Below are 205448 nucleotides of genomic sequence, written 5' to 3'. Positions count from 1 at the left end.
CCTCAAACGCCGGCGGGGCTGAGTGTTCAGCCCGTGGGGGTCCCCTCGGACGGAGTCTGGGGGGACGACACGGCGGAAGGCCGTATCGTCACGCGTCGACGGCGGCCTGACCTCGACAGAGTCCGGATCACTCCGCTGCGGGCAGGGCGCCGAGCACGTGCCGGGCCTCGGACATCACCCGGGCGACGAGCTCCGCACAGCTGGGGAGGTCCTCGATCAGCCCGGCGACCTGCCCCGAAGCCATCACACCCAGGTCGGTGCGGCCCTCGACCATGGACGCTTTGAGAAGCACCGGGGTGTTGGCGGCCAGCAGGACCTGGCTCCAGCTCAGTTCCTTGCCGTGCTTCATGGCCAGACCGTCGCGGATCATCTGCGACCACGACAGGCCCGAGATCTTCTTGAAGCCGGCGGCCCGGCGCACCGCCTGTACCAGTGCTCTCGCACGGCCCGCCCGCTCCAGGGCGTCCACGAGATCCGTACGGAGCATCCGGTGCGGCAGCCCGTCCACGGCGGTGGTGAGAGTGATGTCCTTGACGCCCGCCGCCAGATACCGCGCCTTGACCGCGTCCGGCACGGTCGAGTCAGACGTGAGCAGAAAGCGGGTGCCCATCGCGATGCCCGCCGCGCCGAAGGCGAGCGCCGCGACCAGCCCCCGACCGTCGTGGAAACCTCCGGCCGCGATCACCGGGATGTCGACCGCGTCCACAACCTGCGGAAGCAGCACGGTCGTTGCGACATCACCGGTATGGCCGCCGCCCTCGCCGCCTTGGACGATCACCGCGTCCGCGCCCCAGGCAGCCACCTTCTCGGCGTGCCTGCGGGCCCCGATCGAGGGGATGACGATCACGCCCGCGTCCTTCAGTTCGGCGATCAGCTCGCGGGAGGGCGCCAGGGCGAAGGAGGCGACCCGTACGCCTTCGTCGATGATGATCCGGACCCTGTCCCCGGCATCCCCTGCGTCGGCGCGGAGATTGACCCCGAAGGGCGCGTCCGTACGGGACTTGACCTCGCGGACAGCCTGTCGCAGCTGGTCGACGGTCATCGTGGCGGAGGCGAGGATGCCCAGCGCGCCGGCGTTGGCGGAGGCGGAGACCAGCCGGGGTCCGGCCACCCATCCCATGCCGGTCTGCACGACGGGGTGCCTGACACCGGTGAGCTTGGTGAAGGCGGTCTCCATCAGGCCTTGACCTCGCGCTCGCGCAGGCCCTCCGGGTCGATGACCGCGCGGATCAGACGCAGTTCGTCGGCGCTCGGTTCGCGTGTGTACGGCACGTCGTCTCCGATCACCAGGTTGAAGCCGGTCGCCTCCCGGACCTGCTCGGCGGTGACGCCCGGATGCAGGGACGCCAGGCGCATCGAGCGGTCGGGGGTCGCGAAGTCGAGGACGCCGAGGTCGGACACCACCCGGGGGATACGGTGGTAGCGCGCCCCGGCCGCTCGGTCGTAGCCGACACCGCACACCATGTCGACACGCTCGACGAAGACCCGCGCGGAGTGCTTCGGCACCCAGTAACTGACCGGATTGTTGAGGGTGTTGACGGGCGCACCGCGCACTCCCAGCAGCTGCCGCTTCGGCCGCTCCCAGTCGCCGACGCAGGAGATGTTCTGGTTGCCGAAGCGGTCGATCTGGCCGGCGCCCATCATCACGTGCCGCCTGCCGCCGGTGACCATGGTCAGATGGCGGCGGTAGGGGAGCCATCCCTCGACCGTCCCGTCGAGTCCGACCAGCATCGCCTCGCCGTCGGTCAGCAGCAGATCGGGCGAGAAGGTGCGCTTGGCCAGCCGGGCACCGAAGGACGGGATCAGACCCATGGGGCTGGCCAGCACCTCGCCGTTGTCGCGCCACGCCTCGGCGCACGCGATCACGCAGTACTCGGATCGGCTGACGCTCACCGCTGCTCCTTGTGCCAGGCCTGGACGGCCAGCTGGTAGTCGTGCTCGTCCGCGCCGGACAGGAAGCGCTCGGCGAACTCGGGCCAGGGGGTGGTCGCGTACAGCTTCTGGAATGCCTCGTCCCGGTCGTAGTCGGGGGCGCAGGAGGTGAAGTGCGCGCCGTTCGGGGTCTCGACCACGCCGGTGACCGAGTGGCGGCTCACCAGCAGGGTCTGCGGGGCTGCGTCCTTGGTGAGCTCGGCGGTCTCCACCAGCTGCTCGCAGCAGACGTACGCGGCGTCGGCGGCCTCGCAGAACAGATCGTCGAAGTAGGGGTCGGGCCCCAGATACTGGCCGTTGCCGAGCCGGTCCGCGCGGTTGAGGTGCACCAGCGCGGCATCCATCCGCAGGGCCGGTACGGCGACGAACTCCTCGCGGCCCCCCTCCTCCTCGTAAGGCGAAGTCACCGTACGCAGCCCGGGGTTGACCCGCATCACGTCGGAGCCGATGCCTGCCCGCACGGGAAGGAACGGCAGCCGGTTGGCGGCGGCGTGCAGCCCCCACATGAACATCGCCTCGTCGATCTCGGTGAGGGCGAAGTCACCGCGCTCGCGGGCCGCCCGGTAGTGCGGTTCGAGCGGGATCGAGTCGAGGGTGACGAAGGCGGTGACGAGCTCGCGGATCCGGCCGGCGGCGGCGAGGAGGCCGATGTCGGGGCCGCCGTACGAGACAACGGTGAGATCGGTGACCTCGGACCGGAGCAGTGCCCGCACCAGTGCCATGGGCTTACGGCGCGAACCCCAGCCGCCGATGCCGATCGTCATGCCGCTGCGCAGGCGGCCCACGACCTCTTCGGGGGGCATCATCTTGTCGGTCACGACTGCTGGTCCTCCTTGCCGAAGGTGTCCTTGCCGAAGGTGTCGCGGACGCGGTCGGCGACCCCGCTGAGATTGGCCTCGAAGGTGAAGCCCTGCTCGAAGCGGTAGCTGCGGCGTACGTCGACGGGGTCGATGCCATTGATGGCGGCCTTGGCGAGCCGGATGAGGCTGCCGTCCTTCCGGGCGATCTCCTGCGCCAACTCCAGTGCCGCATCGGCCAGTTCGGCGCGCGGGACGACCCTCCACACCGAGCCGTGGGCGTGCAGCTCCTGCGCGGTCGCGGTGCGCGAGGTGTAGTACAGCGCTCGCATCAGATGCTGGGGCACGAGCCGCGCGAGGTGGGTGGCCGCGCCGAGTGCGCCGCGGTCCAGCTCCGGCAGCCCGAAGGTGGCGTCGTCGGAGGCGACGATCACGTCCGCGTTGCCGACGAGTCCGATGCCGCCGCCCAGGCAGAAGCCGTTCACGGCGGCGACGACGGGCACTTCGCACTCGTACACGGCGGCGAAGGCCTCGTAGCAGCCGCGGTTCGCTCCCACCAGGGCGCGGTGGCCGGCATCCCGCTGCAGTTCCTTGATGTCGACGCCCGCGTTGAAGCCGCGGCCCCGCGCGGTGAGCACGACGCAGCGGATCCCGGGGTCGCGGCCGGCTGTCCGTAGTGCGTCGGCGAGGTCGTACCAGCCCTGTACGGGAAGGGCGTTGACGGGTGGGAAGTCGACCGTGACGACGCGGATGCCTTTCTCTGGGCTTGCGGTGGAGACACCCATGGGCGGATCAGCTACCTTTCCACCAAACATTTGTTAGGTTGGGAAGGTAGCAGCCGATGGAGCTGAACGGGAGGGTCGCCGTCGTCACCGGCGGGACGCGGGGCGTCGGCGCCGGCATCGCCCGGGCGTTCCTGCGGGCGGGCGCCCACGTGGTGGTCTGTGCGCGCAGGCCGCCGGAAGTCCCGTTGACCGGCGCCGAGTTCGTACCGCTCGACCTGCGTGATCCGGCCGCGGTGGGGGAGTTCTTCGCCGGTGTCGTGGCGCGGCACGGGAGGCTGGACGCCCTCGTCAACAATGCGGGCGGGACGCCCTACCGGCCGCTCTCCGAGGGCGAATGCGCAGACGCCGCCGCCCGTCATGCCCGCGTGATCGAGCTCAACCTCATCGCGCCGCTGACCGCCTCGCTCGCCGCCCACGAGCATCTCAGGGCGGCCCGCGGATCCATCGTGATGATCGGCAGCGTCAGCGGCGGCCGCCCCTCGCCGGGCACGGCGGCATACGGGGCGGCCAAAGCCGGCATCGAGAGCCTGGCCCGCTCCATGGCCGTGGAGTGGGCGCCGGAAGTCCGCGTGAACACCCTCGTCCTCGGCATGGTCCGCACCGAGCTGTCCCATCTGCACTACGGCGACGAGGAGGGCATCGCGGCGGTCGGCCGCACGGTACCGCTGGGGCGGCTCGCCGAGCCCTCGGAGATCGGCGACGCGGCCGTTTTCCTCGCCTCGCGGCGGGCGGCCTATGTGAGCGGGGCCTCGCTGCTCGTGCACGGGGGCGGGGAGCGACCCGCGTTCCTCGATGCCGCAACGGTCAACACCGTCAACACCGTCAACACCGTCAACACCGTCAACACCGTCAACACCGACAAGGAGAAGTGAGATGGCCGACTGTGCCGTCCCGGGGGGTGACTCCCGCACCCCGGGCAGGAACATGTGCGAGGGGCGTGTCGTCATTGTCACCGGCGCCGGACGCGGTCTGGGGCGGGCGCATGCGCTCGCCTTCGCCGCCGAGGGGGCGAAGGTCGTCGTCAACGACTTGGGTGTCGGCCTGGACGGTGGGCTGGATCGATCCCTGGACGGGAACCGGGACCGAGGTCGGCACCTGAACGGGCCCGGCGGACCGAGCGGACCCGCTCAGCTGGTCGTCGACGAGATCAGAGCGGCGGGCGGCGAAGCCGTGGCGCACGGCGGCGACATCGCGACGACCGATGGCGCTGCGTCGCTTGTCGCCGCCGCGCTGGAGACGTACGGACGGCTCGACACTCTGGTCAACAACGCGGGCTTTCTGCGCGACCGCATGCTCGTCAACCTCGACGAGGACGACTGGGACGCTGTGATGCGGGTGCATGTGAAGGGCCACTTCCTGCCACTCAGGCATGCCGCCGCGCACTGGCGTGCCGAGGCCAAGGCGGGACGGCCGGTGGCGGCCCGGGTCGTCAACACCACCTCGGGCGCAGGCCTGTTGGGCAGCGTCGGCCAGGGCAACTACGCCGCGGCCAAGGCGGGGATCATCAGCCTCACGCTGGTCGCATCGGCCGAGATGGGCCGGTACGGAGTCCAGGTCAACGCCATCGCGCCCGCGGCCCGTACGCGTATGACCGAGGCGGCCTTCGCCGGACTCGCCGCCCTGCCCGAAGACGTCTCGCCGCTCGTCGTCTGGCTCGGCTCGGCCGGCAGCGCCGGAATCACCGGTCGCGTCTTCGAGGCCGAGGGCGGCCGCATCACCGTCATGGAGGGCTGGCGGCCGGGACCCACCGCCGACAAGGGCACACGCTGGACCCCCGCCGAGGCGGGCGTCGCGGCGCTGAAGCTGCTGGCCGAGGCGGAGCCGCCGCAGCCTGTGTACGGCGTGCGATAGCCGCGCGTACGACAGGTGAAGGTCTTGCGACGCTCGCCAGGAACCCGGTTAACTCCCGGGAAATTCAACGCAGTTGACGTTGACCGGTCAAGTTCTACGCGCATCAATGGTGCGTATGCGAATCCCCCCACGAATCGCCACCCTCGGTGGCATCGCCGCCCTTGTCTCGACTCTCCTCATCGGCGGTCAGGCAACGGCCACCCCCACGGCCGCGGCCGCAGTCGGTGACATCTGCTACTCCGACCTCCCCTCCCAGGCGCACGACACGCTCGACCTGATCGAGTCGGACGGGCCGTTCCCGTACCCCCAGGACGGCACGGTCTTCCAGAACCGTGAGGGCGTCCTGCCTTCGCACTCGACCGGCTACTACCACGAGTACACCGTCAAGACCCCGGGCTCCTCCAACCGCGGCGCCCGACGCGTCGTCACGGGCGACTCGGCCCAGGAGGACTACTACACCGCCGATCACTACGCCTCGTTCGACCTCGTCGACCACAGCTGCTGAGCCGGTATCCTCCGCCCCGTGACCAGGACCTATGTGATCGACGGGGCGGAGGTCACCGGCCTGGACAGCTTCTGGCGGGTGATCGGCGAAGCCGTGAACGGGCCGGGCGGATACTTCGGCCGCAACCTCGACTCCTTCGCCGACTGCCTCAGCGGCGGCTTCGGGACGCCGGACGACGGCGACTTCGCCTTCGAGTGGCGCGACCACGAAGCCTCCCGCCGGGCGCTGGGGCAGGACGAGACCGTACGACAGCTTCAGCTGCGGCTCGGACGGGTCCACCCGCAGAACAGGGCCGCGGTCGAAGAGCAGTTGGAACGGGCGAAGGCCGGCCTCGGCACGACCGTGTTCGACTGGCTGGTTCAGACCATGGAGGAGCGGGCGCCCGGCGCGCTCCGGTTTCTCTGAAGGCGCCGGCGCGCGGGCGCTGTTCGCGCCGTGCCGTGGGTCGGGTCGAGGCTGCGGGGCTCTTGGATCGGCGGCAGCGTGCGAGTTCTGTTCGGTCGGGCCTGGGCTCGGTCGAGGCTGCGCCCCCTTGGGCGGCCGACGGCAGCGCGCGGCTCTGTTCGCGCCCTGCCCCGGGTGGCTGACGCTGTGCCTGTCGGGTCAGCGGTGGCGCGGCAAGGTTTGTTCGAGGCGCCGTCTGAGCCTCTCGTCGTGTACGTGGCGTACGGCATCCGCTGCCGTGTGGCGGGCGTACCCACCCGAGTCCCCGTTCGCGAGAATCCGCGCCAACGCCGGTGCGGCCCGCGGATCCTGACGTATCGCCAGGCCCCGGGCCGCCTCCGCCGCGGTTTCCACATCGCGGTCGTCGAGCCGAGCCGCCAGCGCCTCGCGTATCTCGGGCGTATCGGCGTCCACGTCCGCGAGCGCCGTGGTCGCCCAGTCCCGGACATGGGCGTCCGCGTCCCGGCTCAGCGTGATCAGCGCCTCGATGCCCTCCGCGTGGTCGCCCGGCACAAGCCCGAACAGGGCGAGCGCCACCTGGTTGCGCACCTCCGCGTCCGGGTGGCCGGCATGCCGCAGGATCTCCGGAAGCGCGGCCGCGTCCCCGTGGTGCCCGAGCCCGAGCACGACCGCCTGGATCAGCTCGGGCTCCCGCGCCTCGCGGGACAGCTCGCGCAGCAGGGGCAGCGCGCGGGCGGCGAACGGCCGCCGGGGGTCCTGTCCGGCCCCCTCGCCCAGAGCCGTCGCGTCCGCCCCCGAACGCGAACCCGACGCCGATCCCGACGCATAACCAGAACCGGAACCAGAACCAGAACCGGAACCGGACCCCGGGCTCGCGAAGCCCAGTTGCGCCAGCACATCCGCCGCGAACGCCTGCCGCATCGGGTCGTCGCTCGCGCACCACGCGGCCGCCGCCTGGAAGGTCTCCTCGTCGCCGCGGCCCCACAGCGCCAGCACCGACTCGATCCAGTCGTCCTGCTCGGGGTTCCCGCAGCTCAGGGCCCTCTCGGCGAGCTCCGCGTACGGCGTCCGGACCCCCGAATCCGCTTCGAGCAGCGTCACGATCGCCGCGTGGCCGGTCTGCTGCTCATTGCCCGCGAACAGCATGCCGTCCCGCAGCAGCTCGACGACGACGGTCACCCCGCCGTCCTCCTCGATCCGGCGCGTCACCGCCTCGTACCCGTCGTCCTTCGCGAACGTACGGAGCAGCCCCTCGCTCAGTTCCCGCTCCACATCCAGTGCGAGCCACTGCCGGGCCTCCGCCAGTGCCGCATCCTTCGCGGCGGCGCCGTGGCGCAGAAGAGCCCGCACCGTCGACGGGGAGCCGCGGCGGGCGGCCAGCACCAGCGGCTGCTCGCCGCCCGGGCCCGGCAGGTCCGGGTCGGCGCCGTACTCCAGCAGCGCGCAGGCGGTCGCGGCGTGGCCCTGCGTCACCGCCCACCGCAGCGCCGTGAAGCCGTACGCCTCCTGCTGGTCGGGCGGTGCGCCTGCGGCGAGCAGCGCTCGTACCACCTCGGTGTGCCCGCCGACCGAGGCCCCGCACAGCGGCAGATCCCCGCTCTCGGGGCCGCTGGCGCGCCCGGGATCGGCGCCCGCGGCCAGCAGCACCCGGACGATCCCGACTTCGTCGCTCACTGCCGCCAGATAGAGCGGGGTCTGCCCGCTCTCATCGGTCACATCTGCGGGGACCCCGGCCCGGAGCAGCCCGACGACGGCATCGTCCGCGCCGCTGTGCACCGCCTCGAACAGTGCGCGGGCGTCCGCCGCCGGCTCTTTCGTCATGTTTCGAGCGTACGGAAGTTCGGTCAGGTGTCGCATTCGAGAATCGTCCGGCACAGCCCGCAGCGGGCCCGCACCCGCCCGCGTACGGGCACCCGGATCCGCTGGTGGCAGGTGGGGCACGGGAAGGAGACGCGCAGCCCGTCGGGGCCGTGCTCGAAGGCGTACGAGGAGGAGTCGGCGTCCGGGTGGTGGGCGGATGCGGCCCGCCCCGGGTTCTCCAGGGCGTAGCGCCGTTCCTTGGCATAGCGGTGGCGGCCGCTCCAGCCCGCGGTGGTCAGCGGCGGCCGCTGGGTGTCGCGCAGGGCCTGGGCGCGGCCCTTGGAGTACGCGGTGTAGCCCTGCGGGCTGGTGAACCAGGGCGAGGGGTCCTCGTCGAAGGCGATCGCCCGCTTGGCCAGGACGTAGCCGAACTCCTCGGGCGTGAGGTAGCCCAGTTTCTGGCTGGAGAGGCTGTCCTCCCGGAACGCGTCGAGCAGCAGCCAGCCCGCGCCGAGGTAGGTGGTCGCGGTGTCGGTGAGGATCTCGTTGGCGCGGGTGCCGGGGAAGGACAGGTCGAGCCTGTGCAGAAGCACATGCATGATCTCGTGGGCGAGGGCGGCGCCGATGTCCCTGCGGTGGGTGCGGAAGCGGTCGTTCAGTTCGATGAAGTACTCGGGCCCCGCGGTGAGTTCGACGCTGGCGGCGTGGTGCATCTCGCGGAAGCTCACGATCATCCGGGCCTCGGGCAGCCGCAGATGCTGGACCAGGGCGCGGGCGACGCGCTGTGCGCCCAGGTGCAGATCGTCATGGTCGGCGAAGGCCACATCGGCGGGCAGGACGCTGGGCGCGTAGGAGAGCAGGCCTTCGGGCGAGAGTCGTCTGTGCAGCGCGGTGATGGCCGCCCGCACCGTGTCGAGGTGCGGAAAGCCGTGTACGACCTCACTGTCCTTCGCCACCACGTCCCCGTACCCCCATGCACGACGGTCGGCCCGAACCCAACTCTACGGCGGACGGCGGGGCGTCCGGCCGCGAATCCCCGCTGGTGACGGTGGCCGAAAAGTGCTCCTTGTGGCGCGGGTGATCCACTCCCCATAATCCGGATCACGCTTTGTCGGGCCCATGTCAGCGCGGACGATGCTGCGTGGATCCGGCGCGAGCGAAAGTCTCAACCCCCCACGAAAGGCAGTCCGTTGAAGCTTATGCGTATGTTCCAGAGATGCGCGGCGGCCGGCGCCGTCGTCCTCTCCGCGATCAGCCTCCAGCCCACATCGGCCTCGGCCGCCACGCCGCCCGTCGTCGGCGGGACCCGCGCCGCCCAGGGCGAATTCCCGTTCATGGTCCGGCTCTCCATGGGCTGTGGCGGCGCGCTCTACGCCCAGGACATCGTGCTGACGGCCGCCCACTGTGTGAGCGGCTCCGGCAACAACACCAGCATCACAGCGACCGCGGGCGTCGTCGACCTGCAGAGCCCCAGCGCCATCAAGGTGAAGTCGACCAAGGTCCTCCAGGCCCCCGGCTACAACGGCACGGGCAAGGACTGGGCGCTGATCAAGCTCGCCAAGCCGATCAACCTGCCGACACTGAAGATCGCCGACACGAAGGCGTTCGACAACGGGACGTTCGACGTGGCCGGCTGGGGCGCGGCTCGCGAGGGCGGCGGTCAGCAGCGCTACCTCCTCAAGGCGAAGGTGCCCTTCGTCTCCGACGTCAGCTGCAAGCAGGCGTACCCCTCGCTCGTCGCCAAGGAGGAGATCTGCGCCGGTCTCCCGCAGGGCGGCGTCGACACCTGCCAGGGTGACTCGGGCGGCCCGATGTTCCGCAAGGACAACAACAACGCGTGGATCCAGGTCGGCATCGTCAGCTGGGGCGAGGGCTGCGCACGGCCCAACCTCCCCGGTGTGTACACCGAGGTGTCCACCTTCGCCGCCGCCATCAAGTCCGCGGCGGCAGGCCTCTAGAACGTGAGCGGGGGAGGGGCGGGTGCTGGTCCCGCTGGTCCGACACCGGCCCCTCCCTTGTCCGTCGGCCTTCGGCCTTTGTCCGTCGGCCTTTGCCCATCCGCGCGTTCGTCCCCGGCGCGCTCAGGCCCCCGGGGGCCACGGCCCGGCTGGGCTTCGTCGACTTCACCGGCCCGCCACATACACCGGGGCCACATCGAGCCCGACCGGCCCCCGCCGCGTCGGCGCCACCCCCATCCGTTTCCGCGAGCGGCAGGGCTTCGCCGTCCCGGGCGGGTGGAGCACCCAGATCCGGACCCCGAGCACCCGCCGAGGCTCACCACGTGATCGCCGGGCAGCCTCATCGACGTAAGCTCGATGACCATGACCACGAGGGACATCGACGAGAACGTGCGCGCCGAACTGAACCGTCTGCGCGAAAGCATCGACAACATCGACGCGGCAGTCGTCCATATGCTCGCCGAGCGTTTCAAGTGCACCCAGCAGGTCGGTCACCTCAAGGCACAGCACCATCTGCCGCCCGCCGACCCGGACCGTGAGTCCCGCCAGATCGAGCGGCTGCGGCAGCTCGCGGAGAGCGCGAAGCTCGACCCCGCCTTCGCGGAGAAACTGCTGAACTTCATCATCGCCGAGGTCATCCGCCACCACGAGACAATCGCGGCGAGCCCGACGGACAGCCCGCAGACCGACCGGACCACCGCGAACACGGCCACGAACACCGCCCCGGACACGGCCACGGACACCGCCCCGGACACCGCCCCGGACACGGCCACGAACACCGCCGCGAGCACCGACCCGAAGGCATCGCCCGACGCCTGAGGTCCCCCGCCGCCGCTCTGTGCGCCGAGAGCACAATCGATACCCCCGTGTGCAGGACAGGGGCCATCAGGCAGCATGGCTCCCATGCCCGTACTGACGCGCGACGAAGCGCAGACCCGAGCCCAGCTCCTCGATGTCCACCGGTACACGATCGAGCTCGATCTCACCGGCGGGGAGGAGACCTTCGACTCCCGAACCGTCATCCAGTTCATCGCGCGCGCGGCCGGGGACACCTTCGTCGAGCTCAAGCCCGCCGTGCTGCGCTCCGTCACCCTCGACGGACAGCCCATCGACCCGGAGTCACTCGTCGACAACCGGCTCGCGCTCAGCGGCCTGAGCGCCGGGGAACACGAGCTGCGCGTCGAGGCGGACATGCACTACTCCCGCACCGGTGAAGGCATGCACCGCTTCACCGACCCCACCGACGGCGAGACGTACGTCTACACCCAGCTCTTCATGGAGGACGTCCAGCGCGTCTTCGCCGCCTTCGACCAGCCCGACCTCAAGGCCGTCTTCGACCTCTCCGTCACGGCGCCCGAGGGCTGGACCGTCCTCGGCAACGGCGTCGCCACCCCCGACGGCGACGGCCGCTGGACCTGCGCGGAGACCCCACCGCTCGCCACCTACTTCGTGGCCGTCGCCGCCGGCCCCTGGCACTCCGTGACCACCGAGCACGCCGGGCTCCCCTTCGGCATACATTGCCGCCGCTCGCTCGCACCCCACCTCGACGCGGACGCCGACGAGATCCTCGAGATCACGCGCCAGTGCTACGACCGGTACCACGAGAAGTTCGAGGAGCCCTACCCCTTCGACTCGTACGACCAGGCCTTCGTGCCCGAGTTCAACGCCGGGGCGATGGAGAACCCGGGCCTGGTCACCTTCCGCGACGACTTCATCTACCGCTCCGCCGTCACCGACACCGAGCGGCAGACCCGCGCCATGGTCATCGCCCACGAGATGGCCCACATGTGGTTCGGCGACCTCGTCACACTCAAGTGGTGGGACGACATCTGGCTGAACGAGTCCTTCGCCGAGTACATGGGCTACCAGACCCTCACCGAGGCCACCCGCTTCACCGACACCTGGGTGGACTTCGCGATCGGCCGCAAGTCCTGGGGCTACGACGCAGACCAGCGGCCCTCCACCCACCCCGTCGCGCCGGACCCCGACGCCGTGCCCGACACCGCGTCGGCGATGCTCAACTTCGACGGCATCTCGTACGCCAAGGGCGCGTCCGCCCTGCGCCAGCTGGTCACCTGGCTGGGCGAGAAGGACTTCCTCGCCGGGATCAACACCCACATCGCCCGGCACAAGTTCGCCAACGCCACGCTCGCCGACTTCATCGACTCCCTCGCGCAGGCCACCGACCGCGATGTGCACGGCTGGGCGGAGTCCTGGCTGCGCACGACGGGCGTCGACACCCTCACGCCGACGATCACCGAGTCCAACGGCACCTGGGCGCTGCGGGTCGCCCGCGACGGCAGCCGCCCGCACCGCATCGCCGTCGGCGCGTACGACCCCGACCCGGTGGCCGCCGGCCGGCTCGTGCTGCGCGACCGACTCGAACTGGACGTCCCGCAGAACGGGAACGGAAGCACCCACCCGGGCCGCCGCCCCGCCCTCGTCGTCCTCAACGAAAACGACGCCAGCTACGCCAAGGTCCGCCTGGACGCCGCCTCCTGGGACACGGCCGTACGCTCCCTCTCCGGCATCCCGGACCCGCTGACCCGCGCCGTCGTGTGGAACGCGGCCCGCGACATGGTCCGCGACGGCGGCACCGCTCCCCGGGGGGCGACCGCCGGCGCCCCGACCATGACCCCCACCGCCTACCTGGAGGCCGCCCGCACCCACCTCCCGCACGAAACGGACCTCGCCGTCGTCCAGGGCGTCCTCGCCTTCGCCGCCGGCCAGGTCGCCGCCCGCTACCTCTGCGCCGAGGAGCGGCCCGCCGCCCTTCACACGATCAGAGTCATCTGCCGCGACCTGCTGCGCCGCACCGAGGACGGCAACGACCCCGGCCTGCGCCTGACAGCCGTACGCCACTTCATCGACGCCGCCGCCCAGCCGGAGACGCTCCAGGAGTGGCTCGGCGACGGCAGTGTGCCCGGCGGCCCGGAGCTCGACCCGGAACTGCGCTGGCGCATCCTGTACCGCCTCGCGGTCCTCGGCGCGAGCGACGAGGCGGCAATCGCCGCGGAACTCGCCCGCGACCGCAGCGCCACCGGCCAGGAGGGTGCGGCCCGCTGCCGCGCCGCCCTGCCCACGCCGGAGGCGAAGGCGGCGGCCTGGCAGCGGCTGTTCACCAACGACTCGCTGTCCAACTACCTCTTCACGGCAACGGCTCAGGGCTTCTGGCAGCCCGAACAGGCCGATCTGGTAAGGGAGTACGTTTCGCGCTACTACTCCGACTCGGTGGCCCTGGCCGCACGCCGCGGCCCCGCCATCGCGGAGGCAGCGGGCCGCCACGCCTTCCCGCTCCACGCGGTGGACGCGCAGTCGCTGCGGCTGGGCGAGGAGTGCCTGCGTGATGCGGACATGATCCCGGCGCTGCGCCGCAAGCTGGTCGACCAACTCGACGACCTTCGCCGCGCGCTGACGGTACGCGGATAGCCGGCGAGCCGGGGCTCCGCCCCGCCGCGTGGGGGCCCCACCCCTCAATCGCCGGCGGGGCTTGAGTTTCCGCCCGACGGGCGGAACTCAAGCCCGTCCGGCGATTGAGGACACGGCCGAAGGCCGTACGGGGTTCCGGCGCGGCGGAGCCCCACGCGGCGGAGCCCCACGCGGCGGAGCGGCAAGGGGCCGGGTGGGGTGAGTGCGGGCCCCGCGCAGCGGCCCCCGCCGTACCAGCCGCACCCGCCCCAACTCCCCACTTCCGCACCGCAGTACCACTTTCGGGTCGAGATCGTTGAGCTCTGCGGGCAACCCGCCGGGTCGCCCGCACACCCTGGTGTGACACCTCGCGCTCACCGAAGGACCCCGCATGAGTACGCCGCTGCCCAGCCCGCCCCTCGCCGGAGGAACCGCAGGCCCCGACGCCTTGCGGCCGCTGCTCGCCGTCGTGCTCGACGCGCTCCACGAGGGCGCGGTGGCGCGCGGCGGACCGTTCCCCGTCGGCGGGCCCGACGCCGTTGCCGCGCGGGTACGCGAGGCCGCCGAGCCCGTACTCCCCGACACCGGCACCGGCGCCGAGGACGCGCTGCGCACCCTCGTCCGCACCCTCGCGCACGGCGCCGCCGACCCCGCGAACCCCCTGTGCGCAGCTCATCTGCACACCTCGCCACTCGCACTCGCCGTCGCCGCCGATCTCGCCGCCTCCGCGCTCAACCCCTCCATGGACTCCTGGGACCAGGCACCGGCCGCGTCCGAGCTCGAGGCCGTGGTCAGCCGCACCCTGGCCGCCGAGGTCTACCCCGAGCGGGACGACCCCGACGCCCTCGTCACCACCGGCGGCACCGAGTCCAACCAGCTCGGCCTGCTGCTGGCCCGCGAACGCCACGGCGCGGTCCAGGTGGTCTGCGCCGCCGGCGCACACCACTCCGTACACCGCGCCGCCTGGCTCCTCGACCTGCCCGAGCCGGTGACCGTCCCCACCTCCTCCGGCGTCCTCGACCTCGCCGCACTCGACACGGCCCTCAGGGATCTGCCCGGCCCGCTCCTCGTCGTCGCCACCGCCGGCACCACCGACACAGGCCGAATCGATCCGCTCCGCGAGATCGCCGACCTGTGCCGGCGCCATGGCGCCGAGCTCCACATCGACGCCTCCTACGGCGGGCCGCTGCTGTTCAGCGACGAGCACCGCGGCAAGCTGGCCGGCCTGGAACGCGCCCAATCCGTCTCCCTCGACCTGCACAAACTGGGCTGGCAGCCCATCGCGGCGGGCCTGCTCGCCGTCCCCGACCGAGCCCACCTCAGCCCGCTCCGCTTCACCGCCGACTACCTCAACGCCGAAGACGACACCAAGGCCGGCCTGCCCGACCTGCTGGGCCGCTCCCTGCGTACGACGCGACGCCCCGACATCGTCAAAATCGCCGTCACCCTCCGCGCGCTCGGCCGCACCGGCCTCGGCGAGCTGGTCGACCGCACCTGCGCCGCCGCCCAGCAACTCGCCGACCTCGTCGACGAGCACCCCCGCCTCGAGCTGTACGAGCGACCGACACTCGCCACCGTCCTGTTCCGGCCCGCCGGGGCCACCGACGAGCAGACCGCGGACATCCGCCGCACCCTCCTCGCCGACGGCCGCGCCGTCCTCGGCCGGGCCCGCGGCGGCGGCCGTCTCTGGCTCAAGGCCACCCTGCTCAACCCGCACGCCACCCCCGGCGACCTGGCAGCTCTGATCCAAGAAGTCCTGATCGAACTCGTGGAAGGCGGCACCCCCCGATGACCGGCACGCCCGCAACCGAACGCTCCCCCTACGCCCAGGGGGCGTGGGGGGACACGCAGCCCCACGACCTCGTGGGCATCGGCATCGGCCCGTTCAACCTCTCCCTCGCCGCGCTCGCCGACGGCGTCCACGGCGGTCTCGCCACCGCCTTCTACGAACAGCGGCCCGCCTTCCACTGGCACCCCGGCCTGCTGATCGAAGGCGCCACCCTCCAAGTCCCGTTCCTCGCCGACCTGGTGACGCTCGCCGACCCCGCCAGCCCCTGGTCCTTCCTCAACTACCTGCGCTCCCGGGACCGGCTCTTCCCCTTCTACTTCGCCGAGCGGTTCCACATCCAGCGCGCCGAGTACGACGCCTACTGCCGCTGGGTCAGCGACAGCCTCACCGGCCTGCACTTCAACCACCAGATCGACGCCGTGCGCTGGAACCCCGAACGCTCCCTGTTCGAAGTCGACTTCACGCAGCTCGACCCGGACGGCGAAGCGGAGGCCCTGGGCCGCGCGTACACCCGGAACATCGCACTCGGCATCGGCACCGAGCCGTACGTGCCCGAGCCGCTCAAGCCGCTCGCCGACGCCCCGGTCGTCCCGGTCATCCACTCCGCCGACTATCTCGACAACCGCGAACGGCTGCTGGCCGCCGAACACATCACCATCGTCGGCTCCGGACAGTCGGGCGCCGAGGTATTCCTCGATCTGCTACGAGCCCGGCCGGCGGGCGCCGAAAAGATCCACTGGCTGGCCCGTACCGAAGCCTTCGCGCCGATGGAGTACTCCAAGCTCGGCCTGGAACACTTCACCCCCGACTACACCCGCTACTTCCACGCGCTGCCCGAGCAGACCCGCGACGCACTCGTCCCACGCCAGTGGCAGCTCCACAAGGGCATCGACGCCGACACCATCGCCGCCATCCACGACGAGCTCTACCGCCGCACCCTGCACGGCGGCTGGCCCGACGCCCTCCTCACCCCCGGCGTCTCGGTCCGCACCGCCGGCCGGGTCGCCACCACCAAGGTCGAACTCCACATCGAACACACCCAGCAAGGCACCCGCTCCCGCCTCACCACCGACGCGGTGGTCCTCGCCACCGGCTACCGCGAGCGCCCACTCGACCGGCTCCTGTCCGGCCTCGACCCCCACATGCGCCGTGACGCGGCCGGCCGCCCGCGCATCGACGACCAGTTCCGGCTGCTCCTCGACAGCTCGGTGACCGGCTCGGTGTACGTACAGAACGCGGAACGGCACACGCACGGCGTCGGCGCACCCGACCTGGGCCTGGCCGCCTGGCGCAGCGCCGGCATCCTCAACTCCCTCACCGGCAAGGAGCCCTACCCGCTGCCGCGCCGCACCGCCTTCACCAGCTTCGGCCTGGACCGCGGACAGGCCCCCCCGGCGCACACGCGGGAGGGCCTGCGCCCGCTGATGGAACACTCCTGATCAGAAGACGGGCGTGCCCTCCCGCGTCAGCTTCCAGTCCACCGAGGCGAACTGCGCCGGATCGATCGTGCCCTTGGCCTTCGCCCACGTGATGATCGTGTTGCGGATCTCGTCGGAGTCGGCCCACAACTGCTTGGCCTGTGCGACATGCGGGAAGTTCCCGCCGCCGGCGGCCCGGTAGTTGTTGACCGCGAACACGAACTGAGCGGCCGGATCGATCGGCTTGCCCGCGAAGGACAGGTTCACGATCCGCGAACCGGCCGGCTTCGCGATATCGATCTCGTACGTCAGGCCGTACAGAGCGTCGTAGTTGTAGTCCGGAATGCCGTCGGCGTTGGTGAGCTTCGCCGGATCCACCGGAGCACCGGGCGCCGTCTGGACGAAGTACTTCGCGGAGAACTCCAGATAGTCCTTAAGCCCGGCGCCGGTCAGCAGCCGCGCCTCCAGAGTGTTCTCGAAGACATACAGGCCGGCCGCATCGCGGATCGTCACCTGACCGGCCGGGATCGCCGCGGTCCGGGAGAAACAGGAGGCCTGGGAGACAACGGGCAGCGCCGCGTACTCACCGCCGGCCAGGGCCGCCTTCACCGTCTCCGCCTGGACATGGTTGATCAGATCGATGATCGGAACGTCCTTGTACGGGCCCTCGGTCGCGGCCATCGCGGCGGTCGAAGTGCCGATGACCTGGTTGACGTACGCGACGACCTTCTTGTGCTCGTCGGCGAGGAGCCCGGTGATCTTCGGGTCCTCGGCGACCGCATTGGAGTTGAGGACTTGCGCGCCGACCTTCTCGACCGTCCAGCGGCCCTTGCTCCAGACCAGGTCGAAGTCGAAAAGGGTCAGCCGCTGGCCCCACTTGAGCGGCTCGGACAGCACGACCTTCGCGCCGGTCTCCTTGTTGGCCACGAAGTACTCGGCGATCTCGGTGTGCGCGTGACCGACGAGTATCGCGTCGATGCCGGGCACCTGCTCGGCGACCAGACCGGCGGCGTTCTCGATGTACGGGAGCTGATCGCCGTACGAGGAAGTGCCGCTGGAGCCCGAGTGGGCGGAGACGATCACGACGTCAGCGCCCATGGAGCGCAGCCTCGGCACCCACTTCGCGGCCTGCTCCTCCAGGCCCGGGAAGACCATCTTGCCCTGGACATTGGCCTTGTCCCAGATGGCGATGCCGGGGTTGGTCAGGCCGAGGACCGCGACCTTGACGTCACGGCCGTGCGGGGTGCACAGGCGGTGGATGCTGTACGGCGGGAAGGCGGGGCGGAGCGTCCTGGCGTCCAGCGCGTTCGCGCCGAGCAGCGGGAAGTCGCACTGCTCCTGAAACTTCCGCAGCACAGGGATGCCGTAGTTGAACTCGTGGTTGCCGAGCGCCGCCGCGTCATAGCCCATGGCGTTCATGGCCTGCGCCATGGGGTGCACGGGCCCGCGCTCGGCCGTGATCGGGTCGACCTTGGCGTAGTAGTACGACAGCTGGGTGCCCTGGATGGTGTCACCGGCGTCGATGAGGAGGGTGTTGCGCTGCCCCTTCTCCCTGCGCACCTGACCGACAAGCGTCGAGATCTTCGCCAGGCCCACATCGTTGTGTGCCTTGTCGTCGAACTCCTTGTCGGTGAAGTAGTCCCAGTTGAAGACATTGCCGTGCAGATCGGTGGTGCCCATCACGGTGAAGGAATACCGCTTCGGCGGACGTCCGTTGCCGTGGTCCGTTGCCGCGGCGGGCGCGGCGGCGGCGCCGGCGACGGCCACACCCGCTCCGGCGGCGGCGGACCGCTCCAGGAACGTCCTACGGTTCAGCGGCATTTCGTCTCCTCGATGTCCATCGGTCAGCTGCACAACGCGCGTAGATTCTGGCTCAGGAGCATCATGCGGCAACACCCCTCGCGGGTTTCGATCTGGTGTCCGCCAGTTGTCGCCACCGGGTGCGAGAGTGGTCAGGACGACTGTTCAAGGACGTACGAGGGAGCTCCCCGTGACCACCGACACACCCCCCAACGCCGCGCCCTACGGCACCCCCGAGACGCCACGCGTCGCCGTACGAGGCGAGGCGCGCCTCGAGTTCGACCCGGAGATCGCCAGAATCGGCGTCGCAGTCAGCGCACGCGGCACAGACCGGCGCACCGCGCTGGAAGACCTCACCCGCCGCAACTCCGCAGTCCTGGACCTGATCAAGTCGTACGGCGAATCCGTCGAGAAACTGGAAACCGGCGCCTTCTCCATCAGCCCCGAACTGGGCCGCCACGGCAGAGGCGAACGGATCCGCGCCTACCACGGCCGCGTCCACATCACCGCCGAGCTCAGCGATTTCACCGCCCTCGGTGAACTCACCACCCGACTCGCAGACCTCGAGCTGACCCGGGTCGACGGCCCCTGGTGGTCACTGCGCCCCGACTCCCCGGCCCACGGCGAAGCCCGCCGCCAGGCAGTGCGAGAGGCCGTCCAACGCGCCCGTGAATACGCCGAAGCCCTCGGCGCGCAGCTGTCCGCCCTCGTCGAGCTGGCCGACCTGGGCGCGGAAAACGCCGTCCCGTACGGCGCGCCCCCCACCCCCGGCATGCGCATGGCCGCGTACTCCGCCGAGGGCACCGAAATGGCCCCCGCCCTCGATCTGGAACCGCAGCGCCAGACGGTCTACGCACAGGTGAACGCCCGCTTCACCATGACCCCTCCGCAGCTCTAGCGAGCGAGGACGGGGGGAGCAGGAATTGCCTGCGCCAGGCCGGCGCGATCACGCTTAGTACGCTTAGTTACTGACTCACTCCCGGGTGCTGCGCGGATACTAGTCATGAATGCTCATCAGAGCACCGCTCCGCACAATTCAACACTTGTCAATAACCCTTCACGCAAAGGTTGTTGAGTAGTCATTCGCAACCAATTCCCTACCCGCCGGTAAGCCCTAGGCTCGAACCATGCGCCGAGCAAAGATCGTCTGCACCCTGGGGCCCGCCACCGACTCATACGACCAGATCAAGGCACTGGTCGAAGCCGGAATGGACGTCGCCCGCTTCAACCTCAGCCACGGCACCTACGCCGAGCACGAGGAGCGCTATCAGCGCGTACGCAAAGCATCCGACGAATCAGGCCACAGCGTCGGCGTCCTCGCCGACCTTCAAGGTCCGAAGATTCGCCTCGGGCGCTTCCGCGAAGGTCCCGTACTGCTTGAACGCGGCGACGAATTCACCATCACCGTCGAGGAGACCCATGGCGACCGCCGCATGTGCGGCACCACCTACCAAGGCCTCGCGAACGACGTCACCCGCGGTGAGCGCATCCTCGTCGACGACGGCAAGGTCGCCCTCGAAGTGATCGCGGTGGAAGGCCCCCGCGTCCACACCACCGTCGTCGAAGGCGGCATGGTCTCCGACCACAAGGGCCTCAACCTCCCCGGCGTCGCCGTCTCCGTCCCCGCACTCTCCGAGAAGGACATCGAGGACCTCCGCTGGGCGCTGCGCATCGGCGCCGACATCATCGCGCTCTCCTTCGTACGCAGCGGAAGCGACATCGACGACGTCCACCGGATCATGGAGGAGGAGGGTCGCCGCCTCCCCGTCATCGCGAAGGTGGAGAAGCCGCAGGCCGTCGAGAACATCGACGACATCGTGGCCGCCTTCGACGGCATCATGGTCGCGCGCGGCGACCTCGGCGTGGAAATGCCACTGGAACAGGTGCCGATCGTCCAGAAGCGCGCGATCAAGCTCGCCAAGCGCAACGCCAAGCCGGTCATCGTCGCCACCCAGATGCTCGACTCGATGATCGACAACTCCCGCCCCACGCGCGCCGAGGCGTCCGACGTCGCCAACGCCGTCATCGACGGCACCGACGCCGTGATGCTCTCCGGCGAGACCAGCGTCGGCAAGTACCCCGTCGAGACGGTAAAGACGATGAGCCGCATCGTCGAGGCCGCCGAGGAAGACGTCCTCGCCAAGGGCCTGCCCCCGCTGACCGAACGCAACAAGCCCCGCACCCAGGGCGGCGCGGTGGCCCGCGCGGCAGCCGAGATGGGCGACTTCCTGGGCGCGAAGTTCCTGGTCGCCTTCACCCAGTCCGGCGACACCGTCAGGCGGCTCTCCCGCTACCGCTCACCGATCCCGCTCCTGGCCTTCACACCCGACGCGGCCACCCGCTCCCAGCTCAACCTCACCTGGGGCGTGGAGACCTTCCTCGTCCCGCAGGTCGGCTCCACGGACGCCATGGTGGCCCAGGTCGACGAGGAGCTGCTGAAGATCGGCCGTTGCGACAAGGGCGACATCGTCGTGATCACGGCCGGCTCGCCGCCCGGAGTCGCGGGCTCGACGAACCTGGTGCGCGTGCACCACATCGGCGAGGACGACAGCCCGAAGTAGGCGTCGGGTGTGCCCCGCTCGGGCCGGGTGTCAGTACTTCGGCCCGACGTGCAGGTCCATGAGAGCGACGGATGCGCGCTTGGCGACGGAGATGTTGTACGGCTTCCCGGCGCGGGTGCAGTGCTTCCACTCGATGCCGAGCTTGTCGAGAGTGTCCGTGTAGAGCTGCCGGATGTCGTCCGAGACATTGGTGAAGAAGTACCGCGGATACTCGTAGCGTTTTCTGCTCGCCGCTGACGAGGCGGGTGGTCCAGTTCGTGATCCGACAGCCGTCGGAGTGGACCAGACCGCGGATGAACTCCCAAGGGTGCGCGTCGACGATCTCCTGCTGCCAAGGCTCAAGCGCGATCTTCCGGTCGTGCTTCTTGCCCCGCCCGTGCTGGGGGAAGAGACAGGGCCAGTGCCTGCCGTAGCTGGTGACCGTCACGCAGCCCTGCCGCTGCAGGATGTAGACGCGGTCTTCGGGGCGGACGGCCGTGATCGCGGCGCGGCAACGGTCGATCAGCCCAGGCCATGCATCGGCGCACGCGATGCGCAACTGGTATCCGCCGCGCGGCTGCGCGCTGATGCAGCCGTCTCCGAGGTAGAGGCCCAGGAGATAGGAGTACGCGGCGGCATCGTCAGGAACTCCGCGATCGGGCAGGCATCTGGGACACGGTGTGCTTTGCATGCGTGGCAGGGGCTCGATCCGCGTCTGCCACTCGCGGATCGCGGCGCGTGATATGCCTGTGTGTTTGCTGACCGAGTTCAGGCTCCGGCCTTGGGCGGCGAGAGCGAGCGCGCGCTTGCGCGTATCAACGTCGTACATGCGGCCGAGCCTTGTCGAAACCTGGCGGGCCTAGTGCAGAAAAGCGATGCGTTCACACGTTCACGTGAACTCCGCCGCTTCCGAGGCGACCTTGGAAATGAAGGAAAAGTGCCCCAGGTGGGATTCGAACCCACACTGTCCGCTGTTTGAGAGCGGCCTCTCTGACCAGTTGGAGTACTGGGGCCTTAGAAAGGGAGGGTCAAGGCCGACCCTTGGCTCACCACCCTACAGGAGCTAGGTAGGCTCATGTAGCAGCAACTGCCTTGAACGAGGAGCCCCCGTGACCGCCCCCGACTCGCCCCAGCCCGTCGCCGACGACGACAAGTCGCACGTCCCTCCGCTGACGACCCGCGTCGTGATCGCCGAGGACGAGGCGCTCATCCGGCTCGACCTCAAAGAGATGCTGGAGGAAGAGGGCTACGCGGTCGTCGGCGAGGCCGGTGACGGTCAGCGGGCCGTCGAGCTGGCCCGGGAGCACCGCCCCGACCTGGTCATTCTCGATGTGAAGATGCCCGTCCTCGACGGGATCTCCGCGGCGGAGAAGATCGCCGAGGAGTCCATCGCCCCCGTCCTGATGCTGACCGCGTTCTCGCAGCGCGATCTCGTGGAGCGGGCCCGGGACGCCGGGGCCATGGCGTATCTGGTGAAGCCGTTCAGCAAGAGCGACGTCGTGCCTGCCATCGAGATGGCCGTCTCCCGCTTCGCCGAGCTGAAGGCGCTGGAGCAGGAGGTCGCGGATCTTTCCATGCGGCTGGAGACGCGGAAGCTGGTCGACCGTGCGAAGAGTGTTCTGCAGACGCAGTACGGGTTGACGGAGCCGGCGGCGTTCCGCTGGATCCAGAAGACGTCGATGGACCGGCGGTTGTCGATGCAGCAGGTCGCCGAGGCGGTCATCGAGGACGCCGAGGAGAAGAAGGCCGCGAAGGACCAGTAGGGCATACGGAGAGGCCCGCACCCCGAGCTCGGGGTGCGGGCCTCTCCGTATGGGTACGGCTCAGTCCTCGCCGAGGTACGTCTTGCGGACGGACTCGTCGTGGAGCAACTCCTCGCCGGGACCCGACAGCTTGATGGTTCCGACCTCCATGACATGTGCCTGGTCCGCCAGCGAGAGCGCGGCTTGGGCGTTCTGCTCGACGAGCAGGATGGTGGTGCCCTGGGACTTGAGCTCGACGATGGTCTCCATGATCTTCTGCATCATGATCGGCGAGAGACCCATCGACGGCTCGTCCAGCATCAGCAGCTTCGGCCGTGACATGAGTGCACGGCCCATTGCCAGCATCTGCTGCTCGCCGCCCGAGAGGGTGCCGGACGCCTGCTTCCTGCGCTCTCCCAGGATCGGGAACAGGTCGTAGGCCTTCTGGATGTCCTTCTCGATGCCCGCCTTGTCGGTGCGCAGGAACGCACCGAGCTGGAGGTTCTCCGCGATCGTCAGGCGCGGGAAGATGTGCCGGCCCTCGGGGGAGTGGGCAAGACCCAGTGACACGATCTTGTGGGCCGGGACACCGGCGAGCGGCTTGCCGTCGAAGGTGATTCGGCCGCCGGAGGGCTTGAGCAGCCCGGACAGCGTCCGCAGGGTGGTGGTCTTGCCCGCGCCGTTGGTGCCGATGAGAGTGACGACCTGGCCGGCGTCCACGCTGAAGGAGATGCCCTTGACGGCTTCGATCTTGCCGTAGGCGACCCTGAGGTCCTCGACCTCGAGCAGAGCGGTCACTGGGTTTCCCCTTCTGTGCTGGTGGTGCTGGTGGTGCTCTGCGCCTCGGCCGCCTCGACTTCGGCGACCTCCTCGCCGCCTGGGGCGCCTTCGAAGGGCGTACCGAGGTAGGCGGCGACAACGCGCTCGTCGCCCTGGACGGTCTCGGGCGTGCCCTCGACGAGTTTTTCGCCCTGGACCAGGCAGGCGACGCGGTCGCACAGATTGAAGATGAAGCGCATGTCGTGCTCGATGACGAGTACGGCGATGCCTTGGTCCCGGATGGCGAAGATGAGTTCTTCGGTGACCCGGGTCTCCTGCGGGTTCATACCGGCGGTGGGCTCGTCGAGGAGCAGCAGGCCGGGCTCGCTGGCCAGGGCTCGTGCGATTTCGAGCTTGCGCTGTTCGCCGTAGGGGAGGTTGCGGGCGAGGTGGTCGGCCTTGTGCTGCAGGCCGATGAACTCGAGGAGCTCCATGGCGCGCTGGTGTGAGGCGGCTTCGGCCTTCTTGAAGCCGGGGCCGCGCAGGAGGGCGGACCAGAGGCCTTCTTTGGTCCTGGTGTGGCGTCCGACGAGGACGTTCTCCAGGACGGTCATGTTGGAGAAGAGGCGGATGTTCTGGAACGTGCGGGCGATGCCTGCCTGGGTGACGAGGTGGGGCTTGGGCGGCAGGACGGTGCCCTTGTAGGTGACCTTGCCTTCGGTGGGTATGTAGAGCCCGGTGAGGCAGTTGAAGAAGGTGGTCTTGCCGGCGCCGTTGGGGCCGATGAGGCCGACGATTTCCCCGGCGCTGACGGTGAGGTCGACCGAGCGTACGGCGGTGAGGCCGCCGAAGCGCATGGTGACGCCGCTGGCGTCCAGCACCGTGCTGGTCTTGGTGTTCTGGGTGGTGGTCGTCATGTCGTTCACGCCCCCGCCTTCGCGACGCCGACGCCGGAGCTGGGCAGCCCCTCTTCCGGTACGTCGAGTTGATCGGTCTCGTGGAATTCGAGCTGGGCGCGCCGGTTGGCGATGAGGCCTTCGGGGCGGAAGCGCATCAGGAGGATGAGCGCGAGGCCGAAGCCGAGCAGCTGGTAGTCCTGAAGGAACTGCAGCTTCGCGGGAATCATGTAGAGCATCGTGGCGCCGACCAGGGGTCCGCTGATGGTGCCCATGCCGCCGAGGATGACGGCGGCGAGGAGGAAGGCGGAGTTGGGCGGTACGGGGCCGGCGAAGACGTACATCTCCGGAACCACGGTGCTTTGGACGTGTGCCTGGACGGTGCCGGCCAGGCCGGCGAGGGTGGCGCCGAGGGCGAAGGCGATGAGCTTGACTCGGAAGCCGTTGATGCCCATGGCGGTGGCGGCGGTCTCGTCCTCGCGGATGGCGACCCAGGCGCGGCCGATGCGGGAGCTGCCGGCGCGGCTGAAGACGAGGATCACGAGGATCATCGCGAGCAGCATCAGCAGGTAGTAGTTGGCGTAGGAGCCGAGTTCGAAGCCGCCGATGGAGTGGGACTCGCCGAAGTCGTATCCGAAGAAGACGAGGTCGGGGATGTTCGGGATGCCGTTGGGGCCGTTGGTCACTTGTGGTCCGGATACGCCGTCGAGGTTGCCGACGGTGATGCGGAAGATCTCGCCGAAGCCGAGGGTGACGATGGCGAGGTAGTCACCGCGGAGCCGCAGGGTGGGCGCTCCGATGACGACGCCGAAGATCAGGGAGACTGCGGCTCCGGTGAGGACGGCTGCCCAGAAGGGGAATTCGACATCGAACGCGGAGGCGGTTGTTCCGGAGACCAGGGCCGCGGTGTACGCGCCGACGCCGAGGAAGGCGACGTATCCGAGGTCGAGGAGTCCTGCGAGGCCGACGACGATGTTCAGTCCGAGCGCGACGGTCGCGAAGATGAGGATGTTGACCGCGATCAGGGTGAACTGGTCGGTGGTCTGGGTGAACGGGAAGGCTGCGGCGGCGACGAAGGCGGCTGCCACGGAGATGGGGCGGTACTTGGTGGTGAGGGCCGAGAGCCGTGCCATGACTCCGGCTTTGAACAGGGCGGCGGCAGCGAAGCCGGCCGTGATCATGTAGCCGGTGAAGAGTTCGGCGTACTCGGTGTCGATGCCGTAGGTGACTGCGAACAGTCCGACGCCGAAGGCGGCGACGATGATCAGGATCTCGGCCCAGGAGGGGAGTTCCTTGGCGCGCCGGGCCTTGCGGGTGTCGTCGGCGAGCATGAAGGCCGTGGCGACGGGGATGGCGGAGGCCATGGCCGCGACGAAACCGCCGGGTTCGAGGTTGACCACGCCGCCGAGTTCGACGGCGATGGCGATGACCGTGAACCAGGTGGTGCCGAGCGCGCCCAGGGTGAGCAGGCGCAGCGCCTTGGTCGTGCCGGTCGGCGCCAGCCAGCGCAGGCCCTTGATGTCCAGGGAGGCCAGTGCGTACAGGGTGACGAGCAGGCCGGCCACGAGGGTGAGGACCTGGAGGCCGCCGGGGTACCCGTAGACGGTGAGGTCGCCCGGGAATTCGTCCGTGTACGTCCAGGACAGGAACGTGCTGGCAATGGTGGCCAGGCCGCCGAGGGCGGTGAGCCAGCGGAGCACGGTGGTCCGGGAGGTTTCACCCGCCAGGGTGGCTTCGGCGGTCTTGGTGGTGTCGGTTGTCATCGCTCTCACGCCCGATCCGCGACGCGCTCGCCGAGCAAGCCCTGTGGCCTGACGAGAAGCACGACGATGAGAAGTACGAATGCCCAGACGTTGGCCCAGGCGCCGCCGCCGAGCTGCTGCATTCCGGGAATCTCTTCGATGTAGGCGATCGACAGGGCTTCCGCGAGGCCGAGGACGACTCCGCCGACCATGGCTCCGTAGATGTTGCCGATGCCGCCCAGGACGGCGGCGGTGAAGGCCTTGAGTCCGAGAATGAAGCCCATTTCGAAGTTGATCTGGCCCTTGTCGAGTCCGTAGGCGACTGCTCCGACCGCGGCGAAGGCGGCGCCGATGGCGAAGGCCATCACGATGATGCGGTCGGTGTTGATGCCCATGAGCTTCGCGGTGTCCGGGTCCTGCGCGGTGGCCTGCATGGCGCGGCCGCTGCGGCTCTTGGCGACGAAGATGCCCAGGGCGAGCATGCACAGGGGGGCGAGGACGAGGACGAAGAGGTCGGCGCGCTGGAGGTACAGGTTGTCGAACAGCTTGAACGACTCACCCGGGAACTCGGGGAAGCTGCGCGGCTTCTTCGCGTCGGGGTAGAAGCCCCAGACGAGCTGCTGGAGGACGATCGAGAGGCCGATCGCGGTGATCAGCGGCGCCAGCCTTGGGGCGCCGCGCAGCGGCCGGTAGGCGAAACGTTCCGCTGCGGTGGCAACGCCGACCGAGGCGATTGCGCCGCCGACGATCATCAGGGGAATGGCCACCAGGAGTGACGTCCCGCTGGGGAGCGCGATGTAGGCGGTGAGGGCTCCGAAGCCCCCGATCATGAAGATCTCGCCGTGGGCGAAGTTGATGAGCTGGACGATGCCGTAGACCATGGTGTACCCGATGGCTATGAGGCCATAGAGGGCACCGAGGGCAAGGCCGTTGGCCAGCTGTTGCGGCAGTTCGTTCACCGCAGGGCCTCCGATGAGCTTGTCGGATATGACACCGCGCGAGGGCGCTGTTTGCGCCCTCGCGCGGCCTGGATCATTTGGTGTGGGGCAGTGCGGTGAATCAGTCCTCGAACGTGGCGCTCTTGACGTCGGCCCAGGCGCCGCCCTTGACCGCGTAGACGGTGAGCTGCTTGTTCGTGGTGTCGCCGAACTCGTCGAAGGCGACCTTGCCGGTCACGCCGTCGAAGGAGACCTTGGCCAGAGCCTCGACGACCTTGGCGCGGGCGTCGGCCGGCACCTTGCCGTCGTTGTCGGCAACCACGGTCTTGATGGCCTGGACGAGGGCCCAAGCGGCGTCGTACGAGTAGCCGCCGTACGCACCGTACGGGTCCTTGTAGCCGCCGGCCTGGTAGTCCGTGAGGAACTTCTTGGCGGTCGGGAGCTTCTCCACCGGGTAGCCGACGGAGGTGGAGAGGTCACCGTCGTTGGCCACGCCGGAGGCCTTGATGAAGGCGGGGTCGTAGATTCCGTCGCCACCCATGGTGGGGATCTTGGCTCCGGCCTTCTTGACCTGGTCGGAGAGGAGACCGCCCTCGGGGTACTGGCCACCGAAGTAGACCGAGTCCGCGCCGGAGGCCTTGACCTTGTCGGCGGTGCTGGAGAAGTCGGTCTCCTTCACCGTGACGTGGTCGGTGCCGGCGATCGTGCCGCCGAGGCGCTTGAACTCCGCGGAGAAGATCGCGGCGAGGCCGGCGCCGTAGGTCTGCTTGTCGTCGACGACGTAGACCTTCTTCTTCTTCGCGTCGTTGTACAGGTACTGGGCGGCGAACTTGCCCTGGATGACGTCCGTGGTGGCGGTACGGAAGTAGGTCTTGAACGGACGCGCCTTCTCGCCCTTGCCCCACTTGTCGCCCTGGCTCAGCGCCGGGTTGGTGTTGGCCGGGGAGACCTGGGCGAGGTCCGCCTTGCCGAAGACACCCTGCATCGACTGGGAGACGCCCGAGTTCAGCGGACCGACGACGCCGAGAACGTCCTTGTTGCCGACGAGCTTGGTGGCGTTGGCCTGGCCGGAGGCCGGGACGGCCTGGTCGTCGAGGGCCTCGATCTTGAACTCGACCCCCGGGACCTCGTTGTTCTTGTTCGCGGTCTTGGCCGCGAGGTCCACGGAGTTCTTGATCCCCTGGCCCAGCGCGGAGAGCGAGCCGGTCAGCGGTGCGTCGACACCGATGACAACAGTGGTCTTCTTTCCGCTGTCGCTGCCACCCTTGCTGTCGTCGCGCGAGCCGCAGGCAGTGAGGGTGAGTGCTCCCGTGGTGACCACGGTCGTGATGATGAGCAAGGAACGGTGTCGCACGCTAAATCCTTTCACCTGGCACGGCCGCCCCCCACGGGACGTACCGAGTCGAGCGCTGGAACCGAACTGAAGATAATCCGGTGGCGCGGTGACTGGCCGTGACTCTAAGCGGGGTATTGGGGGAGGTGGAGTGTTCTGGCCAAGGATGTGACGCTCTTGTTATGCCACGGCGTAATGCATAGCGGAGATTCGTGGGGGGAACGGGGGAATTCCGACCGGTTCGTCTTGTCCGCATGCTGAGATCCTGCAGGACCGTGGGGCGGTTTGAGTCCTTACCTCCGATCTTTCTGGCGCGCGGTGCCGACTGCTCTGGCCAGGTTTCGGGCGTACCGCTCGCCCAGAAAGTCGCTGTGTTCTTGTATTGCGCGCTCATTACGCAGTGTTACGCCAAGGAAGGGAAGAGTGGCATTCCATGCCACTTTTCTGAATTCCGGCACATGGGCCGTGATGAGTACTTTGCGTTGTTTTTCGGCACTCGCAGTGAACAGCGCCGAGGGGGTGGTGGAGACTCCCAGGCCTGTGGGGGTCTGGGGGATTCGCTCGACCGTGACCGTTGGTCCGGAGGCGGTGGTGGCCATGACGGTGAAATCGAACGAGTCGTGTCCGGCGACCGGCCGGGCGGGTGCCTCGCGCTCGGAGCAGCGTGCAGCGGCCTGACTGTCGATCAATTTGCGTGCGCCATTGGCCACTTGCCGATTCTTCTCGGCGCGGGCGGCGGCCGCCACGTCCGGCAGGATCGCGTTCTGCCCGCCGGACAGGCCCATGGCCTGGTAGTCGAAGCCGCCCGACAGTGCGACGGAAGCGCGCACCGCGAAGTGCCTTGCTCCGCGTGCCGGTCCTGGCCCCATGCCGCGACGCTAGCGGGGGGTGCCACGAGAGGGCAATGGTGCGCTCGGTGCCGCCGGACGCGCGGTCCGGCGGCACCCACCGTGGGAGGCGGCGCGGGTCAGGCCAGCTTGGCGAAGGGGGAGAGGAACGCGCGGGCGCCAGGGGTGTCCAGGCGGTACGAGACGTTCGTGGCGTAGCACGGGCCGTCGCCCGTGATGGTGGTCGCGACCAGGGTGCGCTTGCCGTCCAGGGTGGCGAAGTTGGGGCCGCCGGAGTCGCCGTAGCAGGCCCCGCCGTTGCCCTGGGGCGCGGTCATGGCCAGGCGCACCCAGGCGTTGTTGAGTGCGTCGAAGCCGACCGGGGCCTTCATCCGGACGCCGCCGCCGGGGTGGGTGTGGCCGCCGGGGCCGCGTACGGCCTCCTGGGTTCCGTACCCCGCGACAAAGAACGGGGTGTCGTTCAGTCCCTGCGGGCCCAGTGCGTCGAGCGCTCCGGCCTTGGGGAGCGTGGCCGGGGTGAAGGTCCAGCGGGCCTTGACCTGTGCGGCGGGCAGCTCGACGACCGAGATGTCGTGGTTGTCCGAGGCGGGGCCCGGGTAGTCGGGGTGGCTGTGGGCGGTGCCCTGGACGGCGACGGCTCTCGCCACGGCCGCCGGGTCGCCGGGGTGTTCGGCGGCGGCCTTGTCGAGGCCGCCTTGCACGTCCTGGTCGAGGGAGACGTAGAACTTCACGTTCGCCGGCCAGTCGGTGGTGCAGTGCGCGGCGGTCAGGAAGGTGTCCGCGTCGATCATGGTGCCGGAGCAGACCCAGTCGACCCGGTCAGGGGTGGCGGGGTTGTCGTCGTTGTCCCAGGTGGCGACAAGGGCGCCGACCTCGGTGCGCTCCGGGGCGGGCGTGGCGTTGTACGAGTTGATCGCCGAGGAAGGCATGGCCGCGCTGAGGACGAGGGCGCAGGCTGCCGCGGTGGCGGCGCTCAGGCGTATGGGGACGGCAGTCAAGTGGAGACCCTTCGAAGTCGTGGACCGGGGGTTCTCCTGTGGGGTGGTCGACAGTGAAGCGCGCGTGTGGGCCGTGCGGCAAGAGTGTCGGGATTCTTTGGTTGTTGCTTGACTGATTCCTGTGGCCGAGGGGGAGCCGGCGAGGATTTGCGGTCCGGCGCCGGTGTGGGACGCCGGACCCGCTGTGCCGGTCAGCCCGTCGTGCCGTCCGGGTTCACATCCCGCAGCAGACAGGTGAGCCGCGCCGTGCAGACCCGCTTGTCCTGCTCGTCGGTGATGACGATCTCGTACGTCGCCGTGGTGCGGCCACGGTGCACCGGTGTCGCGACGCCGGTGACCAGTCCGGAGCGGACGCCACGGTGGTGTGTGCAGTTGAGATCCACACCGACGGCCACCTTGGTGACGCCGCCGTGCAGCATCGAGCCGATCGAGCCGAGGGTTTCGGCGAGCACGGCGGACGCGCCGCCGTGCAGCAGTCCGTACGGCTGGGTGTTGCCTTCGACCGGCATTGTGCCGACGACGCGGTCCGCCGCTGCCTCGACGATCTGCACGCCCATGCGGTTGCCCAGATGCCCGGCGGAGAAGAGCGCGGGCAGATCAACCCCGAGCGCGGCGTATTCGTCGATGACCTCTTGCGGGAACTTCACGGTTTTCTGCTCGCCCATGTGGCCCGGCTCCGATCTCAGTACTTTGCGTGCTGTGTGCACCGTAATATCAGATGCCTGAGCGAACGCTTAGCGCGGTGGTCTCATTCCCCGTGCTCGAACCGGACGATCACGGACTTACTCGCCGGGGTGTTGCTGGTGTCGGCGGTGGAGTCCAGCGGAACAAGCACATTGGTCTCCGGGTAGTACGCGGCGGCGCAGCCGCGGGCGGTGGGGTAGTGCACCACGCGGAAACCGGCGGCCCGTCGCTCCACGCCGTCCTTCCACTCGCTGACCAGATCGGTGTACGAGCCGTCCGCCAGGCCCAGTTCACGGGCGTCGTCGGGGTGCACCAGCACCACCCGGCGGCCGCCCTTGATGCCGCGGTAGCGGTCGTCGAGGCCGTAGATCGTGGTGTTGTACTGATCGTGCGAGCGCAGTGTCTGCAAGAGCAGCCGGCCCGCCGGAACCTTCGGGAACTCGACCGGCGCGGCGGTGAAATTGGCCTTGCCGGTGGCGGTGGGGAAGCGGCGTTCGTCGCGGGGGGCATGGGGGAGCGTGAAGCCGCCGGGGCGGCCGATCTTCGCGTTGAAGTCCTCGAAACCGGGCACCACGCGCGCGATGCGGTCGCGGATCGTTGCGTAGTCCTTCTCGAAGTCCTCCCAGGGCGTCAGCGAGCGGGGGCCGAGCACCGCGCGCGCCAGCCGGGCCACGATCGCCGGCTCGGACAGCAGATGCGGGCTCGCCGGGGTCAGATTGCCGCGGGAGGCGTGCACCATGCCCATCGAGTCCTCGACGGTGACCACCTGCCTGCCGCCCGCCTGTACGTCCTTGTCGGTGCGGCCGAGGGTGGGCAGGATCAGCGCCCGGGCGCCGGTCACGGCATGTGACCGGTTCAGCTTGGTCGACACATGGACGGTGAGCCGGGCCCGGCGCATCGCGGCTTCGGTGACCTCGGTGTCGGGGGTGGCGCTCACGAAGTTGCCGCCCATGGCGAAGAAGACTTTCGCCTCGCCGTCGCGCAGCGCCCGGATGGACCGTACGACGTCGAAGCCGTGGTGACGTGGCGGCGCGAAGCCGAACTCCTTCTCCAGCGCGTCCAGGAAGGCAGGGGAGGGCCGCTCGAAGATGCCCATGGTGCGGTCGCCCTGGACGTTGGAGTGCCCGCGCACCGGGCAGACGCCGGCGCCGGGGCGGCCGATGTTGCCGCGCAGCAGCAGGAAGTTGACCACCTCGCGGATGGTCGGTACGGCGTGCTTGTGCTGGGTCAGGCCCATCGCCCAGCAGACGATGGTGCGCTTGGAGGCGAGGATCATGGCGAGCGCCCGCTCGATGGCGGCACGGTCGAGGCCGGTTGCGGCGAGTGTCTCGTCCCAGTCGGCCGCGCGGGCCGCGGCCGTGAACTCTTCGTATCCATGCGTGTGTTCGCGTACGAACTCCTCGTCGACCGCGCCCGGCGTCTCCAGGATCAGCTTGTTCAGCAGCCGGAAGAGCGCCTGGTCGCCGCCGATCCGGATCTGCAGGAACAGGTCGTTCAGGGCGACGCCCTTGAGCATGCCGAGCGGCGTCTGCGGATTCTTGAACCGCTCCAGACCGGCCTCGGGCAGCGGATTCACCGAAATGATCTTCGCGCCCGCGTTCTTGGCCTGCTCGAGAGCGTTGAGCATCCGGGGGTGGTTGGTGCCCGGGTTCTGCCCGGCGACGATGATCAGGTCCGCCTGATGGAGATCCTCCAGGGAGACGCTGCCCTTGCCGATGCCGATCGTCTCGGTGAGCGCCGATCCGGAGGACTCATGGCACATGTTGGAGCAGTCGGGGAGATTGTTGGTGCCGAATTCGCGGGCGAAGAGCTGGAGCAGGAAGGCGGCTTCGTTGCTGGTGCGGCCCGAGGTGTAGAAGAGCGCCTCGTCGGGGGAGGCCAGTGCCGTGAGCTCCTGCGCGATGATCGCGAAGGCGCGCTCCCAGGTCACTGCCTCGTACCGGTCGGCGCCCTCGGGCAGATACATCGGCTGGGTGATGCGGCCCTGCTGCCCCAGCCAGTAGCCACTGCGTGAGGCCAGGTCAGCGAGGGGGTGCGCGGCGAAGAAGTCGGGTGTGACGCGGCGAAGCGTCGCCTCCTCGGCGACGGCCTTCGCGCCGTTCTCGCAGAACTCCGCGGCGTGCCGCTTGTCGCCCTCCGGCCAGGCGCAGCCCGGACAGTCGAAGCCGTCCTTCTGGTTGACCTTGAGGAGGGTCTGCGCGGTGCGGAGCACGCCCATCTGCTGCTGGGCGATCCGCAGTGTGTGTCCGATTGCGTGGATGCCGGCGGCGGCCCGCTGTGGGTCCACGACCAGCGGTGCGTCCTGGACCGGATCACCTGCGGGCGGCTTGCTGGCCATCGCGCTCTCCCTCGAGCCTTTAGCTGCGGTAAGTCTTTGATCCTGTCACGGCTCCTGTCACGGCTCCTGTCACGGTCCCTGTCACGGTCCCTGTCACGGCCCCCGTCCCCGGCTCTTGTCCCGGTCGGGAATGCCCGAGGGTCGGGATTGTCAGTGGTACGTGGCAGGATCGTGGACGTGGCTGAGACGGCATCGAAGAAGACCGAAGACAACCGACCGCGCCTGCTCCTCATGGACGGGCACTCCCTGGCGTACCGGGCGTTCTTCGCGCTGCCCGCGGAGAATTTCACGACCGCGAGCGGCCAGCCGACCAACGCCATCTACGGCTTCGCGTCGATGCTGGCGAACACGCTGCGCGATGAGTCGCCCACGCATTTCGCGGTGGCGTTCGACGTGTCCCGCAAGACGTGGCGCTCGGAGGAGTTCCCGGAGTACAAGGCGAACCGCTCCAAGACCCCTGACGAGTTCAAGGGCCAGGTCGAGCTGATCGGGGAGCTGCTCGACGCGATGAACGCCGACCGCTTCGCGATCGACGGCTTCGAGGCGGACGATGTGATCGCCACCCTGGCCACGCAGGCCGAGGCGGCCGGCTTCGAAGTGCTGATCGTCACAGGCGACCGCGACTCCTTCCAGCTGGTCTCCGACCATGTGACCGTGCTGTACCCGACCAAGGGCGTCTCGGAGCTCACCCGCTTCACTCCGGAGAAGGTCTTCGAGAAGTACGGACTCTCGCCGCAGCAGTACCCCGACTTCGCGGCGCTGCGCGGCGACCCGTCCGACAACCTCCCGGGCATTCCCGGCGTCGGTGAGAAGACGGCCGCGAAGTGGATCAACCAATTCGGTTCGTTCGCCGATCTGGTCGAGCGTGCGGAGGAGGTAAAGGGCAAGGCCGGGCAGAACCTTCGCGACCATCTGGAAGCGGTCAAGCTCAACCGGCACCTCACGCAGCTGGTGCACGACGTGGAGCTGCCCAAGGCTCCGCAGGACCTGGGGCGCGTTGCGTACGACCGGGCCGCCGTCAAGGGCGTGCTGGACGTACTGGAGATCCGCAACCCGAGCCTGCGCGAGCGCCTCCTCGCCGTCGACCCGGGCGCGGAGGCAGAGGAGCCGCTCGCCCCGGCCGCCGGCGTCGAGCTGGACGGCGTGGTCCTGGGCTCCGGCGAGCTCGCGCCGTGGCTGCAGGAGCACGGAACGCAGCCGCTCGGCGTGGCCACCGTCGACACCTGGGCGCTCGGCGCCGGCAATGTCACCGAGGTCGCGCTCGCCACGGCCTCCGGAGCTGCCGCCTGGTTCGACACCACTCAGCTCGACGAGTCCGACGAGCGGGCCTTCGCCGCCTGGATCGCGGACACCGGCCGACCCAAGGTCATGCACAACGCCAAGGGCGCGATGCGGGTCTTCCCCGAGCACGGCTGGAGCGTCGACGGCGTCACCATGGACACCGCCCTCGCCGCCTACCTCGTCAAGCCGGGCCGCCGTTCCTTCGCGCTGGACGCGCTCGCCATCGAGTACCTGGGCCGTGAGCTCGCCCCGGCCCCGGCCGACGGCCAGCTTGCCTTCGGCACGGACGAACAGGCCGAGGCGGAAGCCCTGATGGCGCAGGCCCGCGCGGTCCTCGACCTCGGCGAGGCATTCACCGAGCGGCTGCGCGAGGTCGGCGCGGCCGAGCTGCTGCACGACGTCGAGCTGCCCACCTCCGCCCTGCTGGCCCGCATGGAGCGACACGGCATCGCCGCCGACCGCCCCCATCTGGAGGCCATGGAGCAGCAGTTCGCGGGTGCCGTGCAGCAGGCTGTGAAAGAGGCCCACGCCGCGGTCGGCCACGAGTTCAACCTCGGCTCGCCCAAGCAGCTTCAGGAAGTCTTCTTCGGCGAGCTGAACCTCCCGAAGACCAAGAAGACCAAGACCGGTTACACCACGGACGCGGACGCGCTGGCCTGGCTGGCCGCCCAGACCGAGCACGAGCTGCCCGTGATCATGCTGCGTCACCGCGAGCAGGCCCGTCTGCGGTCCACGGTCGAGGGCCTGATCAAGACGATCGCGGCCGACGGCCGGATCCACACCAGCTTCAGCCAGATTGTGGCGGCGACCGGCCGGCTCTCCTCCACTGACCCGAACCTTCAGAACGTGCCGGTGCGCACCGACGAGGGCCGGGCGATCCGCCGCGGCTTCGTCGTAGGCGAGGGCTTCGAGTCGCTGATGACCGCCGATTACAGCCAGATCGAGCTGCGTGTGATGGCGCATCTCTCCGAGGACGAGGGCCTGATCGAGGCATTCACCTCCGGGGAGGACCTGCACACCACCGTCGCCTCCCAGGTGTTCGGTGTGGCGAAGTCCGCCGTCGACGCGGAGATGCGCCGCAAGATCAAGGCCATGTCGTACGGACTGGCCTACGGCCTCTCGGCGTTCGGCCTCTCCCAGCAGCTGAACATCGAGGCGGCCGAGGCGCGCGGCCTGATGGACACCTACTTCGAGCGGTTCGGCGGCGTCCGGGACTACCTCCGCCGCGCCGTCGACGAGGCCAGGGCCACCGGCTACACCGAGACGATGCTCGGCCGCCGCCGCTATCTGCCCGACCTCAACAGCGACAACCGCCAGCGGCGCGAGACGGCCGAGCGGATGGCGCTCAACGCCCCGATCCAGGGCACCGCCGCGGACATCGTCAAGGTCGCCATGCTCCATGTCGCCCGTGCGCTGGCGGAGGCGAAGCTCAACTCCCGGCTGCTGCTCCAGGTCCACGACGAAATCGTCCTGGAGATCGCTCCGGGCGAGCGCGACCGGGTCGAGTCGCTGGTCCGCAAGGAGATGGCCTCGGCCGTGTCCCTGCGCGCCCCGCTGGACGTCTCGGTGGGCGTGGGCACGGACTGGGAGTCCGCGGCGCACTGATCCGGGCGGCGCTGTTTGTGTGAGTCCCCGCGCTGTTCAACCGGGCGCGGGGACTCGGCTCCTTCATGCGGCACGTTCCAGCCGCTCGCAACAGGCCCCTTAATGCGGCGCGTTGCAGCGGGGCTCGTTCATCGGCCCGTTCAAGCTGCTCGTTCAAGCTGCTCGTTCAGGGCCTCGTGCAACCGAGACTCAGACGCGCTCCACCGCTCGCCCGCGCAGCCGCATCCCCGCCCCATAGACCACAAGGCCCACCGCGAGCCCCGCGCCCGCCCCGAAGCAGGCGGTCGGGATGATGTCGAGGGGCGAGTCGGCCCACCCGTAGTACGCGTACCAGCGCGCACACCGCTGTACGACGCCGAGCAGCACGCACACCGCCAGCAACGATCCGGCGAGCCACCGCGCCCGACCGCCCAGTACAGGCACCGACGCGGGCGCGGCGATCGCTGGCTGCCGCCGCAGCGCCGACACCGTGAACCACACCAGCGCCGCCATGGCCAGCGCCGAAGTGCCGTACTGCGCGTACGAAAACAACGGCAGCCCCGCCGCCGTCTCATTGAGCACCGGCAGCAACTCCGTGCCCCACCGGTCGTGGTGGGTGAAGGCGTCCCACACGATATGCGTGCTCGCGCCGATCACCGCCGAGGCGTAGAACCGGAGCGCGAGCGCCGACGGCCGGTCCGTGCGCGGCCCGCCCCCCTGTACGAAGGCGTGCACACGCCCCTGCCAGGCGGCGGGCAGCAGAGCCAGCAGCGGCTCACGCACCATCAGCCACACCGCTACCAGCGCCGCCGTGATCGCCACGTCGACCGTCAGCACCCCGAGCGGGGCGTGCGTGACTTCGCCGAACTCCATCGCGCCCGGAACGGCGGCAGCCGTGAAGTACGTGATGTCGGGGGCGAACGAGCCCATCACGAGCGCCGAGGCGAGCAGCGGACCGCGCGCCACCCCGTCCCTGCGGATGCCCGGCAGCACCGCCGCGGCGTGGCTCAGTGTGAACGGCATGGTCGTGCCCCCTTGATGACCGTTGTTGATCAATCGCGCCCAGTATGCGTGATGCTTCACTGCGGAATCCCGGGCGACCGAGAGGTGGCGGACTGGTGAAAAGCGGTGAGGGGCCGTGTTCCGAGGCGCGGAGTTGCCGTAGGGTCACCTGAGTTCTCGCGCTGGGGAGCGCGGGCAGCCGTCGACGGGGAGGGAACAGACGTATGGCAGCGCAATTCGGCCGCCGACTGCGCAGGGGAGCGACCACGGCCGCTGTGGCCGCGGCCGCTGTGGCCGCACTCTCCGCCTCACAGGCGCCCGGCATCACGCATGCCACCACGGGCGACAGCCAGGGCGCTTCGGAGGCCACCCCGCCGCCCGGCACCCCGGTCACCGGCAACTCCCCGTACTACACCGACCTTCCGTCGCTGAACACACCGGACAGGCCGGGCACTTCAATCGATCTGCCCGCGACGGGCACGACGGAAGCGGGCATACCCGCCACCGTCCTCGCGGCGTACAAGCAGGCCGAGCGGACCATCGCCGGCTCGGACCCCGGCTGCCATGTGCCGTGGCAACTGCTCGCCGCAATCGGCAAGGTGGAGTCCGGTCAGGCGCGAGGCGGCCGTGTCGACGCCGAAGGCACCACACTCTCACCGATCCGCGGCCCGGTCCTCAACGGCGTCGGCTTCGCGAACATCTCGGACACCGACAACGGCGCTTACGACGGCGACTCGACGCACGACCGCGCGGTCGGCCCGATGCAGTTCATCCCCTCCACCTGGGAGACGTGGGGTCAGGACGCCAACGCCGACGGCCGCCGGGACCCCAACAACATCTACGACGCCGCACTCGCCGCCGGACGCTATCTCTGCGCCGACGGCCGCGACCTGGCGGTCAAGTCCGACCTCGACCGGGCGATCCTCGGCTACAACCACTCGCGGGAGTACTTGCGTACGGTTCTGTCCTGGTTCGACTACTACAAGCGCGGCAGTCACGAGGTCCCGGACGGCACGGGTGTGCTGCCGGTCTCCAACGGCCCCGACAGCTCCGACTCGGCGGCGAGCACGCCGACTCCGCCGTCGGGCCCCGCCGGCAGCCCCAGCCCCAAGCCGGCGCCCAGCGTGCCGAAGCCCGGTGGCGGCACGCCGAAACCGACCCCGCCACCCACCCCGACGCCGCCGCCCCCCACAACCGCGCCGACCCCGGCGCCCGTCTCGCGTATCGAAAAGGCGGGCACCGGCGAGCTGACCACCATGGCGGGCCACGCGTTCACCGAACGGGCCGTTGTGCGGGTGAAGAACACCGCGGGCCGGACCGTGCCGAACCAGGCCGTCCGCTTCGACGTCGTCGGTGACACTGACACCCGCTTCACCGGCGGGAAGGCGAGTGTCACGCTCTACACCGGCGCCGACGGCACGGTCGCGTCACCCGCGCTCCAGGCGGGCGAGAAGACCGGCGCCTTCACGGTCCGGGCCACGGTGGTGGGCCGAGTCCTGCCCGCCGTGGACTTCGCCGCGACCGTCACCGTCCGGGCGGCCGACACGATCGCCAGGACCGAGGAGAAGGCCCTGACAGCCGCCCCCGGCACGGAGTTCGCGGACCTCGTCGAGGTCAAGGCCACCTACAAGGGCGCCATCGCGTCGGGTGTCGCGGTCACCGCTACCATGATCACCTCCGCGGACGACCCGGCCGTGAACGACCCGGCCGTGAACGACCCGGCCGTGAACGACCCGGCCGTGAACGACCCGGCCGTGAACGACCCGGCCGTGAACGACAAGGGCCCCTACTTCAAGGACGCCGACGGCAAGACGGTCCGTACGCTCACGGAACTGAAGACCGACGCCGACGGCGTGCTGAAGCTCCCGAAGATCTACGCGGACGACCAGACGGGCACCTTCCTGCTCCGTCTCACCACCCCGGGCGGCGCGAGCGTCGTCATCGAGCTCAAAGTCGCCGCCGCGCCGGCCTGACCGCCTCGCAGCACTCCGCACCCGCCCCTGTGTCGCCGGCTGACACAGGGGCGGTGCAACGTGTTCTCATCTCGCGGCTCCATTGCTACGGTGCCTCCGCCCTGACGCCGCATCAGATCCGCGTCGGATCCGAGCCACCGGGAGGCCGAGCATGCGCGCCCTCGTCGCCGCCGCCATCGGGCTGGCTGCCGCCCTCGCCCTCGTCCTCACCATCTCGGCGATCGGCGCGCCGCCCGGCGAGACCTCCCCCAAGCCGCTGCTGACCACCGTCCCCGGCCCCAAGAAGTAGGAGGGCCGGACCATGCGCCGCAGAGCGAGCCTCGTACTCGTCGCCCTCGCCGTCTTCTTCGCCGCGCTCTCCCCGCTGCTGCGCTGGTACGCATTCCCGCGGCTCGCGAAGATCCCGCCCGGCCAGTACCAGGAGATGGTGCTGGAGGCGAAGCCCGCCACCCTCCTCGACTACGGATCGCTCACGGCGAAGGAGGTCGAGAAGGTCACCATCGTGCAGACGCTCAAGGGCAATGTGGAGGAGTCCGAGAAGATCGAGCGCAGCGCCGGCCGCGACGTCGTCGTCTGGGACTCCCTCTCGTACGTCCAGGGCCCCGACGGCAAGATGGTCTCCCAGATCCCCGAGCGCTACATTTTCGACGCCCACAGCCAGGCGCCCGTTCACGCCACCGGCGAGACGGTCGACGGTGACGCGGTACGGCGCGAGGGCATCGAGTTCAAGTGGCCGTTCCTCACCGAGAAGCGGGACTACCAGTACTTCGACGCCCAGGCCCGCACGTCCGCGCCCATCCACTACGCGGGGACGCGGAAATTCCGGGGGCTCGACGTCTACTACTTCGAGCAGACCATCCCGTGGACCAAGGTGCCCTACCCGAAGAAGATGCCCATCCCGGGGATCGACGCGACCACGCTGGAGAAGCAGACCGGCACCACCCGCTGGTACACCACCAAGCGGATGTTCTGGGTGGACCCGGTCACCGGCGCCCCCGTCAACGGGGAGGAGATCCACCGGGAGGAGCTGCGCGGCGGCACGCTGCTGGGCGGCCGCGACAAGGTCACCGCGTTCGCCGGGCATGTGAAGATGCGGCCGGACTACATCGACTCGACCGTCGAACTGGTCAAGTCCCAGCGGCAGTTGGTGCTGCTGATGACCTCGTACCTGCCCTGGGGCTTTTTCGTACTCGGCGGGTTGCTGCTGGCGCTCGCGCTCGTACTGGAGGCACGCAGCCGCAGGCCGCGGGCGCCCGCGGCCGAGCGAGAGCCCGAGACCGTCCCCGCCTGAGCCTTCCCCGCCCGAGCCCTGCCCGCCCGAGCCCTCCCTGCCCGACGTGCCGGATCAGCTGCCCGACCTGTCGGATCAGCTGCCGGTCTCCCGGCTGTGGCGCGCCTTGGTGTGCCGGGTCGGCTCAGCCGCCGAAGGGTCCTCGGGCCAGGGGTGCCTGGGATAACGGCCGCGCAATTCCGCCCGTACGGAGCGGTACCCCTCCTTCCAGAAGGACGCCAGGTCGGCGGTGACGGCCGCGGGCCGTCCGGCGGGCGAGAGCAGATGCACCAGCACCGGCACGCCCGCGACCGTGGGCGTCTCGCGCAGCCCGAACAGCTCCTGGAGCTTCACCGCAAGGACGGGCTGCGCCCCGCCGTACTCCACCCGGACCCGCGAGCCGCTCGGCACCTCGATCCGCTCCGGCGCCAGCTCGTCGAGCCGGGCCGCGTGCCCGCTCGCCCAGGGCAGCAGCCGCTGGAGCGCCTGCGCGGCCTGGATGCGCCCGAGATCGGCGCGCCGCCGGGCCCGGGACAGCTCCGGCTCCAGCCACTCGTCGGTACGGTCCAGCAGCGCGGCATCCGACACATCGGGCCAGGGCGCGCCCAGTTCCCGGTGAAGGAAGGCGAGCCGCTCCCGCAGGCCCTTCGACTCGCGTGTCCAGCGCAGCAGCCCGAGCCCCTCGCGCCGCAGCCCGTCCACCAGAGCTTCGCGTACGAGAGCGGGATCCGGGTCCTTGAGGGCGCGCACGGACAGTTCCACGGCCCCCAGGCGCTCCACTTCCCGTGCGACGACATCGCCGTTCTCCCAGTGGACCTCCTGGCCGGTGACGAGCAGATGCGCTGCGGCGCTGCGGGCGCTCTCCTCGTCGACGACGGCGGCCAGCCGCACCCGCGCGGAGGCGGCGTGCGCGGGCCGGTCCGCGACGGCGACGGCCAGCCAGGGGGCGCTGCGCAGCGCCGATCCGGCGACAAGCTCGCCCCCGGTCCCGGACACCATCAGACAGGTCCCCTCGCCTCGGGCCCGCGCCACGCGCTCGGGGAAGGCGAGGGCGGTGACGATCCCGGCGGCGGCGTCGTCGGAGAGGTGAATTTCCCCCACCCCGCCCTTTCCCGTACCGGGGCTGCGCCCCGGACCCCGCGCGTCGAACGCCGGCGAGGCCGGAAGTGCCGGCCCGGGCGGCGCCATCAGGATCTCCGGCCCGTCCGCTCCGGTCGCCAGCCGCCGTGCCTCCTGGCGCCAGCGCGTTGCGTACGCGTCGCCGCCCCGGCGGGCCGTCCGCCAGGCCGCGGCCAGGTCGTCCCCGTACTCCCGCGGCGGCTCCTCGCTGAGCAGGGCCACCACCTCGGCGGCCCGGCGCGCGCCCACCTCGTGCGCGCCGTCCAGGAGCGCCCGCGCCAGCCGGGGATGCAGGCCCAACCGCGCCATGCGTACGCCCCGTTCGGTCGCCCGCCCGGCCGCGTCCACCGCGCCGATTGCCGACAGCACCGAGCGTGCAGCGGCCAGCGCACCGGCCGGGGGCGGGTCGAGCAGTGCGAGAGACGAGGCCGCCGGGTCGCCCCAGCACGCCGCCTGCAGGGCGAACGCCGTCAGGTCGGCGACCTTGATCTCGGGCGACGGGAACCGCACCAGCCTGGCGTCCTCCGCCTCGGACCAGCAGCGGTACACCGCGCCGGGAGCCTCTCGGCCGGCTCGTCCCGCCCGCTGCCGCGCCGCCGCCTGTGAGGCTCGCACCGTGGTCAGCGCGCTCAGACCTCGCGCGTGATCGGTGCGTGGCTCGCGTGCGAGACCCGCGTCCACCACGACCCGTACGCCCGGCACGGTCAGCGACGACTCGGCCACCGACGTAGCGAGCACGACGCGGCGCCCGGAACCGCCGGACAGCACCGCGTCCTGCACCGCAGCGGGCGCGCGCCCGTGGACCTGGAGCACCTGTGCCCCCACATCCCCCAACTGGCCCGCCACCCGGGCGATTTCACCGACCCCCGGCAGAAAACACAGCACATCGCCCGTGCGCTCGGCGAGCGCCCGGCGCACCACAGCGGCCACATGGGTCAGCAGCGCGGGATCGACCCGCATCCCGTGCGGCGGCCGCACCGGGCGCGCGGGAGGGGCCCACACCACCTCCACCGAATGCGCAGCGCCCTGCGCCTCAACCACCGGCGCATCGCCGAGCAGCCGCGCCCAGCCCTGCGCGTCCGTGGTCGCCGAAGCCGCGACCAACCGCAGCTCGGGGCGGAGCGCGGCCCGTACATCCAGCAAAAACGCGGCCACCGTGTCCGCGTCCAGATGCCGCTCATGACACTCGTCGAGGATCACCACATCGACCCCGGGCAACTCCTGGTCGCGCTGCAGCCGCTGCAGCAGCACACCGGTGGTCACCACCTCCACCACGGTCCCGCGCCCCACCACGCGCTCCCCCCGCACGGTGAAGCCGACCTTCCCGCCGACCTTCTCGCCCAGTAGCCACGCCATCCGCCTGGCCGCGGCCCGCGCCGCGATCCGCCGCGGCTCGGCGACCACGACGCGTGCGCCGCGCTCGGCGAGGGCCAGCGGCACGAGGGTGGTCTTGCCAGTCCCGGGCGGCGCGCACAGTACGGCGCACCCGTGCTCCTCGAGCGCCCGCTCGAGGGCGGGCAGGGCGGAGCGTACGGGCAGGCTGCCGGGGGCGTCGTCGCGGATCACCGCCCCAGTCTCGCAAGCCGCCGGTCTCACGAGCCGCCGTGGGCTCAGTCGCGCTCGCAGACGAAGATCGCCGTGCCCGGGATCAGATTCCCGCGCAGCGGGGACCAGCCGCCCCACTCCTGGCTGTTCCAGTCGGGCCACTCGGGCTCGACGAGATCGACCAGCCGAAAGCCCCCGGCCACCACGTCCCGCACGCGGTCGCCGATCGTCCGGTGGTGCTCGACATACACCGCGCGGCCGGCCTCGTCCTGCTCGACATAGGGAGTGCGGTCGAAGTACGAGGCGGACACCGAAAGACCCTCGGGGCCCGGCTCGTCGGGAAACGCCCAGCGGATCGGGTGGGTGACCGAGAAGACCCACCGCCCGCCCGGCCGCAGCGCACGCCGTACCTCGCGGAAGACCCTCACCGGGTCCGCGACGAACGGCACCGCCCCGTACGCCGAGCACGCGATGTCGAAGGAGCCGTCCAGGAAGGGCAGTGCCCCCGCGTCCGCCTCGACCAGGGGGACGTCGTCGCCGATCCGCAGGGCGTGCTGGAGCTGCCGGTGGGAGAGGTCCAGGGCCACGGGGCGCGCGCCCTGCGCGGCCAGCCAGCGCGAGCACTGCGCGGCGCCCGCGCCGATCTCCAGGACGTCCAGCCCCTTCAGCGAACCGGCCGGACCCAGCAGTCCGGCTTCCGCCTCGTCGAGCCCTTCCGGCCCCCACACGAAGCGGTCGTCGCCCAGGAACGCACCGTGTTCGGTCTGGTACTCGTCGGCGTTCCGCTCCCACCAGCCGCGGCTGGCGCGGCTGCTCTCCGCGTCACCGGCGTTACGGCGGGTCGCTTCCGGTTCATAATCTTGGAACATCGTCACCGTCGTTGTAGTTTGCGTTCAGCGCGACCAATGCGGCGGCCATTGTGGCCTGGGCAAACATTAGTTGTGCCGGGTATGGGGCGTTCCGCCCCGGGTGTGCGCCTTCGCGCATTGACCCTGTCCGGCTGCCCCCGTATGCTACAAGTTGCGCTGCGGGCTTGCGCGCCTCAGACCGAGCAGGCCGCGCTCGCAACTGTATGCATGTCCCCTCGGTTCACGAGGCGCCTCCTTATTCTGGACGGCGCTTCCTGGGCTGTCCGGCTTCTGCAGCTGCGATAAGGGCTCTCGGCGTAGCAGTACCTACGACTCACTGTCCGTACCGGAGCCCTTTCCCACATGACGAGCAGCACCGAGACCACCGCCACCACTCCGCAGGTAGCGGTCAACGACATCGGTAACGAGGAAGCCTTCCTCGCCGCGATCGACGAGACGATCAAATACTTCAACGACGGCGACATCGTGGATGGCGTCATCGTTAAGGTCGACCGGGACGAGGTCCTGCTCGACATCGGTTACAAGACCGAAGGTGTCATCCCGAGCCGCGAGCTCTCGATCAAGCACGACGTCGACCCGAACGAGGTCGTCAAGGTCGGCGACGAGATCGAGGCCCTTGTTCTCCAGAAGGAGGACAAGGAAGGCCGCCTGATCCTCTCGAAGAAGCGTGCCCAGTACGAACGCGCCTGGGGCACCATCGAGAAGATCAAGGAAGAGGACGGCATCGTCACCGGCACCGTCATCGAGGTGGTCAAGGGTGGTCTCATCCTCGACATCGGCCTCCGTGGCTTCCTGCCGGCTTCTCTCGTCGAGATGCGCCGTGTCCGCGACCTCCAGCCCTACGTGGGCAAGGAGCTCGAGGCGAAGATCATCGAGCTGGACAAGAACCGCAACAACGTGGTCCTGTCCCGCCGCGCCTGGCTCGAGCAGACCCAGTCCGAGGTTCGCCAGACGTTCCTCACCACCCTGCAGAAGGGTCAGGTCCGCTCCGGCGTCGTCTCCTCGATCGTCAACTTCGGTGCCTTCGTGGACCTGGGTGGCGTCGACGGTCTCGTCCACGTCTCCGAGCTCTCCTGGAAGCACATCGACCACCCCTCCGAGGTTGTCGAGGTCGGCCAGGAAGTCACCGTCGAGGTTCTCGACGTCGACATGGACCGCGAGCGCGTCTCCCTGTCGCTCAAGGCGACGCAGGAAGACCCGTGGCAGCAGTTCGCCCGGACCCACCAGATCGGTCAGGTCGTCCCGGGTAAGGTCACCAAGCTCGTTCCGTTCGGTGCGTTCGTGCGCGTCGACGAGGGCATCGAGGGTCTGGTCCACATCTCCGAGCTGGCCGAGCGCCACGTGGAGATCCCGGAGCAGGTCGTCCAGGTCAACGACGAGATCTTCGTCAAGGTCATCGACATCGACCTCGAGCGCCGCCGCATCAGCCTCTCGCTGAAGCAGGCCAACGAGGCCTTCGGTGGCGACCCGGCCTCGGTCGAGTTCGACCCGACGCTGTACGGCATGGCCGCGTCCTACGACGACCAGGGGAACTACATCTACCCCGAGGGCTTCGACCCGGAGACCAACGACTGGCTCGAGGGCTTCGAGGCCCAGCGTGAGGTGTGGGAGACCCAGTACGCCGAGGCGCAGCAGCGCTTCGAGCAGCACCAGGCCCAGGTCATCAAGTCCCGCGAGGCCGACGAGGCCGCTGCGGCCGAGGGTGCTGCCGCCCCCGCCGCGGGTGCGGGTGCCGGTGCTGGTGTCTCGGGTGGTTCGTACTCCTCGGAGTCGGACGACAACTCCGGCGCCCTGGCGTCGGACGAGGCCCTGGCTGCCCTGCGCGAGAAGCTGGCCGGCGGCCAGAGCTGACGCTCTGACCCCAGCTGGTGAATAGCTGAAAGTAAGGCCCGCTCCCCTTGGGAGCGGGCCTTACCGCGTTATGGCGTGACGGGGATGTTCGTCAGGCCCTTGCCGCCGGTGACGGTGTTGCCGGCGTAGACCGTCGTCGGGCAGCTGGAGCTGTAGTTGGTGACACTGATGGCGAGTTGCCTGGGGCCGGAGGCTCCGCGCAGATCGGACGTGTTTCCGCGGAAGACGGTGCCGCAGCCCCAGCCGCTCTGCTGGGTGTGGGTCTCGTAGCCGTTGTTGGTGGTGTTCTTGCCGGTGTTGTTCTCGACGAGGGTCTTGTTGCCCTTCACGTCGATCCATGAGTCGTCGAAGTTGGCACCGGTCAGGCCGCGGCCGTCGAAGGCATTCCCGATGATCTTCGCGCCCGTGGTGCCTTCCTTGATGTCGACGGCCTCGCCGCCGACGTCCGGGCCGATGGTGTTGTTCAGGATCTGTACGTTGTCGCTCTTGTCGGACAGCGTGTTCGCGGAGCCGACGTAGACGCCCTCGCCCATGCCGCTGCCGTTGTTGCCGGTGTCGTAGATCCGCGAGTTCTTGATCACGCCGTTGCGGCTGGACTTGCGGAAGTGGACGCCCTCCATGTCCAGGCCGCGCACGGTCACCGAGTCGATCACGACGCCGTCGGCCGAGTCGGTCATGATCCCCTTCTGGCCGCCGGTGACGGTGATCCCCTTGACGGTCCAGTACGAGGCGCCGTTGAGATGGAGACCGTAGCCGCCGCCGGCCTTGAGGACCGCCTTCGAGGAGCCGGTCAGGGTGATGCGGGCGCCGGAGGTGCCGGCGGTGGTGGTCTTGAAGTTTCCGGTGTACGTGCCGTCGGCGAGCTGGATCGTGTCGCCGGGACGTGCGGCGGACAGCGCGGACTTCAGCTGGGCGGTGGTGGTCACATCGATGACTGTGGCGGCGTCCGCGGGTGTGGCCAGTAAGGACAGGCCGCCGGTTGCGAGCGCCCCGGCCAGCAGGGCGGGGAGCAGCTTTCGGGTGCGCATGGGGGTGCCTTCCCGTTCGCGTATACAAACGAAGGATGTGTTTCTGAACTTCGAACTGTCTCGTGACGGTAGGGAGGGGCATTAGGCACGTCAAGGTCTGGACCAGCTCTCGTTTCAACCGGCCGTCGTGAACTGGGCCTTCCCTTCGATGTGTTCACGGCGTGAGGCGGGAATGCCGGTGCGTCACCAGGCGTTCTTCTGTACGAACACGAGGAGGAGCGGTAATCGTGCTGGATCCGCAGGGTTTGTACGAATGGGAGCCGAAGGGCCTCGCCGTCGTCGACATGGCGCTCGCGCAGGAATCGGCCGGCCTGGTCATGCTGTACCACTTCGAGGGATACATGGACGCGGGTGAGACCGGCGAGCAGATCGTCGACAACCTGCTGGACACGCTGCCCCATCAGGTCGTGGCGCGCTTCGATCACGACCGGCTGGTCGACTACCGCGCCCGCCGCCCGCTGCTGACCTTCCGGCGCGACCGCTGGAGCGCCTACGAGACCCCGACGCTCGATGTCCGGCTGGTCCAGGACGCCACGGGCGCGCCGTTCCTGCTGCTGTCGGGCCCCGAACCGGACGTCGAATGGGAACGCTTCGCCGCCGCCGTCCGGCAGATCGTCGAGCGGCTCGGAGTGCGGCTCGCGGTCAACTTCCACGGCATTCCGATGGGCGTCCCGCACACCCGCCCCGTCGGCCTCACCCCGCACGGCAACCGCACGGACCTCATGCCGGGCCACCGCAGCCCCTTCGACGAGGCACAGGTGCCGGGCAGCGCGGAGTCGCTTCTCGAGTACCGCCTGATGGAGTCGGGCCACGACGTCCTCGGCGTCGCCGCCCATGTGCCGCACTATGTCGCACGCTCCTCCTACCCCGACGCCGCGCTGAGCGCCCTGGAGGCGATCACGGCCGCGACGGGCCTGGTCCTCCCGGGCGTCGCGCATACGCTGCGTACGGAGGCGCACCGCACCCAGACCGAGATCGAGCGGCAGATCGGCGAGGGCGACGAGGAGTTGGTGGCGCTGGTGCGGGGCCTTGAGCACCAGTACGACGCGGTGGCGGGCGCGGAGACCAGGGGCAGTCTGGTCGCGGAGCCGGTGGACCTGCCGTCCGCCGACGAGATCGGCCGCGATTTCGAACGCTTCCTCGCGGAGCGGGAGGGCGACGCCTAGCCCTCGCGTAGGCTGCGGCCATGCTGAAGGTGGGCCTGACCGGCGGAATCGGTGCCGGCAAGAGCGAAGTCTCCCGACTCCTCGCGTCGCAGGGAGCGGTGCTGATCGACGCCGACAAGATTGCTCGCGAGGTCGTCGAGCCCGGTACGCCCGGACTCGCGGCCGTTGTCGATGCCTTCGGCCCTCAGATCCTCACCCCCGAAGGCACCCTGGACCGGCCAGGGCTCGGCTCGATCGTCTTCGCCGACTCCGAACGCCTGGCGACGCTGAACTCGATCGTCCACCCGCTGGTCGGGGCGCGTTCCATGGAGCTGGAGAAGGCCGCGGGGCCGGATGCCGTCGTGATCCACGACGTACCACTGCTCGCCGAGAACAACCTGGCGCCGCTGTACGACGTGGTGGTCGTCGTCGACGCCTCGCCCCAGACGCAGCTGGACCGGCTGATACGGCTGCGCGGAATGTCCGAGTCCGAGGCGCGTGCCCGGATGGCGGCCCAGGCCACGCGCGAGCAGCGGCGGGCCATCGCCGATCTGGTCATCGACAACGACGGGCCGCTGGAGATTCTTCAGCCGCAGGTAGGGAAGGTCTGGGCGGAGCTGACCCGGCGCGCCGCCCTGCGGCCGGGCTCCCGTTAGGCATCTTGATCGGAATACCGTTGCCGGACGCGGTGTTGGAATCGGTCAGCAAGGGGAAGGATGCGACCGTGCCCAAGAGCAATCCGGAGACGCACGTCATCGACTACCGAGCGGCCGAGCAGTTGCTGGCCGCGAGGGATCCGCGCGGCGCCGTGAAACTGCTGGACTCGGTGATAGCGGCCCACCCGGAGAACACCGCTGCCCGGCTGCTGCGTGCCCGCGCCTTTTTCGCCGCGGCCCAACTGCGCCCGGCCGAGCTCGAATTCGAGCTGGTCCTGGAGCGCGAGCCGGACAACGCCTTCGCCCACTTCGCACTGGCTCGCACCTACGAGCGGGCCGGCCGTCCGGAACAGGCCATGCGCCACTTCCGCCTGGCTGCGGCGCTGGACCCGAAGCCGGAGTATGTAAAGGCAGCGCGCTTCGACGCGGGGGCCTGACCTCTCGCAATCGGCTGGATCTCTATCGATGGGGGCGCGGACCGGTGCCGCCGTGGTCCGGTTCGTACGGCGGGACGTCGCGGCCGGGCTGATAGTGCGGCCCCTGGTGGATGTGCCGCAGGACCATGACCAGGTCAACGGTGACGATCAGCAGCAGCACCCCGCATGCCGCCGCCCAGCCGGGGCGCGCCGCGAGGGCGAAGGCCGCCGTGCCCGTTCCGGCCCAGATCAGGCCCCATACACTCAGCCAGAGCCGCAGCCGCAGGGGACTGCGCGCAGTTGTCGGTTCACTCCCAGTGCGCATGGCAATCGCATCTCCTGTTCCAGGATGCACCCGTATCCGTTCCCCGTTCCCACAGCCGAAGCCGAAGCCGAAGCCGATGTCGACGTCGAGGAGAGCCGCACAGTGGACAAGCAGTCATGGGAGAGCGCAGCCGTCCGTCGGGCCAGGATCCGCGGATGCCTGCTCGGTGGGGCGATCGGGGATGCCCTGGGCAATCCGATCGAGTTCCTCTCCCTCGGCGCGATCCGCGGGATGTACGGCGAGCAGGGTGTGACCGCACTCGTACCGGACTCCGACGGCGTGACCGGGCGGGTCACCGACGACACGCAGATGACGCTGTTCACGGCCGAGGGGCTGATCCGTGCGCAGGCCGGGGCGGCCGGGAAGGGCATCGGCGGCGGCGAGACGGCCTGCGTGCGCAACGCCTATCTGCGCTGGCTGGACACGCAGAACTACCCGGCCTCGCCCGAGCCCGCCGAGGGCGACTACATCAGGACGGGATGGCTGAGGCAGCAGCCCTTCCTGTACGCGCGGCGGGCGCCCGGAAACGCCTGTCTGACCGGGCTCGCTCAGCGGTATGTCCCGGACGTGACGGCCGTGTTGGGGGAGCCGGGTCCGGTGAACACCGGCTCCAAGGGCTGCGGCACTGTCATGAGGTCGGCGCCCTTCGGGCTGGTCGGGGCGGAGCCCCGGCGGGCGTTCGAGATGGCCGCGCACTGCGCGCAGATCACCCATGGCCACCCGACCGGCTATTACGCGGCCGGCGCGTTCGCCGCGATCATCGCCCACCTGATGGAGGGCGACTCGGCCGAGGGCGCCGTGCTGCGGGCCATGGAGCTGCTGCGCGGCTATCAGCAGCACGAGGAGACCACGGCGGCGCTCCGGGCCGCAGTGGATCTGGCCGCGCGCGGCGGTCGGCCGACCGCCGAGAAGGTCGAGTCGCTCGGCGCGGGCTGGGTCGCCGAGGAGGCCCTCGCCATCGCCGTCTACTGCGCCCTGGCCCGTACGGACGACGTCACCGAGGCACTGACGCTTTCGGTCAGCCACTCGGGCGACAGCGACTCCACGGGGGCCATCTGCGGCAATTTGCTCGGCGTGCGGTACAGCGAGGTGCAACTGCCTGCATCCTGGCTGGTGTTGACCGAGGGGCGGGGCGTGATCGCCGAGCTGGCCGACGATCTGAGCCTGCAGACCGAGCACGCCACGGTGGGGTATGGCGAACCGGTGTTTCCGTACGACCGGTATCCGCACAACTGAGCCGGATATCCCGGACGTCCCGGGTATCCGCGACGGTGAGGTGGGAGGGGGCGCTGGTGACAACCGCGTGGGTGGAACTGCCTGAGGCGGACGAGCTGGCCGGGGCGCTGCTGGACCTGGCGGTGCCGCACCAAGACATCAATGAACTCATCGCGCTGCGGGGCCGGATGACGGCAGACCCCGGGATGCGCCGACTGCTGGAGACGGGCGTCCAGGAGATTCTCCAGGACATGGGGAAGATCGGCGGAGGCGGGGAACTGCCGCGGATGCCCGACGGATCGGGCGTGCCGGCCCGCTGCTTCCCGGTATACGTCCTTGTCGCCGCCCTCCCGCACGTACGGGCGTACCACAAGGAGCGTTCCGTGCCGGATGACGTCTCCCGTCACACGCTGGCCGACCTCGGCCGCCATATGGCCGTTCACCGCAGACGCCGAGGCACCGGCGGACTGTCGATACCGGGCTGGCTGGGGCTGCACTTCCGGGGCGAGATCTACCAGTTGGGGCGCCTGCAGTTCCAGCGGTCCCGGCTCGACGGGCGGACGGGCGAGGCCGTGCGGGCGGCCGGACTGCCGTTGGGGCCGGGGGACTTCGCGCTGGATGTGCACATCCCCGACTTCCTCGGGCCGATCACGCCCGCGGCGTGCGACCGGTCCCTCGCCCGGGCCGGAGAGTTCATCGCGCGCCACTTCCCCGAGGAGACGTACCGGGTCGCCACCTGCCACTCGTGGCTGCTCGACCGGCAGCTCGCCGAGTATCTGCCGGAGGACTCCAACATCGTGCGCTTCCAGGACCGCTTCCGTTGTGCGTACGAGAAGAAGGAGGCGGAGGACGGCGTACCAGTCGGGTTCGTATTCGGCGATCCCGACCTGCCGCTGGAGGCGCTGCCGCGCCGGACGACGCTGGAGCGCGCGATCGGCGACCATCTGCGGGCGGGCCGCCACTGGTACTCCGGGCATGGCTGGTTCGAGCTCTGAGCACTATGCCTGTCAAGGCAGTTCGAGGTCTTCGAAGTCGTGGTCCGCAAGAGCGATGAGTCCCGGGCAGCCTCCCGGTCTACCCCCGCGAAAGCACTACGGAACGCTTACCGGAGGAGACCACGATGTCCGCACCGACCGCCGCCACCACCGCTACCGAAACCACGCTCGGTCGCCGCCCGCACCTCGCCGTGCTTACGCTCCAGATCGTGCTCGCGCTGTTCATGGGCATCGCGAGCGCCGCGCCCAAGCTCATCGGCCACTCCTCCGCGGCGGAGTCATTCGACAAGATCGGCTTCGGCGACTGGTTCATGTATCTGACGGGCGGTCTCGAGCTGGCCGGGGCGATCGCGCTGGTGATCCCGATCCTCTCCGGGCTCTCGGCTCTCGCCTTCATGGGCCTGATGATCGGCGCGTTCATCACTCAGGTGACGGTGTTCGGCGGCCAGCACGCGATCACACCGGTCATCCTCTTCGTCGTCTTCGGCGGGATCGCCTGGGTGCGGCGCAATCACACGGCGGAGCTCGTCGCTCTCGTACGCAAACGCCTCTAGCGGCAGCGGATTGCAGGCTCGACCCGGTCCGTCTGCTCGACCCGCTCGACCCGCTCGGGAAAGGCCGCACCCGCGACCGGTGGGTGCGGCCTTCCTCTGTTGCGCCTCAGCGGCCCTGTGGCGCTTGGGGCTGGCTCGACGGGGTATACCGGGCATACCGTGTTATTTAGCATGCGGCTCGGACAGTAGGGGGTGCCCTGATGGTCGAGGAGCTGGTGACGGCCGGCGTGGTGGCCGCGTCCGGCTGTCTGGCGTATGTGATGGCGGCGGCCCGGGTGGTCAAGCAGTACGAGCGAGGCGTGGTCTTCCGCCTCGGCCGGCTGCGCAATGACGTGCGCGGACCCGGCTTCACCATGATCGTGCCGTTTGTGGACCGGCTGCGTAAGGTCAATCTGCAGATCGTGACGATGCCGGTGCCCGCGCAGGACGGGATCACCCGGGACAACGTGACGGTGCGGGTCGACGCGGTGATCTATTTCAAGGTTGTCGACGCCGCTGATGCTGTGGTGCAGGTGGAGGATTACCGGTTCGCGGTCTCGCAGATGGCTCAGACGTCGTTGCGGTCGATCATCGGGAAGAGTGATCTGGATGATCTGCTGTCGAACCGCGAGAAGCTGAACCAGGGGCTGGAGTTGATGATCGACAGTCCGGCGATCGGGTGGGGTGTGCAGATCGACCGGGTGGAGATCAAGGATGTCTCGCTGCCGGAGGCGATGAAGCGGTCGATGGCGCGGCAGGCGGAGGCCGACCGTGAGCGGCGGGCCCGGGTAATCAACGCGGACGCCGAACTCCAGGCGTCCAAGAAACTGGCGGAGGCCGCCGGGGTGATGGCGGAACAGCCCGCCGCGCTTCAGCTGCGGCTGCTCCAGACCGTGGTAGCGGTTGCCGCGGAGAAGAACTCGACCCTCGTACTGCCCTTCCCCGTCGAACTGCTGCGCTTCCTGGAACGGGCGGCTCCGCAGTCAGGGGAACAGCAGGTGGCGGGGTCGCAGGGCGGCTCACAGGCGGTGGATCCGCAGGCCGTGGAGTCCCGGCAGCCGCCGCAAGTGGAGTCGTCACAGGCGCAGCCCTCACAGGCACCGGCACGCGAACCCGCTCAGGCGCCGCCACCGCCGCAGGCCGTCCCGCCGCTCGCACCGCCCTCGGTGCCGCCTGCGGCCTGAAGGCCCGTCACGGCACTGTCGTCGCAGGTCGCGAAGCGCTCGGCGTCCGCGGCCCGAAGGCCCCTCGCCGCACCGTCGTCGCAGGTCGCGAAGCGCGCGAGCGGTCGGCGGGGGCTCGTTGTCAGACCCCACCCGTAAGGTCGTAGACCAGTACTTCGGTACAGCCGTATACGACCTGTGGGTGGGAGGTGACTCTGTGACGTCCGACATGCTGAGCCTGCGGGAGACGCTGCACACCTGTGCCGCGGTCTTCATTCCCGCGCCGCTGCCGCGTGAGGGTCGGGTCGCCTTCTGGGACCCGGACGGCGACCGGCTCCGGGGCGCGCCCGGCGAACTCACCGTCGTAGGCCGCGACGGCACAGAGACAGGCGCGAGCGCAGACGTCCGCAGCCGCACCGTCCCCGCCCTGATGCTGCCGGTCGCCGAGGCCGTACCGCTGCTGACCCGCGCCCGCCACCACCCGGCCGCGCACCCCGCCGCGGCCTGCTGGGGCGCGGCAGCACTGCACGCCGTCCATCTGGTGGCCCGGGGCAGGCTGCTGCCCGGACTGACCGCGGCCGATCACGACGCATGGCGCGCGGGCCCCCTGGACGCCAACGACATCGCCCAGCTGCGGGCCATCGCCGCCGCCATGCCGTACGAGGCGCATGCCGTCCCGGTCCCCGGCCCCGACCCCGAACTGGGGCTGCCCCGGCTGCCCGACCCCGAGACGCTGGTGAGGTCGTTCTTCGACGCGGTCGCCGACACCCTGCCGCGTACGCCGGCCGCGGCGTACGCCGCGGGGGCGCCGTTCGCGGCTGCCACCGCCCAGCACCTGCCCGAGGCGCGGGAGTGGGCGGCGGAGGCCGCGGCGGGCATGGACGCGGGAGTGCGGGTCTCGCTGCGCCTCGACCTCTCCGCGTTCGAGCTCTTCGACATCGGGGAGGAGGACGGGTCGGAGCGCAATGCCGGGGCGGCCCTCGTGCAGGTGCACAGCCTCGCCGATCCGACTCTCGTCATCGACGCGGCCCGGCTGTGGGCAGGCGACGGGGACAAGCACTTCGGGCCGCGCGCCCGGATCGACGCGGTGCTGGCGCTGCGCCGCGCGGCCCGGGTCTGGCCACCGCTCGCCCGCCTCCTTGAGCGGGACGTGCCCGATGTGCTGTCGCTCACCGAGGACGAGCTGTACGAGCTGCTGGGGCCGGGGGCGGCACAGCTGGCGGCGGCCGGGGTGGCCGTGCACTGGCCGAAGGAGCTGGCCCGTACGCTCTCGGCCGCCGCCGTCGTACGGCCCGCGCCGGGCTCGGCGACCGACGGCACACCATTCTTCGACAGCGACGAACTGCTCAAGTTCAACTGGCAGTTGGCGCTCGACGGCGATCCACTGACGGAGCGCGAGATGGACGCGCTGGCCGAGTCGCACCGCCCGATCGTGCGGCTGCGGGACCAGTGGGTAGTAGTCGACCCCGATCTCGTACGCAAAGCGCGCAAGCGGGAGTTGGGGCTGCTGCAGCCGGTCGACGCGCTGGCGGTGGCGCTGACCGGCACGGCGGACGTGGACGGCGAGACGGTGGAGGCGGTGCCGACGGGCGCGCTGGCGAGCCTGCGCGACCGGCTCACCGCGGCCTCCACCCCGGTCGCACCCCCGCCGGCCCTCGCCGCCACGCTGCGCGACTACCAGCTGCGGGGCCTGGCCTGGCTCGACCTGATGACATCGCTCGGCCTCGGCGGCTGCCTCGCCGACGACATGGGCCTCGGCAAGACGGTCACCCTGATCGCCCTCCACCTCCACCGCGACCGCACGGCCCCGACGCTGGTCGTCTGCCCCGCGTCCCTGCTCGGCAACTGGCAGCGGGAGATCACCCGCTTCGCCCCCGGCGTGCCGGTGCGCCGCTTCCACGGCACCGACCGCACCCTGCCCGAGCTCGACGGCGGCTTCGTCCTCACCACGTACGGCACGATGCGCACGAGCGCGGACCGGCTGGCCGCGCACACCTGGGGGATGGTCGTCGCCGACGAGGCGCAGCACGTCAAGAACCCTTTCTCGGCGACCGCCAAGGCCCTGCGCACCATTCCCACCCCGGCCAGGGTCGCGCTGACCGGCACACCCGTCGAGAACAACCTCTCCGAGCTGTGGGCGCTGCTGGACTGGACGACCCCGGGACTGCTCGGCCCGCTGAAGGCATTCCGCGCCCGCCACGCACGCCTCGTGGAGAACGGCGAGGACGACGAAGCAGTCGAGCGGCTGTCCCGGCTGGTCCGCCCCTTCCTGCTGCGTCGCAAGAAGTCCGACCCGGGCATCGTGCCCGAGCTGCCGCCGAAGACGGAGTCAGACCATCCCGTGGCGCTCACCCGGGAGCAGGCGTCGCTGTACGAGGCGGTGGTACGGGAGACGATGGCGGCGATCGAGGGCGCTGAGGGCATCGCGCGGCGCGGGCTTGTGATGAAGCTGCTGACCGGCCTCAAGCAGATCTGCAACCACCCCGCGCAGTATTTGAAAGAGCACAGCCTGAAGGAGCACAGTGCGGGGGACGGCGCCGCGCGGCTGGCCGGCCGCTCCGGCAAGCTCGCACTCCTCGACGAACTCCTCGAGACGATCCTGTCCGAGGAAGGCTCGGTCCTGATCTTCACCCAGTACGTCTCCATGGCGCGCCTGCTCTCGGCGCACCTCACGTCCCGGGCGATCGGGTCCCAACTCCTCCACGGGGGAACGCCGGTGGCGGAGCGCGAGCGTATGGTGGACCGCTTCCAGTCCGGCGAGGTCCCGGTCTTCGTGCTCTCCCTCAAGGCGGCCGGCACCGGCCTGAATCTGACCCGGGCGGGCCATGTCGTGCACTTCGACCGCTGGTGGAATCCGGCGGTGGAGGACCAGGCGACGGACCGGGCGTACCGCATCGGCCAGACACAGCCCGTGCAGGTCCACCGGCTGATCGCCGAGGGCACGGTGGAGGACCGCATCGCCGACATGCTCGCGTCCAAGCGGGCGTTGGCCGACGCGGTCCTCGGCTCCGGCGAGGCCGCCCTGACCGAGCTGACCGACCGTGAGCTGTCCGACCTCGTCTCGCTGCGGAGGCCGTCATGACGCCGCGCACGCCTTCGCGCTACGACGACCGCCGGCGGACGTTCCCGGCCCTGGAGCCCCTCGCCGGCGAGGAGTTCGCATCCAGCTGGTGGGGCAACGCCTGGGTGGAGGCGCTGGAGGACACCGCGCTGGACCGGGCTCGGCTGACCAGGGGCCGCGCGTACGCGGGCCGCGGCCATGTCGACGCGATCACGGTCACACCGGGCCGGGTCATGGCGTACGTCCACGGCACCAGGCCGCGCCCGTACCGCACGGAGATCCGCCTGCATACGCTCACCGACGACGACTGGAACGACTTCCTGGCCGCGGCGGCGGCCCGCCCCGACCACATCGCGGCGCTGCTCGACAAGGACGTACCGCATGCGCTGGCAGCCGTTGCGGACCTCCTGCCCACGCCCGGCGATCTGATCCCCGACTGCTCCTGCCCCGACGACGGTTACCCCTGCAAGCACGCGGCCGCGCTCTGCTACCAGACGGCCAGGCTGCTCGACGAGGACCCGTTCGTTCTGTTCCTGATGCGCGGCCGAGGTGAACGCGAAATCCTCGCCGACCTCTCCCATCGCAACGCGACCCGGTCAGCGGCCGAGCGGACCGGCGCCGCGGCCGCCGTGCCCCTGCCGACGGTCCCGGCCCACGAGGCGCTCGCCCCGCGCACGCTCCCGGCTCTCCCGCCCCCGTTCCCCGCGCCCAGCCACCCGGGCCGCCCGCCGGCCTACCCCCACACGCCCGGCGCTCCCGACCCCCTCGCCCTGGACCTCCTGGCCACCGAGGCGGCCGCCCGCGCGCACACGCTCCTCACCACCGGCCACGACCCCACCGCACAGCTGACCCAGTGGCAGGACGCGGTCCGGCTTGCCGCCGCCCACCCCGGCTCGGGCCTGACCGCGTCCACCCGGGCCCTCTACCGCGACCTCGCCGCCGCAACCGACCACACCCCCACCGACCTGGCCCGCGCGGTGGCCGCCTGGCGGCAGGGTGGTCGCGCGGCCCTCGCGGTACTCGAAGAGCCCTGGGACCCGCCCGCCGGCCCGTTCGACCGCGCACGCCCGGCTCTGATCGCCGCCGACTTTCCCCACTTCCGCCCCTGGCGCAACCACCTGTCCACCCGCTCCCTCCAACTCCGCTTCGGCCGCGACGGCCTCTGGTACGGCTATGAATCGGACCCGGACCGCGAGGACTGGTGGCCCCGCGGCACCCCCGACGCCGACCCGGTGGGAGCGCTCACGGCACTGCTGGACAGGTGACCGACCAGGCTTCCCGCGTCAGGACCGCACCCGGCCGAAGGGGGACCGGCCGTGGCCGTACGGCCGGGGGAAGTGACGGGCACCCCGGCTGTGACGTACGTCCTGTCGTCGCTCTGGCGGCCGCCTTACGCTTACCTGCCACACGCACCCCGGCTCGCGAGTGCTCGCGCCGGATCACGCACAGGTATCAGAACCATGGCGGGCACGTTCAAAGGACGGTCCACCATGCCCAGTGATCTCTCGCCAGTCATAGCTGCCGCCACGCGCTGGCTGCTGTCGGCCTTCCCGCCGGAAGCCGGAGCGCTGAACCACGCCCTGGCCGAAGCCCAGGCACGGCACGCGGCCACCATCGCGGCCGCCCTGCGCTACCCCACCGTGCTGGACGCCGAACTGCTGCACCTGCTCGGCCCCGGCGGTTCCGGCCGGCTGGATTCCGTCACCGGCGCCGATGCCCACCCGCTGGAGGGAGCCGAGTACGCCTGGCGCACCCAGGTGGACGAAACTGTCGTCAGCTGGGCGGCCTGCCTGCTGGCCGACGCCGATCTCGCCGCCGTGGCAGCGGCCTGCCTCGCCGCCACCCACCACGGCGCGGGCAGCGTAGGCAATGCGCGTCGGCTGACAATTCCCAGCCCTCGCGATCACCGCGCGGCGCCGCTGCTGCGCCACCCGGACCTTCTCGGCCCGATCGCAGACCTCCACCGCGAGACGCTGCTCGGCCTCCTCACCGACCCGGCCGGCAGGTCGGCCGAGCGAGCGTAACCAGGAAGCCTGCATACCAGGCCGGCCGTCGCAGCAGGCGCTCCCAGCGTCACCGGGGGCCCGGCGGGTCACAAGCCCTCCGCCCAGCTGACCAGCGCCGCGAAGTCCCCCTCCCGCAGCCCCCGCCGCGGATGGATCCGCAACAGCAGCGCAGGAGCGTCGTGGTGCGCCGCGACGTGTGCCGTGTCCAGGCCCGTGATCATGTCGTCCACCCAGGCGAACGGGCGGCCCGCCGCCCACTCCAGCAGCGGCCGGGTCTTCCAGTACAGCCCGTCCGGGTCCTTGGCGAAGAGTTCCGGCCACTCGATCACCGGGAGGTCGGCGGGCAGGCCGATGCCCGGGGCGATCATGGTGTTGGCCTCGTGCATCCAGGTGGTCGCCCAGGCCAGTTCGAAGGGGAGGCCCGTCAGCCGCGGCCCGTGGGCGGGGTTGAGATAGATGCGCAGGCCGCGGCGGTGGCGGCGGGAGCCCGCGGGTTGGTTGGAGAGCCAGTACGAGGGGTGCAGGCGGTGTGTCGCATAGCCGCGCAGGCGCGGCAGACGTGCCGCGTACGGGTTGAGGGGGCCGTCTACGTCGAGAAGGAGCAGTGGGCGATCCGTCATGGGGAAGAACTGCCCACTGCGGGGCCGGAATACGGCGGTCGCCGTAGCTTTGCGTCGCCCGCCCGCAAACCGTCCTGGGGGACCGTGGTCCTGCCCGCTCAGCCGTCGAGGTAGTGGACACCCGCGAGTTGTTGTGATTTCTCCCAGAGGGCCCAGGCTGTGTCGTGGTCGAGGCCCGGGCCGGTGAACGCCGCGGGCTGCACGCGCGCGTGGAGCTTGGGGCCGGTCGGGCCGTAGAAGCTGTCCGGCACCGCGTCGGGGGAGGTTGCGGCGTAGAGGATCGGAACGACAGCTTGTTCTGCGGGCCGTCCGATCAGCCCCGCCACTGTTTTCGTCACGAGCCGCAGCGCGGGTGAGGGGTAGGTGGTGTGCAGCGGTGTCTTCGCCATGCCCGGGTGGGCGACGAAGCTTCTGACCGTGGAGCCCAGCGCTTCCAGTCGACGCTGGAGTTCGCGGCCGAAGAGCACGTTGGCGAGCTTCGAGCGGTTGTAGGCCCGGCCCGGTGAGTAGGTGCCAGTACCGTCGAGGTCGTCCAGGTCCAAGCCGGCTCGCGTATACAGCGCGGATGCGACGACGACGATCCGCGGATCATGGCCTTTGCCGAGCAGATCCAGCAGCAGACCGGTCAGCGCGAAGTGGCCCAGGTGGTTCGTCGCGAACTGGCTCTCCACCCCCTCGGCGCTCAGCGTGAGCGACTGGCTGCTGATCCCGGCGTTCTCGATCAGCAGGTCGACCGCCGCGAACCGGTCGTGCACCGCGGCCGTGAACCGGTGCACCGAGGCCAGGTCGAGCAGGTCGAGTTCCATCACCACCGCTTCACCCGGACCTTGGGACAGTTCGGCGCGCACCTGTTCGGCCTTGGCTGTGTTCCTCACCGCCATGACGACCCGTGCGCCATGGGCGACAAGCGATCGTGTGATCGCCAGTCCGAGACCGCTTGCGGCGCCGGTGACGACGGCGGTACGTCCGGCCAGGTCGGGCATGTCATCGGTGGACCATGAGAGGGCAGGAAACCGGGGAGATCGAGTGCTCATGCGCCGACGCTAAACTTTGACATCAGCGTCAAGGTCAAGCCCGCGTCAGGGGCAAGGCAGCGTCCGGGCGGTCAGCGACTGCGAGGGGGAAGCATGAGGATCGGCGAGTTGAGCCGAGCGACCGGCGTCAGCACCCGCTCGCTGCGCTACTACGAGCAGCAGGGCATCCTCACGTCCGAACGCCGGGACAATGGGTATCGCGACTACGGACCTGAAGCGCCCGAAGTGGTCTTCCGTATCCGTGCGTTGCTGGCAATCGGCCTGCCGACCGACAGGATCCGCGACATCCTGCCCTGCGAAGGCGCGGCCGGACGACAGCCCGAGGCGTGCTCCACACTGCTGGCGAATATCCGCGGGATCCGCGACAGCGTTTCCGCGCAGGCCGCGGAGCTGTCCCGTACCAGCGATGCCCTCACCCACTACCTCAGCGAGAACTTCGCCTGACCGGGCCCGTGTTGCTCGCCGCTGTCTAGGGTGGAGCCATGGCACTCCAAGATCCAACGAGCGAGCTGTCGGCCGATCCGTACGCCGCGTACGCGCGGCTGCGTGAGGCGGGCCCTGTGCACCGCATCGCCGGGACGGACGGGCTGCCCGCCTGGCTGGTCACCCGCTACGACGACGTACGCCACGCACTTGCCGATCCCCGGCTCTCCCTGGACAAGCGCAACGCGGCACCCGGCGGCTACCGGGGGCTCGCGCTGCCGCCGGCGCTGGACGCGAATCTGCTCAACATGGACCCGCCCGACCACACCCGTATCCGGCGTCTGGTGTCCCGGGCGTTCACCCCGCGCCGTATCGCGCAGCTGCGCGAGCCGATCCGGAAGACAGCCGACCAGCTGTTGGACGCCATCGCCCCGCACGGCCGCGCCGACCTCATCGCCTCGTACGCGGCGCCGCTGCCGATCACCGTCATCTGCGACCTGCTCGGCGTAGCGCCGCAGGACCGGCGCGATTTCCGGGTGTGGACCGATGTCCTGGTTGCCCCGGACCCTGCCGAGCCGTCACGGGCGAAGGAAGCGGTCGGCGCCATGCTGGCGTTCTTCACCCAGCTCATCGCCCGCAAGCGGACCAGCCCGGCCGACGACCTGCTCTCCGCTCTGATCGCGGTACGCGATGAGGAAGACCGGCTGAGTGAGGACGAGTTGATGTCCCTGGCCTTCCTCATCCTCTTCGCCGGATACGAGAACACCGTCCACCTCATCGGCAACGCCACCCTGGCCCTGCTCAGCCACCCGGACCAGCTGGACGCGCTGCGCGCCGACCCCGCCCGACTGGGCGGCGCCGTCGAGGAGTTTGCCCGTTACGACGGCCCCGTCCCGCTGGCCATCCGACGCTTCCCCGTTGAGGACATCACCATCGGCGGCGTCGTGATCCCGGCGGGCGAGACTGTCCTGCTGTCGCTCGCAGCCGCCCACCGCGACCCGCACCGTTTCACCGACCCCGACCGCCTCGACATCGGCCGCGACGCCACCGGTCACCTCGCCCTCGGCCACGGCATTCACTATTGCCTGGGCGCCCCCCTGGCCCGGATGGAGACGGAGATCGCTCTCGCCGCGCTCCTGGAGCGCTTCCCCGGGCTCACACTCGACATCCCGCCCGGCGGACTGCGGTGGCGGCCTTCGATGCGCGCCAGAGGGCTGCTCTCCCTGCCTGTCCGCTACTGAGCCCGGGGCGCTCGCGGGAGTCCCGCGCTTTCAGAAGTCGGCGAGCGTCGGCTCGTCCAGCCGGGCCACCGAGTCCTGTGCGTACGCCGCGACGTAGGCCTCGCGGATCCGCTCGATCAGCGCGTCGCGTACGTGTGCCTCCATGGCCGGGTAGAGCAGGATCAGCTCGTACGAACGCTCCCGCTCGATGGTGCCGTTGGAGTCCCGCCACTGTCCGCGGCCGTCCTGGACCGTCAGCCCGGACGGGAAGCCCGGCGTGACATTCCGGTCGATGAAGGCCATGAACTGCTCGTCGTTCACATCGGGCCCGCCGTCGGGCCGCTCCGTACCGAAGAGGAGCCGCGTCTCGATGTACACGGCACCGCGTGCCGCCGTGGCAGAGGGCCTGGACGCCTTGGCCTGTTCGCTGCCGAGCGCGGCGGTGGAGGCGGGCGCACCCACTGCCAGTACGGCAACGGTGGCCGCGGCGACGGCGAGGAGAGTGCGCTGCTTCAAGGTGAGCACGGGAGCGGTCCTTTCATCAGGAGCCGCGGGGCGGCACCAGGTGTTTGTGGGTGCGGCAAGCGGGCCACGAAACAATGCGCGGGGAGCCGAATTCGTCCGGAATCCACCCGCACGAGCGCATCCCTCGATATCGCGGGCAGAGCCGGACCGACGTGCCGCCACGACCGCCAGTTCGACAATCCGCACACTCGAAAGAGTGAAAGGTTTATGTGCCATAACCCTATTGGTCGCATGGCGTTATTCCGGTGCGGGCGAGTGCCCGTGAACGTCTTCTGAAGGCAGGGAACCCATGAGGCAGGTTCACCGAAAGGGTCTGGCCACCGTGATGCTCACGGGTGGCGCGCTCGCCATTTCGGGCTACGCGCACGCCGACTCGAACGCGGACGGCGGTGCGGCCCGTTCGCCGGGACTGCTGGCCGGCAACACGGTGCAGCTTCCCGTGCACGTCCCGGTCAATGTGTGCGGCAACACAGTCAATGTCGTCGGGGTGCTCAACCCGGCCGCTGGAAACTCCTGCGCCAACACCGGCCAGGGCGACGGGGGTTCGCAGGCCGGGCATTCCGGCACCACCGCCGAAGGCGGGGCCGAGGATTCCCCCGGGGGCCTGGGCGGCAACACTGTCCGAATCCCCATCGATATCCCTGTCAACGTCACCGGGAACTCCGTGAACGTCGTCGGCATCGGGAACGCCGCAATCGGCAATTCCTCGTCCAACACCCCCGGCAAGCCGCCCGTCCGGCCGCGGCCCGCCACCCCGCCGAAGGCCGTCAAGCCGCACATCCCGGCGCCGCGTCCCCAGGCACCCGGCTCCGACGTGGCGCTCGCCCGGACCGGTGCCGGAGGAGTCGCGTACACCCTGCCCGCCGGTGCCGCGATGCTGCTCGGCGGCGTCGTGCTCTACCGCCGCTGCCGGCCCACCCGGGTGTCCGGGCGCCGCGCCTAGGCGGAGCCGCCGGCCGAGTCCGCGTGCCCAGCCGAGTCCGGGCGCCGCGCCCAGTCCGCGTGTTCGGCCGAGTCCGGGCGCCGCGCCCATCCCGGGAGCGGCGCCCAGCCCGAGCGCTCGGCCGAATCCGGAAGGCTCCCCCCGTCCTGGCGCGCCGCCTAAGCGCGCCAGGACGCCAGCACCCCCTCGATCACCGCCGCCACCCGAGTCCGCGCCTCGTGGCGGGCGACCCCGGCCATCAGCAGGGCGTCGTACTCCGTATCGAGATGCCGTACGGACGCCCGCACCGCGGCCGTGACCGCACCCTCCTCCATGGAGCGGCCCGCCGCGGTGCGGCCCACTCGGCCGCTGCCGCGCAACGAGGCGTACGCCGCGACGTGCTGGGCGCGGGCGGGTGGACAGCCGGGAAACAGGCGCAGGATCTCGGCGGCGAGGCAGGCGGTGAACCGTACGTCCTCGGCCGCCCTGCGCACCGCGTCCCTCTCGCGGCGGCGGGCCCGCGCATCCGCGTCCGCCAGGCACGCGGACTCGGCCCTGGTCAGCGCCGCCTCCTCGACGAGCAGCCCCTGGCGTTCATACCGCTTGCGGCGGCGATTGAAGCGGACCACCACCGCACACAGCGAACTCGCCTCGCGGGCACGGCGGGTGAGTGCCGCGCTGCCCTGCGGCAGGTACACCAGGTGGGCAAGGTCCGCGCATTCCAGACAGATCGACGCGTTGAACTCCAGCAGATGCAGCGGAAGAGGCCCCCTACGGCACTCCGCGCAATGCCGCTGTTTCAGTGGTTCGATCACCACCAGGTCCATGCCCGGAGGGTACCCACCAGGTACGCTCCGCTCCCATGACGCTGCACTGTGCCGTGCTCGACGACTACCAGGGCGTCGCGTTCTCCATGGCGGACTGGGCGGCCCTCGCGGGGGAGGTCGAAGTCCGGTCGGTGCGAAGTCATTTCGCCGACGAGGACGAGGTGGCCGAAGCCGTCGGGGACTGCGAGATCCTCGTCGCGATGCGCGAACGGACCCCTTTCCCTGGATCGCTGTTCGCCCGACTGCCGCGTCTCAAGCTGCTGATCACCACCGGCATGCGCAATGCCTCCATCGACCTCGAAGCCGCCGCCCGGCACGGCGTCACCGTCTGCGGCACCGCCAGCAACTCCGAACCGCCCGTCGAGCTGACCTGGGCGCTCATCCTCGGTCTGGCCCGCCAGGTGGAGCGGGAGGCATCGGCCTTCCACCGGAGCGGCCCCTGGCAGTCGACGGTCGGCGCCGATCTGCACGGCCGCCGGCTCGCCCTCATCGGCCTCGGCAAGATCGGCGCGAAAGTCGCCCGCGTCGGCCAGGCGTTCGGCATGGAGGTGATCGCCTGGAGCCAGAACCTCGATGACGAGCGGGCCGCCGAGCACGGAGTCGTACGCGCGCACTCCCTCGGGGAGCTGCTCGAGGCCGGTGACTTCGTCTCCGTGCATCTGCAGCTCAGCGACCGCACCCGCGGTCTGATCGGGGCGAGCGAGCTCAAGCGGATGCGGCGCACCGCATATCTCGTCAACACCTCGCGGGCCACGATCGTCGATCAGGCGGCGCTCGTACAGGCACTGCGCGACGGCTGGATCGCCGGGGTGGGCTCCGACGTCTTCGAGAACGAGCCGCTCCCGGCCGACGACCCGCTGCGCACCGCGCCGAACTTCCTCGGCCTGCCGCACCTGGGCTATGTCACCCGGCGCAATTACGAGGTGTACTTCCAGCAGGCCGTCGAGGACATCGCCGGATATCTCGAAGGCCGCCCGCCGCGCACCCTCACCTCACCCCCGGCGCAGCCGCCTCGATGAACTCGGACAGCGTCTCGCGGGCCCGCTCCGATCGCTGCGACCGGTCCGCCTCGTCTGTCGCCTCGTGCATGCGGTTCGTCACCTCGACGGAGGACTGCCCGCGGGCGAACCGGGTATGAACGGACGCGGAGCAGGCGGCCCGTACCGGGACATGGGCGGGAGCCTGTCCGGTACCTTGAGGCGGTTTCGGCGACAGTGCGGGCGGGCGTTCGCGAGGGAACGCCCCGGCCGTGCCTATGAGTTGGAGGCGCGCGATGAGGTCCATGGGGTTGAAGGACATGCTGGGCAGAGTCGGGCGGCAGGGGCGTACGCGTACGGCGATGGTCCTTGTCGGGTGCCTGGCGGCGCTCGCCACCGTGCCGTCCGCCGCGAACGCGACACCCGGCAGCGGGGTCACGGGCACGGTGCTGGCGCAGGGCGTGTCCGAGGGGACGCTGAAGCTGAAGGCCAAGGGCCGTACGGATGTGGTCGTACGGACCATCACGGTGGCGCCGGGCGGCTCCACCGGCTGGCACCACCACCCCGGACAGCTTCTCGCCGTCGTCAAGTCCGGGACGCTGACCCGGACCCTGGACGACTGCTCGGTCGAGGTGACACCGGCGGGAACCGCCTTCATCGAGCCCGCCGGCGCGCACCACCGGCACATCGGGCGCAACCTGGGCAGCGAGCCGGTCGTGCTGTACGTGACGTATCTGCTGCCCAAGGGCAGCCCGCTGTCGATCGACGCCGACGCGCCGGCCTGCGCCGGAGCATGATGGACGGGTGCGACTCGAAGCGATCACCTGGGAGCGGCTGACCGAGGCCCTGGCCGACCGGGCCCTGGCGGGGAAGGCCGAGGACGGCAGTTCCTGGCTGCGGGTCGGCGTCGACGGGGCGCCCGCGGCGCGGGGTGGAGAGCTGGCGCGGCGGGTCGGGGAGGCGCTGCGGTTGCGGGGGCGGAGCGTTCTTGTCGTCGGGGCCGAGGGGTTTGTGCGGCCCGCTTCGCTGCGGTACGAGTACGGGCGCGAGGACCCCGATACGTACTACAGCGGGTGGTTCGACACCGGGGCGCTGTGGCGGGAGGTCTTCGGGCCGCTGGAAGCCGGTGGCAGCGGGCGCGTGCTGCCCGATCTGTGGGATCCCGTGACCGACCGGGCGACGCGCAGTCCGTATGTCGAACTCCCGTCCGACGGCGTGCTGTTGCTGCATGGGCCATTTCTGCTCGGGCACTGGTTCCCGCTCGATCTGAGCGTGCATCTGCGGCTGTCGCCCGCGGCGCTGCGACGGCGTACGCCGGAGAGCGAGCGCTGGACGCTGCCCGCGTTCGGGCGGTACGAGGACGAGGTGGGGCCGGCGGAGGCCGCCGATGTGGTCGTACGGGCCGATGATCCGCGTCATCCCGCGTGGGGCGGCCTCCGCTGAGCCTGGGCCCGGGCGTGCGGACGCTTCCGCTGGACCTCAGGCGGGCGGCCGTCGATCAGCCTCATCCGGGCTGTGCGGTCGGCCGCCGATCAGCGTCACCGCCTCCGCGCCCGCCCGGCAGCCCTCCGCCGCGGCCGTCGCCGCGTCCGCGCCGGACAGCCGGGCGGCGAGGAACGCGCCGGTGAAGGCGTCGCCCGCACCCGTCGAGTCCACCGCTACCGCCATGACCGGCGGGACGCGCGCCGTGACGGTGCCGGACTCGGCGACCAGCGCGCCGTCCGCGCCCAGCGTGACGACGGTCAGCGGGACAAGGCGGCTCAGCTTCGCGGCCGCGTCGGCAGGGTCGGGCAGGCCGGTGAGGAGGCGGGCCTCGTCGGCGTTCGGGAACAGCACGTCCGCGCCCGCGAGCGCTGCCGACACGCGGTCCACGCCGAGCTCCCCGATGAATCCCGCCGAGGCCGGGTCCACGCTCACCGCGATCGCACGGGCCCGCGCCGACTCCAGGGCGAGCCGGGCCAGTTGACGGCTGGCGGGGGAGAAGAGGAGATAGCCGGAGAGGTGCAGATGGCCGACGCCGTCGAGCAGCGACGGCGACCAGTCGGCAGCGGAGATACGCAGCACCGCACCGCTGTCGGTGAGGAACGTCCGCTCCGCGGTCGCGTCGACCAGCGCGATGACCGTGGCGGTCGGGGCCTCGGCGTCCGCGATGAGGAGCGGCCGTACGCCCGCGGCGCGCAGCCGCGACTCGTGCCAGCCCGCCCCGTCGCGGCCGACCCGGCCGAGGAGGCGGACGTCCCGGCAGCCCCAACGCGCCGCCCAGCACGCCGCATTGGCCCCCGCCCCGCCGGGCAGGATGCGGATCCGGGCCGCCGTGTCCGTCCCGTTGGCGAGGGGTGTCCGGTGCCGGGCCACGACATCGGTGACCACATCGCCGATGACCAGCAACCCGCCCGCGGCGACCGTCACAGCGCCGCCGCGATCCGCGCCGCCAGCCGCACATTCCCCCGCACCGCCGCCACATTGGCCTCCAGCGAAGCCTCTTGTGTCCTGCGCATCAGATGGTCGAGCAGGAACGGGGTCACGGCCTGGCCGCTGATGCCCCGCTCCCGGCACTCGTCCAGTGCCTCGCCGAGCACCCGGTCGTGCAGCGCCGGATCCAGCTGTTCCGCCTCCGGGACAGGATTCGCGACGATCAGCGCCGAATCCGGCCCGCCCAGCGCCTCCTTCGCCCGGATCACCTCCGCCACCTCCTCCGGCGTACGGACCGTCCAGTCGACCGGCTGCCCGGAGGAAGTGAGATAGAAGCCGGGGAACCGGTCGGTGCCGTACCCGAGGACCCCGACGCCCAGCGTTTCCAGCCGCTGCAGCGTCGCGGGCACGTCCAGGACCGACTTCACGCCCGCGCACACCACCGCGATGCGGGTCTGCGCCAGCACCCGCAGATCCGCCGACTCGTCCTGCGTCTCGGTCCACTCGCGGTGCACCCCGCCGAGTCCGCCGGTGGCGAAGACCCGGATCCCGGCCCGCGCCGCCAAAAACGCCGTCGCCGACACGGTTGTCGCCCCGCTCACCCCGGCCGCCAGCGCGGGTGCGAGGTCCCGCTGACCGAGCTTGCGTACGTCGTCGTCTCCCGCGACCCGCTCCAACTGGCGCTTGTCCAGGCCGATATGGATCCTTCCGTCCAGTATCGCGATGGTGGCGGGGACGGCGCCCACGGACCGTACGAGCGCCTCCAACTCCTCGGCGACGGCCAGATTGTGCGGACGCGGCAGTCCATGCGCGATGATCGTCGACTCCAGGGCCACGACGGGCCGCTGCGCGGCGAGCGCTTCCTGTACTTCCGTGGACACTTCAGTCACTTCGGTTCTCAGCAGCATGTCCCATCCCTGGCACGGGAGCGCCGCGTCCAAACCCAGTACCAAGTTCACCCACGGCGGGGGCGAGGGCGAGGTGGTGCGTGGGCAGGAGCGGAACAGTCAGCTGAGCGCTCTGCGTACCGCGAGGGCGGCCATCGGCAGCAACAGGCACGCGGCGACCACGTTCAGCCAGCCGTAGCCCGCCTGCGCGACGATCAGTCCGGCGGCCGCGCCGCCGACGCCCGCCGCTGTGTTCATGGTCAGGTCGGACAGGCCCTGCACGGCGGCCCGGGCGGGCTGCGGCACGGAGTCGGTGAGCAGCGTGGAGCCGGACACCAGGCCCGCCGACCAGCCGAGTCCGAGGACGAAGAGCCCGGCGGCGGTCTGCCCGTGGCTCGCCCCCGCCGTACCGGCGAGCAGTGCGGCCGTGCAGAGCAGCCCGGCCGCCAGGCCGATCACCGCGAGCCGGCCGGCCTTGTCCGCCAGCCAGCCCATCACCGGCGAGAACGCGTACATGCCCGCGATATGGCCGCTGATCACCAAGCCGATCAACTGGATGCCCGCGCCGTGGTGACTGAGCGCGACCGGGGTCATCGACATGATCGACACCATCGCGGTGTGCGAGACGGCGACGGTGACCAGCGCCAGCCGGGCCATCGGCGACTCACGCACGGCGTGCACCCCGGCCCGCAGCGAGCGCCCCTCGGGAGAGCGATCGGCAGGGGACAGCGCGCGGGCGGTCAGCAGCGGATCGGGACGCAGCAGGACAAGGACCATGACCCCGGAGACAAGGAACACCCCGGCAGCCCAGAAGAACGGCCCCGCGGCCGCCGGTATCCCGAGACCGGACACGCTGCGGCCCGCGGGCGCCGCGATATTCGGGCCGAGCACCGCCCCGATCGTGGTCGCCCACACGACATTGGAGATGGCACGGGCGCGCCGCTCGGGTTCGGCGAGGTCGGCGGCCGCGAAGCGCGCCTGCAGATTGGCCGACGAGCCGGCGCCGAAGAGGGCCATGCCCAGGAGCAGCAGCGGAAAGTTCTCGACGACCGCGGCGAGCACGACCACGCCCGCGCCCAATGCGCCCAGCAGATACGCGAGTACAAGCCCGGGCCGCCGCCCGCGGGCCGTCATCAGCGCGGCCAGCGGCATGGACAGCAGCGCGGTCCCGGCCACAGTGGCGGTCGGCGCGAGACCGGCCAGCGCCTCGGTCCCGCTCACCTGCTGCGCCAGCACGGTGGCGAGCGCGATCCCGGTCGCGACGCCGAGCCCGCCGAGGATCTGGCTGGCGATGAGCACCGCGGTGATCCGCCGCCGCAGCGCGGGCAGTTCGTCGGCCGGCACCGGCGCGGGAACCGCGGCCTTGTCGATGGATGTCACCGCGCGTACGCCGTTCCACCGCCGGCCGCGGGACCGGTTGCGGGACCGGCCACGAGGGCGGTCGCGGGGGCAGTCGGGAGACTGGCCACCAAGGGGCTCGCGAAGGCGGCCGGGCTCCCGGCGAACGCGGTCGCGGCAGGGGCGACTGCTCCCGCAACGACTGCGGCAGGCGCATCGGATATGTCAGGTGCGTCAGGGCTGGTGGTCACTGGCGCAGTGTGCCAGCCCGTACGCGCGTACGAAACCGTATGGCCTCGGCACCCGGACCGGTTGCCAGGGTGCAGGCCCCGTCAGAACAGCGGCTCGGGCAGCACCCCTTCCAGCGCCAGCAGCTTCCGCTTGGTCTCCAGACCGCCCCCGAACCCGCCCAGCCCGCCGTCCGTCTCCACCACGCGGTGGCACGGCACGACCACCGGCAGCGGATTGGAGCCCATCGCCGCGCCCACGGCCTGCGCGGCGCCCGGCTGGCCCACCCGGGCAGCCAGGTCGCCGTATCCGACGACCGTGCCGAACGGCACGCCGTTGGCCAGCTCCCGCAGAACCTGCCGGTTGAACCCGCCGGACAGCGACCAGTCCAGGGGCAGGTCGAACTCCCGCAGTCCGCCCGCGAAGTACGCCTTCACCTGGCGTATCGGCTCGGCCAGCAGGCCGGCCTCGTCCTGAACCGGCTCAGCGCCCAGCCGCCCCGCCAACTGCCCGAGCGCCCTGTCCCGTATCGCCGCGTCGGCATGGAAGACCACGCTCACCAGGCCCTCCTCGGTCGCGGCGAGCAGCAACGGCCCGATGTCCGTGTCCACGACGGTCCACTCGAAGCTCTTCATGCGAACCACCGTACGACCGGGCACTGACAGTGCCGGCTCAGTCCACCGCGTCCCGAACGACGTCCGGGTTGTTGGTGATGATGCCGTCCACTCCGAAGCCGTTCACCCGCGCCGCCCCGGCCGCGTCGTTCACGGTCCAGGTGCTGATCCACAGCCGCTCGCCGTGCGCGCCCTTGAGCCGGTGCACCGCGGCCACGTACTCGGCCGAGATGGAGGTGTGCGAAGGGTTGATCTGGTCGGTGAACGCCGCGTATGACGGCAGATCGGCGACCGCGGGCGTACCGAGGAAGCCGGTTGTGATGTCGGGCCGCTGCTGGTGCACGGCCTTCACGCTGTCCGCGCCGAAGCTCTGGATGACCAGCTTGTGCTTGACGTGGAGGCGGTCGAGCCAGCCCTCCTCGCGCAGCACCCGCAGGGTGTCCTTCTCGATGCCCGGGTAGAGCTCGGGCTTCTTGATCTCCAGGAGCAACTTCTGGCCGTTTTCGTCGACCCGGTTCAGGTACTGCCTGAGCGTCGGCACCCGCGCGCCCGCCCACTTCGCGCCGAACCAGCTGCCCGCGTCCAGCGTGGCGATCTCGGCGGCCGTGAAGTCCTTGATCTTCCACGGCGCGCGCGAGGGGAAGCGCTGTTCCGCGTCGGTGGTCCGCGCCAGTGAGTCGTCGTGGACGACGACCAGCTCGCCGTCCTTGGTGCGCTGGACGTCGTTCTCGACCCAGGCGAACCCCATGTCGGCGGCGAGATCGATGGCGGCGAAGGTGTTCTCGGGCGCGTACGCGGAGGCGCCCCGGTGGGCGATTACAAGGGGTTCACAGTGCCGGCCTGCGGTCTGGGCAGCGGTCTGGGTCGTGGCCTCGGCGGCGGCCTCGGCGGCGGGGCCCGGAAGCAGCAGCGCGCTGACTCCCAGGACGGCGGCGGCCGTTGCTGCGGCGGGTCGTGCGTACACCTTGACTCCTCACGGCGTCGGGTCGCGGACGGGCCGAGGGTGACAGTTGACGGCCAACGAAGAACAGGCGAAGTATGGCCGGAACGTGAACGGAACCGCCCGGAGCGCATCACGCGACGGTCTCTGTGTCGATAAATCTCTGTTCAATTGTTTGCTTACCGTGGCGAGAGCCCTACTCTCGCCCCCGGACCAGACGTTCCGTCAGGGATCGCGGGGATCACAAGGAGCGAAGGGCTTAGGGGCATGCAGGGGACTGTCGACGGATTCAGTTACGGCCTCGTCACACCCGTGGCGGCCTATGTGATGGCATGCCTTGGCGGGGCACTCGGCCTGCGCTGCACCACCAGGTCGATCCACGACGGCGGCTCCTTCAAGCCCGGCTGGCTCGCCCTGGGCGCGACCGCCATCGGCTCGGGCGTCTGGACGATGCACTTCACCGCGATGATGGGCTTCACCGTCGCCGAGGCCCCCGTCGGCTACGACCGACCGACGACCTTCGCCAGCCTGGCAGTCGCCATCGTGATGGCCGGCATCGGGATCTTCATCGTCGGATACCGCGGCGCGACCCGCATGGCCCTGGTCACCGGCGGCACGATCACCGGCCTCGGGGTGGCGTCCATGCACTACCTCGGTATGGCAGGAATGCGACTGCAGGGGCGCGTCGAGTACGACACGCTTACCGTCGTTCTCTCCGTGGTCATCGCCGTCGTGGCCGCCACCTCGGCCCTCTGGGCGGCCGTGATGGTCCACGGCTTCCTGGCGAGCCTCGGCGCCAGCCTGGTGATGGGCATCGCCGTGAGCGGCATGCACTACACCGGGATGGCGGCGGTCAGCGTCCACCTGCACGGGGCGGCCGGCTCGGCCGGCACCGGCGAATCGGCCGCCACACTGCTCGCCCCCATGCTGGTCGGCCCGGTGGTCTTCCTGCTGCTCGCCGCAGTGGTGGTGATGTTCGACCCGCTCCTCGTCATGGGCCGGCCGGACTGGCAGCAGAGCCCCCAGGGGATCCCCGCCCGCCCCGGCGTGCCCGCGCAGCACGCCGGGCAGCGGCAGGGACAGGCCGCGGCCTGGGCCGCCGACCGGTCCCCCCGCCGGGGCTCGCAGCGGTCCGGCGACTGGTGAGTGTCCGAGCCCACAGCGGATCGCCTCCGGTCGTCGATCGCCTCCGGTTGTCAGTGGTGGGTCGTACGGTGGATTAATGCGGCCCGTTTCCAAGATCGAACGTACGGTGGCGCCTTTCGAGGTCGTCAGTTCCTACCAGCCCAGCGGCGACCAGCCGGCGGCCATCGCCGACCTGGAGCGGCGCATCCGCGCAGGTGAGAAGGATGTCGTCCTGCTGGGCGCAACCGGCACCGGCAAGTCGGCGACCACCGCCTGGATGATCGAGAAGCTTCAGCGCCCCACCCTGGTGATGGCGCCGAACAAGACCCTGGCCGCCCAGCTGGCGAACGAGTTCCGAGAGCTTCTGCCGAACAACGCCGTCGAGTACTTCGTCTCGTACTACGACTACTACCAGCCCGAGGCGTACGTCCCGCAGTCGGACACCTACATCGAGAAGGACTCCTCGATCAATGAGGAGGTCGAGCGGCTGCGCCACTCCGCGACGAACTCCCTGCTCACCCGTCGCGATGTGATCGTGGTCGCCTCCGTCTCGTGCATCTACGGCCTCGGTACCCCGCAGGAGTACGTCGACCGGATGGTGCCCCTCAAGGTCGGCGAGGAGATCGACCGCGACCAGCTGCTGCGCCGCTTCGTCGACATCCAGTACACGCGCAACGACGTGGCCTTCGCGCGCGGCACCTTCCGGGTCCGGGGCGACACCATCGAGATCTTCCCGGTCTACGAGGAGCTCGCCGTCCGCATCGAGATGTTCGGCGACGAGATCGAGGCGCTCTCCACCCTCCACCCGCTCACCGGCGAGATCATCAGCGAGGACCAGTCGCTGTACGTCTTCCCGGCCAGCCACTATGTGGCGGGCCCGGAGCGCATGGAGAAGGCGATCAACGGCATCGAGGTGGAGCTGGAGCAGCGCCTCGCCGAACTCGACAAGCAGGGCAAGCTGCTGGAGTCCCAGCGGCTGCGCATGCGCACGTCGTACGACATCGAGATGATGCGCCAGATCGGCTCCTGCTCCGGCATCGAGAACTACTCGATGCACTTCGACGACCGGGGCCCCGGCTCCGCGCCCAACACCCTCATCGACTACTTCCCCGAGGACTTCCTCCTCGTCATCGACGAGTCGCATGTCACCGTCCCGCAGATCGGCGCGATGTACGAGGGCGACGCCTCGCGCAAGCGGACCCTGGTCGACCACGGCTTCCGGCTGCCGTCCGCCCTCGACAACCGGCCGCTGAAGTGGGAGGAGTTCCAGAAGCGGATCGGCCAGACGGTCTACCTGTCGGCGACCCCGGGGAAGTATGAACTCTCCCGCGGCGACGGCTTCGTGGAGCAGATCATCCGCCCCACCGGACTGATCGACCCGGAAGTCGTCGTCAAGCCCACCGAGGGCCAGATCGACGACCTGGTGCACGAGATCCGTCTGCGCACGGAGAAGGACGAGCGTGTCCTGGTCACCACCCTCACCAAGAAGATGGCCGAGGACCTCACGGACTACTTCCTCGAAATGGGCATCCAGGTCCGGTACCTGCACAGTGACGTCGACACCCTGCGCCGGGTCGAGCTGCTGCGCGAACTGCGCGCCGGTGAGTACGACGTGCTGGTCGGCATCAACCTGCTGCGTGAGGGCCTCGACCTCCCCGAGGTGTCACTCGTGGCCATTCTCGACGCCGACAAGCAGGGCTTCCTGCGCTCCGGCACCTCGCTGATCCAGACCATCGGCCGCGCGGCGCGCAATGTCTCCGGCCAGGTCCATATGTACGCGGACACCATCACCCCGGCGATGGCACAGGCCATCGAGGAGACCAACCGCCGCCGGGAGAAGCAGGTCGCGTACAACACCGAGCGCGGCCTCGACCCGCAGCCGCTCCGCAAGAAGATCAACGACATCGTCGCGACCATCGCGCGCGAGGAACTCGACACAGAAGAGCTGCTCGGCACCGGCTACCGCCAGGCGAAGGCGGACAAGCCCGGCAAGGGCGCCAAGGCGCCGGTCCCGGCGCTCGGCGGCCGGGGCGGCAAGACGGGCGAGGTGCTCAGCGACCGGCCCGCGGCCGAACTGGCCGGGATCATCGAGGAGATGACCGACCGGATGCGGGCCGCTGCGGCCGACCTGCAGTTCGAGATCGCCGCGCGGCTGCGCGACGAGGTGAGCGAGTTGAAGAAGGAGCTGCGCCAGATGAAGGAGGCGGGCCTCGCCTGAGCCCCACGCACCTGGTGTGTTTCAAGACCGACACAAAAACGAACCAGCCCTGCTGCGCTGTCGGCGCCACTGCGTAGGGTTTCAGTCCAACCGCCCAGACAGCCGGGCGAGGGGAACGTTCTGAGAGGGGACAGCGCGTGAGCGTCAACTTGTCCAAGGGACAGGGCATCAGCCTGCAGAAGTCCGACGGGGGCGAACTGAGTGCGGTGCGGATGGGCCTGGGCTGGCAGGCGGCCCCTCGCCGTGGACTGTTCGGGTCGCGCACGAGGGAGGTCGACCTCGACGCGTCGGCCGTGCTGTTCGCCGACAAGCAGCCGGTGGACGTGGTCTTCTTCCGCCACCTCGTCAGCGACGACGGCTCCGTCCGGCACACCGGGGACAACCTGGTCGGCGGAGCGGGCTCGGGCGGCGACGACGAGGCCATCCTCGTCGATCTCCAGCGGGTGCCGGTCCACATCGACCAGATCGTCTTCACGGTGAACTCCTTCACCGGGCAGACCTTCGCCGAGGTGCAGAACGCGTTCTGCCGCATCGTCGACGAGACCAACGGCCAGGAGCTCGCCCGCTACACGCTCACCGGCGGTGGTCAGTACACCGCTCAGATCATGGCGAAGGTGCACCGTGTGGGCGGCGGCTGGCAGATGACCGCCGTCGGCACCCCGGCCAACGGCCGTACCTTCCAGGACCTGATGCCGGCGATCCTTCCGCACCTGTAGGCACGGCGCGTACGGAGGACACGCAGCTCCCGGAGGCACGAGGCCGCCGGGAGCTGCACCGCTCACCACCACCGCACAGCACTGAGGGGACAGAGCGATGACGGCCGAGCTGGTTCGGGGGCAGAACCACCCCTTGCCCCAGACCCGTCTGGAGATTCGGGTGTCGGCAGGCCATCCGGTCGTGGCCTGCGCCACCTGCTCCGACCCGCACGGGGCAGTGCGGGACGAGTGGATCGCGCACCCCGGCGCACCCACGCTGCCCGGCATCGAGGTGTCCCGGCGGGCCACCGAAGCGCCCCGGTTCACCGTGGATCTGGACGCGGTGCCCGAGGCGGTGCATCAGGTCAATGTGCTGCTCGCCCTCCCCCAAGGCGCCGGCGGCCCTGCCCACTTCGGCGCCACCGCGGCCCCCTTCGTCGTCGTCACCGGCCAGGACGACGCCGAGCTGGCCAGCTTCACCATCACCGGCCTGGACGCCGAGACCGCGCTCGTCGCGGTCGAGCTGTATCGCCGTCAGGGTGCCTGGAAGGTGCGCGCTGTGGGCCAGGGGTACGCGGGCGGGCTCGCGGAGCTGCTGGCCGACCAGGGGCTGCGCAAGGCCCGCGAGACGGCCACCGCTGTGCAGGAGACGGTGGCTGTGCGCATACCCCGGGCGGAGCCGGCGCAGCTGCGTACGAGCGCCGCCGACGGCGCGTACACCAGGCCGGCCACACCGCGGCCGAACCCTACGCCCGGGTCGAACCAGACACCCGGGTCGAACCAGACGCCGGGGCCGAACCAGACGGCCGGGCCGGACGCGACGCTTGCGCCCGGGCCGGACGCGACCCTCCGGGACGGCCTGTCGGCCGCCGGCGCCGCGAGCTCCCAGCCCACGCCCACACCCGACGCGCCGCAGCCGCCGGGTGGCCCGATCAACTACGCGCACCCGCGGCGTCAGTCCGTCGCACCCCCGTCGCCGCCCCCGGCCGCCGCGCCCGCCCGGCCCGGGCAACCGGCCCCGCCGGTCGCGGGCGACGCCACCGGCTGGTCCATGGAGGAGCGGCTCTACAACCAGGTCTGGGGCATGTTCGAGGACCTGGCCCGCAGCGTCGCCGCGTACCGCAGCGCCGTCGACTTCGCCGAGAGCCGACTGGACCAGGAACTCGACCAGGTGCTCTCCGACCCGCGCAGCCGCATCGGCGGCACGGGGGACGCCGCCCGCGAGGCGGCCCGCGCCAAGTGCGAGGAGCTGACCGACCGGGCCCGTCAGGCTCTGGACCGCGACCTGGCCCAGCTCACCGCCGAGTCCGAGGTCGTCGAGCCCGCGCTGCCGCCCGCCTTCGCCCGCTGGGACAACCCGGCGTGGCATGCGTACCGCGTCCCGATGGAGATCCCGATGGCGCTGCGCCTGGGCGATCTCCAGCTGCCCGAGAGCCCCGAGCTGCGCATTCCGTTCCTGGTGCGGCTGCCGCTGGAGCGGGGGCTGTGGGTGGACAGCGGACGTTCCGGTTCCGAGGCGGCGATCGTGCTGGACGAGGCACAGCTGCGCCGGCTCGCCCTGGACTGCGCGGTCGCTCACGCGGCCCGGCTGCTCGCGGTCTATCCACCGGGCGAGTTCACGGTCCATGTCATCGACCCGGCGGGCACGGCGGCCCCATCGCTCGCCCCGCTGGTCGGCTCCGGGGCCCTCGCCGGCCCGCCGGCGGCCGGCGCACAGGGCGTGAGCGACACGCTCGCCAAGCTCACCCAGCGGGTGGACCTGGTGACGATGGCGGTCCGCGGCGGCGCGGCCGACTCGCTTCCGCCCGACCTGGACACGGCGGAACAGCTGCTGATCGTCAACGACTTCCCGCACGGTTTCGACGACCGCGCGGTCACCCAGCTGCGCTACCTCGCCGACGAGGGCCCGGCGGTCGGAGTCCATCTGCTGATGGTCGCGGACCGCGAGGACGCGAGCGCGTACGGACCGGTGCTCGACCCGCTCTGGCGCTCGCTGTTGCGCATCACTCCTGTCCCGGACGACCACCTGGCCGACCCGTGGGTCCGGCACGCCTGGACGTACGAGCCGCTCACGGTGCCGCCGGGCAGCGCCGTGCTGCGCCAGGTGCTGGACCAAGTGGTCGCGGCCCGTCGCTCCTGGCGTCGCTGACCTGCGCACTTGAAGCCCGCTTACCAACCTCTTTACCTTCTCTTGGGGATTCCTGTACGCTTCTTTGAGCGGAGGGGAGTACTCCCGGCTGCGGCGTTCCCGTCAGTACGGACCGATACCGGTCCCGGGTCGCCGGCCCGTGGCGGCAGAGCCGCTTGGGTGGAGGAGACCTCCGGCAGCGACGACGCTGATCAGTAGCCGTACGACGCCGGAGGCGCAGTGGACGTTTCATGGACCCTGTGGGTGCTGACCATTCTTGGTCTGTCCGCCCTGATCGCGATCGACTTCTTCATCGGGCGCAAGCCTCATGACGTGTCGATCAAGGAAGCCGGAGTCTGGACCGTTGTCTGGATCGTCCTGGCCGCTCTCTTCGGCCTCGGCCTGCTGATATTCGGCGAGAGCCAGGCATCGGGAGAGTTCTTCGCGGGCTTCATCACCGAGAAGTCGCTGAGCGTCGACAATCTCTTCGTCTTCGTCCTGATCATGGCGAAGTTCTCGGTGCCGTCCCACCTCCAGCAGCGGGTGCTGCTCATCGGCGTGCTGATCGCTCTCGTCCTGCGCGCCGTCTTCATCGCGGCCGGAGCCGCGATCATCGCCAGCTTCTCGTGGGTCTTCTACATCTTCGGCGCGTTCCTGATCTACACCGCCTGGAAGCTCATCCAGGAGGCGCGCTCCAACGAGGAGGAAGAGGAGTTCGAGGAGAACCGCCTCCTCAAGTCCATCGAGAACCGCTTCGGAGTCGCCGACAAGTACCACGGCACCAAGCTCTTCATCCGCAACAACGGCAAGCGCGTCCTGACCCCGTTGATGGTGGTCATGCTCGCCATCGGCACCACCGATGTGCTCTTCGCGCTGGACTCCATCCCCGCGATCTTCGGCCTGACCCAGGACCCGTACATCGTCTTCACCGCGAACGCCTTCGCGCTGATGGGCCTGCGGCAGCTGTACTTCCTGATCGGCGGACTGCTGAGGAAGCTGGTCCACCTCAGTTATGGGCTGTCGGTGATCCTCGGCTTCATCGGCGTCAAGCTGGTGCTGCACGCGCTGCACGAGGGCGGGGTGCATGTTCCCGAGATATCGATTCCGTTCTCGCTGGCGGTCATCTGCGGTGTGCTGGTCATCACCACGATCACCAGTCTGATCGCCTCGAAGAAGACGGCGGAGCGGGAAGCGGCAGAGGCGGCGCAGAAGGCCGGGAACGCGGAGAAGGACAGCGTCGAGGCTTGACGTTCACGTTCTGACGTTCGTGCCGGCCTTCGTACCCATCTTCGTATGGCACAGCGCTCTCAGCGCCGGGGCGGGGTTTGGGCGGACAGCGGGGCTCCGTCATGATCGGGAGCGCAGCCGGGCAGTGTCAGCGACGACATCGAATTGCGCCGGGCCCGAATCGGCAAGGACGTGAACACCCATGCGCGTACAGGAAGAGGGGCGGCAGCCCGCCCCCGCTCTGCGGCTCGACCGTGCCGCCGAGCCGCCGCAGGGCGCCGTTCTGCTGCTGCACGGCGGAACCGCCGACGCCCTGGAGCCGCCGACGCGGTGGAACCTGCCCGGCGTCCGGATGCGCCCCTTCGCCCGGGCGATCGCGCGGGCCACGGTCGACCACGATGTGGTGCTCGGCAGAGTCAGCTACCGCCACCGCGGCTGGAACGGCGTACGCGCCGACGCCGCGCGTGACGCGCTGCGGGCCATTGACGAACTGGCCTTTCTCACCGGGCCGGTCCCGGTCGTCCTGGTCGGCCACTCGATGGGCGGCCGGGCCGCACTGCGGGCCGCGAGCCACCCCCTCGTGGAGGCCGTCGTCGGCCTCGCCCCCTGGTGCCCGGCCGGAGAGCCGGTGGCACACCTGGAGGCCAAGCGCATCGTGCTGGTGCACGGCGACCGCGACAGGGTGACCGACCCACGCGGCTCCTGGGAACTCGCGGCCGCGGCCCGAGCCGCCGGCGCCGAGTCCTGCGCGCTGCGGATGCCGGGCGGCGACCACGCGATGCTCCGCCGCGCCGGCTCCTGGCACGCGCTCACTGCCCGCCTGGTCACCGGGCTCCTGCGGCTGGGACCTCTGCCGCCGGCGGTGTCGGAAAGCTTCGACGACTTCGACAGGTTCGGCGACTTCGGGCCGAGCGACGTCCCGTCAGCGGACGGCAACTGACCCGGCGGCGTACGACAGCACGGAACGAATGCGCAAGACGCGAGCAAGAACCGCGAGCAGGAACTGCGAGTAAGGGACGAGTGCGCTTACCAGCCGCGCTTGCGCCACTCCGGCAGATGCGGCCGCTCGTTGCCCAGCGTCGTGTCCTTGCCGTGCCCCGGGTAGACCCACGTCTCGTCCGGAAGCGCGCCGAAGAGCTTCGTCTCGACGTCGTTGATCAGGCTCGCGAAGGCCTCGGGATCCTTGCGGGTGTTGCCCACCCCGCCGGGGAAGAGGCAGTCACCTGTGAAAACGTGCGGGTGGCCGTGCGGGTCGTCGTAGATCAGGGCGATCGAGCCGGGCGTGTGCCCCACGAGATGGCGGGCGGTCAGTTCGACGCGGCCCACTCGGATGGTGTCCCCGTCCTCGACGGGCACGTCCGTCGGAACGGGGATGCCTTCGACGTCGTACCGGCCGGCGTAGGTGCGGGCACCGGTCGCGCGGACGACGTCGGCCAGCGCCTGCCAGTGGTCGCCGTGGCGATGCGTGGTGACGACGGACGCGATGGAGTCGTCGCCGATCAGCGTCAGGAGCGTCTCGGGCTCATTGGCCGCGTCGATCAGCAGTTGCTCGTCGGTGGCCCGGCAGCGCAGCAGATAGGAGTTGTTGTCCATCGGCCCGACCGCGACCTTGGAGATCATCAGGTCTGGGAGTTCGTGCACATCTGCGCCGCCGCCGACCTTCACCACTCCGCTGTACGTCATGGGTTCAGCCTATAGCGGGGGCAGTGCCGGAAGCAGGCCTCCCGCAGTGTCCAGATCCGCCCCGTCGCGGCGGCCGGCGAGCCACCCGAGCAGGGCGGGGGCCGGGCCGGTGACCGTCACCGGGGCGCCCTCGGTGCCGCCCGTGTGCCACTCGCCGGAGTGCTTGCCGAAGTCCTCGGCCGAGCCGTCGGCGGAGGTCTTGGCGGCCGCCACGATGCGGGTCGGCGGGACGTCCGCGCGCCCGGAGAAGCGCTGGGCGAGGAAGGCGATCTCCCGGTCGGTGAACTCCTCCGGCAGGTCCTCCAGCTCGTAGCCGATGCCGAGGTCGACGTGGTGCAGCTCGACCTCGACGAGCCGGCGGAAGGGGATGCGGGCCGCGGCGTCCGTGACGCCGTTGCGCAGCTCGACCGTGCGGCTCCAGTCGGCGGGACCCGCGCACGCGGCCATGAAACGGGCGGCGCTCTCGCGTACGTCGGCGAGCTGGGCGGCGAGCGGGCGGTGCGCGTCCCGCGTGATGTCCGCCTCGCGCGCCTCGGCGCTCAGATACATCGGGCGGCCCTCGAGAACATTTTCGAGCGCGTCAGCGTTACGGGAGAGGTGCGCCAGCACATGGCCGCGGCTCCAGCCCGGGAGCCGGGACGGTGCGGCGGCCCCGGAGTCGTCCATTCCGGCGGCTGCGCCGAGGAGCCGATCGGTGGCTTCGCGTACCGAGGCCAGGTCACGCATGGGTTCGATCATGGGGCCGACGATAGCCCCGGCACTCGATCGGGTGAAGGTGTCAGAGCGTGGCCGTAATTCGAATGTGCGTGCTATAGGCTCGGTGGAGGCATCCTGGTAGCAGCAGAGATTTCACAGCTTGGAATCCAAACGATCCGACGGCCCCCATAGTCTGGGACGGGGGCTGTGCCCCCTCCGTTTCTCTCAAGAAAGGTCCGGCGTGGCCGACCGTCTCATCGTTCGTGGCGCTCGCGAGCACAACCTGAAGAACGTCTCGCTCGACCTCCCGCGTGACTCCATCATCGTGTTCACCGGGCTCTCCGGGTCGGGCAAGTCGTCCCTCGCGTTCGACACGATCTTCGCCGAGGGGCAGCGCAGGTACGTCGAGTCCCTCTCGTCATACGCCCGGCAGTTCCTCGGCCAGATGGACAAGCCCGACGTCGACTTCATCGAGGGCCTCTCCCCGGCTGTCTCCATCGACCAGAAGTCGACCTCGCGCAACCCGCGCTCGACGGTCGGCACCATCACCGAGGTCTACGACTACCTCCGGCTGCTATACGCCCGTATCGGCAAGCCGCACTGCCCGGAGTGCGGCCGGCCCATCTCGCGCCAGTCGCCGCAGGCCATCGTCGACAGGGTGCTGGAACTGCCCGAGGGCAGCCGCTTCCAGGTCCTCTCGCCCCTCGTGCGCGAGCGCAAGGGCGAGTTCGTCGACCTCTTCGCCGACCTCCAGACCAAGGGATACAGCCGGGCGCGGGTCGACGGACAGACGATCCAGCTCGCCGAGCCGCCCGCGCTGAAGAAGCAGGAGAAGCACACCATCGAGGTGGTCGTCGACCGCCTCACCGTCAAGGACAGCGCCAAGCGCCGGCTGACCGACTCGGTCGAGACCGCGCTCGGGCTCTCCGGCGGCATGGTCGTGCTCGACTTCGTCGACCTCGCCGAGGACGACCCCGAGCGTGAGCGGATGTTCTCGGAACATCTCTACTGCACGTACGACGACCTGTCCTTCGAGGAGTTGGAGCCACGCTCCTTCTCCTTCAACTCACCGTTCGGCGCCTGCCCCGACTGCACCGGCATCGGCACGCGCATGGAGGTGGACCCCGAGCTGATCGTCCCGGACGAGGAGAAGTCCCTCGACGAGGGCGCGATCCACCCCTGGTCGCACGGCCACACCAAGGAGTACTTCGGGCGGCTGATCGGCGGTCTCGCCCAGGCCATCGGCTTCTCCACCGACATGCCCTGGGCCGGGCTGCCGCAGCGCGCCAAGAAGGCCCTGCTCCACGGTCACAAGACCCAGGTCGAGGTCCGCTACCGCAACAGATACGGACGCGAGCGGGCGTACACCACCCCCGCGTTCGAGGGGGCCGTCCAGTTCGTCAAGCGGCGGCACTCCGAGGCCGAGAGCGATTCCAGCAGGGAGCGCTTCGAGGGCTATATGCGCGAGGTGCCCTGCCCGACCTGTCAGGGCACCCGGCTGAAGCCGATCGTCCTCGCGGTCACGTTGATGGATAAGTCCATCGCCGAGGTCGCCGCGATGTCCATCAGCGACTGTGCGGACTTCCTGGGCGAGCTGCGGCTGAGCGCCCGCGACAAGAAGATCGCCGAGCGGGTGCTGAAGGAGGTCAACGAACGGCTGAAGTTCCTGCTCGACGTGGGCCTCGACTACCTCTCGCTGAACCGCGCGGCCGGCACGCTCTCCGGCGGCGAAGCCCAGCGCATCCGGCTCGCCACCCAGATCGGCTCCGGTCTCGTCGGCGTGTTGTACGTACTGGACGAGCCGTCCATCGGACTGCACCAGCGCGACAACCACCGGCTCATCGAGACCCTGGTCCGGCTGCGTGACATGGGCAACACGCTCATCGTCGTCGAGCACGACGAGGACACCATCAAGGTGGCGGACTGGGTCGTCGACATCGGCCCTGGCGCCGGCGAGCACGGCGGCGAGGTCGTGCACAGCGGCTCGCTGAAGGATCTTCTCGCCAACAAGGACTCGGTGACCGGGCAGTACCTCTCCGGGAAGCGGTCCATCGCGATGCCCGACATCCGCCGGCCCGTGGATCCGACCCGTCAGCTCACGGTCCACGGCGCGCGTGAGAACAACCTGCGCGACATCGACGTCTCGTTCCCGCTCGGTGTGCTCACGGCGGTCACCGGTGTCTCGGGCTCCGGCAAGTCGACCCTGGTCAACGACATCCTCTATACGCATCTGGCCCGCGAGCTGAACGGCGCCAAGTCGGTGCCGGGCCGCCACACCCGGGTCGAGGGCGACGACCTCGTCGACAAGGTGGTGCATGTCGACCAGTCGCCCATCGGGCGTACGCCGCGCTCCAACCCGGCGACGTACACGGGCGTCTTCGACCATGTCCGCAGGCTCTTCGCGGAGACGATGGAGGCCAAGGTCCGGGGCTACCTCCCCGGCAGGTTCTCCTTCAACGTCAAGGGCGGCCGCTGCGAAAACTGCTCGGGCGACGGCACCATCAAGATCGAGATGAACTTCCTGCCGGATGTGTACGTCCCGTGCGAGGTCTGCCACGGAGCGCGCTACAACCGGGAGACCTTGGAGGTCCACTACAAGGGCAAGTCCATCGCCGAGGTGCTGGACATGCCGATCGAGGAGGCGCTGGACTTCTTCGGGGCCGTCCCGACGATCGCCCGTCATCTGAAGACCCTCCACGAGGTGGGCCTCGGCTATGTGCGGCTCGGCCAGTCCGCGCCGACGCTCTCGGGCGGCGAGGCCCAGCGCGTGAAGCTGGCCTCGGAGCTCCAGAAGCGTTCCACCGGCCGCACGGTCTACGTCCTGGACGAGCCGACGACCGGACTGCACTTCGAGGACATCAGCAAGCTGATCAACGTGCTGTCCGGCCTGGTCGACAAGGGCAACACGGTCATCGTGATCGAGCACAACCTCGATGTCGTCAAGACCGCGGACTGGGTCGTCGACATGGGCCCGGAGGGTGGCAACGGCGGCGGCCTGGTCATCGCCGAGGGCACCCCCGAGCAGGTCGCCGGGGTGCCGACCAGCCACACCGGCAAGTTCCTGCGGGACATTCTGGACGCCGAGCGGATCAGCGACGCGATGGTGCCCGCGGCACGCAAGGCCCCGAAGAAGGCGGCGGCCAACAAGACCGCAGCGGCGAAGAACGCGGTCGCCGTGAAGGCCGGCCCGACGAAGACCGCGGCGGCGAAGAACGCGGTCGCCGCGAAGGCCGGCCCGGCCAAGAAGACGGCGACGGTGCGAACCGGCCGGGCGCGTAAGGCCTGACGCCGGTCACCGCCGTGTCCTTAGGTCTCCCCGGACGAGTCCGGGGAGACCTAAGGACGAACCGGCCGCCGGACGGCCCCCGGCTTCTCCCGTCAGCCGTCAGCCGTCAGCCGTCCAGTTCCGCCGCGTACGGCGGCTCGGCGCCCCGTGCGGGAGCAGGTCACCCCGGCCGCCCGGGACGCGAAGTGCAGCACGTCGTGCCACCCCTCCGCGCCCAGGCCGTCCAGGGCGTCGGGACCAGGTCGATGAAGGATTCTCCGGCGACGACGATCACGGCGAGAACGTGACCCCTGGCTTGTGAGGGGCGGCAGGGAGCCCGCCAGCAGGGCCGCCGGTCTCCGCCGGTATCGTCGGGTCTGTCACCTGTCCCGCACTCGCACGTTGTGGAGCCTCCATGTCCGGCCAGCCAGCCGCCCGCCGCACCGTGCTGAAAGGCGCCGCCCTCGCCGGGGCGGCAGGGCTTGGGGTCGCGGCCTGCTCCACCGACTCGAAGCTCGGCCACGCCGAGAACCCCACCCCGACCGCGCCCGTCGATCTCGGCTCGGCCGACGCCGTCCCGGTCGGCGGAGCCAAGCTCTACCGCGAGCAGCGCCTGGTCGTGAGCTGCCCCGCCAAGGGCCAGTACAAGGCCTTCAGCGCGCAGTGCACGCACGCGGGCTGCCTCATCGACAAGGTCGAGGGCACCGAAGGCAATTGCCCCTGCCACGGCAGCCGCTTCGACGTCACCACCGGCAAGGCGCTCCGTGGCCCGGCGACCGTGCCGCTCCCCGAGGTACCGATCAAGGCCGAGGGCGGCAAGCTCGTCGCCGGCCCGGAGGCGTGAGCCGCCGAAGCGGCTTCAGTCCCAGCCGCCGAAGCGGCTTCAGTCCCAGCCGCCGAAGCGGCTTCAGTCCCAGCCGCCGAAGCGGCTTCAGTCCCAGCCGCCGAAGCGGCTTCAGTCCCAGCCGCCGAAGCGGCTTCAGCCCCGGCCGCCGAAGCGGGCTTCAGCCCCGGCTGCCGAAGCGAGCGTCAGTCCCAGGACCAGTCGATCCCCAGGATCCCCGGACGTACACCCTGCTCAACCAGATGGACCGTGCGGTGCCGGCCGCTCAGCGCCAGATCCGTCCTGGCCCCGCGCGGCGCTCCCGTCGTGGCCTGCGCGAACCGCCGGCATCGCACTGGCAGCGCACCCTCGTCGAAGCGCACCTGTAGGACGTACTGCCCGCCCGCGAAGCTGAAGCCGCGGATGTACTCCTCGCTCGGCCCGCCGGTCCCGTCCTCGAAGCCGTAGCCGAAGAGATACGTCTCACCCGCGCGCAGCCGGGCGTCGAAGAGCAGCTCCGCGATCAGCACCCCGGTCTCCCGGTGCCACCGCACCCGCCCCGTGCGGCAGTTCTCCAGCGCGCTGACCTCCACCCGCGCGGGATCGAAGCCCGGATCGCCGTGGTGGATGGCCAGATAGCGGTCGATTCCGTCGCGGTGGGCACGTACGACATGCGCCGAATCGCGCCCCAGCAGCTCGCGCCCCGCCCCGATCCGCACCCGCTCGTGGTGGCCGACCGTGTGCAGACCGCCGTCGGCAGGTGACTCCAGGTCGGCAAGCAGCCGCTCCACCGCGCCGGAGGCCTCCAACAGCGAGCGGTAAGAGCGTGTGGCGGGGCGCTCGGCATCGGTTCGCACGCCGCCTTCGCCGGGACCGAGCAGTCGGATCAGCGAGTTGCCGGGCAGTTCGAGCAGGTCCTCCAGAGCACGCACGGCCCGCAGCGACTCGGGGCGCTGCGGGCGGCGCGCGCCTTGCTGCCAATAGCTGAGGCTGGTCACGCCCACCTTTATCCCGCGGTGCGCGAGATGGTGCTGGACGCGCTGGAGCGGCAGCCCGCGCACGGCGAGGGCGGCGCGCAGCGCCAGATGGAACGGGCCGGTGTGCAGCACCTGTGCCAGATCGGCCTCGGTGTGCCCCATGGTTCCTCCAGCGGCTCGCGGGTTATGAGTGAACGTTCACGACTGGGGCGAGCCGCTGTGGGTGGGCGGCGACAGGCGTCCAGGTGGAGCGGGACGGAGGTGTTCACATCCCGGCCGCAGCGTTCACAGCGCCGTGTCACCCCGCATTGAAGCGTGTTGACCCGCCTCCGACAAGGACTGATGCTCAGCCGTCGCGTCCGGACGCCACCCGCCATCCCCGGTCCGACGCGTCCGCCTTCGTCGGGGACCCCCAATGGGATCCGATGAAGCCCCGTCCGCGATTGAGGCGCGGGGTCCGGGCGGGGCCGTACGAGGGCCGGACGCGGCCCCGCCTGTCACAGCCCGCCAGTAGGCTGGTCGACATGGCAGACCCCTCCAGCTACCGCCCCAAGCCGGGACAGATCCCCGACTCGCCGGGGGTCTACAGATTCCGCGACGAACACCGCCGGGTGATCTACGTGGGGAAGGCCAAAAGCCTGCGCCAACGCCTGGCCAACTACTTCCAGGACGTGGCGACTCTCCACCCGCGCACCGCCACCATGGTCACCACGGCGGCCTCCGTGGAGTGGACGGTGGTCTCCACCGAGGTCGAGGCGCTCCAGCTGGAATACACCTGGATCAAGGAGTATGACCCGCGGTTCAACGTCAAGTACCGCGACGACAAGAGCTATCCGTATCTCGCGGTCACCCTCAATGAGGACTTCCCGCGGGTCCAGGTGATGCGTGGCGCCAAGAAGAAGGGCGTGCGCTACTTCGGTCCCTACGGCCACGCGTGGGCGATCCGCGAGACCGTCGATCTGATGCTGCGGGTCTTTCCCGTACGCACCTGCTCGGCCGGCGTCCTCAGGAACCACCAGCAAAAGGGCCGCCCCTGTCTGCTCGGCTACATCGGCAAGTGCTCCGCGCCCTGCGTGGGCCGGGTCACCCCCGAGGAACACCGTGAACTGGCCGAGGAGTTCTGCGACTTCATGGCCGGCCGCACCGGCACGTACATCCGCCGTCTGGAGAAGGAGATGATGGCGGCCTCCGAGGAGATGGAGTTCGAGAAGGCGGCCCGGCTGCGCGACGACATAGAGGCCCTCAAGCGGGCCATGGAGAAGAACGCCGTCGTGCTCGCGGACGCCACCGACGCCGACCTGATCGCCGTCGCCGAGGACGAGCTCGAAGCCGCCGTGCAGATCTTCCACGTCCGTGGCGGCCGGGTGCGCGGCCAGCGCGGCTGGGTCACCGACAAGGTCGAGGCCGTGGACACCGCCGGCCTCGTCGAGCACGCGCTCCAGCAGTTGTACGGAGAGGAGCGCGGCGACGCCGTCCCCAAGGAGGTCCTCGTCCCCGCCCTCCCCGAGGACAGCGACGCGGTGAGCCTGTGGCTGAGCGACCGGCGTGGCTCGCACGTCTCGCTCCGCATTCCTCAGCGCGGAGACAAGAAGGACCTGATGGAGACGGTCCAGCGCAATGCCGTGCATGCGCTCGCCCTGCACAAGACCAAGCGCGCCAGCGACCTCACCACCCGCTCGCGCGCCCTGGAGGAGATCGCCGGGGCCCTCGGCCTGGACACGGCGCCGCTGCGGATCGAGTGCTTCGACGTCTCGCACCTCCAGGGCGAGGACGTGGTGGCGTCCATGGTCGTCTTCGAGGACGGGCTGGCGCGCAAGAGCGAGTACCGCCGATTCCAGATCAAGGGCTTCGAGGGCCAGGACGACGTCCGCTCGATGCATGAGGTGATCACCCGCCGCTTCAAGCGGTATCTGGCGGAGAAGGACAGGACGGGCGAGTGGATCGGCGACGACGCCCCGGAAGACGACGGCAGGCCCAAGCGCTTCGCATATCCGCCTCAGCTCGTCGTCGTGGACGGCGGACAGCCGCAGGTGGCCGCCGCCAGGCGCGCCCTCGACGACCTCGGCATCGACGATGTCGCCGTCTGCGGACTGGCCAAGCGCCTCGAAGAGGTCTGGCTGCCGAACGACGACGATCCTGTTGTCCTGCCACGCTCGAGCGAGGGGCTGTATCTCCTTCAGCGGGTCCGTGACACAGCTCACGACTTCGCCATCCGCTACCAGCGCTCCAAGCGGACCAAGCGCCTCAGGACCAGCCCGCTGGACGCGGTCCCGGGTCTCGGCGACGCCCGCAAACAGGCGCTGATCAAGCATTTCGGCTCGGTGAAGCGGCTGAAGCAGGCGACAATCGACCAGATCTGCGAGGTTCCAGGCATGGGCCGCAAGACGGCGGAGTCCGTCGTGGTGGCCCTCGCCCAGGCGGCTCCGGCCGCCCCTGCCGTGAATACGGCAACAGGAGAGATCATTGAAGAGAACGACGGGGGCAGCAGGAAATGACTGAGCACGATGGAGACGGAGCAGCAGACGTGAGTACGGGCACCACCACCGAGCCCGGCGGGGCCGCGGACGCGGCGATCCCCGAGCTGGTGATCATCTCCGGAATGTCGGGTGCCGGGCGCAGCACGGCCGCGAAGTGTCTGGAGGACCTCGGCTGGTTCGTCGTCGACAACCTGCCGCCCGCGCTGATCCCCACCATGGTGGAGCTCGGCGCACGCTCGCAGGGCAATGTCGCCCGGATCGCCGTCGTCGTCGACGTACGCGGCCGGCGGTTCTTCGACAACCTGCGCCAGTCCCTCGCCGACCTGGACTCCAAGCAGGTCACCCGGAGGGTCGTCTTCCTGGAGTCCTCCGACGAAGCCCTGGTCCGCCGCTTCGAGTCGGTCCGCAGGCCCCACCCTCTGCAGGGCGACGGCCGGATCGTCGACGGCATCGCGGCCGAGCGCGACCTGCTGCGCGAGCTGCGCGGCGACGCGGACCTGGTGATCGACACCTCCAGCCTCAACGTCCATGAGCTGCGCGCCAAGATGGACGCCCAGTTCGCGGGCGACGAGGAGCCGGAGCTGCGGGCCACGGTGATGTCGTTCGGATTCAAGTACGGACTGCCGGTCGACGCGGACCTCGTCGTCGACATGCGCTTCCTGCCGAACCCGCACTGGGTCCCGGAGCTGCGTCCGTTCACCGGTCTCAACGAAGAGGTGTCGAACTACGTCTTCAACCAGCCCGGCGCCAAGGAGTTCATCGACCGCTACACCGAGCTGCTCCAGCTGATCGCCGCGGGCTACCGCCGCGAGGGCAAGCGGTACGTGACCATCGCGGTCGGCTGCACCGGCGGCAAGCACCGCTCCGTCGCCACGTCCGAGAAGCTCGCCGCCCGGCTCTCCTCCGCGGGGATCGAGACCGTCGTCGTCCACCGGGACCTGGGGCGCGAGTGACCGGACGTAACCTCCGTCTGCGGCGGTTGCGCAGGTCCACGCACGCCCCGACCGGGCGGAAGCGCGGCGCGCAGCCCAAGGTCGTGGCGCTCGGCGGCGGCATGGGCCTGTCCGCGTCGCTCACGGCCCTGCGCCGTATCACCGGCGACCTCACCGCGGTCGTCACCGTCGCAGACGACGGCGGCTCCAGCGGCCGGCTCCGCGACGAGCTCGGCGTGCTGCCGCCCGGTGACCTGCGCAAGGCGCTCGCCGCGCTGTGTGGCGACGACGACTGGGGCCAGACCTGGGCCCGGGTGATCCAGCACCGCTTCCAGTCCAAGGGCGACCTGCACGAGCACGCGGTCGGCAATCTGCTGATAGTGGCCCTGTGGGAGCAACTCGGCGACCATGTCCTGGCCCTGGACCTGGTCGGCAAGCTGCTCGGCGCGCACGGCAGGGTGCTGCCGATGTCCGCCGTCCCACTGGAGCTGCAGGCGCTGGTACGGGGCCACGACCCGGCCCGCCCGAACGAACTGGAAACCGTGCGCGGCCAGGCGACCGTCGCGCTCACCCCTGGCGAGGTGCAGTCCGTGCACCTCGTCCCGCACAGCCCGCCCGCTGTCCCGGAGGCCGTCGCCGCCGTCCTTGACGCCGACTGGGTGGTGCTCGGCCCGGGTTCCTGGTTCTCCTCGGTGATTCCGCATCTGCTCGTGCCCGAGCTGCTGGACGCGCTGATCCAGACGAAGGCCCGCCGGGTCCTCGCCCTCAACCTCGCTCCGCAGCCCGGCGAAACAGATGGCTTCTCACCGCAGCGTCATTTGGAGGTTTTGGGACGACACGCGCCTAAACTCGCCCTGGACGTGGTGCTGGCCGACGAGGCCGCCGTGCCCGACCGTGAGTCCCTCGCCGACGCCGCCAAGCGGCTCGGCGCCGCGGTCGAGCTGGCCCCCGTGGCCTCGCCCGATGGCGTTCCGAAGCATGATCCGGAGCTGTTGGCCGCCGCGTACGACCGTATTTTTCGGATGCATGGAAGGATCGGCCCATGGCGATGACGGCAGCGGTGAAGGACGAAATTTCCCGGCTTCCCGTCACCCGGACCTGCTGCAGAAAAGCGGAGGTCTCGGCGATCCTTCGGTTCGCGGGCGGGCTGCACCTGGTGAGCGGCCGCATCGTGATCGAGGCGGAGCTGGACACCGGCATCGCGGCGCGCCGGCTGAAGCGGGACATCCTGGAGATCTTCGGGCACAGCTCCGAGCTGATGGTCATGGCGCCCGGCGGACTTCGCCGCGGCTCGCGTTACGTCGTACGGGTGGTGGCCGGCGGCGACCAGCTGGCCCGCCAGACCGGCCTCGTCGACGGCCGGGGCCGCCCGATCCGGGGGCTGCCCCCGCAGGTCGTCTCCGGCGCCACCTGTGACGCGGAGGCCGCCTGGCGCGGCGCGTTCCTGGCACACGGCTCGCTCACCGAGCCGGGCCGCTCCTCCTCGCTGGAGGTCACCTGCCCCGGCCCTGAGGCAGCTCTGGCTCTGGTCGGCGCGGCCCGTCGGCTCTCCATCGCCGCCAAGGCGCGCGAGGTACGCGGCGTGGACCGCGTCGTCGTGCGCGACGGGGACGCGATCGGCGCGCTGCTGACCCGACTTGGGGCACACGAGTCGGTGCTGGCCTGGGAGGAGCGGCGGATGCGCCGCGAGGTGCGCGCCACCGCCAACCGCCTCGCCAACTTCGACGACGCCAACCTGCGCCGCTCGGCGCGCGCCGCGGTCGCCGCGGGCGCCCGGGTGCAGCGCGCGCTGGAGATCCTGGGGGAGGAGGTGCCCGAGCACCTCGCCGCGGCCGGCCGGCTGCGGATGGAGCACAAGCAGGCTTCGCTCGAGGAGCTCGGCGCGCTGGCCGACCCGCCGCTGACCAAGGACGCCGTCGCGGGCCGTATCCGCCGGCTGCTTGCGATGGCCGACAAGCGGGCCCAGGATCTGGGCATTCCGGGTACGGAGTCCAATCTCACCGAGGAAATGGCCGACGGTCTCGTCGGCTGAGCCGCGGCAGAGTCCCCGGCTGAATGTTCACCTCGATGAATCACCCACCGCTGTCGGCGCCTTCCCGGTGCCGACAGCGGCGCGTTATGTCTGTTTGTATGCTCTTGACATGATCATGAAGTGTCATGAGCCTGGCGTCTGTCCACTTTCGTGGCACACAACAGCAAGGGGCGCTTATGAGACGCAGAGCGAGATCGATCCTCGCCGCGGCTTCACTGCTGATGGCCGGACTGGCGGCCGCACCGATCGCCCAGGCCCAACAGGGGGGTGACGACGACGGACTCTCCGTATGGCACGCGAAGGTCACCAAGGCCCAGGTCCCGCTGATCCTCGCGGCGGGCGCCGACGGGCATGAACTGACCGAGCAGGTGCCCGACAAGGGCACCGCCACCGTCGAGCTCTACCTCACCGAACAGCAGGCCGGCGAACTGCGCGAGCAGGGCATCGGCATCACCGAGCACACCGTCTCGGCCACGGCCGAAAAGCGCGTGGCCGCCGCGGGCGACGGCGTCTTTCGCCCGTACAGCGGCGAGAGCGGCCTGAAGCGAGAGATCCTCGCCACCGAACAGGCCAACCCCGCCCTCACCAAGGTCGTCAGCATCGGCAAGACCCTGGGGGGCCAGGACATCCTCGCTCTCAAGATCAGCAAGGGCGCCAAGAAGCACAAGGACGGCTCCAAGCCCGCCACGCTGTATCTGTCCAACCAGCACGCCCGCGAGTGGATCACCCCGGAGATGACCCGCCGGCTGATGCACCATTACCTCGCGGGCTACGGCAAGGACCCGCGGATCACGAAGATCGTCGACTCCACCGAACTGTGGTTCGTCCTGTCCGCCAACCCCGACGGCTACGACTACACGTTCAAGGGCACCGCCGAGCGTCAGTGGCGCAAGAACCTCCGCGACAACAACGGCGACGGCAAGACCGCCCCCGGCGACGGCGTCGACCTCAACCGCAACTTCACCTACAAGTGGGGTTACGACAACGAGGGTTCGTCCCCCGACCCGGCCTCCGAGACCTACCGCGGCACCGGCCCGGCGTCCGAGCCCGAGACGAGGGCGCTCGACGCCTTCCAAAAGCGCATCGGCTTCGCGTACGGCATCAACTACCACTCCGCGGCCCAACTGCTCCTGTACGGGGTCGGCTGGCAGGTCGCCACCCCGACGCCCGACGACGTCCTGTACGAGTCGCTCGCCGGCAGCCCCCAGAACTCGGCCATCCCCGGCTACCGCCCCCAGGTCTCCTCCGAGCTGTACACCACCAACGGTGAGGCCGACGGCCACGCGGCCAACGTCAACGGGATGATGATGTACACCCCGGAGATGTCGACCTGCGCCACCGTCTCCAGGATCGACCCCAACGACCCCTGGAACGCCGCCGACTGCGCGTCCGTCTTCACCTTCCCGGACGACGAGAAGCTGATCCAGCAGGAGTTCGCCAAGAACATCCCCTTCGCGCTCTCCGTCGCCGAGACCGCGGCCCACCCCGACCAGCCGTCCTCCTCGCTCGGCCTGAAGGCCGCTGACTTCACCCCCGACGCCTTCACCACCTCCTACGCCCGCGGCGGCGACCAGGAAGTCTCCGTCATCGCGCGCAAGTCCGTACGCGACAAGGAACTCAAGTACCGCGTCAACGGCGGCCGTACGCACGACCAGACGCTCAGGGCCTGGAAGGGCGGAGAGGTCTACGGCGGCGAGGACAACATCCGCTTCGACGAGTACCGCGCCAAGGTGCAGGACGGCGACGTCGGCGACAAGGTCGAGGTCTGGTTCACCGGTGAGACCAAGGCCGGAAGACCCACCTCCAGCGAGCACTTCACCTACACGGTCGCCGAACGGCCGCGCGGTGACACGCTGGTGATCGCCGAGGAGGGCGGCACCGCCCCGGCGCAGAACACCGCCGCGTACACCAAGGCCCTCGCGGACAACGGCCACCGGGCCGCGGTCTGGGACGTCGTAACCCAGGGCGTCCCCGACGCCCTCGGCGTGCTCGGTCACTTCGAGACGGTCATTTGGTACACCGGCGCGGGACAGCCCTCCGCGGCGACCACGGCCGCCGTACGGGACTACCTCAACGAGGGCGGGAAGCTGATCAACGCCGGTGAGCTGGCCGGCGGCGACGTCGACCTCGGCGGGGCCGACTCCAACGACTTCGCGCAGTACTACCTCGGCGCGTACAACCGCGTCGGGCTGAAGTCCCCGTTCTCCTTCGCGGGCACCGGAAAGCTCGCGGGTGCGAAGGCCTCACTCGCCGCCGCGCCCGGGAACCCGCTCGATCTGGCCGGGGCGTACACGATCACCTCGGACACCCTGAAGCCGGACCAGTTCCCGCAGTTCAAGAGCGCCTCCGCGGGCGACTATCCAGGCATCCGCACCCCGTTCGAACCGGCCGACGGCTCCTGGTTCGCGGCCGCGAAGCACGAGGACGACGCATACATGCGGCTGTCGCGCACCGTGGATCTGACCGGCACGGCGGCCGGAGCCGGGCCGGGCCTGCAGTTCCAGCTCAGCCACGACACCGAGCGCGGCTTCGACAATGTCGTCGTCGAGGCGCACACGGTCGGCCAGGACGACTGGACGACCCTGCCGGACGCCAACGGCGGCACCACCACCCAGGTGCCCGTCCAGTGCGAGGAGGGCTACTACGTCGAAGGTCACCCCTTCCTCGCGCACTACCTGACCGTCAATGACACCGGTTGCACGGCGACCGGCAGCAGCGGCGCCTGGAACCGTTTCACCGGCTCCTCCAACGGCTGGCAGCCCGTCTCCGTCGACCTCAGCGCCTACGCGGGCAAGCAGGTCGAGATCGCCATCTCGTACGTCACGGACCCGGGCACCGGCGGGACCGGGGTATTCGTCGACGACACCAAGCTCGTGGTCGGCGGCACCCCGCAGGGTCCCGAGAGCTTCGAGACCTCACTCGGCCCGTGGGCCGTGGCGGGACCGCCGGCCGGCAGCCCCGGCAACACCGGCGACTGGGCGCGTGCCCAGGCGCTCTTCCACTCCCAGGCTGCCGTCACCACCCGGGACACCGTGCTCATCGGCTTCGGCCTGGAGCATGTGCCCGGTGCGGCCGACCGCAAGCAGCTCATCGGAAAGGCTCTCAGCGCACTGAGGCACTGACGCTGCGTAGCCGGAACGGCGCTCCGTCGCCCCTACTGAGGGGTACGGACCGCCGTGCCACGCACGGAGCCACTCGATGTCACTCCGAGGCCCTCAGGGGGGTAGGGTCGTAGGCGGTCGGGGACATCCCATACAACTCGCCGGCGTCTAAAACCGGCGTACCAACGAGGAGATCGGTTCGTGACGATCCGCGTAGGCATCAACGGCTTTGGCCGCATCGGTCGTAACTACTTCCGCGCGCTGCTGGAGCAGGGTGCAGACATCGAGATCGTGGCTGTCAACGACCTGGGTGACACTGCGACCACGGCCCACTTGCTGAAGTACGACACCATCCTTGGCCGTCTCAAGGCCGAGGTGACTCACACCGCCGACACGATCACGGTCGACGGCCGCACCATCAAGGTGCTCTCCGAGCGCAACCCCGCAGATATTCCGTGGGGGGAGCTCGGCGTCGACATCGTCATCGAGTCGACCGGCATCTTCACCAAGAAGGCGGACGCCGAGAAGCACATCGCCGGCGGCGCCAAGAAGGTCCTCATCTCGGCTCCGGCCAAGAACGAGGACATCACCATCGTGATGGGCGTCAACCAGGACAAGTACGACGCGGCCAACCACCACGTCATCTCCAACGCCTCCTGCACCACCAACTGTGTGGCGCCGATGGCCAAGGTTCTCCTGGAGAACTTCGGCATCGTCAAGGGCATGATGACCACGGTCCACGCGTACACGAACGACCAGCGCATCCTGGACTTCCCGCACTCGGACCTGCGCCGCGCCCGCGCCGCCGCCGAGAACATCATCCCGACCACCACCGGTGCCGCTAAGGCCACCGCGCTGGTCATCCCGGAGCTGGCGGGCAAGCTCGACGGCATCGCGATGCGCGTCCCGGTCCCCACCGGGTCCGTGACCGACCTCGTCATCGAGCTGGAGCGCGAGGTCACCAAGGACGAGGTCAACGCCGCGTTCCAGAAGGCGGCCGAGGGCCAGCTCAAGGGCATCGTGGACTACACCGAGGACGCGATCGTCTCCTCGGACATCGTCAATTGGCCCGCCTCCTGCACGTTCGACTCCTCCCTGACCATGGTCCAGGGCAAGAGCGTCAAGGTCATCGGCTGGTACGACAACGAGTGGGGCTACTCCAACCGCCTCGTGGACCTCACGGTCTTCGTCGGCGGCCAGCTCTGATCTGTAACGAGAGCACCACGATGTGAGCGACAGGGCTCGGGCAGCGCAACGCAGCGCGGTTCGAGCCCTGTCGCACGTCCCAGCCCTCTGAGGAGCCGTACGCATGAAGACGATCGACCAACTTCTCGCCGAAGGGGTCGCAGGCAAGCGGGTATTCGTCCGCGCCGACCTCAATGTGCCGCTCGACGGCACCAGGATCACCGACGACGGCCGTATCCGCGCCGTACTGCCGACCGTCACCAAGCTCGCCGAGGCGGGCGCGCGCGTCGTCGTCGCCTCCCACCTGGGCCGCCCCAAGGGTGCCCCGGACCCTGCCTTCTCGCTCGCCCCCGCGGCCGCGCGGCTCGGTGAACTGCTCGGCGCCGACGTCGCCTTCGCCGCCGACACCGTCGGCGAGTCGGCCAAGGCAGTCGTCGCGGGCCTCGCAGACGGCCACGTCGCCGTCATCGAGAACCTCCGCTTCAACCCCGGTGAGACCAGCAAGGACGACGCCGAGCGCGGCGCCTTCGCCGATCAGCTCGCCGGTCTCGCCGATCTGTACGTGGGCGACGGCTTCGGCGCCGTACACCGCAAGCACGCCTCGGTGTACGACCTCCCGGCCCGCCTGCCGCACGCCGCCGGCTACCTCATCGCCACCGAGGTCGCCGTCCTGAAGAAGCTCACCGAGGACGTCAAGCGCCCGTACGTCGTGGTGCTCGGCGGCGCCAAGGTCTCCGACAAGCTCGGTGTCATCGACCATCTCCTGGAGAAGGCCGACCGCATCCTGATCGGCGGCGGCATGGCGTACACCTTCCTCAAGGCCCAGGGGTACGAGGTCGGCATCTCGCTGCTCCAGGAGGACCAGATCCCGACGGTCCGGGAGTACCTGGAGCGGGCCAAGGCGAAGGGCGTGGAGTTCGTGCTCCCCCTCGATGTCCTGGTCTCGCCCGAGTTTCCGGACCTGAAGACGAAGGCTCCGGCCAACCCGTCCGTCGTGGCCGCGGACGCGATCCCGGCCGACCAGGAGGGTCTGGACATCGGTCCCGAGACCCGCAAGCTGTACGCATCGAAGCTCGCCGACGCGGCCACCGTCTTCTGGAACGGTCCGATGGGCGTCTTCGAGCACCCCGACTACGCCGAGGGCACCAGAGCCGTAGCCCAGGCGCTCGTCGATTCCCCGGCATTCTCCGTCGTCGGCGGTGGCGACTCCGCCGCGGCCGTCCGGATCCTGGGCTTCGACGAGAAGGCATTCGGCCACATTTCGACCGGTGGCGGCGCGAGCCTCGAGTATCTCGAGGGCAAGACGCTTCCCGGCCTCGCCGCACTGGAGGACTGACCTTTAATGACTGCTCCTGAAAAGGGCCGCACGCCGCTGATGGCGGGCAACTGGAAGATGAACCTCAACCACCTCGAGGCCATCGCCCATGTCCAGAAGCTCGCTTTCGCCCTGTCGGACAAGGACTACGAGGCCGTAGAGGTCGCCGTAATGCCGGCCTTCACCGCCCTGCGGTCTGTCCAGACCTTGATCGACGGCGACAAGCTCAAGATCAAGTACGGCGCGCAGGACGTCTCCGCGCACGACTCCGGCGCGTACACCGGCGAGGTCTCGGGCTCGATGCTGTCCAAGCTGAAGTGCACCTACGTCATCGTGGGTCACTCCGAGCGCCGGCAGTACCACGCCGAGACCGACGAGCTCTGTAACGCCAAGGTGAAGGCTGCCTACCGGCACGGCATGACCCCGATCCTCTGCGTGGGCGAAGGTCTGGACATCCGCAAGGCCGGCCAGCAGGTCCCGTACACCCTCGGTCAGCTCGAGGGGAGCCTCAAGGACATCCCGGCCGAGCAGGCCGAGTCGATCGTGATCGCGTACGAGCCGGTGTGGGCCATCGGTACCGGCGAGGTCGCCACCCCCGAGGACGCGCAGGAGGTCTGCGGTGCGATCCGCGGGCGTCTTGCCGAGCTGTACTCCCCGGAGCTGGCCGACAAGATCCGCATCCAGTACGGCGGCTCGGTGAAGTCCGGGAACGTCGCCGCGATCATGGCGCAGCCCGATGTGGACGGTGCTCTGGTGGGTGGCGCGGCGCTGGACGCGGACGAGTTCGTCAAGATCGTCCGGTTCCGCGACCAGTAAGTATGCGGTAGCGCGGATCCGTCGTACCCTTGCGGGGGCCTGAGGCTTTCCGAGCCCGGGCCCCCGTTGTCCATTTCAGTCCGAGGAAGTTGGTCCAGCCGTGATTATGGGGTTCTCGATCGCCCTGATCGTCTTCAGCCTGCTGATGATGCTGCTGGTGCTGATGCACAAGGGAAAGGGCGGCGGCCTCTCCGACATGTTCGGTGGCGGTATGCAGTCCTCAGTAGGCGGCTCCTCGGTCGCCGAGCGCAACCTCGACCGCATCACGGTGGTCGTCGGTCTGCTGTGGTTTGCGTGCATTGTCGTACTTGGGCTGCTGATGAAGCTGGACAGCTGACCCGTGCCGTCAGCGTCTCGGTGCGGGGTGTAACTCCAATCACTGGACGCACGTTGGGCCTTACGTAGACTGGGGCATCTTCGAGCACCATCACGCAGGGAGTTACGACCGTGGCAAGTGGCAACGCGATCCGGGGAAGCCGGGTCGGAGCGGGGCCGATGGGTGAGGCCGAGCGGGGCGAGTCCGCGCCGCGCCTGCGCATCTCCTTCTGGTGCTCGAACGGGCACGAGACGCAGCCGAGCTTCGCCAGCGACGCACAGGTTCCGGATACTTGGGACTGTCCTCGCTGCGGGTTCCCGGCCGGACAGGACCGGGACAATCCGCCGGACCCGCCGCGCACCGAGCCGTACAAAACGCACCTCGCCTATGTACGCGAGCGGCGCAGCGACGCGGACGGCGAGGCGATCCTCGCCGAGGCGCTCGCGAAACTGCGGGGCGAAATCTAGAAGTTGTGACCGGCCGGATGCCTGTGGGCGTCCGGCCGGAGTGCGTTCGCGGCTGATTGTCAGTGGCACCCTCTACGGTTTTTGAATCAAGGCACCGTAGGGGGGACGTTGTGACGGCGACCGAAGCGGTGCGGACGCGAACACCCGCGTGGCGCGGAGGGTTCGGACGGCTGTGGACGGCCGCCGTCGTGTCCAAATTCGGCGACTCGCTGCGAACCGCCGCGATGCCGCTGCTCGCCGCCTCGCTGACCGACGATCCCCTGCTCATCGCCTCTGTGACGGCGTGCGGCTATCTGCCGTGGCTGCTGTTCGGCCTGCTCGGTGGCGCGGTCGCAGACCGGGTGGACCAGCGGCGGGCGATGTGGGCCGTCGACCTGCTGCGCGGCCTGCTGATGGCGGGCTTCGCCGGCGCGGTATGGCTGGACCTGGGATCCATCGCACTGCTGCTGGCGCTGGCCTTCGCCCTCACCACGCTCCAGACGCTCTTCGACAACGCTGCGACGGCCCTGCTGCCCTCGCTGGTGCCGGCCGAGGCGCTGACCAGCGCCAATGCCCGGCTGATGACCGCACAGCAGATCGTCGGGGGTTTTGTCGCCGCGCCCCTGGTTCCGGTGCTGCTCGTCGTGGGCGCCGCCATGCCGTACGCGGCGGATGCGGCCACCTATGCCGTGGCGGCGGCGCTTGTGGCATCCCTTCGCGTCGGGGCGCCGCAGCGGGAGCCCGGACCGGCCGGGAGCACCCTGCGCGGGGAGATCGCCGAAGGGCTGCGCACTCTGTGGCGGGATCGCGCACAGCGCGGGCTCTGCATCGCCACCGCACTCTGCAACATCGGCATGGGCGCGCTCATCGCCACCCTCGTCGTCCATGTCACCGGCTGGCTCGGTGCGGGGCCCGGCGGATACGCGGCCGTGATCACGGCCTTCGGGGCCGGCAGTCTGGCGGGCGGCCTGCTTGCCCGCAGGCTGGCCGACCGGTTCGGACGAATACGGAGCGTGTTCGCCGCCGGCCTTGTGCAGACCGGATGCCTGGTCGCCATGGGGTCCGTGCGCGCGCTATGGGTCACGATCGCCGCGATGGCGGTGTTCGCGGTCATGGGCATGGTGTGGAACGTCAACCAGACGACGTTGATCCAGGAGCGCAGCCCGGCGCAGCTGCTGGGCCGGATCAACTCCGCCTTCCGTACGCTCGCGATCGCCGGCACTCCGCTCGGCGCGCTGCTCGGCGGAGCGGCGGCGGCCGCCTGGGGGCCGAACACCCCCGCCTTGCTGGCGGCCGGACTGTTCATTCCGGCAGTCGCGTCTCTTGCCCCGCTGATCAATTAGGTTGGATACGCAGCGGGGCACGCAGGCAGGTATGAGAAGAATCGGGCTGATGTCCAAGATGCTGTGTCTTCCCGGGGGACAACCCCCGGACCCCCGGCCGAAAAGCAGGTCAGCGGGGCTGAACCGACCGTCCACGCGAGGTGAATCTCTGTGAACGCAGAAGGCCGTACCAGGCTCAATCAGACGCCCGAATGGATTGCTCTCGGCAAGCACCGTGAGCAACTGGGACAGACGCATCTGCGCGAGCTGTTCGCAGCCGACCAGGCGCGCGGCAGCCGGTACACCCTCCAGGTCGGCGATCTCTACCTCGACTACTCCAAGCACCTGGTGACCGACGAGACGCTGGCGATGCTGCGCGAGCTGGCCGTTGTCACCAAGGTCGCCGAACTGCGGGACGCGATGTTCCGCGGCGAGAAGATCAACACCACCGAGAACCGCGCCGTCCTGCACACGGCGCTGCGCGCCCCGCGGGACGCCGTGATCGAGGTCGACGGCGAGAACGTGGTGCCGGCGGTGCACGCCGTGCTCGACAAGATGACCGCCTTCTCCGACCGTGTCAGGGCGGGCGAATGGACCGGCCACACCGGCAGGGCCATCAAGAACGTGGTGAACATCGGCATCGGCGGCTCAGACCTGGGCCCGGCCATGGCGTACGAGGCGCTGCGCGCCTACACCGCGCGCGATCTGACGTTCCGTTTCGTGTCGAACGTCGACGGGGCCGATCTGCACGAGGCCGTAAGGGACTTGGACCCGGCCGAGACGCTCTTCATCATCGCCTCCAAGACGTTCACCACCATCGAGACCATCACCAACGCCACCTCCGCCCGTGAATGGCTGCTCACCGGGCTGAAGGCCGGTCAGGATGCCGTCGCCAAGCACTTCGTGGCGCTGTCCACGAACGCCGAGAAGGTCTCCGACTTCGGCATCGACACGGCGAACATGTTCGAGTTCTGGGACTGGGTCGGCGGGCGCTACTCCTTCGACTCCGCGATCGGCCTCTCGCTGATGGTCGCGATCGGCCCGGACCGATTCCGCGACATGCTCGCCGGCTTCCACCTGGTCGACGAGCACTTCCGTACGGCTCCGGCCGAGGCCAACGCGCCGATGCTGCTCGGCCTGCTGGGCGTCTGGTACGGCGAGTTCTTCGACGCGCAGTCGCATGCGGTGCTGCCCTACTCCCACTATCTGAGCAAGTTCACCGCCTATCTCCAGCAGCTGGACATGGAGTCCAACGGCAAGTCCGTGGACCGCGAGGGCAACCGGGTCGAATGGCAGACCGGTCCGGTTGTCTGGGGCACGCCCGGCACCAACGGGCAGCACGCCTACTACCAGTTGCTGCACCAGGGCACCAAGTTCATCCCGGCGGACTTCATCGGCTTCGCCACGCCGGTCGGGGATCTGCCGGCCCGTCTGGTCGCTCAGCATGATCTGCTGATGGCCAACTTCTTCGCTCAGCCGCAGGCGCTCGCCTTCGGGAAGACTCCGGAGGAGGTCCGGGCGGAGGGTGTGCCGGAGGAACTGGTGGCGCACAAGACGTTCGAGGGCAACCGTCCGACGACCACGATCCTCGCCACCGAGCTCACGCCGTCCGTGCTCGGCCAGTTGATCGCGCTCTACGAACACAAGGTGTTCGTCCAGGGCGCCGTCTGGAACATCGACTCCTTCGACCAGTGGGGCGTGGAGCTCGGCAAGGTGCTGGCCAAGAAGATCGAGCCGGTGCTGACCGAGGGAACGGGCGCTGAGCAGCTGGACAACTCGACCTCGACGCTGGTGACCAAGTACCGCACGCTGCGGGGTCGTTGAGCCGATGGAGGAGGGGGTGAGGCTGAGGCCGCCGAACAGCACACTGAACGAACGGGTGGTCGGCTGGTGGCGGGTGCAGTTGCTGCTGGCTACCGCGATTCCCGTGACCTTGCTCGCCGTACTGGGCCTGCTCATCGGGCCGGCCCGGCTGTGGCTGCTGACGCCGGCCGCCGTACTGGCGGTGCTGGGCCTGGCCTGCACCCTCTTCCTCCCCAACTGGTGGTTCAGGGTGCACCGCTGGGAGGTCACGGACGAGGCGGTCTACGTCCGTACGGGGGCGTTCTGGCAGGAATGGCGGATCGCGCCCATGTCCAGGATCCAGACCGTTGACACGATGCGCGGGCCGCTGGAGCAGGCGTTCCGGCTCGCCACGGTCATCGTCACCACCGCGTCCTCCAAGGGCGCGATCAAGATCGAGGGGCTCGACCATGAGCAGGCCGCGCAGCTCGCGGAGCAGCTGACCCGGATCACCCGGGCCATACCCGGGGACGCGACATGAGCTCGGCCGAACCGGAGCTGGAGCCGGTGGCCGAGGGGGAGTGGCGGCGGCTCGACAAGCGCACCGTGCTCGTCACCGCCTTCGTCATGGCTGGGGTCGCGGCAGGTGCGGCGCTGCCCACCACGCTCGGCCTCGCCGGAGGGATGCCGCTCGGGCAGGCGTTCGGCTGGGTGCTGGCCGGTGCCGTGCTGCTGATCGCGGCGGGCGCAGCCGCGGACTACGTACGGTGGCGCCGGACGCGCTACCGCATCGGCCTCGATCGCGCCGAGCTCCACACCGGACTGCTCCTGGTCAAACGCCGTTCGCTGGCCCGCGAGCGCGTCCGAAGCGTCGACCTGTCCGCCAACCCGCTGCTGCGCGTTCTCGGCCTGGTCAAGGTGCGTATCGGCACGGGCGAGCACGCAGGGGGCGAGTCCACGCTTGAACTCGACCCGGTCAGCAAGGCCGAGGGCGAGCGGCTGCGTACGCAGCTGCTGGCCCGGACGGCGACGACCGCTCCCGGTACCCACCGGGAGGGGGACCTCGCTGCCCTCGATCCGTCCTGGATCCGGTACGCCCCGGTCAGCTTTGTCGCCCCGCTGCTCGGCGGCGCGGCGGTCGGCGGTGTGATGCAGGTCAGCGAGTGGTTCGGGGCGCAGCGCAAGGTCATCGACTGGGTGGGGGACCGGTTCCAGGACACCTCCATCGCCTTGACGCTCGTGCTGATCGTCGTCGCGGCCGTGGCCGCCGGAGTCGTCGGAGCGATCGGCCTGTGGGTCGAGATGTGGTGGAACTACCGTCTGGAGCGCGAGCCGGGCGGCACCCTGCGAGTGCGGCGTGGCCTGTTCACCGCGCGCTCGATCTCCATAGAGGAGCGCCGCCTGCGCGGTGTCGAACTCGTCGAGCCACTCGGCGTCAGGCTGCTCGGCGCGGCGCGGGTGGACGCGGTCGCCACCGGCCTCGCCGACGACGAGCAGGACAAGCACGCCGATCTGAAGGTGCTGCTGCCGCCGGCCCCGCGGATGGTGGCGGACGAGGTGGCCGCGCAGGTGCTGCGCGAGCCTGTGGCGCCGACGAGCGCCGCCCGTCTGACCGCCCACCCCCAGGCGGCGCGCACCCGGCGGCTGCGCCGGGCGCTGGCATCGGCGCTGTTGCCGCTGGTAGTGCTGACGGTTCTGGGCGCCTGGCTCACTTCGGTTCTGCTGTACATCGCGGCGGCGTGCGCGGTCGTGGCGCTGCCGGCCGCGGTGATCTTCGCCCTGGATGCGTACCGCAGTCTGGGGCACGGCATCAGCGGCGCGTATCTGGTGGCTCGCTCCGGCACGGTCCGCCGCGCGACGGTCGCGCTGCAGCGGGGCGGGGTCATCGGCTGGACGGTGAAGCAGTCGGTCTTCCAGCGCCGGGCCGGGTTGCTGACGCTGACCGCGACGACGGCAGCGGGGGCGGGGGCGTATTCGGTGTACGACGCGGGGGAGAGCGAGGGGCTGGCGTTCGCGTCCGACGCGGTGCCGGGGTTGCTGGAGCCGTTCCTCATACGGGGCGACGAGACGGAGGGGTGCGGTTCGGCCGAGGTCGGGGCGACGATCCCTGTGTGACCGCGTCCGGTTACCCGGGCATCGGCGGGGGTTATGTCGGGGTTCCGCCCCGGGCCCCGCGCCTCAATCGCCGACGAGGCTTAATGTCGGGGCTCCGCTCCGGACCCCGCGCCCCAATCGCGGGCGAGGCTTATGCCGGGGCTCTCGGAAGTTCCGCCGGACGGGCGGAACTTCAAGCCCGTCCGGCGTTTGAGGACACGGCCGAAGGCCGTACTGGGGGTCCCCCCACGCCCGCAGGGCGTAGGGGGAGGGTCTGGGGGCTTGCCCCCGGTTCTGGTGCCTCGGTGCCTCGGTCAGGGCGACGCCGGGGGATACAAGTCCCGCGGCAGCTGCGACGCCGCCGCCGCGTCCAGCAGCCACAGCGTCCGGCTGCGGCCCCTCGCGCCCGCCGCCGGGGCCTGGATCTCGCCCGCGCCCGACAGCGCTATCGCCACGGCCTTCGCCTTGTCCGCGCCGGCCGCCAACAGCCATACCTCGCGCGCCGACCGGATCGCCGGAAGTGTGAGCGAGATACGGGTCGGAGGCGGCTTGGGTGCGCCGTGTACGCCGACCACCATGCGCTCCGTCTCGCGGACCGCGGGCATTTCGGGGAAGAGCGAGGCCACATGGGTGTCGGGCCCCACCCCCAGCATCAGCACATCGAAGCTCGGCACCGGACCATGGTCCTCCGGGCCCGCCGCCGCGGCGAGTTCGGCCGCGTACGCGGCGCCCGCCGCCTCCACGTCATTGCCGTAAACGCCGTCCGACGCGGGCATCGCGTGCACCCGCTTCGGGTCCACCGGCACGCTGTCCAGCAGGGCCTCGCGGGCCTGCGTGACATTGCGCTCCGGGTCGCCCTGGGGGAGGAACCGTTCGTCGCCCCACCACAGATCGAGATGCGGCCAGTCGATCGCGTCCCGGGCCGGCGAGGCACCGAGGGCGGCGAGCAGGGCGTTGCCGTTGCGACCGCCCGTCAGGACCACCGACGCGGAGCCGCGCGCCGCCTGGGCATCCACGATCTTCGTGATCAGCCGGGCTGCCGCGGCCTGCGCCATCAGCTCCTTGTCGCGGTGGACGACGAGCTGCGGGGTACTCACTTCGCCGCTGCCTTCTTTTCCGCGGCCGACTTCTTCGCGGAGGCGGACTTGCCCTCGGAATCGCCCTCCGACCTGGCCTCGGCCTTCGCCCCGGACTTGGCCCGAGCCGCGTACGCCCCGCCGTAGCCCAGCCGCTCCACGCCGAACCGCAGCGCCGACGCATATGTGTCGTCCGGGTCGAGACGCCGCAGTTCCTCCGCGATCAGCTCGGCTGTGTCACGCCGCTTCAGCGCCACCGCCCGGTCCGGCTGCCCCTCGATGGACAGCGTCGCCAGCGAGCCGTCCGCCCGGTCCAGCACGATCGGGCCGCAGTCCGTCTCCATCCGTACGGCCGTGAGACCGGGCCCCGACGAAGCCGTGCGCGTCACCGGCACCTTCAGCCGGTCGGCGAGCCACATCCCGAGCAGTTCGCAGCTCGGGTTGAACTCCTCGCCCGCCACCTCGACCGAGGTGACCTCGCACGCCACCTGGTCCAGAGCGGCCGCGAGCATGGAGCGCCACGGCGTGATCCGGGTCCACGCCAGATCGGTGTCGCCGGGGGTGTACGCATCGGCGCGCGCCATCAGGTCCTGCACGGGATGTTCGGAGGCGTACGAGTCCGTCACCCGGCGCTGCGCGAGCGCGCCCAGCGGGTCACTGGTCGGGTTGGTCGGCCCGTTCACCGGCCACCAGACCACGACCGGCGCGTCCGGCAGCAGCAGCGGCAGAACCACCGACTGGGCGTGGTCGATGACATCGCCGTACAGCCGGAGCACGACCGTCTCGCCGGTGCCCGCGTCCACGCCCACCCGCACCTCGGCGTCCAGGCGGGCATTCGCCCGGTCGCGCGGCGAGCGCGAGACCCGCTTGATGACGACCAGCTTGCGCGAAGGGTGCTCGCGCGCCGCCTCGTTGGCCGCCTTCAGCGCGTCGTAGGCGTTCTCCTCGTCGGTGACGATGACAAGAGTGAGCACCATGCCGACGGCGGGCGTGCCGATCGCTCGCCGTCCCTGCACCAGCGACTTGTTGATCTTGCTGGACGTGGTGTCCGTAAGGTCGATCTTCATGGCCGGCGCCAGCTCCGTCCGTCTCGTGCGAGCATTTCGTCCGCCTCGACCGGCCCCCACGTACCTGCCGGGTACTGCGCGGGCTTGCCGTGCTTGTCCCAGAACTGCTCGATCGGGTCGAGGATCTTCCAGGACAGCTCGACCTCCTCGACCCTCGGGAAGAGGTTGGAGTCGCCGAGCAGGACGTCGAGGATGAGCCGTTCGTACGCCTCCGGGCTGGACTCCGTGAAGGACTCGCCGTACGCGAAGTCCATCGAGACGTCCCGCACCTCCATCGAGGTGCCAGGCACCTTCGAGCCGAACCGCAGGGTCACGCCCTCGTCCGGCTGGACGCGGATGACCAGGGCGTTCTGGCCCAGCTCCTCGGTGGCCGTGCGGTCGAAGGGGGAGTGCGGGGCGCGTTGGAAGACCACCGCGATCTCGGTGACCCGGCGGCCGAGCCGCTTGCCCGTACGGAGATAGAAGGGGACGCCCGCCCAGCGGCGGTTGTCGATCTCCAGCTTGATCGCGGCGTAGGTGTCGGTCTTGGAGTTGGGGTTGATGCCCTCTTCCTCGAGATAGCCGACGGCCTTCTCGCCGCCCTGCCAGCCCGCCGCGTACTGCGCGCGCACCGTGCTCCTGGACAGGTCCGGGGGCAGCTTCACCGCGCCGAGGACCTTGGTCTTCTCGGCCGCGAGCGCGTCGGCGTCGAAGGAGGCGGGCTCCTCCATCGCGGTCAGCGCGAGCAGTTGGAGAAGGTGGTTCTGGATGACGTCACGGGCGGCGCCGATGCCGTCGTAGTAGCCGGCGCGGCCGCCGATGCCGATGTCCTCGGCCATGGTGACCTGGACATGGTCGACGTACGACCGGTTCCAGATCGGCTCGAACAGGGTGTTGGCGAAGCGCAGCGCCAGAATGTTCTGGACGGTCTCCTTGCCGAGGTAGTGGTCGATCCTGAAGACCTCGTTGGCCGGGAAGACCTCGTGCACCACCTGGTTGAGCTCCTGGGCGGAGGCCAGGTCGTGGCCGAACGGCTTCTCGATGACCGCGCGGCGCCAGGAGCCTTCCGGCTGCTCGGCCAGCCCGTGCTTCTTCAGCTGCTTGACGACCTTGGGGAAGAACTTCGGCGGCACGGACAGGTAGAAGGCGAAGTTGCCCCCGGTGCCCTGCTTCTTGTCGAGGTCCTCGATGGTGGCCTTCAGCCTCTCGAAGGCCTCGTCGTCGTCGAAGGTGCCCTGGACGAAGCGCATCCCCTGGATGAGCTGCTGCCAGACCTCCTCGCGAAACGGCGTACGGGCGTGGGCCTTGACGGCGTCGTGGACCTCCTGCGCGAAGTCTTCGTCCCGCCATTCACGGCGGGCGAAGCCGATGAGCGAAAAGCCCGGCGGCAGCAGTCCGCGGTTGGCCAGGTCATAGACGGCAGGCATCAACTTTTTACGTGACAAATCGCCCGTGACGCCAAAAATGACCAGGCCCGACGGCCCCGCGATACGCGGGAGCCGTCGGTCTGCGGGGTCACGGAGCGGATTGGCTCCGCCAGTACCGGACAAGGTGGTCAGCCCTCCGAAGGAGCGAGGCGCTTGAGTTCGGCCTCGGTCGACTTGAGCAGGTCGTTCCAGGACGAAGCGAACTTCTCGACGCCCTCTTCCTCGAGCAGCTGCACGACGTCGTCGTAGGAGATCCCGAGCTTCTCGAGGGCCTCGAGTTCGTCGCGGGACTGCTCGTAGGTGCCGTGGACCGTGTCACCGGTGATCCGGCCGTGGTCGGCGGTGGCTTCGAGGGTGGCCTCCGGCATGGTGTTCACCGTGCCGGGCGCGACCAGATCTTCGACGTACATGGTGTCCTTGTACGCCGGGTCCTTGACGCCGGTCGAAGCCCACAGCGGACGCTGCTTGTTGGCCTGCGCCTTGTCGAGCGCGGCCCAGCGGTCCGAGGGCGGCGTCGAATTGTCGGCAGAGCCGAACACCTCTTCGTACGCCTCGTAGGCGAGCCGCGCGTTGGCCAGCCCCGCCTTGCCGCGGGCCTCCTTGGCCTCCGGCGTGCCCAGCGCGTCAAGACGCTTGTCGATCTCGGTGTCCACCCGCGACACGAAGAAGGACGCCACCGACTGGATCTTGGAAAGGTCCAGGCCCGCGGCCTTCGCCTTCTCCAGCCCGGTCAGGTAGGCGTCCATGACCTCGCGGTAGCGCGCCAGCGAGAAGATCAGCGTGACATTGACGCTGATGCCCTTGCCGATGACCTCGGTGATCGCCGGCAGGCCGGCCTTCGTCGCCGGGATCTTGATGAGGGTGTTCGGCCGGTCCACCAGCCAGGCCAGCTGCTTGGCCTCGGCGATGGTCGGCTCGGTCTTGTGGGCCAGGCGCGGGTCGACCTCGATGGACACCCGGCCGTCCTGGCCGCCGGTGACCTCGAAGACCGGCCGCAGGATGTCGGCGGCGTCCCTGACGTCCGCCGTCGTGATCATGCGTACGGCTTCCTCGACGGTCACCTTGCGTACGGCGAGGTCGGCGAGCTGCTGCTCGTAACCGTCACCGCTGCTGATGGCCTTCTGGAAGATCGACGGGTTGGTGGTGACGCCCACGACGTGCTGCTGGTCGATCAGTTCGGCGAGATTGCCGGACGTGATCCGCTTGCGCGACAGGTCGTCGAGCCAGATCGCCACGCCTTCTTCGGAGAGGCGCTTGAGTGCGTCTGTCATAAGAGTTGCATCTCCTACTTGTCGTATACCGGCGTCAGCGCGCGGCGGCTTCCTGCCCGCCAACAAATTCAAGAGAGTCCCGGGCGGCTGCGGCCACGTGCTCGGCAGTGAAGCCGAACTCGCGGAAGAGGACCTTGCCGTCGGCCGAAGCGCCGAAGTGTTCCAGCGAAACGATGCGGCCTGCGTCGCCCACGAAACGGTGCCAGGTCAGGCCGATACCGGCCTCGACCGCCACCCGCGCCTTGACGGCCGGCGGCAGAACGCTGTCCTTGTACGCCTGGTCCTGCTCCTCGAACCACTCGACGGACGGCATCGAGACGACCCGGGTCGGCACACCGTCGGCCTGCAGCTGCTCGCGCGCCTCGACGGCGAGCTGCACCTCGGAGCCGGTGGCGATGAGCACGACCTGCGCGTCGCCGCCCTCGGCGTCGAACAGGACGTAACCGCCCTTCGCCGCGTCCTCGTTGCGCTCGTACGTGGGCACACCCTGGCGGGTCAGCGCCAGACCGTGCGGCGCGCCGACCCCGAACTCCTTGGTGTAGCGCTTGAGGATCTCGCGCCAGGCGATCGCGGTCTCGTTGGCGTCGGCCGGGCGGACGATGTTCAGCCCCGGGATGGCGCGCAGCGAGGCCAGGTGCTCCACCGGCTGGTGGGTCGGGCCGTCCTCACCGAGACCGATCGAGTCGTGCGTCCAGACGTACGTCACCGGCAGGTGCATCAGCGCCGAGAGCCGTACCGCGTTGCGCATGTAGTCGGAGAACACCAGGAAGGTGCCGCCGTAGATACGGGTGTTGCCGTGCAGCGCGATGCCGTTCATGGATGCGGCCATGGCGTGCTCGCGGATGCCGAAGTGGATCGTGCGGCCGTACGGATCGGCCCCAGGCAGCGGGTTGCCCTTGGGCAGGAACGACGAGGTCTTGTCGATCGTCGTGTTGTTCGAGCCGGCCAGGTCGGCGGAGCCGCCCCACAGCTCGGGAATGACCGCGCCCAGCGCCTGGAGGATCTTGCCGGAGGCCGCGCGGGTGGCGACGCCCTTGCCGGTCTCGAACTCCGGGATCCGGTCCTCCCAGCCCGCGGGGAGCTCGCCCGCGCGGATCCGGTCGAACTCCGCGGCGCGCTCCGGGTTGGCGGTGCGCCACGCGGCGAAGGTCTTCTCCCACTCGCCGCGGGCCTCGCGGCCGCGGTCGAGGGCCTCACGGGTGTGCGCGAGGACCGCGTCGGAGACCTCGAAGGACTTCTCCGGGTCGAAGCCGAGGACGCGCTTGGTGGCCGCGACCTCTTCCTCGCCGAGGGCCGAGCCGTGCGCGGCCTCGGTGTTCTGCGCGTGCGGGGCGGGCCAGGCGATGATCGAGCGGGCCGCGATGAAGGAGGGGCGCTCGGTCTCGGCCTGCGCCGCCTTCAGGGCCCTGTACAGACCCGCCGGGTCGAGGTCGCCGCTCGGCAGCTGCTCGACGCGCTGGACGTGCCAGCCGTACGCCTCGTACCGCTTGAGGGTGTCCTCGGAGACGGCCGCCTCGGTGTCGCCCTCGATGGAGATGTGGTTGTCGTCCCACAGCAGCACCAGGTTGCCCAGCTTCTGGTGACCGGCCAGCGAGGACGCCTCGTGGGAGATGCCCTCCTGGAGGCAGCCGTCACCGGCGATGGCCCAGATGGTGTGGTCGAACGGGGAGGTGCCCTCAGGGGCCTCCGGGTCGAACAGACCGCGCTCGTAGCGGGAGGCCATGGCCATGCCCACTGCGTTGGCGACTCCCTGGCCGAGCGGGCCGGTCGTCGTCTCGACGCCCGCCGTGTGTCCGTACTCCGGGTGGCCCGGGGTCTTCGAACCCCAGGTCCTGAACGCCTTCAGATCGTCGAGCTCCAGGCCGTACCCGGCCAGGTAGAGCTGGATGTAGAGGGTCAGCGACGAGTGGCCCGCGGAGAGGACGAACCGGTCGCGGCCGGTCCAGTCCGGATCGGCGGGGTCGTTCCGCATGGCCTTCTGGAACAGCACGTACGCGGCGGGCGCGAGGCTCATGGCCGTACCGGGGTGGCCGTTGCCGACCTTCTGTACGGAATCCATGGCCAGGACGCGGACGGTATCGACGGCCCGCTGGTCCAGATCGGTCCACTCGAGGTCTGTGGTGGTCGGCTTGGTGCTCACCCTGGGTCAGGGCTCCTCTCCACATGTTCGTATCCCGGTGACGACGGAAGCACCGGGCGTTGTCGAGCCTACCCCCGGAACTACGCGCAACTTTTCGAGCGCTGGATTAAAAAGAATCACGTACAGCCAGGGTGCAATCGCTGGGTCTACTTCGCCTCCTGGCCAGGTATACGTATGGGCCGATGCTGCCGCTCAACACGTGCCCACCCCCGCGAAGATCGGCGTATCGGCAACGTCTAGAGTGGCGTGGTACGCGCAAGTCTTTACCCGGTCTTCACTCCGGGAGCTTGCTGGGATTTCTCTGTCAGGGGTGTGCGTGACGGCCGTCGAGTCCCGACCCGCAGGGGTCGTCTTGACTCCCAGCCCGGGGGGCCACCGGCCGTTCGGGGCCCGCGTCAAGGCATTCGTTGCGCTGACCAAGCCGCGGATCATCGAACTGCTCCTGATCACCACCGTCCCGGTGATGTTCCTGGCCGCGCAGGATGTGCCCGACCTGTGGCTCGTCCTGACGACGTGCGTCGGCGGTTACCTCTCGGCAGGTGGCGCCAACGCGCTGAACATGTACATCGACCGCGACATCGACGCCCTGATGGACCGTACGTCGCAACGTCCGCTGGTCACCGGAATGGTGTCGCCCCGCGAGGGCCTGGCCTTCGGCCTGGCACTCACCGTCGTCTCCACCCTCTGGTTCGGGCTGCTCGTCAACTGGCTGTCCGCCGCGCTGTCGCTCGGTGCCCTGCTCTTCTACGTCATCGTCTACACGATGATCCTCAAGCGCCGCACCTCGCAGAACATCGTCTGGGGCGGCATCGCCGGCTGTATGCCGGTGCTGATCGGCTGGTCCGCCGTCACCAACTCGATGTCGTGGGCCGCGGTCATCCTCTTCCTCGTCATCTTCTTCTGGACGCCGCCTCACTACTGGCCGTTGTCGATGAAGGTGAAGGAGGACTATGCGCGCGTGGGCGTCCCAATGCTCCCCGTCGTCGCCTCCAACCGGGTTGTCGCCCGCCAGATCGTCCTCTACAGCTGGGTGATGGTCGCGGTCTCGCTGCTGCTGACGCCGCTCGGCTACACCGGCTGGTTCTACACCGCGGTGGCGCTGGTGACCGGCGGCTGGTGGCTCTGGGAGGCGCACTCCCTGCACAACCGCGCCAAGGGCGGCGCCACCGGCGTGAAGCTCAAGGAGATGCGGCTCTTCCACTGGTCCATCACCTACGTCTCGCTGCTCTTCGTGGCCGTCGCGGTGGACCCCTTCCTGCGCTAGCTACCAGTCGGTAGCATCTTGTTCATGGCAGATACGAAGCAGGCCAAGCAGGTCAAGCAGGCAGAGCGCAGGGCGGCCAGACTCGCCAAGCAGATCGGCGCCTTCGCCAAGGCTCACGGCAACGCCGAGGGGCAGCTCGAATACCTCGGCCAGATGGGCACCCGCATCGTGCTCGTCGGCGATGACGGCGCCTGGGGCGACCTCGTGGCGCCGAGCCACGACATCGCGCAGAGCGCGGCCGAGAAGGCCGGGATCACGCTGCACGAGTCGTTCGACGGGGAGTTCGCGGCGAAGGTCCGCACTGGGCCGTACGAGTGGACCCGGATGGCGGGCATCCAGGTCGGCGGCCCGTCCAACGGCTGAGCAACACCTCACACGGGTGTCACCCGTTAGGACTGTGGAAGCACAGTCCATGACTGGGAGCCCGGATGATCGACACACCGACCCTCGTGGACCAGTACTGCCACGGGGTGCTCCGTACGGAGCTCGGCCTTGGCACCTTCGAGGCGCACCTGGGCCGGACCGCCGGGCCGCCGGCCCCCGGCACCACCTTCTTCGACACCCAGACCGGCTTCGCGGTCCGGCGCTGGTGTCCGCCGCTGCTGGGGCTCGAGCCGCACTGCCCGCCGGCCCGCTATCTCGCCCGACGGCGTGAGCTGGGCGTGCTGGAGGCGGGCAGGCGGCTGCTGAGGGGCAGCGGCATCTCCACCTATCTGGTGGACACCGGGCTGCCGGGGGATCTCACGGGCCCGCCCGAGATCGCCGCCGCGGGCGCGGCCGAGGCTCGCGAGATCGTCCGCCTGGAACTCCTCGCCGAGCAGGTCGCCGACACCTCGGGCACCGTCGAGAGCTTCCTGGCGAACCTCGCCGAGGCCGTGCACGGAGCCGCCGCGTCCGCCGTCGCCTTCACCTCCGTCGGCGCAGTGGGCCACGGGCTCGCCCTCGCGCCCGAGCCGCCCGGCCCGGGGGAGGTACGCGGAGCGGCCGCCCGCTGGCTGGCCGCACGGCAGGTCGGCGGCCGGATCACCGATCCCGTACTGGTGCGGCATCTGCTGTGGATCGCGGTCGCGTCGGGACTGCCGCTCCAGCTCCATGTCGGCGTGGAGGACCCGATGCTGATGACCGGCTTCGCGGCCGCCACCTCGGGGCTCGGCACCGATCTGGTGCTGCTGCACGGCTATCCGTACCACCGCCACGCCGCGCATCTGGCGAGCGTGTACCCGCATGTGTACGCGGATCTGGGGCCCGCCCTGGTGCACACGGGGGCGCGGGCCGCGGCCGTGCTCGCGGAGATCCTGGAGCTGGCGCCGTTCGGAAAGCTGCTCTTCTCCAGCGGCGCGCACGGGCTGCCCGAGCTTCACGTGGTGGGCGCCCGGATCTTCCGCGAGGCGCTCGCACGGGTGCTCGGAGGCTGGGTCGGCGACGGCGCCTGGGCCCGTACGGACGCGGAACGGGTCGCCGGGATGATCGCGGCCGGCAACGCCGCCCGCGTCTACCGACTGGGGTGACTCACCAGGGCCGGCCCGGGTCATTGACCTTAGGTGCCGCGCGCTTGCGCGGGGATGGTCCCTGGACGTAGCCGATCGAGCCTCGGGACGAGGTGCTCCCCGTCGGCGCGTGGCAGCCCTCAGGCAGCTGACACGGCCGCGTCGCCCACCCGGGTCTGCGCCGGGGCCGTGCTGCTCGGCCGCTCGCGCAGGCTCAGCGCGAGCCGCACCACCGCGATCCACATCAGCGCGGAGCCGAGCATGTGGGCGGCGACCAGTACCTCAGGAACCCCGGTGAAGTACTGCACATAGCCCACCCCCCCTTGCAGGAGCAGCACGATCAGCAGGTCCCGGGCGCGCGCCCGGGTGTCGTCGGGTGCGTCGACCACGCGCAGCACCAGCCACATCGCGACGGCCAGCGCGCAGAGAACCCATGCGGCGACCGCGTGGACGTGTGCGGCGTCCGCCCAGTCCCAGGGCATGCGCGGCACAGCGCTGCTGTCGCCGGCGTGCTTGCCGGAACCGGTCACCGATGTGCCCAGCGCGATCAGCGCCACGGAGGTGACGACGATCGCCCAGGAGAGCCTGCGGACCGGGCGCGGGACGCGCGGGCGCGGTGCGCCGTCTCCCTCGCGGGCCCGCTGCCAGGTGACGGTGGCTACCGTGAGGAGCCCGGTGGCGAGCATGAAGTGCCCGGCCACCGTCCACGGGTTGAGGCCCGCCCACACGGTGATGCCGCCGAGTACCGCGTTGCCCATCACGATCCAGAACTGCGACCAGGCGAGCCGGGTCAGCCCACGCCGCAGCGGCTTGACCGCGCGCGCCGCGATGATCGCCCAGCCAACCGCAGCCGACAGGACGTACGTCAGCATCCGGTTGCCGAACTCGATCGCGCCGTGGATGCCCTGCTCGGGCGTGGCGAACAGGCTGTCGTCCGTGCACTTGGGCCAGGCGTCGCAGCCGAGGCCGGAGCCGGTCAGCCGGACCGCGCCGCCGGTGACGATGATGACCACGCTCATCACGACGGCGGAGAGCGCGGCGCGCCGGAGCGTTTTGGGAGTGGGCGTCCAGCGCTGGGCGATATAGGCGAGGGGGGTCAGCACGGGCCCTATCGTAAGCGGGGGATTGTGCACGTTTTCACGAGGGGTCCGGTCCGGGGCCGATCCGGGTGTGGCCCCGGCCCGCGGTCCAGGTCAGGGCGGTACGTACGTCAGCCGGAAGCGCGAGCCGTCGAGGTGGCACTCCTCCTCCCACCACACGGCGACCCGCCATCCCACTGACGGCGGCGGGCCGGTCCGGCGAGTGCAGGAAGGCGTCGGTCAGCTCGGCGGCGCCCGCCTAGGCGCCGCGGTCGGTCACCGCGCCGTACCGCAGGCTCAGCCTCGCGGCGAGCGAAAGATCGTCATCGGCGTGCGGCGCCAGCGCCGCGATCAGCTCCGTCAGCATGCGCTCGCGCTCGCCGGGTGAGACGCCGGACCTGCCGGACCTCACCCTGGCCCATTCGGCGTCCAGTCGCAGCGCGGCGGTCCGCTCCATCGAAGCCTCCCACCGTGCGGATCTCGGCAGGCTCATCCTGGCGCTTGCGTCACTCCCAGCGGAAGAGCCGGGCGGCCGCGCCCAGTGAGAGCAGTGCCCAGACGGCGAGGATGCCGAGATCGCCCCACGGCATCGCGGCACCGTGCTGGAGCACATCGCGCAGCCCGTCCGAGAGCGCGGAGATCGGCAGTAGCGCGAGAACCGACTGCACCCCCTCGGGGAACCTGTCCAGTGGCACGATCACCCCGCCGCCCACCAGGAGCAGCAGAAAGACCAGGTTGGCGGCTGCCAGCGTCGCCTCGGCCCTGAGCGTCCCGGCCATCAGCAGACCGAGGCCGGAGAAGGCGGCGGTGCCGAGGACGAGCAGCAGCAGTACGGAGAGAGGGTTGCCGGCCGGTGACCACCCGAGCGCGAACGCGATCATGGTCAGCAGCGCGATCTGGAGGACCTCCGTGGCCAGGACCGAGAGCGTCTTGGCGGTCATCAGTGCCCAGCGGGGGAGCGGGGAGGCGCCGAGCCGCTTGAGGACCCCGTACCGCCGCTCGAAGCCGGTCGCGATGGCCTGCCCGGTGAAGGCGGTGGACATCACGGCGAGGGCGAGGACGCCGGGGGCCAGGAAGTCGACCCGCCTGCTCCCTCCCGTGTCGATGATGTCGACGGTCGAGAACAGCACGAGCAGGAGCGAGGGGATGATCACGGTGAGCAGCAGCTGCTCGCCGTTGCGCAGCAGCATCTTCGTCTCGAACGCGGTCTGCGCCGCGATCATGCGGGGCAGCGGCGCGGCGCCGGGCGCCGGGGTGTACGTACCGACGCTCATGAGCGCAGCTCCTTGCCGGTCAGCTCCAGGAACACGTCCTCCAGGGTGTGGCGCTCGACCGAGATGCCCTCCGGCATCACGCCGTGCTGTGCGCACCAGGACGTCACGGTCGCCAGCAGTTGGGGGTCCACCTGGCCGGTGATCCGGTACGCGCCGGTCGTGAGCTCCACCGCCTCCGTGCCGTCAGGCAGGGCCTTCAGCAGCGAGCCGACGTCCAGGCCGGGCCGCCCCATGAAGCGCAGCGTGTTCTCGGCGCCGCCGCGGCAGAGCTGTTCCGGGCTGCCCTCGGCGACTACCTTGCCCGCGTCGATGATCGCGACATGGTCCGCCAGCTCTTCGGCCTCGTCCATGAAGTGGGTGGTGAGGACGGTGGAGACGCCGTCCGCGCGCAGTTCGCGTACGAGCTCCCAGGTGGAACGACGGGCATGCGGGTCCAGGCCGGCGGTCGGCTCGTCCAGGAAGACCAGTTCGGGGCGGCCGACGACGGCCATCGCCAGGGCGAGCCGCTGCTGCTGGCCTCCGGAGAGCCGACGGTAGGTCGTACGGCCGCAGCGGCCGAGGCCGAGCCGTTCGATCAGCGCGTCCACGTCGAGCGGGTGGGCGTGCAGCTTCGCCATGTGGCGGAGCATCTCGTCGGCGCGGGCGCCGGAGTAGACGCCGCCGGACTGGAGCATCACGCCGATCCTGGGGCGCAGCTTCGCCGCGTCGGCGACAGGGTCGAGGCCGAGGACCCGCACCGTTCCGGCGTCGGGGCGGCGGTAGCCCTCGCAGGTCTCGACCGTGGTGGTCTTGCCCGCCCCATTGGGGCCGAGGACGGCGGTCACGGAGCCCTGGTGGACCTCGAGGTCGAGGCCGTCCACGGCCGTCTTGGATCCGTACCGCTTGACCAGTCTCCGGATCTGGACGACGGACTCGCTTCGCATGCCGGGAAGTCTAGGCGGGGCCGCAAGGCCGCCGGGGGCGGGGGCCCGGCTCCCCGCCGAAGGGCAGGGACACCCGGGACGGGGCGCAGCACCACTGATCTCTCCGTCACTCGCTCGATCAGCACTCGCTCGATCAGCACTCGCTCGATCAGCGGTGCGGCCGTCCCGAATCTTTACCGGACCGGGCCTTCACGGCGCAGGTCACCCCGCTCAACCCCCGTTTCGGGGCGAATTCCGGCAAGCCTCCGGCGAATTCGATCAAGGTGACCGACCGTCCGGATCTCGCCGGGTAATTCGCGGTGATTCCCTGGTCAGCGTCCGTGCGGCAGCTGCCCGACGGACCCTGCTCTTAGGTAACCCTTAGTGATGCAGCGCACCGGTTCACGCCTCGGACGGCGGTTGTCACGTTCAGAGGAATTACGCAACAATGGCGTTGTGAAAAACGTCGGCGAGGCTCCGCACGAGGAACTCGCGACCGGTGAGCACTCCACGCGCAACCGGGTCGCGCGGTCCATCCTGGACCACGGCCCGTCCACCGTGGCCGACCTCGCGGGCCGCCTGGGCCTCACTCAGGCCGCCGTCCGCCGCCACCTCGACTCGCTCGTCACCGAGAACGTCATCGAGCCCCGTGAGCAGCGGGTCTACGGCGCACGTACTCGTGGGCGGCCCGCCAAGGTGTTCGCGCTGACCGACTGCGGCCGGGACGCTTTCGACCAGTCGTACGACACGCTGGCCGTGGACGCGCTCCGCTGGATCGAGCGGACCGCAGGGGGCGGGGCAGCCGGAGAGGCGGCCGTCGCCGCCTTCGCCCGCGACCGCCTGGAGGCACAGGCGGAGACCTACCGTGAGGCGATCGAGGCCGCACCGCCCGAGGGACGCACTGAAGCACTTGCCAAGGCCCTCAGTGCCGACGGGTACGCTGCTACGGCGCGTAACGCACCGGTCGGCGAGCAGCTCTGCCAGCACCACTGCCCGGTCGCCCATGTGGCCGAGCAGTACCCGCAGCTGTGCGAGGCGGAGACTGAGACCTTCTCCCGCCTGCTCGGGACGCATGTGCAGCGACTGGCCACCATCGCGCACGGCGACGGGGTCTGCACGACTTTCATCCCCAAGACGACACCATCACCGTCACCATCAGCATCTGCAAGTACGGCCGGGAGGAACCCCGCATGACTCTCCCCACGGAGACTGCCCACCCCGAACTCGAGGGCCTGGGTACGTACGAATTCGGCTGGGCCGACTCCGACGCGGCGGGTGCCGCGGCCAAGCGCGGCCTGTCCGAGGAAGTCGTCCGCGACATCTCGACGAAGAAGAACGAGCCGGAGTGGATGCTGAAGCTGCGCCTCAAGGGGCTGCGGCTGTTCGACAAGAAGCCGATGCCGAGCTGGGGCTCGGACCTGTCGGGCATCGACTTCAACAACATCAAGTACTTCGTTCGGTCCACCGAGAAGCAGGCGGAGTCCTGGGAGGACCTGCCCGAGGACATCAAGAACACGTACGACAGGCTCGGCATCCCGGAGGCGGAGAAGCAGCGCCTGGTCGCCGGTGTCGCCGCTCAGTACGAGTCCGAGGTCGTCTACCACCAGATCCGTGAGGACCTGGAGGAGCAGGGCGTCATCTTCCTCGACACGGACACCGCGCTGAAGCAGCACCCGGAGCTCTTCCAGGAGTACTTCGGCACTGTCATCCCGGTCGGCGACAACAAGTTCGCCTCGCTGAACTCCGCCGTGTGGTCCGGTGGCTCCTTCATCTACGTCCCCAAGGGCGTGAAGGTCGACATCCCGCTGCAGGCCTACTTCCGTATCAACACGGAGAACATGGGCCAGTTCGAGCGGACGCTGATCATCGTCGACGAGGACGCCTACGTCCACTACGTCGAGGGCTGCACCGCCCCGATCTACTCCTCGGACTCGCTGCACAGCGCCGTGGTCGAGATCATCGTCAAGAAGGGCGGCCGCTGCCGCTACACGACGATCCAGAACTGGTCGAACAACGTCTACAACCTGGTCACCAAGCGCGCCGTGGCGTACGAGGGCGCGACCATGGAGTGGGTCGACGGCAACATCGGTTCCAAGGTCACCATGAAGTACCCGGCCGTCTACCTGATGGGCGAGCACGCCAAGGGCGAGACCCTGTCCATCGCCTTCGCGGGCGAGGGCCAGCACCAGGACGCCGGCGCCAAGATGGTCCACATGGCCCCGAACACCTCCTCGAACATCGTCTCCAAGTCGGTGGCACGAGGCGGCGGCCGTACCTCCTACCGCGGTCTGATCGAGATCGGCGAGGGCGCTGCGGGCTCGAAGTCCAATGTGCTCTGTGACGCGCTGCTGGTCGACACGATCTCCCGCTCCGACACCTACCCGTACGTGGACGTCCGCGAGGACGACGTGTCCATGGGCCACGAGGCGACCGTCTCCAAGGTCTCCGACGACCAGCTCTTCTACCTGATGAGCCGCGGTATGACGGAGTTCGAGGCGATGGCGATGATCGTGCGCGGCTTCGTCGAGCCGATCGCCAAGGAACTGCCCATGGAGTACGCGCTCGAGCTCAACCGGCTGATCGAGCTGCAGATGGAGGGGTCGGTCGGCTAAGGCCCCGCCCTCCCGGAGCAGCAACTGTTTTTCGACGTAGGAAGAGAGCAAGACGACAGCCATGGCTGAGGCTCAGAACATTCCGGCGGGGTCCACCACTGCCGGTTCGATCGCGGTGGCCGCCGAGTCGACCGTCGCCACCCGCATGAGTGCGCCGCCGTCCTTCGACGTGGCGGACTTCCCGGTCCCGCACGGCCGGGAGGAGGAGTGGCGTTTCACTCCGCTGGAGCGGCTGGCCGGTCTGCACGACGGCACCGCCGTCGCGACCGGCAGCGCCATCAAGGTCGCGATCGACGCCCCCGAGGGCGTCATCATCGAGACCGTCGGCCGCGATGACGCGCGGCTCGGCAGGGCGGGCACCCCGGTGGACCGTGTCGCCGCCCAGGCGTACTCCTCCTTCGAGACGGCCTCGGTAGTCACGGTGCCCAAGGAGACCGTGCTCACCGAGCCGGTCCGCATCGCCGTGCACGGCGAGGGCGGCACCGCCTACGCCCACCAGGTCATCGAGCTCGGCGCCTTCGCCGAGGCCGTCGTGGTCATCGACCACACCGGTGACGCGGTGCTCGCCTCCAATGTCGACTACCTGCTCGGCGACGGAGCGAAGCTCACCGTCGTCTCCGTCCAGGACTGGGACGAAAAGGCCGTCCACGTCTCCCAGCACAATGCGCTGGTCGGCCGGGACGCCTCCTTCAAGTCGATCGTCGTCACCTTCGGCGGCGATGTCGTACGCCTGCACCCGCGCGTTTCCTACGCGGGCCCCGGCGGCGAGGCCGAGCTCTTCGGTCTGTACTTCACCGACCAGGGCCAGCACCAGGAGCACCGCCTCATGGTCGACCACAACGCCCCGCACTGCCGCTCCAACGCCGCCTACAAGGGCGCGTTGCAGGGCCAGGACGCGCACGCGGTGTGGATCGGCGATGTCCTGATCGAGGCCACGGCCGAGGGCACGGACACGTACGAGATGAACCGCAACCTCGTCCTCACGGACGGCGCGCGTGTCGACTCCGTACCGAACCTGGAGATCGAGACCGGCGAGATCGTCGGTGCGGGTCACGCCTCCGCCACCGGCCGCTTCGACGACGAGCAGCTCTTCTACCTGCAGTCCCGCGGTATTCCGGCCGACGAGGCCCGCCGTCTGGTGGTCCGCGGCTTCTTCGCCGAGCTGGTCCAGAAGATCAGTCTCCCCGACGTCGAGGAGCGCCTGCTCGCCAAGATCGACGCGGAGCTGGAGGCGTCCGTCTGATGGCAGCCTTCGTCCGAGCCTGTGGACTGAGCGAGCTGGAGGAGGACACCCCGAAGCGGGTGGAACTCGACGGCACGCCGGTCTCCGTCGTCCGTACGTGCGGCGAAGTGTTTGCGATCAACGACATCTGTTCGCACGCGAATGTCTCGCTGTCCGAGGGCGAGGTGGAGGACTGCCAGATCGAGTGCTGGCTGCACGGCTCCAGCTTCGACCTCCGCACCGGCAAGCCGTCCGGTCTCCCCGCGACGCGCCCCGTCCCCGTATACCCCGTCAAGATCGAAGGGGACGATGTGCTCGTCTCCGTCACCCAGGAGTCCTGAGTCACCCATGGCAACGCTTGAAATCCGCGACCTGCACGTCTCCGTCGAGGCCGAGAACGGCCCCCGGGAGATCCTCAAGGGCGTCGACCTGACCGTGAAGCAGGGCGAGACCCACGCCATCATGGGCCCCAACGGCTCCGGCAAGTCGACCCTCGCCTACTCCATCGCGGGCCACCCCAAGTACACGATCACCAGTGGCACCGTGACTCTGGACGGCGAGAACGTCCTTGAGATGACCGTCGACGAGCGCGCCCGCGCCGGCATGTTCCTGGCCATGCAGTACCCGGTCGAGGTCCCCGGCGTCTCGGTCTCCAACTTCCTGCGTACGTCGGCGACGGCGATCCGCGGCGAGGCCCCCAAGCTGCGTACCTGGGTGAAGGAGGTCAAGTCCGCCATGGAGAAGCTCCAGATGGACCCGGCCTTCGCCGAGCGCAATGTGAACGAGGGCTTCTCCGGCGGTGAGAAGAAGCGCCACGAGATCCTTCAGCTGGAGCTCCTCAAGCCGAAGATCGCGATCCTGGACGAGACCGACTCCGGCCTGGACGTCGACGCCCTGCGCCAGGTCGCCGAGGGCGTCAACCGCGTCCACGGGACCGGTGAGGTCGGCACGCTGCTGATCACGCACTACACGCGCATCCTGCGCTACATCAAGCCCGACTTCGTGCACGTTTTCGCGAACGGCCGCATCGCCGAGTCCGGCGGCGCCGAGCTCGCCGACAAGCTCGAGGCCGAGGGCTACGAGGCATACACGAAGGGTGGCGTATCCGCGTGACTGTGGCCCACCAGGGGCTCCCCGGCCTCCTCGACACCGAGGCGATCCGCAAGGACTTCCCGATCCTGGATCGCTTGATCCATGACGGGAAGAAGCTCGTGTATCTGGACAACGCGGCGACGTCCCAGACGCCGCGCCAGGTGCTCGATGTGCTGAGCGAGTACTACGAACAGCACAATGCCAACGTCCACCGGGGCGTGCATGTGCTCGCCGAGGAAGCCACGGCGCTGTACGAGGGCGCCCGCGACAAGGTCGCCGCGTTCATCAACGCGCCGAGCCGCAACGAGGTCATCTTCACCAAGAACGCCTCGGAGTCCCTCAACCTCGTGGCCAACATGCTCGGCTGGGCGGACGAGCCCTACCGCGTGGACCACGAGACCGAGATCGTCATCACCGAGATGGAGCACCACTCCAACATCGTTCCGTGGCAGCTGCTCTCGCAGCGCACCGGCGCGAAGCTGAAGTGGTTCGGCCTCACCGACGACGGCCGTCTCGACCTGTCCAACATCGACGAGATCATCACCGAGAAGACGAAGATCGTCTCCTTCACGCTGGTCTCCAACATCATGGGCACGGTCAACCCGGTCGAGGCGCTTGTGCGCCGTGCGCAGGACGTCGGCGCGCTGGTCCTGATCGACGCCTCGCAGGCCGCGCCGCACATGCCGCTGGACGTGCAGGCGCTGCAGGCCGACTTCGTGGCCTTCACCGGCCACAAGATGTGCGGCCCGACCGGTATCGGCGTGCTGTGGGGCCGGCAGGAGCTGCTCGAGGACCTGCCGCCGTTCCTCGGCGGCGGCGAGATGATCGAGACCGTGTCGATGCACTCGTCGACGTACGCCCCCGCGCCGCACAAGTTCGAGGCCGGTACGCCCCCGATCGCCCAGGCCGTCGGCCTCGGCGCGGCCGTGGACTACCTGTCCGGGATCGGCATGGACAAGGTCGCCCAGCACGAGCACATCCTCACCGAGTACGCGGTGAAGAGGCTGCTCGAGGTCCCGGACCTGCGGATCATCGGCCCCACCACGGCCGAGGAGCGCGGCGCCGCGATCTCGTTCACACTCGGTGACATCCACCCGCACGACGTGGGCCAGGTTCTCGACGAGCAGGGCATCGCGGTCCGGGTCGGCCACCACTGCGCGCGGCCGGTCTGCCTGCGGTACGGAATTCCTGCGACCACGCGGGCGTCGTTCTATCTGTACTCCACGCCGAACGAGGTCGACGCGCTGATCGACGGGCTGGAGCACGTACGGAACTTCTTCGGCTGAAGGGCTGGGACGTGAAGCTTGATTCGATGTACCAGGACGTCATCCTGGACCACTACAAGCACCCGCACGGGCGGGGCTTGCGGGATGGCGATGCCGAGGTGCACCACGTCAACCCGACCTGCGGCGACGAGATCACTCTGCGCGTGCGGTACGACGGTTCGCTGATCGCGGACATTTCGTACGAGGGCCAGGGCTGCTCCATCAGCCAGGCCAGTGCGTCCGTGCTCAACGAGCTGCTGGTTGGCAAGGAGCTCGCCGAGGCGCAGAAGATCCAGTCGACCTTCCTGGAACTGATGCAGTCCAGGGGTCAGCTGGAACCGGACGACGCGATGGAGGAGGTGCTGGAGGACGCGGTCGCGTTCGCCGGCGTCTCCAAGTACCCGGCCCGCGTGAAGTGCGCGCTGCTGAGCTGGATGGCGTGGAAAGACGCGACCGCCCAGGCGCTGGGTGAGGCCCCCGAGAGGAAGACGGCATGACCGAGAACGCAGGGACCGCACTGAAGCCGGCCTCCGAGGAAGAGATCCGCGAGGCGCTGTACGACGTCGTCGACCCCGAGCTGGGTATCGACGTCGTCAACCTCGGCCTGATCTACGGCATCCACGTCGACGACTCCAATGTCGCGACCCTGGACATGACGCTGACGTCCGCGGCCTGTCCGCTGACCGATGTGATCGAGGACCAGGCGAAGTCGGCGACGGACGGCCTCGTCAACGAGCTGAAGATCAACTGGGTCTGGATGCCGCCGTGGGGCCCGGACAAGATCACGGACGACGGGCGCGAGCAGCTGCGCGCGCTGGGCTTCAACGTCTGAGCGCTCTGAACCGGCTTAGCCGTCTGAGCCGTCTGAGCCGTCTGAGCCGTCTGAGCCGTCTGAGCCGTCTGAGCCGGCTGAGCAGTCTGAGTTCTCCGGCCGTCCTGAGGTCAGGTGTCCGAGACCGGCCCTCCAAGACCCGGCTCCGCCGAGTTCCACGAAGCGGCCATGCCCGCCAGGCACACTGGCGGGCATGGCCGTTTCGCTGTACACCGTCGTCGTCGACGCCCACGATCTGCCGGCGCTCGCCCGCTTCTGGAGCCGGGTCCTGAACTGGAGGGTGGTCTTCGAGGCCGATGACGAAATCGTCATCGGGGCCGACGAGTCGACCCTGCCGGGGATCACCTTCGTGCCTGTGGCCGAGGGCAAGACCGTGAAGAACCGGCTGCACATCGACCTCACACCGGACGACCAGGCCGCCGAGGTCGAGAGGATCATCGGGCTCGGGGCGCGGCGGGCGGATGTCGGGCAGGGGCCCGAGGCGACGTGGGTGGTCCTGACCGACCCCGAGGGCAATGAGTTCTGTGTGCTGCGGCCGAAGAAGACCTTGCTCGATTAAGGGCGGGTGGGCCGGGCGCGGCAGTGTTGCGTACAACCGTACGCAACGTTGTGTACCGTCGTACGCATGGAATACGGACTGCTGGCCGCGGCCATCGCGGCGGAGGTGGCCGGGACGACGGCCATGAAGTACAGCGACGGCTTCACCAGGCTGTGGCCCTCGCTGCTCACCGTCGCGGGCTATGTGCTCGCCTTCTCGCTGCTCGCCCAGACTCTCAAGACCATGTCGGTGGGCACCGCGTACACGATCTGGGCCGGCGTCGGCACGGCCGCGATCGCCGCCATCGGCATGATCTTCATGGGTGAGTCGACCAGTCTGGTGAGGCTCACGGGCATCGCGCTGGTGATCGTCGGCGTCGTGGTGCTCAACGCGGGTGGTGCCCACTGATGGCCCGGCGGTACGACCCCGAGCGGCGTCAGCGCATCATCGACGCGGCGATCCGGGTGGTCGGCAGGAGCGGGATCGGCGGGCTCAGCCACCGCACCGTGGCGGCGGAGGCCGATGTGCCGCTCGGCTCGACGACGTATCACTTCGCCTCCCTCGACGAACTGTTGGTCGCCGCGTTGCGCCAGGCAAACGAGGGGTTCGCGGCGGCGGTCCGGAAGAGCGGCGCGCTCGTCGATCCGGACGCCGACCTCGCCGAGGAGCTCTCCCGGGTGATGGGGGAGTGGCTGGGCGGCGAGCGTACGGGTGTGGAGCTGGAGTACGAGCTCTATCTGGCTGCCCTGCGGCGGCCCGCGTTGCGGCCGGTCGCCGCGGAGTGGTGCGAGGAACTCGCCGAGACCCTGGCCCGGCGGACCGACCCGGTCACGGCGCGGGCGCTGGTGGCGTTGATGGACGGCATGTGTCTGCAGGTGCTGCTGACAGACGCTCGGTACGAGGCGGAGTACGCGCGGGAGATGCTGGCGCGGATCATCGGCTGAGGGGGATTCGGCGGCCGGTGACTCGACTGAGGGCGGTGCGCCTGAGGTGGTGCGGTGCGGCATCGGCGGTGCGCCTGAGAGGGCGCGGTGCGGCGTCGGCCGTGTGCTTGGGGGCGCGGCGTCGGCGGTGCGCTTCAGGGGTGCGGCGTCGGCGTGCGCCTGAGAGCGTGCGGCGCGGCATCCGAGGCGCCGGGCCGCTTCCAGAAGCTGTACGCGGGAGTCTCCGCCCAGCGGGCCAGGTAATCGCCCCGCCGCCGCGCGGAGCCCTCTACGCCGCCGCACCAGGCTTGCTCCCGCCCGCCTGCGCGGTCCTCGCAGGGGCGGCCCGAGCCGCCGTTCTCGCCGCCGGGAGGCTCCGCACGCGCCCGTCAACTGAGACCGGTTCGCTCCCGCGGGCCCTTGCCGGTTAGCGTTTCACTATGACTGACTCGCCCGACAGCACCACCGCTACTCGCACCACCGGCGCCGTCGCCGCTGGACTCGCCACCCTGACCGCCGAGGGCAACGTCCTGGACACCTGGTTCCCCGCCCCCGAGCTCGTCGCCGAGCCCGGGCCCGCCGGGACCGAGCGGCTGAGCGCCGAGCGTGCCGTCGAACTGCTCGGCGAAGGCGCCGCCAAGGTCGTCGGACCGGATGCCCGCCGCGGCGTCGAGGTCGTCGCCGTCCGCACGGTCATCGCCTCGCTCGACGACAAGCCGCTGGACGCGCACGACGCGTATCTGCGCCTGCACCTGCTGAGCCACCGGCTGGTCAAGCCGCACGGCCAGAACCTGGACGGTCTCTTCGGGCTGCTCTCCAATGTCGCCTGGACCTCGCTCGGACCCGTCGCCGTCGACCAGGTGGAGAGGGTGCGGCTGAACGCCCGCGCCGAGGGCCTGCACCTGGCCGTGACGAGCATCGACAAGTTCCCGCGGATGACGGACTACGTCGCGCCCAAGGGCGTCCGCATCGCCGACGCCGACCGCGTCCGGCTCGGCGCGCACCTCGCCGAGGGCACCACCGTGATGCACGAGGGCTTCGTCAACTTCAACGCCGGCACGCTCGGCACGTCGATGGTCGAGGGCCGAATCTCCGCGGGCGTCGTCATCGGCGACGGCTCGGACATCGGCGGCGGAGCGTCCACCATGGGCACCCTCTCCGGCGGCGGCAACGTCCGCATCGTGATCGGCGAGCGCTGCCTGATCGGCGCGGAGGCGGGCGTCGGCATCGCGCTCGGCGACGAGTGCGTCGTCGAGGCCGGCCTGTATGTCACCGCGGGCACCCGGATCACCATGCCCGACGGGCAGATCGTCAAGGCCCGTGAGCTCTCCGGCGCGAGCAATATCCTTTTCCGCCGCAACTCGGTCACCGGTGCCGTCGAGGCCCGCCCGAACAACGCGGTCTGGGGCGGCCTCAACGACATCCTGCACAGCCACAACTAATTGCCCGGGCCCGCCGGGGGGACCCCTGGCGGGCCCGATTGCGCAATCAGCTCTTCGTACGCCGCGCGCAGCCCGCGGGTCGCCTCGCGCCCCGCGGGCTGCAGCGGTTCCCGGACCGGGCCCGCGTCCAGCAGCGCCTTCGCCGTCACCGTGCCGGGCAGTCCCGACGCCATCATCAACTCGGCCAGGGGGAGGGTGAGGCCGTTGAGCCGGGCGGCCTCGGCGGTGGCGCCCTTGTCGTACGCGTCGAGCACCGCGCGCAGCGCTCGCGGCGCGACATTCGCGACCGTGCTGACGAAGCCCGCGCCGCCCACCGCGTAGAGCGGCAGATTCAGCTCCTCGCAGCCCGCGTAGTACGCGAGCGAGGTGCGCGCGATCACCTTGGCCGAGCCGAGCAGGTCGTACGCGCAGTCCTTGACCGCGACGATGCCGGGGTGCCCGGCGAGGCGCAGGACCGTGTCGGGCTCGATGCGAGTGCCGGTGCGGCCGGGGATGTCGTAGAGCATCACGGGGAGTGCGGTGGCGTCGGCGACCGTACGGAAGTGGGCCTCGAGCGCGCTCTGCGGCGGACGGCTGTAGTACGGCGTGACCACCAACAGGCCGTCCGCGCCCGCCTGTTCGGCCGCGCGCGCCAGCTCGACGGTGTGCCGCGTGGATGCGCTGCCCACGCCCGCGACGACGGTGGCTCTGTCGCCGACCGCCTGGCGCACGGCCCGTACCAGCGCGGTCTTCTCGGCGTCGGTGGTGGTCGGGGACTCGCCTGTGGTGCCGTTCAGGACCAGTCCGTCGCAGCCTTCGGCCACCAGATGGGCGGCGAGGTGCCCGGCCGCGTCCAGGTCCAGCTCACCGGTGGCGGTGAAGGGCGTGATCATCGCGCAGAGGGCCCGGCCGAACGGGCGTGGTGTGGTCATGCTCCGCAGTCTCGGTCGACCAGACCATGAAGGTCCACTTAGATCTTCTTGATGTCAGGTGAAAGCAGCGCTGAACAGTAGGCCTGGCCGACGCGTGAGCCCCGGCGGGATTACCTCACTCCCGCTGTTGACCTCAACCATGGTTCATGTTTCACGCTGGTGATCAGCGGCGCACCGCAGCGGCGCGCCCGGTGAGGAGACCTCGTCATGACCGTGACCGTGAACGTGCAGCCCGACGCCCGGCCCGACCTCGGCCGGCCCGGCGTCGGCGTCGTCAAGGTGTCCACCTGGGACGTCGGCACGCCCGAGCGGCAGCGGGCGGCCGTCGAGGCCGTCTCGAAGGCGTGGCAGAGCCGGGACTGGCCCAGTGCCGGGCTGCTGTCGTACACCGTCCACATCGGCGAGGACGGCAGGACGCTCCTGCACTACACACAGTGGACGGACGAGGACGCCGCCCAGGACTTCTCCGACAACCACCGGGACGGCCGCGTCGCCGAGATCGACGCCGCCGTGCCCGGCATCGAGCGGCTCGGGATCCACTCGTACACGCTCTACCGCAGCGGCGGGCTGGGAGCGGACGAGCGGCGGGTCCCCGGGTGCCTCGTGATCGTGGACGTGGAGTTCGACGGGCCGGACGCCGCGCGGCAGCGGGCCTGGGTGGACGGGGTCTTCGAGGCTTTGGAGTCCGATTCGCACCTGCACCCCGGCGGGATCGCCGGATACTTCCACATCAGTGTGGACGGGACCCGGGTGCTCAACTACGCGGAGTGGGAGAGCGCACAGGCCCACCGCGAGGCCCTGGCCGGGCCCGGCGACGGGGTGGGGTCGACAACCCCGCAGTGGGCGAAGGTGCAGAGCTTCCCGGGCGTGAGTGGCGGCGGCGTGAACCGGTACACGCCCGCGCTGAGCCTCAGCGCGGGCGTGTGACACCGGCTGAGGCGGCTACGGACGGAAGCGCAGCACCTGAGGGTCGTGGTCGCTGTTCTGGTCCGAGAACTCCGCGTTGATGTGCACGCTGTCGTACGCGAAGTCGTCGATCGACGGGCTGGTCAGGATCTGGTCGAGGACCTGGCTGTTGCCCTGGTAGACGTAGGAGTAACGCTCCGAGCGCGGCAGCGACTTGACGGCCGGGTGGAGCGCGCCGCCGTCGGTGAGGGCCTTCGTCGTCTGCGAGAACTCGAAGTCGTTGATGTCCCCGAGGACCAGCACGTCGGCGCGGCGGTCGGCCTTCAGGATGTCCTTGACGAAGGCGTTGACAGCCTGCGCCTGCTCCAGGCGCTTGGTCTCCGAGGAGCGGACCGGCGGCTGGTGGTGCGAGGTCAGCCCCTCGTCGCCGCCCTTCGAGCCGAAGTGGTTGGCGATCACGAAGACCGTACGGCCGCGGAAGGTGAACTCGCCCGCCAGCGGCTTGCGGCTGTTCGCCCAGGCGGCGTTCGCCGGGTCGATCCGGCCGGGGGAGAGCGTCAGGGCCGCCCGGCCCCGCTCCTGCACCACACCGGTCGCCGTCTTCGAGTCGCCGCCCGGCCGGTCGGTGAAGGAGACCCGCTCCGGGTTGAAGAGGAAGACCTGACGGATGTTGCCGCCGGGCTCGCCGCCGTCCTTGTTGTTCTCGGGGTCGATGGTCCGCGACTCGTACGCCGGGCCGCCGGCCGCCTCGATCGCCGCGGTGAACTTCTTCAGCGTTTCGCCGGCCGTGACCGTGCCGTCGTTCTTGGCGCCGTTGTCGTCCTGGATCTCCTCCAGGGCCAGGATGTCGGGCGAGGCGAGGTTGTTCACCACGGCGGCCGCGAGCGCGTCGAACTTCGCCTGCGGGTCGGAGGGGTCGAGGTTCTCCACGTTGTACGTGGCGACCGCCAGCTCGCCGCGCCTCTGCTCGCGCGTCGACTCACGCTCCAGGCCGCGGTCGGTGACCGTTCCGAGCGTGCGGGCCGTGATCGTGTAGCCGCCGAACTGGTTGAAGTCCAGGGGCCCTTCGGTCGTTCCGGCCAGCACATCCCCGACGTTCGCCTTGGGGAAGGGCTTCTGGGCGAGCGGCGTCAGCGACTGGATCTGGAGCCGTCCGGTGTTCTGTGCGGTGTACGAGCCGTAGACCGCGCCGCCGCGGCGGTTCGGGTTCTCGAAGGGCTTCACCGTCACCCACAGCTCCGCGAACGGGTCGGTGGCGCCGACGACCCGGGAGGTGCCGATGCGTACGTTCGTGCCCTCCAGCGACTCGTAGTAGTCCAGGGCGTACTTACCGGGGTTGAGGGGGAGGGCGTTGATGCTGCTGCCCGCCGCCGCGTCGCCGGCCGGGGCGTACGCCGAAGGCACCGACGCGGAGACCGTGACCGGTGCGGGCAGTTCGTTGCCGGAGGAGACGACGGTGACGACCGGCTTGCTGATCTCCGTCAGGGACTGGTTGCCCGAGGACGTGCCGCCCGGGACGTACTCGGTGACCGTGCCCGAGACCAGCACCTTGTCGCCGACGGCGACGGTCGGGGCGGAGCCGGTGAAGACGAAGACGCCCTCGCTGGTGGCGGGGTTGGCGTCCGCCTCCGGGTCCTGGAGCCAGAAGCCCTTGGAGCCGAAGGTCCGTACACCCGTGACGACTCCGGGTACCTGGGTCACCTGCTGGCCGGCCAGCGGGGATATCCGGCTGGAGCCCTGGATGTCATGGATCCGGACCTCGGCGGCGGAGGCGGCGTCTGCGGACGCGGCGGAGGAACCGGCGAGCAGGCCGGCGGCCAGCGCGGCGGCGACGACAGCCGCGAAAGCGGCCGTTCTCGGTGCGACGGAGGAAGGCATCAAGGGACTCCGGAGGTGAGGGAATGAGAGACGGGGATCTGATTCCCCGTATAGTTCTACGCGCGTCAATCTCTTGGTTGGACAGGGGAGTTGTCAAGAGTCGACGGGTGTACACAGGCCGACGGAACGGTGAACCCGTGAGTGGGAACGGCGAGGCGCGCGGCGCTCTCCTGTGCGTACTGCCCGGGCGCGGCGAAACCCGGTGAAATACGTCTACGCTGGGGGCCGCCCACAGGGCCGCCCGGAACCCGCACGCCCCGAGGAGAAGCACCCGATGCCCGAAGACCGCCCCACCCTGCCACCGGTGCGGCTGCACCCGGACGCGGAACTGGCGCGGGACGCGCTCGCCACGCCGCTGCTGACCAGGGCCGTCCGGCTCGCCCGCTGGGCCGGGCCGGACGCACGGGTCGGCGCAGGCGGCGAACTCGTTGACGAGCAACTGCCCGCGGCCGCCGAAGAGCTGGGCCTCGGCACCGGCGGCGACGGACCGGCGTACGCGAGCGAGGCGTGGCGCGTGGCCGTCGATACCGGGCTCGTGGAGGTCCAGGACCCGGACGCCGCCGATGCCGCCGCCGAGCACGGCACGGTCACCGCGGGGGAGAACCTCGCGCTGATCACCTCCGGCGGGCCGCAGGACATCCTCGCCATCTGGCTCGATGCCCTGGAAGCCGTGCACGCCGACGCCATCGCGCCGCTGCTCGACGAACTGGCCGATGCGATCGGCGAGGACGGCGAGATCGACTACGAGGTGCTGGACTGGGACCCGGACGCGGAGGCGGAGTTCCTCGACGGGGTCCTCGGGAACCTCTATCTGCTCACCGTCTCGGAGGGCGGCGCGGGCGAGCTGCCGGTGCCGCTGCCCGCACTCGCCGCGTCGATGATCGTGCCCGACGACATGGGCGAGCCCACCGACGACGTACTTGAGCAGGTGTCGGTGGCGATGATGCGGCTGGACGACCAGTTCCGGCTGTTCGAGCCGGTCGGCCTGGTCGAATACCGGCCGGTGGACGAGGCGTTGATGGCGGAGGAGGGCGAGGAGCCCGTCGAGCCGGTGGACGAGGAGGATGTCTCCCGGTACGGAATGGTCAAGCTCACCCCGCTCGGTCTGTACGGCATCAGGGCCCGGATGCTCGAGGCGGGAATCGACGCGCCGGCGGTGGGGGATCTCGCGGACAAGGGCGCGGACGTACTCCTCGACGGACTCGCGCTGTTCCCGGAGCCGGCGGCCCGGGCCGAGACCGAACAGTGGCTCGCCCGGCGTGCCCCGGCCGACGCCGCGCGTGACCTGCTGGCCGCGGCCCGGGGCACCGACGCGGGCGCTCCGCTGCGCCGCCTCCACTGCCAGCAGGCGCTGGCCCTGGTGGGCCCGCAGGCCGAACCGGCGGTGCGCGCGGTCCTCGACGACGCGGAACTGGGCGGCCTGGCGCGGGTCTGGCTGGCGGAGCGCGGCGCGAGCGACGTACCGGCGCCGCCGGAGTCGATGATCTTCTGGCTGGCGATCGACACGATTGCGGCGCAGCTGGACGCGGAGGGCGAACTGGAGGAACTCCAGGGCCTGGTGGAGGATCTGGTCGGTCAGCACAGCGGCTTCTTCGACGCGGCGTGGCGGGTGGACCACCCGGCCACGGCGGAGGTGCTGGAGGCGATGGGCAGGGTGCACCGGGACAGGACGGCGGCGAAGGAGGCCCGCAAGGCGGCCTTCAAGGCACGGTCACGGTCGGGCGGCTGAGCCCGGTCGTACGACCGGCGGCGGGCACCCTGAGGTGTCCGCCGCCCGGCCGTGCGGGGAGCGTCAGCGCTCGTACCGTGTGGTGCGCTTGAACCTTGAACCTTGAACGAAGACGTCGCGTCCTCGGTACGCCCGCGGGTGCTGGTACGCAGGATTCGTCGGGTGGGCCGCGTCAGGTGGGCCGCGTCAGGTGGGCCGCGACGGGAACGCGGCGGCCGGCGGCGGGGATATGCATGGGCCGCGGGCCTTTGGATGTCGGCAGGTGTTCAAGTGCCGTTTATGCGCGGGCGGAAGTCTGAGGCCGTCATCAGCCAAGCCGGATGCGTCTCTTCAGGCCTTCAGGAGTACTCGATGCCGCTCACCCGCAGGGAATTCACCAGACAGTCCGCGTTCACCGGCGCGGGGGTCGCGCTCACCGGCGCCGTCGGCTCGCTCGCCACCGCGCCCGGCGCGCTCGCCGCCGAGGACAGCGCCGACATCGCCGGACAAGGGCTCGAGCAGGGCGAGCACGGCCACGGCAGCCACGGGCCCGGCTACGGCCCTCTGATCCCCGACCCCGAGGGGCTCCTGGCGCTGCCGGCCGGATTCTCGTACCGCGTCCTCGCCCACGCGGGCGTCACCAAGCTGGAGTCGGGCGAGTTCACCCCCTCCAAGCACGACGGCGCCGCTGCCTTCGAAGGCCCGCGCGGAGTGACCCTCCTCGTCGTCAACCACGAGCTCAAGGGCGCCCGCACCAAGGTGAAGCACCCGGTCCCGCTCACCGAGGGCCTCGTCTACGACCCCGCCGCGGCCGGCGGCTGCACGGTCGTGGAGACCCACCGCAGTGGCGAGGTCGCCCAGTGGGTCGGCATCGCGGGCACCTCGCAGAACTGCGCGGGCGGCAGCACCCCCTGGGGCACCTGGCTCACCTGCGAGGAGACCGAGGACCGCGCCGGCCAGAACGGCATGACCAAGGACCACGGCTATGTCTTCGAGGTCGACCCCTGCGACCGCCGTGCCAACCGGGAGCCCCGGCCCATCAAGGCACTCGGCCGGTACGCCCACGAGGCCGTCGTCGTCGACCCCAAGCGCGCCCACCTCTATCTGACCGAGGACGCCGACACCCCCAACGGCCTGCTCTACCGCTGGGTCCCGCCGCACGGCTTCAAGCACGGCCGCGGCCACCTGAGGCACCTCGCCGACGACGCGGGCGTCCTCCAGGCCGCCAAGTGCTACGACTCCGGCGGCCGCTTCGTCGACGACCTGTCCCGCGCCACGAAGATCGGCACGGTATACGGCGTGGACTGGGTCGACGTGCCGGACCGCGACGGCCGCACCGTCCCGGTGCGCAAGCAGTTCGCCGACAAGGACATCACCCGCGCACGCAAGCTCGAAGGCATGTGGTGGGGCGACGGCGGCGTGTACATCGTCTCCTCGTACGCCCGTGACGAGAGCCCCCTCCACCACGACGGCCAGGTCTGGTTCTACGACCCCAAGCGCCGCACCCTCACCCTGAAGGTGCTGCTCGGCGTCAACCCCGACCCGTCCAAGGACGGCGCGTACGACGGCCCGGACAACATCACCGTGTCGCCGTACGGCGGGCTGGTGATCGCCGAGGACGGCGCGGGCGTCCAGCACCTCTTCGGCGCGACCGAGCGCGGACGCACCTACCCGATCGCGCGCAACGAACTGAACCTCGGCAGCGCCGAGGATCCGGACTTCAGCGAGTTCGCCGGCATCGTCTTCTCGCCCGACGGCCGGACCCTCTACGCCAGCATCCAGACCCCGGGCATCATGTTCGCGATCACGGGCCCCTGGAAGCGCCAGTCGCACCGCGACTGACCCCGGCACTGGCACCGACGCCGGCTGCCTGCCGAGGCCGTTGTGCTCCCATGAACTGACATCTGACATTTCAGTTCATGGGGGCGCTGCGGCCGATACAGCGGACCCTGCTGCGCGACACGGCGTACGCGGCCGTCCGCGACGCCATCGTGCGGGGCGAGCTCCCGCCCGGGGACCGCGCCGGGGGACCCCCGTGCGCGAGGCCGCTCGCGGAGCGGCTCGGGGCTCTCCAGCGCCCCGGTGCGGCGCTCGCGCGGCTCGGCGAGGAAGGGCTCGTCGAGACCGAGCCGCAGAGCTATGCCCGGGTCACCAGCCTCGACCCACGTGCCGTGCGTGAGGCCGCGGTCGTCGTACGCGCCATGCACGAGCCGGCCGCCCGCGCCGCCGTGCCGCTGCTTACGCCTGGTGTGCTCGGTGACCGGAATCACGCGGGCCGGGATGGTCGCGGGCTTCGCGGCGCTCGAAGAGGCGGGTCGCCTGCCGCGGCGGGTGATCGGCGTCGACGCCTCCGCGGCGCCGGAGCGCGCCAGATCGGGGGATCAGGCGGAACGCCGCCTCACTCATCGGGGTGGAGCGTGAGCTGCGGGACGCGGACATCGAACGGAAGAGCGGTACCACGCGGGCACATGCGGCATTGCGGACGACACGACGCTGGAGGCGATGCGGCTCGCCGCCCGCACCGATGGGGATGGCGACCGATCCGGTGTACGAGGGGGAGGCCGATGGCAGGGCTGATCCGCCTGGTCACATGCCGTGAGATCGGGTCCGATTCGACGGTACTTTACGCACATCTCGGCGGTCAGCCCGCACTCAATGCCTACAGGGTCCTCTTCTGACGTGGCGTGGCGGGGCCCTGAGGGCGCATACTCCAGGTAATGACAAAGTCAGCCGGATCCCGGCGTTACCTGCCCTCCAGTCCCTTCAACAAACCGGCCGCGGCTGCCCCGCCGATTGAGCAGTACGAAGTGGGCGACCGGGTCTCGCACGACCAATTCGGACTCGGAAGAGTCATCGCAGTCGAGGGCGACAACGCAGCTGTGCTCGTCGACTTCTCCGGGCGTCAGGGGAGAATCCTGAGCCCGTACTCCAAACTGGCCAAACTCTGAGGACCGTGGCCCCCGGGTCCGCCACCACTCATCGGATGGCGGGCCCGGCGGCGTCGGTCACAGCGCCTTTGCCGCGGGCTTGACCATGCCGCGCACCGTGCGGGACTTCACGAAATCGCCTATGGCGGTCATGTCCCATTCGCCCGAGAACTGCTTGATCAGCTTGGCCATCATCACGCCGGTCTGCGGCTCCGCGCCGGTCAGATCGAAGCGGACCAGCTCCTCGCCCGTCGCCGCGTCGATCAGCCGGCAGTAAGCCTTGGCGACCTCGGTGAACTTCTGTCCCGAGAACGAGTTGACGGTGAAGACCAGTCCCGTCGCCTCCGCCGGCAGCCGGCCGAGATCCACGACGATCACCTCGTCGTCGCCCGCGCCCTCACCCGTCAGGTTGTCGCCGGAGTGCTTGATCGCGCCGTTCAGGATCGACAGCTTGCCGAAGTAGCAGCTGTCCAGGTGGTTGCGGTTGGGGCCGTACGCGATCACGGAGGCGTCGAGGTCGATGTCCTTCCCGCGGTACGCGGGCTCCCAGCCGAGGCCCATCTTGACCTGGGAGAGCAGCGGGCGGCCGCCCTTGACCAGCGAGACCGTCTGATTCTTCTGAAGGCTCACCCGGCCCTTGTCCAGGTTGATCTTCCCGGCGCCGGGCGCGGGAGCGGCCGGCGGCGCGGGCGGCGCCGGCGCGGCGAGACGCGGGTCGACCGGGGCAGCAGGCGCGACCGGCGTCGGCGGAGCGGCCGGTGCGGGGGCCGTGGCGGGCTCCTCGTCGACGGAGACGCCGAAGTCCGTGGCGATGCCCGCCAGCCCGTTCGCATAGCCCTGGCCGACCGCACGGGCCTTCCAGACGCCGTTGCGCAGATAGATCTCCACGACGACGAGCGCGGTCTCGGCGCCGAGCTGCGGCGGGGTGAAGGTGGCGAGCGCGCTGCCGTCGTCGGCGCTGCGGATGGTGGCGGTCGGCTCGATGCCCTGGAAGCTCTGCCCCGCGGCGTCCGGGCTCGCCGTGACGACGATCTTCTCGATGCCGGGCGGGACGGAGGAGGTGTCCACCACGATCGCGTCGGGGGCGCTGCCCCCGCCGGAGCGATGGCTGACGCCGGGGCCCGTCGGCTGGTTGTAGAAGATGAAGTCGTCGTCGGAGCGCACCTTGCCGTCGGCGGTGAGCAGCAGGCCCGATACGTCGAGCCGCACCGGAGCGGTGACGTCCACCGCCACGCGGGTGACGGCGAGAGGGATGTTCGAGCCGGGGGTCATAACTGTCATGCCAGGGGTAACGAGTGAGGCCGCTTTACCGTTCCCTTACCTTCTTCACCTCCTTCACCTTCTTCACCACCTTTATCGGTTGCGCGGGTGATTCCGGGCCGTGCGCTCATTGCCGAATTTGTACGCACCTGTCCAGCGGGCCATCACGAGCTGGGCGTCCGACGACTCCACCTCGGCCAGGAACTTCTCGGCGCGGGCACCGCGCAGGGTGGCGGCCGCGCGGCCGCGGTGGGTGATGACGACGCTGCCGTCGCCGTGCTGCGCATAACTGAATCCGAAGGGCCTGGCCATGGCCGACATCCTGGCCGATTGGCGACACCTGCAGCACGTGAAATATGCGGGACCGGCGCCCCCGCAAGTGCTTGCCGGGCCCGCCGCTCAGTACGGCCATTGGGGCGGGTTGGTGGTGAAGTGGCCGCCCAGATGCGCGTGGTCGGGGTTGTCCGGGTCGAGCTCACCCTGCTGCGCGACGAGCTTCTCGGCGTACTGCTCGGAGTCGTCCTGCGGCTCGTAGCCCAGCGCCCGCGCCGTCGAAAGATCCCACCACAGACGGGTGTTGGCGGAAGAGCCGTAGACGACGCTGTGGCCGACGCTCTCGGCGGTGAGCGCGGCGTGGAAGAGGCGGGCGCCGTCGCCGGGGCTCATCCAGACCGACAGCATCCGTACCGAAGTCGGCTCCATGAAGCAGGAGCCGATGCGTACCGAGACGGTTTCCAGGCCGTGCAGGTCCCAGTAGAGCTGCGCCAGGTCCTCGCCGAAGCACTTGGACAGGCCGTAGTAGGTGTCGGGCCGGCGCGGGGTGTCGATGGGGATCAGCGCGTCGGGCGGGAAGGGCGCCTCGCCCCGCGGCCGCGGAGTGAAGCCGACGGCGTGGTTGCTGGAGGCGAAGACGATCCGGCCGACGCCCTCTTCGCGGGCCGCCTCGTAGAGGTTGAAGGTTCCTTCGATGTTCGAGCGGAGGATCTTCTCGAAGGGGGCTTCCAGGGAGATGCCCGCGAGGTGGATGATCGCGTCGACGCCCTGTACCGCCTCGCGCAGCGCTCCCTTGTCGCCGAGGTCCGCGGTGATCGCGTCCGGCACTCCCTCTATGGGGGTGGCGTCGAAGAGACGGAGCTCGTAGCCGTACGCGGGCAGCAGCCCCCGCATCAGGGTGCCGAGGCCGCCGGCGGCGCCGGTGAGCAGGACTGTGCGGGGAGCGGGCATGGATGGATCTCCTTGAAATGCTCAGGTCCGTAGACGGCATTCACATGCATGGACAAGCTAGGGAGCGGTCCCGACACCGTCAAGTGTGGCGCGGAGTAGCCGACTCCGCCTCTGAGTTGCGGTTTTCCGTCTTGACCCGGGCGATGTGGCTGCCATAGCTTGACTGCGTTCAGGGATATGGACGTCGATCAGAATTGTGCACGGGTCCGCAGGCTCGGTGCACGGCCCAGGGAGCGCCCGTGACCTCAGCCCCGCTCGCCGCCCGGCTCACCCGGGTCCAAGGACCGCTGTTCTTCCCCGTCACCGCGTACGGACCGGACGGCGCTCTCGACCTCGATGTCTTCCGCGCCCATGTGAGAAGCGGCATCGACTCCGGCGCGGCCGCGGTCTTCGCGTGCTGCGGCACGGGCGAGTTCCACGCCCTGACCCCCGAGGAGTTCGGCGAGTGCGTCGCCGCCGCCGTCGCGGAGACAGCCGGCGAGGTGCCCGTCGTGGCGGGCGCGGGCTACGGCACCGCACTCGCCGTCCAGTACGCGCGGATCGCCGAAGCGGCGGGCGCCGACGGACTGCTCGCCATGCCGCCGTATCTCGTCGTCGCCGACCAGGCCGGGCTGCTGCGCCACTACGCCGCGCTCACCGCGGCGACCTCCCTCGACGTCATCGTCTACCAGCGCGACAACGCCGTCTTCACCCCTGAGGCCGTCGTCGAACTCGCCCAGGTGGACGGCATCATCGGCCTCAAGGACGGCTACGGCGACCTCGACCTGATGCAGCGCATCGTCGGTGCCGTCCGCCGAGACCTGCCCGACCACGACTTCCTCTACTTCAACGGGCTGCCCACCGCCGAACTCACCGGCCTCGCCTACCGCGGCATCGGCATCACCCTGTACTCCTCCGCCGTGTTCGCCTTCGCCCCCGACATCGCGCTCGCCTTCTACCGAGCGCTGATGACCGGCGACGACAAGACTGTCAACCGGCTGCTCGACGGCTTCTATGTGCCGCTCGTGGAGCTGCGCAATCTCGGCCGCGGCTACGCCGTCTCGCTCGTCAAGGCGGGCGTACGCCTCGGCGGCCTCGACGTCGGCGACGTGCGGTCACCCCTGAGCGAACCCCTCGACGTCCACATCAAAGCCCTGGCGGCGCTCATCGAGCGCGGCCGCGCCCTCCTGAAGGACGGTGCGTGAAGACCTCCGCCTTCCTGTACCCCTGGGACGTCGTCGGCGACCCGGACGCCGCCGCCCGTATCGCGGACCTCGGCGTCCAGCAGGTCACTCTCGCCGCCGCCTACCACTCCACACGCGCCCTGACCCCGCGCCACCCCCGGCACCGGATCGTCATCGCGCAGCACGCCGCCGTGCTCTACGAGGTCGACGAGGAGCGCTGGGCGGGGCGCGAGCTGCGCCCGTACACCGCGGGGGACTGGGCCCCGGGCGACGCTTACGGCGAGGCCGCAGCGGCGCTGGCCGACGCCGGAGTCGAGGTCCACAGTTGGGTGGTCCTCGCCCACAACTCCCGCCTCGGCGCCGAGCATCCGGACACCTCCGTCGTCAACGCGTACGGCGACCGCTACCCCTGGGCACCCTGCATCGCGCAGCCCGCCGTACGCGCTCTGGTAACGGATCTGGCGGCCGAGGCGGCGACCCGTCCGGGCACGCGTGGCACCGAGCTGGAGTCCTGCGGCTGGTACGGCCTCGCGCATCTGCACGCCCACGACAAGATCGCGGGCGTGGGCCTGGGTGACGCGGCGCAGTATCTGATGTCGCTGTGCTTCTGCACCGCCTGCCGCGACGGCTACGCACAACAGGGGCTGGAGCCGAATCTGCTGGCCGCCGCGGTACGGGGCGCCCTGGAGCCGGTCTGGGCGGGTGCCGCGTCCGCCGACGCCGCCGTCGAGGAGCTGCTCGGCACCGAACTGGCCGCCGCGACTGTCGACTTCCGGACGCGGACGGCCCGGACGCTCCAGGAGGCCGCCGTCGCCGCGGTGCGGGCCGCCGCGCCGCGGGGCTTCCAGGTGCTGCTGCACGCCGACCCCGTCGCGCACCACTGCGGGGCGAACGCGGGCGTCGACCCGGCACACATCCTGTCCGTCGCGGACGGCGTGGTCGTACCGTGCGCGGGCGGCGCGCGGGCACTCGCGCCGTTCGCCGAGCAGGGCGTGCAGGGTGCTGTGCTGGCCGCGAACCTCACGGTGGTCAGCGGCATGGGAGGCAGCCCGGGCACGCTTGCGGACGACGCGGCCGGAGCGGCGGATCTCGGGGCGACCGAGCTGCGGCTCTACCATGCGGGGCTGGCGTCGGACGCGGACCTGGCGCTGGTGCCGGACGCGCTGTCCCGCGTGGGGTGAGGCCCGACCCCCGGGCAGGGCTTGTTCCCCTACCGCCCCTTGCCCCAGGAGGACGAAGCATGACCGAGCACCCGTTCCCCGCCCGCCTTTCTCGCCCGCCGGGGCAACAGCCCCGATCCATACGCGGGTTGAGCGGGACGGCCGGGACCGTCGGTCCGGGCGGCCCCGGACGATCAAGTGCCGGGCGGACGTGACGTAACACCGTCATAACCTGAAACGCTCTTCACAGGGGAACAATCCAGCTACCCGCCAGCAGGATCCCCCCCGAGGAGAGCCATGTCCGCACAGGTCGACCGGTACTTCCACATCAGCGCACGAGGTTCGACCTTCGCGCGGGAGATCCGTGGCGGCTTCGCCACGTTCTTCACGATGGCCTACATTCTCGTTCTCAATCCGATCATCCTGGGCAGCGCCGAGGACAAGTTCGGCGCCCATCTCTCCGGTCCCCAACTGGTCACCTCCACCGCCCTGGTGGCCGCCGTGATGACCGTGATCATGGGGCTCGGCGGCAATCTGCCGCTCGCCATCGCCGCCGGACTCGGCCTCAACGCCGTCGTCGCCTTCCAGATCGCGCCCCTGATGAGCTGGCCCGACGCGATGGGCCTGGTGGTCATCGAGGGAATCCTCATCTGCGTGCTGGTCGTCAGCGGACTGCGCGAGGCTGTCATGCACGCCATCCCGGGCTCGCTCAAGCAGGCCATCAGCGTCGGCATCGGTCTGTTCATCGCGTTCATCGGCTTCGTGGACGCGGGCTTCGCCACCCGCATACCCGGCGACACCGGCTCCGTCCCCGTCCAGCTCGGCGCGAGCGGTCACCTCTCCGGCTGGCCCGTCCTGGTCTTCTGTCTCGGCGTGCTGCTGACCGTCGCGCTGATGGCCCGCAAGGTGAAGGGCGCGATCCTCATCTCCATCGTCGTGATGACCGTCGTCGCGATCGTCATCAACGAGATAGCCGGCATCGCCCCGCTCGCCTGGGGCCTGACCGTCCCGTCCGTACCGGACGACATCGTGGCCGCCCCCGACTTCGGGCTCGTCGGCTCCTTCAGCCTCTTCGGCGCCTTCGAGCAGATCGGCGTCGTCACGATCGTCCTGCTGGTCTTCACCCTCATACTGAGCGACTTCTTCGACACCATGGGCACGGTCGTCGGCATCTCCAGCGAGGCCGGTCTGCTCGACGAGAGCGGCAAGGTCCCCAACATCGGCCGGGTGTTGCTCATCGACGGCGCCGCCGCCGTGGCGGGCGGCGCGGCATCCGCCTCCTCCAACACCTCGTACATCGAATCGGCGGCCGGCGTCGGCGAGGGCGCCCGCACCGGACTCGCCTCGGTGGTCACCGGCGCGCTCTTCGGCCTCGCCCTCTTCCTCACCCCGCTGGCCACCGTCGTGCCCGCGCAGGCCGCCGCACCCGCGCTCGTGGCGGTCGGCTTCCTGCTGATGGCGCAGGTACGGCACATCGACTGGGAGCGCTACGAGATCGCCATCCCGGCCTTCCTGACGATCGCGGTCATGCCCTTCACGTACTCCATCACCAACGGCATCGGCGCCGGCTTCATCGCCTACGTCGTCATCAAGGCGGTGCTCGGCAAGGCGCGTGAAGTGCACTGGCTGCTGTGGGGCACGTCCGCGCTGTTCGCGGTCTACTTCGCGATCGACCCGATCGAGCAGCTCCTCGGCGTCAATTAGCGAACGGCCGGTTCAGCTGCCGGCAGCCGAAGTCAGCCGTTGAGGGCCGCGGCCATCATCTTCTTCGCGACGGGCGCGGCCAGGCTGTTGCCACTGACCTCCGAGCGGGCCGCGCCCGAGTCCTCGACCACGACAGCGACCGCGATCTCCTTGCCGGTGGACGAGTCCTTGGCGTAGGAGGTGAACCAGGCGTACGGCGTCCGGCTGTTGTTCTCGCCGTGCTGGGCAGTGCCCGTCTTGCCGCCGACCTCGGCGCCGTCGATCCGCGCGTTGGACCCGGTGCCCTCGTCCACCACCGTCACCATCGCGCTGCGCAGCTGCTCGGCGGTCGAGGAGGAGACGATCCGCTTCGATGCGGCGTCCTCGTAGGACTGGAGCGTGTCGCCGTCCGCGTCCACGACCTTGGAGACCATGTGCGGCGACTGCATGACGCCGTCGTCGGCGATGGCCGCCGAGACCATGGCCATCTGCAGCGGGGTCGCCGTGACTTCGAACTGGCCGATGCCGCTGTAGGCCGTCGACGGCCTGTCCATCCCGGACGGGAAGACGCTCTTGCTGGCGCGTACCGGCACATCGAGCTTGTCGTTGTTGAAGCCGAACCTCTCCGCCATGGCCTTGACCTTGTCCTGGCCGAGGTCGACGGCCAGCTTCCCGAAGACGTTGTTACAGGAGTACTGGAGCGCGACGCGGATGCTCGCGTTCTCGCAGGGAGCGGACTTGTTCTCGTTCTCCAGGGGCCTGGTCGTGCCGGGCGGGGTGTACGGGTCGGGGCTGTCAGTCCTGGTGTCCACCGAGCCGTAGAGACCGTCCTCCAGCGCGGCCGCCGCGACCACCAGCTTGAAGGTCGAGCCGGGCGGCAGCGGCTGCCGCAGTGCCCGGTTGACCAGCGGCTTGTCCTCGTCGGCCAGCAGCTTCTTCCAGGCGTCGCCGTCGCTCACCCCGCTGATCTTCGACGGGTCGTACGAGGGTGTGCTGACCACCCCCAGGATCTTCCCGGTCTTCGGGTCGATGGCGACGGCCGCGCCCTTCTTGTCGCCGAGCGCCTCGTAGCCCGCCTTCTGCACCGCCGGATCGATGGTGGTGAGCACATCGCCGGGCTCCTGCTGCTTCCCGGTGAGCGCGTCGACCGGGTTCTTCAGCCGAGTGTCGGTGCCGTCGAGGACATGGCTGTAGATGCCCTCCAGCTGGGTCGCGCCGTACGCCTGCGAGCTGTAGCCCGTGACCGCCGAGTAGAGCGAGCCGTCGGTGTATGTGCGCTTGTGGGCGAGATCACTGCCCTGCGTCTCTTTCGAGCCGGTGACCGGTGATCCGGCCACGATGATGTCGCCGAGCGGCTGCGCGTACTGCGCGATGATTTTCCGCCGGTTGTGGCTGTCGTCCGCGAGAGCCTGGGCCTTGTAGCCCTGCACCCAGCTCGCCCGCACCAGCAGGGCGAGCACGAGCAGCAGACTGAAGACCGCGGCGTTCCTGATCGTCTTGTTCATCCCGTAGTAGGGACGAAGGGGGCGGGGGTGACGTTCCCCGCCGACAGCCTTCTCAGGAATTCCTCATGTGAACTTGTGCATGTAGGCATGTGCATGTCCGCGCTTCAGCGCGGCGTGATGAATCCCGGCTCGTACGCCGCGATCACCGCCCGGGTGCAGTCCCGGGCACGCCGTCCATCAGGACCGTGACGCTGCCTGCGACGGCCACGAGGTGTCTGTGCCATGCCCCCGACGCTCCCGGGCGGGGGCGTCCCGCACCTTCTGCCCCGAGACGATCTGCCCCGAGACGATCCTCCTCCGCCGCACGGCGGTGACCGGTCAGCGGGTGAGGATGAGGAGCAGCTCGTCGATTTCCGCGCCGCGGGCGTTGGCGAAACCCCGGTCGTTGCCGATGACGGTGAAACCGCACTTCTCCAGGACCCGGATCGAGCCGGCGTTGTCGGCGGCAGTGCGGGCGGCCAGCGGCCGCTTCGGTACGAGCTCGAGCAGGGCCAGAAGAGCGGCGGTGGCGATGCCCCTGCCCCAGTACCCGCGGTCGATGCAGTACGTCACCTCGCGCTCCTCGGCCGGTCCGTACACCGCGGCGTGGCCCACGACCACGCCGTCGGCGAGAACGGTCCGTGTGACGGCGTCCGAGGCCCGGATCCGCACCCAGTGCGCGTCGAAGGCGGCCCGGTCGGTGGGGTCCTTGGCGGTGAAGGCGGCCATCCGGTTCGACTCGGGATCGCTCATGTGCCGGAAGAAGTCCGGCAGATCACTGTCGGTCACCTCGCGGAGGGTGACATGCGGGGCCACTCAGAGCCTCCTGGTCGCCAGCGTCAGCCGGTCACGCGCGTCGAAGAGCGCGTCCTTGATCATCTGCTCATGGCCGGGGGTGAGCCGCGCGACCGGAACCGAGCAGCTGATCGCGTCCCGCGCCGGCGTGCGGTACGGGATCGCGATGCCGAAGCAGCGCAGTCCAAGAGTGTTCTCCTCGCGGTCCACGGCATAGCCCTGCTCGCGGATCATGTGCAGCTCCTCGATGAGCTTCTCGCGGTCGGTGATCGTGTGCTCGGTCAGCGACGCCATGGTCTCCGGCAGCATCTTGCGCACCTGCTCGTCGCTGTGGGTGGCGAGCAGCGCCTTGCCCAGCGAGGTGGAGTGCGCGGGCAGCCGCCGGCCGACGCGGGTGAAGGGGCGCAGGTAGTGCTGCGACTGGCGGGTGGCGAGATAGACGACATTGGTGCCGTCGAGGCGCGCGAGGTGGATGGTTTCCGTGGTGTCGTCGGAGAGCCGGTCCAGGGTGGGCCGGGCAGCTGCCACGACCTCGTCGCCGTCGATGTACGAGGTGCCCACCAGCAGGGCCCGTACGCCGATGCCGTACCGCGTGCCTGTCGCGTCCGTCTCCACCCAGCCGAGCTCGACCAGTGTGCGCAGCAGCATGTAGAGGCTGGACTTGGGGTAGCCGACCGCCTCCTGGACGGCGGCGAGAGAGTGCATGCCGGGGCGTCCGGCGAAGTATTCGAGCAATTCCACCGTCCGCACCGCGGATTTGACCTGTGCCCCACCGGAATCCGCAGCTGACATTGCTCTTCGCCCCTTCTTGACCGCGCAGAACGCCCGGAAATAGAGTCCCCACAGATTCACCATCAGGAACTTTGTTCAGAATACCGAACAAAAGCCCTGATGGGTGGCAGTAGACCGGAAAGGAAGCCGCGGTGGCAGCAGCACCAGTCTGGAGTGTCGACCCCCGAACCGGGAACCCGCGTGAGCAGGTTGCGGTCGAGTCCACGGCCGAGGAGATCGACCAAGCGGTCCGCGCCGCGCACGCCGCCCTCCCCGCGCTCGCCGACCGGAGTGTACGCGCGCTGCTGCTCCGTACCGCCGCCGACCTGCTCGACGAGGCGCGCGAGTACGTCATCGAGGCCGCCGACGCCGAGACCGCGCTCGGCCCCACCCGCCTCACCGGTGAACTCGCCCGCACCACCGCCCAGTTGCGGGCCTTCGCCGGCGTCGTCGACGAGGGCGCCTTCCTCGACATCCACATCGACCACGAGGACAGCACCAGGACCCCGCCCTGGCCGGATCTGCGCCGCTACAAGATCCCCCTCGGCGTCGTCGCCGTCTACGCCGCGAGCAACTTCCCGCTCGCCTTCTCCGTGCCCGGCGGCGACACCGCCAGTGCCCTCGCGGCCGGCTGCCCGGTCGTCGTCAAGGCGCACCCCGACCACCCCGGCACCTCGGAACTCTGCGCGTCCGTCCTGCGCAGGGCCGCCCAGCGCGTCGGTCTGCCCGAGGACGTCGTGATCCTCGTGCACGGCTTCGAGGCGGGCATCGAGCTGGTCGGGCACCCCTTGGTCGCGGCCGCCGGCTTCACCGGCTCGGTACGCGGCGGGCGCGCGCTCTTCGACGCCGCAGCCGCCCGGCCCGTACCCATCCCCTTCCACGGCGAACTCGGCTCCCTCAACCCCGTCGTCGTCACCGAGGCCGCCGCCGAGGAGCGGGCCGAGCAGCTCGGGGCCGGGCTCGCGGGCTCCATGACCCTGGGGGCAGGGCAGTTCTGCACCAAGCCCGGCTTCGTCCTGGCCCCCGCGGGTGACGCGGGCGACCGGCTGCTCAAGTCCCTGACGGCCGCGGTCAGCGAGACCGAGCCCGGCGTGATGCTCGACCACCGGATGCGCTCGGCCTTTGTCGAAGGCGTACGGGAACGGGCCGAACTGCCCGATGTCCAGGCCCCGATCACCCCTGGCGCGGGTGGCGCGCACACCGTGAGCGCCGGCTTCCTGTCCGTACCGGCACGGCTGCTGGCCGCCGAAGGACCCCACGACCTGCTGCTCGAAGAGTGCTTCGGACCGGTCACCGTCGTCGCCCGCTACGAGTCGGCCGCCGAGATAACCGCGGTGCTCGGCCGACTCCCGGGCAACCTCACCGCCACCCTGCACCTCTCCTCCCTCGAGGCCGACGGCGACGGCCGGGGCGCCGAACTGCTCGCCGAACTCACCCCGCTCGCGGGCCGCGTGCTCGTCGGCGGCTGGCCGACCGGCGTCGCCGTCGCCCCGGCCCAGCACCACGGCGGCCCCTACCCGGCCACCACCTCCACCTCCACCTCGGTCGGCGCCACCGCGATCGAGCGCTGGCTGCGCCCGGTCACGTATCAGACGACGCCCGAGGCGCTGCTGCCGCCCGAGCTGCGCGAGGACAATCCGCTCGATCTGCCGCGTCGGGTGGACGGCCGCCGGGAAACTCCGGGAAGCTGAGCGACGTGGCGGACCCGATCGACCTGCCCGAACTGCCCTTCCCGCTGCGCCCGTACGGCCCCGACGCCAACTGGTCGTACGACAAGGGCGCGCTCACCGGCTGGGCCGGAGCCCGGCAGGACCTCTTCGTGCCGCCCTCGGGCGAGGCCCTGGACCCCGTCTCCGACGCGCCGCGCCTGCTCGGCGCGCCGCAGGGCGACTTCCAGCTCATCGCGCGGGTCACCGTCGGCTTCGGGGCGGCCTTCGACGCAGGTGTGCTCTATCTGCACGTCGGCGAGCGGGAGTGGGCCAAGCTCTGCCTTGAGCTCTCCCCGGACAAGCCCACCATCTGCACGGTCGTCACCCGCGGCTACTCCGACGACGCCAACTCCTTCGTGGTGGACGGCGACAGCGCCTGGCTGCGGATCAGCCGTACCGGCAAGGCATTCGCCTTCCACGCGTCGACGGACGGCGAGCGATGGACCTTCGTCCGGATCTTCGCCCTGGGCGACGAGGCGAAGGCGGGCGCGGCACTGGTCGGGTTCATGGCCCAGTCACCGGTGGGGGAGGGGTGCGTGGTCACCTTCGACCGGATCGAGTACCGCCCGAGCTGGCCGGAGGGCCTGCGCGACGGCAGCTGACGGCGGCCTTCTGACGGGCGTCGCCGCGGTCCGGTACGGCGCCGGCACCCCGAACCGACTACAGCTCGTCGTATGCCGCACTGGTGCACAGTGGCCCCTACGAGGGGCCGCACTGCGAGCAGTTACGGATACGAGGTCAACGGCGGAAGATCCGTTCGCAGCGTGAAGCCGGACGACAGCACAAGGCCTGGGCAGACTCCCGGCCGCACAACACTGGAGGAACCTGGTGGCCGTGGACCTCTCCTTCTACACCTCACCCCTCTCGGAAGAGATCCGAGACGAAGGCCGTGCCCAGGGCATCGCGCAGAGCATCCTTCTCCTGCTCGAGCAGCGCGGCATCATCGTTCCCGTAGACGCCCGCGAACGCATCACCGGCTGCGGCGATCCCGAGATCCTGCGGCACTGGCTCGCCCGGACCATCACCGCATCCTGCCTGGAGGAGATCTTCGCAGAGGAATAGTCCCGCCCCGGCGAGGCGCAATCGGCCAGGGCGGACCGCTGGCGCGAACGGCCTGGTGTCAAGGCCGGCCGGCCGCGACCACGGATGCCTAGTGGAGCAGGTATGTGCTCTGGGGATTCGGGGCGTTGAGCGAGACTCAGACGACAGGTTGTACGTCGCGAGCCCGATCGCGGTCAGTGCCCAATTCGGCGTGCCCCCGCGCCCCGACTCCTGGCCCGCCGGATCCCGGAGAGCCGGGATCCGGTCACACCCGTGTCCGTCCCTGCGTAACGCCTGGATCGGGTTCGTGCCGCGCCTCACACCGGCAGCCCATGCGGAATGAGGCGGGTCCCCGTGCGCGTTCACCTCCCGGCGGAGGTGGCCTCAGCACCGTACGACCCTGGAGTGATGAAGAAGATGCGCGTCGAGATCTGGAGCGACATCGCCTGCCCTTGAACCAACGGAACCCCAGGTTATCGCAGGTCGCGCACCTCACACCACGTACGTCCCCTTGGCTGGCAGCGAGAAGCCCCGCCCATGCGCCACGGGGGAAGCACACGAACGGGGCTGGGCCGACACCCTGAGCCATCGGCGTAGCTCAGCGAGTCGGGGCCTAGTGCCAGCGGCCAGCGCCGCACCGATCGCACCGGCACGGGGGCCATTGGGCAGACATCAGCGGGGGAAGGTCGTCTGAGCTGCGTACGGCTCGCTGCGGCCCGTACGTCCGTCCGCTGTCCCGAGAGATCCGAATCGTCATCAACGGGCGCTCAGCGCTCACCGAGTCACCCCCGGGCACTTTTCGGCGTGCCGGTAAACGACGATGGGCGGCTCTGACTGCCTTTCCAGCAACCCCCTGCGGCAGGGGTCAAGACTCTTGATCAGCTGTTTGCATGCCGGGCAAGTCTCGCCAGCGGGCGCATAGGTCACGTACTCCCATTCGGTCGCGCCGGTATCGCGCTGGGCATTGGTGGCCATCGTCTCGCCGTCCCCTCGAATCGCTTGCGCTGATCGTCGTCCCGGGGCCGGGCACCCACTAGGGGCAGCGATAGTGGCAAGTGCAAGCACAGCGCCGCTAGTTGGCTGTCTAGGGGCAGCACTGGGGGCAAGATGGAACCCATGGCCATCGGTGCTCTGATCAAAGATCTACGCGAGGCACAGGGCTGGTCGCAGGGGCGACTAGCAGACGAGATCAACGCTGCGTTCGGAACCGGGCTCAATCGGGAGTACGTGAGCCGCTGGGAGCGTTCCAAGGTGGCACCGGGGAACTTCTATCTCCGGTGTCTCTCGGCCGTCCTAGACGTGCCCCTAGCGGTTCTAGAGGGTGAAGTGAAGCGACGTACGTTCCTGTCCGATGTGGCAGCGACCGCCATAGCGCCCGTGGTCGCCTCGGATCTGCTCAGCGCCGGATTCGCTGCCAGGCTTAACGGCGGCCCGTCCGTGGATGACTGGGAAGGGAAGCTAGCCACCTACGGCACGGAGTACATGAGCCTTGGCGCTGCCGACATTCAGCGCAGGGTTTCCGGCGAACTAGTCGTAGTGCAGCAGCAACTAGAAAACCCTCGGCTATGGTCTGTGGCAGCACGGCTCATGACCCTTTACGCAAAGACGTTCCCCGGTTCCGATGGCGCTAAGGCAGTGAACTGGTACCGGCTTGCCGCACAGGCTGCCGACCAATCCGGCGACGAACAGGCGCGCGTCTGGGTGCGCGGAAGAGCGGCTATCGCGCTGGGATACGAGGGGGCCTCACTCGGCGTTGCGGACATGTTCGCCGATCAGGCAATGGCCATCAGCGACAAGCCGTCCCTTGGGCTGCTCAATGCCCTCATGGGTAAGGCTCATGCCGCAGCAATCCGGGGCGACTCGCAGACAGCGCGACGGCTGATGGACGACGGGCGGCGGATCTTCGATAGGTCCGGATCGTACGAACAGACCTCGGATTACGCCGTTCCCTGGTGGCGCATGAACGTGTTTGTCTCGCTGCTGGCGGCACGCCTAGGGGACGAGTCGACAGCAGTAGCAGCGCAAGAGGCGGCACGGCGTGAACTTCCAGAAACGCTCCCCAGGTTCGCCACTCACCTTGAAATGCACCGGGGGCTGATGCTCGCCCGGTCCGGCGATAAGCAGGGGGGAACGGCCTACGCTCGCAATGCTCTCGACGCGCTGCCCCCGGAAAAGCACTCGCTCACGCTGCGATTGCTCATGGCCGAGGTGGAGCAGTCCTGAACGCAGAGAAGCCCCGTAAACAGCCTGGGAACCATCCAGGGTCTACGGGGCCTTACTCATGCCTGCGGGGCGCTCAGACAGGCTCGCAAGACTACTGACTCACCGTTCAGTAGAGCGTTCAGCGGCATAGAGGCGAAGTGCAGCGCGAAGTACCTGCGTGAACGTGCGGCGCCGCTCTTCCGACAGCTCGCGTAGTAGCTGGTACTCGGGCTCATGCATTCGAACGCGTATTCGATGAATCATGAATCTCTCCTTCCTGGTAGCGGAGCAACGGGCATGTACACGTGACCCTCAGGGCCAAACTCGACCTGAGTCTGTAGCAAAGCGCCGGGGTAACCGCCGACTCTCAGACTCTCGGCAGCGCGCCAATCGTCGTACAGGCGAGTCAGGGCAGCGCGGAGAATCGCATTCGCTGATGTGCCGGTATGAGTCAGCGCGTCCAGCATGGCGGCTTGTGAGTCATCAAACCTCGCTGTCACTTGTCGCATTCGCTGTCCTCTCGCTTACGTCTGCGCCACTCGCGCTTGTACTCGCAGATGCAGACCCGACACCACCACTGGCGACCCCGGGGCGAGCTATTACGGATATGGAAATCCGTGTCAGGCAAATGCTGTGCACAGCGCGTACACGTCATGTAGGTAGGTGGCATTGGTGTCTCATTCGTCGTTGCGGCGCTGCTGTCTGCGCTCACGGGTATAGTCGGTCTTGCATTCGCGGCACCATGGCTGGGCACCCCGGCGGGTCTCATAGGCGAACTCATTGCCTGGCTTCTCTTGCTGGCAGCGGGAGCACCAATAGATTTCGTATTCGTCCATGCGGATCACTCTCTGTGTGTAGAACCATGTCTTTCAACCGGGCAGACCTCTTTCCGCCCTCCCCTGCGTGCCTGGTCCCCTCATGATCATTTAAAGACCCCCTACTCTTAGTGACTGCCAAATCCAAAGTCACGACCTGTGTAGACAGCGTGGCAAGACTTGCAGCACGCAAGCCAATTGCTCTCGTCATTCCAGCGCGGACCAGCCAGGCCGAGCCCGTCAATGTGATGAGTCTCGGTCGCTGCATTGCGCACCAGCGGATTGACCTTGTCGCATTGCTCGCCAGCGCAGATGGGATGCTCACGCAGGAATGCGCGCGACAGTCTGGCAAACGCCGTGCGCCGTCCCTTGGGTACCTCACGCTGGGAACTCCGGTACCGCTCGCCAGTCGTCGACGACACGCGCCTATGGGCAGGGCACTTCCCCCCGTCAGGCACGAACTCAGGGCATCCGGGCTGAGCGCACACGCCGCCTGCCTTGCGCTTGCGGGGAGCAGACTTGGCCGCCTTGCCAGGCTTTACCAGCGGCTTGGCATACTCGGCGGGATCCGGCGCTGACGCCTTCGGCTCGGGCGTTACCAGGGCAATCCACTCAGCGTCACTAAGCGGCTCCACCGGCGACACCATGCCCGTTCGCAGCCAGTTACCCGCTGCCTCATCGGGGATATCAAACTCGTCACCAGGCCCGTACACCGTGTCGCCATAGGCGAGCCGGTTAAGCATGCCTACTCGTACTCGCATGGGTACCTCCTCATTTCAGTAGGCAGCGGAGAGGGGCCACCAGGACAATTCCTGATGACCCCTCAGAGCCGGCCAGGGGCCCGGAATTGCCAGGCCCCCAACTTGCTTGCGTCTACTTACCGTTCAGCTTGTGTCGGGTGTAGCTCATGGCAGCCGCACGGGCGCGCTTCAGCTCGACCAGAGCCTGAGAGGTCTTGGCGGCAGCCGCACGCTTCGGGTCGCCGGAAGCGGCAGCAGCCTTGATTACCTCAGCGCGCACACTGATCAGCATCGCGTCACGCACAGAGGGATCAACTCCCTGCGCATCAAGGAAGTCGGAGAGGTAGCTCTGATCGGCCACCAGTGCGCCGACTGCGTCACTTCGCTGGGCCAGCCGCTTTAGCGTTCCCGCCAGAGCGCCCGGCTTGTCGATGTGGCGCTGAGTCATCATCTGGAGATCAGCGCGAGCAGGCATAGCGGCATCCGCCGGAACGCGCGGACGGGCAGCCTCGTACGTCAACGCAGAGACAATCTCAAGCCGGGTGTCTGCATTGTTGAAAGACTCAGCGACCTCGCCGGTAGCCGCCTTGATTGCCTCGCTGGCCATGTAGTCACGACCAGCCGGATACATGGTGACGTTGTTACGGAATCCGTCCGCCTTGCTTCGCGCGCTATCGGCCGTGACCACAGTCGCCGTAATCGCGCTGGCGGCTTCACTGACGAGCTGGCGCAGGTCCGCCGGAAGGTTGGCCGACAGGTCAGCGGCAGAGTGGAAAGCGGCCTCATAGCGCTCGACGATAGGGCGCAGCGAAGCAACGGCGGCGGCCGCCTGGTCCGGGGCAGGCTTGCTCATCACGTCGAAAACGAGCGGATTCGCCTCGCTACCAACGGGGGCAGATGGGTCGCTGGTCATCGGGGTGGTGATTTCAGTCATGGGTGAATCTCCCTAGTTGGAAGTGGTGTTGGTGTGCGGCGGATTGACCAGCGCACGGTAATGGGCGTTGCGCGCGGGTTAGCGCTCTTCAGCGATAAAGCGGCGGGCTTCGGCCTCTTCGGCTAGCGTCGGATCGTTCCAGGCAGCGTCACGGATCATCTTGGGTGGCCGCTTACCGGATCGGCGCGCACCGCTCTGGACAACGCGATAGCCAGCGGCCCGAAGTGCCTCGACATAGTTCAGCAGCGGGGTGTAATCCTCGCCGCCTTCCTCGCTGTACAGCGTGCGGCAGGAATGGGACACATCGCTAAGCCGGACAGAAGCGCCAGGCTCAGCGTGGATGAATACGGGGATCAGGTCAGTTGCGTCAGCCATCAGCGATCAGCCGTTCGCTGAACCTGCGCAGACAGCAGCGCGGTATAGGCCGCCACAAGGCCCGTAAGAACCTCCACGCCGTCAAGGTCAATGGTCTTCGGGTCGTCCTCCAGGGCAGTAGCCAGCGACGTAATGAGGGTCGCTATCGCCGCCGTGAGGCTCAGCTTTGCGCCAGGCATAGCGGCGGGGGTGGGAGCGGTCATGGGCACATACTCTTTTCAGTAGGTGGGCACGCTTTGCGCGTGCTATCAGGTGGCCTGGCCGGCTCAGGCATCAGCGCAGCTCAGCGAGAGTGCGGCCGTTTGCAGCAGGGTTCACAGCGGGAACGGCGCGCAAGCGTCAGCAGCAGGTATCTGCACCGGGCACAGCTACGGGTTCCGGCTCGCTCTTGGCCAGCTCGTGAGAGCCGCACTGGATTAGGTCAATCACCCGGTCGTGATAACGCTCGATGTTGGCTCGCTGACGACAACAGGCACACCAGTCCAGCGGTATTCCGCCGACACGGGGCATGGCAGTGTGTGAGCAGCGAGAGCAGCCGTAAGGCATGGGGGATCCTCGATTCTTATCAGGGGAGACAGCAGGGCAGGGGCTGTTGTCACGCTTGTCCCGGGGTACCTCAGCCCTTCTATAGGGAATTGAAAATAATTCCTAAGAACGACCTAAACACCCCGGGACACACGTGACAGATGACGATTCGCCCTATCCCGCTGTCGGGCGGAGTCCTGTAACCATCCGTTCGCGGTCCTTCAACGGTCTGCCGCTGGTGTTGTGCACGCGCCAGCCCTTTGTGCGTACGCTGCTGTCCTGCTTCTCAATCTCGCCGCTGGTGAACCAGTTATGATGTCGGGCGCGGGTCCAAAAAAGCTTCTCCCCCCATTTGCGGATACCGCGCACCTCGGCCCACTCCACAAAGTCGGCGTAGATGTCCATTGCCCGTACCGCTGAATCGGGATCCGGCTCGTATCGCTCGTCCAGGAACTTGGCAGCGTGGTTAGCGTCGTATTGCCATTTCGTCGTGTCAGCCTTGACGCTGTCGGGCGCTGGCGGGATTACCTCGTTGCTGTCGTACCAAACAGCGGCACCATGAACGAGCCAGGCGAGGACGGCCTCATGTTGTCCCTCGTTGCCATCCAGGATGCGCTTTCGTAGCGTCGGGTCCTTGGGGTGCTCAGGGTCGCTACCGTCGAACGTGTACGGGAACATGACCAGCGCCAGACGCCGCCACGTGCCGTAATCAACAGCGTCCACCTGTACTTCGTAGTTCGTCGTGACAAACAGCGAGTGCGTTGCGTCCCAGGTGACATTGTCCTGCCCGATGTAACGGGCCGTCATGCTATCGGTACCCGCTGCCTTTTTGAGCCGCTGAGCGTTCAGGTAGTCGCCCTCCGGCAGCTCTTCGATATAGGCGAAGCGCGCACCAAACAGCGTCATCATTTCCGTGGGATGGTCGGACGGCGAAGCAAGTAGAACCTTGTCAGGCACCATCACGCTGAAATCTCCCAGCGCGCGTGTGACGCCGTCCAACATTGTGCTCTTACCGTTGGCTCCTCCGCCCCTCAGGAACGGCACCACGTCGTCTTGCGTGGCGTGTCCGGTCGCTGCCTGCCCGAACCGAATTTGCATCCAGTTGGCGACATCCTCAGGCAGCGCAGTGAGTGCCGATTCCCAATCGGGGTGCACAGCATCCGGCCGGTAGTCGACCGGGGTTACCTTGGTGAACATCAGCCGGGGGTCATGCGGGCCAAGTTCCCCAGTGCGGAGATTGACCACGCCATTGCCCACGTTCAACAGATCAGGGTGCGCGTCGAATTCGGCCTGATCCCGTTCTAGGACCCCCCGCGCTACCCGCTGGAGGCTTGCCACCTTGCCAGCGAACCGGAGGGCGTTGAGTTCTTTCACGCGTCTGTCGCGCATTGCGTTCGCTGCTGCCAGCGCTGCCTTACCCTCCTCCTCCTTTGTCTCAGAGAGCTTCGCAGCCCCAGCAGTTGCCGTTGTGTGCCGCTCGTTTACCGCTGTTATCTCAGCGACGTACAGGCGGAGGATTGCCTTACGTACGGCGTCAAACACAGCGGAGTCAGAACAGCGTGCCCAGCGTCGGCCATCCCAGCGGGACCACGCGTTACGGCCCCATGCGATGAACTCTCCATCCAGGTACTCACGCGCTATGCGCTCGCCGAGATGGATTTCGGAGAGGTCGCTGTCCCGGTATCCCTCGGAGGGTTCGGGGGTGACATCGTCAGCGGGCAGGGTTCCGGCGTCAGCCGTGCTGTAGAACAACTTGCCCTCATCACTGAGGATGAATTCGCCCAGGTCCGTAAGGGTCATCGCTGCACCGCCGGAACCAGGTTGTAGGACAGCGAGGTTGAAGGCTTCTCGAACACGAGACGGCCATTACGCATGACGTTGGTGCAGTGGGCAACCCGGTGACCGTAGGCCATGTGAGCATCGGCGGCAGTGGGGCCAGCGCCGTGGATGTGAATGCGCGGGCAGTAGGGGCACTTGACGCGAAAGGTCCAGTGCGAGTCCTTGTCCGCTGGGCTGACTAGTCGTGCGGGAGCATCAGGTATGTGGCTCATGCCATTCTCATTTCGTTGACGGGGGTGGGTTAGCGGCGGGTCCAGAGCCGAATCGTTCCGACGTCCAGGCCCGTTGCGTCGCGAATCTGTGCGTGAGTCATTCCGGGGCGAGCCTGCGGGAGAATGGCTTGTAGCTCGCTGTCAGCGGCCGCTAGCTCCCCCTTGAGCCTCTTACGTCGTGCGCCGATTTCTCGTACGCGCCTTGTCAGTTCGTCCATGGGTTTCGTCTCCCTATTTCGGCTCCCCCTGTCAGCAGGGCAAGTAAAAGACCCCAGTCAGTGACTGAGGTCTGATGCTGTTCCCCCGTCAAGGAGATGCTTCGGTTGGGCGCTGTTCGCTGCCCTTTAGTTATCTAGGAGCGCAAGGACTTCCCGCCGGGGCCGGAATCGAGTGTTTCTGACCCACCGTCAGGAACACTTTACCTTCTCTTTACCTTCCTGCACTGCCCTTCGAAGGGGAGAGAGCGCGCCGGTTACCTGCCCTGGAGCGCAGGCACTTCCTACGGCTGTCAGCGGGCATGAGAAAGCCCCGCCGGGTCCTGGGACCAGACGGGGCCGGTAAGGCTCTCAGCGGGCTCTCAGCCCAGCGCGGCAGCGTTCCCCAGCAGCGCGGACATAAGGGCCTCTACGCGCCGCAGACGCTGCCGGACTAGGACTCCGTCCCCCTCGACCCTCAGGGCCTCCCAGCGGGCGGACAGGGCGTTGTACTCCGCTTCCCAGAGGGCAGCCTCAGCGGGACTCACGCCGGGCCTCCCAGGCATCAAACGCAGCGTCGATCTGGCTGCTGTCCGTATCCCGCCAGGCAGCATCCAGCCGGTCAAGGATCGGCGTTCGGTCGCCTCGATAGCGCGCCGGTGCCAGCGTTATGCCCGCTTTCCCCAGCGTCGCCCGGAGTAGTGCCCTCTGCCCGCTGATACCCGCGCCGGTCCACAGCTCCGCCAGCGCCTCAGGGTCCATGAGCGGCGACAGGTCCGCTTCCTGGGTCAGTTCGGCCAACTCGCCTTTCAGCGCGCTGATTTGAGTTGCCAGTGCGCCGCGCAAGTAGTCGTAGGTGGCCTCAGTCATCCGGCCCAAGATGAACCGTTCTTTATCTAGCTGCATCTCGCGGCCAACAGCCGATTCCAGCGCAGCAGCGACATGGGCTTTACGGGACTCCTGCTCAGGGTCGTTGTACGAAAGCCACTCACGGGCAATGGCGCGAATGGTCAGCGATTCGGGCGCGAGGCTTAGAAGGTGGTTGAGCCACATCACCACCGCTGCTTCATCAGCGCGAGCACGGTCCGTCGACACACCTACGCAGGATGACGCACCCTCTACCTGTCTTGCGTAGCACCGGTAGTTGACCCCGCCGTTAGCCATCGGTCCCCGGCAATGCCCACAGCGAAGAACGCCGGAGAGTAGCGCCACAGTTTCCCGCTTGCCCCGTGTCCGGTCACCGATGCTGGTTCCGGCCTGGGCACGCTCAGCGAGAATGGCGGCGATCTTTACGTGTTCGGCAAACGTGACGACACCCTTTCCCAATGCGATCGGGTGCCCTTCCCTATCCAGCAGCGGAGTGCCGCCACGGTGGTACTTGCCGAGATCCTTGCCGTTCGCGTCGAGCATCTTTTCCCGACTGGCAACCAGCCCCGCCCACGTCACGCTGTGAGCCAGGCTGACAATGCCCGGACCTTTCCAAGTCTTCCCGTGACGGGTGAGGGCCTTTTCACTGTTGAGCCTGTCAGCGATCCACGCAGGCGTCTTACTGGCGAGCAGCCACTCAGCGATACGGCGCGCTGTCGGGTACTCCTGCGGGTCATGGGACAACTTCCCCGACTTAGGGACGCAGCGCAGACCGTACGGCGTCACTCCACCCGTGAAGCGCCCCTCAGCCTTGTTGGAGTCGATGCCCAGTTTGGTGAACGTCGAGATGTCCGCCGCTTGCTCACGCGCTTGCTCGCTGAGAATCGCCAGGATCATTCGGCTACGCGTCGAGTCGATGTTCTCAGCGACGACGTAGATACGCGCTCCGCGATCCTCGAATGCGTCCAGTAGTACACCGACCTGGCCCATACCCCTGCGGCTGAGTCGGGAGGTCTTGAAGACATACAGAGTCTTGGACAGCCCAGCGTCGACGATTGCCGCTGTGGCGCTCTCGAACTCCTCACGGCGCACATAGGATTTGCTGGCGGACTTCTGTTCGAACCAAACGTGGCGAATTGCCTTGCCCTCTTGCGCAGCGTGAGCGCACATACGGCGAACCTGTTCCCGCAGCGAGCTAACGGTGTCTTTCCGCTTGCTACGTCGCACGTACATTTCGGCGAGATCAGCGGGAGTGCCGGTGGCGGGCTCCACTAGGCCCAGCTCTGCTAGTTCGGTGTCGGTGAATCCCAGCGCGCGCAGGGCGGGGAGGTCGTAGCGTTTCATGAGGCGTTCCGTTCGGTCGGAGGTGTCGACCTCTCCAAGCGCGTCGGTCGCCCGGTACTCGGACGCGAAGCGCAGGTACGCCGCTGGTTGAGCGCAAGGGCTTCCCCTCAGCGCTGTTTCCGCAGGTCAGAGGTCGTATGGCTCCGTTGGTCCATGGGTGCCCCTGGTGCTACATCGGCAAGGCCCGCTTCGAGAAGGGACTCGCGGCCTTCGCCCACCGCGACGAGGTCGAGGTGGTCCACCGCTCCTTCGAGCTCGACCCGAGCCGGGCCAAGCACGACACCGCTCCCGTGGTCGAGATGCTGGCGAAGAAGTACGGCCGCACCCTCGACGAGGCCCGCGCCATGGAGGAGCACGTCGCCTCCAACGCGCGCTCCGAGGGTCTCGGCTACCGCACCGAGGGCCGCGACCACGGAAGCACCTTCGACATCCACCGGCTTCTGCACCTGGCCAGGGCTCGCGGCCGCCAGGACGAGCTGCTGGACCTCGCCTACCGGGCGAACTTCGCCGAGGAGCGCTCCGTCTTCGACGCCGAGGTCCTCGTGGACCTCGCGGCCGAGGCCGGTCTGGACGCGGACGAGGCAAGGGCCGTCCTCACCGACGAGGACGCCTACGCAGACGACGTACGGACCGACGAGCGCGAGGCCGCCGAGCTGGGCGCGACCGGGGTGCCGTTCTTCGTCCTGGACCGCCGTTACGGAGTCTCGGGCGGCCAGCCCGCCGAGGTCTTCACCCAGGCGCTCGAGCAGGCGTGGCAGGGCCGGGCGATCACGCCGATCGGCGCGGATGCCGGGGCCTGCGACGCCGACGGCTCCTGCGAGGTTCCGCAGGCCTGATCCGGCGGCCGGCGGCGGGCGGCCGACGATTGAGCGCTGCTGTGGAGTGCCCTTCAACGATTCGCGATTGACCAGCGGTTGACTGGGCCGCAGGGTGATCCCATGGAGACCCTGGGCGGCGCCGAGTTCGCGCCGCAGATGACGTATCTGAACACCTCCAGCTGCGGGCTGCTGCCCCGCCGGACCGTCGCGGCCGTGAAGCTGTTGGCGGACGAGCTCGCGGCCGGGCGGCCCGCCGGGGCCGGTGACTTCTCGGCGGTGACGGCCGCCCGGCAGTCCTTCGCGCGGCTGACCGGCGTGGAAGCGGGGCGCGTGGCCGTCGGCGGTTCCGTCTCGGTGCACGTCGGGCTGATCGCGACCTCGTTGCCACCCGGCGCGGAAGTCCTCTTCCCGGAGGGGGAGTACGCCTCGGTCATCACCCCCTTCGTGGTGCGCGGGGACCTCAAACTGCGGTACGCGCCGCTGGAGGGCCTGGCCGACGCGGTGCGCCCGGGTACCTCGCTGGTGGCGTTCTCGTCGGTGCAGTCCTCCGACGGCAGGATCGCCGATCTGTCGGCCGTCCGAGCCGCGGCGGCCGCGCACGGCGCCCGTACGCTCGTCGACGCCAGCCAGTCGGCGGGCTGGCTGCCGCTTTCCGCGGCCGCCTGGGACTTCACCGTCACCGGCGGCTTCAAGTTCCTGCTCTGCCCGCGCGGCGTCTCGTTCCTCACTCTGACCGAACAGGCCCAGGAGTCCCTGGCGCCGATCCACGCCGGGACCTTCGCCGCCGAGAACCTCTGGGAGACGACATACGGGCCGATCGAGGATCTGGCCCACTCGGCCCGCCGGTTCGACGAACCTCCGGCCTTCCTCTCGTACCACGGCGCCGAGCAGTCGCTCTCGCTGCTGGAGGAGATCGGCATCGACGCGGTGCACGCGCATGACACTGCGCTCGCCCGCAGGTTCCGGGCGGGGCTCATGGAGCTCGGCCATCGGCCGGTGCCGGGCGATTCCGCCGTCGTGGCCGTGCCGGAACTCGGCCACCGGGTCCCCGAGCTGGCCGATGCGGGAGTCATCCTCTCGGAGCGGGCCGGCAATCTGCGGGCCGCCTTCCACCTCTACAACTCGGCCGCCGAAGTGGACCGGGTGCTCGACGTCCTGTCCGGCTGACGGGGGCAGTCCGCGGTCTGGACGCAGAGGTTCTCCTCGACCCTGCCGAGCAGCCGGATCAGCTCCCGGCGCTCGTCCGGGTCGAGCCCGGCGAGCGTGTGCTCCTCCAGATTCGCCCAGGCCTCCTCCACCGAGGAGTGCAGTTCGCAGCTCTCCTCCGTGGCCTCGACGAGCACCGCGCGACGGTCGCCCGGGTCGGGGCAGCGGCGGACGTGTCCGGCTTGCTCAAGACGCTGGAGCATCTTCGTCACGGTGGAGGGGTCGAGCTCGACTGCCTTGATCAGCTCCGACTGGCGCACCGGGCCCGCGTCCCACAGGTGCATCATCACGAACTCCTGCCCCGGATAGAGGCCGGCTCCCCTGAGCAGCTTGCCCGCCACCATGCGGTGCAGCCGGGCGACCCGGGAGACGGCATGGCTGACCGGCCCGCCGAGCGCCGAGCTCGGCAGCGGCTCGGTACAGACGGGGTCGGCCGCGGTCTCGGGCTTCATCGGGCCTCCTCGGGAGGTGTGGCGACTGTCTGGTGGACAGTGTCCCTAAAAATATTACCTTGGTCGGCCAACTAATGGTCTACAGTGGCTCTCGGCCCGATTGCTTGGCCGACCACATAATTTCTTGGGGAGATTTATGACCACCGCATTCGACCCGATCGACCTGTCCGGCACACAGCTGGGCAACCGGATCGCCATGGCGCCGATGACCCGTAGCAGGGCGCACGGGGAGGGTCTCACCGTCACCGACTCCACCGTCGAGTACTACGGCCAGCGTGCCTCGGCAGGCCTCATCATCACTGAGGGCATCCAGCCCTCGGTCGTCGGCCGCGGCTACCCGAGCACCCCGGGCCTGCACAGCGCCGAGCAGGTGGCCGCCTGGCGCAAGGTCACCGACGCCGTGCACGCCAAGGGCGGGAAGATATTCGCCCAGATCATGCACGCCGGACGCATCGGCCACCCGGTGCTCTTCGCTGACGGCCGGTTGAGCGTGGCCCCGTCCGCCGTCGCCGCCGCCGGTCAGCTCTACACGCATGAGGGTCCCAAGGACTTCGTCGCCCCGCGCGAGCTGCCCGGCGACGAAGTACGCGCCATCGTCGGCGAGTTCGCCGAGGCGGCCCGCAACGCCATCGAGGCCGGCTTCGACGGCGTCGAGCTGCACGGCGCCAACGGCTACCTCATCCACCAGTTCCTCGCCCCCAACACCAACCTGCGCACCGACGAGTGGGGCGGCTCCGTCGAGAACCGCATCCGCTTCGCCGTCGAGGTGACGAAGGCCGTGGCCGCGGCGATCGGCGCGGAGCGAACCGGGCTGCGGCTCTCTCCCGGCAACCCGTACAACGACATCGCCGAGACCGACCCGGAGACGGTCTACCCCGCGCTGGTCAAGGAGCTGGAGCCGCTGGGCCTCGGTTACCTGCACATCGTCGAGATGGTCCCGGGGCTCAGGGACGTGACGCTCGCGCTGCGCAAGCAGTTCAGCGGCACCTTCATCCTCAATCCGGCGACCGAGGGGCCGACCGACCACAGGGCACTGGGTCTGATCGAGGACGGGACCGCTGACATCCTCGCCTTCGGCGCGCTGTTCCTGGCCAACCCGGACCTGCCCGTCAGGCTCAGGTCCGAAGGTCCGTACAACACCCCGGACACCGCCTCGTTCTTCGGCGGTGACGACAAGGGCTACATCGACTATCCGACCCTGTAAGGCAGTTGTACGAATGGGCCGGGCGCCCCTCTCCGCGAGAGGCGCCCGGCCCATTCGTACCGTGCGACCTAGCGCACCGGAGTGAAGTCCCGCGCACCGATGTACGACGGCCGGGGCACCGGCGCGGCGAAGGGCGTGACCGCCGCGTTCTCCACGCTGTTGAAGACGATGAAGACATTGCTGCGCGGGTACGGGGTGATGTTGTCCCCGGAGCCGTGCATGCAGTTGCAGTCGAACCAGGTCGCGGACCCGGCCCTGCCGGTGAACAGCCGGATGCCGTGCCGGTCGGCGAACCGCGTCAGCGCCGCGTCCGAGGGCGTGCCCGCGTCCTGCATCTGCAGCGACTTCTTGTAGTTGTCCTGCGGCGTCTCGCCCGCGCAGCCCAGGAACGTCTTGTGCGACCCGGGCATGATCATCAGCCCGCCGTTCGTGTCGAGGTTCTCGGTCAGCGCGATCGAGACCGAGACGGTGCGCATGTTCGGCAGACCGTCCTCGGCGTGCCAGGTCTCGAAGTCCGAGTGCCAGTAGAAGCCCGAGGCGCCGAAGCCCGGCTTCACATTGATACGGGACTGGTGGATGTACACGTCCGAGCCGAGGATCTGCCGGGCTCTGCCCACCACCCGCTCGTCGCGCACCAGAGCGGCGAAGATCTCGCTGAGCTTGTGCACCTCGAAGACCGAGCGCACATCCTGGGACTTCGGCTCGATGATGGAGCGCTCGTCGGCCCGTACGGCGGGATCGGCGATCAGCCGGTCCAGCTCGGCGTGGTAGAGCGCGACCTCGTCCTGCGAGATCAGCTCGTCGACGGTGAGGAAGCCGTCGCGCTCGAACTCCATCAGCTCGGACGGAACGATGGGCCCCGGAGCGCCGGGCGCCGACCAGAGGACCGGGTCCTCACGCGGGGTCGTCACCTCGTTCACGCCACGAGTCGGGTACAGGTCGGTGCGTACGGGCGCGGTGGTCATGGATCAGCCCTCCTCGGTGAGCAGCGGATAGATGCCGTTCTCGTCGTGGTCCTCCCGTCCGGTGACGGGCGGGTTGAAGACGCAGACACAGCGGAAATCGGTCTTGGGACGCATGGTGTGACGCTCGTGTCCGTCCAGCAGATACATCGTGCCGGGCTCGATCCAGTGCGTCTCGCCGGTCTCGTCGTTGGTGAGCTCGGCCTCGCCCTCCACGCAGAGCACGGCCTCGATGTGGTTCGCGTACCACATCGACGTCTCCGTACCCGCGTACAGCACGGTCTCGTGCATGGAGAAGCCGACCTTCTCCTTGGCGAGCACGATGCGCTTGCTCTCCCAGGTGCCGGACGCCGCCTTCACATGGCGGTCGGTGTTCTCGATCTCCTTGAACGATCGGACAATCACGGTGACTTGTCGCCTTTCCTGTTCGCGCGGGGTTCCCGCAGGGGTGCGTACGGGGTGTGTCAGGCCGTCTCGCGGACGGAGCGGGCCAGTATGCGCAGGCCCTGGTCGAGCTCCTCGGGGGAGATGGTGAGCGCGGGCAGCAGCTTGACCACCTCGCTCTGCGGGCCGGAGGTCTCAAGGAGCAGCCCCAGCTCGAAGGCGCGGGCGCAGATCGCCGAGGCGCGCGACTTGTCCTCGAACTCCAGGCCCCACACCAGACCGCGGCCCCGGAAGCTCACGCCCGGCTCGCCGCTCTCGCCGGCGATGGCCAGCAGCGTCTGCTCGACCTGCTCGCCGCGGGCGAGGGTCTGCTTCTCCATCTGGCCGTCGGCCCAGTAGGTGTCGAGCGCGGCCGCGGCGGTGACGAAGGCGGGGTTGTTGCCGCGGAAGGTGCCGTTGTGCTCGCCCGGCTCCCAGATGTCCAGCTCCGGCTTGAACAGGCAGAGCGCCATGGGCATCCCGTAACCGCTGATCGACTTCGACAGGGTGACGATGTCCGGCGTGATGCCGGCCTCCTCGAAGGAGAAGAAGCCGCCGGTGCGGCCGCAGCCCATCTGGATGTCGTCGACGATCAGCAGCATGTCCTGGCGGTGGCACAGGTCCTGGAGCGCGCGCAGCCACTCGGCGCGGGCCACATTGATGCCGCCCTCGCCCTGCACGGTCTCGACGATCACGGCGGCCGGCTTGTTGAGCCCGGAGCCCTGGTCCTCCAGAAGGCGCTCGAACCAGATGAAGTCCGGCACCTGGCCTTCGAAGTAGTTGTCGAACGGCATCGGTGTGCCGTGCACCAGCGGGATGCCGGCGCCGGCCCGCTTGAAGGCGTTGCCGGTGACGGCGAGCGAGCCGAGCGACATGCCGTGGAAGGCGTTGGTGAACGAGACGACGGACTCGCGCCCCTTCACCTTGCGGGCCAGCTTGAGCGCCGACTCGACCGCGTTGGTACCGGTCGGGCCCGGGAACATGACCTTGTACGGAAGGTCGCGCGGCCGCAGGATCACATTCTGGAACGTCTCCAGGAACGCGCGCTTGGCCGTGGTGGCCATGTCCAGGCCATGGGTGATGCCGTCGCGCTCGATGTAGTCGATCAGCGCGCGTTTCAGCACCGGGTTGTTGTGTCCGTAGTTGAGTGATCCGGCTCCGGCGAAGAAGTCGAGGTAGGTGTGGCCGTCTTCGTCGTGGAGGTAGCTGCCCTGCGCGCGGTCGAACACAGCGGGCCAACCGCGGCAGTAGCTGCGCACCTCCGACTCCAGGGTCTCGAAGACACTCAGGGCGGGCGGGGTGATGGTCACAGCAAGTCTCCAGATGTGGGGGTCAGGCGGAGAGGGGGCCTATGCGGTACAGCACTTCCGGCTCGTGCGTTCCCTCGGGGAACATTCCGCCGTCGAAGAGGACTTCACGTGTAAGTGGCGCGCCGTTGCGCTTGGCGTACGACGTGAACAGTCGGTCGGACGCGGTGTTGTCGGGGGTGACGGTCGTCTCGACCTCGCGCACCCCGCGCTCGCCCGTGACCTTGGCGGTCAGGGCGTCGAGCAGCACACCGGCGAGCCTGCGGCCGCGGTGCGCGTGGTCGACGGCAACCTGCCAGACGACCAGGGCCTCCGGGCGGTCGGGGCGCACATAGCCGGTGACGAAGGCGATCGGCTCGCCGTCACGGCCGCGCGCCACCAGCGAGGTGGCTGCGAAGTCGCGGCACCACAGCAGATAGCTGTACGAGGAGTTGAGGTCAAGGACCTCGGAGTCGCGGGCAATGCGCCAGATCGCGGCTCCGTCCTCCACTCGGGGGGTGTCGATCTCCGGGAATTCGCTTGTGGGGGGGTTGGCTCGTACAAGGTCTTCTTGTGCGGCGGTCATGCCGAGGAAACTTACCGAGCTAATTCAGAAAATGCATTGTGGGAAGGGGTTGGGTCGAGCGCCTCATTGTGTTATCGCGCGGGCGCGGCGATCACTGCGACCCTCGATGGTTTGTGGTGATTTGTTCCGTAAATAAGGGATGAACCGGACGCCTTGTGGAGTCGGTCACATATCCGTAACGACAGCGAGACCAGTCCGAATTACGTCGTTCGATCCTCTCGAAAATCTTGGCGTTTAGGATCGTGAAACGGGGGCAGAAGAATGTGGGAAGCTGCCTGAAATAAAGCACCTTCCCGCATTCTTAATTAACGCAGACTTTGATGCAATGGGAAATGCTGTTCACTGTCGCAGTCACCGTCGGCATCAGGCCGTCGTGACCGCGCGCCGGGCCGCTTCCAGGTCCACCGCCGCGCCCGCCCCGGCGAGCGCCGCCCCAGGTGTCTTCGGGCTCTCGGCCGAGGGGACCCAGCGCCTCGTAAAGTGCTCGATATGAGCGATCACACGGTGCTGCATGTGAAGGGGCGGGTGCTCGTCGGGCCCGAGGAGGCGCGGGACGAACTGTGGGTGGTGGACGGCAGGATCACCTACGACCGGCCCCGCGCCGAGGCCGTCACCGTCCAGGGCTGGGCGCTCCCCGGCCTGGTCGACGCGCACTGCCACGTCGGGCTCGACCACCACGGCGCGGTCGACGAGGCGACCAGCGAGAAACAGGCCCTCACCGACCGGGACGCGGGCACGCTGCTCATCCGGGATGCGGGGTCCCCGTCCGACACCCGCTGGATCGACGACCGGGCTGACCTGCCGAAGATCATCCGGGCGGGCCGGCACATCGCGCGCACCCGCCGCTACATCCGCAACTTCGCCCATGAGATCGAGCCCGACGACCTTGTCGCGTACGTCGCCCAGGAGGCCCGGCGCGGCGACGGCTGGGTCAAGCTCGTCGGCGACTGGATCGACCGGGATACCGGGGACCTGACCGCCTGCTGGCCGCGCGGCGCGGTCGAGGCGGCGATCACCGAGGCGCACCGGCTGGGCGCGCGGGTGACCGCGCACTGCTTCGCCGAGGCAGCGCTGAGGGACCTGGTCGAGGCGGGCATCGACTGCATCGAGCACGCCACCGGGCTCACCGAGGACACCATCCCGCTGTTCGCGGAGCGGGGGGTGGCGATCGTGCCGACGCTGGTCAACATCGCCACGTTTCCGGACCTCGCGGCCGGCGGCGAGGCCAAGTTCCCTGTCTGGTCCGCCCATATGCGGCGGCTGTACCGGCGCCGCTACGACACGGTGCGCGCGGCGTACGACGCGGGGGTGCCCATTTTCGTCGGCACGGACGCGGGCGGCTCGCTGGCGCACGGTCTGGTGGCGGCCGAGGTGGCCGAGCTGGTGAAGGCCGGCATCCCGCCGCTGCGGGCCCTGTCCGCGACGGCCTGGGGGGCGCGTGAGTGGCTGGGCCGCCCGGTGCTCGAGGAGGGCGCACCGGCGGACCTGGTGGTGTACGACGAGGATCCGCGGGCTGACGTCAGGACGCTGGCGGGGCCGCGGCGAGTGATCCTGAACGGCCGGGTGATCGGCTGACGGGACACCCCGCCGTGTTGACCGAGCGTGACCCATGGCCGAAAACCTTCGTTGAAGCACTCCGCGCCTGCTCCCACGAGGTCGACCGGCGCACCACCCTGTCGCCGTGACAAGCGTGGCTGAGGGGAACAGCCGTGCCTCAAGAATCGAATATGAGCGCGGAAACCCCACTTTGGGGTGAACTCACGTCAGGTGTCAGTCAGTTCACTCTCAGTGCGTAAAGATTCCGGTGTCCTGGTCGCCGCCGCCCACGCGCGTCCCCGTGGCCGGCAGGCGACGCCGTGTCTCTTGTGGGGGTTCCACCACCTTGAACAGCAACACCTTCCGCATGCCTGTCGCACGCCGCTGCGCCGCCGTCACGGCCGCCGCCGCGCTGGTCGCCGCCCCCATGGCCCTCGCGGCCCCGGCGCACGCCACCGGGGGCGGCGAGGGCCGGGCGAGTGCGGTCGTGCTCCGTACCGGTCTCGATGTGTCCCTGCTCAACAAGACCGTCGACGTCCCGCTCAAGGCCACGCTCAACGAGGTGCAGGCCCCGGCGAGTGCCGAGAAGACCGCGCTGAGCGTGCGGTTGGACGGGGTTGACCAGGGCAGGCCCTTCCAGGTGCTGCGCGCGGACGTGGCCACCGCGAAGGCGACCGTCGACAAGCACAGGGCCGAGGGGTACACCAACCTCGTGCGCGCACGGGTGCATGTGCCGGGGCTGCCGCTGCGCTCCCTGATCGAGGTCGAGAAGGTCACGTCCAAGGCCGTCTGCGAGGCGGGCAAGCAGCCGGTCGCCGAGTCGAATGTGCTCGGCCCGGTGACGGTGCTCGGCAAGAGGACCACGCTTTCCACCGGGGGCACCACCCGGGTCGAGGTGCCCGGCACCGGCGAGGTGACACTCGATCTGTCGAAGACGCACACCACGTCCCGTACGGCCGCCGCCACCGCGCTGGAGCTCAAGGTCTCGGTCAACCCGGCGAAGCTGAACGTCGCCGAGGTGACCGGCGTGGTCACCCTCGTCGAGGCGAAGTGCGAGTCGCCCAAGGCCGGTGCCCCCGCCACACAGGAGCCGTCCGCCAAGCCGAGCGAGGGCGTGCAGGCCCAGTCCGGTGAGACTCCCGCGGAGGAGAACCTCGCGGAGACCGGCGGCAGCGCCACGACGATGTACATCGCGGGCGGGGCGGCCCTGCTGCTCGCGCTCGGTGGAGGCGCGCTGCTGCTGGTCCGCACCCGCGCCCGGCGCCCGAGGACGGACCTTCGGCCCGAGCCGGGCAGCGGCACCGGACAGGCAGCCCTCAGGCATCGCGCCCGGGAGGCCAATGCAGGAGGCCCAGGTGTCGCGCCGGGGAGGCCAAGGAGACAGGCCCGGTCGTCGCAGACCGTACGCCAAAGCCGGAGGTCTAGTCGCCCACCATCGCCAGCGCCTGGTCGAGCGCCTGCAGAAAGCGGTTGGTCGTCACCCGGTCGCGTACCGCCAGCCGCAGCCAGCCGGGACCGAGACCCGGAAAAGTGTCGCCGCGGCGGGCAGCGAAGCCCAGGCCGCGCAGCCGCTCCCGCACCTCGGCGCCCCGCCGGACATGTACGAGCACGAACGTGGCCTCGGCCGCCGCCACCACCCGTACCTCCTCGAACTCCGCTAGCCCCGCCAGCAGATGGGCCCGTTCCGTCGCCAGCAGATGGGCCGCCTGCTCGGCCTCCTTGAGCGCGGCCGGTTCCATGCACGCCTCGGCCGCGGCCAGCGCGGGCGTCGACACCGGCCACAGCGGCTGGGCCCGCTCCAGTGCCTCGACGGTCTCCGGCTCGGCCAGCACATAGCCGATACGCAGGCCTGCCAGACCCCAGGTCTTGGTCAGGCTGCGCAACACCACAAGGCCCGGCACGTCGGTCCGGGCCGCCAGCGCCTCGGGCTCGTCCGGCACCGCGTCCATGAAGGCCTCGTCCACCACCAGCAGTCGCCCGGGACGGGCCAGTTCGGCGAGGTCGGCTGCCGGATGCAGTACGGAGGTGGGGTTGGTCGGATTGCCGATCATCACCAGATCCGCCGCGTCGGGCACGGCAGCCGGGTCGAGCCGGAAACCGTTCTCCTCCCGCAGCAGCAGCCGTGCCACCTCGTGCCCCGCGTCCCGCAGCGCCGCCTCCGGCTCGGTGAACTGCGGGTGGACCACCAGCGGGTGACGTACCGTCAGCGCACGCGCGAGCAGGACGAACGCCTCCGCCGCCCCCGCCGTCAGCAGCACCCGCTCCACCGGCAGACCGTGCCGACGCGCGATCGCCGCCCGCGCTGCCCGCCCGTCCGGATAGGCGGCGACGCCGGCCAGCGAGCCGGCGATGCGCTCACGCAGCCAGGCCGGGGGAGTCCCCGCGCGGACATTGACGGCGAGGTCGGTGAGATCGGCGTCGCGTACCTCCGCGTCACCGTGGTGACGCAGATCGTGTGCGTCAGTGTGAGTGCGCATGGCTGCCGTGGTGGTGATGGGCGTTTGGGTGCCCGTGACCGTCGTGGTGCCCGTCGTCGTCCGGGTGGAAGTGCGGCTGCTGCGGAAGGCCCACCTTGTTCTCGAAGCCCGGCAGCGCGATCCGGTACACGCAGGTGTCGCAGTTCATCCGGATGTCGCCGGCGACGGCCTCCCGGTAGCGCTCCATCACCAGGTCGAGCAACTCCTCGGCCGGGCCGATCACATCGGCCGAAGCGACCTCCACCTCGGGATGCGCCGCCGCCCAGCCCTGCGTCTGCTGAACCACCCGGTCCGGCAGGATCCCGGTGAACAGGAAGTACGGCAGCACCACGATCCGGCGCGCCCCCAGCTTTACGCACCGGTCCAGGCCGCTCGGCACATCGGGCGCGGCGAGCGACACGAACGCCGTCTCCACGCCCGCGTAACCGCGCCCCTCCCACAGCAGCCTGGCCGCCTTGTGCACCTCGGCGTTGGCGTCCGGGTCGGTCGAACCGCGGCCCACCAGCAGCACGGTCACATCGGCGCGGTCCGAGGGCGTACGGGAGACGGAGCCGAGCGCCTCGTCGAGCCGCCGCTCCAGGACGCGCAGCAGCGAGGGATGCGGGCCGAGGGGACGGCCGTAGGTGTACGAGATTCCGGGGTGCCGCTCCCGCTCGCGGGCCAGCGCTGCCGGGATGTCGCCCTTGGCGTGCCCGGCGGACACCAGCATCAGCGGCACCGCGGCGAACCGCTGTACACCGCGCTCCACCAGCTCGGCGACGGCTTCGCCGAGCGGCGGCGGGGACAGTTCGATGAAGCCGCCCCCGACGGGGAGTTCGGGATGGCGCCGCCCCAGCTCCCGTACGAAGTCCCGGAAGGCCTCGGCCCCGGCTTCGTCACGGGTGCCGTGGCCGGCGATGAGCAGTGCGGGCGGGGTGGTCACGCGTTCTCCTTGAGGTGGGGGTGGTGCGGCTGAGCTTGCGGCGGGTGCGGCGGGTGCGGCGGGGCTAGGGGTGCGGCGTCGGTGCGGTGCGCGGCGAGGTGTGCCCGCGTGGCCGGCGGGGTGGCGTCACGACTGCCACCGGTAGCCGCGCGGGGTCACCATGCGGCCCGCGATCTCGCGCGTGGCCGTGTTGCCGACCGTCACGACCGTCATCATGTCCACCATCGCCGGATCCAGTCCGGCAAGTGTCGTGAGGTGGCTTGATTCGTCCGGCCGGGACGCGTTGCGTACGACACCCACCGGCGTCCGCGGCTCCCGGTGTCCGGCGAGGATCGACAGCGCCTTCGGGAGCTGCCAGTCGCGGCCGCGGCTGCGCGGGTTGTAGAAGGTCACGATGATGTCCGCCTCCGCGGCGGCCCGCACCCGGCGTTCGATGACCTCCCACGGTGTGTGCAGATCGGACAGGCTGATCGAGACATGGTCGTGCCCGAGCGGCGCGCCCAGGATCGCGGCGGCGGCCAGCGCCGCGGTCACGCCGGGCACGCCCACCACGTCGATGTCGTCGGACGCCTCGGCCAGCGCGGGGGAGGCCATCGCGTACACGCCCGCGTCACCGCTGCCGATCAGCGCGACCGCGTGCCCGGCGCGGGCCTCGGCGACAGCCGTACGGGCCCGCTCCTCCTCCGCGCCCAGGCCGGACTCGATGACCCGGGTGCCGGGCCTGAGCAGGTCGCGGATTTGGTCGACGTACTGATCGAGCCCGACGAGTACGGACGCGCGCCGCAGCTCCTGCGTGGCGCGCGGGGTGACCAGATCGCGGGCCCCGGGGCCGAGGCCGACCACTGCCAGCCGGCCGCGCGGCGTCCTGCGCACGACCGCGCAGGTCGCCATCGCGGCCTGCCCCTCGGGGCTGGACTTCCGCTTGGGGACGAGGAGTTCACCTCCGCCCGCCAGCGCGGCGGCCTCTGCGACGGACGGTGTGCCCACCGCGACGAGCGGCGCGCCGGACGGGTTCGGCACAGCGATCTCGGCGAGCCGCTCGGCGGCGTACGTCACCAGGGGCACCCCGAGCCGCTCCGCCGCCCCGACGATGCCCGGCTCGTCCGCCTTCGCGTCCACGGTCGCCAGCTCCGCGACGCATCGAACCGACAGCCCCGCATCGCGCAGCGCCGCCTCGACCAGCGAGAGGATCTCCTCGACGGGAGCGCCCTTGGAGGCACCGACCCCGACGACCAGTGACGGCGGCCGCAACACGGCTTCGTACGCGCCGGTTTCGACGAGTCGGTCCGTGACATGGAGAGCGGCGGCAGCGCCCTCGCCCCCCGGCGTCACATTCCCCGGCAGCGGCGGCAGCGGCCACACCGCGTCCGCCCGCAGCGCCACCGGGTCGCCGTCGAGCACCGCCCGCGTCACGGACGCGACCGCGCCCTCGACCGGCCAGCCGAGAGTGTCCAGGCCCGGGATCCCGGCCGAGTCGGTCGCCGTGGTGATGACCGGCTCCGCACCGAGAACGTCACCGACCGCCGCCGCCAGGGCGTTCGCGCCGCCGCCATGGCCGCCCAGCAGGGAGACGGCGTACCGCTGCCCCTCGTCCACACACACCACGCCCGGATCCGCCGACTTGTCCGCCAGCAGCGGGGCGACAATCCGTACGACCGCGCCCGCCGCCAGGAAGCACACCAGCTGCTCGCACTCCGCGAAGGCCCGCTCGACGCTGTCGCGCACCGGCCCCTGGTACACCTTCGTGCGGCCGGGCCACGCCGCCGCCAGCCGGTCACGGGCGCCCGCGCCCGCCGCCGTCGCTGAGATCAGGCCGATCACTTCTGCGTCGCTCCTTCGATTGCTCCTCCGATTGCTCCTTCGTTCGCGCCCTGTGCCCGCAGCGCCTTGCGGGCGGCCGGGTCGGCCTTCCGGAAGCCGTGGAAGTGCCCCGGGTGGTAGAGGTGCGAACGCGTCCCGGAAGCCGCCAGCGCCGGCCCCACCAGGAACAGCGTGTGCTTCCAGAGCTTGTGCTCCTTGACGGTCTCCTCCAGCGTGCCGATCGTGCAGCGCAGGATCAGCTCCTCCGGCCAGGTCGCCTGGTACGCCACGACCACCGGCGTACTCGTCGGATAGCCGCCCTCCAGCAGCTCCTGCGTCAACTGGCCCGAGCGGGCGGCCGACAGGAACAGTGCCATCGTCGTGCCGTGGCGGGCGAACTCCCGGACCTCCTCGCCCGGCGGCATCGGCGTCTTGCCGCCGCCGAGCCGGGTCAGGATCACGGACTGCGCGACCTCCGGGATCGTCAGCTCGCGGTGCGCGATCGCCGCGACCGCCGAGAACGACGAGACGCCCGGCACGATCTCGACGTCTAGGCCCAACTCCACGCACCGGTCGAGCTGCTCCTGCGTGCCGCCCCACAGGGCGGGGTCGCCGGAGTGGATGCGGGCCACCTTCAGGTCCTCGTCGTGGGCCCGCTCGTACACAGCGACGACGTCCTCGAGAGACATCGCCGCCGAGTCGAGGATCTCGGCGCCCTCGCGTGCGTGGTCGAGAACGTCGGCCTGCACCAGGCTCGCCGCCCAGATGACGACGTCGGCCTCGGCGATGGCCCGCGCGGCCCGGAACGTCAGAAGATCGGCGGCGCCCGGGCCGGCGCCGACGAAGGTCACCTTGCCGTGGGTGGCGGCATCGGCCATCAGCAGTGGTCCTCTCGGATGGTTCGTGTCTTACGTGTCGCTCGTGTCATTCGGGTGGATCTGGATCTGGGACGTGCCATGAGGCGGGTCAATCCGCTAGCAAGGGCGCATGGCGGTGTTCGTCGCGCTCGGCGCGTTCCTCATGACGCTGTTCGGCGGCTGGACGGCTGGGCGCGTCACCGACCGCCGCCACCTCGTTCTTGGCCTGGCCGGCGGGCTGATGCTCGGTGTGGTCGGCCTGGACCTGCTGCCCGAAGCACTTCAGGCGGCGGGCAACGAGGTGTTCGGAGTGCCGCAGGCACTGCTGCTGTTCGTCGGCGGCTTCCTCGCCGCGCACCTGATGGAACGGCTGCTGGCCGTCCGTCAGGTCGCACACTGCGCCGTTGACGCAGCCGCGCGAGGCGTGTCGATGAGTGTCGGTGGCCGGGCGGCGGGCGGGGGAATCGCGCAGGTCGGTCAGAAGGCGGGGTCGGGCGGGGGAGTCGGGCAGGTCGCTCTGAAGGCGGGGACGGGCGGGGGAGTCGCGCAGGTGGGTCTGACGGCGGCCGGGGCGATGGTCGGCCACAGCCTGATGGACGGCATCGCGATCGGCGCGGCCTTCCAGGTGGGCGAGGGCATGGGCGCGACGGTGGCGCTCGCCGTCATCACTCACGATTTCGCCGACGGCTTCAACACGTACACGATCACCAGCCTGTACGGGAACTCCCGCGGCAGGGCGATCGCGATGCTGGTCGCCGACGCGCTCGCGCCCGTCGTCGGCGCGGCGTCCACGCTGCTGTTCACCCTGCCGGTCGAACTCCTCGGCAGCTATCTCGGGTTCTTCGGCGGCGCACTGCTCTATCTCGCCGCGGCCGAGATCCTTCCCGAGGCGCATCACTCCCACCCCGCCCGCTCCACGCTGCTGTGCACGGCAGGGGGAGTGGGCTTCATCTGGCTGGTGGTGGGCCTCGCCGAGTGAGGAACTCACAACTTGCCCCCGCGGCCAGCGCGCGGCGCGGGCGCGATCAGCGTCGACAGATACGGCAACGGGCCGTCTGCCAGCTCCGCCGCCGGCCGGATCGACTCCTCGGGCAGCCCGAGCGCCGACCCCCACACCGCGTCCTCGGTACGCCCCGTCTCCCGCAGCGCGGTCGCCACCTCCGCAGCGAGCCGGCCGAACTTGTACGCGACGACCGTCCCTGGCCCCTCCAGAGCGTCCTTGAGCACGGCGGCCCCCGCGGTCACCGGCACCAGGGTCAGCGGCTCGGTGCCCTCGGTGAGAACGGCGCCGCTGCGGGCCGCGAGGTCCTGCATCGCGGTGATGCCCGGCACGGTCTCGACGACGACGTCCGGCACGAGTCCGCCGATGGTCTCGGCGAGATAGGTGAACGTGGAGTACACGTTGGGGTCGCCGATGGTCGCGAAGGCGACGGTGCCGTGGTCGCGCAGCAGCGCGGCGACGGACTCGCCGGCGGCGTCCCAGGCCGCCTCGCGGCGGGCCCGGTCGGTGCGCTCGTTGAGCGCGAATATGACCCGTACGACCTTCTCCGCGCCGACGTAGTGCAGGACCGTCGCCTCGGCGCGTCCCGGTTCGCCGCCGTCTTTTCCGTCGGGCGCCGCCATCACGGGTACGACGACGACGTCGGCCTCCTGAAGGGCGCGCACTCCCTTCACGGTCACCAACTCCGGGTCGCCGGGCCCCACTCCGACCCCGATCAACCTGCTCATCGCGTACACCTCTCAACGAATCGGCGGGCCGTGCCGGGCTCGGAGGCCCAGTGCGTATGCAGATAGCTCGCATGCACGCCCTGCTGTACGAACCCCTCGACGCGGCGCTCGGGCCGGTGCATCCCCCAGGCGGGGGAGGGACCCGCCGCCGGTTCGACGACGGTGCGGTGGAACTCGTGCCCGCGCATACGCGTCCCGGCCGCGGCGAGCGTGCTGTCGCTCACCGCGACGGCCTCGCGGTAGCCGAGCGTCAGCCGCTCCGCCATCCGCGCCTCGGCGTCCAGCACCCCGCACATCGGCTGCCCGTCCAGCGACCGTGCGAGATAGAGCAGCCCGGCGCACTCGGCGGCGATGGGCGCACCGGAGTACGCCAGCTCGGCGACGGCCTTGCGCAGCGGCTCGTTGGCGGACAGCTCGGGGGCGTACACCTCGGGGAATCCGCCGCCGATGACGAGTCCCGCGGTCCCGTCGGGCAGCTGCTCGTCCCGCAGGGGGTCGAAGGTGACGACTTCGGCGCCGGCGGCGGTGAGCAGTTCGGTGTGCTCGGCATAGGAGAAGGTGAATGCGGGGCCGCCGGCGACGGCGACGAGCGGCCGACGGCGGGCTTGTTCCCCGGGGCTCCGCCCCGGACCCCGCGCCTCAATCGCCGGCGAGGCTGAAAATGTCGGCCTGGCCGCACAATCAAGCCCCTCCGGCGATTGAGGAGCGGGGGTCTGGGGGCGGAGCCCCCAGTTACGGGATGGGGGTCCCCCCACGCCCGCAGGGCGTAGGGGGAGGGCGGGGTGGGGAACAGCGCCGCAGGCCACCCCCGGGTCCCACGCCGCGTCCGGCAACGCGGGCGCGCTGCGCGCCAGCGCGAGCAACGCCTCCAGGTCGCAGCCCTCCCGCACCCGTGACGCCAACGCCCCCACCGACGCCACCGCATCCGCCCGCCGCTCCGCGACCGGCACCAGCCCCAAGTGCCGTGATGGCGAGGCCACTTCAGCCATACGCCGCAGGACCCCCAGAACCGGCACCCCGCCCTCCTCCAGCGCCTCCCGCAACAGCTCCTCGTGCCGGTCCGACCCGACCTTGTTCAGGATCACGCCCCCGATCCGCACCTGCGGATCCCACGACGCGAACCCGTGCACCAGCGCCGCCACCGACCGTGACTGCGACGACGCGTCCACCACCAGCACCACCGGCGCCCGCAGCAGCTTCGCCACCTGTGCCGTGGACGCCAGCTCACCCGCCCCCGCCGCACCGTCGTACAGTCCCATCACGCCCTCGACCACCGCCAGGTCGCATCCCGCCGCGCCGTGCGCGAACAGCGGCGCCATCAGCTCCGTACCGCACAGATACGGGTCCAGGTTCCGACCCGGGCGGCCGGTCGCGAGACAGTGGTAGCCCGGGTCGATGTAGTCCGGGCCGACCTTGTGCGGGGACACCGAAAGCCCCGCCGCGACGAAAGCCGCCATCAGGCCTGTCGCGACGGTGGTCTTGCCGCTGCCGGACGACGGCGCGGCGATGACGAGACGTGCTACCACTCGATGCCCCGCTGCCCCTTCTGACCGGCGTCCATCGGGTGCTTCACCTTCGACATGTCGGTCACCAGATCGGCGAAGCCGACGAGCTCGGCGGGAGCGTTGCGGCCGGTGATGACCACATGCTGGGTGCCGGGCCGGCCGCGCAGTACGTCGATCACCTCGGCCGTGTCCACCCACCCCCAGTGCATGGGGTACGTGAACTCGTCCAGCACATACAGCTGGTACGTCTGGGCTGCCAGGTCGCGCTTGACCTGCTCCCAGCCCTCACGCGCCGCGTCCTCGTTGCTGAGCTGTCTGTCGCGCTGGACCCACGACCAGCCCTCGCCCATCTTGTGCCAGGCGACCGGGCCGCCCTCGCCGGAGGCGCCGAGGACCTTCAGCGCGTTCTCCTCGCCGACTTTCCACTTCGCGGACTTCACGAACTGGAACACCCCGATCGGCCAACCCTGGTTCCAGGCGCGCAGCGCGAGCCCGAACGCGGCCGTCGACTTGCCTTTGCCGATCCCCGTATGCACGACGACGAGCGGGCGGTTACGGCGCTGACGCGTCGTGAGTCCGTCTTCCGGCACGACGGCCGGCTGTCCCTGTGGCATCAGGCTGCCCTCCTTGATCCTTGGACGTCGCGGACGAGCCCGGCGATGGAATCGGCCCGCAGTTCGTCGAGGGTGACGGCGGTGCCGCCGAGATCGCGCGCAAGCGTGCCGGCAAGACCGAGGCGTACCGGCCCGGACTCGCAGTCCACGACGATCGCGGCAGTGCCCTCCGCGGCGTGCAGCCGCGCGGCCCGCGCCGCCAGCGCGACCGGATCGACCCCGCCCGTCGCGCGGCCGTCCGTCACCACGATCAGCAGCGGGCGGCGGGACGGGTCGCGCAGGCGCTCCACGCGCAGTACGTCGTGCGCCCGAAGCAACCCGGCCGCCAGCGGCGTACGGCCACCGGTCGGCAGCGTCTCCAGACGCGCGGCGGCCGCCTCCACCGACGACGTCGGCGGCAGCGCCACCTCCGCATCCTTCCCGCGGAAGGTGATCAGGCCGACCTTGTCGCGCCGCTGGTAGGCGTCGAGCAGCAGCGAAAGCACCGCGCCCTTGACCGCGCTCATCCGCTGCCTGGCCGCCATCGACCCGGAGGCGTCGACGACGAACAGCACGAGGTTGCCCTCGCGCCCCTCCCTGGTCGCCTGCCGCAGATCGTCACGCCGGACCACCAGGCCCCGGCCGCTGCGCCCGCGCGCCCGCTGGTGCGGGGCCGCGGCCTGCACGGTCGCCGCCAAGTGCAGCTTGGTGAGGGCCCCTCGGGGCCGCCGGGCCCCCGTCGTACGGCCGTGCTCGGTCCGCGCACGGGACCTGCGCCCCGCCGCGCCCTCGCCCAGACCGGGCACGCTCAGCATCTTCGTACGGAACGGCTCCGCGGCCCCCGCGGCCTGCTGCTCCCCACCGCCCGCGCGCTGCGGCTCCCCGCCCTCGGCCTCCTGCGGCGGCGCGGCCGTGTCACTCTGCCCGGCGTTGCCCTGCCCCGGATCGCCCTGCCCCGCGTCGTCCTGCGGCGGTGCGTCGGGACCGTCCTGCGGCGGGCGGCCACCGCCGCCCGGACCGTCGGGATCCGGGTCGTCCTCCCCGTCGCCGAACTCCTCCAGCGTGTCGTCGAGCTTGTCCTCGTCCAGACCGGGCGCGTCGAAGGGATTGCGCCGACGCCGATGAGGGAGGGCCAGCAGAGCGGCCTGCCGCACGTCCTCGGCGAGTACGTCCGCGCGCCCCGCCCACGCTGCCAGCGCCGTCGCGGTCCGCGCCATCACGATGTCCGCCCGCATGCCGTCCACCTCGAAGGCCGCGCAGGTCGCGGCGATCTGCCGGAGCGCGCCGTCCCCGAGCCGGACGTCGGGCAACAGCGCCCGCGCGGCCACGATCCGCGACCGCAGGGCCGCCTCGTCGTCCGCCCAGCGAGCGGCGAACACGGCCGGATGGTCGTCGTAGGCCAGCCGCCGCCGCACCACCTCCACCCGCTGGTCGGGCTCGCGCGAGGCCGCAACCTCGACGGTGAGCCCGAAGCGGTCCAGCAACTGCGGCCGCAGTTCGCCCTCTTCGGGGTTCATGGTCCCGACGAGCAGAAAACGTGCGGCGTGCCGCACCGAGACGCCTTCACGTTCGACGTACGACGCGCCCATGGCGGCCGCGTCGAGCAGCAGGTCGACCAGATGGTCATGCAGCAGATTGACCTCGTCGACGTAGAGAATCCCGCGGTGCGCGTCCGCGAGCAGCCCCGGCTCGAAGGCCTTCACGCCCTCGGCCAGCGCCCGCTCGATGTCGAGGGCCCCGACCAGCCGGTCCTCGGACGCCCCGACGGGCAGCTCAACCATCCGCGCGGCCCGCGCCACACCGCCGCCGGCCTCGTGCGGACCGTCGGGGCACGCCGGGTCGGGCGCCGCGGGGTCGCAGGAGAACCGGCACCCGGCGACGACCGACACCTCGGGCAGGAGGGCGGAAAGCGCCCGTACGGCAGTGGACTTGGCGGTGCCCTTCTCGCCCCGCACGAGCACACCGCCCACGGCGGGTGAGACGGCGTTCAGCAGCAGCCCGAGCCGCAGGTCGTCCATGCCGACGATCGCGGTGAAGGGGTAGGGGGTGCTCATGCGGCCTCCTCGATCGTGTTCGGGCGACGGACGGCCTTCGGCCGTGTCCTCGATCGCCGGACGGGCTGCATGTGCAGCCTCGCCGGCGTATGAGGCGCAGGGTCCGGGGCGGAGCCCCGGTTCTTGAAGCCCGCCGCAGACGTAACCCTCACGCGTCCCCCTCCAAGTCGCCCTCGAGCTCCAGGTACGTCTGTCGAAGCCGCTCCAGCGTCTCCTGGTCCGGCTCCGCCCACAGCCCGCGCTCGGCCGCTTCCAGCAGGCGCTCCGTGACGCCGCGCAGCGCCCACGGGTTCGACTTCTGCATGAACTCCCGGTTCTCCGGGTCGAATACATACTCCGCCGACAACTTCTCGTACATCCAGTCGTCGACCACGCCCGCCGTCGCGTCGTACCCGAACAGGTAGTCCACCGTCGCGGCCATCTCGAACGCGCCCTTGTACCCGTGCCGCCGCATCGCCGCCATCCACCGCGGATTGACCACCCGCGCGCGGAACACCCGGTGCGTCTCCTCGCCCAGGGTGCGCGTCTTCACCTGGTCCGGCACTGCCGAGTCACCCACATACGCCTCGGGCGACTCACCCGTCAGATGCCGCACCATGGCGACCATCCCGCCGTGGTACTGGAAGTAGTCGTCGGCGTCGACAAGATCATGCTCACGCGTGTCGATGTTCTTCGCGGCGACCGCGATCCGCCTGAACGCCGTCTCCATGTCCCCGCGCGCCGCCCGCCCTTCCAGCCCGCGCCCGTACGCATAGCCGCCCCACACGGCGTACACCTCGGCGAGGTCGGCGTCCGAGCGCCAGTTCCTGGCGTCGATCAGCGGCAGCAGCCCGGCTCCGTACGCCCCCGGCTTCGAGCCGAAGATCCGCGCCGTGGCCCGCCGCCGGTCGCCGTGGGCTGCCGTGTCCTCGTCCGCGTGCGCCCGTACGTAGTTGACCTCGGCCGGTTCGTCCAGCTCCGCCACCGCTCGTACGGCATCGTCGATGAGTCCCACCACATGCGGGAAGGCGTCCCGGAAGAAGCCCGAGATCCGCACCGTCACATCGACGCGGGGCCGTCCCAGCTCCTGCGCCGGCACGATCTCGAAGCCCGTCACCCGCCGCGACGCGTCGTCCCAGACCGGCCGGCAGCCCAGCAGCGCCAGGATCTCGGCGATGTCGTCGCCCTGTGTGCGCATCGCGGAGGTGCCCCAGACCGTCAGGCCCACCGACTTCGGGTACGCGCCCGTGTCCGCCAGATAGCGCTCCACCAGCGAGTCGGCGAGCGCCTGGCCGACCTCCCACGACAGCCGGGACGGGATCGCCTTGGGGTCGACGGAGTAGAAGTTACGGCCGGTCGGCAGGACGTTGACCAGCCCGCGGGTCGGTGATCCGGAAGGACCTGCGGGCACATAGCCGCCGTCCAGCGCCAGTAGGATGTTGCCGATCTCGTCGGTCGTCCGGGCGAGCCGTGGCACGACTTCCTCGCAGGCGAACCTCACCACGGCGACCGCGTCCGGGATTTCGACCCCGAGCACATCCCGTACCATCCCGGCCGCAGCCGAGACGTCCCAGCCCCGCTGCTCCATCCCCTCGGCGAGGCGGCGGCACAGCTGCTCCAGCAGATCGATCGTGTCGGCACCCGACCGCGCGGGCCCGTCGACCAGCGAAGTCAGCTCCACCGGCACCTTCACCGCCGCGCCCGGCTCGGTGAGCAGCGACTTCTCCTCGAGGCCGAAGTGCTCGGCGAGGGCGGCCCGCAGCCCCGGCAGGGCGTTCGCCCGGCCGCCCCACACCTGGGACGCGCGCAGCACCGCCAGTACGAGATTGACCCGGGCCTCCGCCTCCGGCCCGCCGCCCAGGATGTGCAGACCGTCCCTGATCTGGACGTCCTTGATCTCGCAGAGGTAGCCGTCGATGTGCATGACGAACTCGTCGAAGTCGCCGTCGTCCGGCTGCTCGTCGATATGCAGGTCGTGGTGGAGCTCGGCGGCCTTCACGAGCGTCCAGATCTGCGCCCGTACGGCCGGGGCCTTCGTCGGATCGAGATCGCTGACGAGTGCGTACTCGTCGAGCAGCTGCTCCAGCTTTGCCAGATCGCCGTAGGTGTCCGCGCGCGCCATCGGCGGCACCAGATGGTCCACGACCGTGGCGTGACCGCGGCGCTTGGCCTGGGTGCCCTCGCCGGGGTCGTTGACGATGAACGGGTAGACGAGCGGTAGTTCGCCGAGCACCGCGTCCGGGCCGCAGCCCGCCGACAGGCCGAGGCCCTTGCCGGGCAGCCACTCCATGGTGCCGTGCTTGCCCATGTGGACGACCGCGTCGGCGCCGAAGGAATTGTCGAGCCACCGGTACGCCGCCAGGTAGTGGTGCGAGGGCGGCATGTCGGGATCGTGGTAGATCGCGATCGGGTTCTCGCCGAAGCCGCGCGGCGGCTGGATCATCACGACGACATTCCCGAACTGGAGGGAGGCGAGGACGATCTCGTCGCCGTCGACGTAGAGCGAGCCGGGCGGCTCGCCCCAGTGCTCCAGCATGCTGTCGCGCAGCCGCGGCTCCAGCTTGTCGAACCAGGCGCGGTAGTCGGCGAGCGGCACTCGGGCGGGAGCTGTAGCCAGCTGCTCCTCGGTCAGCCACTCCACATCGTGGCCGCCCGCGTTGATGAGCCGGTGGATGAGCTCGTCGCCGTTGTCCGGATACCCGTCGACGGCGTATCCGGCGTCGCGCAGGGCGTCCAGGACCCGTACCGCGGAGGCGGGCGTGTCGAGACCGACCGCGTTGCCCACGCGTGAGTGTTTCGTCGGATAGGCGGTGAAGACGATCGCGAGCTTCTTCTCCGCGTTCGGCTTGTGCTTCAACTTCGCGTGGCGTACGGCGATTCCGGCGACGCGACCGGCCCGCTCGGGGTCGGCGACGTACACCGGCACATCGTCGGGGCCCTGCTCCTTGAACGAGAACGGGACCGTGATCAACCGCCCGTCGAACTCGGGGATCGCCACCTGCATCGCCGCGTCCATCGGGGACAGCGCAGCGTCCGACGCCTCCCAGACGGCCCGCGACGAGGTGAGGCACAGTCCCTGGAGGACGGGCACGTTCAGGTCGGCGAGCGCCCCGATGTCCCAGGCCTCGTCGTCCCCGCCGGCGCTCGCGTCGCTGGCGCGCGTGCCGCCGGCGGCCAGGACGGTGGCGACCAGGGCGTCGGCCTTGCCGAGCAGCTCGTACAGCGCGGGGTCGGCGCCGCGCAGTGAACCGCAGTACACGGGAAGGGCGTTGGCCCCGCGCGCCTCGATCCGGTCGCAGAGGGTGTCGACGAAGGCGGTGTTCCCGGAGAGCTGGTGGGCCCGGTAGAAGAGCACGCCGACACTCGGCCGCCCCTCGATGTACGCGCGCGTGCCGTGCACGCCCCACTCGGGCATCTTCTGCGGCTCCGCGAAGCCCTGGCCGGTCAGCAGGACGGTGTCGGAGAGGAAGCGGGCCAGCTCCACCAGGTTGCCGGGGCCGCCCTCGACGAGATAGCGCAGCGCCTCGGCGACCACCCCGGCGGGCACCGACGACTCGGCCATCAACTCCGCGTCGGGGACTGTCTCTCCGCCGAGCAGCACGGTCGGGATGCCTGACGCGCGCAGCGCGGCGAGCCCGTCCTCCCAGGCCCGCTTGCCGCCGAGCAGCCGTACGACCGCGACGGACGCGCCCGCGACGAGTGCGGGCAGCTCCTCCGTCACATCGATACGGGTCGGGTTGCCGATCCGGTACGGCGCGCCGGAGGCCCGGGCCGCCAGCAGATCCGTGTCGGCGGTGGACAGCAACAGCACGGTGGTCTCGGTGCTCATGGCGCTCCAGGTGCGATGAAGGGAAGTCCTGAGGGTGCGCCCGACTCGATGAGCCGGAGCAGCGCACCGGTGTCCGTGTGCTCTTCGATGAGATCGCCGAGGCGGTCGAGCTGTTCCTCGCGCAGCGCGCCGAAGCCGGTGTCCGGCGCAGGGACGAAGCGGCGGCCCGCCGTCCGGGCGACCTCGCGCAGGAAGGCGCGGCGGAAGCCGTCGCTCTCCAGCGAGCCGTGCCAGTGAGTGCCCCAGACCGCCCCGACCCGGCAGCCGTCCAAGAAGGCTTCGCCACCGAGCACCTCGGCGACGCCGTGGTGGATCTCGTAACCCTCGACGGCTTCGCCGAGCGCCTCACCGACGGGCCTGGCCAGCGTCTTGTCGACGGCGAACCGGATGCGTACGGGCAGCAGTCCGAGGCCCGGGACACGGCCCGCCCGTGACTCGACCTCGTCGTCGATGTGCTCGCCGAGCACCTGGAATCCGCCGCAGATGCCCAGCACGGGCCTGCCCTCGGCGGCCCGCCGCTTCAGCGCGTCCGCGATCCCCCGCTCCCGCAGCCACTCCAGGGCGCGCACGGTCCCTCGCGTGCCCGGCACGACCACCAGGTCGGCGTCGACGAGCTCCTCGGCACGGTCCACGAAACGCACGACGACGCCCGGTTCGGCGGCCAGCGCGTCCACGTCCGTGAAGTTCGACATCAGCGGCAGGGCGCACACGGCGACGCGCAGCACGTCCTCGCCGACGGGCGGCGCGACCACCGACTCCCGTACCGCGCCGCGCAGCGAGACGCGGAGGCCGTCCTCCTCGTCGATGCCGAGGCCGTGCGCGAAGGGCAGCACTCCGTAGGTGCGCCGTCCAGTCAGCCCGTGCAGCATCTCCAGGCCAGGCTCGAGCAACGACACATCGCCACGGAACTTGTTCACCAAGTACCCCGCGATCAGCGCCTGGTCCTCCGCGTCGAGCAGCGCCGTCGTACCGAAGAAGGAGGCGAAGACGCCACCTCGGTCGATGTCTCCGACGATCAGCACCGGGAGCCGCGCGGCCCGGGCGACGCCCATGTTCACGATGTCCGTACGCCGCAGATTGATCTCGGCCGGACTTCCCGCCCCCTCGCAGATCACGGCGTCATACGTGCCCCGCAGCTCTTCCAGGCACTCCACGACCGTACTCAGCAGGGCTTCCTGCCGCCCGCCGTGATAGCCGCGGGCACTCAGCTCGCCGACCGGCCTGCCCATCAGCACGACCTGGCTGGAGCGGTCGCTGCCCGGCTTGAGCAGCACCGGGTTCATCAGCGCGCTCGGCTCCACGCGGGCGGCCTGCGCCTGCATGGCCTGCGCCCGTCCGATCTCCGCGCCCTCGCGGGTCACGAACGAATTGAGCGACATGTTCTGCCCCTTGAAGGGGGCGACCTTCACTCCCTGCCGCACGAGCCACCGGCAGATCCCGGCCGTGACGACGCTCTTGCCCGCGTCGGAGGTGGTTCCCGCGACCAGCAGCCCCCCGGCCCTCCGTCCGCTCATCCCCGCCCCTTTCCGGCGCGCCGCACGCGCAGCGCGTGCCCCGCCACGCGGCCCGCCGCGCAGGCCGCCAGTGTCAGCAGGCCGACGCGGCGCGAGAGCCGCACGGCACGTTCAATGTCGCCGAACTGCACAGGGCGGCCTCTGGCGTTGAGTACGGGACGGTGCTCGACGCGGCCGCCGTACGAGAGGGTTCCGCCGAGCCGTACGCCGAGCGCCCCCGCGAACGACGCCTCCACCGGGCCCGCGTTCGGACTCGGATGCTTCTTCGCGTCGTCCCGCCACGCCCGTAGCGCTGCGCGCGGATCCTGGCCGGCGAGCACCGTCAGACCCGCGGTGAGCCGGGCGCCCGGCCAGCCGGCCACATCGTCGAGGCGCGCCGAGGCCCAGCCGAACCGCCGGTAACGGGGCGACTTGTGGCCCACCATGGCGTCCAGCGTGTTGACCGCCCGGAAGGCCACCAGACCCGGCACACCCGCGAGCGCTCCCCAGACCAGCGCGCCCACCACCGCGTCCGAGGTGTTCTCGGCGACGGATTCCACGACAGCGCGGGCGATCTGCTGCTCGTCCAGGCTCTGCGGGTCTCGCCCGCACAGATGCGGCAGCCGCTCCCGGGCCACCTCCACGTCCCCGGCGGCGAGCGCGCCGCCGACGGCCCGTGCCTCCCGGCCCAGCGAAGTGCCGCCGACGACTGCCCAGGTGGCGGCCGCGGTCAGCGCGACGGACGCGGCGGAGCGGCCGCGTACCCCGCGGGCGAGGAGTGCGGCGGCAGCCGCGGCGCCCCCGGCGCACACGGCGGTGTGCAGCGCGCCCCAGCCACGGTGGTCGCGCCACAGGACACGCTCGACGGCGCCCGCCGCCCGGCCGAACGCGGCGACCGGATGCCCCCGGCGAGGGTCGCCGAGCAGCAGGTCGCCGATCAGGCCGGCGGTGGCGCCGTACGCGAAGATACGGTCGGCACGCATCGGTTCAGGCCGACGTTTCGCCTGGTTGGGCCCTTGTACTCACAGCAGGAACTGAACCGCAGCCGCGCATGGCGATATGTCCTCACTCAGGGTGTCCGCGCCCTGGTTCGACGTGACCGGCGGTGAGAGTTCCTGGCTTCCGGGGGATTGCTCCCCCGGTGACAGTGGCGGGACCGCGCCGGATTCGCACCGGCTTCCTCTTCTGCCGCCGTAGATGGCCTGGGAAGTCCACCACGTGCGAGAACGCCCGTCAACTCACCCTTGACCTGCGGCGGGAGAGTGTGCCGAGCCCCACATCGACGGCACAGAAAAGGGCCGGACCGGGTCACCCACGGGGGTGCCCGGCCCGGCCTGGTGCTCAGTGAGCCGCCGTCAGACGACGATCAGATAGATCCCGTACGACACGGCCGCCGCGCAAGCCGCGAAGCAGGCGTACGCGCCGGTGCGCGCCAGGACCGCGGAGCCGCCGCCCCCCGCGGCTGCCGCTTCCTGCTTGGTCAGGCCCACGATGCCCAGGGTGAACAGACCCACCAGGGCGACGGTGGCGACGAGGCTCACGCCGAAGACGGAACCGAGAGCTGCCCAGTCGATGTTCATGCTGATCTGTCCTTATACCCTGGCCGGCTGCGTCGCCGGCTCCTCGGAGTCGGCCGCCTGGGGCTGGGCCGGGATGTTCGCCTTGAGGTCCTGCGCGGGCGTGCCGGCCGGCGGCGGAGTGACGGCCGCGATGGCTGCGGTCACCACACCGGCGGGCTCGGCGTCGCCGGTCACGTCGTTGACATTGGTGTGATCGACCACCTGGCGGCGGGAGACGAACCAGATCGCGGCACAGGCGCCGATCAGGAAGGCCGCGACGGCCGCGACACCCCAGTCGCCCTGCTTGGTCACGAACTCCGAGCCCGCGGCGACCAGACCGGCGGCCGGCAGGGTCAGGCCCCAGGCGACGAACATCCGGGTGGCGGTGGACCAGCGGACCACGCCGCCCTTGCGGCCGAGTCCCGCGCCCATCACGGCGCCGGAGCAGGAGTGCGTGGTCGACAGCGAGAAGCCGATGTTGGAGGAGGCGAGGATGACGCTGGCCGCGCTGGTCTGGGCGGCGAAGCCCTGCTGCGGCTGGAGGTCGGTCAGGCCCTTGCCCATGGTGCGGATGATGCGCCAGCCGCCGAGGTAGGTGCCCAGCGCGATCGCGAGACCCGCGGCGAGGATGACCCACATCGGAGGGTTGGAGCCGGGGGAGAGAATGCCGCCGGCGATGAGCGCCAGCGTGATGATGCCCATGGTCTTCTGCGCGTCATTGGTGCCGTGGGCCAGGGAGACCAGGCCCGCCGAGGTGATCTGGCCGGCGCGGTAGCCCTTCGCGGTGGCCTTCCCGTCGGCGTTCCGGCCGATCCGGTAGGTCAGCCGGGAGGCCAGGAACGCGGCGATGCCGGCGACCAGTGGGGCGGCGATCGCGGGGATCAGCACCTTGGTGACGACAGTGCCGCCGTTGACTCCGCCGACGCCGACCGAGGCGATGGTGGCGCCGATCAGTCCGCCCATGAGGGCGTGCGAGGAGCTGGACGGCAGGCCGATCAGCCAGGTCATGAGATTCCACAGGATGGCGCCGACGAGCGCCGCGAAGATGACCTGAGGTGTGATGCCGTCCTCGGTGACGATGCCACTGGAGATCGTCTTGGCGACCTCCACGGACAAAAACGCGCCGACGAGATTGAGCACGGCGGACATGGCCACCGCCGTCTTGGGTTTCAGAGCGCCGGTCGAGATGGTCGTCGCCATCGCGTTGGCGGTGTCGTGGAAACCGTTCGTGAAATCGAACACGAGCGCTGTCACGATCACAATCGCGAGCAGCAAGGTGATGTGTTCCATTTACCCAGGCAATCGTTTGACGTCAGTGGCCCGGCGAACGTAGTTAACCTGGATGAACGGAAGATGAACTGAGACGGGCTTTGCGGTGTCCTCAAGTGAGGATCCGTCAGTCCACGTGTGTCCGCCGCCGTGTCGGCCCGGTGACAGCAGGAGGAGGGCGTGGCAGCGACGCCGAACCGAAGCGAAAACCGGCTCTTTGTTGCGCTTTGCGTGATCTTCGTCACCCGCCTGCCGCTGCGGCCTCCGGCACCGCCTGACAGGATCGCCGCATGACCGATCAGGTGCGGCAGAACGCGATCGAGCGGGCATGGGAAGACCTCGTGGCCACGGCCCGCAGGACTGCGGCGGCAGGCCTCGTGGTGGGCACATCGGGCAATGTCTCGACGCGGGTCGGCGGACTCGTCCTCGTCACCCCGAGCGCAGTCCCCTACGACCGGCTCACCCCCGAGGACACCGTCGCCGTCGATCTCGACGGCAACCAGCTCCTCGGCGAGCTCGCCCCCACCAGCGAGTTGCCGCTGCACCTGGAGGTCTACCGCAACACTCAGGCCGGCGCCGTCGTCCACACCCATGCCGTCTATGCCACCGCCGTCTCCACGCTCGTCCCCGAGCTCCCGCCCATCCACTACATGGCCGCGGCCCTCGGCGGCACCGTCCGCGTAGCGCGGTACGCCCTGTACGGAACGGACGAGCTGGCGGCGAACATGCTCCACGCACTGCGCGAGCGCAGTGCCTGCCTGCTGCAGAACCACGGCACCGTCGCCTACGGCGACTCCCTCGACCAGGCCTACGACCGCACCGCCCAGCTGGAGTGGATGTGCCGCCTCTGGCTGACCGCGGCATCACTGCCCGGACACACGCCCAGCCTGCTCACCGGCTCCCAGCTGCGCGAGGCCGCGGACAAGCTCCAGGGGTACGGCCGGCCTCGCTGACACCACCTGCGGCCGCTGTCCACTGGCAGTGCGGCGGGCTGGTGCCGACACTGGAACGATGCGCCCGGCTAAAGCGACGGCAGCGGCCGTCACCACTCTGATAGGTGTCGGCGCGGCCGCGATTGCCCTCGGCCGCTACGCAAGCGACGCCGCGCTCAAAGCGCAGCCAGGACGGCCGCTGCCCGGCGAGCCCCGGCCCACCGTGCATGCCACGGCCGACGGCCAGGTGACCCTGACCCGCAGCCTCGCCACACAGCGCCCCGGCACGTACGCACTCGACGGCGAGGATGTCCACGCGGTCGTCGGCCCCGTACTCGACGGGGTGTCGCACCCCGTCGACACCGTCGTACGCCGCTTGGAGCGGGTCAACCGCGGCAGACTGCGGCCCGGCAGCAGGGTGCGGCTCACCCCGCAGGTGCACAGCGGTGACCCGTCGAGCGCGCTCGGCATCGCCCACCGCGATGTCGGGATCCCCGGCGAACTCGGCGCGCTTCCCGCCTGGTTCGTGCCGGGCCCGCGGGAGACGTGGGTGATCACCGTGCACGGCCTGGGCGCCACCCGGGAACACCCGCTGAACCTCCTGCCGTTCCTGCACGCCCAGCGGTTCCCCGTCCTGGACCTCGCCTACCGGGGGGACGAGGGCGCCCCCGAGCCCCCCGACGGGCTCGGCCACCTCGGCGACTCCGAGTGGCGCGACCTGGACGCGGCCATCCGCTTCGCGGTACGCCACGGCGCCGAGAACGTCGTCCTGTACGGCTGGTCCACCGGCGCGTCGATGGCCCTGCACGCCGCCGCCAACTCCGCGCTGCGTGACCGGATCAGCGGGCTCGTCCTTGACTCCCCGGTCCTCGACTGGGAGGCCACCCTGCGCAATCTGGCCGCCCGCCGGACCCCGGCGGTCCTGCTGCCCCTCGCCGTGAGGGCGGCGCAGGGCAGGACCGGACTGCACGGCGACCGGCTGCTCAGCGCCTCGGACCCGGATTCCCTGCGTGTGCCGACGCTGATCTTCCACGGCCCGGAGGACATGCTCGCCCCCTGGCAGCGGTCCCGCGAACTGGCCGCCCGCCGCCCCGAGCTGATCAGCCTCCACACGGTTCAGCACGCCCCGCACGCCGCCATGTGGAACGCCGACCCGGCAGGCTACGAAGAAGTCCTCCGCCGCTTCCTCACCCCCCTGATGTAGCCCTGACGTGGTCATGACGCCTCCGGCGGGGTCCTGGCGGAACGGCCGCGCGGCACGGCCGACCAGGTTCCGTTTGGGCTTTCGGGCCGTCAGCGGGAAGACTGCCCCTCGTGACGTCCCGAAAGCCTGATGAGCAATTGGCGCGCAACTCCAGACTCCGTCTTGTCCGCCCGCAGTCGCTGGCCACCGCCAGGCGGGCCGTGACGACCCGGCGCACCCGGCCGGCCCCCCGGCCTCCCGAGGGCACTCCCGCCCCCTCGGAACTGGCCCGCCAGGCGAGGGTGGTACTCGCCGACGCCGTACGGATCGCCCGCTGGGCGGCTGTCGAGCGGGACCCCAGCTCCTCACAGCTCACCGAGCGGTCCCAGCAACGGGCGGCCGCCGCACTGGAGTTGACCCCGCTCCAGGTACGCGCGGGCTGGGACCGGGCCCGCCTCGCCGGCCTGGTCGAACTGCACGGCGACACCGCGCGCCCCGGCTGGCGGCTGCGCGCCTGGGACCGCGACGACATGGCCGTACTGCGTGGCTGGGTCGCCCTCTTCGACGCCTGGTCGCTGGTCCACCCCGCCCCCGAGGACGTCGCCCCCACCGCGGTCGCCGAGGTCGTCGAGGCCGTGCCCCAGGTGCTCTCCCTCCTTCAGCTCTCGGCCGGGCCCGTGCTCGTACCGCTGCTGCTGGACCTGTTGCAGCAGCGCGTCGCGGAACTGCGCGAGGAGCGCTGCGAAGTGCCCTACGGCCCGCAGCCCGACCTGCCCGAGGCCGGGCAGGAGGACATCCCCGTCTCCGCGCTTCTCCACTGGGCTCTTCAGGGCCTGTCGGCCGTCGGCGCCCTGACCCTCGACAGGGGCCGGTCCGCCACTCTCACCCCCCTCGGCAACTGGGCGGTCTGGGTCAAGCTCGAGCAGATCTGCGTCGCCGCGCAGAGCCCCGCGGGCAACATCGAGCAGTCCGCCGAGGACATGCTGCGCGGCTGCGCCCGCCTCACCCCGGGCCCGGCCCGCGCCGAGTACCGCGCCTGGCTCGCCGCCCGCACCGTCCCGAGCGCCGTCGCGGAGCTCCTCGCCGTCGCCCGCGGCGAGGACGCCCTGCTGCGCGGGCTCGCCTTCGAGGCGCTGCGGGTCGTCGGCGCCCCCGCGGAGGCCGAGGTCCGCGCCACCGCCGACGAGCCGTCGCTGCGTCCCTATGTCCTGCTCTGGCTCGCCGAGCAGGAAGGCGCGGACCCGGAGGACGCCGCCGACGTCCTCACCCGGGCGGAAGCGACGTGGCTCTGGGTGGACACCGCGGCGGCCGTCGCCGACCACGGCGAGCCCGAACTGCTGCTGCGCCATCTCGACTCCGCGGTGCAGGGCACGGTCCCGGCGCTCCTCGAAGAGGTCCGGGCCGGGGGACACCCCCGCACCGTCCAGGTCCTGGTCGCTCTGGCCGCCGCGCACCCGGACCCCGCTCTGGCCAAGGCCGTACGCCGTGCGGCGTTCCAGGTGCACACCGGAGACGCCTAGGGCGACCCGGCTTTTCCTCGGCCGCCGGAGGGGCTTGGAACCAAGCCCCTCCGGCGACCGAGGACACGAGCCGGGCGCAAGGGGGCTAAGACTCCTCCGCCCCTGGCGTGTACGTGCCGAAGCTCCATACGTTGCCCTCGATGTCACGCGCCATGTAGTCGCGCGCGCCGTAGTCCTGGTCCGTCGGCGGCATCATGATGTCCGCTCCGCGCTCCACCGCCCTGGCGTGGTGTGCGTCGACGTCGTCGACATGGACGAACACCCCCACCGGACCGCCGTCCTTCATCAGCTTGTCGAACTCGCTGCCGGTGCCCTTGCTGCCCAGCATCACCATGCCGTTGCCAAAGATCAGCTCGGCGTGCACGACCGCGCCCGCCTCGTCCTCGTACACCGCGCGCTCGGTGAAGCCAAAGGCTTCGGTGAGCTGTTTGATCGCGGCCTTCGCGTCCGCGTACAGCAGCGTCGGACAGATGCTCGGGGACTCAGACATCTCGATCACTCCTTCATGCTCGACGGTGGAACGTGATCTGCGTCTCAGTCTCGCAGCCGCCACTGACACTCAGCGGAAGGTGTCGCACCGGGCCATGTCGCCCGTACGGAAGCCGTTGTGGAACCACTGCCGGCGCTGCGCGGCCGAGCCGTGCGTCCAGGACTCCGGGGTGACCCGCCCCTGGAACCTCTCCTGGATCCGGTCGTCGCCGACCGCGGCGGCCGCGTCCAGGCCGTCCTCGATGTCCTGCCGCGTCAGCGTGGTCAGCACAGGCCGCCCGGTGGTCCCGTCCGGCGTGGTCGTCGCATGGTGCGCCCACACCCCCGCGTAGCAGTCCGCCTGCAGCTCCAGCCGCACCGCGTTACTGCCCGCGCCCCGCTGCCCGTCCTGCGCCTGCCGCAAGGTGCCCATCAGGTCCTGCACATGATGGCCGTACTCATGAGCCACCACATACGCCTGGGCGAACGGCCCGCCGTTCGCCCCGAACGTGGTCCGCAGATCGTCGAAGAAGCCGAGATCCAGATAGACCTGCCTGTCCCCGGGGCAGTAGAACGGCCCGACCGCCTCGGTCGCCGTTCCGCACGCCGTACCCACCCGGCCGGTGAACATGACCGTCCGCGCGTCCGAGTAGCGGCCCTGCCGCCGTGGGAACTCCGCCCGCCAGTAGTCCTGCACGCTGTTGACCACCGCGACGATGCGGCAGTCCTCCCGGGTGTTGGCGTCCGAGCCCCTCCTGCATGCCTCGTTCACCTGCGTCTGTGACGAGGTTGTCGCTGCCGGATCGGAGTCGCCGGACGACAGCCCCAGCTGCTCGGGACGCACCCCGAAGAGCAGTCCCAGGATCAGCGCGATGACGCCGGCGATGCCACCTCCGACGGTCGCCCTGCCGCCGGGGATACGGCTGCCGCGCCCGTCCTGGACCTCGGAAGTGTCCAGGTCGGCGTCGTCGTCGAACTGCATGGGCCACCGCCCTCGGCTGCACAGCGGCGGCAGCCCGCCGCCCTGCGCCGAGTATCGATCACTCCGATGCGTCTTGCCCTTTTTATCGCGATAGCCCCGCTATCAACCCCTCTCGCGGCTGGACCGAGCCCGGGGGCAGCCGGGAAAGCCCGCGCCAAACCACTTGCACGACCCCGGTACAGTGGCCGGTATGGCAATTCTCCTTGCGCATTAGACGGCGTCGAAGCTCCCACGACCGTCCCTTCCGCCGTCAATACCGCCCTGGAGTCTTTCCGTGATCACCACTTCCGGCGTCGAGCTGCGCGCCGGCGCCCGCGTCCTCATCGAGTCCGCATCCTTCCGTATCGCCAAAGGCGACCGCATCGGGCTGGTAGGCCGCAACGGAGCGGGCAAGACCACCCTCACCAAGTGCCTCGCGGGCGAAGGCACCCCCGCCGCGGGCACCATCACCCGCTCCGGCGAGGTCGGCTACCTCCCGCAGGACCCGCGCACCGGCGACCTCGACACCCTCGCCCGCGACCGGATCCTCTCCGCCCGCGACCTCGACTCCGTACTGAGGAAGATGCGCGAGAACGAGGACCGGATGGCGAACGGCCAGGGCGCCACCCGCGAGAAGGCGATGAAGAAGTACGAGCGCCTGGAGACGGAGTTCCTGACCAAGGGCGGTTACTCCGCCGAGGCGGAGGCCTCCACCATCGCCGCCGCGCTCGGCCTGCCCGACCGGGTCCTCGGCCAGCCGCTGCATACGCTCTCCGGCGGTCAGCGCCGCCGCGTCGAGCTCGCCCGCATCCTCTTCTCGGACGCCGACACCCTGCTCCTCGACGAGCCGACCAACCACCTCGACGCCGACTCGATCGTCTGGCTGCGCGACTACCTCAGGACCTACCGCGGCGGCTTCATCGTCATCTCCCACGATGTCGACCTCGTCGAGACGGTCGTCAACAAGGTCTTCTACCTCGACGCCAACCGCTCCACGATCGACGTCTACAACATGGGCTGGAAGCTCTACCAGCAGCAGCGCGAGGCCGACGAGAAGCGCCGCAAGCGCGAGCGGCAGAACGCCGAGAAGAAGGCCGCCGCCCTCAACTCGCAGGCCGACAAGATGCGGGCCAAGGCCACCAAGACCGTGGCCGCGCAGAACATGGCCAAGCGGGCCGAGCGGCTGCTCGCCGGTCTCGAAGAGGTACGGGCCTCCGACAAGGTCGCCAAGCTGCGCTTCCCGGAGCCCGCGCCCTGCGGCAAGACCCCGCTGACCGCGGAGGGCCTGTCCAAGTCGTACGGCTCGCTCGAGATCTTCACCGATGTGGACCTCGCCATCGACAAGGGCTCCCGGGTCGTCATCCTCGGCCTCAACGGAGCGGGCAAGACCACCCTGCTGCGGCTGCTCGCCGGAGTGGAGAAGCCGGACACCGGAGCGGTCACCCCCGGCCACGGCCTCAAGCTCGGCTACTACGCCCAGGAGCACGAGACCCTCGACCCGGACCGCACTGTCCTGGAGAACATGCGCTCCTCCGCGCCCGACCTCGATCTCGTCGAGGTGCGCAAGACCCTCGGCTCGTTCCTGTTCTCCGGTGACGACGTCAACAAGCCGGCCGGGGTCCTCTCCGGCGGTGAGAAGACCCGACTCGCACTGGCCACGCTGGTCGTCTCGTCCGCGAACGTCCTGCTTCTCGACGAGCCCACCAACAACCTCGACCCGGCCAGCCGCGAGGAGATCCTCGGCGCGCTGCGCACCTACAAGGGCGCCGTCATCCTCGTCACGCACGACGAGGGAGCGGTCCTGGCGCTCGAGCCGGAGCGCATCATCCTGCTGCCGGACGGGGTCGAGGACCTGTGGGGCGCGGACTACGCGGACCTGGTGGCGCTCGCCTGACCCGCTCGTTCCCGGCTTTCCGGTCCGGTCCGGCGCTGATCCACTCCGTATGGATCATTCGGCTCACCGGTGATCCATCATCTGAGTGAGTGCGTCTCGTACTACGGCGTGGCGCCGAGCGGATCCTCTCCGTCCGGTGCTGCGCCGCGCCCGTCTCCCCGGCGCGCCGCTGACCTGCTACTTCTGGCGGGAACCCGCCCGGGCGTGCGTACAAGGACGTGCGGAATGAGTAATTCCGGTCGTGGCGACCACTCGGCGCACGGCAAAGCTTGTCGCACGGACCTTGCCGAATGGGTGGCCAGGAAGCTCCGGAGGGGTGATCATGAGAGTCCAGAGCGCACTTCCCATGAGGAGGCACGGGTGGCCGAGACTCTGAAGAAGGGCAGCCGGGTAACCGGCGCCGCGCGCGACAAGCTCGCGGCAGACCTGAAGAAGAAGTACGACTCCGGTGCGAGCATCCGGGCGTTGGCCGAAGAGACCGGCCGCTCCTACGGATTCGTCCACCGGATGCTCAGCGAGTCCGGAGTCACGCTGCGAGGACGCGGCGGAGCGACGCGAGGCAAGAAGGCCGCTTCGGCCTGACGGCCGGGCTCCTCCGGTCCACCGGTTTCCATGGTGGCCACCCGGTCGGTCGTACGTGCGGCCGGGTGGTTACTGTGCAGTCACTTATCTTCGTCTGCACTGACTGCACCCGAACCGGAGGCGCCCCATGACTTCGCTCGACTCTGTGCTCGACAAGGACGGCGTACGGCTCACCGTCGAGGACGCGGTTGCCACGGTGACCCTGGCCAACCCGGACAAGCGCAACGCCCAATCTCCCGCGCTGTGGCGGGCGTTGGCGCTGGCGGGTCGGTCGTTGCCGGGCGATGTGCGTGTCGTGGTGCTGCGCGGCGAGGGCAAGTCCTTCTCCGCCGGCCTGGACCGGCAGGCGTTCACGCCCGAAGGTTTCGACGGCGAGCCGTCCTTCCTCGACCTCGCACGCGGCTCCGACACGGAGCTCGACGCGGTCATCGCCGAGTACCAGGAAGCGTTCACCTGGTGGCGCCGCAGTGACATCGTCTCCATCGCGGCCGTCCAGGGTCATGCGATCGGCGCCGGATTCCAGCTCGCCCTCGCCTGCGACCTCCGGGTCGTCGCGCAGGACGTGCAGTTCGCCATGCGCGAGACCAGCCTCGGGCTCGTCCCCGACCTCACCGGCACCCATCCGCTGGTGTCGCTCGTCGGCTATGCCCGCGCGCTGGAGATCTGCGCGACGGGCCGCTTCGTGCACGCCGAGGAGGCCGAGCGCACCGGCCTCGCCAACCTCGTAGTGCCGGGAGACGAACTCGACAGTGCGGTTCGGGACTTGGCAGGCGCGCTGCTCGCTGCGCCTCGGGACGCGGTCATCGAGACGAAGGCGCTGCTCCAGGGCGTGGGCGGGCGTTCGTACGAGGAGCAGCGCACCGCGGAGCGGGCGGCGCAGGCGCGCCGACTGCGTGATCTCGCGGGCATCGGCGACTGATCCCTGCCGACCGGCTCACCCCGCCCCCTTCAGGCCCAGACCGAGCTGACCAATACCGCCACCGGGCGGCCGTCCGCGAGCGCCGTCGTCACCGCCTCGCGGACCGCCCGGACCACCTCCAGCGGGCGGTGGCCGCTCGCCGTCGCCACCTCGACGCGTACATGGTCGGGGGCGAGACGCACTGCAGTGCCCAGGGTGGCCGTCAGATGCGCGACCCCCGGGACCCGGGACGCCGCCGTGCCCGCCGGGTCTGTCGGGGCGGCGGCCCGTACCTCGGCCGGGGGAGTGGGAGCCGGCGCCTCCGGGGCGGCGTCCAGCAGCTCCGTCACCCGTAGATCCACCTCCGCGACCTCCAGATCCAGCTGGGCCGCGGCCGCGAACAGCACGGTGCGCAGCGCGGACGCGGTGTCGGGCAGCGGATCCCGCGCCGCGGCGGCGAAATCCGCCTCAATCCGCAGCGGCCCCGGCGGCAGCGCGCTCGGCGGGGCCGGCACGGTGGGTGCGGCCGCAGTGTCGGGATCCGCCAGTGCCAGCCTGAGCCGACCGGGAGTCACCCCCGGGACCTCGCCCGCCGCCCGCCGCAGCACCGCCGCGGCCGCCTGCTCGGCCAGCCAGGCGCCGTCCGCCGCACCGCCCAGCGGAAGCAGCCTGCCGAGCCCGAGACGTCGCCGTACCGCATCAGCCGTGGTCATTACTCCAGCTTGCCGCATCTCCGGCGCGAAATGGGGCAAACGCACCTAAGGTGGGCGGCGGAGTCCCCCCGCCCCCCGGAAAGGGAGTCCCCACCGCCCGGAAAGGACGCATGGCCATGACCGAAACCTCTCAGCGAAACCGTCCCGAGAACCCTGGCGGCGAGCCCTCCGGCTCGGACGAGGCGCCCAGGAGGACCTCAGTGACCAAGCGTGGGGGCGGCGATCCCGCGTCCCGTGGCCGTACCACGATCGCCGACGGGGTGGTCGAGAAGATCGCCGGGCTCGCCGCCCGCGATGTGGTGGGCGTCCACGCGATGGGCAGTGGCCTCGCCCGCAGCTTCGGCGCGGTCCGCGACCGGGTGCCCGGCGGCAGCAAGTCCACTGCCACCCGCGGGGTGAAGGCCGAGGTCGGCGAGGTGCAAACGGCCCTCGACCTGGAGATCGTCGTCGACTACGGCGTCTCCATCATCGACGTCGCCGGCGCCGTCCGCGAGAACGTCATCTCCGCGGTGGAACGCATGACAGGACTCGAAGTCGTCGAGGTCAATATCGCAGTCAGCGATGTGAAGCTGCCTGATGAGGAAGAGGACGAGCCGGAGCCGCGTCTCCAGTAGAGGAGCCCACGATGAGCATGACCGTGGTCGGCCTGTTGGCCGGCATGGCACTCGCCTTCGCCGGATACTTCGGCGGATTCGGTGCATTTCTACTCGTCGCCGCGTTGGGGGCGGTCGGCTTCATGGCGGGCCGGATCCTCGACGGCGACATCGAACCCGGCGACTTCTTCCGCAGTCGCGATCGCGGCGAGCGGCGGCGGTGACACGCCGTGGCCGACGGGGGTGCCCCCACCGAAGATAGAGGGAGCGTTGCAGCCGCCGAGCGCGGGGCCACCGTCATCGCCGACCGGGTGGTGGCGAAGATCGCCGCGCAGGCGGCGCGGGAGGCGCTCGACGGCGTGCCCGAGGGCGGCGCGCCGCCCCGTGCCACGCTCACGGTGCACCATGACGTCGCCCGCGTGCGGGTCAGCCTGGAACTCGACTACCCCTCCGACATCGGCGGCCAGTGCGGTGCCGTGCGTCACCGAGTCGCCGAGCGGGTAAAGGCGTTGGCGGGGATGGATGTGCCCGAGGTGGCCGTGCAGGTCGAACGGCTGCACTCGGTGCACTCGCGCAGGGCGGCACAGGGGAGGATCCGATGACCGAGCCCGTACGGCCCGTGCTCGATCTGGACCAGTCGGCGTCGGCCGCGGCCTACGAGCCGCGCGTGGCGCCGGACGACGGCGACGGCGGCAAGGCCGGGCGCTTCTGGTCCGTACGCCGGGTGCCGGCCGGGCTGCTGGCCCTGGTGGTGCTCGGCGGCGCGGGGCTGCTCCTGTACGACATCGCGGCAGTACGGGCCAACCGCCCCGCCATGCAATGGCGCCGCGCTCTCGCGGCGGACCTCGCGAAGTGGCGGGTGGACGAACTGTGGGTGCTGGCAGTCGCGGTGGCCGCGATGATCCTCGGCGTCTGTCTCATCGTCATCGCCGTCACGCCCGGACTTCGTTCGCTGCTGCCGATGCGCCGCGACATCGCGTCCGTACGAGCGGGACTCGACCGGGATGCCGCGGCGCTCGTGCTGCGGGACCGGGCGATGGAGGTCTCCGGGGTGCAGTCCGCGCGCGTACGGACGGGGCGTAGGAAGGTCTCCGTGCGGGCCGTGTCCCACTTCCGCGAACTCGACGACGTACGCGCGGACCTGGACGCAGCGGTGGGCGCCGCCATCAAGGAACTCGGCCTCGCCAGGCCGCCCGCCCTGACTGTGCACGTCCGCCGGCCGCCCGCGAAGAAGAGGTGAGACCGGATGCTTCGGGTGATCAATCGCGTGGTGCTCGGCCTCGCCGGGCTGGTGCTGCTGTGCGTGGGCGGCGGGGTGCTCGCCGCGGGGGCGGGTTGGCCGGTGCCGTCCTGGTGGCCGTGGGACGGGCCGAACGATGTGCTGCTGAGCGAGGCGGACCGGGACCGCTGGCGCGCCGAGGGCTGGTGGTGGCCCGCGGTCATCGGGGGACTCGCGGTGGTGGTGCTACTGGCGCTGTGGTTGGTGCTCGCCCAACTCCGGCGCTCCCGGCTGGCGGAGGTTCTCGTCGACAGCGGTGACGGCGAGGGTGCGCTGCTGCGGGGCCGAGCGTTGGAGGGCGTGCTGGAGGGCGAGGCGGAATCTCTGGAAGGCGTGTCCCGCGCGCATGTGACGCTGACGGGCCGCCGGAGCGCGCCCGAGGCGCGGGTGGGTCTGCTCCTTGAACCGCACGCGTCGCCGGGCGAGACGCTGACGCGTCTCTCGGAGGAGGCGGTGGGTCACGCGCGAGACTCGGCGGGCCTGGCGGTGCTGCCGACGGAGGTCCGCCTGCGAGCTGCGAAGCACCGGGCGCAGAGGGTGAGTTGAGGGTGGCGGGGGCTCCACCCCCCGGACCCCTGGAGGTGAGGGAGCAGGGCGCTTCGCCACCGGGCCGCGCCCGACGCGGCGAGGTCGGCGCCTCACCGCCTCCGCGGCCCGGGGGCTCCGGGCACAGCGCCCGGCGGTCGCGGGGTCGGCGGACCCCCTGCTCACACTCGCGGACCGGAGTGATCGGACGGGCGGGTGGGACGCACGCCCCCGCGCAGCGCGGGAGCTTCTCCCACAAGGCCGCACCCGGCGGGCGGGGAAAGCGCACAACCCAGCCCCCCGCACCCGGCGACGGTCCCGTCCCCGCGCCCCGCCGACGACCCCCGCGCCGCCTCAGAAGCCGTGGCGCATGCCGCCGTCCACCGGGAGCATTACGCCCGTCAAGTACGACGCCGCCGGCGACAGCAGGAACGCCGCCGCGTTGCCGAACTCCTCCGGCCTGCCGTAGCGCCGCAGCGGGATGCGGGACTCGTTCGCCGTGCGTGCCGCGTCCGCGTCGCCCGAGAGCGCGTCGAGTTCGCGGACGCGGTCCGTGTCGATGCGGGCCGGGAGCAGGCCCACGACGCGGATGCCCTGGGGGCCGAGTTCGACCGAGAGGGACTTCGCGAAGCCTGCCAGGCCGGGACGCAGACCGTTGGAGATCGTCAGGCCCGGGATCGGCTCATGGACCGAGCCGGACAGGACGAAGCCGATGACACCGCCCTCGCCGAGCGCCGCGGCCGCCGTGCGGGCCAGCCGTACCGCGCCCAGGAACACCGTCTCGAACGCCGCCAGCCACTGGTCGTCCGTATTGTCCGCGGCGAACCCCGGCGGCGGGCCGCCCACGCTGATCAGAATGCCGTCGAAGCGGCCGAAGTGCGCCCGGGCCGCGGCGACAAGCCGCTCCGCCGCCGCCGGGTCGCCGTTGTCCGAGGCGACGCCCACCGTGTTCGGGCCGACTTCGGCGGCGGCGTCCGAGACGGACTTCTCGTCGCGGCCGGAGATGACTACTTTCGCGCCGCCCGCGACCAGCGACCGCGCAGCGGCGTTGCCCAGCCCCCGCGACGCACCCGTGACGACGTAGACGCGGTCTTTCAGTCCAAGATCCATGGCCCCTATCCTGCCGTCTCCTCCTCGTTCAGCGCGAGGGCCGAGTTCGCCAGCGCGATATGACTGAACGCCTGCGGGAAGTTCCCGAGCTGGCACCGGGCAACCGGGTCGTACTCCTCGGCGAGCAGCCCGACGTCGTTGCGCAGGAGGAGCAGCCGCTCGAAGAGCTCCCGCGCCTCCTTCCCCCGCCCCGTCATCCGCAGCGCGTCCACCAGCCAGAACGAGCAGGCCAGAAAGGCCCCTTCGCCTCCCGGCAGCCCGTCGACCGTCCCGCCCTCCGTGCTGTAGCGGCGTACGAGAGCGCCGTTGGCCCCCAGCTCGTTCCGTACCGCGTCCACCGTCCCGATCACCCGCGGATCGTCCGGCGGCAGAAATCCGACCCGCGGAATGAGCAGCGTCGCCGCGTCGAGTTCGAGGGAGCCGTAGAACTGCGTGAAGGTGTTCCGCTGCGGGTCGTACCCCTTCTCGCACACCTCCTGGTGCACCTCGTCCCGCATCGTGCGCCACCGGTCCGCGTCGCCGCGCAACGAGGGATTCGCCTCCAGGGTGCGCACCGCTCGGTCCGCCGCCACCCATGCCATCACCTTCGAATGCACGAAGTGGCGCCGCGGGCCCCGCACTTCCCACAGCCCCTCGTCCGGCTCGCGCCACTTGGACTCCAGGAAGCCGAGCAGGCTGAGCTGCAGATTCCAGGCGTGTTTCTCCGTGGCCAGACCCGCCTGCTCCGCCACATAGAGGGAGTCGATGACCTCTCCGTACACATCGAGCTGCAGCTGCTCCACGGCCCGATTGCCGATGCGGACCGGCGTGGAGCCCGCGTAGCCGGACAGCCACGGAAGCTCGGTCTCGGGCAGCCGGCGCTCGCCCGACAGCCCGTACATGATCTGCAGGTCCGCCGGGTCGCCGGCCACCGCGCGCAGCAGCCAGTCACGCCAGGCCTTCGCCTCGTCCAGATAGCCCGCCGTCAGCAGTGCGCCGAGCGTGAGAGTGGAGTCACGCAGCCAGCAGTAGCGGTAGTCCCAGTTGCGTACGCCGCCGAGCTCTTCCGGCAGGGATGTGGTGGGCGCGGCGACGATCCCGCCGGTCGGGGCGTAGGTGAGCGCCTTGAGGGTGATCAGGGAGCGCATGATCGCCTCGCGGTAGCGGCCCTCGCTCCGGCAGCCCGAGGACCACGCGGCCCAGTCCTCCAGGCTGCTCTCCAGCGCTTCGTAGGGGTCGATGAGATCAGGCCGCGGCATGTGCGAGGGATACCAGGTCAGGACAAACGCGATCTTTTCGCCCGCACCGACCGTGAACGCCGAGCGGGTGCTGAACTGCTGACCCCACGTCTTGACGTTCGGCTCGCTGCGCAGCCATACGGAGTCGGGACCGGCGACCGCCACCCGGTGGCCGTCCGCGCGCCGCATCCACGGCACGATGGAGCCGTAGTCGAAGCGAATCCGCATGACGGCGCTCATCTCGACCGTTCCGCTGACGCCCTCCACGATCCGCATGACATCGGGGGCCCTGTCGCGCTGCGGCATGAAGTCGATGACCTTGACCGTTCCGGTGTGCGTCTCCCACACCGATTCCAGGACGAGCGAGTCGCCGATGTAACGGCGGCTGGTGCACAGGCCCGCGCCTTTCGGGGCGATCCGCCACTGACCGTTTTCCTCGTCGCCGACCAGTGCGGCGAAGCAGGCCCCCGAGTCGAAGCGGGGCAGGCAAAGCCAGTCGATGGAGCCGTCCTTGCCGACGAGTGCGCCGGTCTGCAGATCCCCGATGAGGGCGTAGTCCTCGATGCGTAGCGTCACGCATTGGCGTGTTCCCGCCCAGTGCGGGGGTTAAGCAGCCGTGACCGTGCCACGGGTGGTTGCTAGACCGTCGCGGGGGAGGGCTCCCGGGCGTCCTGCGTCGCAGCGGTCTCGCGGTCGCGCTTCTCACGGCGTACGAGAATCACCCAGCCGACGGGTACCGCGGCCGTGAAGAGCCACCACTGGACCGCGTACGCCATGTGCGCGCCGATGGAGTCGTAGTCGGGGTCCGGGATCATTTCAGGGCTTTTGCCGGCCGGCTCGGGCGCGGTCTGTTCCAGATAGCCGCCGAGCACGGTCCGGCCAAGGGACTTGGCCTGCTGCGCGCTGCTGATCAGCATGACCTGGCGGGGCGGCAGACCGGTCAGGTCCTTGATGCCGCTTGCCTTCGTCGTCTCGTCGGCCTTGAGCCGGCCGGTGACGGTCACGGTGCCCTTGGGAGCGGGCGGTACGGAGGGGAAAGCTCGCTGGTCGGCGGCGGTCGGGATCCAGCCGCGGTTGATCAGGACCGCCCGGCCGTCGGCCAGGATCAGCGGGGTCAGTACATGGAAGCCGACCCGGTCGTCCGCGGAAGTGCGGCGGCGTACGACGACTTCGTGCGCGGTGTCGTAGGTGCCGGTGGCGGTGACCTGACGCCAGTAGTCGGCGCGCGGGACGGTGTGCCCGGGGGAGGTGAGCTCGGTCACGAGGACGGGCTTCGCCCCGAGGTTCTCGGCGATCAGGGTGTTCTGCGCGACCCGGTGCTGGTGCCGGTGGAACTGCCAGAAACCCAGCTCGATCATCGTGGGGATGAACACGAGACCGATGAGGGTGAGGATCACCCACTGGCGGGACAACAGGAAGCGGTACACGGTTTCGACCGTACCCGCTGTGGCCTGCGGCCCGGACGGTGGGTCGACGTCCGGGCCGCGAACCCCGCTGTCGCGGGACAACTGACCCCGCTCGCAGGGTCACGGGGCCTACCGCGGATCATCCCCGCGCGGCCGGGAACTGAGCACGTCGTGCCGCGGCATGGCACTCAACGACCGGGCTCGCGCCGGTCACACCTTGTCGACGATGCCCGCCCTCCCCTCCGCGCGGGCACAGTGCCCGCCGCAGTACCAGTGGCCACCGACCTCGACGCCCTGGCCGATGATCTGGACCCGGCAGTGCTCACAGATGGGCGCCATGCGGTGAATGGCGCAGGAGAAGCAGTCGAAGACGTGCACCGCGCCCTGCGCGTGCACCTCGAAGGACATCCCGTAGTCGTTTCCGCATACTTCGCAACGTGCCATGCGCCACAGGGTGGGACGGGAAGCCGCCGCTGGGCGAGCGGGCGGCGGGCGAGTCGCGCCGGGTTCACTCCGATGCGGGTGCGGGTGCGGGTGCCGCTGCCGATCGGGGTGCGGGTGCCGGTCCCGCCGATCCGGGCGCCGGTGCAACGTCACGCAACAGCTGTGTGAAGGCAGCCTCGTCGATGACCGGCGTGCCGTGCGACTTCGCCCTGACGGTCTTCGAGGTAGACGCCTCAGGGTCGTTGGTCACCAGCAGACTCGTCAGCCGGGACACGCTGGTCGCGACATGCAGCCCCGCCTCGATCGCCCGGTCCTCCAGCAGCTCCCGTTCGACGGAGGTGTCGCCGGAGAACGCCACCCGCATGCCCTGCGTCAGCGGCCCGCCCACCTCGTACCGCCCCGGGTTGGGATGGGGGCAGGCCGGGCGCTTGCGCGAGGGTCGCCAGCTGCCCTGTCCGTACGAAGCCTGGTAGCCGATCCGCGGGGTCACGGGGGAGTCCGACCACTCCGTCAGCGGACGGCACTCGAGCAGCGGCAGCCGCACCCCGTCGCGGGCCGCGCTGTGCAGACTCGGCCGGAACGCCTCGGCCAGCACCCGCGCATCGTCCAGCGCGTGGTGCGCCCGCTGCTGTACGACGCCGAAGTGCGCGGCGAGCGACTCCAGCTTGAAGTTGGGCAGCGGCAGCCGCAGCTCCTTGGAGAGCGCGATGGTGCACAGCCGCTGCCGGGTGGGCGCGGTGCGCTGCGCCCGCGCGTACTCCCGGGCGATCATCGACCAGTCGAAGATGGCGTTGTGCGCGACGAGGACCCGGCCGTCCAGCCGCTCGGCGAACTCAACGGCGATCTCGCCGAACAGCGGCGCGCCCTCCAGCACATCGCTCGTCAGACCATGGATCCACACCGGACCCGGATCCCGCTCCGGGTTGACGAGGGTGTACCAGTGGTCCTCGACATTGCCCAGGGCGTCGAGGCGGTACACGGCAGCGGAGATTATCCGGTCGTCGCGGGCGAGTCCGGTGGTCTCCACGTCGACGACCGCGTACCCCTCGGGATACGCGGCCGGCCACGCCGTTGCTGCGGTTGTACGGTCGTCGAGCATGGTCACAGAGAATACGGGCCCGCACTGACAGCGACGGATCGGCCCGGTCCTCGCGCGACCCACCGGAGCCGGGTACGCGGGCTTTCGGCGGTGACCGTGCCAGGTCACGTGCCTGCCGGCCGGCAATGCCGGTCACCCCCTCGGGGGACACGCGGCCCGCGGCAACGGCGCAACACCCGCCTGCCTGCGGCACCTTCGGCGGCCACGCTCCGGGACGAGCTCCGCCCGGCCGTCCGGCTCCGCGCCCACCGAGCGGGTCCGCGCACCGCGGGAGCCGCACAGGGCGCAGGCGCGTTCCTCACGGACTTCCCTCATGGCTGCAGCAGCGCGCTCACCAACGCCCATACGGACGCGGTGAATAGCCTCTTCGGATCCGCCGGCCGCGCCGGCGCCCGTGCCGGGGCCGGGTCGTGTTCCGCCGTCTTCACGTCCCGAGTTGGCTCTCGCCCGGCGACTGGACCGACCACCTCGTGGACGGCGTACACAACGAGGCATTCGCGAACAGGGCCGTCGCGAACAAGTGGTTCAACGACAACGAGGAAGGGCTCAAGGGCGGTTGGCACACGGCCCAGCGACTCAAGGAGCTCGACGGCGAGGGGGTGGCTGCCGAGGTCGCCTTCCCGGACGCGGACGCGGATGCGGATGCGGATGCGGCCAGCGGATACGGACGCCGTCGCCAGCCGGACCGCCGCGCCCCACGACCGGCGTTACGACCCCGTCCGAGACCGCCGAGCCGCCGGCGCAGATCCCGGTGGACGCGATGAGCTCCGCCTGCCCGGGGCGGGTCGGTGCGCGTGTGGTGAACTCCGGGGTGAGACCCTCCCCGGGTGACTGACGGTTTCCGGGACGTGCCCCACGACGAAGCTCACGGCGGGCCCCTCGGCGTGCGCCTCAACTGGCTCCGCGCCGCGGTCCTCGGCGCCAATGACGGCATCGTCTCCACCGCGGGCCTCGTCGTCGGCGTCGCGGGCGCCACCGGCTCGCGCGGCACGCTGCTCACTGCCGGACTCGCCGGGCTGCTGGCCGGGTCGATGTCCATGGCGGCCGGTGAGTACGTCTCCGTATCCACCCAGCGCGACTCCGAGGAGGCGGCACTGGAAGTGGAGCAGCGCGAGCTGAGCGAACAGCCGGAGGAGGAACTGGAGGAGCTGACCGGCCTGTTGGCGGACTACGGTCTCTCGTCGGCGGTGGCCCGCGAGGCCGCCGTCCAGCTCACCGAACGCGACGCGTTGGGCGCCCACGCGCGCGTGGAGCTCGGCATCGACCCGGAGGCGCTGGCCAACCCGTGGCACGCGGCGGGTGCGAGCTTCCTGGCGTTCACGGTGGGCGCGCTGCTCCCACTGCTGGCGATCGTCCTGCCGCCGTCGTCCCTGCGCGTGCCGGTCACGGTCCTCTCGGTGCTCGTGGCCCTGTCCCTGACGGGCTGGTCGAGCGCCCGCCTGGGCGGGACGGCGGCGGGCCGGGCGGTGCTGCGCAATGTCGTCGGCGGAGCGCTGGCGATGGCGGTGACGTACGGCGCGGGGTCGCTGCTCGGCGCGGCGGGGGTCTGAGGGCTGGACCGCCTGACGGCCGAATTGGCAGAAGTCACCAAAAGCAGCTGACAAGTCGTCTCGCATACTTGTCGGTAACAACGTCTAGCCGTGGTCCGGTCCCCGCCTCTACGGTGCTCGCATGCCGAACCTGCCCGATGTCGTGCTGTGGTCGATACCCGCCTTCGTCCTGCTCACCGTCCTGGAGATCGTGAGCTACCGGTTCCATCCGGACGAGGACGCCGCCGGCTACGAGACCAAAGACGCCGCCACCAGCATCGGGATGGGGCTCGGCAGCCTCGTCTTCGACGTCCTGTGGAAGATCCCCATCGTCGCGATCTACACCGCGGTCTACGAACTCACGCCCGCCCGTGTCCCCGTCCTGTGGTGGACCATCCTGCTGATGCTGCTGGCGCAGGACTTCTTCTACTACTGGTCCCACCGTGGCCACCACGTCATCCGGATCCTGTGGGCCTGCCATGTCGTCCATCACTCCAGCCGGAAGTTCAATCTCTCCACCGCGCTGCGTCAGCCCTGGACGAGCCTGACGGTCTGGCCGTTCTATCTGCCGCTCATCGCCTGCGGCGTGCATCCGGCCGCCCTCGCCTTCTGCTCGTCCGCCAACCTCGTGTACCAGTTCTGGGTGCACACCGAGCGGATCGACAAGCTGCCGCGGCCCTTCGAGTTCGTACTGAACACGCCCTCCCACCACCGGGTGCACCATGCGTCCCAAGGCGGTTATCTGGACCGGAACTTCGGCGGGATCCTGATCGTGTGGGACCGGCTCTTCGGGTCCTTCGCGCCGGAGACCGAGCGGCCGGTCTTCGGGCTCACCAAGAACATCGGGACGTACAACCCGCTGCGGGTGGCCACGCACGAGTACGCGGCGATCGCCCGGGACGTACGGGCGGCCCGCACCTGGCGCGAGCGGGCCGGCCGAGTATTCCGCGGGCCCGGCTGGCAGCCGCCCGTCCAGGTGGCCGCCGCCGAGCCGGAGCGGGTCGCGTGAGCCGGGGCAGTCGACAGGGCCGCGCCGAGCCCTCGGAGCCGCCTGTGCCTGCGGGGCAGTCGGC

At 70.0% G+C, this 205448-nt stretch carries 182 protein-coding genes, 1 tRNA gene, 7 pseudogenes and 1 riboswitch; of the genes and pseudogenes, 103 read left to right on the top strand and 87 right to left on the bottom strand.

Annotated features, from left to right (window positions below; translation table 11 throughout):
* Positions 1 to 127: 127 nt before the first annotated feature.
* Genes J7E87_RS13965 through J7E87_RS13950 form a run of 4 tightly spaced genes read right to left on the bottom strand, consistent with a single transcriptional unit; the run spans position 128 to position 3514 of the window.
* Positions 128 to 1177, bottom strand: coding sequence for a nitronate monooxygenase family protein (locus J7E87_RS13965; RefSeq protein WP_215093626.1), 1050 nt, complete (start codon positions 1175 to 1177; stop codon positions 128 to 130).
* Positions 1177 to 1893 carry a CoA-transferase subunit beta gene (locus tag J7E87_RS13960; protein ID WP_215093624.1) on the bottom strand — a complete coding sequence of 239 codons (717 nt, stop codon included), beginning with the start codon at positions 1891 to 1893 and terminating at the stop codon, positions 1177 to 1179. Before J7E87_RS13960 ends, J7E87_RS13965 begins: the two co-directional genes overlap by 1 nt.
* Positions 1890 to 2750, bottom strand: a complete 861-nt coding sequence (locus J7E87_RS13955) for a CoA transferase subunit A (RefSeq protein WP_215093623.1) — start codon at positions 2748 to 2750, stop codon at positions 1890 to 1892. The genes J7E87_RS13960 and J7E87_RS13955 overlap by 4 nt, the downstream gene beginning before the upstream one ends.
* Positions 2747 to 3514, bottom strand: coding sequence for an enoyl-CoA hydratase family protein (locus tag J7E87_RS13950; protein WP_215093616.1), 768 nt, complete (start codon positions 3512 to 3514; stop codon positions 2747 to 2749). Before J7E87_RS13950 ends, J7E87_RS13955 begins: the two co-directional genes overlap by 4 nt.
* A gap of 56 nt (positions 3515 to 3570) precedes the next feature.
* On the opposite strand from J7E87_RS13950, the gene J7E87_RS13945 reads away from it, so the two are divergent.
* From J7E87_RS13945 to J7E87_RS13930, 4 genes are all read left to right on the top strand, one after another.
* Complete coding sequence (locus J7E87_RS13945; RefSeq protein WP_215093614.1) at positions 3571 to 4386, top strand: SDR family oxidoreductase; 816 nt, start codon at positions 3571 to 3573, stop codon at positions 4384 to 4386.
* A gap of 1 nt (position 4387) precedes the next feature.
* The gene (locus tag J7E87_RS13940) at positions 4388 to 5365 is read left to right on the top strand and encodes an SDR family oxidoreductase (protein WP_251017379.1); all 978 of its coding nucleotides are present in this window, start codon (positions 4388 to 4390) and stop codon (positions 5363 to 5365) included.
* A 115-nt stretch (positions 5366 to 5480) separates the two neighbouring features.
* The gene (locus tag J7E87_RS13935) at positions 5481 to 5870 is read left to right on the top strand and encodes a ribonuclease (RefSeq protein ID WP_215093612.1); all 390 of its coding nucleotides are present in this window, start codon (positions 5481 to 5483) and stop codon (positions 5868 to 5870) included.
* Between the two features lie 18 nt (positions 5871 to 5888).
* A complete protein-coding gene (locus J7E87_RS13930) occupies positions 5889 to 6275 on the top strand; it encodes a barstar family protein (RefSeq protein WP_215093611.1) in 387 nt (128 codons plus the stop codon).
* A 198-nt stretch (positions 6276 to 6473) separates the two neighbouring features.
* On the opposite strand, the gene J7E87_RS13925 is transcribed toward J7E87_RS13930, so the two are convergent.
* Both J7E87_RS13925 and J7E87_RS13920 read right to left on the bottom strand, forming a co-directional pair.
* Positions 6474 to 8096, bottom strand: coding sequence for an ankyrin repeat domain-containing protein (locus J7E87_RS13925; protein WP_215093609.1), 1623 nt, complete (start codon positions 8094 to 8096; stop codon positions 6474 to 6476).
* Positions 8097 to 8119: 23 nt separating this feature from the next.
* The gene (locus J7E87_RS13920; RefSeq protein WP_215093607.1) at positions 8120 to 9031 is read right to left on the bottom strand and encodes a hypothetical protein; all 912 of its coding nucleotides are present in this window, start codon (positions 9029 to 9031) and stop codon (positions 8120 to 8122) included.
* Positions 9032 to 9274: 243 nt separating this feature from the next.
* Here J7E87_RS13920 and J7E87_RS13915 point away from each other — a divergent pair, with 243 nt between their 5' ends.
* The 6 genes and pseudogenes from J7E87_RS13915 (at position 9275) to J7E87_RS13895 (ending at position 16669) form a co-directional block, all read left to right on the top strand.
* A complete protein-coding gene (locus tag J7E87_RS13915; RefSeq protein ID WP_215093605.1) occupies positions 9275 to 10033 on the top strand; it encodes a trypsin-like serine protease in 759 nt (252 codons plus the stop codon).
* A 214-nt stretch (positions 10034 to 10247) separates the two neighbouring features.
* Positions 10248 to 10360: pseudogene (locus J7E87_RS35025) on the top strand (AraC family transcriptional regulator); the annotation flags it as partial.
* Positions 10361 to 10396: 36 nt separating this feature from the next.
* A pseudogene (locus J7E87_RS13910) lies at positions 10397 to 10705 on the top strand (chorismate mutase); the annotation flags it as partial.
* Positions 10706 to 10936: 231 nt separating this feature from the next.
* A complete protein-coding gene (gene pepN / locus J7E87_RS13905) occupies positions 10937 to 13462 on the top strand; it encodes an aminopeptidase N (RefSeq protein ID WP_215093603.1) in 2526 nt (841 codons plus the stop codon).
* A gap of 382 nt (positions 13463 to 13844) precedes the next feature.
* Positions 13845 to 15233 carry an aminotransferase class V-fold PLP-dependent enzyme gene (locus tag J7E87_RS13900; protein WP_215093648.1) on the top strand — a complete coding sequence of 463 codons (1389 nt, stop codon included), beginning with the start codon at positions 13845 to 13847 and terminating at the stop codon, positions 15231 to 15233.
* Positions 15230 to 16669 (top strand): lysine N(6)-hydroxylase/L-ornithine N(5)-oxygenase family protein, encoded by a 1440-nt coding sequence (locus J7E87_RS13895; protein ID WP_215093601.1) that lies wholly within the window; start codon positions 15230 to 15232, stop codon positions 16667 to 16669. Before J7E87_RS13900 ends, J7E87_RS13895 begins: the two co-directional genes overlap by 4 nt.
* Here J7E87_RS13895 and J7E87_RS13890 read toward each other — a convergent pair whose 3' ends face one another.
* Entirely contained in the window at positions 16670 to 18469 is a 1800-nt protein-coding gene (locus J7E87_RS13890) for a bifunctional UDP-sugar hydrolase/5'-nucleotidase (RefSeq protein WP_215093599.1), read from the bottom strand.
* 169 nt (positions 18470 to 18638) lie between these two features.
* On the opposite strand from J7E87_RS13890, the gene J7E87_RS13885 reads away from it, so the two are divergent.
* Complete coding sequence (locus J7E87_RS13885; protein ID WP_215093597.1) at positions 18639 to 19346, top strand: SIMPL domain-containing protein; 708 nt, start codon at positions 18639 to 18641, stop codon at positions 19344 to 19346.
* Between the two features lie 229 nt (positions 19347 to 19575).
* A complete protein-coding gene (pyk, locus tag J7E87_RS13880; protein ID WP_215093595.1) occupies positions 19576 to 21009 on the top strand; it encodes a pyruvate kinase in 1434 nt (477 codons plus the stop codon).
* Between the two features lie 30 nt (positions 21010 to 21039).
* Here the strand turns inward: pyk and J7E87_RS13875 are convergent.
* A pseudogene (locus tag J7E87_RS13875) lies at positions 21040 to 21817 on the bottom strand (transcriptional regulator).
* A gap of 109 nt (positions 21818 to 21926) precedes the next feature.
* Positions 21927 to 22001, bottom strand: a tRNA-Leu gene (locus tag J7E87_RS13870).
* 96 nt (positions 22002 to 22097) lie between these two features.
* Here J7E87_RS13870 and J7E87_RS13865 point away from each other — a divergent pair.
* A complete protein-coding gene (locus J7E87_RS13865) occupies positions 22098 to 22751 on the top strand; it encodes an ANTAR domain-containing response regulator (RefSeq protein WP_215093593.1) in 654 nt (217 codons plus the stop codon).
* Positions 22752 to 22811: 60 nt separating this feature from the next.
* Here J7E87_RS13865 and J7E87_RS13860 read toward each other — a convergent pair whose 3' ends face one another.
* The 9 genes from J7E87_RS13860 to J7E87_RS13820 form a co-directional block, all read right to left on the bottom strand.
* Complete coding sequence (locus tag J7E87_RS13860; protein WP_215093591.1) at positions 22812 to 23528, bottom strand: ABC transporter ATP-binding protein; 717 nt, start codon at positions 23526 to 23528, stop codon at positions 22812 to 22814.
* Entirely contained in the window at positions 23525 to 24406 is an 882-nt protein-coding gene (locus tag J7E87_RS13855) for an ABC transporter ATP-binding protein (RefSeq protein ID WP_215093646.1), read from the bottom strand. The genes J7E87_RS13860 and J7E87_RS13855 overlap by 4 nt, the downstream gene beginning before the upstream one ends.
* A 5-nt stretch (positions 24407 to 24411) precedes the next feature.
* Complete coding sequence (locus J7E87_RS13850; protein WP_215093644.1) at positions 24412 to 26148, bottom strand: branched-chain amino acid ABC transporter permease; 1737 nt, start codon at positions 26146 to 26148, stop codon at positions 24412 to 24414.
* A 5-nt stretch (positions 26149 to 26153) separates the two neighbouring features.
* The gene (locus J7E87_RS13845; RefSeq protein WP_215093589.1) at positions 26154 to 27086 is read right to left on the bottom strand and encodes a branched-chain amino acid ABC transporter permease; all 933 of its coding nucleotides are present in this window, start codon (positions 27084 to 27086) and stop codon (positions 26154 to 26156) included.
* A 100-nt stretch (positions 27087 to 27186) separates the two neighbouring features.
* Positions 27187 to 28419: a branched-chain amino acid ABC transporter substrate-binding protein gene (locus J7E87_RS13840; protein WP_215093587.1), complete on the bottom strand. Its 1233-nt coding sequence runs from the start codon at positions 28417 to 28419 to the stop codon at positions 27187 to 27189.
* 272 nt (positions 28420 to 28691) lie between these two features.
* Entirely contained in the window at positions 28692 to 29228 is a 537-nt protein-coding gene (locus J7E87_RS13835; RefSeq protein ID WP_215093585.1) for a Tat pathway signal sequence domain protein, read from the bottom strand.
* A 137-nt stretch (positions 29229 to 29365) separates the two neighbouring features.
* On the bottom strand, positions 29366 to 30244 hold the full coding sequence (locus tag J7E87_RS13830; RefSeq protein ID WP_251017378.1) for a trypsin-like serine protease: 879 nt from the start codon (positions 30242 to 30244) through the stop codon (positions 29366 to 29368).
* A gap of 191 nt (positions 30245 to 30435) precedes the next feature.
* Entirely contained in the window at positions 30436 to 30909 is a 474-nt protein-coding gene (locus J7E87_RS13825) for a PaaI family thioesterase (RefSeq protein ID WP_215093583.1), read from the bottom strand.
* Between the two features lie 83 nt (positions 30910 to 30992).
* The gene (locus J7E87_RS13820) at positions 30993 to 33266 is read right to left on the bottom strand and encodes an FdhF/YdeP family oxidoreductase (RefSeq protein WP_215093582.1); all 2274 of its coding nucleotides are present in this window, start codon (positions 33264 to 33266) and stop codon (positions 30993 to 30995) included.
* A 177-nt stretch (positions 33267 to 33443) separates the two neighbouring features.
* On the opposite strand from J7E87_RS13820, the gene polA reads away from it, so the two are divergent.
* Positions 33444 to 36152: a DNA polymerase I gene (gene polA / locus J7E87_RS13815; RefSeq protein ID WP_215093580.1), complete on the top strand. Its 2709-nt coding sequence runs from the start codon at positions 33444 to 33446 to the stop codon at positions 36150 to 36152.
* Between the two features lie 189 nt (positions 36153 to 36341).
* On the opposite strand, the gene J7E87_RS13810 is transcribed toward polA, so the two are convergent.
* Entirely contained in the window at positions 36342 to 37154 is an 813-nt protein-coding gene (locus tag J7E87_RS13810) for a DUF4184 family protein (protein WP_215093578.1), read from the bottom strand.
* Positions 37155 to 37357: 203 nt separating this feature from the next.
* Here J7E87_RS13810 and J7E87_RS13805 point away from each other — a divergent pair, with 203 nt between their 5' ends.
* The 3 genes from J7E87_RS13805 to J7E87_RS13795 all read left to right on the top strand — a co-directional run bounded on the left by J7E87_RS13805 (position 37358) and on the right by J7E87_RS13795 (position 40397).
* Positions 37358 to 39106, top strand: a complete 1749-nt coding sequence (locus J7E87_RS13805; RefSeq protein ID WP_215093576.1) for a lytic transglycosylase domain-containing protein — start codon at positions 37358 to 37360, stop codon at positions 39104 to 39106.
* Positions 39107 to 39257: 151 nt separating this feature from the next.
* A complete protein-coding gene (locus J7E87_RS13800; protein WP_215093574.1) occupies positions 39258 to 39395 on the top strand; it encodes an SPW_0924 family protein in 138 nt (45 codons plus the stop codon).
* A 12-nt stretch (positions 39396 to 39407) separates the two neighbouring features.
* Entirely contained in the window at positions 39408 to 40397 is a 990-nt protein-coding gene (locus J7E87_RS13795) for a DUF3068 domain-containing protein (RefSeq protein WP_215093572.1), read from the top strand.
* Between the two features lie 75 nt (positions 40398 to 40472).
* Here J7E87_RS13795 and J7E87_RS13790 read toward each other — a convergent pair whose 3' ends face one another.
* Positions 40473 to 43061: an ATP-dependent RNA helicase gene (locus J7E87_RS13790; RefSeq protein WP_215093570.1), complete on the bottom strand. Its 2589-nt coding sequence runs from the start codon at positions 43059 to 43061 to the stop codon at positions 40473 to 40475.
* A gap of 44 nt (positions 43062 to 43105) precedes the next feature.
* Entirely contained in the window at positions 43106 to 43909 is an 804-nt protein-coding gene (locus J7E87_RS13785; RefSeq protein ID WP_215093568.1) for a class I SAM-dependent methyltransferase, read from the bottom strand.
* 342 nt (positions 43910 to 44251) lie between these two features.
* Between J7E87_RS13785 and rpsA the strand changes: the two genes are divergently transcribed.
* Entirely contained in the window at positions 44252 to 45760 is a 1509-nt protein-coding gene (rpsA, locus tag J7E87_RS13780) for a 30S ribosomal protein S1 (protein WP_215093566.1), read from the top strand.
* Positions 45761 to 45828: 68 nt separating this feature from the next.
* Here rpsA and J7E87_RS13775 read toward each other — a convergent pair whose 3' ends face one another.
* Positions 45829 to 46788, bottom strand: coding sequence for a right-handed parallel beta-helix repeat-containing protein (locus tag J7E87_RS13775; RefSeq protein ID WP_215093564.1), 960 nt, complete (start codon positions 46786 to 46788; stop codon positions 45829 to 45831).
* Positions 46789 to 47015: 227 nt separating this feature from the next.
* Between J7E87_RS13775 and J7E87_RS13770 the strand changes: the two genes are divergently transcribed.
* From J7E87_RS13770 to J7E87_RS13760, 3 genes are all read left to right on the top strand, one after another.
* Positions 47016 to 47954, top strand: coding sequence for a PAC2 family protein (locus tag J7E87_RS13770; protein ID WP_215093562.1), 939 nt, complete (start codon positions 47016 to 47018; stop codon positions 47952 to 47954).
* A 20-nt stretch (positions 47955 to 47974) separates the two neighbouring features.
* Entirely contained in the window at positions 47975 to 48589 is a 615-nt protein-coding gene (gene coaE / locus J7E87_RS13765) for a dephospho-CoA kinase (RefSeq protein ID WP_215093560.1), read from the top strand.
* Between the two features lie 68 nt (positions 48590 to 48657).
* Positions 48658 to 49026, top strand: coding sequence for a tetratricopeptide repeat protein (locus tag J7E87_RS13760; protein WP_215093558.1), 369 nt, complete (start codon positions 48658 to 48660; stop codon positions 49024 to 49026).
* Between the two features lie 22 nt (positions 49027 to 49048).
* Here the strand turns inward: J7E87_RS13760 and J7E87_RS13755 are convergent, their stop codons facing one another.
* Positions 49049 to 49330, bottom strand: coding sequence for a DUF6343 family protein (locus tag J7E87_RS13755; protein WP_215093556.1), 282 nt, complete (start codon positions 49328 to 49330; stop codon positions 49049 to 49051).
* 102 nt (positions 49331 to 49432) lie between these two features.
* Between J7E87_RS13755 and J7E87_RS13750 the strand changes: the two genes are divergently transcribed.
* The 7 genes from J7E87_RS13750 (at position 49433) to J7E87_RS13720 (ending at position 58321) form a co-directional block, all read left to right on the top strand.
* Complete coding sequence (locus J7E87_RS13750) at positions 49433 to 50566, top strand: ADP-ribosylglycohydrolase family protein (protein ID WP_308312930.1); 1134 nt, start codon at positions 49433 to 49435, stop codon at positions 50564 to 50566.
* 56 nt (positions 50567 to 50622) lie between these two features.
* The gene (locus J7E87_RS13745; protein WP_308312928.1) at positions 50623 to 51540 is read left to right on the top strand and encodes an acyltransferase domain-containing protein; all 918 of its coding nucleotides are present in this window, start codon (positions 50623 to 50625) and stop codon (positions 51538 to 51540) included.
* Between the two features lie 125 nt (positions 51541 to 51665).
* Positions 51666 to 52094, top strand: a complete 429-nt coding sequence (locus J7E87_RS13740) for a DoxX family protein (protein WP_215093552.1) — start codon at positions 51666 to 51668, stop codon at positions 52092 to 52094.
* A 200-nt stretch (positions 52095 to 52294) separates the two neighbouring features.
* Positions 52295 to 53257, top strand: a complete 963-nt coding sequence (locus tag J7E87_RS13735; protein ID WP_251017377.1) for a slipin family protein — start codon at positions 52295 to 52297, stop codon at positions 53255 to 53257.
* Between the two features lie 208 nt (positions 53258 to 53465).
* Positions 53466 to 56318 (top strand): DEAD/DEAH box helicase, encoded by a 2853-nt coding sequence (locus J7E87_RS13730; protein ID WP_215093639.1) that lies wholly within the window; start codon positions 53466 to 53468, stop codon positions 56316 to 56318.
* Positions 56315 to 57562 carry an SWIM zinc finger family protein gene (locus J7E87_RS13725; RefSeq protein WP_215093550.1) on the top strand — a complete coding sequence of 416 codons (1248 nt, stop codon included), beginning with the start codon at positions 56315 to 56317 and terminating at the stop codon, positions 57560 to 57562. Before J7E87_RS13730 ends, J7E87_RS13725 begins: the two co-directional genes overlap by 4 nt.
* A gap of 225 nt (positions 57563 to 57787) precedes the next feature.
* Positions 57788 to 58321, top strand: coding sequence for a hypothetical protein (locus J7E87_RS13720; protein ID WP_215093548.1), 534 nt, complete (start codon positions 57788 to 57790; stop codon positions 58319 to 58321).
* A gap of 68 nt (positions 58322 to 58389) precedes the next feature.
* Here J7E87_RS13720 and J7E87_RS13715 read toward each other — a convergent pair whose 3' ends face one another.
* Positions 58390 to 58923, bottom strand: a complete 534-nt coding sequence (locus J7E87_RS13715; protein ID WP_215093546.1) for a hypothetical protein — start codon at positions 58921 to 58923, stop codon at positions 58390 to 58392.
* Between the two features lie 98 nt (positions 58924 to 59021).
* Positions 59022 to 59957: an SDR family NAD(P)-dependent oxidoreductase gene (locus J7E87_RS13710; protein WP_251017376.1), complete on the bottom strand. Its 936-nt coding sequence runs from the start codon at positions 59955 to 59957 to the stop codon at positions 59022 to 59024.
* 93 nt (positions 59958 to 60050) lie between these two features.
* Between J7E87_RS13710 and J7E87_RS13705 the strand changes: the two genes are divergently transcribed.
* Positions 60051 to 60401 (top strand): MerR family transcriptional regulator, encoded by a 351-nt coding sequence (locus J7E87_RS13705; protein WP_215093544.1) that lies wholly within the window; start codon positions 60051 to 60053, stop codon positions 60399 to 60401.
* A 38-nt stretch (positions 60402 to 60439) separates the two neighbouring features.
* Complete coding sequence (locus tag J7E87_RS13700; protein ID WP_215093542.1) at positions 60440 to 61621, top strand: cytochrome P450; 1182 nt, start codon at positions 60440 to 60442, stop codon at positions 61619 to 61621.
* A gap of 30 nt (positions 61622 to 61651) precedes the next feature.
* On the opposite strand, the gene J7E87_RS13695 is transcribed toward J7E87_RS13700, so the two are convergent.
* The gene (locus J7E87_RS13695; protein ID WP_374195171.1) at positions 61652 to 62125 is read right to left on the bottom strand and encodes a DUF3574 domain-containing protein; all 474 of its coding nucleotides are present in this window, start codon (positions 62123 to 62125) and stop codon (positions 61652 to 61654) included.
* 289 nt (positions 62126 to 62414) lie between these two features.
* Between J7E87_RS13695 and J7E87_RS13690 the strand changes: the two genes are divergently transcribed.
* A complete protein-coding gene (locus J7E87_RS13690; protein WP_215093538.1) occupies positions 62415 to 63068 on the top strand; it encodes a chaplin in 654 nt (217 codons plus the stop codon).
* A 158-nt stretch (positions 63069 to 63226) separates the two neighbouring features.
* Here the strand turns inward: J7E87_RS13690 and J7E87_RS13685 are convergent, their stop codons facing one another.
* The gene (locus J7E87_RS13685; RefSeq protein WP_215093536.1) at positions 63227 to 63874 is read right to left on the bottom strand and encodes a DUF2293 domain-containing protein; all 648 of its coding nucleotides are present in this window, start codon (positions 63872 to 63874) and stop codon (positions 63227 to 63229) included.
* A gap of 35 nt (positions 63875 to 63909) precedes the next feature.
* On the opposite strand from J7E87_RS13685, the gene J7E87_RS13680 reads away from it, so the two are divergent.
* A complete protein-coding gene (locus J7E87_RS13680) occupies positions 63910 to 64893 on the top strand; it encodes a D-2-hydroxyacid dehydrogenase family protein (RefSeq protein ID WP_215093534.1) in 984 nt (327 codons plus the stop codon).
* On the opposite strand, the gene J7E87_RS13675 is transcribed toward J7E87_RS13680, so the two are convergent.
* Entirely contained in the window at positions 64862 to 65173 is a 312-nt protein-coding gene (locus J7E87_RS13675) for a hypothetical protein (RefSeq protein ID WP_215093532.1), read from the bottom strand. The two genes, J7E87_RS13680 and J7E87_RS13675, sit on opposite strands and share 32 nt — an antisense overlap.
* Between J7E87_RS13675 and J7E87_RS13670 the strand changes: the two genes are divergently transcribed.
* Both J7E87_RS13670 and J7E87_RS13665 read left to right on the top strand, forming a co-directional pair.
* Positions 65172 to 65648, top strand: coding sequence for a cupin domain-containing protein (locus J7E87_RS13670; protein WP_308312927.1), 477 nt, complete (start codon positions 65172 to 65174; stop codon positions 65646 to 65648). The two genes, J7E87_RS13675 and J7E87_RS13670, sit on opposite strands and share 2 nt — an antisense overlap.
* A gap of 7 nt (positions 65649 to 65655) precedes the next feature.
* Positions 65656 to 66294: a uridine kinase gene (locus tag J7E87_RS13665; protein ID WP_215093530.1), complete on the top strand. Its 639-nt coding sequence runs from the start codon at positions 65656 to 65658 to the stop codon at positions 66292 to 66294.
* 36 nt (positions 66295 to 66330) lie between these two features.
* On the opposite strand, the gene J7E87_RS13660 is transcribed toward J7E87_RS13665, so the two are convergent.
* From J7E87_RS13660 to J7E87_RS13640, 5 genes are all read right to left on the bottom strand, one after another.
* Entirely contained in the window at positions 66331 to 67260 is a 930-nt protein-coding gene (locus tag J7E87_RS13660; RefSeq protein WP_215093528.1) for a PfkB family carbohydrate kinase, read from the bottom strand.
* Positions 67257 to 68171 carry a pseudouridine-5'-phosphate glycosidase gene (locus J7E87_RS13655; RefSeq protein ID WP_215093526.1) on the bottom strand — a complete coding sequence of 305 codons (915 nt, stop codon included), beginning with the start codon at positions 68169 to 68171 and terminating at the stop codon, positions 67257 to 67259. Before J7E87_RS13655 ends, J7E87_RS13660 begins: the two co-directional genes overlap by 4 nt.
* A gap of 99 nt (positions 68172 to 68270) precedes the next feature.
* Positions 68271 to 69530, bottom strand: coding sequence for an MFS transporter (locus tag J7E87_RS13650; protein ID WP_215093524.1), 1260 nt, complete (start codon positions 69528 to 69530; stop codon positions 68271 to 68273).
* Positions 69531 to 69820: 290 nt separating this feature from the next.
* Entirely contained in the window at positions 69821 to 70351 is a 531-nt protein-coding gene (locus tag J7E87_RS13645) for a methylated-DNA--[protein]-cysteine S-methyltransferase (RefSeq protein ID WP_215093522.1), read from the bottom strand.
* 37 nt (positions 70352 to 70388) lie between these two features.
* On the bottom strand, positions 70389 to 71294 hold the full coding sequence (locus tag J7E87_RS13640; RefSeq protein WP_215093520.1) for a glycerophosphodiester phosphodiesterase family protein: 906 nt from the start codon (positions 71292 to 71294) through the stop codon (positions 70389 to 70391).
* A 243-nt stretch (positions 71295 to 71537) separates the two neighbouring features.
* Here J7E87_RS13640 and J7E87_RS13635 point away from each other — a divergent pair, with 243 nt between their 5' ends.
* From J7E87_RS13635 to J7E87_RS13610, 6 genes are all read left to right on the top strand, one after another.
* Positions 71538 to 72416: an MHYT domain-containing protein gene (locus tag J7E87_RS13635; RefSeq protein WP_215093518.1), complete on the top strand. Its 879-nt coding sequence runs from the start codon at positions 71538 to 71540 to the stop codon at positions 72414 to 72416.
* 76 nt (positions 72417 to 72492) lie between these two features.
* Complete coding sequence (gene uvrB / locus J7E87_RS13630; protein WP_215093516.1) at positions 72493 to 74613, top strand: excinuclease ABC subunit UvrB; 2121 nt, start codon at positions 72493 to 72495, stop codon at positions 74611 to 74613.
* A 137-nt stretch (positions 74614 to 74750) separates the two neighbouring features.
* Complete coding sequence (locus J7E87_RS13625; protein WP_215093514.1) at positions 74751 to 75329, top strand: TerD family protein; 579 nt, start codon at positions 74751 to 74753, stop codon at positions 75327 to 75329.
* Positions 75330 to 75426: 97 nt separating this feature from the next.
* Positions 75427 to 77457 carry a TerD family protein gene (locus J7E87_RS13620; RefSeq protein ID WP_215093512.1) on the top strand — a complete coding sequence of 677 codons (2031 nt, stop codon included), beginning with the start codon at positions 75427 to 75429 and terminating at the stop codon, positions 77455 to 77457.
* Positions 77458 to 77676: 219 nt separating this feature from the next.
* Entirely contained in the window at positions 77677 to 78684 is a 1008-nt protein-coding gene (locus tag J7E87_RS13615) for a TerC/Alx family metal homeostasis membrane protein (protein ID WP_215093510.1), read from the top strand.
* 181 nt (positions 78685 to 78865) lie between these two features.
* The gene (locus J7E87_RS13610; RefSeq protein ID WP_215093507.1) at positions 78866 to 79603 is read left to right on the top strand and encodes an alpha/beta hydrolase; all 738 of its coding nucleotides are present in this window, start codon (positions 78866 to 78868) and stop codon (positions 79601 to 79603) included.
* A gap of 86 nt (positions 79604 to 79689) precedes the next feature.
* Here the strand turns inward: J7E87_RS13610 and J7E87_RS13605 are convergent, their stop codons facing one another.
* Positions 79690 to 80346, bottom strand: a complete 657-nt coding sequence (locus tag J7E87_RS13605) for an MBL fold metallo-hydrolase (RefSeq protein ID WP_215093505.1) — start codon at positions 80344 to 80346, stop codon at positions 79690 to 79692.
* A gap of 9 nt (positions 80347 to 80355) precedes the next feature.
* Positions 80356 to 81084 (bottom strand): maleylpyruvate isomerase family mycothiol-dependent enzyme, encoded by a 729-nt coding sequence (locus J7E87_RS13600; protein WP_215093503.1) that lies wholly within the window; start codon positions 81082 to 81084, stop codon positions 80356 to 80358.
* Between the two features lie 199 nt (positions 81085 to 81283).
* Between J7E87_RS13600 and uvrA the strand changes: the two genes are divergently transcribed.
* The gene (gene uvrA, locus J7E87_RS13595; RefSeq protein ID WP_215093501.1) at positions 81284 to 84328 is read left to right on the top strand and encodes an excinuclease ABC subunit UvrA; all 3045 of its coding nucleotides are present in this window, start codon (positions 81284 to 81286) and stop codon (positions 84326 to 84328) included.
* Positions 84329 to 84722: 394 nt separating this feature from the next.
* Positions 84723 to 85151, top strand: a complete 429-nt coding sequence (locus J7E87_RS13590; protein ID WP_215093499.1) for a Rieske (2Fe-2S) protein — start codon at positions 84723 to 84725, stop codon at positions 85149 to 85151.
* Positions 85152 to 85336: 185 nt separating this feature from the next.
* Here the strand turns inward: J7E87_RS13590 and J7E87_RS13585 are convergent, their stop codons facing one another.
* Positions 85337 to 86269, bottom strand: a complete 933-nt coding sequence (locus J7E87_RS13585; protein ID WP_215093497.1) for a hypothetical protein — start codon at positions 86267 to 86269, stop codon at positions 85337 to 85339.
* Positions 86270 to 86631: 362 nt separating this feature from the next.
* On the opposite strand from J7E87_RS13585, the gene uvrC reads away from it, so the two are divergent.
* The 14 genes from uvrC (at position 86632) to J7E87_RS13515 (ending at position 103946) form a co-directional block, all read left to right on the top strand.
* On the top strand, positions 86632 to 88602 hold the full coding sequence (gene uvrC, locus J7E87_RS13580; RefSeq protein ID WP_215093495.1) for an excinuclease ABC subunit UvrC: 1971 nt from the start codon (positions 86632 to 86634) through the stop codon (positions 88600 to 88602).
* Positions 88599 to 89537, top strand: coding sequence for an RNase adapter RapZ (rapZ, locus tag J7E87_RS13575; protein ID WP_215093493.1), 939 nt, complete (start codon positions 88599 to 88601; stop codon positions 89535 to 89537). The genes uvrC and rapZ overlap by 4 nt, the downstream gene beginning before the upstream one ends.
* Positions 89534 to 90568 carry a uridine diphosphate-N-acetylglucosamine-binding protein YvcK gene (gene yvcK / locus J7E87_RS13570; protein WP_215093491.1) on the top strand — a complete coding sequence of 345 codons (1035 nt, stop codon included), beginning with the start codon at positions 89534 to 89536 and terminating at the stop codon, positions 90566 to 90568. Before rapZ ends, yvcK begins: the two co-directional genes overlap by 4 nt.
* Positions 90559 to 91548, top strand: a complete 990-nt coding sequence (gene whiA / locus J7E87_RS13565) for a DNA-binding protein WhiA (protein WP_215093490.1) — start codon at positions 90559 to 90561, stop codon at positions 91546 to 91548. The genes yvcK and whiA overlap by 10 nt, the downstream gene beginning before the upstream one ends.
* Positions 91549 to 91724: 176 nt before the next feature.
* A complete protein-coding gene (locus J7E87_RS13560) occupies positions 91725 to 94670 on the top strand; it encodes a M14 family metallopeptidase (RefSeq protein WP_215093488.1) in 2946 nt (981 codons plus the stop codon).
* A gap of 180 nt (positions 94671 to 94850) precedes the next feature.
* The gene (gene gap, locus J7E87_RS13555; protein ID WP_215093486.1) at positions 94851 to 95855 is read left to right on the top strand and encodes a type I glyceraldehyde-3-phosphate dehydrogenase; all 1005 of its coding nucleotides are present in this window, start codon (positions 94851 to 94853) and stop codon (positions 95853 to 95855) included.
* Between the two features lie 103 nt (positions 95856 to 95958).
* On the top strand, positions 95959 to 97170 hold the full coding sequence (gene pgk / locus J7E87_RS13550; protein WP_215093484.1) for a phosphoglycerate kinase: 1212 nt from the start codon (positions 95959 to 95961) through the stop codon (positions 97168 to 97170).
* 6 nt (positions 97171 to 97176) lie between these two features.
* Positions 97177 to 97965, top strand: coding sequence for a triose-phosphate isomerase (tpiA, locus tag J7E87_RS13545; RefSeq protein WP_215093482.1), 789 nt, complete (start codon positions 97177 to 97179; stop codon positions 97963 to 97965).
* 106 nt (positions 97966 to 98071) lie between these two features.
* Positions 98072 to 98302: a preprotein translocase subunit SecG gene (secG, locus tag J7E87_RS13540; protein WP_215093480.1), complete on the top strand. Its 231-nt coding sequence runs from the start codon at positions 98072 to 98074 to the stop codon at positions 98300 to 98302.
* Positions 98303 to 98412: 110 nt separating this feature from the next.
* Positions 98413 to 98748, top strand: coding sequence for an RNA polymerase-binding protein RbpA (locus J7E87_RS13535; protein WP_003957010.1), 336 nt, complete (start codon positions 98413 to 98415; stop codon positions 98746 to 98748).
* A 110-nt stretch (positions 98749 to 98858) separates the two neighbouring features.
* The gene (locus tag J7E87_RS13530) at positions 98859 to 100070 is read left to right on the top strand and encodes an MFS transporter (protein WP_215093477.1); all 1212 of its coding nucleotides are present in this window, start codon (positions 98859 to 98861) and stop codon (positions 100068 to 100070) included.
* A gap of 150 nt (positions 100071 to 100220) precedes the next feature.
* Positions 100221 to 101873 carry a glucose-6-phosphate isomerase gene (gene pgi, locus J7E87_RS13525; RefSeq protein ID WP_215093475.1) on the top strand — a complete coding sequence of 551 codons (1653 nt, stop codon included), beginning with the start codon at positions 100221 to 100223 and terminating at the stop codon, positions 101871 to 101873.
* A gap of 4 nt (positions 101874 to 101877) precedes the next feature.
* Positions 101878 to 102372, top strand: coding sequence for a PH domain-containing protein (locus tag J7E87_RS13520; RefSeq protein ID WP_215093473.1), 495 nt, complete (start codon positions 101878 to 101880; stop codon positions 102370 to 102372).
* Entirely contained in the window at positions 102369 to 103946 is a 1578-nt protein-coding gene (locus J7E87_RS13515) for a PH domain-containing protein (protein WP_215093471.1), read from the top strand. Before J7E87_RS13520 ends, J7E87_RS13515 begins: the two co-directional genes overlap by 4 nt.
* A 293-nt stretch (positions 103947 to 104239) precedes the next feature.
* Here the strand turns inward: J7E87_RS13515 and pgl are convergent, their stop codons facing one another.
* From pgl to tkt, 5 genes are read right to left on the bottom strand one after another with little or no spacing between them, the layout of a single operon-like run.
* On the bottom strand, positions 104240 to 105022 hold the full coding sequence (pgl, locus tag J7E87_RS13510) for a 6-phosphogluconolactonase (RefSeq protein ID WP_215093469.1): 783 nt from the start codon (positions 105020 to 105022) through the stop codon (positions 104240 to 104242).
* Complete coding sequence (opcA, locus tag J7E87_RS13505) at positions 105019 to 106068, bottom strand: glucose-6-phosphate dehydrogenase assembly protein OpcA (RefSeq protein ID WP_215093467.1); 1050 nt, start codon at positions 106066 to 106068, stop codon at positions 105019 to 105021. Before opcA ends, pgl begins: the two co-directional genes overlap by 4 nt.
* Complete coding sequence (gene zwf, locus J7E87_RS13500; RefSeq protein WP_215093465.1) at positions 106065 to 107597, bottom strand: glucose-6-phosphate dehydrogenase; 1533 nt, start codon at positions 107595 to 107597, stop codon at positions 106065 to 106067. The genes opcA and zwf overlap by 4 nt, the downstream gene beginning before the upstream one ends.
* Positions 107598 to 107602: 5 nt before the next feature.
* A complete protein-coding gene (gene tal, locus J7E87_RS13495; protein ID WP_215093464.1) occupies positions 107603 to 108745 on the bottom strand; it encodes a transaldolase in 1143 nt (380 codons plus the stop codon).
* Between the two features lie 34 nt (positions 108746 to 108779).
* The gene (gene tkt, locus J7E87_RS13490; protein ID WP_215093462.1) at positions 108780 to 110885 is read right to left on the bottom strand and encodes a transketolase; all 2106 of its coding nucleotides are present in this window, start codon (positions 110883 to 110885) and stop codon (positions 108780 to 108782) included.
* 316 nt (positions 110886 to 111201) lie between these two features.
* On the opposite strand from tkt, the gene J7E87_RS13485 reads away from it, so the two are divergent.
* The 3 genes from J7E87_RS13485 to J7E87_RS13475 all read left to right on the top strand — a co-directional run bounded on the left by J7E87_RS13485 (position 111202) and on the right by J7E87_RS13475 (position 113657).
* The gene (locus J7E87_RS13485) at positions 111202 to 112149 is read left to right on the top strand and encodes a heme o synthase (protein WP_215093460.1); all 948 of its coding nucleotides are present in this window, start codon (positions 111202 to 111204) and stop codon (positions 112147 to 112149) included.
* 24 nt (positions 112150 to 112173) lie between these two features.
* Positions 112174 to 112512, top strand: coding sequence for a hypothetical protein (locus J7E87_RS13480; protein WP_215093459.1), 339 nt, complete (start codon positions 112174 to 112176; stop codon positions 112510 to 112512).
* Positions 112513 to 112577: 65 nt separating this feature from the next.
* Positions 112578 to 113657, top strand: coding sequence for an amidohydrolase family protein (locus J7E87_RS13475; RefSeq protein ID WP_215093457.1), 1080 nt, complete (start codon positions 112578 to 112580; stop codon positions 113655 to 113657).
* Between the two features lie 119 nt (positions 113658 to 113776).
* Here the strand turns inward: J7E87_RS13475 and J7E87_RS13470 are convergent, their stop codons facing one another.
* The 4 genes from J7E87_RS13470 to J7E87_RS13455 all read right to left on the bottom strand — a co-directional run bounded on the left by J7E87_RS13470 (position 113777) and on the right by J7E87_RS13455 (position 116912).
* Positions 113777 to 114739, bottom strand: coding sequence for a COX15/CtaA family protein (locus tag J7E87_RS13470; RefSeq protein ID WP_308312926.1), 963 nt, complete (start codon positions 114737 to 114739; stop codon positions 113777 to 113779).
* A gap of 235 nt (positions 114740 to 114974) precedes the next feature.
* A complete protein-coding gene (locus tag J7E87_RS13465; protein WP_215093652.1) occupies positions 114975 to 115172 on the bottom strand; it encodes a hypothetical protein in 198 nt (65 codons plus the stop codon).
* Positions 115173 to 115221: 49 nt separating this feature from the next.
* Positions 115222 to 115989 (bottom strand): ABC transporter permease, encoded by a 768-nt coding sequence (locus tag J7E87_RS13460; protein ID WP_215093452.1) that lies wholly within the window; start codon positions 115987 to 115989, stop codon positions 115222 to 115224.
* A complete protein-coding gene (locus tag J7E87_RS13455) occupies positions 115986 to 116912 on the bottom strand; it encodes an ABC transporter ATP-binding protein (RefSeq protein ID WP_215093451.1) in 927 nt (308 codons plus the stop codon). Before J7E87_RS13455 ends, J7E87_RS13460 begins: the two co-directional genes overlap by 4 nt.
* Before the next feature lie 435 nt (positions 116913 to 117347).
* Between J7E87_RS13455 and J7E87_RS13450 the strand changes: the two genes are divergently transcribed.
* The 12 genes from J7E87_RS13450 to dapD all read left to right on the top strand — a co-directional run bounded on the left by J7E87_RS13450 (position 117348) and on the right by dapD (position 126817).
* Complete coding sequence (locus tag J7E87_RS13450) at positions 117348 to 118085, top strand: metalloregulator ArsR/SmtB family transcription factor (protein ID WP_215093449.1); 738 nt, start codon at positions 117348 to 117350, stop codon at positions 118083 to 118085.
* A complete protein-coding gene (sufB, locus tag J7E87_RS13445; RefSeq protein WP_215093447.1) occupies positions 118082 to 119503 on the top strand; it encodes a Fe-S cluster assembly protein SufB in 1422 nt (473 codons plus the stop codon). Before J7E87_RS13450 ends, sufB begins: the two co-directional genes overlap by 4 nt.
* 61 nt (positions 119504 to 119564) lie before the next feature.
* Positions 119565 to 120746 carry a Fe-S cluster assembly protein SufD gene (sufD, locus tag J7E87_RS13440; protein ID WP_215093445.1) on the top strand — a complete coding sequence of 394 codons (1182 nt, stop codon included), beginning with the start codon at positions 119565 to 119567 and terminating at the stop codon, positions 120744 to 120746.
* Positions 120746 to 121066 carry a non-heme iron oxygenase ferredoxin subunit gene (locus tag J7E87_RS13435; RefSeq protein ID WP_215093443.1) on the top strand — a complete coding sequence of 107 codons (321 nt, stop codon included), beginning with the start codon at positions 120746 to 120748 and terminating at the stop codon, positions 121064 to 121066. Before sufD ends, J7E87_RS13435 begins: the two co-directional genes overlap by 1 nt.
* 7 nt (positions 121067 to 121073) lie before the next feature.
* A complete protein-coding gene (gene sufC, locus J7E87_RS13430) occupies positions 121074 to 121838 on the top strand; it encodes a Fe-S cluster assembly ATPase SufC (RefSeq protein WP_215093441.1) in 765 nt (254 codons plus the stop codon).
* A gap of 2 nt (positions 121839 to 121840) precedes the next feature.
* On the top strand, positions 121841 to 123103 hold the full coding sequence (locus J7E87_RS13425) for a cysteine desulfurase (RefSeq protein ID WP_215093632.1): 1263 nt from the start codon (positions 121841 to 121843) through the stop codon (positions 123101 to 123103).
* A gap of 11 nt (positions 123104 to 123114) precedes the next feature.
* Positions 123115 to 123579 carry a Fe-S cluster assembly sulfur transfer protein SufU gene (sufU, locus tag J7E87_RS13420; protein WP_215093439.1) on the top strand — a complete coding sequence of 155 codons (465 nt, stop codon included), beginning with the start codon at positions 123115 to 123117 and terminating at the stop codon, positions 123577 to 123579.
* The gene (locus tag J7E87_RS13415; protein WP_215093437.1) at positions 123576 to 123914 is read left to right on the top strand and encodes a metal-sulfur cluster assembly factor; all 339 of its coding nucleotides are present in this window, start codon (positions 123576 to 123578) and stop codon (positions 123912 to 123914) included. Before sufU ends, J7E87_RS13415 begins: the two co-directional genes overlap by 4 nt.
* Before the next feature lie 193 nt (positions 123915 to 124107).
* Entirely contained in the window at positions 124108 to 124473 is a 366-nt protein-coding gene (locus J7E87_RS13410) for a VOC family protein (RefSeq protein WP_215093435.1), read from the top strand.
* 66 nt (positions 124474 to 124539) lie between these two features.
* Positions 124540 to 124860: a multidrug efflux SMR transporter gene (locus J7E87_RS13405; protein WP_215093433.1), complete on the top strand. Its 321-nt coding sequence runs from the start codon at positions 124540 to 124542 to the stop codon at positions 124858 to 124860.
* Positions 124860 to 125396 carry a TetR/AcrR family transcriptional regulator gene (locus J7E87_RS13400; RefSeq protein WP_215093431.1) on the top strand — a complete coding sequence of 179 codons (537 nt, stop codon included), beginning with the start codon at positions 124860 to 124862 and terminating at the stop codon, positions 125394 to 125396. Before J7E87_RS13405 ends, J7E87_RS13400 begins: the two co-directional genes overlap by 1 nt.
* 419 nt (positions 125397 to 125815) lie before the next feature.
* The gene (gene dapD, locus J7E87_RS13395; protein ID WP_215093429.1) at positions 125816 to 126817 is read left to right on the top strand and encodes a 2,3,4,5-tetrahydropyridine-2,6-dicarboxylate N-succinyltransferase; all 1002 of its coding nucleotides are present in this window, start codon (positions 125816 to 125818) and stop codon (positions 126815 to 126817) included.
* Here dapD and dapA read toward each other — a convergent pair.
* Positions 126814 to 127728: a 4-hydroxy-tetrahydrodipicolinate synthase gene (gene dapA, locus J7E87_RS13390; protein WP_215093427.1), complete on the bottom strand. Its 915-nt coding sequence runs from the start codon at positions 127726 to 127728 to the stop codon at positions 126814 to 126816. The two genes, dapD and dapA, sit on opposite strands and share 4 nt — an antisense overlap.
* A 207-nt stretch (positions 127729 to 127935) precedes the next feature.
* Here dapA and J7E87_RS13385 point away from each other — a divergent pair, with 207 nt between their 5' ends.
* Positions 127936 to 128655, top strand: a complete 720-nt coding sequence (locus J7E87_RS13385; RefSeq protein WP_215093425.1) for an antibiotic biosynthesis monooxygenase — start codon at positions 127936 to 127938, stop codon at positions 128653 to 128655.
* A 15-nt stretch (positions 128656 to 128670) separates the two neighbouring features.
* On the opposite strand, the gene J7E87_RS13380 is transcribed toward J7E87_RS13385, so the two are convergent.
* Entirely contained in the window at positions 128671 to 130512 is a 1842-nt protein-coding gene (locus tag J7E87_RS13380; protein ID WP_215093423.1) for an endonuclease/exonuclease/phosphatase family protein, read from the bottom strand.
* Positions 130513 to 130786: 274 nt separating this feature from the next.
* On the opposite strand from J7E87_RS13380, the gene J7E87_RS13375 reads away from it, so the two are divergent.
* The 4 genes and pseudogenes from J7E87_RS13375 to J7E87_RS13360 all read left to right on the top strand — a co-directional run bounded on the left by J7E87_RS13375 (position 130787) and on the right by J7E87_RS13360 (position 135168).
* Positions 130787 to 132241, top strand: a complete 1455-nt coding sequence (locus J7E87_RS13375; RefSeq protein WP_215093421.1) for a hypothetical protein — start codon at positions 130787 to 130789, stop codon at positions 132239 to 132241.
* A 351-nt stretch (positions 132242 to 132592) separates the two neighbouring features.
* Entirely contained in the window at positions 132593 to 134062 is a 1470-nt protein-coding gene (locus J7E87_RS13370; protein WP_215093419.1) for an alkaline phosphatase PhoX, read from the top strand.
* A gap of 402 nt (positions 134063 to 134464) precedes the next feature.
* Positions 134465 to 134898 (top strand): annotated as a pseudogene (locus J7E87_RS13365) (pyridoxal-phosphate dependent enzyme); the annotation flags it as partial.
* Between the two features lie 39 nt (positions 134899 to 134937).
* Complete coding sequence (locus tag J7E87_RS13360; RefSeq protein WP_215093417.1) at positions 134938 to 135168, top strand: hypothetical protein; 231 nt, start codon at positions 134938 to 134940, stop codon at positions 135166 to 135168.
* Between the two features lie 57 nt (positions 135169 to 135225).
* On the opposite strand, the gene J7E87_RS13355 is transcribed toward J7E87_RS13360, so the two are convergent.
* The 3 genes from J7E87_RS13355 to J7E87_RS13345 all read right to left on the bottom strand — a co-directional run bounded on the left by J7E87_RS13355 (position 135226) and on the right by J7E87_RS13345 (position 137631).
* Positions 135226 to 136428: a TerD family protein gene (locus J7E87_RS13355; RefSeq protein ID WP_215093415.1), complete on the bottom strand. Its 1203-nt coding sequence runs from the start codon at positions 136426 to 136428 to the stop codon at positions 135226 to 135228.
* 72 nt (positions 136429 to 136500) lie between these two features.
* On the bottom strand, positions 136501 to 136719 hold the full coding sequence (locus J7E87_RS13350; protein WP_215093413.1) for a hypothetical protein: 219 nt from the start codon (positions 136717 to 136719) through the stop codon (positions 136501 to 136503).
* Positions 136720 to 136806: 87 nt separating this feature from the next.
* Positions 136807 to 137631, bottom strand: coding sequence for an NAD(P)-dependent oxidoreductase (locus tag J7E87_RS13345; protein WP_215093411.1), 825 nt, complete (start codon positions 137629 to 137631; stop codon positions 136807 to 136809).
* 239 nt (positions 137632 to 137870) lie between these two features.
* On the opposite strand from J7E87_RS13345, the gene J7E87_RS13340 reads away from it, so the two are divergent.
* From J7E87_RS13340 to J7E87_RS13330, 3 genes are all read left to right on the top strand, one after another.
* Positions 137871 to 138815 carry a 5-dehydro-4-deoxyglucarate dehydratase gene (locus tag J7E87_RS13340; protein WP_215093408.1) on the top strand — a complete coding sequence of 315 codons (945 nt, stop codon included), beginning with the start codon at positions 137871 to 137873 and terminating at the stop codon, positions 138813 to 138815.
* Entirely contained in the window at positions 138812 to 139975 is a 1164-nt protein-coding gene (locus J7E87_RS13335) for a hypothetical protein (RefSeq protein WP_215093406.1), read from the top strand. The genes J7E87_RS13340 and J7E87_RS13335 overlap by 4 nt, the downstream gene beginning before the upstream one ends.
* 276 nt (positions 139976 to 140251) lie before the next feature.
* Positions 140252 to 141658, top strand: coding sequence for an NCS2 family permease (locus J7E87_RS13330; RefSeq protein WP_215093404.1), 1407 nt, complete (start codon positions 140252 to 140254; stop codon positions 141656 to 141658).
* A gap of 32 nt (positions 141659 to 141690) precedes the next feature.
* Here J7E87_RS13330 and J7E87_RS13325 read toward each other — a convergent pair whose 3' ends face one another.
* The 3 genes from J7E87_RS13325 to J7E87_RS13315 all read right to left on the bottom strand — a co-directional run bounded on the left by J7E87_RS13325 (position 141691) and on the right by J7E87_RS13315 (position 144708).
* Positions 141691 to 143142: a penicillin-binding protein 2 gene (locus tag J7E87_RS13325; protein WP_215093402.1), complete on the bottom strand. Its 1452-nt coding sequence runs from the start codon at positions 143140 to 143142 to the stop codon at positions 141691 to 141693.
* Between the two features lie 318 nt (positions 143143 to 143460).
* Positions 143461 to 143937: a GNAT family N-acetyltransferase gene (locus J7E87_RS13320; RefSeq protein ID WP_215093401.1), complete on the bottom strand. Its 477-nt coding sequence runs from the start codon at positions 143935 to 143937 to the stop codon at positions 143461 to 143463.
* Positions 143938 to 144708, bottom strand: coding sequence for an IclR family transcriptional regulator (locus J7E87_RS13315; protein WP_215093399.1), 771 nt, complete (start codon positions 144706 to 144708; stop codon positions 143938 to 143940).
* A gap of 131 nt (positions 144709 to 144839) precedes the next feature.
* Here J7E87_RS13315 and J7E87_RS13310 point away from each other — a divergent pair, with 131 nt between their 5' ends.
* The 4 genes and pseudogenes from J7E87_RS13310 (at position 144840) to J7E87_RS13295 (ending at position 149660) form a co-directional block, all read left to right on the top strand.
* Positions 144840 to 146378 (top strand): aldehyde dehydrogenase (NADP(+)), encoded by a 1539-nt coding sequence (locus J7E87_RS13310; RefSeq protein WP_215093397.1) that lies wholly within the window; start codon positions 144840 to 144842, stop codon positions 146376 to 146378.
* A gap of 5 nt (positions 146379 to 146383) precedes the next feature.
* Positions 146384 to 146998, top strand: coding sequence for a DUF1349 domain-containing protein (locus J7E87_RS13305; protein WP_308312925.1), 615 nt, complete (start codon positions 146384 to 146386; stop codon positions 146996 to 146998).
* A gap of 175 nt (positions 146999 to 147173) precedes the next feature.
* Positions 147174 to 147458, top strand: a pseudogene (locus J7E87_RS13300) (hypothetical protein); the annotation flags it as partial.
* 1095 nt (positions 147459 to 148553) lie between these two features.
* Positions 148554 to 149660 (top strand): helix-turn-helix domain-containing protein, encoded by a 1107-nt coding sequence (locus J7E87_RS13295; protein ID WP_215093394.1) that lies wholly within the window; start codon positions 148554 to 148556, stop codon positions 149658 to 149660.
* A 656-nt stretch (positions 149661 to 150316) separates the two neighbouring features.
* On the opposite strand, the gene J7E87_RS13290 is transcribed toward J7E87_RS13295, so the two are convergent.
* The 8 genes from J7E87_RS13290 to J7E87_RS13255 form a co-directional block, all read right to left on the bottom strand.
* Complete coding sequence (locus J7E87_RS13290) at positions 150317 to 150475, bottom strand: hypothetical protein (protein ID WP_215093392.1); 159 nt, start codon at positions 150473 to 150475, stop codon at positions 150317 to 150319.
* Between the two features lie 107 nt (positions 150476 to 150582).
* Positions 150583 to 151215 carry an HNH endonuclease signature motif containing protein gene (locus J7E87_RS35015; RefSeq protein WP_251017373.1) on the bottom strand — a complete coding sequence of 211 codons (633 nt, stop codon included), beginning with the start codon at positions 151213 to 151215 and terminating at the stop codon, positions 150583 to 150585.
* Positions 151216 to 151327: 112 nt separating this feature from the next.
* Positions 151328 to 152128 carry a hypothetical protein gene (locus J7E87_RS13280; RefSeq protein WP_215093390.1) on the bottom strand — a complete coding sequence of 267 codons (801 nt, stop codon included), beginning with the start codon at positions 152126 to 152128 and terminating at the stop codon, positions 151328 to 151330.
* 78 nt (positions 152129 to 152206) lie between these two features.
* Positions 152207 to 152503: a hypothetical protein gene (locus J7E87_RS13275; RefSeq protein ID WP_215093388.1), complete on the bottom strand. Its 297-nt coding sequence runs from the start codon at positions 152501 to 152503 to the stop codon at positions 152207 to 152209.
* Entirely contained in the window at positions 152503 to 152706 is a 204-nt protein-coding gene (locus tag J7E87_RS13270) for a hypothetical protein (RefSeq protein WP_215093386.1), read from the bottom strand. The genes J7E87_RS13275 and J7E87_RS13270 overlap by 1 nt, the downstream gene beginning before the upstream one ends.
* Positions 152707 to 153202: 496 nt before the next feature.
* Positions 153203 to 154828, bottom strand: coding sequence for a phage/plasmid primase, P4 family (locus J7E87_RS13265; protein WP_215093384.1), 1626 nt, complete (start codon positions 154826 to 154828; stop codon positions 153203 to 153205).
* An 828-nt stretch (positions 154829 to 155656) separates the two neighbouring features.
* Positions 155657 to 155821, bottom strand: coding sequence for a hypothetical protein (locus J7E87_RS13260; RefSeq protein ID WP_215093383.1), 165 nt, complete (start codon positions 155819 to 155821; stop codon positions 155657 to 155659).
* Positions 155808 to 157484, bottom strand: a complete 1677-nt coding sequence (locus J7E87_RS13255) for a recombinase family protein (protein ID WP_215093382.1) — start codon at positions 157482 to 157484, stop codon at positions 155808 to 155810. Before J7E87_RS13255 ends, J7E87_RS13260 begins: the two co-directional genes overlap by 14 nt.
* A gap of 137 nt (positions 157485 to 157621) precedes the next feature.
* Here J7E87_RS13255 and J7E87_RS13250 point away from each other — a divergent pair, with 137 nt between their 5' ends.
* Both J7E87_RS13250 and J7E87_RS13245 read left to right on the top strand, forming a co-directional pair.
* Positions 157622 to 158320: a DsbA family oxidoreductase gene (locus J7E87_RS13250; protein WP_215093381.1), complete on the top strand. Its 699-nt coding sequence runs from the start codon at positions 157622 to 157624 to the stop codon at positions 158318 to 158320.
* A gap of 102 nt (positions 158321 to 158422) precedes the next feature.
* Positions 158423 to 159469, top strand: a complete 1047-nt coding sequence (locus J7E87_RS13245) for an aminotransferase class V-fold PLP-dependent enzyme (RefSeq protein ID WP_215093380.1) — start codon at positions 158423 to 158425, stop codon at positions 159467 to 159469.
* Here the strand turns inward: J7E87_RS13245 and J7E87_RS13240 are convergent.
* On the bottom strand, positions 159418 to 159960 hold the full coding sequence (locus J7E87_RS13240) for a MarR family winged helix-turn-helix transcriptional regulator (protein WP_215093378.1): 543 nt from the start codon (positions 159958 to 159960) through the stop codon (positions 159418 to 159420). The two genes, J7E87_RS13245 and J7E87_RS13240, sit on opposite strands and share 52 nt — an antisense overlap.
* 136 nt (positions 159961 to 160096) lie before the next feature.
* Between J7E87_RS13240 and J7E87_RS13235 the strand changes: the two genes are divergently transcribed.
* On the top strand, positions 160097 to 161164 hold the full coding sequence (locus J7E87_RS13235) for an alkene reductase (RefSeq protein ID WP_215093376.1): 1068 nt from the start codon (positions 160097 to 160099) through the stop codon (positions 161162 to 161164).
* A gap of 68 nt (positions 161165 to 161232) precedes the next feature.
* Here J7E87_RS13235 and thpD read toward each other — a convergent pair whose 3' ends face one another.
* From thpD to ectA, 4 genes are read right to left on the bottom strand one after another with little or no spacing between them, the layout of a single operon-like run.
* A complete protein-coding gene (gene thpD / locus J7E87_RS13230) occupies positions 161233 to 162129 on the bottom strand; it encodes an ectoine hydroxylase (protein ID WP_215093374.1) in 897 nt (298 codons plus the stop codon).
* Positions 162130 to 162132: 3 nt separating this feature from the next.
* Positions 162133 to 162531, bottom strand: coding sequence for an ectoine synthase (locus J7E87_RS13225; RefSeq protein ID WP_215093372.1), 399 nt, complete (start codon positions 162529 to 162531; stop codon positions 162133 to 162135).
* A 59-nt stretch (positions 162532 to 162590) separates the two neighbouring features.
* On the bottom strand, positions 162591 to 163859 hold the full coding sequence (gene ectB / locus J7E87_RS13220; protein WP_215093370.1) for a diaminobutyrate--2-oxoglutarate transaminase: 1269 nt from the start codon (positions 163857 to 163859) through the stop codon (positions 162591 to 162593).
* A 22-nt stretch (positions 163860 to 163881) separates the two neighbouring features.
* Positions 163882 to 164421, bottom strand: coding sequence for a diaminobutyrate acetyltransferase (gene ectA / locus J7E87_RS13215; protein WP_215093368.1), 540 nt, complete (start codon positions 164419 to 164421; stop codon positions 163882 to 163884).
* A gap of 489 nt (positions 164422 to 164910) precedes the next feature.
* Between ectA and J7E87_RS13210 the strand changes: the two genes are divergently transcribed.
* Positions 164911 to 165996 (top strand): amidohydrolase family protein, encoded by a 1086-nt coding sequence (locus J7E87_RS13210; protein WP_215093366.1) that lies wholly within the window; start codon positions 164911 to 164913, stop codon positions 165994 to 165996.
* Positions 165997 to 166303: 307 nt separating this feature from the next.
* A pseudogene (locus J7E87_RS35010) lies at positions 166304 to 167218 on the top strand (SCO1860 family LAETG-anchored protein); the annotation flags it as partial.
* 160 nt (positions 167219 to 167378) lie between these two features.
* Here J7E87_RS35010 and cobC read toward each other — a convergent pair.
* The 4 genes from cobC to cobM all read right to left on the bottom strand — a co-directional run bounded on the left by cobC (position 167379) and on the right by cobM (position 172034).
* Positions 167379 to 168434 carry an Rv2231c family pyridoxal phosphate-dependent protein CobC gene (cobC, locus tag J7E87_RS13200; protein ID WP_215093362.1) on the bottom strand — a complete coding sequence of 352 codons (1056 nt, stop codon included), beginning with the start codon at positions 168432 to 168434 and terminating at the stop codon, positions 167379 to 167381.
* Positions 168418 to 169356, bottom strand: coding sequence for a sirohydrochlorin chelatase (locus J7E87_RS13195; protein ID WP_215093360.1), 939 nt, complete (start codon positions 169354 to 169356; stop codon positions 168418 to 168420). Before J7E87_RS13195 ends, cobC begins: the two co-directional genes overlap by 17 nt.
* Before the next feature lie 126 nt (positions 169357 to 169482).
* Positions 169483 to 171177 carry a precorrin-3B C(17)-methyltransferase gene (gene cobJ, locus J7E87_RS13190; protein WP_215093358.1) on the bottom strand — a complete coding sequence of 565 codons (1695 nt, stop codon included), beginning with the start codon at positions 171175 to 171177 and terminating at the stop codon, positions 169483 to 169485.
* Positions 171174 to 172034, bottom strand: coding sequence for a precorrin-4 C(11)-methyltransferase (gene cobM / locus J7E87_RS13185; protein ID WP_215093356.1), 861 nt, complete (start codon positions 172032 to 172034; stop codon positions 171174 to 171176). The genes cobJ and cobM overlap by 4 nt, the downstream gene beginning before the upstream one ends.
* Positions 172035 to 172143: 109 nt before the next feature.
* Here cobM and J7E87_RS13180 point away from each other — a divergent pair, with 109 nt between their 5' ends.
* Entirely contained in the window at positions 172144 to 172992 is an 849-nt protein-coding gene (locus J7E87_RS13180; RefSeq protein ID WP_215093354.1) for a ZIP family metal transporter, read from the top strand.
* 5 nt (positions 172993 to 172997) lie between these two features.
* Here J7E87_RS13180 and cobI read toward each other — a convergent pair whose 3' ends face one another.
* The 9 genes from cobI to J7E87_RS13135 form a co-directional block, all read right to left on the bottom strand.
* The gene (gene cobI, locus J7E87_RS13175) at positions 172998 to 173741 is read right to left on the bottom strand and encodes a precorrin-2 C(20)-methyltransferase (RefSeq protein WP_215093352.1); all 744 of its coding nucleotides are present in this window, start codon (positions 173739 to 173741) and stop codon (positions 172998 to 173000) included.
* Positions 173738 to 175267: a cobyrinate a,c-diamide synthase gene (locus J7E87_RS13170; protein ID WP_215093350.1), complete on the bottom strand. Its 1530-nt coding sequence runs from the start codon at positions 175265 to 175267 to the stop codon at positions 173738 to 173740. The genes cobI and J7E87_RS13170 overlap by 4 nt, the downstream gene beginning before the upstream one ends.
* Entirely contained in the window at positions 175261 to 175860 is a 600-nt protein-coding gene (gene cobO, locus J7E87_RS13165) for a cob(I)yrinic acid a,c-diamide adenosyltransferase (RefSeq protein WP_215093348.1), read from the bottom strand. The genes J7E87_RS13170 and cobO overlap by 7 nt, the downstream gene beginning before the upstream one ends.
* A complete protein-coding gene (locus tag J7E87_RS13160) occupies positions 175860 to 177893 on the bottom strand; it encodes a putative cobaltochelatase (RefSeq protein WP_215093346.1) in 2034 nt (677 codons plus the stop codon). The genes cobO and J7E87_RS13160 overlap by 1 nt, the downstream gene beginning before the upstream one ends.
* A gap of 148 nt (positions 177894 to 178041) precedes the next feature.
* Entirely contained in the window at positions 178042 to 181701 is a 3660-nt protein-coding gene (gene cobN / locus J7E87_RS13155) for a cobaltochelatase subunit CobN (RefSeq protein ID WP_215093344.1), read from the bottom strand.
* Entirely contained in the window at positions 181698 to 183215 is a 1518-nt protein-coding gene (locus J7E87_RS13150) for a cobyric acid synthase (protein ID WP_215093342.1), read from the bottom strand. The genes cobN and J7E87_RS13150 overlap by 4 nt, the downstream gene beginning before the upstream one ends.
* Entirely contained in the window at positions 183212 to 184177 is a 966-nt protein-coding gene (locus J7E87_RS13145; protein ID WP_215093340.1) for a cobalamin biosynthesis protein, read from the bottom strand. Before J7E87_RS13145 ends, J7E87_RS13150 begins: the two co-directional genes overlap by 4 nt.
* Positions 184178 to 184282: 105 nt before the next feature.
* Positions 184283 to 184426: riboswitch (cobalamin riboswitch) on the bottom strand.
* 123 nt (positions 184427 to 184549) lie between these two features.
* Positions 184550 to 184774 (bottom strand): hypothetical protein, encoded by a 225-nt coding sequence (locus tag J7E87_RS13140; protein WP_215093338.1) that lies wholly within the window; start codon positions 184772 to 184774, stop codon positions 184550 to 184552.
* A gap of 12 nt (positions 184775 to 184786) precedes the next feature.
* Complete coding sequence (locus J7E87_RS13135; RefSeq protein WP_215093336.1) at positions 184787 to 186043, bottom strand: inorganic phosphate transporter; 1257 nt, start codon at positions 186041 to 186043, stop codon at positions 184787 to 184789.
* 269 nt (positions 186044 to 186312) lie between these two features.
* Between J7E87_RS13135 and J7E87_RS13130 the strand changes: the two genes are divergently transcribed.
* From J7E87_RS13130 to J7E87_RS13120, 3 genes are all read left to right on the top strand, one after another.
* A complete protein-coding gene (locus J7E87_RS13130) occupies positions 186313 to 186975 on the top strand; it encodes a class II aldolase/adducin family protein (protein WP_215093335.1) in 663 nt (220 codons plus the stop codon).
* A 58-nt stretch (positions 186976 to 187033) separates the two neighbouring features.
* On the top strand, positions 187034 to 188158 hold the full coding sequence (locus J7E87_RS13125; protein ID WP_215093333.1) for an alpha/beta hydrolase: 1125 nt from the start codon (positions 187034 to 187036) through the stop codon (positions 188156 to 188158).
* Between the two features lie 110 nt (positions 188159 to 188268).
* Complete coding sequence (locus J7E87_RS13120; protein WP_374195170.1) at positions 188269 to 189657, top strand: hypothetical protein; 1389 nt, start codon at positions 188269 to 188271, stop codon at positions 189655 to 189657.
* 85 nt (positions 189658 to 189742) lie between these two features.
* On the opposite strand, the gene J7E87_RS13115 is transcribed toward J7E87_RS13120, so the two are convergent.
* Both J7E87_RS13115 and J7E87_RS13110 read right to left on the bottom strand, forming a co-directional pair.
* Positions 189743 to 190147 carry a VOC family protein gene (locus tag J7E87_RS13115; RefSeq protein WP_215093331.1) on the bottom strand — a complete coding sequence of 135 codons (405 nt, stop codon included), beginning with the start codon at positions 190145 to 190147 and terminating at the stop codon, positions 189743 to 189745.
* A gap of 69 nt (positions 190148 to 190216) precedes the next feature.
* Positions 190217 to 191107 (bottom strand): neutral zinc metallopeptidase, encoded by an 891-nt coding sequence (locus J7E87_RS13110; RefSeq protein WP_215093329.1) that lies wholly within the window; start codon positions 191105 to 191107, stop codon positions 190217 to 190219.
* 274 nt (positions 191108 to 191381) lie between these two features.
* On the opposite strand from J7E87_RS13110, the gene abc-f reads away from it, so the two are divergent.
* From abc-f to J7E87_RS13095, 3 genes are all read left to right on the top strand, one after another.
* A complete protein-coding gene (gene abc-f / locus J7E87_RS13105; RefSeq protein WP_215093327.1) occupies positions 191382 to 192980 on the top strand; it encodes a ribosomal protection-like ABC-F family protein in 1599 nt (532 codons plus the stop codon).
* Positions 192981 to 193340: 360 nt separating this feature from the next.
* Positions 193341 to 193562 (top strand): helix-turn-helix domain-containing protein, encoded by a 222-nt coding sequence (locus J7E87_RS13100; RefSeq protein ID WP_006123601.1) that lies wholly within the window; start codon positions 193341 to 193343, stop codon positions 193560 to 193562.
* 127 nt (positions 193563 to 193689) lie between these two features.
* The gene (locus tag J7E87_RS13095; protein ID WP_215093325.1) at positions 193690 to 194481 is read left to right on the top strand and encodes an enoyl-CoA hydratase/isomerase family protein; all 792 of its coding nucleotides are present in this window, start codon (positions 193690 to 193692) and stop codon (positions 194479 to 194481) included.
* A gap of 29 nt (positions 194482 to 194510) precedes the next feature.
* Here the strand turns inward: J7E87_RS13095 and J7E87_RS13090 are convergent, their stop codons facing one another.
* Positions 194511 to 195173, bottom strand: a complete 663-nt coding sequence (locus J7E87_RS13090; protein ID WP_215093323.1) for a hypothetical protein — start codon at positions 195171 to 195173, stop codon at positions 194511 to 194513.
* 116 nt (positions 195174 to 195289) lie between these two features.
* Between J7E87_RS13090 and J7E87_RS13085 the strand changes: the two genes are divergently transcribed.
* The 5 genes from J7E87_RS13085 to amaP are packed head-to-tail and all read left to right on the top strand — an operon-like array spanning position 195290 to position 197591.
* The gene (locus tag J7E87_RS13085; RefSeq protein ID WP_215093321.1) at positions 195290 to 195787 is read left to right on the top strand and encodes an Asp23/Gls24 family envelope stress response protein; all 498 of its coding nucleotides are present in this window, start codon (positions 195290 to 195292) and stop codon (positions 195785 to 195787) included.
* 11 nt (positions 195788 to 195798) lie between these two features.
* Positions 195799 to 195990 carry a hypothetical protein gene (locus tag J7E87_RS13080; protein ID WP_215093319.1) on the top strand — a complete coding sequence of 64 codons (192 nt, stop codon included), beginning with the start codon at positions 195799 to 195801 and terminating at the stop codon, positions 195988 to 195990.
* A gap of 6 nt (positions 195991 to 195996) precedes the next feature.
* A complete protein-coding gene (locus tag J7E87_RS13075; RefSeq protein WP_215093318.1) occupies positions 195997 to 196368 on the top strand; it encodes a hypothetical protein in 372 nt (123 codons plus the stop codon).
* Positions 196365 to 197006, top strand: a complete 642-nt coding sequence (locus tag J7E87_RS13070) for a DUF6286 domain-containing protein (protein WP_215093317.1) — start codon at positions 196365 to 196367, stop codon at positions 197004 to 197006. Before J7E87_RS13075 ends, J7E87_RS13070 begins: the two co-directional genes overlap by 4 nt.
* A gap of 6 nt (positions 197007 to 197012) precedes the next feature.
* Positions 197013 to 197591, top strand: a complete 579-nt coding sequence (amaP, locus tag J7E87_RS13065; RefSeq protein WP_215093316.1) for an alkaline shock response membrane anchor protein AmaP — start codon at positions 197013 to 197015, stop codon at positions 197589 to 197591.
* A 333-nt stretch (positions 197592 to 197924) separates the two neighbouring features.
* Here the strand turns inward: amaP and J7E87_RS13060 are convergent, their stop codons facing one another.
* From J7E87_RS13060 to J7E87_RS13040, 5 genes are all read right to left on the bottom strand, one after another.
* The gene (locus J7E87_RS13060) at positions 197925 to 198680 is read right to left on the bottom strand and encodes an SDR family oxidoreductase (RefSeq protein WP_215093314.1); all 756 of its coding nucleotides are present in this window, start codon (positions 198678 to 198680) and stop codon (positions 197925 to 197927) included.
* 5 nt (positions 198681 to 198685) lie between these two features.
* On the bottom strand, positions 198686 to 200473 hold the full coding sequence (locus J7E87_RS13055; RefSeq protein ID WP_215093312.1) for a glycoside hydrolase family 15 protein: 1788 nt from the start codon (positions 200471 to 200473) through the stop codon (positions 198686 to 198688).
* Between the two features lie 62 nt (positions 200474 to 200535).
* Entirely contained in the window at positions 200536 to 201324 is a 789-nt protein-coding gene (locus J7E87_RS13050; protein ID WP_215093310.1) for an SURF1 family protein, read from the bottom strand.
* Positions 201325 to 201513: 189 nt separating this feature from the next.
* Positions 201514 to 201747 (bottom strand): hypothetical protein, encoded by a 234-nt coding sequence (locus J7E87_RS13045; protein WP_215093308.1) that lies wholly within the window; start codon positions 201745 to 201747, stop codon positions 201514 to 201516.
* 64 nt (positions 201748 to 201811) lie between these two features.
* Complete coding sequence (locus J7E87_RS13040) at positions 201812 to 202852, bottom strand: DEDDh family exonuclease (protein WP_308312923.1); 1041 nt, start codon at positions 202850 to 202852, stop codon at positions 201812 to 201814.
* Positions 202853 to 203322: 470 nt separating this feature from the next.
* Here J7E87_RS13040 and J7E87_RS13035 point away from each other — a divergent pair.
* From J7E87_RS13035 to J7E87_RS13025, 3 genes and pseudogenes are all read left to right on the top strand, one after another.
* Positions 203323 to 203514: pseudogene (locus J7E87_RS13035) on the top strand (amidohydrolase); the annotation flags it as partial.
* A gap of 159 nt (positions 203515 to 203673) precedes the next feature.
* Positions 203674 to 204396 carry a VIT family protein gene (locus J7E87_RS13030; protein ID WP_215093305.1) on the top strand — a complete coding sequence of 241 codons (723 nt, stop codon included), beginning with the start codon at positions 203674 to 203676 and terminating at the stop codon, positions 204394 to 204396.
* Positions 204397 to 204517: 121 nt separating this feature from the next.
* The gene (locus J7E87_RS13025; protein ID WP_215093303.1) at positions 204518 to 205384 is read left to right on the top strand and encodes a sterol desaturase family protein; all 867 of its coding nucleotides are present in this window, start codon (positions 204518 to 204520) and stop codon (positions 205382 to 205384) included.
* Positions 205385 to 205448: the final 64 nt, after the last annotated feature.

Source organism: Streptomyces sp. ISL-1 (assembly GCF_018614585.1).
Classification (GTDB): Bacteria; Actinomycetota; Actinomycetes; order Streptomycetales; family Streptomycetaceae; genus Streptomyces; species Streptomyces maoxianensis.
This window is presented reverse-complemented; position numbering and strand designations above follow the sequence as displayed.

What these genes read in the sequence shown, in the direction of transcription:
- J7E87_RS13140 (WP_215093338.1), bottom strand. Translation starts at nt 184,774, where the DNA reads ATGAACATCGACTGGGCAGCTCTCGGTTCCGTCTTCGGCGTGAGCCTC.
- secG (WP_215093480.1), top strand. Translation starts at nt 98,072, where the DNA reads ATGGGGTTCTCGATCGCCCTGATCGTCTTCAGCCTGCTGATGATGCTG.
- tpiA (WP_215093482.1), top strand. Translation starts at nt 97,177, where the DNA reads ATGACTGCTCCTGAAAAGGGCCGCACGCCGCTGATGGCGGGCAACTGG.
- J7E87_RS13330 (WP_215093404.1), top strand. Translation starts at nt 140,252, where the DNA reads ATGTCCGCACAGGTCGACCGGTACTTCCACATCAGCGCACGAGGTTCG.
- J7E87_RS13685 (WP_215093536.1), bottom strand. Translation starts at nt 63,874, where the DNA reads ATGGACCTGGTGGTGATCGAACCACTGAAACAGCGGCATTGCGCGGAG.
- J7E87_RS13895 (WP_215093601.1), top strand. Translation starts at nt 15,230, where the DNA reads ATGACCGGCACGCCCGCAACCGAACGCTCCCCCTACGCCCAGGGGGCG.
- J7E87_RS13945 (WP_215093614.1), top strand. Translation starts at nt 3,571, where the DNA reads ATGGAGCTGAACGGGAGGGTCGCCGTCGTCACCGGCGGGACGCGGGGC.
- opcA (WP_215093467.1), bottom strand. Translation starts at nt 106,068, where the DNA reads ATGAAGATCGACCTTACGGACACCACGTCCAGCAAGATCAACAAGTCG.
- J7E87_RS13375 (WP_215093421.1), top strand. Translation starts at nt 130,787, where the DNA reads ATGCCCGAAGACCGCCCCACCCTGCCACCGGTGCGGCTGCACCCGGAC.
- J7E87_RS13130 (WP_215093335.1), top strand. Translation starts at nt 186,313, where the DNA reads ATGACCGATCAGGTGCGGCAGAACGCGATCGAGCGGGCATGGGAAGAC.
- cobM (WP_215093356.1), bottom strand. Translation starts at nt 172,034, where the DNA reads ATGGCCGATGCCGCCACCCACGGCAAGGTGACCTTCGTCGGCGCCGGC.
- J7E87_RS13345 (WP_215093411.1), bottom strand. Translation starts at nt 137,631, where the DNA reads ATGCCCGCTCCCCGCACAGTCCTGCTCACCGGCGCCGCCGGCGGCCTC.
- J7E87_RS13655 (WP_215093526.1), bottom strand. Translation starts at nt 68,171, where the DNA reads ATGCTGCTGAGAACCGAAGTGACTGAAGTGTCCACGGAAGTACAGGAA.
- cobI (WP_215093352.1), bottom strand. Translation starts at nt 173,741, where the DNA reads ATGAGCAGGTTGATCGGGGTCGGAGTGGGGCCCGGCGACCCGGAGTTG.
- J7E87_RS13360 (WP_215093417.1), top strand. Translation starts at nt 134,938, where the DNA reads ATGACAAAGTCAGCCGGATCCCGGCGTTACCTGCCCTCCAGTCCCTTC.
- J7E87_RS13800 (WP_215093574.1), top strand. Translation starts at nt 39,258, where the DNA reads ATGCGCGCCCTCGTCGCCGCCGCCATCGGGCTGGCTGCCGCCCTCGCC.
- J7E87_RS13405 (WP_215093433.1), top strand. Translation starts at nt 124,540, where the DNA reads ATGGAATACGGACTGCTGGCCGCGGCCATCGCGGCGGAGGTGGCCGGG.
- J7E87_RS13725 (WP_215093550.1), top strand. Translation starts at nt 56,315, where the DNA reads ATGACGCCGCGCACGCCTTCGCGCTACGACGACCGCCGGCGGACGTTC.
- J7E87_RS13025 (WP_215093303.1), top strand. Translation starts at nt 204,518, where the DNA reads ATGCCGAACCTGCCCGATGTCGTGCTGTGGTCGATACCCGCCTTCGTC.
- J7E87_RS13515 (WP_215093471.1), top strand. Translation starts at nt 102,369, where the DNA reads ATGAGCTCGGCCGAACCGGAGCTGGAGCCGGTGGCCGAGGGGGAGTGG.
- J7E87_RS13270 (WP_215093386.1), bottom strand. Translation starts at nt 152,706, where the DNA reads ATGACCGCTCCCACCCCCGCCGCTATGCCTGGCGCAAAGCTGAGCCTC.
- J7E87_RS13400 (WP_215093431.1), top strand. Translation starts at nt 124,860, where the DNA reads ATGGCCCGGCGGTACGACCCCGAGCGGCGTCAGCGCATCATCGACGCG.
- J7E87_RS13520 (WP_215093473.1), top strand. Translation starts at nt 101,878, where the DNA reads ATGGAGGAGGGGGTGAGGCTGAGGCCGCCGAACAGCACACTGAACGAA.
- pepN (WP_215093603.1), top strand. Translation starts at nt 10,937, where the DNA reads ATGCCCGTACTGACGCGCGACGAAGCGCAGACCCGAGCCCAGCTCCTC.
- J7E87_RS13585 (WP_215093497.1), bottom strand. Translation starts at nt 86,269, where the DNA reads ATGGGGCACACCGAGGCCGATCTGGCACAGGTGCTGCACACCGGCCCG.
- J7E87_RS13145 (WP_215093340.1), bottom strand. Translation starts at nt 184,177, where the DNA reads ATGCGTGCCGACCGTATCTTCGCGTACGGCGCCACCGCCGGCCTGATC.
- J7E87_RS13475 (WP_215093457.1), top strand. Translation starts at nt 112,578, where the DNA reads ATGATCGACACACCGACCCTCGTGGACCAGTACTGCCACGGGGTGCTC.
- J7E87_RS13315 (WP_215093399.1), bottom strand. Translation starts at nt 144,708, where the DNA reads ATGTCAGCTGCGGATTCCGGTGGGGCACAGGTCAAATCCGCGGTGCGG.
- J7E87_RS13690 (WP_215093538.1), top strand. Translation starts at nt 62,415, where the DNA reads ATGAGGCAGGTTCACCGAAAGGGTCTGGCCACCGTGATGCTCACGGGT.
- J7E87_RS13915 (WP_215093605.1), top strand. Translation starts at nt 9,275, where the DNA reads ATGCGTATGTTCCAGAGATGCGCGGCGGCCGGCGCCGTCGTCCTCTCC.
- J7E87_RS13085 (WP_215093321.1), top strand. Translation starts at nt 195,290, where the DNA reads ATGACCGAAACCTCTCAGCGAAACCGTCCCGAGAACCCTGGCGGCGAG.
- J7E87_RS13805 (WP_215093576.1), top strand. Translation starts at nt 37,358, where the DNA reads ATGGCAGCGCAATTCGGCCGCCGACTGCGCAGGGGAGCGACCACGGCC.
- J7E87_RS13210 (WP_215093366.1), top strand. Translation starts at nt 164,911, where the DNA reads ATGAGCGATCACACGGTGCTGCATGTGAAGGGGCGGGTGCTCGTCGGG.
- J7E87_RS13115 (WP_215093331.1), bottom strand. Translation starts at nt 190,147, where the DNA reads ATGTCTGAGTCCCCGAGCATCTGTCCGACGCTGCTGTACGCGGACGCG.
- J7E87_RS13125 (WP_215093333.1), top strand. Translation starts at nt 187,034, where the DNA reads ATGCGCCCGGCTAAAGCGACGGCAGCGGCCGTCACCACTCTGATAGGT.
- J7E87_RS13380 (WP_215093423.1), bottom strand. Translation starts at nt 130,512, where the DNA reads ATGCCTTCCTCCGTCGCACCGAGAACGGCCGCTTTCGCGGCTGTCGTC.
- J7E87_RS13700 (WP_215093542.1), top strand. Translation starts at nt 60,440, where the DNA reads ATGGCACTCCAAGATCCAACGAGCGAGCTGTCGGCCGATCCGTACGCC.
- J7E87_RS13250 (WP_215093381.1), top strand. Translation starts at nt 157,622, where the DNA reads ATGGCTCCGTTGGTCCATGGGTGCCCCTGGTGCTACATCGGCAAGGCC.
- J7E87_RS13095 (WP_215093325.1), top strand. Translation starts at nt 193,690, where the DNA reads ATGACTTCGCTCGACTCTGTGCTCGACAAGGACGGCGTACGGCTCACC.
- J7E87_RS13730 (WP_215093639.1), top strand. Translation starts at nt 53,466, where the DNA reads ATGCTGAGCCTGCGGGAGACGCTGCACACCTGTGCCGCGGTCTTCATT.
- J7E87_RS13265 (WP_215093384.1), bottom strand. Translation starts at nt 154,828, where the DNA reads ATGACCCTTACGGACCTGGGCGAATTCATCCTCAGTGATGAGGGCAAG.
- uvrB (WP_215093516.1), top strand. Translation starts at nt 72,493, where the DNA reads ATGCGGCCCGTTTCCAAGATCGAACGTACGGTGGCGCCTTTCGAGGTC.
- J7E87_RS13715 (WP_215093546.1), bottom strand. Translation starts at nt 58,923, where the DNA reads ATGACGGATCGCCCACTGCTCCTTCTCGACGTAGACGGCCCCCTCAAC.
- J7E87_RS13060 (WP_215093314.1), bottom strand. Translation starts at nt 198,680, where the DNA reads ATGGATCTTGGACTGAAAGACCGCGTCTACGTCGTCACGGGTGCGTCG.
- J7E87_RS13810 (WP_215093578.1), bottom strand. Translation starts at nt 37,154, where the DNA reads ATGCCGTTCACACTGAGCCACGCCGCGGCGGTGCTGCCGGGCATCCGC.
- J7E87_RS13720 (WP_215093548.1), top strand. Translation starts at nt 57,788, where the DNA reads ATGCCCAGTGATCTCTCGCCAGTCATAGCTGCCGCCACGCGCTGGCTG.
- whiA (WP_215093490.1), top strand. Translation starts at nt 90,559, where the DNA reads ATGGCGATGACGGCAGCGGTGAAGGACGAAATTTCCCGGCTTCCCGTC.
- thpD (WP_215093374.1), bottom strand. Translation starts at nt 162,129, where the DNA reads ATGACCACCGCGCCCGTACGCACCGACCTGTACCCGACTCGTGGCGTG.
- J7E87_RS13755 (WP_215093556.1), bottom strand. Translation starts at nt 49,330, where the DNA reads ATGCGCACTGGGAGTGAACCGACAACTGCGCGCAGTCCCCTGCGGCTG.
- ectA (WP_215093368.1), bottom strand. Translation starts at nt 164,421, where the DNA reads ATGACCGCCGCACAAGAAGACCTTGTACGAGCCAACCCCCCCACAAGC.
- J7E87_RS13705 (WP_215093544.1), top strand. Translation starts at nt 60,051, where the DNA reads ATGAGGATCGGCGAGTTGAGCCGAGCGACCGGCGTCAGCACCCGCTCG.
- sufB (WP_215093447.1), top strand. Translation starts at nt 118,082, where the DNA reads ATGACTCTCCCCACGGAGACTGCCCACCCCGAACTCGAGGGCCTGGGT.
- J7E87_RS13385 (WP_215093425.1), top strand. Translation starts at nt 127,936, where the DNA reads ATGACCGTGACCGTGAACGTGCAGCCCGACGCCCGGCCCGACCTCGGC.
- J7E87_RS13325 (WP_215093402.1), bottom strand. Translation starts at nt 143,142, where the DNA reads ATGAACAAGACGATCAGGAACGCCGCGGTCTTCAGTCTGCTGCTCGTG.
- J7E87_RS13740 (WP_215093552.1), top strand. Translation starts at nt 51,666, where the DNA reads ATGTCCGCACCGACCGCCGCCACCACCGCTACCGAAACCACGCTCGGT.
- rpsA (WP_215093566.1), top strand. Translation starts at nt 44,252, where the DNA reads ATGACGAGCAGCACCGAGACCACCGCCACCACTCCGCAGGTAGCGGTC.
- J7E87_RS13965 (WP_215093626.1), bottom strand. Translation starts at nt 1,177, where the DNA reads ATGGAGACCGCCTTCACCAAGCTCACCGGTGTCAGGCACCCCGTCGTG.
- J7E87_RS13290 (WP_215093392.1), bottom strand. Translation starts at nt 150,475, where the DNA reads ATGGACGAATACGAAATCTATTGGTGCTCCCGCTGCCAGCAAGAGAAG.
- J7E87_RS13560 (WP_215093488.1), top strand. Translation starts at nt 91,725, where the DNA reads ATGAGACGCAGAGCGAGATCGATCCTCGCCGCGGCTTCACTGCTGATG.
- J7E87_RS13045 (WP_215093308.1), bottom strand. Translation starts at nt 201,747, where the DNA reads ATGGCACGTTGCGAAGTATGCGGAAACGACTACGGGATGTCCTTCGAG.
- J7E87_RS13950 (WP_215093616.1), bottom strand. Translation starts at nt 3,514, where the DNA reads ATGGGTGTCTCCACCGCAAGCCCAGAGAAAGGCATCCGCGTCGTCACG.
- sufD (WP_215093445.1), top strand. Translation starts at nt 119,565, where the DNA reads ATGGCTGAGGCTCAGAACATTCCGGCGGGGTCCACCACTGCCGGTTCG.
- J7E87_RS13280 (WP_215093390.1), bottom strand. Translation starts at nt 152,128, where the DNA reads ATGACTGAAATCACCACCCCGATGACCAGCGACCCATCTGCCCCCGTT.
- J7E87_RS13295 (WP_215093394.1), top strand. Translation starts at nt 148,554, where the DNA reads ATGGCCATCGGTGCTCTGATCAAAGATCTACGCGAGGCACAGGGCTGG.
- J7E87_RS13940 (WP_251017379.1), top strand. Translation starts at nt 4,388, where the DNA reads ATGGCCGACTGTGCCGTCCCGGGGGGTGACTCCCGCACCCCGGGCAGG.
- J7E87_RS13610 (WP_215093507.1), top strand. Translation starts at nt 78,866, where the DNA reads ATGCGCGTACAGGAAGAGGGGCGGCAGCCCGCCCCCGCTCTGCGGCTC.
- J7E87_RS13110 (WP_215093329.1), bottom strand. Translation starts at nt 191,107, where the DNA reads ATGCAGTTCGACGACGACGCCGACCTGGACACTTCCGAGGTCCAGGAC.
- J7E87_RS13590 (WP_215093499.1), top strand. Translation starts at nt 84,723, where the DNA reads ATGTCCGGCCAGCCAGCCGCCCGCCGCACCGTGCTGAAAGGCGCCGCC.
- J7E87_RS13135 (WP_215093336.1), bottom strand. Translation starts at nt 186,043, where the DNA reads ATGGAACACATCACCTTGCTGCTCGCGATTGTGATCGTGACAGCGCTC.
- J7E87_RS13245 (WP_215093380.1), top strand. Translation starts at nt 158,423, where the DNA reads ATGGAGACCCTGGGCGGCGCCGAGTTCGCGCCGCAGATGACGTATCTG.
- coaE (WP_215093560.1), top strand. Translation starts at nt 47,975, where the DNA reads ATGCTGAAGGTGGGCCTGACCGGCGGAATCGGTGCCGGCAAGAGCGAA.
- rapZ (WP_215093493.1), top strand. Translation starts at nt 88,599, where the DNA reads ATGACTGAGCACGATGGAGACGGAGCAGCAGACGTGAGTACGGGCACC.
- J7E87_RS13935 (WP_215093612.1), top strand. Translation starts at nt 5,481, where the DNA reads ATGCGAATCCCCCCACGAATCGCCACCCTCGGTGGCATCGCCGCCCTT.
- J7E87_RS13180 (WP_215093354.1), top strand. Translation starts at nt 172,144, where the DNA reads ATGGCGGTGTTCGTCGCGCTCGGCGCGTTCCTCATGACGCTGTTCGGC.
- J7E87_RS13795 (WP_215093572.1), top strand. Translation starts at nt 39,408, where the DNA reads ATGCGCCGCAGAGCGAGCCTCGTACTCGTCGCCCTCGCCGTCTTCTTC.
- J7E87_RS13635 (WP_215093518.1), top strand. Translation starts at nt 71,538, where the DNA reads ATGCAGGGGACTGTCGACGGATTCAGTTACGGCCTCGTCACACCCGTG.
- J7E87_RS13480 (WP_215093459.1), top strand. Translation starts at nt 112,174, where the DNA reads ATGGCAGATACGAAGCAGGCCAAGCAGGTCAAGCAGGCAGAGCGCAGG.
- cobO (WP_215093348.1), bottom strand. Translation starts at nt 175,860, where the DNA reads ATGCCACAGGGACAGCCGGCCGTCGTGCCGGAAGACGGACTCACGACG.
- J7E87_RS13820 (WP_215093582.1), bottom strand. Translation starts at nt 33,266, where the DNA reads ATGGCCAGCAAGCCGCCCGCAGGTGATCCGGTCCAGGACGCACCGCTG.
- J7E87_RS13855 (WP_215093646.1), bottom strand. Translation starts at nt 24,406, where the DNA reads ATGACGACCACCACCCAGAACACCAAGACCAGCACGGTGCTGGACGCC.
- J7E87_RS13890 (WP_215093599.1), bottom strand. Translation starts at nt 18,469, where the DNA reads ATGCCGCTGAACCGTAGGACGTTCCTGGAGCGGTCCGCCGCCGCCGGA.
- J7E87_RS13455 (WP_215093451.1), bottom strand. Translation starts at nt 116,912, where the DNA reads ATGCGAAGCGAGTCCGTCGTCCAGATCCGGAGACTGGTCAAGCGGTAC.
- J7E87_RS13080 (WP_215093319.1), top strand. Translation starts at nt 195,799, where the DNA reads ATGAGCATGACCGTGGTCGGCCTGTTGGCCGGCATGGCACTCGCCTTC.
- J7E87_RS13070 (WP_215093317.1), top strand. Translation starts at nt 196,365, where the DNA reads ATGACCGAGCCCGTACGGCCCGTGCTCGATCTGGACCAGTCGGCGTCG.
- J7E87_RS13680 (WP_215093534.1), top strand. Translation starts at nt 63,910, where the DNA reads ATGACGCTGCACTGTGCCGTGCTCGACGACTACCAGGGCGTCGCGTTC.
- J7E87_RS13605 (WP_215093505.1), bottom strand. Translation starts at nt 80,346, where the DNA reads ATGACGTACAGCGGAGTGGTGAAGGTCGGCGGCGGCGCAGATGTGCAC.
- J7E87_RS13090 (WP_215093323.1), bottom strand. Translation starts at nt 195,173, where the DNA reads ATGACCACGGCTGATGCGGTACGGCGACGTCTCGGGCTCGGCAGGCTG.
- J7E87_RS13620 (WP_215093512.1), top strand. Translation starts at nt 75,427, where the DNA reads ATGACGGCCGAGCTGGTTCGGGGGCAGAACCACCCCTTGCCCCAGACC.
- J7E87_RS13850 (WP_215093644.1), bottom strand. Translation starts at nt 26,148, where the DNA reads ATGACAACCGACACCACCAAGACCGCCGAAGCCACCCTGGCGGGTGAA.
- J7E87_RS13150 (WP_215093342.1), bottom strand. Translation starts at nt 183,215, where the DNA reads ATGAGCGGACGGAGGGCCGGGGGGCTGCTGGTCGCGGGAACCACCTCC.
- J7E87_RS13235 (WP_215093376.1), top strand. Translation starts at nt 160,097, where the DNA reads ATGACCACCGCATTCGACCCGATCGACCTGTCCGGCACACAGCTGGGC.
- J7E87_RS13370 (WP_215093419.1), top strand. Translation starts at nt 132,593, where the DNA reads ATGCCGCTCACCCGCAGGGAATTCACCAGACAGTCCGCGTTCACCGGC.
- J7E87_RS13735 (WP_251017377.1), top strand. Translation starts at nt 52,295, where the DNA reads ATGGTCGAGGAGCTGGTGACGGCCGGCGTGGTGGCCGCGTCCGGCTGT.
- J7E87_RS13415 (WP_215093437.1), top strand. Translation starts at nt 123,576, where the DNA reads ATGACCGAGAACGCAGGGACCGCACTGAAGCCGGCCTCCGAGGAAGAG.
- J7E87_RS13775 (WP_215093564.1), bottom strand. Translation starts at nt 46,788, where the DNA reads ATGCGCACCCGAAAGCTGCTCCCCGCCCTGCTGGCCGGGGCGCTCGCA.
- sufC (WP_215093441.1), top strand. Translation starts at nt 121,074, where the DNA reads ATGGCAACGCTTGAAATCCGCGACCTGCACGTCTCCGTCGAGGCCGAG.
- cobC (WP_215093362.1), bottom strand. Translation starts at nt 168,434, where the DNA reads ATGCGCACTCACACTGACGCACACGATCTGCGTCACCACGGTGACGCG.
- J7E87_RS13410 (WP_215093435.1), top strand. Translation starts at nt 124,108, where the DNA reads ATGGCCGTTTCGCTGTACACCGTCGTCGTCGACGCCCACGATCTGCCG.
- J7E87_RS13435 (WP_215093443.1), top strand. Translation starts at nt 120,746, where the DNA reads ATGGCAGCCTTCGTCCGAGCCTGTGGACTGAGCGAGCTGGAGGAGGAC.
- dapD (WP_215093429.1), top strand. Translation starts at nt 125,816, where the DNA reads ATGACTGACTCGCCCGACAGCACCACCGCTACTCGCACCACCGGCGCC.
- J7E87_RS13160 (WP_215093346.1), bottom strand. Translation starts at nt 177,893, where the DNA reads ATGAGCACCCCCTACCCCTTCACCGCGATCGTCGGCATGGACGACCTG.
- J7E87_RS13460 (WP_215093452.1), bottom strand. Translation starts at nt 115,989, where the DNA reads ATGAGCGTCGGTACGTACACCCCGGCGCCCGGCGCCGCGCCGCTGCCC.
- J7E87_RS13645 (WP_215093522.1), bottom strand. Translation starts at nt 70,351, where the DNA reads ATGAAGAGCTTCGAGTGGACCGTCGTGGACACGGACATCGGGCCGTTG.
- dapA (WP_215093427.1), bottom strand. Translation starts at nt 127,728, where the DNA reads ATGACCACACCACGCCCGTTCGGCCGGGCCCTCTGCGCGATGATCACG.
- J7E87_RS13465 (WP_215093652.1), bottom strand. Translation starts at nt 115,172, where the DNA reads ATGGAGCGGACCGCCGCGCTGCGACTGGACGCCGAATGGGCCAGGGTG.
- J7E87_RS13355 (WP_215093415.1), bottom strand. Translation starts at nt 136,428, where the DNA reads ATGACAGTTATGACCCCCGGCTCGAACATCCCTCTCGCCGTCACCCGC.
- J7E87_RS13675 (WP_215093532.1), bottom strand. Translation starts at nt 65,173, where the DNA reads ATGTCCTTCAACCCCATGGACCTCATCGCGCGCCTCCAACTCATAGGC.
- J7E87_RS13825 (WP_215093583.1), bottom strand. Translation starts at nt 30,909, where the DNA reads ATGGGCGAGCAGAAAACCGTGAAGTTCCCGCAAGAGGTCATCGACGAA.
- pyk (WP_215093595.1), top strand. Translation starts at nt 19,576, where the DNA reads ATGCGCCGAGCAAAGATCGTCTGCACCCTGGGGCCCGCCACCGACTCA.
- cobN (WP_215093344.1), bottom strand. Translation starts at nt 181,701, where the DNA reads ATGAGCACCGAGACCACCGTGCTGTTGCTGTCCACCGCCGACACGGAT.
- pgk (WP_215093484.1), top strand. Translation starts at nt 95,959, where the DNA reads ATGAAGACGATCGACCAACTTCTCGCCGAAGGGGTCGCAGGCAAGCGG.
- uvrC (WP_215093495.1), top strand. Translation starts at nt 86,632, where the DNA reads ATGGCAGACCCCTCCAGCTACCGCCCCAAGCCGGGACAGATCCCCGAC.
- amaP (WP_215093316.1), top strand. Translation starts at nt 197,013, where the DNA reads ATGCTTCGGGTGATCAATCGCGTGGTGCTCGGCCTCGCCGGGCTGGTG.
- tal (WP_215093464.1), bottom strand. Translation starts at nt 108,745, where the DNA reads ATGACAGACGCACTCAAGCGCCTCTCCGAAGAAGGCGTGGCGATCTGG.
- J7E87_RS13600 (WP_215093503.1), bottom strand. Translation starts at nt 81,084, where the DNA reads ATGATCGAACCCATGCGTGACCTGGCCTCGGTACGCGAAGCCACCGAT.
- J7E87_RS13710 (WP_251017376.1), bottom strand. Translation starts at nt 59,957, where the DNA reads ATGAGCACTCGATCTCCCCGGTTTCCTGCCCTCTCATGGTCCACCGAT.
- J7E87_RS13670 (WP_308312927.1), top strand. Translation starts at nt 65,172, where the DNA reads ATGCTGGGCAGAGTCGGGCGGCAGGGGCGTACGCGTACGGCGATGGTC.
- J7E87_RS13785 (WP_215093568.1), bottom strand. Translation starts at nt 43,909, where the DNA reads ATGTTCCAAGATTATGAACCGGAAGCGACCCGCCGTAACGCCGGTGAC.
- J7E87_RS13240 (WP_215093378.1), bottom strand. Translation starts at nt 159,960, where the DNA reads ATGAAGCCCGAGACCGCGGCCGACCCCGTCTGTACCGAGCCGCTGCCG.
- J7E87_RS13255 (WP_215093382.1), bottom strand. Translation starts at nt 157,484, where the DNA reads ATGAAACGCTACGACCTCCCCGCCCTGCGCGCGCTGGGATTCACCGAC.
- J7E87_RS13925 (WP_215093609.1), bottom strand. Translation starts at nt 8,096, where the DNA reads ATGACGAAAGAGCCGGCGGCGGACGCCCGCGCACTGTTCGAGGCGGTG.
- J7E87_RS35015 (WP_251017373.1), bottom strand. Translation starts at nt 151,215, where the DNA reads ATGCGAGTACGAGTAGGCATGCTTAACCGGCTCGCCTATGGCGACACG.
- J7E87_RS13275 (WP_215093388.1), bottom strand. Translation starts at nt 152,503, where the DNA reads ATGGCTGACGCAACTGACCTGATCCCCGTATTCATCCACGCTGAGCCT.
- J7E87_RS13350 (WP_215093413.1), bottom strand. Translation starts at nt 136,719, where the DNA reads ATGGCCAGGCCCTTCGGATTCAGTTATGCGCAGCACGGCGACGGCAGC.